We start from the raw sequence: 230,686 nt of genomic DNA on the forward strand, positions 1-230,686 counted from the left end.
TCAATAATTTAGCTGTTTGGGCACCCGAAGCAGCTGCGGAAGCTGCTAAATTTGGAGTAACTGCATTTAAGTAAAAACGAATACCAGTTTTATTGTATATTGGAAACCGTTCTTGGTCCAAAGGCGGCTTTTATATTTTACCATGATTAAAACCATACCAGTTAAAGGAAGTAAAAAATTATTGAACGCATGGGCCTTTTACGATTGGGCCAATTCTGTTTATGCCCTTACTATAGCTTCCTCTATTTTCCCTATTTTTTATTCAGCCCTCTTTACAACCGATGAAGCCCTGGTAACTGCTTTTGGCTTTGAGATGAAGCCCACAGTGCTTATTGAAATAGTAACGGCATTCACATTTTTAGTTGTTGCGGTTTTATCTCCTATTCTCTCTGGCGTTGCAGATTATGTAGGGAACAAGAAGAGTTTTATGAAATTCTTTTGCTATGTGGGCGGCACGGGCTGTATTGGTTTGTATTGGTTCAGTTTGGACCATATTCATTTGAGTATTCTTTTTTACTTTATGGGTTTACTTGGGTATTGGGGAAGTCTAGTCTTTTATAATTCTTATTTGCCAGATATCGCTTTTGAGGAACAGCAAGACAACATTAGTGCCAAGGGTTTCTCTATGGGTTATATTGGGAGTGTTTTCCTTTTACTCGTTAACTTGGCGATGGTTATGAATCCGCAATGGTTTGGGTTTGATATTGGTACTACGGAGGCAGAATCGAACGCTGCCAAGTTTGAGGCTATGAAAATCTCCTTTATAACTGTTGGATTGTGGTGGATGCTATTTAGCCAGTACACCTTCTATGTATTACCAAACGGCATAGGTGCGGGGCACAAAGTGACCAAAGATGTCGTTTTTAACGGATTTCGAGAATTACGATTGGTTTGGCAGCAATTAAAGCTCAATTTACCATTAAAGCGCTACTTAACTGCATTTTTTGTATTCAGTATGGCAGTGCAGACCATCATGCTGATGGCCGTTTATTTTGGCGAAAAGGAAATTTCTTGGGCTACGGATAGTGAAAAAACTACAGGGCTAATTATTAGTATTCTAGTCATTCAGTTAGTTGCCGTTGTCGGTGCTATAATTACGTCAAGGGCATCTGCTAAGTTTGGGAATATAAAAACCTTGATTTTTGTTAATTTTATTTGGTTGTGCCTTTGTTTTTATGCTTATTTCATGAAAACGCCTATGCAGTTTTATATTGCTGCCGGGTTTGTAGGACTGGTTATGGGTGGGGTGCAAGCTTTGGCACGTTCTACCTATTCTAAGTATTTGCCAGAAACAGATGATACGACCTCCTACTTCAGCTTTTATGATGTTGCCGAAAAGATAGGTATTGTTATAGGGATGGTCATTTTTGCAGTGGTAGACCATGTAAGTAGTATGCGGTATGCGATACTATTTTTATTCTTATTCTTTTTGGTAGGAATTTTATTATTACTAAGGGTGCCGAATAAAAAGTCCCTTTAAAAAAGGGACTCTTCCTGTTACTGATTGTTCACTATTTTGATATTAATCTTTTGAAATATCTCCGGATCCGGCTGTTTTGGTGTCGAGCTTTTCTGGATTGCCTCTGTAGGTAATATCTCCAGAACCAGAAACCCTAGCATTTAGTATTTTATTAGCTGTTACTTTGATGTCTGCGGACCCAGAAACGGTGGCCTCTACATTATCAGCCACTAAATCAAAGGCTTTGATATCCCCACTTCCAGAAATAGTTGCTGAAAAATCGGTAGTATTTCCGCTTAAGGTAATATCGCCAGATCCGGACATGCTAGCACTGACGGCACTGGCTTCTACATTCAAAGTAATATCACCAGAACCGGACATTACCGTCTCTAATTTTTCTGTCTTGATTGTTGTTTTAGCCACAATATCGCCCGATCCGGATAATGAAATACCGCTAATTTTTTTTATTGGCACGGTAATATAGATTCCGTTCTTCCAATCAGAAGGTTTAAGGTTTACATTATTTTCCGTTTTTATGTACAGCTTGCCGTTTTTAACCTCGGTAGTGATATACTCCAAAAGGTTGGATTCCCCCTCTAGGATTAGTTGCCCTTCTTTTCCATCTACCAAACTCACATCGAACCATCCGGAAACCGCTATTTCATCATAGTCATCGGTAGATCTTTCTATGCTTACTTTATCTCCGTTACCTTTAACTTTTTTACCCCATTGTGATGAGCAGGATACTGCGATTGCCAATATTAGGGTTAATACGATTCCTTTTTTCATTTTGTTTATGCTTAGATTGATATAATTAGTATTATTTTTTGGTGAAGCTAATACCTCCGTAATCGCTATTTAATAGTACTTTATTGCCACTATTAGCGCTACCATAATAGCCTTCATAATGCTTGTTGGAGGATTTTTCAGTACTACTGTTAATCTCAAAATCATCTTTACCACTTACTCCAGAATAACTGGTGGTAATGTCAAAATCAAAATGATAGTTGGCATTATAGCCGATTTTTACACCCGTATAATCTGTTCGTATAGAAACATTTCCTGCATCCTCGGCAAGTTCCTCTATTCGTATGGAACCATAATCAGAATCTAGGTTTACATTCCCGTGAATAGTACCGAGTTTTATTGTAATATAATCCCCGGTTCCACTAATATTTATTACCTCTCCTACGGCTATTTTTCCATAGTCGCTGGTATACTCTAGGTTTTCCATTTGCTCAATAGTTGCGTTGGTGTAATCAGTATTTACGATTAAATTACCTGCTTTTTCAATGGTAAAGCTAGAATAGTCGGCTCGGATTTCGCCGCTATTTATATAACCGATGGTCGACTTTGAGGTATAATCAAAATTTAGCTGATTATTCCTACCATGTAGTTCGCCAATTTCCAACCTTCCATAATCGCAATTTATTTTCGCATGTCCGTCTATTCGATCTAGGATAATGTTTCCGTAATCGTTGTCTAAGTTTACACTATTCTTTATGGGAACTTTTATCGAGTAGTTAATTTGCATATTCACATTGTTGTTCTTACCCCAGTTCCATCCCCAACTGCTTTTTTGTTCACCGTAGGTCGTCTTCGCGGAAACCATACTGTTGCTTGCGTCAAAGTCTACCGAAATTCCATCCAGTTTGCTTTGCACCTTTTCTTCATTGTCGCCGCTAGTCTTTATATGCACTTCGATAACAATTCGGTCTTCGTTCCAAGAGGTTATATTAAGATTGCCATAGTTATTGTCTACTTTTAATAAGGCATCCGCATACACGTTAAATTCCTTTTTTATGGTTTTCTCTTTCGTGTATTTACCGTCAAGTATATCGTTGTTGGCTAACAAAAAGATAGGGCTTAGCACCCATATTATAAATGTATATTTATAGAGTATAGTTCGCATCATTATAGTTTTTTATAGTTTCTATTTGTTCAAGCACATCGTGTAATAAATCAATTCTCGTTTGAAAATTTATGATCATGGCGCTAAGTAGTAATTTGCTGTTACCACCATTCAGTAATTCTTTTTCTAAACGGCCATAAGCAGTTTTCAAATTTTTTAGCTGTAACATGGTATCGAAAATAATTTTTTGAGTTTCTGGACTACTTTCCGCCTGTAATTCTTTCAGCTGGTCTTCAATAAGACTAGCAAAATAAAACTGGCTGTTGGCTACCTCTGGGGATACCTTGGCTACCTGCTGTTCTATAGAAGGGTTTTGGTTAAAGAACCCAATGCTTACGGCAATAAGGACTGCTACAGATGCCGCAATGGATACCCCTTTCCACCAAGCTATTTTTTTGATAGGTGATGTAGCACCCTTATTTCCAAGATTCATTTTTTCCAAAAATCGGTCTTCATGTCCGTATTCAGGTGCTTGTGTATCAAAAGAACCTTTTAGGTTTTCGAATAACTGTTCGATGTTGTCTTTCTCCATCAGTGGGTGATTTCTATTTTCTTTCTTAAACTTTCCTTTGCTCTGGATATAGTAGTGCGGCAATTAGCATAACTTATATTCATAATTTCACTTATTTCTTCATAGTCGAATCCTTCAATTAAATGTAAGGTCAAAGAAACTCTGTAATTATCTTTTAAGCGGTTCATGGTCTCCATCACTTTTTGAGCCTTTTGATTTACAAACACATGATTCGAAGTAATTCCGTCATTATCTTCGACCTTATAAATTATATCATCTAAAGCAACTTCATTTTTTTTTCGTTGCTTTTTGTAATGATAAATACTGTTGTTTATTACAATTCGTTTTAACCAGGCGCCAAAGCTTACTTCTGCTTTAAATGTGTGCAATTTCGTAAACGCGTTTAAAAACGATTCTTGCATCACATCTTCTGCTTCCGCGCTATCTTTTACAATACGTACGGCCGTGTTATACATGGCCTTGTAGTACCTGTTGTAAACTTCTAGCTGTGCACGTTGGTTTCCGTTTATGCACGATTGCAATAATGCATCAATATGTACTTCTTTTTGGCTCAAAAAAGTGATTGGTTTGTCTTATAGAGGGAGGAAGTTACGGATTGTTACAGTTTGAGATAAAAGAATTCAATTTAATTCAAAAAGCACTGGGGTATTAATAATTGTCTTTGGATAGGTTTGATTTTAGTTCGATGTTGGCATGAGAATTGAATTGCAGAGGTAGGGCAGCATCCTTATGTGTATCATATGCGGCATTTAAGGAGTTGCACGATGTTTAAAACGAATTGTAAAACTAATTTTTCTGTCACACACGTGACAGAATGACCGATATATAAATATGGGAGATTCTAAATTTTCAAACTTTGACAACATGTCCTTACAGGGTATAGACGATGAAGCGGAGTTGATTCCCTTGCTCACGGCAGAGGACGAAGAACAAATGAATGGAGAAATATTACCTGAAACCTTACCTATACTTCCCTTGCGGAATACGGTGTTGTTTCCGGGCGTTGTAATACCAATTACGGCAGGCAGGGATTCCTCTATCCAATTAATAAAGGACGCCAATAGCGGAAATAAAGTGATTGGGGTAGTCTCGCAAAAAGATGAGGAGACTGAAAACCCAGAGATAAAGGATATCAACACGCTAGGAACCGTTGCCCGTATTTTGCGGGTCCTACAGATGCCTGATGGTAATACTACGGTAATTATCCAAGGTAAAAAGCGTTTTGAAATTGCCGAGGTACTTACGCAAAAACCTTATTTTACAGCAACCATTCGAGAAACAGCAGAACTTAGGCCCGATACCAACAATGTAGAGTTTTTGGCTATAATTGAATCTATTAAGGATTTGGCCTTGAAGATTATTAAAGACAACCCAAACATTCCAAGTGAGGCCTCTTTTGCTATTAAAAATATTCAGAGTGATTCTTTTTTAATCAATTTCGTATCCTCCAATCTTAACTTGGACGTGAAGGCAAAGCAGGAATTATTGGAGATTGGTAATCTCCAAGATCGTGCCTTGGCGACCTTGAAATATATGAATGTAGAGATGCAGAAGCTGGAGTTGAAAAACGATATACAGTCCAAGGTACGCAGCGATTTGGACCAGCAACAGCGAGAATATTTTTTGCATCAACAAATGAAGACCATTCAAGAGGAGCTGGGCGGTGTTTCCCATGATGATGAGTTGGATGAAATGCGTACCAAGGCCAAGAAGAAGAAATGGGACAAAATAGTAAAAGAACATTTTACGAAGGAATTGGCAAAAATGCAGCGCATGAATCCGCAAGTAGCGGAATATTCTATACAGCGCAACTATCTAGACCTTCTTATAGAGCTGCCATGGAACGAATTTTCAAAGGATAAATTCGATTTAAAACGTGCCGAACGCATCTTAGATCGAGACCATTACGGTCTGGAAGATGTGAAACGTAGAATAATAGAATATTTGGCTGTATTAAAACTGCGGAACGATATGAAGTCTCCCATACTTTGCCTTTATGGCCCTCCGGGAGTTGGAAAAACATCTTTGGGTAAATCCGTTGCGGAAGCATTGGGTAGGGAATACGTTCGCATTTCTTTAGGTGGATTACGAGATGAGGCCGAAATACGTGGCCATCGTAAAACCTACATAGGTGCTATGCCAGGAAGAATTATTCAAAGTCTAAAAAAAGCAGGAACTTCAAATCCGGTTTTTATTTTGGATGAGATAGATAAGCTATCCAACAGTCATCAGGGCGACCCATCTTCTGCCATGTTGGAGGTGTTGGATCCTGAGCAGAACAGCGAGTTTCATGATAATTTCTTGGAAATGGGCTATGACCTATCTAAAGTGATGTTCATTGCTACCGCTAACAATTTGGGAACCATACAGCCCGCTTTGCGAGACCGTATGGAAATCATAAACGTAAGTGGCTATACCATTGAGGAAAAAGTGGAAATTGCAAAGAAGCATTTACTGCCAAAACAATTAAAGGAGCATGGATTGGATGCTAGCCATTTAAAAATCGGCAAACCACAATTAGAGAAGATTGTGGAGGGCTACACAAGGGAATCTGGTGTACGTTCTTTAGAAAAGCAACTTGCCAAAATGGTACGATACGCTGCAAAGTCTATTGCAATTGAGGAGGAATATGATATCAAAGTAAGTAATGCGGTAATCATTAAAGTCTTGGGCGCCCCAAAAATGGAGCGCGATAAGTACGAGAACAATGAAGTAGCAGGAGTAGTTACAGGCTTGGCTTGGACTAGCGTAGGTGGCGATATTCTGTTTATAGAATCTATTTTGTCCAAAGGAAAAGGTACCTTGACAATAACGGGCAACCTTGGTAAGGTGATGAAAGAATCTGCCACAATAGCGATGGAATATATAAAATCCAATGCAGAACGCTTTGGCTTGGATGCCGAGATGTTTGAAAAGTACAATGTGCATATTCATGTGCCAGAAGGTGCAACGCCAAAAGATGGTCCAAGTGCAGGTATAACGATGTTAACATCCTTAATCTCTTTATTTACTCAGAGGAGGGTGAAGAAAAGCTTGGCTATGACAGGTGAAATTACGCTTAGGGGAAAGGTGCTGCCTGTGGGTGGAATCAAGGAGAAAATATTGGCTGCAAAACGTGCCAGAATAAAGGAGATTATCCTTTGTGCTGATAATGAGCGCGATATCAAAGAGATTAAGGCAGATTACATCAAGGGCCTTACCTTCCATTACGTGAAAGATATGCATGAGGTCATAGCTATTGCCTTGACAAACACAAAAGTGAAGAACGCAAAGAAGCTTTAAGAATAAATTGATAAACATTAGAGGCCATTCAACTCTATCGCTTATTTTTAAAAAGTCTGAACTAAATTCAGTAGCAATGAAAAAGATAACTATTGCAATAGACGGATTTTCATCCACAGGTAAAAGCACTTTGGCCAAGCAATTAGCAAGGGCCTTAGGTTATGTATATGTGGATACTGGTGCCATGTATAGGGCCATTACTTTATTCGCCATGAATAAAGGTTTTATTGGAGCTAATTTTGAAAATAGGGATGGTTTGGTAGCAGCGCTATCGAAGATTCAATTGCGATTTGTTTTTAATGAAGATTTAGGTTTTTCGGAAATGTACCTCAATGATAAAAATGTAGAGGCCGAAATCCGAAAGATGGAAGTGTCTAGGAATGTAAGTCATATTGCAGAAATAGAACAAGTGCGCATTAAGCTGGTAGCATTGCAGAAAAAGATGGGAGAGAAGAAGGGTATTGTGATGGATGGTCGTGATATTGGGTCTGTGGTTTTTCCGGAGGCTGAGCTGAAAATATTTATGACAGCATCGCCAGAAAAAAGAGCATATCGGCGGTATAAAGAGTTGTTGGATAGGGGGGAGAAAATCAGATATGAAGAGGTATTGGAGAATGTGGAAAAAAGAGATTATATCGATTCGCACCGCGAGTTTTCCCCGTTAATGAAGTCGTCTGGTGCCATTGAATTTGATAATAGTGATATGGGTCTCAAAGAGCAGTTTGAGCGGATGCATAATTTTGCCCTTCGGGTAATAGAAAAGCAAGTATAGGAAGGCTTTTAGGTATAAGAAAGTCAGAAGACTACACTTAAAAAATGCCACTGATGTATCAGTGGCATTTTTTAAGTGTAGTCTTTTGTCTAACTTATGGATTTGGAATAACCAAAATCTGGTCTGGATGTATGACATCCGGATTCTTGAGAATGTTGGTGTTCGCCTCAAAAATTTGCTTGTATTTCATACCGTCGCCATAATAGTGCTTCGCTATTTTACTCAAGGACTCACCACCAGTTACTGTATGTCTATGATATACAGTTTCATCCGCTACGGTAATGTTTGCTTTTATGTCTGAAGCACTTTCGCCTCCTAAAGATTTAATTTTGTCCCAAATTAAATCTTTTTCATAAGGTGTATTTGCTTCACCTTTTATTTTAAGAACGTTTCCTTCTTCGGTAACGTTTCCATTTTTAATTTCTAATTGCTCACCAAGATCTAAAACACCTTGGTATTTTTCTTTAACACTCATATTCGTATATTTAATGGTTAATATTGTCTACGAAAGATACTAATTATTGTAATAATTGAACCATAAAAAAAACATTGTTGTTTTGTGAACTGCCAGATAACATTAATTGAAATCTAGGATTAGTACCTATGATTACCTAGCCGATAATCAGGAGAATTCCATAGATGTAAATATAAAATTTAGGTACTAAAGAAAATTAAAACCTAAACGTTTTTGGGTACCAGCTTTTATTAAACTTAATTTTTTTAACGCTTATATACTTGTATTTAAATATCCAATTTGGAGCTTAGTTATAACTCGTAATTTTAATATCATCAAAATAAACAGTTCCCGTAGAGTTTCCTGCCAAAATTAGAAATAAGTTGATCGTATCAACCGTTTCAACATAGTAAGGTGTCTCTACAGTGTATGTTGTAAAAGGTGACGTCCCATTTATGGTTGTCGTTCCTTGGGTGGTATTAAAGAAAACCATATCGGTATCTGAGTCACCCCTCATAGCAATGGATATTCCGTCATTGGTCACGTTCTCCAACCTGACGCTTACCTCCATGGTCAGCCTTGATCCTTGATTAAGGCCTTCTGGTGAGAATCTGTATCTCCAAAAAGAAAATGCAGAAGGTTCCTTAGCGCTAATTTTTAAACTAGAGCCCGGTGTTGAAAAAATGGTTGAATTTATTTCACTTGAATGGGTGCTGTTTGTAGTATTTGAATATTCCCAATTAGTATCAGTGCTATTGATGGAGTCATTGAAGATAACCGTAGGATTCACTTTAGCGAAAGCCCAACTTGGTATAGGGGTGCTGGAATCCAATAACTCATCCAAATAATAAGCTCTTTTTTCTGGGGTATCCTTGGAGTATAGTCCAAATAGCAGTCCATTAATCATCATTGTTTTATAATCACCATTGGGGAGTAGTGTATTGTTGTGCCCGCGTTCTAAAGCGGCATGCCCTAGTTCATGAAACATTAAAATTTCCCTGTCAGCGTCGTTCCGTTCAGACCAGCATTCTGGTCTTCTACTAATTTGAACAGTTCTATTCCTTGGGTCGCCCCATCCGCATTAAAAATTTAAGGTGTCCGAGATTACTAAGTTTATAGAACCGGGGACAATACCAACATTTCTCGCGGCTGCCTCCGATGCAAACCTATTGATGTACTCTTCGTAGTTGGCGTTAGGACGCGTTCTAACAATTGGTTCACTATCATCAATAGTGGTATCGTCGGTAGCTGTGTCATTAGTGCAGGCAACTAGATAAAAAAGTATACTTGCTAAAAACAAATATCGATAGTTCATAGTTAGTCAATTTTAAGGTTGTTTTCCAAAATTTGGAACAATAAGCAGTTTTACTTAAGCCTATAGTTTGTCCTTTTACATCCCTAAACAAGATACTGATTTAAAGAATTTGTCTTTGTTAAACATTTATAAAATTGACGTTAAATTAGTGTTAATGAATGCGTCGCATAGCCTTATAATTGTTGACTATTTGTTGGCCTTTGGTCCGCGTTACCATGGTAACATCCTTTTGTACCTATTGATTTACTTCCGGGTAAATGGAGTTCATATTTCTCCATTTACGACGCGGTTGGAGCGATACCAGAAAAGATACAACAAGGGCTAACCAAAAAAGCGCCTATGAGCGTGTTTAAGATTTTGCTTTTTGCTTTAACCAAAAGAAACAAAGGCATATTGGCGGATAGATTTTTGGCATCCAAAATATTTGCTATTATTATTATGTGCTGTTGTCATTTTAGCAGGCGAAGTTCTCAATTTCTAAGGGCACATTATGCCAAAGGGATAGCCTGTGATTATCTTGGTAGCTGTAGTAGTTTTGAGGTCTTGTTTTTTGTGGTATCCTCTAATAAATGAGTAAATACCACATCTTGTTGCGAACAAACATAAATAGTGTTTGTAATATAGGATATAAGTTGTATTTTTGCACCCCTTTTTCACGGCGAAGCTAAGAGCGAAAAAGGGATTAAAAAGAAAAATATAACAACTTCTACAATAGCCGTTTAGCTCTTGCAATATTGTAGAATACAAATTTATAATCAGCAAATGGCTGAAGAAAAAAAACCAGCTGAAGCGGTAGAAACTGTAACAGCAACTCCAGAAACTGCGGAAGTAGTTCAAGAAACAAAAGAACAGGTTCCTGTTCAAGACCCTCAAGAATTTTTAGAAAACTTTAATTGGGAGAAATACGAGCAAGGAATTGAGCGTGTTGACGATTCTAAACTTAAAGAATTCGAGGAATTAGTAGCACAGAACTTTGTAGATACTGCCGATGAGGAAGTAGTTACGGGAACAGTAGTTTATATTACGGATAGAGAGGCGATTATTGATATTAACGCAAAATCTGAAGGAGTTATTTCCTTGAACGAATTTCGTTATAATCCCGATTTAAAAGTAGGGGATAAAGTAGAGGTACTCATAGATATCCGTGAGGATAAAAGTGGGCAACTCGTACTTTCACACAGAAAGGCTCGTACTATTATGGCTTGGGATCGTGTAAATGCGGCTCATGACAATGAGGAAATCGTTAGTGGTTTTGTAAAGTGCAGAACTAAAGGGGGTATGATTGTTGATGTTTTTGGAATTGAGGCATTCTTGCCAGGCTCACAAATTGATGTGAAGCCTATTCGCGATTACGACCAGTATGTAAATAAAACAATGGAATTCAAGGTGGTGAAAATCAACCATGAATTTAAAAACGTTGTTGTTTCGCACAAAGCGCTTATTGAAGCTGATATTGAGGAGCAGAAAAAAGAAATCATTAGTCAACTAGAAAAAGGACAAGTATTAGAAGGTGTTGTTAAAAACATCACTTCTTATGGTGTCTTTATAGATCTTGGTGGTGTTGATGGTTTGGTTCACATTACAGACCTTTCTTGGAGTAGAATTAATCATCCGAACGAGGTGGTAGAGCTAGACCAGAAATTAAACGTTGTTATTCTTGATTTTGATGAGAACAAATCTAGAATACAATTAGGTCTTAAGCAATTAGAGAAGCATCCTTGGGAAGCCCTTAGTGATGAAATTAAAATTGGTGACAAAGTTAAAGGTAAAGTAGTAGTTATAGCTGATTACGGTGCATTTATCGAAGTTGTTGAAGGTGTTGAAGGATTGATACACGTTTCTGAAATGTCTTGGTCTACGCATTTACGTTCCGCTCAGGATTTCGTTAAAGTTGGTGACCAGGTAGAAGCGGTTGTATTGACTCTTGATCGTGAAGACCGTAAGATGTCTTTAGGTATCAAGCAATTGACGCCAGACCCTTGGACTGATATTACAACAAAATACCCTGTAGCTTCAAAGCACAGCGGTATCGTTAGAAACTTCACTAATTTTGGTGTGTTTGTAGAATTAGAAGAAGGTATCGACGGTTTGATTTATATCTCTGACCTTTCTTGGACGAAAAAAGTGAAGCATCCATCTGAGTTTACCAATGTTGGTGATACTTTAGAAGTGGAAGTTCTGGAGTTGGATGTTAATGGTCGTAAGCTTAGCTTAGGTCACAAACAAACAACGGAAAACCCATGGGATAAGTACGAGAAGGAATTTGCCTTAGGTACTGTTCACACAGCATCCATTACTGAAATTGTAGATAAAGGAGCAACGATAGACTTTAACGAGGATATTACAGCCTTTATTCCACAACGTCATTTAGAGAAAGAAGATGGTAAGAAACTAACGAAAGGCGATGAAGCAGAATTCAAGATTATTGAGTTCAATAAAGACTTTAAGCGTGTGGTAGCTAGTCATACTGCTATCTTTAGGGAAGAAGAGCAACGTAACGTAAAAGCAGCTGTCAAAAGACAAGCAGCAAGTACGGACGAAGCTAAGACAACTCTAGGTGATGCGAACGATGCGTTGCAAGAATTAAAAGAAAAAATGGAAGCTGAGTCTAAAAAGAAGTAAGCTTTTATTTATAATGCAATCATATTAAAAACCCTTGACTATTTAGTCAAGGGTTTTTTGTTTGAATTTTATACGAACTGTTTGATTATGGTAAAATTCAATAGTAGGCTAGGCGATAATTTTTTATTTAAAGAATTTTATGCTTGCTTCAAGTATCAAATTCAAAAAGATAGCCAACACGTTCCTGTTGAGACAATAAAATCTTAAGAAGTTTCGTATTGTTATTCGACCACTTCTATATCATATAGTCCGTTCACGGGTCTTCCGTCATTGGTAATCCCTTCTACTTTTACCAAATATGCACCGGTAGTATCCCCAGTAAAAAAATCGACAGTCGATTTTCCTTGATTGTTGAAGGTCAGTTCTGGTTTCCAGTATAGTGTAGTGCGGTAATCGGGTTTTTCTGGGTCTTCTTTACTATAGTCCGGGATGTAGAATTCCCTTGTTTTATAGAAACCAGGTATTTTGAACCTTGCAATTCCTGGATATTCTTCTACAACCAATCGGTCTATGCCAATATATGGGTTGGTATACACTCCTATAACGCCATTAGCTCCTCGACTTCCCCAAAAGGCAGTGTCCGAACCATAAACTACATCTATAAAAGTGACGTCCATGGCTCTTAGTATTCGAAGAAATTCAAAATCAGATTGTACACCGTCTATAAGAACCAATGGGTCCGAGCCTGCCATGACAGATGATTGCCCCATGCCAATAATCCTGATTTCTTGTCTCGGATATGAACCGCTAACTATAATTCCGGGCATTCTCTGTATTAGATCTAATGCACTCAATGCCTTGCTTCCTGAAATGTCCTCTGTGTAAACACGCCTAGAGAACAGGCTTCTGGTTAATGCGGATGTAGGATTTGATTCAAGAGATATTTGGGTTCTTGTTTTTTTCTTTTCGGTTATGATGACTTCATCCAACTGGGTCACTTTTGTAGGGTCGTATTTAAAATCGTTGACCTTTTTCCGGTATTCCTCCTTCAGGTATTCTTGACTAAGTTCAACAGTACTGCGGTCGGTACGCTCGGTCTTTTTAAGTTTTGAGGCTAGCTTTTCGTTCTGTTCGTTCAAAAAGACAGAAAAATTTTTTCGTTTGTACTCGAATTTTGGTACGGAATCGTAGGCCTCTACCGTAGCGTCTAGGCTGCCGTTGAAATAAAAAGGCCCAAAAACGAATTCTCCCTGAGTATTGGTCTCCTTTTTGGAATTGATAAGCTCGGGTCCGAACAGGTTTAATGTGGTAACGGTCTGTTTGGTCTGGAACGGGCTTTTGAACTTGGTGGTTCTACCGGACACCATAATGCCTTTTTCAGGGGCATATTCCGGAATCTTACTAACGTTTTTGGAAAGCATGTCTTTCCAAATAAATCGTCTCCAGCCATGGGTTAGCATCAGCGCGTCCAATAAGAATTTACGTTGCTTGGAATCCTCTGCAAAGAAAAAATCTGGGTTCTCTACACTGCCACCTAAATCAGAATCCAGCAGTAGCCAGCTTCTTATGTTGTTAGATGCTCCTTTACTACTGTTCTTAGAAACGACACCCATGGAGAAATCCCCTTTCAAGGGCTCACCCTCTTCATCGGTCAAGGCCATACTTAGATTCACCTTGTCACGAAGACCAAAGGTCTTTGTGGGTGCAGAAATGGTCAAACGAGCATCGTTTTCGGGGTTGTCTATAAAAACGAGGCGTTCGCTTATGGGCTCGCCATCACCGGAAAAGAGGGTAAACTGCGCGACCCCGTCTTGAAGTTCTTCTGTGTATATTTTGGTGGCATAGGACGCATTGTCCTGGGAGCTACCGATTCTTTTGAATATAAGGTCACCCCTCAAATGGCCCACCAACAAAGTGCCTTCAAGGCCATTCTCTGTTGTGCTTGCCACTTGCACCAAAACATGGTCCTCCCGGTTCTTAAGACTTAATATACAACCAGATGCTAATGCCTCGGGCAATGGGAATTTCTGTTCTGTTCCCTTAAAAATGACACTTGCATAATACTGCTCCCCCTGTAAAGGGACAAAACCGACACTTCCTAGACCGAATTCAAAACTCTCGAAAGGTGCTACAATCTCGTCTTTTGAATTTTTGATATGGCCTTTTAGTGCTACCCCGTTACCTTTTGCATCAAGTACTTCGAGCCCCATGGTACCAGGTAAGCCCTTAACAAGATGGCCTCCTTCGGGAAAGAATTTGATATCCGGTTTGCCGAATATGGCCTTATCGGTATTCCGTTCAAAACCACGAAGGGCCTTTGCCAGCGGAACCTGTTCCGCGCTCAGTCCAGTGCGTATTTCCTGAACGAAAATAGGGATGCTTTTCTCAAAAACGACTGGATCGGCATCATTGAGCATGTACTTGGTATAGGAACGCAGGGTATACTCCCCTTGTGCGATGTTATCATCGATTTGTATATCTCCGGAGGCGCCGATGTCATCCACGAACAGTTTCCGTTGCACGATTACACTGTCTTGCGCATTAACCAGTTCCACATATACCACCTTGCTATTATCAGAGCGGTCATGCAAAATACCGTCTACAAGGTAGGTCTTAAACCAAATGGTCTCCCCATTGGTATAGAAATCCTTATCCGTATGCAGGTATGTTTTTTCGGGTGCCAGGTTACGGCTGTAGTCCACAAGTATCGCCTTTACTTTTTGCAGAAGCAGGTATTCTTGGGAAAGCTTTGAAAAGGAAAGAATAGAGAAAGCTACAACCAATCCTAGTATTGAATATACGCCTATTTTTTTCATAGTAATCTTTTTTGTTATTCCACCACCGCTATATCATATAGCCCATTAACGGGTCTTCCGTCATTGGTAATCCCTTCTACTTTTACCAAAAACTCTCCGGTAGTATCCCCGGTAAAAAAATCAATGGTCGATTTTCCTTCGTTGTTGAAGGTCAGTTCCGGTTTCCAGTATAGGGTAGTGCGGTAATCGGGTTTTTCCGGGTCTTCCTTGACATAGTCCGGGGTATAAAACTCCCTTGTTTTATAGAAACCGGGTATTTTAAACATGGCAATTCCTGGATATTCTTCTGGGACTATTCTATCTGTGTCAATATCGGGGTTGGTGTACACGGCGATAACACCGTTAGCACCTCGACTTCCCCATAGGGCAGTGTCGGAACCAAAAACATAATCTATAAAACTGACCTCTATGGCTCTTAAGGGTTGAAGCGTTACTAAGCTAGTAGCTATGCCGTCCATAAGAATTAATGGGTCGTTGCCAGCCACGAAAGAAAATCTACTAGCCTGAACGTTCTGTCTCGGATATACACCTGTAACTATAAGCCCAGGCATTCTCTGCAATAGATCCATTGCACTCAATGCCTCGCTTCCTGAAATGTCCTCTGTGTAAACACGCCTAGAGAATAGGCTCCTGGTTAATGCGGATGTAGGATTTGCTTCAAGAGATATTTGGGTTCTTGTCTTTTTCTTTTCGGTTATGATGACTTCATCCAATTGGGTTACTTTAGTAGGATCATATTTAAAATCATTGACTTTTTTCCTGTATTCCTCTTTTAGATATTCCTGACTAAGTTCAACGGTACTGCGGTCGGTACGCTCGGTCTTTTTTAGTTTTGAGGCTAGCTTTTGGTTCTGTTCGTTTAAAAAGATAGAAAAATCTTTTCGTTTGTACTCAAATTTTGGTTCGGAATCGTAGGCCTCTACCGTAGCGTCTAGGCTGCCGTTGAAATAAAAAGGCCCAAAAACGAATTCTCCCTGAGTATTGGTCTCCTTTTTGGAATTGATAAGCTCGGGACCGAACAGGTTTAAAGTGGCTACGGTCTGTTTGGTCTGGAAAGGGCTTTTGAACTTGGTGGTTCTACCGGTCACCATAATGCCTTTTTCAGGAGCATATTCTGGAATTTTGCTTACGTTTTTGGAAAGCATGTCTTTCCAAATAAATCGTCTCCAGCCATGGGTAAGCATCAGGGCATCCAATAAGAATTTACGTTGCTTGGAATCCTCTGCAAAGAAAAAATCTGGGTTCTCTACACTGCCACCAAAATCAGAATCCAACAACAGCCAGCTCCTTATATTATTAGAAGCTCCTTTACTACCGTTCTTAGAAACGACACCCATGGAGAAATCCCCTTTCAAGGGCTCACCCTCTTCATCGGTCAAGGCCATACTTAGATTCACCTTGTCACGAAGACCAAAGGTCTTTGTGGGTGCAGAAATGGTCAAACGAGTATCGTTTTCTGGATTGTCTATAAAAACAAGTCGTTCGCTTATAGGCTCGCCATCACCGGAAAAGAGGGTAAACTGCGCGACCCCGTCTTGAAGTTCTTCTGTGTATATTTTGGTGGCATAGGACGCATTGTCCTGGGAGCTACCGATTCTTTTGAATATAAGGTCACCTCTTAAATGGCCCACCAACAAGGTACCTTCAAGGCCGTTCTCGGTTGTGCTCGCCACCTGCACCAGCACATGGTCGTCCCGGTTCTTGAGGCTTAATATATAACCAGATGCTAAGGCCTCGGGTAATGGGAATTTCTGTTCGGTTCCCTTAAAAATGACACTTGCATAATACTGCTCTCCCGGTAAAGGGACAAAACCGACACTTCCAAGGCCGAATTCAAAACTCTCGAAAGGTGCTACAATCTCGTCCTTCGAATTTTTGATATAGCCTTTTAGCGCTACCCCGTTGCCTTTGGTATCAAGTACTTCGAGCCCCATGGTACCAGGTAAGCCCTTAACAAGATGGCCTCCTTCGGGAAAGAATTTGATATCTGGTTTACCGAACATGGCATTGTCTGTATTCCGTTCAAAACCACGAAGGGCCTTTGCTAGGGGAACTTGTTCCGCGCTCAGTCCAGTGCGTATTTCCTGAACAAAAATGGGGATGCTTTTCTCGAAAACTACCGGATTCGCCTCATTGAGCATGTACTTGGTATAGGAACGCAGGGTATACTCCCCTTGTGCGATATTATCATCGATTTGTATATCTCCGGAGGCGCCGATGTCATCCACGAACAGTTTGCGTTGCACGATTACACTGTCCTGAGCGTTAACCAGTTCTACATACACCACCTTGCTATTATCGGAACCGTCATGCGAAATACCATCTACAAGATAGGTCTTAAACCAAATGGTCTCCCCGTTGGTATAGAAATCCTTATCCGTATGCAGGTATGTTTTTTCGGGCGCCAGGTTACGGCTGTAGTCCACAAGTATCGCCTTTACTTTTTGCAGAAGCAGGTATTCTTGGGAAAGCTTTGAAAAGGAAAGAATAGAAAGAACGATTATCAATCCAAATACGATAGGTATACTTACTTTTTTCATAGTAATACTTTTATGTGTGTGTTTAAACTAAGAAAAAATAGCAATATTTTCACTATTTTTAACAAATATTTAGTTAAATCCCTAAGTATTGAGGATACCGCAACAAGGAGATATGGTGTTGTTATTCGGAAAAGGAATAGGATATCTGTTTTGTATGCTAAATCTATTTTTCAATGGGGTAAGGCTAGCACTTCATTATTAAAAAGTATCTAAATTATAGCTTAGGCATAAGGTATACCTATTATAAAAGTAACATAGGCTCATTTTAGACAAGGTAAACTGTGTTGAACTGCAGATTCTTTAGGATTGGAGCAGTATTCTTAGCTTGAGAAAACACAAAAATGTTATTCACTCGTGCTTTAGCTAGAATTCCCTATTTTTGTGGAGCTAAATGCGTGATGGACTATTATGGGTCAAAAAGTATTACTATCCTCAAAAGAAATCAACATCATTCTACATCGTTTGGCTTGCCAATTGCTTGAGAACCATCAAGATTTTAAAAATACAGTATTAATAGGCCTGCAGCCGCGCGGAATATTTGTGGCGCAGCGCTTGTATAAGATTTTACAGGAGGAATATGGCGTTAAGCATATAGATGTTGGGGTGCTGGATATTACCTTTTATCGTGATGATTTTAGAAGGGGAGACAAACCTTTAGAGGCTACCAAGACCAAAATCGATTTTCTCATTGAGGATAAGAATGTAGTCTTGATAGACGATGTGCTCTATACCGGGCGTAGTATTAACGCAGCCTTAACCGCACTGCAATCCTTTGGAAGACCCTCCGAAGTAGAATTGTTAGCCTTGATTGATCGCAGATTTAGTAGACACTTACCCATACAGCCCAACTATAGAGGCAGACAGGTAGATGCTATTGATGGAGAAAAGGTAAAAGTGATGTGGAAAGAGAATGAAGGTGAGGATGTAATATATTTGATTAATAGATAGAAAATGAGCGAACTGAGTGTACATCACTTATTGGGAATTAAATACCTGAAGGAGTCAGACATTCAACTTATTTTTGAAACTGCAGATCATTTCAAGGAAGTCATTAATCGTTCTATTAAAAAAGTACCTTCCTTACGTGATATTACCATTGCTAATGTTTTTTTTGAAAACAGTACACGTACCAGGTTGTCCTTTGAGCTTGCTGAAAAACGACTCTCCGCAGATGTTATTAATTTTTCAGCTAGTCAGTCCTCAGTAAAAAAAGGGGAAACACTCATCGATACGGTTAATAATATTTTATCCATGAAAGTGGATATGGTAGTTATGCGCCATCCCAATCCCGGAGCGGGAATTTTCCTCTCTAAACACGTTAAGGCATCTATCATAAATGCAGGTGACGGAGCCCATGAACATCCCACCCAAGCACTTTTGGATTCGTATTCGATTAGGGAGAGACTTGGTGATGTTGCAGGTAAAAATATAGTTATTGTTGGGGATATATTACACTCTCGTGTGGCACTCTCCAATATATTTGCGTTAAAACTTCAGGGTGCCCATGTAAAGGTCTGTGGCCCCAAAACATTGCTTCCCAAACATATAGAATCTTTAGGAGTAGGCGTGGAGACCAACTTAAGAAAAGCCTTGGAATGGTGTGATGTTGCCAATATGTTACGCATACAGAACGAGCGCTTGGATATCAGTTACTTTCCTACAACTCGGGAGTACACACAACAATTTGGAGTTAATAAAAAGTTGTTGGACAGTTTGGACAAGGAAATCGTAATCATGCACCCTGGGCCAATAAACAGGGGTGTGGAGATAACCAGCGATGTGGCAGATTCTAAGCAATCGATAATTCTAAACCAGGTGGAAAACGGTGTAGCCATCCGTATGGCCGTGATTTATTTGTTGGCTTCCAAGATTAAACAATAGCCCTATGATTTTTGATAAAGACGGAACTACATCCATTGTATACCAAGAAAAAATTTCCATCGCTACTTTTTTAGAAAATCTGAACCAGGCCTATGCAAAGGTTAAGCATGATAATTTGATTGTAAATCTATTTTCTTTTGAAACACTTACCGCTAGCGATGTCCTAGAATTTTTGGAGCTATCTAAGAACCATAAAGAAAACGGAAAATCGTTCGTTATTGTAACAAACAAAGTTTCTTATGACGAAGTGCCGGATAAAATCATGGTAACCCCAACCCTGCAAGAGGCCAAGGATATTATTGAAATGGAGGAAATAGAAAGGGACCTTGGACTGTGAAGTTGACCATACTCGGTTGTTATGCCGCTACACCCAGAACCCTTACAAACCCAACCTCTCAAGTACTGGAAATCAAAAATCATATGTTTTTGATAGATTGCGGGGAAGGTACACAAGTGCAATTACGTAAGCATAAAATCAAGTTTTCCAGAATTAACCATATTTTTATTTCTCATCTACACGGTGATCATTTCTTTGGCCTGCCCGGACTAATTTCTACGTTTCGATTGTTGGGAAGAGATAAAGAGATGCATGTATATGGTCCAAAAGGGATAAAGGAAGCCATTACCTTACTATTGAAACTAGGAGATTCATGGACCAATTATCCGTTGTATTTTCATGAGCTAACTTCTAAGGAAAGTATCCTTGTTTATGAAGATGAAAAAGTAAGCGTAAAAACCATACCATTAGAGCACAGAGTGTATACCAATGGCTATTTATTTCGTGAAAAAATTGGGAAACGAAAGTTGGATATCAATGCGGTAAACGAATATAAAATTGATAAAGTCTATTTTCAAAATATAAAAAATGGAAAGGATGTGGTCTTGGATAATGGCAAAACGATAGAAAACAAACTGCTATCAATTGACCCATCAAAACCAAAGTCTTATGCCTTTTGCAGTGATACTGCCTACAAACCTGATATTATTCCCATTATAGCTGGAGTAGATGTACTGTACCACGAAGCAACATTCTTAGAGTCGGAAGCTCCTTTGGCTAAAAAAACCAAACACGCTACGGCAACCGAAGCCGCCAAGATTGCCAAAGACGCAAAGGTGGGTACCTTGGTATTGGGACATTATTCTACCAGATACAAATCTATTTCCCTTTTTAAGGAGGAGGCCCAACAGGTTTTTGAGAATACTGAATTGGGGGATGATGGTAAGTGTTTTGAGTTTTAAGCTATAATAGGATTCTTTTTTCTAATTAAATTTTTCCTAAAAGCAAAATTCTTGCTTTACAATGTCCCATCTTTTCCTCAACTTTGATTATCTTGTTATTTAAGGGTGTTATATGCAGAAAGATCTAGGTAATTATAGAAAATCTTACGAAAAAAGTGAACTGATAGAGGAGCGTGTGTCGGATAATCCAATGCAATTGTTCCAGACTTGGTTTTATGAAACCGAACAATCGGATAGCGTAGAGGAGCCAAATGCTATGACTGTCTCTACTGCTGGTTTAGACGGCTACCCAAAAAGCCGGGTGGTACTCTTAAAAAAGTACACCGATGAGGGTTTTATATTTTATACTAATTATGATAGCGAAAAGGGAAGGGCTATTGCCACAAACCCGAAGGTCTGTATTTCATTTTTTTGGCCTGGCTTAGAACGCCAAATTATTATAAAAGGCAAGGCTGAGAAAATAGCAGAAAATCTTTCTGATGGTTATTTTGAATCTAGACCAGATGGCAGTAAGCTAGGAGCCATGGCCTCTGATCAAAGCTCGGTAATTCCTTCTAGAGGAGTTTTAGAGTCTAAGCTAAAAGAGCTAGAGCTAGCTTATGAGGGTAAGGAAATTCAAAGGCCAAAAAATTGGGGTGGGTACATCGTAAAGCCGGTTTCGATAGAATTTTGGCAAGGAAGACCCAATAGGTTGCACGATAGAATACGCTATAGCCTTCAGCCGGATTTTGATTGGAAAATAGAGCGACTTGCACCTTAAAGTAAGAAATCAATGAAGAATTTACTTTTAATGCGTCATGGAAAATCGTCATGGGAACTCGACGTAAGTGATGAGGACCGGGCTTTGTTACAGAGGGGCATTAGCGATGTGAAATTAGTAGGCGAAGCGCTTAGCCAAAATGGTGTGCAGTTGGATTTTGCCTTTTCGAGTTCAGCAAACAGGGCATTACACACTGCTATGATTTGTTTACGTCAACTTAGGTTTCCGTTGGATAACTTCAAAGTAATTCCTGAGTTATATGATTTTTCTGGAAATTATGTGCTAGAATTTGTAAAAAGCCTACCGGATGAGCTGAATACTATTTTAGTTTTTGGACATAACCATGCTTTTACCCATATTGCCAATTCATTAGGGAGCACCCATATAGAAAACGTGCCAACCGGCGGATTCGTTCACCTGCAATTTAATGAGCAATCTTGGACTTCTATTTCCAAGGGAACAACTATAGGAACCATTTTTCCAAAGCAGTTAAAAAAATGATGAAAAGTAAAAATCAATATATAAACAGAGAAATAAGCTGGCTTAAATTTAATGAACGGGTCCTACAAGAGAGTGCAGATAAAAATGTGCCTTTAATAGAACGATTACGTTTTGCCGGAATTTTCTCTAATAATTTAGATGAGTTTTTTATGGTGCGTTATGCAACCGTAAAACGTATTGTGGAGGCAGGTAAGAAGGGGAAAAGTGTTTTGGGCGGAGAAGTGGCCAAGGACCTATTGGAAGAAATTACTAAAATTGTAATAAAACAACAGGCCAAAAGTATTGAAATCATACGAGAAATTGAAAAGCAGCTAGAAGAACAGAATGTTTTTCTGATTACAGAAACAGAGCTTTCCGAGACGCAGCAGAAATTTGTAAAAACGTATTTTCTGCAAAATGTTAGTCCGCAACTAACGACCATTATTCTTAGTGATTTAGCTGAATTTCCAACATTAAAAGATACCGCAGCTTATTTAGCTGTAAGAATGTTGCTGAAACGGGACGATCGTACTCGAGAAACATCAAGGAGAATAGAAAAAAGATATGCACTTATTGAGATTCCAAAAGGAATAGAGCGTTTTGTGGTCTTGCCTAGAGAAGGAAATAAGGACTACGTTATCATGCTTGACGATGTGATTCGTTTTTGTATGGATAGCATCTTTACGATGTTCGATTATAGTTCCATATCGGCCCATATGATAAAAATCACAAGGGATGCTGAGCTGGACATAGATAATGACCTAAGTAAGAGTTTTATAGAAAAAATTTATTCCAGTGTAGAGGGGCGTAAAATTAGTAATCCAGTACGCTTTGTTTACGATAAAAAAATAGGGAAAGATACCTTGCAGTTCTTAAAGGAAAAGATGAATGTCGAGGATACCGACAGTATTATCCCTGGTGGTAGGTATCATAATAAGAGAGATTATCTTAGTTTTCCAAGTTTGGGCAGGAAAGATTTGTTATACAAAAAAATAGTTCCATTACCGGTAAAAGGACTGAGTCTTGAGGGAAGCTTATTGGAGAAAATCAGCGAAAAAGATTACTTGCAGTACACCCCGTACCACACCTTTGCCTACGTTTTGAAATTTTTAAGGGAAGCTGCCTTAGACCCTAAGGTGAAGACTATCAAAATTACCGTGTATAGGCTAGCAAATGATTCCCAAGTAGCAGCTTGCTTGTCTAATGCTGTTAAAAATGGGAAGCAGGTTACTTTGCAGATAGAGCTTAGGGCACGGTTTGACGAGCATGCCAATATACGGTATGCAGAAGAGCTCCAGGCAGAAGGCGTTAAGTTGATATTTGGTGTTCCGGGCTTAAAAGTACATAGTAAAATCTGTTTGATAGAGCGTGAGGAAGCTGGTCAAATGAAACGATATGGTTTTATAAGCACCGGTAATTTTAATGAATCTACAGCTAAAATATATACGGACTATACCTTGTTTACAGCTAATGAGCCTATTTTAAAGGAATTAAACAAGGTGTTTGATTTCTTTGAAACCACTTTTAAAATAAACAAATACAAGCATTTAATAGTATCTCCACATTACACAACTAAAGTATTTAAAGAATTAATAGATAAAGAGATAGAAAATGCTCAAGCGGGTAAAGAAGCGTTTATCAAAATAAAGATGAATAGTTTTACCTCTTACGCTATGGTTGATCGATTATATAAAGCGAGTAATGCTGGGGTAAAAATTCAATTAATTGTTAGGGGTATTTGTTGCCTTATTCCAGGTGTAACAGGAATGAGTGAGAATATTGAAGCTATTAGTGTTATCGATAAGTTCTTAGAACACCCAAGAATGTTCATTTTTTGTAATGACGGGGATACTAGTGTTTATATTTCATCAGCTGACTTTATGACTCGTAATTTAGAGAATAGGGTAGAGGTGGGTTGTCCTATTTACGACGCCGATATAAAGCAAGAACTTTTGGATACTTTTGAAATATCTTGGGCAGACAATGTAAAGGCACGTCTTTTTAATGAAGCACAGGATAATGCGTATCGTAAGAACGATAAAGAAAAAGTACGTTCCCAATTTGCTGTGTATGATTATTATCTTGATAAATTGAAAGACTAAAATTATTGACTCTTGAAAATAAGAAAGTTTGCGGCAATTGATATCGGCTCAAACGCCATTCGTTTGCTCACGCATAACGTGATAGAGGAACGTGGAAAAAAAACACAGTTTCGTAAAAATTCCTTAATAAGAGTACCGGTGCGCTTAGGCGAGGATTCATTCACGGTAGGAGAAATTTCAGAACTCAATATTGACCGCATGGTGAAGGCCATGAAGGCGTTTAAACTTCTTATGGAAGTTGCAGGAGTTGAAAAATATAGGGCCTGTGCCACGTCGGCCATGCGCGAGGCAAACAATGGTAATGAAGTACTAGCAACGATTGCCACTGAATCTGGTATTCAGGTAGAGGTGATAGATGGCAAACAGGAAGCTGCTATTATAGCGTCTACCGACCTCAAGGATATTATTAGGCAAGACCAATCATATTTGTATATAGATGTAGGTGGTGGTAGCACGGAATTTACCTTATTTACGGACGGAAAAATAAAACTATCCAAGTCCTTTAAGTTGGGTACGGTGCGCTTACTAAATGGTTTGGTAGGGGACCGAATTTGGAAAAAATTACAGGAATGGATTACCGTCAACGTTAAGAATTTTCCTAAATTATCCATTATTGGTTCTGGTGGAAACATCAATAAACTTCATAAAATGTCGGGGCGCAAGGAAGGCGAACCTGTATCCTACCTTTGGTTGAATGCACAATACCATTTTTTAGAAAGTCTGAGTTACGAAGAGCGCGTATCTGAATTAGGTTTAAACCCAGATAGAGCAGATGTTATCATTCCCGCTACACGTATTTTTCTTTCTGCCGCAAAGTGGAGTGGGGTTAAAAAAATACATGTACCTAAAATTGGATTGTCGGATGGTATCATTAAAAACCTGTATTATACTGAGCATAATCCTTAACCGTGAATCGTTTCCTTTGTTCCTAAGCCTTTCATGATTTGAGCTTCGTACTGTAAAAGTTCATCCCATTTTTGGTTTACCTCCTTTAAATCTCCGTATTTACGTGCAAATTTCAGGAACATGGTGTAGTGTCCCGCTTCGCTAATCATCAATTTTCGGTAGAATTCTGCTAGGTTTTTATCTTCCAATTCTTCTGAAAGTAATCGGAAACGTTCGCAGCTTCTGGCTTCAATTAATGCAGCGTATAATAGCCTATGTACAAGTTGTGTCGTTCGGCTTCCGCCTTTTGGAAAGAATTTTATCAATTCCAGTACGTATTCATCCTTGCGATCCCTTCCCAAGGTTTGTCCTCTTTCCCGGATCAAATCGTGAACCATTTTAAAATGTCCCATTTCCTCTCTAGACAAAGCGACCATTTCTTCAATAAGTTCTGGATATTCAGGAAAAGATACAATGAGCGATATTGCGGTACTCGCAGCTTTTTGCTCACAATAGGCATGATCTGTTAAAATTTCATCAATATTTTTTGCTACAATATTCACCCATCTTGGGTCTGTAGGTAGTTTTAGGCCTAGCATAGTTTTTAGTTTTATATAAAAGAACTGTTTCTTGCCAACATAAAGCGTTCTTTACACCGCAAAAATAAGGCTAAATGGCTTTTAATAATTAATTTTGAGAAAAGCAATTTACAAATTAGAAGTAATGCGGAAAAGTGAAGCGATTTACAAAGTTTTAGGAGACAATGCGAATAAAGAAGCATTGGATTGGTTAAAGGAAAGAACGAACAAGCTAGAGATTTCAAAATCGGCAAGGGATTTATTCATGACGTATAGTCTATTGGCATCCAAGTTTGATAAAAAACAAAAGGTAAACTATACTGAAACGACCAACGAAACCAGTTCTTACTTTAAATCTCACGGAGCAGATATACTTCAGATGTCAAGAATATACTTGCTTACGAAAGTGTTGGAGGTGAATCCTGAATTTTACACTCGGGAAGTAGCGAAGATTATTGAGGTGGCTGACACAACAGAACTGGAAACTTTTTTAAGGTATTTAACAATATTACCGCAATCGGAAAGTTTTAAATCTTCAGCTGTAGAGGCCTTACGAACCAATATATCAATCATATTTGATGCTATTACGTTGAATAACCCCTATCCTGCCTTATTTTTTAACGACCAACAATGGAACCAAATGTACCTGAAAGCGGCTTTTATGGAGCGGGATTTAGGAATGATTGAGTCCGTAGAGGAAAGAGCGAATGCTGATTTAGCCCGAATTATTTCGGATTATGCGCATGAGCGTTGGGCGGCCTCAAGAACCATCGACCCTATGTTCTGGAGACCTGTTTCTAAATTCTTGGACGATACCTTGCTTTCGGATATGAAACAGTTGTTGACCAGTGAGAATCCTATAGAGAACAAGGCAGGTGCATTGTGTTGTTATTTTTCAGAAGATGATAGCGCATCGGCATTACTAGAGCAGCACACAGAGTTGAAGCAGCAAATAGCTTCTAATAAAATAACTTGGAATACTTTAAAAAACTAGACTATGAGCGATAAGATGATGATTATAGACCCTCATGTACATATGAGTGCACGTACGACGGATGATTATGAGGCTATGGCTACAGCGGGTGTTGTGGCTGTCATAGAGCCCTCTTTTTGGCTGGGGCAACCTAGGACCCAAGTGGGTTCCTTTCAAGATTATTTTAGTAGTTTGGTAGGTTGGGAACCGTTTAGGGCTGCTCAATTTGGAATTAAGCATTATTGTACGATTGGGCTAAATTCAAAAGAAGCAAATAACGAAGCTCTGGCGGAACAGGTAATAGAACTTTTACCACTCTATTTGCATAAAGAAAATGTAGTAGCTATTGGCGAGATTGGTTACGACGATCAGACTCCAGCCGAGGACAAGTTTTTTAGAATGCAGTTGGAGATGGCCAAGGAACTGAATATGACGGTTCAGGTTCATACGCCACACCGAGATAAAAAAGCGGGTACAATCAAAAGTATGGAGGTCTGTATCGAACATGGCTTGGACCCGTCAAATGTAATTATAGATCACAACAATGAAGAAACAGTTAAAGCTGTTTTAGATAGAGGTTTTATAGCAGCATTTACGATTTATCCTAAAACTAAAATGGGTAACGAGCGCATGGTAGAGGTCGTCCGTAAATTTGGCAGTGACAATATTATCGTAGACAGTTCAGCAGACTGGGGTGTTAGTGATCCTATGGCAGTACCTAAGACCGCTGGATTAATGTTACAAAGAGGTATTGCTAAGGCTGACGTAGTAAAAACATGCTACCAAAATGCTTTGGATGCTTTTGGTAAGAATGGGAGAATGAAAGAAGAGCACTGGTTGAATCCCAACGGTATTAATCAATCTCAATTGTTTAACGATAATAGCGTGCTTCGCGGACAGGTGCCTAGAATAGACGAAAATAAAATCACCTAATATGTCTAATAAACTGATGGGGCTGCTTCGTTTGTGCAGACCTGCTAATTTACCAACGGCAGCCGCCGATATTTTGGCAGGTGTTGCCATATCCTGCTTTTTTAGTGGAATAGCTTCCATTGATTTTTTTCTTGTAGATACTGGAACTATTGTACTATTGGTTTTTGCATCGGTTTTTTTATACGCCGGAGGTGTGGTTTTAAACGATGTTTTCGATGCTAAATTAGATGGCGTGGAGCGCCCGGAGAGACCAATTCCAAAGGGCGTGGTTTCTATAAAGGAAGCAGCTGCCCTTGGTGCTATTCTCATGCTTTTAGGATGTGCTTTGGCCGTATTGGTCTCTGATATATCGGGTTACATTGCCATCATCTTGGCGGCGACTATTTATATGTACGATGCAGTGGCAAAATCACATTCCTTCTTTGGGCCTATGGTCATGGGGCTTTGCAGAGGATTAAATCTTTTATTAGGAATATCGATTTTGGGCGAACTACCTATTATATGGATTGCGATTATTCCTGTATTATACATTTTTGCTATTACCTTGATTAGCAGGGGAGAAGTCCATGGAGATAATAAAAAGCATATTATTATGGCGGCGGTTATGTATGCGGTTGTACTTATTTTGATTGCGACGGGTGTCGCCATACACAGTACCAATTTACCCATTGCAGCTCCGTTTTTATTGCTTTTCGCTATTTTAATCTACAAGCCATTGGTAAAAGCCTATTCTGACAATTCTCCAGCGTATATCAAAAAAGCGGTGATGGCTGGTGTACTATCCTTAGTAGTCATGGATGCCTGTTGGGTAGTAGGTTTCTCCAATTGGTATATTGGGTTAGGGGTTTTATTGCTTCTGCCCGTATCTTTAATGCTCTCTAAACTTTTTGCCGTTACTTAAGAATTATGCAATTATCTTCTATAAAACAGACGTTTTCAGTTCCTTATGAATACCAATTGCATTTTACGCATGGTGTTTTTCATATCGATAATTCCTTATTATCAGATATAATTAGGGAGTACAAACCGAATGAAGCCGTAAAGGTGCTTTTTGTTATTGACAAGGGTGTTGCCGATGTGCATCCTAGTATACTGTCACAAATTGAAGCCTACTGCGCCGCGCACCACAAGCAATTGAAGCATACAAAAAGTATGGTGTTGCATGGTGGTGAGCAATCCAAAAATAGTTCAGAAGCTATAGATGCTGTGCTAAAAGGTATAAATGAAAATGCTATTTGTAGGCATTCTTTCGTTATAGCCATTGGAGGTGGAGCGCTTATTGATATGACCGGATATGCTGCTGCAATTGCACATAGAGGGGTAAAATTAATTCGTATTCCCACTACGGTACTTTCACAGAACGATGCTGCCGTAGGCGTGAAAAATAGTGTAAATAGCTTCGATAAAAAGAATTTTCTTGGCACCTTCGCACCACCTTTCGCTATTATAAACGATAGCGATTTTTTGAAGACTTTGGAGCAGCGGGATTGGATTGCTGGAGTGGCCGAAGCTATAAAAGTGGCGCTCATCAAGGATAACGAGTTTTTTGAGTACATCGCAGAACATGCGGTTGATTTGAAGAACAGGGATATGGAGGTCATGCACCATGTCATTTATAAATGTGCGGAAATGCACATGCACCATATTTCTCAAGGTGGGGATCCATTTGAATCCGGCTCCTCAAGACCATTGGATTTTGGACATTGGGCAGCACACAAAATGGAATATATGACCAACTATAGCTTGCGTCATGGAGAGGCCGTTGCAAAAGGTATTGCTTTGGATCTTACGTATGCACACTTGGTTGGACTGATAACGGAACGTGATTTACAGCATATTTTAGGGGTAATGCTGGCTATTGGTTTTGATTTGTCCCTTCCTTTAAACTCCAATGCTGAAACAGAGGAGCTCCTGCGTGGAATCGAAGAGTTTAGAGAGCATCTCGGCGGCGAATTGACTATTACGCTTATCTCTGGAATAGGTAAAAAATACGATGTACATACCATAGATATGACACTGATGTCCCAAGCCATTGCCAAATTAAATAAGTACGCCACCGTAAACTAGTAATCAAATGTTTATTGACAATACATACCATCTTTCCTATTGCACCAATATACATCCGGGGCAGGATTGGGAAAATACCTTTGAAAGCTTAAAGCAACATGTGCCCTCTATTAAGGCAGCCGTCTCTGATTCGGCTTCTTTTGGTTTAGGATTACGATTGTCCAATACCGCTAGCGAAGAACTTGAAAAAGGGCAAAATATGGCCTTATTTCAATATTGGTTAGAAGAACATGATGTGTATATATTTACTATGAACGGCTTTCCTTACGGTAATTTTCATGATGAACGTGTAAAGGATAATGTACATGCGCCGGATTGGACAACTGAAAACCGCTTACGATACACGATTCGGCTTTTTAATCAGTTAGCGATTTTGCTTCCAGACGGACTTTCTGGTGGGATTTCCACATCGCCTATTAGCTATAAATATTGGCATACCACCGATGTGGATAAAAATAAAGCCTTTCGAAAAGGTGCTGAACACATGGTCCGTGTTGCAAAACATTTATACGATGTAGAAAACAACACAGGCAAATACCTTCATCTGGATATAGAGCCAGAACCGGACGGATTGCTTGAAAATAGTGATGAGGTTTTATCATTTTATTCTGAGTATCTAGTACCTATTGGTGTTGAAATGCTCCAAGATTTATTAGGTAAAGATGCTGTCGAAGTGGAAGCACTAATTAAACGATATATTACGGTCTGTTATGATATCTGCCATTTTTCACTAGCCTACGAAGAGCCCGAAGATACTTTTTCTAAATTCAAGAAGGCAAACATCAAGACCGGTAAAATACAGGTCAGTGCCGCTTTGAAGATTTTATTTAACGGGGTTAATGACGAAGCGGTTTGGAACTTACTTTCCCAATTTAACGAACCTACATATCTACATCAAGTAACCGAGAAAAAGGGGAATGGTGTGCATACGTATAACGATTTACCTATCGTACTAGAAAATAAGGGTGATTTTACCGAGTTGCGCGCACATTTTCATGTGCCTATCTTTTTGGAGAAGTTTGGCGCGTTACATTCTACACAAGATCATATATTAAAGACCTTGGCGTATTTGAAGAAAGATGTCATATCGGAGCACTTGGAAATCGAGACTTATACTTGGGACGTCTTGCCAGCTGATTTAAAGGAAGACGTGACCCAATCCATTATCCGGGAACTGAATTGGTTAAAAGATCGCATGTAATATGAAGAAAACTGTTGTAATAAATGTTGTGGGACTCACGAAACGACTCATTGGTGAGCATACCCCTTTTATTAAATCCTTTTTGGAAAAAGGACAAGCTACGTACATAAAACCAGTATTACCTGCGGTAACCTGTTCGGCACAATCCACCTATTTGACAGGGAAATGGCCTTCGGAACATGGTATTGTTGGGAATGGATGGTATTTTAAGGAAGAATGTGAGGTCAAGTTTTGGCGTCAATCCAACCATTTGGTGCAACAGCCCAAAATATGGGATGCCCTAAAAATGAAAGATGCTAGTTTTACCTGTGCCAATCATTTTTGGTGGTATAATATGTATTCCACCGCAGATTATAGCATTACGCCAAGGCCTAATTATTTAGCGGACGGTCGTAAAATTCCAGATATTTATTCCCAACCGGCCACCCTTAGGGATACCGTGCAAGGTTCTTTGGGACAGTTTCCCTTATTCGAGTTTTGGGGTCCAAAAACAACAATCAATTCTTCGCAATGGATAGCGAATGCAGCCATACAGACAGACGAGCTTCATGACCCTACATTGACCCTTATTTATTTGCCTCATCTAGATTATAACCTACAGCGCTGCGGGTTAGATTTTAGTGTTATTTCGAAGGATTTAAACGAGATTGATGGCGTGGTACAGCAGCTCGTAAAACATTATGAAAAATCGGGGGCTAATATTACACTTCTGTCCGAGTACGGAATTACAAATGTAAACAGGCCGGTACATCTCAATAGGGTGCTGCGCAAAAACGGGTATTTAAGTATTCGAGTAGAAAGAGGTCTGGAGCTGTTGGACCCTGGTGTTAGTGATGCCTTTGCGGTGGCAGACCATCAAATAGCGCATATTTACGTTAAAAATAAAGCACATCTGGCCGATATCAAGAAATTAGTCAGTCAACAAGAAGGGGTAGAGCAAGTCTTATCTGGGGATGAGATTGATAAGAAACACTTACAGCACGAACGTTGTGGGGATTTGGTGGTGGTGGCCGATAGTGATTCTTGGTTTACTTATTATTTCTGGTTGGACGATACCAAGGCGCCCGATTATGCGCGTATGGTAGATATTCATAAAAAGCCTGGCTATGATCCTGTAGAAATGATGACTGATCCTAAGGATAAACTGGTGATGGCAAAAGTGGTTGGGAAACTCCTGAAAAAGAAATTAGGTTTTAGAACCGTCATGAACATTATTCCAATAGATGCTAGCTTGATAAAAGGATCGCATGGTAGAATTCCCGACGATATAGCGGATTATCCACTACTAATCAGCAATACTAACGCGGCAATTAAAGAGGGTATTATTGAAGCTGTGGATGTCTATCAAATTATTGAAAATCAGGTTACAAATTAAATTGGGATGAACACGTTATTTAAGATAATCGGTTTTTTGTTTACGGGATTATTTGCTGTCGGAGCCGCGCTACAGTATAATGACACAGATTCCTTAGTTTGGATTATTATTTATATTGCTGCAGCCTCTATTTCTCTTCTTTTTGCCTTGGATAAGCTAACTATTCTAGTTCCTTTATTTGCTGGAATAGCTTGTTCTATAGGTTTTTTATATCTGTATCCTACTAATTTTCAAGGATTTGATTTAGATGATGGTGATATCAAATCAGTGGAGTTAGGCAGGGAAGCTTTTGGATTGTTGATTATCGCCTTGGTCTGTTTTCTTTATGCCATTAGGTTAAGGCTAAAATCAAAGGTCTAAGTCGAACTCTTTTCGCAGTAGGTCAATCGCTGGATTTTTTTCGCGTAATTTTTCGTATTTCTCTTCTGGTGTAAATGCGAATTTTTTAGCACTTTTTTCGTTAACTGAAATTTGAAGTTGTATGAAGTGATTATGGAGTTTCGCTCTCAAATACTCCATCAATTCATAATTTTCACGCTCTATTTCCTTTTTCATTGTATCGTTGGGCATTTCAATACAAATGATAACATCATCCTTTAGTTTAGGAATATCTACACTTAAGTTAGAGGCCAATATTTTTTGACCCTTGGCGTCTATTTGGTTAACAAAATCGTTCCAATGTTGGAGCAAGGTCTCTAGGGTAAATGGAGTTTTGGGTAGGGCATCTTCGTCTATAACAACTTCTATTTTATTTAGCTCGTGTTGCTTTTTTGCCTTTAAGCTAGATATGGATAGGCCAGATACTCGTTTTGCCGGAATATTTATATTTAAGTTACCGCCATGGGAGTTTTCAGCTTCTTTTGGTGCTGAATTTTCTTCTGGTTGGGGAATGGTTGTAGCTTCTTTTTCAGCGGCTATAATTGGTTCGGATTTTACTTCTTCTGGTACTACTTCTTTTACCTGAATAGTTGAACTAGGTTCCGCAACCTGTTTTTCGGCAGCAGGTACGTGAGTCTTTTGATTTGTGGCAACTGCTTTTGGAGGGGTTGGAATATTTTGATAAAAAGCCGAAGGAGCAATAAAGTCGATGGTCTTATGCTGAAGTGCTAGAGATTCAGGATTTTTTTTTTCTCCATCAAAATCGATAGAGGCAAGTTTCATTAGTGTAAGCTCCACCAGCAATCGCTGGTTTTTACTTGTTTTATAGTTGAGGTCACACTCATTAGCCAAATCCAAGGCTCGTAACAAAAAACTGGAAGAGGTACGTTGCGACTGCTCTCTATAGCTCTTCTGTGCGGCTTCCCCTACTTCTAAGAGCGCTATCGTCTCCGGATGCTGACAGACCATCAAATCCCTAAAGTGAGATGCGAGTCCTGATATAAAATGGTGCCCATCAAAACCAAGCGCCAAGGTTTCGTTGAAAAGCATAAGTGCCTGAGGAATGTTGTGTTGTAGGATAAAATCTGTAACCTTAAAATAGGTGTCGTAGTCGAGCACATTCAAGTTTTCGGTAACTGCTTTTCTGGTCAATTCTTTTCCAGAAAAACTTACAACACGGTCAAAAATGGAAAGAGCGTCGCGCATAGCGCCATCCGCTTTCTGTGCAATGATATGCAAGGCGTCTTCCTCAGCATTTATACCTTGGCTCTCCGCAATATACTTCAAGTATTCTGCGGCATCCTTTACCGTTATCCGTTTAAAATCAAATATTTGACAGCGCGATAGAATGGTAGGGATAATTTTATGCTTTTCCGTAGTCGCCAAAATAAAAATGGCATGTTTTGGAGGCTCCTCCAAGGTTTTTAGAAATGCATTGAATGCATTTGTAGATAGCATATGTACTTCATCAATAATATAGACCTTATATTTACCTACTTGGGGTGGAATACGGACTTGATCAATCAATTCTCGTATTTGGTCTACTCCGTTGTTGGACGCTGCATCCAACTCAAAAATATTGAAAGCAAAATCCTCATCAGGACTTTCGGTACCATCAGAATTTATTTGCTTGGCTAATATTCTAGCGCAGGTTGTTTTTCCAACACCTCTCGGGCCACAAAATAAAAGAGCCTGCGCCAAGTGGTCATTATTGATTGCATTTTGAAGTGTATTTGTAATGGATTGTTGCCCAACAACATCCTTGAATGTCTGGGGTCTGTACTTCCGTGCCGATACAATAAATGGTTCCAAATTTGGTGAATTAAACGCCGTTACAAATATAAAAATAGGAGGGTATTCTTTATCGAAATTAAAAGACAGATCATCTTTAGTTATCAACAATTGCAGTACATTTGCCCATAGCAGGCCACCTTATCGCTTCCTGCTGAACTTGTTTCAGTAGGAAGAGGAAAGTCCGGACACCATAATGCAGTATAGCGGGTAACGCCCGTCCGCCGTCAGGTGAGGACAAGTGCAACAGAAAGCAAGTACAGTTCGGCTGTAGTGAAACCAGGTAAACTCTATACGGTGAAACGTCATGTAAACCGGTGTCCCGATAGCAATCGGGAAAGGGCTGCACGCCCGAGCCGAAGGGTAGGCGGTTAGAGCCTTTGGGCAACCACTGGCCTAGATAAATGATAAGGCGTCTCTGAACCTAGTTCAGAGTAAACAGAATCCGGCTTACGGCCTGCTTTTTTATTCAGATAGTGAGATTTAGATTTGTGGTATCGAATTAACCCTCAGAGAATGCGAAGGGTCTTTTCTTTCTTAATGTTTATTTTTTTACTTCATAACCCATAGTTACGCAATCGAATCTTCCGATGTAGGCAGGGTAATCCTGACTGAAACAACTGTAGTTTCTTCCTAGCTTTTCATATCAATTTGCAAAGCCTATTTTAATATTTCCTCAAGCGGAAGTCGGTTGTATGACTTATCTGCCTAGGTTGAAGTTTATGCTATCAAAATAATTTCAATTTTATACATTAAAATAATTAATGGTTTTCATCAAAAACATAAATAATAATAAATGAATTAAAATATTCAAATTTACACCGCAAACAAATTCATCCAACTATGAAAACTGATGTATTACGTGAAAAGTCTCAGAAAACTTTAAATAACAAAGCGGTAAAGATAGCTGTAGCCAAAGGAGACGGGATAGGTCCTGAAATTATGGACGCTACTTTAAAAATCTTAAATGCTGCCGGTGCGAATATAGAGCCTGAGTATGTAGAACTTGGGGAACAAGTATATCTTTCTGGTAATTCTACGGGAATTGCGAAAGAGACTTGGGAGGTTATCAATAGGAATAAACTGATATTAAAAGCACCCATCACCACACCTCAAGGTAAAGGATATAAAAGCCTAAATGTCACGCTTAGAAAATCCCTTGGTTTATTTGCCAATGTTAGGCCAGTAAGTGCTTTATACCCTTATGTGCAAACCCATTTTCCTAATATGGATGTTGTGGTCATCAGAGAAAACGAGGAAGATTTATATGCGGGTATAGAGCATCAACAAACTCAGGATGTGGTACAATGCTTAAAATTGATTACCAGACCAGGCTGTGAAAAAATTGTACGTTATGCTTTTGAATACGCCAGAGTTTATGGTCGTAAAAAAGTGACTTGTATGGTCAAGGATAATATTATGAAACTTACTGACGGTCTCTTTCATCAGGTTTTTGATGAAATTGCTTCGGAGTATCCAGAAATAACGAGCGATGCTCAAATTATTGATATTGGTGCAGCACGTTTAGCGGCTAATCCAGAAAATTATGATGTTGTGGTTACTTCTAACTTGTATGGAGATATCATTTCTGATATTGTTGCGGAAATCGCAGGTTCTGTAGGAATGGCAGGTTCTGCGAATATTGGCACTAACGTGGCCATGTTCGAAGCAATTCACGGGTCTGCTCCAGACATTTCGGGTAAGAATATGGCAAATCCGTCTGGGTTAATAAACGCCTCTATTTCCATGCTTGCTCATGTGGGTCAAGCACCGATTGGTGATAAAATAAAGAATGCTTGGTTGGCTACTATCGAAGCCGGATACCACACTGCGGATATTTATAATGAAAAAAATAGTAAGAAAAAGGTAACGACCTCCGAGTTTGCAGATGCCGTTATTGCTAAGTTGGGTCAAACACCTCATAAACTTCCTACAAGCAATATGGCCGAGGGGACAGGTACCATAACAATTCCAACTTATAAGAGAAGAGTAGAAAAGAAAATATTATTGGGTGTGGATATTTTTATAGATTGGAAAGGGTCTGACCCAGAGGAAATAGGGCAAGCATTATCCAGCTTGGATGCTTTTAAATTAAAGCTCAAAATGATTACCAATAGAGGTGTTAAAGTATTTCCAAGTGGTATGAAAGAGACCTACTGTACGGATCATTGGAGGTGTAGGTTCGTTTCAAAAGATACCCAAGTAGATGCACAACCTGTCTACTCCCCTGTTGATTATGATCAAGTAGTGGCCTTATTATCCAAATTGTACGATGAGGGTTTTGATGTGATTAAAACAGAAAACCTCTACGAATTTGATGGTAAAAGAGCTTTTTCCTTAGGACAGGGAGAATAAAAGTATGCCTATAAAGTTTTAGTTTGTTAGTGTTAGTTAAAAATCCACGTGGAGACGTGGATTTTTTGTTGCTTTAGATTTGATAAGAAGAACCTTTGTCTTTGCTCATTGTACAATTATGTCAAACCATAGGTGGAGTTAAAAACTATTTTGGGCCACTTTTCCGTTTACACCCTTAAAAAAAGCTTCGTATATTTTAAAATCAGCTTCTTGGTCGGTGGTAGGGGAATGGGGTTGCGAAACTTTTATTTGTTTCTTTCCGTAATCGAAAGCTACCATGACTACAGGCACTTTTGCTGCTCTTGCGATAAAATAAAATCCGGTTTTCCATTGACTTACTTTTTTTCGCGTACCTTCTGGGGAGAGGGAAAGTCTAAACTTGTCCTTTTCGCTAAAGACCTTTGTAATGGCAGACACGGTATCATTTGTTTTACTTCGGTCTATAGGTGTCCCTCCTGTCCATTTAAAAAACCAACCGAACGGCGAATCAAAAAGGCTTTTCTTTCCTATGTAATTAATTTCCTCTTTCCATACATTACGTACGAGTATGCCCAATAAAAAATCCCACCAACTTGTATGTGGCACTACAATGATGACACACTTCTTAACATGAGAGGGAAAATCGCCAACTAGGGACCATTTTAGCACTTTAAAGTATATAAATTTAGCTACGCTATGCATGCAGTATGTTTTATTATAAGCTTTGGTGTGCTCATATTTTTATAACGAAGGGGACCCTATATTTTTTTATAAATCGATGTAAGCTTTTCTGGAGTGATAACAGCTCTCCAGTTTTGTCCTAAGGCGTTTTCCCATAAGGGCTCCATTCCCAAAGCTATAGCAACCATTTTGTCAAATTCGCAGTCTGTAAGGTGCTGGCAAATGCCTGTTGGCAAGGTAATCTCATGTTTTTCTATCATTTTGTTAAAAAGCCTAACGCCATCAGGGTAAAACTCTTGCAGATGTTGAAATACCAAACAATTACCAATACCATGTTTTACACCTAAAAGAAACCCTAACCCGTAACTGAGTGCATGGGCTACTCCTACTTGCGAGTAGGCTATACTCATACCTCCATGCCAAGAAGCCATCATCAATTTATCTCTAGATTCACCTTCTGGGATATCGCTAAGGAAAACCTCTTTACAAAGTTCCAACGCTTTTTCACCATAACTTTGGCTAAAAGCATTTAGAAAAGTGCCCTCTAGTGATTCTATACAATGAATAAAACAATCCATTCCTGTATAAAACCATTGTTCTTTTGAGACGCCTTTGGTTAGTTCAGGGTCTAGTATTACTTGGTCGAACGTCGTGAAATCAGAATTTATACCTAGTTTTTTATCGGGACCTAAAAGGACTGTGGTTCTGGATACTTCTGCTCCTGTTCCGCTTATTGTGGGTATACCAACATGGTAAATTGCTTTTTTATGTACCATATCCCATCCCTGATACGCTGCCGCGCTGCCCTCGTTGGTCAAAAGGATTGCCACGGCCTTGGAAAGGTCTAAAAGAGTGCCGCCACCGATACCTACTATGCCAGAAGGTAGTTCTTGGAAGTTATCCTTAATCATGGTTACTAGGGCATCTACCTGAAATGTGCTAGGTTCTTCATCTGCAGAAACGAAAATAAGTTGATCGCAGAATATAGTAGGAATGCGTTGTGCAAGTTCGGCTCCTTCAAAAACGTCATCTACCAGATATACAACAGGAGCCTCTGAGTGTTTTCTTTTAGGCATTAATATATCCCCCAATTGGTCAAAGCTTCCCTTACCAAAAACTACCCGGGGAACCATGGGGAAATTACGGTACTTTTCTGATGATTTAGTAGGTATGTTCTTCAATCTTCTTTCTTTTTTAATCTCCATTATAATACGTTATAGATAAGCTAGTACGTCTGTTAACTTCTGAACAGTGATGTATCCAGAATTCTTTTTTGGGGCACGTACTTCCTCATGTTTCCATGTAGTATGAAAAGGTACGTGAACTGCACTAGCACCAATATTTACCAAAGGTAATACGTCCGATTTTAAAGAATTGCCTATCATCAAAAATTCATTCGGAGAAATTTCTAGATGTTCTAGCAGGTCTTTGTAATTCTTTTCCTTCTTATCGCTCAATACTTCTACGTGATGAAAATAATCAGATAGGTTAGAACGGTCCAGTTTACGTTCTTGGTCTAGCAGGTCACCTTTGGTAAGGACAATCAATCGATACTTGCCCTTTAATTGCTCCAGTACGGCTTCTACATCTTCCAAAATATCCACAGGATGGGCAATCATCTGTTTTCCGATATCTAATAGTTTTAGTAGTGTTGCCTGTGGAATTTCATTGTTAGATAGCTCCAACGCCGACTCTATCATGGATAGCATAAAACCCTTAATGCCATACCCGTATAGCGCTAGGTTTTTCATCTCCATTTTAAACAGCTCCTGATCTATCTTATTTTTGGTTTCATAAGGCTCCAAAAGTGTTGCAAATTGTTCTTCTGCCTCTCTGAAATAGGTTTCGTTTACCCAAAGGGTGTCATCTGCATCGAAACCGATTACTTTTATTTCTTTAAAAGCTATCTCCATGCCGCTTGCGCTTTTTCCAAATCTTCTGGGGTATCTATTTCTATTCCGGAAACGGAAGTCTCTACCATTTTTATTTTTTTTCCGTATTCGAGATATCTTATCGCTTCTATTTTTTCGGTAGCCTCTAATGTAAGCATTGGCAATCGTTGGAAATCCATTAAAGCACTTTTTCGGAAGGCATAAATACCTTTATGTTTATAGTAGATTGTACCAACATCCTTTGCTCTGCAGAAAGGAATTGGTGAACGTGAGAAGTATAATGCAAAGTTCCTATTATCCACAATCACTTTTACGGTGTTTGGGTTGTTTATTTCGTCCTTATCTGTAATTTGAACCATCAATGATGCCAAATCGATTTCCTTAGCGACATCGCTCTTAAACACCTCCATTACGCCAGCTAGGCTTTCACGATCCGTAAAGGGTTCGTCTCCTTGTACGTTTACGATAATATCTACGTCCATCTGCGTTACTGCTTCTGCAATACGATCACTACCGCAATCATGTTCCTTTTTGCTCATTATAGCCAAACCACCTGCTTTGGTTATGGTTTCGAAGATAATAGCACTGTCCGTTACTACGTACACATTATCAAAAAGTCCTGTTTTTACAGCTGCTTCGTAGGTACGTACGATGACCGGTTTTCCAGAAAGGTCTTGCATGAGTTTTGCAGGAAATCTAGAGGCCGCATACCGGGCAGGAATCATGGCGATAATTTTCACTTTTCTTGAGGATTATGTTTTGTTATAATTGCGAAAGTACTTTTTGTTTTCATATTTGCGTACCATATTTTAGTTAACTAATACTGATTTGCCCAATTTTAGAACTTCAAATAGGCGTTTTAGGTGTGCATGCTCCTTTCAGGCCTTAGCTTTCTGTATATTCTAAAAATAATCACCAAAATAATAATTACTAAAACAGCTGCCAATATCGGTGCAAATATAGACGCAGCAGTTACGACAATTGCTGTTCCTGTTTCTACGGTGGCTAACACAGGATTTGCTAATCCGCCTGTGGTTGCTGTTGAGGCTAGTCTTCCTGTAGCTCCAGCACCTTTAATAGCAGTAGCGGTACCGCCACCTGCTATGATTGCCAATGACCAGGTTATTATCGGGTCTAATCCGGCAACTGTAGATACCATTATTGCAGTACCCGCAATGGCCGCTAAAGGTATCGCGATACTGTCCAATAGATTATCGACCCAAGGAATAAAATAGCCAAAAATTTCTGTACCTGTAGCTACACCCAAGGTGAGTAATGCCGCTAGACTGCCAATCCATTGCCAACTATCGTTCAGCTCCCATGTACCAAAGTAGGCAGCGAGGCTAAGCGCAAAAAGTGGAAGGAATACTCGGAACCCAACGGATGCCGCCAAGCCAATTCCTAAAAATATACTCGACATGGTTTCCGTTGTCATTTTCTGTTTTGATATTTAAGGTTCTCAGTGTAGCAGGTGGATGTAAAAAAATATACTGTTTCTAATGCGAAACCTACGCTAATACTAAAATAGCCTTTTCCTATTCAACAAAAAAATCGTTCTTAAAGCCAATCAAATATAATTTTCGTTTGGCACGGGTCACTGCAGTATAGAGCCATCTTAAATACTCTTTATCTATGCCGTTGGGTAGATAAGGCTGCTCTACAAATACCGTGTCCCATTGTCCACCTTGTGACTTGTGGCAAGTAATGGCATAAGAAAACTTAACTTGAAGACCATTGAAATATTTGTTGTTTTTTACGCCCAAAAACTTTTTGTACTTGGATGTTTCGTGCGCATAATCCTTCATTACCTCTTGGTAAAGACGGTTGCCCTCCTCGTAAGAAAGCGAAGGAGATTCTGCTTTTATGGTATCCAATAGTAAAACCGTTTCAAAAGGCGTCATATTGGGATAATCTACCATTTGTACTTTTACTTCGGCAAACTTGAATCCGTAAATTTCCTTAAAGTTGAAAATTTCAAGAATTTCAATAATATCTCCATTGGCAATAAATCCAGCCTCTGAATTGGGTGTGAGCCAGAAATAGTTATTTTTTACTACCATCATAAAATCCCCTGCCGCCAAATCATTCTCTAAAAACAGGATGCGTTCTCTGATATTAAGGTTGTAGAGATTCGCTCTTTTGTTGGATCTAACGATGAAAGCGGTTTCTTCTTTTCCATTTTGTGAGTAGGACTCGTCTATGGCCTCTTGGATTTCGTACCCATCAATTAGCCTAATAATATCGGTGTAAGGAAGTACATCAAACTTAAAACTTTCGAAAAATTCGCCTTGTAGCTGTTCCCTTAGTAGGGTGGCATTGACCAAAATTCCAGAATCCTCGGCTTGCCGCATTACCTCGTCCAACTCTAAACCAATGACTTCCTTGTTATAATTTAAGGAAATAATACTGGCATCTAAAGCAGGACTTAAGCTTAAATGAACAGGCGGTAATTGAGCGGTATCACCAATCAATAATAGCTTACAATTGTGACCAGAATAGACGAACATCATTAAATCGTCTAACAGGGAGCCATTGTCAAATAATTTAGAGTCCGTAGCTCTATCCGGAATCATGGAAGCCTCATCTACGATAAACAGCGTGTCACGATGTTTGTTGGGTGCCAAAACAAATTGAATACTGCCACCTCCTTGTTTTTTTGGGAAATATATTTTTCTATGGATAGTAAACGCTTGTGTTTTGGAATAGTTAGACATTACCTTGGCCGCCCGCCCGGTAGGAGCCATTAAAACAGATTTCATACGCGACTTCCACAAACTGTTTACTACAGTGCCAATTAGCGTGGTCTTTCCAGTACCAGCAAAGCCTTTTAGTAGGAAAACTTCATCTTTTTCCTTAGATAATACAAAGAATGCCAACTTTTCTAAGGCTATCTGTTGTTTTAACGTTGGCTCATGTGGGAACTTGGTAATTAACTCCTTATAATACGTGGATGGTGTAAGTGCTTTCATGCAAGGACAAAGATAAAGATGATTTTTTGGGCAAAAACTTTTCTCATTAAAAAAAAATTGTAGATTTGTTGTAACCACTAAATTAAAATAACACTTAACGAAATGAAGACCATTATTCAAATAGTACTTTGGATTTCTTGTATTGGTTTGGGATACCTTATTTACAATTCGGTTACCGGACCTATTGAATTTAAAAAAGTTAAAGTAGAACGATTTGGCAAAGTCGTTGCCAAGTTGAAGGATATTAGGAATACTCAAGAGGCCTATAAAACTGTCAACGGTAAGTATGCTAAGGATTTCAAAAGCCTTATCAAATTCATCGATACTGGTAGTTATGTAATAACGCAACAACGTGATTCTTCTTTTATGGAGTTTGATAAAACGTACCAGATTGATATGTTAAATGAAGTAAAAATTATAGATACTTTAGCATTTGTATCTGTACGTGATTCTTTGTTTAAAAAGGATACAAGATTCAAGAATCTCATGGAAATTCCAGGAGCACCTAATGGAGAAAAGATTACCATGGATGCTGGCTTTATTGAAAAGAGCGGGTACCGTGCTCCAGTATTTATAGCAAAGGTTGCTAAAAGTATTTTACTAAGTGATCAGCCGAAAGATTTGGTTTCACGAGAAAATTCACAAATGAGTGTAGAAGAGGTAAATGGACCTGATATTACGGTTGGTTCTATGGATGAAGTAAGTACAAGTGGTAACTGGCCACCAGTATATGATAGAAAAGAGAAAAAATAATAGCTCGGATATAGCCGATAAAAATTTTCAGAAATTGTCCATTCAAGTTAGCTTGAATGGACTTTCTTTTTGTGTGGCGGATACCGTGTCGCATAAAATTCGCTATTCTGATATGATACTTTTTCCAGAAGAGTTAAATATTATAGCAGTACAGTCCCAATTAGAACAGCTATTTAAAAAGCATGAACTGCACCAAAAGCAGTTTGATGAGGTTACCGTAATACATAGAAACACCTTGTTTTGTCTTGTTCCCAAAGCACTGTTTGATTCAAATTCACTTTCCGAATACCTAAAATTCAATACCCGAGTATTCCAAACAGATACCTTAGCTTACGATGAGGTAGAAAACCAAGATATGATTACCGTTTATGTTCCTTATGCCAATATTAATAACTATGTATATGATATTTTTGGTGAGTTCACTTTTTTGCATAACGGCACCATTATCATACAATCATTATTAAATGGATATGGAAACACTAAAGAGGCGATTTGCTATGCGCATGTAAGTAAAAAACAGTTGGATATTTGCGTTATTGCACAAAAAAGGCTTTTGCTCTATAATAGCTTTCTATATGAGACTAAGGAAGATTTCGCCTACTACCTTTTATTTGTACTAGAGCAGTTAGAGCTGGACAGTGATCGAGTACCTGTAAAGTTATTTGGAGCAATAGAGGAAGATGATGCAATTTATGACCTTTGCCAAAATTACATAAAAAACATACTCATTTTTACACCCTCCTCTCCCCAGCATTTGCAGTTGGGCGACCCAGAAGCTGAACGAATCGACTTTACAGTTTTAAACACCCTATAATGCGCATAATATCTGGTAAACATAAAGGAAGACATCTTATTGCTCCAAAGAACTTACCTGTACGACCTACCAAAGACATGGCGAAAGAGGCGCTTTTTAATATCTTGAATAATCAGTATTATTTTGCTGATATTAAGGTGCTAGATCTTTTTGCAGGAACCGGTAATATCAGCTATGAGTTTGCCTCTAGAGGAGTAGATGCTATAACGGCAGTTGATATGAATATGGGTTGTATTACGTATATAAACAAAGTAAATGCTCAATTAGAACTTGGAATTCAAACGATACAAAACGATGTCTTTTCGTTTTTATCTAAAAATACAAGGCAATTTGATATTATTTTTGCTGATCCATTTTATGATATGGATGAGACTGATTTTGCTAAAATTCCTGAGTTGGTCTTTGCTAGCAACATGCTCTTAGCAGACGGTGTTTTGGTTATAGAGCATTCTAAGCGTATGAATCTTGATTATCTGCCAAATTTTCAGAATTCTCGCAAGTATGGGGGGAGTGTTTTTAGTTTTTTTGGGGATTGATAATAGCGATAAGCATATACTTTCTTTCCATCACGGGACTTTCTTTATCTTCCATTTTGTAAAAATTTCTAAACTTGGACTTAGATTAAAGGGCATTGATTTATCCTGAATAAATCGCCTCATATCTTTTGGTTGAATCTGTCTAGAGTTGATTATTAACGCAACTATAATCTCGCTCAATTATACGATAGGTTTTGTAAAAATCGGAATTTTTCAAACTTTAACTATGCCGCGTTTTGAGCGTTGTTTAATTTACAGATATAGGCTACAAAGAGTGTTTATTTTAGCTAAAACGGTAGCTTTTGCTAATCACCCCTCCAAGCGAATATTTTACTTTAAAAAGTACTATGTTTTGTTTATTTAATCAGTAACCTATTGGAATTGTTTGTTTTACGAACTATAGGGTCATTAACTTAAGCTGAAGAAATCAAATATAATCAATTACACCCCAGTGGGTGCACTGGGGTGTAGGTGAAATGTAAGTATCGTAAAACTTATTCCTGCATGGTATGATACACATTTTGTACATCATCATCTTCTTCAATCTTTTCCAATAGTTTTTCAACGTCTGCAGCTTCTTCTCCAGAGAGTTTCTTTGTTATCTGCGGAATACGCTCAAAGCCAGAGGATAAAATTTCTAGTTCACGGTTTTCTAGTTCTTTTTGTATGTTACCAAAACTCTCAAAGGGAGCATAAATAAGAATGCCATCATCGTCTACAAAAACTTCTTCGGCACCAAAATCTATCATCTCTAATTCTAGTTCTTCGGGATCAATACCCTCTGCAGGGATTCTAAAATTACAGGTATGGTCAAACATAAACTCTACTGATCCAGACGTGCCCAAACTCCCATTACACTTACTAAAATAGCTACGGACATTGGCTACGGTTCTTGTATTGTTGTCCGTTGCGGTTTCTACTAAAATAGCAATACCATGAGGTGCATATCCTTCAAAAAGTACTTCTTTATAATCTCCAAGGCTTTTGTCACTAGCTCTCTTAATGGCTCGTTCTACATTATCCTTTGGCATATTAACGGCCTTCGAATTTTGGATAACCGCTCGTAATCTCGAATTGGAATCTGGATCAGGCCCACCTTCTTTTACTGCCATTACAATGTCCTTACCTATTCGGGTAAAGGCTTTGGACATGGCCGACCATCTTTTCATTTTACGCGCTTTCCTAAACTCAAAAGCTCTTCCCATAGTACTATTTTTAGTTATGCTCTAAATTCAATAAAATTTGAGTCGATAGTTTTAGTCGCTCTCTACAATATCCTCAATACTTCTGGCTAGAACAAAATCCTTTTCAGTTACGCCATTGGCATCGTGGGTATTTAACCTGATATTTACTGTTTTGTAAACATTACTCCAATCTGGATGATGTCCTTGGGCCTCACATTCGAATGCTATACGCGTCATAACGGAGAAAGCTTCTTTAAAATCCTTGAATTCAAAGGTTGTTTCTATGGCGCCGTCTACATATTCCCAGCCGTCAAGTTGACTTAGGTAATCTTGTATTTGTTTGTCTGTAAATTTTTCCATGGTATTGGTTTTAAAGAATTTATATTAATTTAAAACGTGATTTTCTATAATCTCTTGGTATGTAAACTGCAGGTTTTTTGGCAGTTTATTCGCTTTTGGTAGCACGGCCAAATAGCGGTCTTCATTTGTGGTATACACTCTTTTTAGTACCGGGTTAAAATTTCCTACTCGATCCATAACTTCTTTTATAAAATCTTCGTGGTGTACTAAATCGGTGCTGCCCAAATGATAAATACCTGTTTGGTTTCTGTTGATAAGATAATGAATTTGCTGTGTTAGTTTATCATCACTACTTACATTTAGAATTAAATTTGGAAAAACCTCTATCGGTTCATTGTTTAGGGTTTGGTTTTTCATTTCTTTTATTCTTGGTGAGCCGTTTCCAAAAACCATAGGTATACGAAGAATACCTGCTTTATTCTTTGGCAACCGGAGTAACATATTTTCAATCTTTATCTTTAACCGTCCAAAAACGCTCTCCGATAGTGTTTTATCCGTTTCGTACGAAGGATATTTGCTGTACGCGTCAAATACATTAGCAGAGGATAAGAAATATAAGCTGCACTCATGGTCCGTTATATACTCCGATAGGTGTTGGTGTGCGATTACTTGCGCCGCAAAATTTCCTCGTAATGCCGATATAATGACCTGTGGCCTAACTTTTTCTAAAAGATGGAAGATGTCGTCATCTTCAAGGTCATACCTGAAAAATTGTTTATTAGATGCGAAAGGCTTGGTGGCATGGCAGTAGGTGCCATAGGTGTCAAAGTAGTTGCATAGCTCCTTGTATATGGCATTGCCAAGGAATCCGCTACCTCCAAGTATGAGTATTTTTTTATTTTCCAAATTAGAATATAGATAATTCGGTCAGTGTCGTTAAATGTTCGAGGGCAGCCATTCCTCTGGCAGAATTCCCTTTTTTATTAAGTGCAGGAGACCATGTTGCTACACAAAAATTATTAGGTAAAAGCGCTACAATACCACCACCTACACCACTTTTTCCCGGTAGGCCAACCTCAAAAGCAAACTCGCCTGCCTCGTCATAAAAACCACAAGTAAGCATGAGGGCATTGATTCTTTTTATTTGATTGATATTTAGGTATGTTTTATTTCTTTTGCATTTGCCTCTATTTATAAAAAGATAAAATGTATCGCAAAGCTGTACACAATTCATGTGTAAAGAACATTGGTGAAAGTAAAAATCCAAAACGTCTTCCACATCGTTAGTAAGGTTTCCGTAGGATTTTAGCAAATTGGCTGCCGCGAAGTTCTTAAACCCGGTCTTCCTTTCAGATTTAGCCACCTTCTCATCGTAGGATATCGATGGGTCATTGGCAAGGTCCCTTATAAATGATAAAAAATCTGCTTTGGGGTTTTCTAACTCCGAGACCAGAATATCTGCAATCACAATTGCCCCTGCATTTATAAGAGGATTTCTTGGAATTCCGTCTTCGAGTTCTAAAAGGGATAAATGGTTAAATGGGTCGCCTGAAGGTTCTACATCTACACGTTTCCAGACAGCTTCATTTATGCATCGCATAGCCAATGAAAGGCTTAGCACTTTAGAGATACTCTGTATAGAAAAACGTTCTGTACAATCTCCTACAGCATATTTATTTTTTTGGATATCCAAAAGATGAATACCAAATTTAGAGTTGCTTACAGCAGCCAATTCTGGTATATAGGAAGCTACATTACCAGTATTTGGAAGTTTTAAAACATCTCGGTGAATAGTGTCTAAGTGTTGTTGAAAATCTTGCATTATACCTTATAGAAAGGAAGTTTTACTATGGTTGCTGGAATAGCTTTTTTTCGTACTTGAATTTGGATTTTACTACCTACTTGGGAAAGAATCGCAGGAACATAACCCAAACCGATACCCTTGCCCATCGAAGGCGACATCGTACCGGACGTAACGACACCTATTTTTTTCCCTTGTCCGTCCACAATATCATAATCGTGTCTTGGTATACCTCTTTCGTCCAATTCAAAAGCAACCAGTTTACGTTCAGGGCCATGTGCTTTTTCTTTGGCCAAGGCCTCACTGTTTATAAAGTCTTTTGTGAATTTAGTAATCCACCCCAGTCCGGCTTCTAGTGGGGAGGTAGTATCGTTTATATCGTTGCCGTACAGACAATACCCCATTTCTAAACGCAGGGTATCTCTTGCTGCCAAGCCAATGGGCTTAATACCAAAATTTGCACCTGCTACAAAAACCTTATCCCAAATCTGCTTTGCTTCGGAGTTCTTGCAATAAATTTCAAAACCACCAGATCCCGTGTATCCTGTAGCAGAAATAATAACGTGGTCTACACCTGCAAAATCGGCCACTTCAAAATTGTAAAACTTTATATTGGATAGGTCTACCGAGGTAATAGATTGCATAGCTTCAATGGCTTTTGGGCCTTGAATGGCCAAAAGTGAATACTCTTCAGAAATATTTTGCATTTCTGCACCTATTGCTTCGTTGTAGGTGCTTATGTGTGCCCAATCTTTTTCTATATTGGAAGCATTTACCACGAGTAAATACTGCTCATCCTTTAGTCTGTAGATAATAAGGTCGTCTACAATACCTCCTGTTTCATTAGGCAAACAACTGTATTGCGCCTTACCAATAACGAGTTTGGAGGCATCGTTAGAACTTACTTTTTGGATAAGTTCCAATGCTTTTGGTCCGCTAATCAAAAATTCTCCCATGTGGGACACATCAAAAACGCCCACCCCAGCTCTTACGGTTTCGTGTTCTGCAGTAACGCCTTCATACGAAACAGGCATATTGTAACCTGCAAAGGGAACCATTTTGGCGCCTAGGGACTCATGTATTTGAGATAGAGCTGTATTTTTCATCCTCAGAAATTTATCTATTGCAAATTTATAGAATTAATTAGGGAAACCCCTAGTGCCAGTTCTTATGTTTTATATAATTTTTTGACGTTCTTTAAATCGATGATTAGAACAAAGGGGTAATTTTAATTTTTAAAATGAAAGCGATGCTAAGGAATACTTTATTTACTACACTAGGAATTTTACTCGTAATTCAACTCAACGGTCAGGATACGCCGGCCGATTATCTGTCTGCCGATTTTCATAAAGAACGTCGCGAAAAGGTACGCGAAATGATGTCTCCCAATAGCGTGTTGGTGTTTTTTGCCAATCCTGAAAGAAATAGGGCCAACGATGTAGATTATATCTACCACCAAGACCCGGATTTTTATTACCTCACAGGATATAGGGAGCCCAATGCCGTGCTACTTGTTTTTTCCGATAGTCAGCAAAACACGGCGGGAGAAACCTACAACGATCTCATATATGTGCAGGAACGGGACGCGAAGGCAGAACAATGGGACGGCAAGCGCTTGGGCGTAGAAGGGACAAAGGAAAAATTAGGTTTCACTATGGCGTTTAATGGTGATGAATTTTCAACTACTATGGTTGATTTTCCTTCTTTTGATACCGTTTCATTTTTTGATTTTGAGAACGATTATAGGGATAAACGGGGAGCGGCCGATTTGTATGACCTGATTAAAACCTTTAAGGAAAAGGCCAATTATCCGGCGGACTATGATGCCAAGAAACAGGAATTGTATTCCATGATTACCTCTACACCTATTGAAAATAGTGCCAATGTAGCGCAGATTCTGGGACGTTATTTGAATAATTATGCCAATTTAGAGGAGGATGAATTGTTGAAAGGCTTTGTAAGTGCTGCGGACGAAGCCGTGCGTAAGGAAATACGTGAAAAAGTGCTCATTGTTCAAAAAACCAACAACTTGGATTCTTCCATGATTTCCGAAATTATGAATACGCTAAGGGAGACCAAAACGGAAGAGGAACTCGTTTTGTTAAAAAAAGCAATCGAGATTTCTGCGGTGGGGCAAATCGAGGTAATGAAGGCCATGCATCCCAACATGTCCGAAACCGAAATACAAGGGGTGCATGAATATGTTTACAGAAAATATGGAGCAGCACATGAGGGGTATCCCGCTATAGTTGGGGGCGGTAACAATGGTTGTATCTTACATTATATCGAAAATAATAAACCGGAGGTAGGCAACGATTTGGTGCTGATGGATTTAGGAGCGGAATATCACGGGTATACTGCCGATGTAACCCGAACCATTCCTGCGGATGGTAGTTTTTCTAAAGAACAAAAGGTTATTTATGATATTGTTTATGATGCACAGGAAGCCGGTATAGCTGTTAGTGTGGTCGGAGCTTCTTTCCAATCGCCTGGCAACGCGGCCAGTGAGGTAGTGGCCAAAGGTTTGTTAAAACTTGGAATTATAAAGGAAAGGAGCCAAGCAAAAACTTATTTCCCCCATGGAACTTCCCATTATTTAGGCTTAGATGTGCACGATAAAGGCACTTACGGGCCGTTTAAACCAAATACGGTAATTACTGTGGAGCCCGGTATCTATATTCCAGAAGGTAGCGATTGTGACAAAAAGTGGTGGGGCATTGCGGTGAGGATAGAGGATGACATTCTTATTACCGAAAATGGCCCCGTAAATTTATCTGCCATAGCCCCTAGGACAACTAAAGCCATTGAAGCTATGATGAAACAGAACAGTCCTTTAGATGATTTTGTACTGCCCAATTTGGATTAACGATTCAATAAATAGGTTTTTAGTTCATGATAGCTTTTAATGGAAATTGATATTTTTTCTTTGTCCATTACTTTCTGGATTTGAATAGGAATATCCAGTTTTTGCCCAATTGTCTCCTCTACAATATCCAAAAACTTGACGGGATGCGCGGTTTCTAGAAAAACACCATAAACATCTGGATGGTTTTTCTGATATGTTTTAAGGCCTAAATAACCAATAGCACCATGTGGGTCTGCAATGTAGGCGCTCTTTTTATAAATATCTAAAAGAGCCTTTCTCGTTTCTGTATCGGTATAGGAGAAGGAGGAGAGCTGTTTTCCCAGTTTTGTGAAATCGTCTTGGAAGAGATGCCGTATCCGGATAAAATTACTTGGGTCTCCTACGTCCATAGCATTTGAAATAGTGGCTCTTGAAGGCTTGGGATCATATGAACCCGTTTTCATAAATTGTGGTACGGTATCGTTTGCATTAGTAGCGGCTATAAAGTGAGCTACGGGCATTCCTAATCGTTGTGCAACCATTCCCGCGCAGATGTTTCCAAAATTTCCGCTAGGAACGGAAAAAACGATATCCTGTATCGGCGTCTTTTTTTCTTCTGCCGCAATGCGCAGCTGCTTGTAGGCGAACAAAAAGTAAAATAATTGTGGTAGCCATCTTGCCACGTTGATGGAGTTTGCCGAAGTCAATTGCATATTTTGTATCAGCTCATTGTCTAGAAAAGCTGTTTTTACCATGGTTTGGCAATCGTCAAAAGTTCCATCAACCTTCAAAGCGGTAATGTTTTGTCCTAAGGTAGTCAACTGCCGTTCTTGAATATCACTCACTTTACCGCTAGGGTATAGGATGACCACTTTCACACCTTTTACCCCTAAAAAACCATTAGCAACTGCGCCTCCAGTATCTCCGGAAGTAGCCACAAGGACGGTTACTTCATTTTCTTCATTTTTGGAAAAATAACTTAAGCAATTGGCCATAAAACGAGCGCCCACATCCTTGAAGGCCATAGTGGGTCCGTGAAACAGTTCCAAGGTGGCTATGTTTTTCTCTATCTCTACCAATGGAAATTCAAAATCAAGCACGTTTGTAAGAATCTCTTTTAGTTTTTCGTTAGGGATTTCGTCAGATACAAATTGATGAATGGCATTAAAGGCAATTTCCTGATTGGAAATCTGGGTTATACCGGCAAAGAACGAAGCAGGGAGAAGTGTTATTTTCTCAGGAAAATAAAGACCACGGTCTGGCGCAATTCCCTTTATTACGGCATCTTTGAAAGATACCTTAGGAGCTTCTTGGTTTAGGCTATAAAAATTCATGGGCTTGCATCCTTAGTTTTGTTACTTCTTGTTTTGTAGTTGTTTAATACCACTTGTATTAATCTTGGATATGTGTACGTCAAAGTCAATTCCTATTTTTTTATATACCTCTTTCATGGCCTTACCCACTATTTTTGCGGCATGTTCACCTTTGCTAAAAGAAAAAATAGAAGGGCCAGAACCAGAAATACCGCAACCCAAGGCACCGTTTTCTATTGCGGCGGTCTTGATTGCATCAAAACCCGGGATTAAAATAGATCGTATGGGTTCTACAATATGGTCTTCCAAAGATCTACTAATTAAATCGTAATCGGATGTGAACAGACCCGCAATCAAACCACCGAGGTTACCCCATTGCTTGATTCCATCTTCTAAGCTTATGGTGGTTTTTAAGATTTTTCTAGAGTCGGAAGTTTTTACTTCTATCTGTGGATGTATAACTGTTGCGTAAAGATTCTTTGGAGAAGGGATTGGAATAACATCTAAAGGAGAATAGCTACGAACCAAACTAAAGCCTCCAAAAAGAGCTGGGGCAACATTATCCGCATGTGCTACACCACTAGCCAAACGTTCGCCTTCCATGGCGAATTTCACCAGCTCCAAGGTCGAGAACGGGGTATCCAATAATTTATTCATTGCCCAAACTGCACCTGCAGAACTTGCCGCACTACTTCCTATTCCGCTTCCAGCCTTTATTTTCTTATAAATTTCTATTTCAAAACCCCCATCGTAATCGCTTAGAGCTAAGAGTGCTAATCCAGCTACTCCCGCTACGTTTAGGTGCGTTTCCATGGGTAGTTGTTGTCCTTCAAGCTTCGTGATTCTAATACCTTTCTCCTGGGTTTTTCTAACCACCATTTCGTCTCCAATAGTGTCTAATGCAACCCCGAGGACATCAAATCCGCAAGATATATTGGCTATTGTAGCTGGGCAAAAGACTCTAATTTCGTTCATACAAAGTTTTCTGTTGTTTTAATTTTCTGTTCTTTAAAGCGATAACCAAATTAGAATTTATACAAACGCTACACTATAGAGACTTGGAACCCTTATTTTAAAAGTTGCCAATCCGAATAATATCTGCAAAGATACCGGATGCTGTAACATCTGCTCCAGCACCTGCTCCTTTTACAATCAAGGGTTGTGTTGGGTACCTGTCCGTGAAGAATAACACAATATTATCACTTCCTTCCAAATTGTAAAAGTCGTGACCTTTGGGGATTTCCTGTAATCCAACACTTGCTTTTCCATTTTCAAATTGTGCTACATACTTGAGCTTGGTGTCCTTCTCCGTCGCTTGGCTATATATTTTTTGAAAATCTTCTTCGTATTTTTTTAAAGAAGCAAAAAAAGTTTCATTAGAATCAGTAGCTAGGCTTTCTTTAGGAAGAAAAGAATTGTTGCCAATATCCTCAATCTCCAATTGATTTCCGCTCTCACGAGCCAGAATCAATATTTTACGCATGACATCTACACCGCTTAGGTCAATTTTTGGATCTGGTTCTGTATAGCCTTCGTTCTTTGCTTGCATTACTACATCATGAAACGTAGTTGTATTGTTGAAATTATTGAACACAAAATTTAGGCTGCCTGATAATACAGCTTGAATTTTTTGGATTTTATCTCCTGAAGCAACAAGATGTTTTAGGGTGTCTATAATCGGTAAGCCTGCCCCTACGTTGGTTTCAAAAAGAAAGGGAGCATTATAGGTACGTGCTAATTGCTTTAACTCAAGATAGTTTGAATATTGAGAAGAACATGCAATTTTATTACAAGTTACCACCGATATACTGTTTGCTAAATACGCTTTATAGGTCTGGGAAACTGCTTCGTTGGCGGTGTTATCCACAAAAATACTATTACGTAAATTTAATCTGTTCACAGTTTTAAAAAATTCTTCTTTATCGGCCTTGACTCCTTCTGTTAAAAGTGAAACCCAATTTTTTAGGGGAATGCCATTATCGTCAAAAGTCATGGTTCTGGAATTTGAAATGCCTACGACCCTAACATTTAATTTTAGGTTATCTTTTAGATACTTTTTTTGCTTCTGTACTTGACCTAAAAATTTGGAGCCCACATTACCAACGCCCATAACAAAAAGGTTCAGCTGCTTTATGTTCTCCTCAAAAAATTCTTCATGTAAGGCATTCAGCGCTTTCTTTACATCCTTCTCATCAACAACACAAGAGATGTTACGCTCCGAGGCACCTTGTGCAATAACTCTGATATTAATATTATTTTTCCCAAGGGTACTGAACATTTTACCGCTCAATCCTTGATGATTTTTCATATTATCACCTATCAAAGCAACTATGGCTAGTGATGTCTCGGGAACTACCTTATTGATATGCCCGCGCTCTATTAGATATGCGAAGGCTTCGTTTACAGCTTCCACTGCAGCAGCAACATCCTCTGCGGAAATACCGATACAAATGGAATGTTCCGAGGAAGCTTGTGTTATAAGCACGACGCTGATATTGGCCTGGGAAAGAACTTCAAAAAATTGTTTGGATATACCGGTAATACCAACCATACCTGGTCCTTCAAGGGATAGTAATGCTATATGTTCTATGTGACTTATACCACGAACCGTTTTCCCTTTCTCGTTTTTGGATTTAGTAATCAAGGTGCCATACTCAGCTGGACTAAAGGTATTTTTAATACGTATGGATATGCCTTTGGCCAGAACAGGTTGTATGGTTGGTGGGTACAGTACTTTCGCCCCAAAATGGGAAAGCTCCATTGCTTCTTCGTAGGAGATGTGGGCAATAGGTTTGGCTTGTTTTACCATTTTTGGGTTTGCCGTATACATACCACTAACATCAGTCCAAATCTCTAAGACCTCTGCATTTAATGCAGCTGCATATAATGCAGCCGTGTAGTCAGACCCACCTCTTCCTAGTGTAGTTGCATCTCCATCTTCAGATCTAGCAATAAACCCAGGACAGATAACCACCTTGTGATTTGAGGTGTTAAAATAATCGATACAGTTTCTATTCGTTTTCTTTAAATTAATGGTTGTTCTACCATGTGTCATTCCCGTAACAATGAGTTCCCTACTATCTTTATACCCGCAATTAATTCCTTGGCTTTCAAAATATTCACTTATAATATAGGAGGAAAGTAATTCTCCGTAGGATACTATTTTATCCGAAAGCTTTTTAGTGATTTCACCAATGGAAAAAGCACCGTCTAAGAGTGTTTCTAGAACATTGAGTTCTTTTTTTACGTTACTTAATACCTTGCTTTGGTCTGTAACAGGGAGTAAAATTTTAATAGCTTCTAAGTGTCGGTTTTCGATTTGTTTTAGAATACTTTTATAAGAGTTGTCTTGGTTTTTCGCCAGAGTACCCGCATTTATAAGTTCATCCGTAACGCCACCGAATGCCGAAACAACAATGATGATTTTATCAGTATACCCATCGATGATATTTTTTATTTTGCCAATGTTTTCAGGACTTGCAACAGATGTGCCGCCAAACTTTAATACTTGCATACGAGGTAATTATTAACTTTTTATAAATTAAAATTATGATGGTGTAGGAGACGTAGAATACTAGTTTTTAACCCCTAAGGGTAAAGCATGCCTCAAGAGTAACTATCATTTTAATTGCTGTTAAACGAGGAACTGTTGAGCGGAAATCAGTACTAATCATACTATTTGATAAGGGTCAAAAGTAGTACATTTGATTTTCTAAACAAATGATTCCACAATTTTTTACCGAATCGTTATTTTTACCTTAATAAAACTACGGAATGAAGCTTTTTAGTGCGGAACAAATATATGCTGCTGATAAATTCACAATAGAGAAACAAAAGATTACAACCGATGAGTTGATGGAACGATCTGCCGTTCAAATTTTTAAATGGATGCACCTGAGAATGCAAGGGGCTCCTGTAAAAATTCATTTGTTTTGCGGTATTGGTAATAATGGCGGCGACGGGATTGCTCTGGCACGTCACCTTCAAGAGCATGGCTACAATATTGTGGTATATGTGGTTAACTATAGTACCAAACGTTCAAAGGATTTCTTAATTAATTTAGACAGGCTCAAGGACCGAAAAATATGGCCAAACTTCATGGATTCGGATTGTGAATTTCCCGAGATAGGCGTAGATGATATTATTGTAGATGCTATTTTTGGTATAGGGTTGAATAGGGCACCTGCCGATTGGGTAGGAAAACTTATAGCGCACCTTCACACCTCAAAAGCCTTTATACTGTCGGTGGATATTCCGTCTGGCATGTATTCGGATAGGGTTCCCAAAGAGAAGGATGCCGTAGTAAAGGCCAATTTTGTATTGAGTTTTCAGACACCAAAATTGGTGTTCTTTCTGCCTGAAACTGGAATTTTTGTGGACCAGTGGGAAGTTTTGGATATAGGCTTAGATGTTGAGTTTTTAACCAAAGAAGAAACTGATTATACGCTTATCGGTAAAAATGAGGTGCTTCCAATGTATATTCCTAGGCGTAAGTTTTCGCATAAAGGAACATATGGTCATGCATTAATTATAGGGGGTAGCTATGGCAAAATTGGTGCTGTTAAATTAGCCAGTATGGCTGCGTTAAAAATTGGTAGTGGCTTGGTAACTTCTTACGTGCCTACCTGCGGATATGATATTTTACAAACGGCATTGCCAGAAGCTATGGTATTGACAGAAGGAAAAACCACTATCTCTAAAATAGATTTCGATATTACACCCACGGTAATTGGTCTTGGTATGGGAATGGGTATTGCACCGGAAACCATAAAAGGGTTTGCTGCCTTTTTAAAGACGAATACGTTACCCTTAGTTATTGATGCGGATGGTCTAAATATTCTCGCGTTGCAGAGGGAATTGTGCTCCTATCTACCTAAGCAAAGCGTGCTAACCCCGCATCCGGGAGAACTAGAAAGACTGATTGGAAAATGGAAGGATGACTTTGATAAGCTAGATAAAGTAAAAGCTTTTTCCACAGAATTTGATTGTATTGTAATTATTAAAGGGTCACATACCATAACTGTTTACCAAGATAAGGGGTTCGTGAATACCACAGGAAACCCAGGAATGGCAACTGCGGGTTGTGGAGATGTGCTTACCGGAATCGTTACTGGATTAATTGCCCAGGGTTACGAGCCTGTGCATGCTGCTATATTTGGCGTATACCTCCACGGTAAGTCTGCCGACTTACGAATTGAGTTTACGGGGTATCAGTCTTTAATAGCCTCGGATGTGTCAGAAGGTTTGGCAGCTGCCTATTTAGACCTTTTTAAAATGCCAGATGCTGTTCAGCAAACAGAAAGCGAAACTCCTGAATAGTGTTTAGAAAGAACGTTGTTATTAAAGAATCTAACAAGACTAAAAGGAAAATTTATTTTCTTTTTAGTCTTGTTTTTATCCACCTTAACGCATTGTCATATTCAATGAAGAATTTCATTGGCTTCTTGTAGAACAGCTTTTCAATTTTAAAATTGTGCATATCTATTTCCTTCACAGAAACAATAGCAAAAGCTTTAAGGTTATCTAATTCTTTGAGGTAATTATAAATAGTAGGGTCTACAGCATAGGAATTTTTGCGTAAACTTATAAAACCAAAGTTTTTGTTCTTAAAATGTATTTCTGAAATCCCAATAATCTGGTAGGCACGCTCAAGTGTTAACGTTGCTCCTTCATCGAAGATGGAAACCATATAATTCTCGTACACCTGTACTTTGCCAATTTCTAACTGGTATTCCCTAACGATTACTTTTTTTTTCGTTGATTCAACGCCCATTTCGTATATATTATAGTGTCTGATACGAATGTAGATGTATACAGTTAGTGAAAATAAAATATTAGATTAAAGGTCCAAATATCGTTCGTACTGCCTATGGTTATAAACTTTGTGTTTTAATTCTTACTCGTCCTACAAATTGGCACAATAAAAAAAAGCCCCTAGGGGCTTTTTTTGTTTTCTACCCAATTAAGACAGATTTACTCTGTTTTAGAAGATTTCTCTGCTTTTTTGATTTCGATGGTCAATTCTTCTGTTTTTTTGTCCAAATCCATAAAGATGCTATCACCTTCTTGAAGTTTCGAATTTACGATTTCCTCTGCCAAAGCATCTTCAATGTATTTTTGAATAGCTCTGTTCAAAGGTCTCGCACCATACTTTTTGTCAAATCCTTTTTCTGCGATGTAGTCTTTTGCATCATCTGTAAGACTGAGGTCATAACCAATATCATTGATTCTTTTAAAGAGTTTTGAAAGCTCAATATCAATGATTTGATGTATATGTTCTCTCTCCAAAGCATTGAAGACAATGACGTCATCTATTCTATTTAAGAATTCGGGAGCAAATGCTTTCTTAAGTGCATTTTCAATAACACCTTTTTGGTGTGTACTTTCTTGTTCCTTTCTAGCGCCTGTACCAAAACCTACACCTTGTCCAAAATCTTTTAATTGTCTCGCTCCAATATTGGAGGTCATTATAATAATTGTATTTCTAAAATCGATTTTCCTTCCCAAACTATCGGTTAGGAAACCATCATCAAGAACTTGCAAAAGCATGTTGAACACATCTGGATGGGCTTTTTCTACCTCGTCCAATAGAATTACGGAGTAGGGCTTTCTGCGCACCTTCTCGGTAAGCTGACCACCTTCTTCATAACCTACATATCCTGGAGGTGCTCCTACCAATCTAGAAATAGCGAATTTCTCCATGTACTCGCTCATATCAATACGTATAAGCGCATCTTCGGAGTCAAAAAGTTCTTTGGCCAATACTTTAGCCAATTGTGTTTTACCAACCCCTGTTTGGCCTAAGAAAATAAAGGAGCCAATAGGTTTGTTCGGGTCTTTTAGACCGGCTCTGTTTCTTTGTATGGCTTTAGAGACCTTAGCAACAGCTTCGTCCTGTCCAATTACATTGGATTTTATCAGATTTGGAAGCTCTGCAAGTTTGTTACTTTCTTTTTGGGCAATTCTGTTCACCGGTATGCCACTCATCATAGAAACTACGTCCGCAACATTGTCTTCGGAAACGGTTTCTTTGTTCAATTTACTATCGTCTTCCCATCGTTCTTGGGCAATGGCCAATTCTTTTTCTAGACTTTTTTCATCGTCCCTTAGCTTGGCAGCCTCCTCATATTTTTGCTTTTTTACAACGGAATTTTTCAATTTCCTTACGTCCTCTAGTTTCTTTTCTAGTTCTAATATTTGTTTTGGCACATCCATATTAACGATATGTACCCGAGATCCAGCTTCATCTAAAGCGTCTATTGCTTTGTCCGGAAGAAACCTGTCCGTCATATAACGGCTAGTTAGTTTTACGCAAGCTTCTATAGCTGCATTAGTATAACTAACATTATGATGCTCTTCGTATTTACTTTTGATGTTGTGAAGGATTTCTATAGTTTCGGCTATAGTAGTAGGCTCTACTATTACTTTTTGGAAACGTCTCTCTAGTGCACCATCTTTTTCTATATACTGTCTGTATTCATCTAAAGTTGTAGCTCCAATACATTGAATCTCTCCACGAGCCAATGCAGGTTTGAACATGTTGGAGGCATCTAAACTGCCGGTTGCTCCACCAGCACCTACTATAGTGTGTATCTCATCAATAAAAAGAATAACTTCATCATTCTTTTCTAGTTCGTTCATCACCGCCTTCATCCGTTCTTCGAACTGGCCTCTGTATTTTGTTCCAGCTACTAGGGAGGCTAAATCCAGCGTTACGACTCTTTTGTTATAAAGTATACGCGACACCTTTTTTTCTATAATGCGAAGTGCAAGCCCTTCTGCAATAGCACTTTTACCTACACCAGGCTCTCCTATAAGTAGCGGATTATTCTTTTTTCTTCTACTTAAAATTTGTGAAACCCTTTCGATTTCCTTTTCTCTACCAACAACAGGGTCCAACTTATTTTCCTCTGCCATTTGGGTAAGATCTCTACCAAAATTGTCTAAGACAGGTGTTTTAGACTTCTTTGCGCCTTTTTGACCTGAGTTTGCTCCAAAGGTATTTTCTTTTCCTTCTTGGGGCTCACTAGAGTCACTTGAAAAAGATTCTGCGGTAGGACCGTCAACTATATCGTCATCACTAGTTAGCATAAATTTAAATTGTTCTTTTACTCCATCGTAATCTACTTGTAACTTATGAAGTAGTTTCGTCGTTGGGTCATTTTCATTTCTTAAAATACAAAGTAATAGGTGAGCTGTGTTGATAGAGGAGCTTTGAAAAAGCTTAGCCTCTAAAAATGTAGTTTTAAGTGCACGCTCTGCCTGCCTTGTAAGATGAAGGTTTTTTTTGTCTTTTTGTACTCCGCTAGCATTCGGGTTAGATGGACTAAGGATCTCTACCTTTCTACGCAAGTGATCTAAATCCACTTCCAACGCATCCAGAATGCTAATAGCCTTTCCGTTTCCGTCGCGAAGTAAACCTAACATCAAGTGCTCTGTTCCAATGAAATCATGACCAAGCCGTAATGCTTCTTCTTTGCTGTAGGCAATTACATCCTTTACCCTAGGTGAAAAATTATCATCCATAAAATATATTATCAGGTATAAAATTAATAAATCTCATTCAAACGGAAGCAATTACCGTTCCTATAATCGTTAAAGTTTTACAAAATGACTAAAAAGTAAGTCTTTTTATACAATTGGCATGTTCTACAGGATAATATGTTATCCTTTTTACGTGTTAATAAATTATTTGAATAAATACTTTCGCTTGTTCTTTGAAAGGCTTGATTTTACGTATATTGCCACGGTTTTTTATTAATTAAATACAACAAGAATCTCAAATGGCGGACCGTGAAAAATTGATTCCTATAAATATTGAAGATGAAATGAAATCTGCCTACATTGACTATTCAATGTCGGTCATAGTGTCACGAGCCCTGCCGGATGTCAGGGACGGATTAAAACCGGTTCATAGGCGCGTGCTCTACGGAATGCATGACTTAGGAGTTAGGAGCGGTAGCGCACACAAAAAATCTGCCCGTATTGTTGGTGAGGTTTTGGGTAAGTATCATCCGCACGGAGACACTTCTGTATACGACGCTATGGTACGTATGGCCCAAGAATGGAGTCTTAGGTATATGTTGATAGATGGCCAAGGTAACTTTGGTTCTATTGATGGGGATAGTCCTGCTGCGATGCGTTATACCGAAGCGCGTATGCGTAAAATTGCTGATGACATGTTGGCGGATATAGATAAGGATACTGTAGATCATCAATTAAACTTTGATGATTCTTTAAAGGAACCAAAAGTTTTGCCAGCAAGAATACCTAACCTTTTAGTAAATGGCGCTTCTGGTATTGCGGTAGGAATGGCAACAAATATGCCTCCCCACAACCTTACTGAAGTTGTCGATGGTACTATAGCTTATATCGAAAACAACGATATAGAAATCGATGAATTGATAACTCATATAAAAGCACCTGATTTTCCAACAGGAGGTATTATCTACGGCTATGATGGGGTAAAAGAAGCATTTCATACGGGTCGTGGAAGGGTAATGATGCGTGCAAAGGCTACATTTGAAGAGGTTCAAGGTAGAGAGTGCATCATTGTTCATGAAATTCCGTACCAAGTGAATAAGGCCGACATGATTAAAAAAACGGCCGATCTTGTAAATGACAAAAGAATAGAGGGTATTTCAACAATCAGAGATGAATCTGATAGGAACGGAATGCGTATCGTTTATATCTTGAAGAGGGACGCAATACCAAATATCGTCCTTAATACATTATACAAATACACAGCACTACAAACTTCGTTTAGTGTAAATAATATTGCTTTAGTAAATGGAAGACCCCAATTACTAAACGTAAAAGAGATGATTCATTACTTCGTAGAGCACCGTCATGAAGTTGTTGTGCGTCGTACTAAATTTGAGCTTAAGAAAGCTGAAGATCGTGCCCACATATTAGAGGGTTTAATCATTGCGTCTGATAACATCGATGAGGTTATCGCTATTATAAGAGCTTCTTCCAATGCAGATGAGGCGCGGGAGAACCTCATGGAGCGCTTCAAGCTTACAGAAATTCAGGCCAAGGCTATTGTGGAAATGCGTTTGCGTCAACTTACAGGACTGGAGCAGAATAAACTAAGGACAGAGTACGATGAAATCATTTCGACCATTGTAGACTTAAAGGATATATTAGAGAACAAGGACCGAAGGATGCAAATCATAAAGGATGAGCTTTTAGAGGTAAAGGAAAAATATGGTGATGAACGCCGTTCAGAAATCAATTTTGCCGGTGGTGACCTAAGTATGGAAGACATGATTCCTAATGAGCAAGTGGTTATCACTATTTCAAGCGCTGGATATATTAAAAGGACACCTTTAACAGAATATAAAACTCAAAATAGGGGAGGAGTTGGCCAAAAGGCGTCTTCTACCCGGAATGAGGATTTTTTAGAACACCTGTTTGTTGGAACCAACCACCAGTACATGCTATTTTTTACCCAAAAAGGCAAATGTTTCTGGATGCGGGTCTTTGAAATCCCAGAGGGAAGTAGAACATCGAAAGGAAGAGCCATACAGAACCTTATCAACATAGAACAGGATGATATGGTAAAAGCTTTTATATGCACACAAGACCTTAAGGACGAAGAATATGTGAATAGCCATTATGTTATTATGGCAACTAAAAAGGGAACTGTTAAGAAGACCTCTTTAGAGCAATATTCAAGACCAAGACAAAATGGAATTAATGCTATCACCATTAAAGATGGTGATGAATTGCTTGAAGCAAAGTTAACAACCGGAACCAGTCAGATTTTCCTCGGTTTAAAATCTGGAAAAGCTATTCGATTCGAAGAAAGTAAAACCAGACCTATGGGTAGGAATGCTTCTGGGGTTCGAGGTATCAGATTAGCAAATGATTCTGATGAGGTTATTGGAATGGTGTCCGTACATAATTTTGAAGATGAACTTTTGGTCGTTTCCGAGAATGGTTATGGTAAACGATCTAGCATTGAGGATTATAGAATTACCAATAGAGGAGGAAAAGGTGTTAAGACCATCAGTGTAACGGAAAAGACCGGAAAATTGGTTGCGATAAAGAACGTGACAGATTCTGACGACTTAATGATTATCAATAAATCGGGAATAGCGATTCGTATGAGTGTTGAAGATTTGCGGGTAATGGGAAGAGCAACACAAGGGGTGAAACTTATTAATATAAAGGGTAACGATTCTATTGCTGCTGTTGCAAAGGTTATGAAGGATGATGAAGATTTAGATGAGGACGCAATAAATGAGATGGAAGTTAAGCCCGAAGAAGATGGCACGGCAATTGATAAAACTGATACCGATGGTACCGAATCATAAATTTTTAAACACTAATAATTAATTCAATACAAATGAAACGTAAGATTTTAATCGTAGCGGCCTTCTCCTTTACAATTATGGGAATGGCCCAAAAAAATGAGATAAAGGCAGCTGAAAAGGCTATAAAAGGAGGTGATATTGCATCAGCTAAAATTGCACTAGAGGCTGCGGAAGGAACAATTTCTGAAGCTGATGAAAAGTTACAAGCCCAATATTACTTTACTAAAGGTAAAATTTACAACGATTTGGCCAAGAAAGGTGATGAAAGTGCTTACGAGCAAGCTGTGGCCTCATTCAAAAAAATTTTGGAATTGGAAACGGCGACTGGTAAACAGAAGTACACAAGTGAAACTAACCAATACATAGTAGGCATTACTGCCGATTTGGTGAACGGAGCTGTGTCCGATAATAATAATAAGAAATTTAAAGAAGGAGCCGATAAGTTGTATATGAGCTATAAAATTAGCCCAATGGATACTATTTATCTTTACTATGCAGCCAGCAGTGCGGTAAATGGAGGTTTGTATGATGATGCGTTAAAGTATTACATCGAGTTACAGGAAGTTGGGTATGATGGCAGTGCTGTAGTGTATAAGGCCAAGAACATTGATACTGGCGAAATGGAACCAATGCAAAAGAGCCAAAGAGATTTGATGGTAAAGTCCGGAACTTACTCTGACCCTTTAGATGAGAAAGAACCTTCTAAAAAAGGAGAAATTGTTAAAAATATAGCTTTAATTTACTCGCAATTAGGACAGGACGATAAGGCATTACGTGCTTACCAAGCAGCAAGGGAAAGCGATCCAGAAGATGTCAATCTTATTTTAAACGAAGCGAACCTTTACTTTAAACAGGGTGATAAGGCCAAGTTTAAATCACTCATGGCAGAGGCGATAGCTATTGCGCCGGACAATGCCGATCTTTATTACAATGTTGGCGTAATCAGTAGTGAAGAAGGAAATATAGAAGAAGCTCGAGAGAATTATAAAAAAGCTCTTGAAAAAAATCCAGGATATACGAATGCGTTCTTAAACCTTTCAACTACGTATGTGAACGAGGGTAATAGTTTTATTGACGAAATGAATTCTTTAGGTAATTCTCGTGCGGATATCGCTAAGTACGAGGAACTCAAAGCAAAGAAAGATGGGCTATTCCAAACAGGAGCTCAGACGTTGGAGGATGCCTTAAAAACGAATCCAGATAACCAAGGAATATTAACACAGTTAAAAAATATATACGGTGCTATGGGAGATAATGATAACTTTATGAGAGTAAAGAAGTTGTTAGGGGAATGATAGTGTACTATAGATTGAATAAAAAAGGCTTCCATTGGAAGCCTTTTTTTATATCACCTTCTTAATGACCCTTAGGGTATGGGTATAGTTTCTTAGGTCATTGTTGAAAATACCAGTATGGTCTAGCCTGTCTATTCTTACAACACCGTTAACATGAATTATGTAGTTGTTTTCCATGATGATGCCAACGTGGTTTATGATGCCATTAGAATTATCAAAAAAGGCCAAGTCTCCGGCTTCACTTTCTTCCACAAAGCTTAAAGGAGTACCTTGTGTTGCTTGTTTTTCTGCACTTCTTAATAAATGATGTCCGTTTATCTTATACACAATTTGGGCCAAACCAGGAGCATCAATTCCAAACGGAGTTTTTCCTCCCCAAAGTTCAGGAGCGTTTAAATAGAGCAGTGCCGTTTTAATCAAATGCTCCTTATGCTGTTGGGAAGCTATCAAATTCCCCTCAAATTTTAGTATATCTTTTTTTTGATTAATAGCAGAACCTAAGAGCACGGGCATAAGCATCGAGTTTTCTTGTTCTATGTAAGAAATCAAGTCTGCTGCATATTGCTTGGGAGTGTCTTCAATGGTGTCATATTCTTCTTTTGTAATAAAATCTAATTGTCTATTAAGAACCCATCCTTCGTGATTATCAAAAGCTATTCTGATTTTTGACCAGTGTTTTCTAGATTCCAAAACCTTGAAATGCTCCCCATAAAGTAATTGGGTAACCATTTCACCTGCCTCTTCCGTAACGGCTCTAACTGGGACTATGCTTATGGGACAAATACCGTACTGCATGGCTTGTTTTCCGGTAATTATATTCGTTCTATAACTATGGCAGAAGCTCCACCACCACCGTTACAAATTGCCGCCGCCCCTAATTTTGCGTTTTTCTGCTCTAGCACGTTCAACAGGGTAACTATGATTCTGGCTCCCGAGCATCCCAAAGGATGTCCCAAAGAAACCGCTCCACCGTTTACATTCACGTTTTTATCACTCAACCCCAGAAGTTTCATATTCGCTAGCCCAACGACCGAAAAGGCTTCGTTAAATTCGAAGAAGTCTATTTCTTCTAATGTTTTTCCTGCTTTGCTTAGGGCCTTGGGAAGCGCCTTTGCGGGAGCCGTGGTAAACCATTTAGGTTCTTGGGCAGCATCTGCATAACCAGTTATTTTGGCCAAAGGTGTAATATTGAGTTCCTTGGCCCTGTCTAGGCTCATAAGTACAAGTGCCGCTGCACCATCATTTATGGTAGAGGCATTCGCAGCTGTAACAGTACCTTCTTTGGTAAATGCAGCTCTTAATTTTGGAATTTTTTCTAGTACTACATTTTTATACTCTTCGTCCTCTGATACTAAAATGGGTTCTCCTCGTCTTTGTCGAACAGAAACAGGAACAATTTCATTTTTAAAACTTCCATTTTCCCATGCTTGCGCAGCTCTCTGATAAGATTGAATGGCATACTGGTCCTGAGCTTCCCTTGAGAATTCATATTTTTCTGCACAGGCATCCGCACTAACACCCATGGCTTGTTCGTCATAAACATCTACTAAGCCGTCTTTTTGCATACCGTCTACCATGGCAGTAGGTCCGAACTTATTGCCAATACGCATATGAACATAGTGAGGAATCAGGCTCATGTTTTCCATACCACCTGCGACTACTACAGAAGCGTCTCCAAGAGCAATAGCTTGTGCGGCTTGGATTACAGCCTTCATTCCAGAGGCACATACTTTATTGATGGTTGTACATGGAACGGTATCTGGTATGCCCGCAAAGAGCGCTGCTTGCCTAGCTGGAGCCTGTCCGGTTCCGGCCTGTACCACGTTACCCATAAATACTTCATCGACCAGTTTTGGATCCAACCCAATTTTTTCTAAAGACCCGCTAATGGCAGCAGCACCTAATTTTGGGGCAGGCACAGTGGATAAAGATCCCATGAAACTACCTATAGGTGTACGTACCGCAGAAACAATAACAACCTCTTTCATTTTTGAACACGTTTATGTGTTGCGAAATTAGTAAATTCTTAGGCAACCTTATGGTAATACCTTTGATTCCTTATAATGACGTTATAATTTTCTATTTTTGAACTATATAAATGAAACCTAGACCTTTTGGACAATCTATATAAAAAACAGTCACACATATATAAGTTCTTCCTTTATATGGTATCTGTGGGCTTTATTGTTTTCTTCTTTCCGAAAGGTGGTAAATTCAAATACGAGTTCCAAAAAGGAAAGCCCTGGCAATTCGAAAATTTATATGCACCGTTTGATTTTTCCATCCAAAAAACAGAAGATGACCTAGCTAAGGAAAAGCAAAAAATTAAAGATAATCAAACTACCTACTTTAGGTATAATGAACAAACAGTCCAGAATGTTTACAATTCGTTCGATTCAAAGTTTAGTTCACAATGGCAGGAAAGTAGCTTAAAACAAAATCAGAAGAATAGATTAAAAAGGTCTGCAACAGCTATTCTAGATTTTGTTTATAAAAACGGTATTCTTGATCCTTTGGAAACTAGGCCTAAGGGGAATTCTATTTTTCTAGTAGTTAACAACGAGGCAAGAAAAGTGTCTGGTTCTGATTTTTATCGGATTAACGAAGTGGAGGAAGTAATAGAAAAGATACTTTCCAAACGGAGATTATCGATGTTTAATGATGAATTTAAGGCATTGTTTTTTGACTTGGTGACACCGAATGTTACCTTGGATAAAGAACTGACTAGAAAAACCTTAGAGGATGCACTTTCAAAAATATCGTATACCAGGGGAACCGTAGACGAAGGAAAGTTAATTATTGCCAAAGGTGAAGTGGTTGAGGTAGATAATTTAAAGATACTAGAGTCATTAAAATCTGAATATGAGTCCGACCTCTGGACCGACTCCAATTCTTATTACATACTTGTTGGCTATACAGTGTTGGTTGCACTAGTACTTTTAATGTTATTTCTATTCCTTAAAAAGTACCGAAAAGAGGTGTATGATAATAACACAAAAGTAACCTTTATTTTTTTCAATATCTTACTGTTGGTATTTGTAACGACCTTGGTTATTAACTATAATGAAGCTTTGGTATTTGTAGTTCCTTTATGCATTCTCCCGTTAATTTTAAAAACCTTTTTTGATGCACGTTTGGGACTCTTTGTACATGTATTAACTGTATTAATTCTGGGTTTTGTGGTTCCCAATAGTTTCGAATATATATTTTTACAAATTATAACAGGTATCGTAACTATTCTTACAGTTTCCGAGCTTTATAAGAGAGCGAATCTGTTTGTATCGGTTGGGCAGATTACGTTGATTTACATTGTAGCATATTTAGCCTTCCATACCATTCATGAGGGTAATTTGAACAATATCGAGTGGTTCACCCTTAGTTTATTTTTGTTGAACGGGATGATTACACTTTTTGTTCAGCCGTTAATCTATATTTATGAAAAGATTTTCGGTTTGGTTTCCGATGTTTCTTTATTGGAGCTGTCCGATACGAATTCAAAATTATTGAAAGAACTATCCAATAAGGCTCCAGGAACGTTTAATCACTCCTTACAGGTTGCTAATTTGGCAGAAGCCGCTGCTAACGGAATTGGTGCCAATGCTATGCTCGTTAGGGTAGGTGCGCTCTATCACGATATTGGAAAAATGGAAAACCCTACCTATTTTACCGAAAATCAAATTACCAATGTAAACCCCCATGATGAAATATCACCGAAAGAAAGTGCGCGTATAATACTTGATCATGTAATTAAAGGTATCGAATTAGCTAGAAAAAATAACATTCCTGATAGGGTTGTAGATTTTATTCGCTCGCACCATGGTACCTCCTTGGTTTATTACTTTTATAAGAGACAATTGGAGCTAGATAATGATGCAAATGAAAGTGATTTTAGATATGCTGGCCCGTTACCATTTTCTAAAGAAACAGCTATACTTATGATGGCCGATTCGGTAGAGGCAGCTTCAAAGAGTTTAAAGAATCCTACATTTTTAATTATCGATGAGTTTGTGGAAAAAATTATTGTGGGTCAAATGAAATCTGATCAATTTGTAAACGCAGATATCACGTTTAGGGAGATAGAGACCATAAAAAAAATCTTTAAGCTCAAGCTTACAAATATTTATCATTTAAGGGTGGAATATCCGGAATAGGATTATTAATTTGAAGTATTATATGTTGGATTTGTTTAGGCTTTTAGCTACAATACAACCAATTATCTATAATTATTTATACCATTGGACGAATTTTAAAATAAAATCTAAGGTGAAATATTGGTCCTTTGATTTAAGGAATTACATAGCATGCTGATTTTCAAGTCTATTTAAGTTATATGTTAATAGGTTTGAAAAAGAGAATCAAAAATTTATTAAAAATCCATCAAAATAGTTGTTTTATTGTATAGTAAAAATGTACATTTGCAACCGCTAACAAGCGAAGTTCATACAATTAACTAGGAGAGGTGCCTGAGTGGCCGAAAGGAACGGTTTGCTAAATCGTCGTACCCCAAAAGGGTACCCAGGGTTCGAATCCCTGTCTCTCCGCAAAGGTCTGTGTGAGAAGACAGATTTTTTAAGATAACCGTTTTCGGGGTGTAGCGTAGCCCGGTTATCGCGCCGCGTTTGGGACGCGGAGGTCGCAGGTTCGAATCCTGCCACCCCGACAAAAAGGGTGTCATTTGACACCGAAACACAGCTAATCTTATGAAAATCAGTGATTTTTATTGATATCATAAGATTAGCTTTATTATCAAATCAAAGGTTACCTAAATTATTACCAAGATTTTTACTACATTGGTAACTCCCCAGATTAGACTTTCGTAATGATTTGACTCTCGTAAACAAATCTATTATTAATTTAAACCGAGAGTTTATGCAGACTTCAAAGATTTTTAGCATTTATTTTTGGTTGAGTATGGCCAAGAAAAAAGATGATTTCGCCCTTATTTATGCACGAATTTCGGTTGATGGTAAACGTGCGAAAATCAGTTTAAAATGTAATACCTCGGTGAATGTTTGGGATGCTTCCAGTGAAAGAATCACGGGCACTACCAGAAGGGCATAACTACTCAATAGTTATTTAGACGAGGTCTACAAGCAAATAATTGAAGCGCATAAAATTGCTTTCCGAAGGAAAGATGATAACGGCACAGGCCATAAAAGCCCGTTATTTAGGACAAGACGAACAGTATAAGAGTTTGAAGGAACTGATTTCCAATCACAATACAAATATGGATTTCTTATTGGAATATGGTACTATGAAAACTAGTATTCTACTGAGCGGTATCTGCACAAGTTTTTAAATGACAACTTTAAGACCCCCGACATCTACTTAAAACAATTGAACTATCGATTTATAGTAGATTTCGAACAGTATATTTTAAGATATCGACCAGAGAAAATTAGAAAGGCCTGTTCCAATAACGGGCCTATAAAATATTTTGAACGCCTAATAAAAATAACCAAGCTAGCCTTAAAACTAGAACGGTTGGAAAAAGACCCGTTCAAGTATTTTTAAACTCAACTATTTAAAGCATGATAGAAGTTATTTAAACGAACGTGAATTGGAACTAGTTGAGGAAACGACGTTCAAAGCTGAAGGTTGTGAAAAAGTAAAAAACATTTTTCCATTCTCATACTTTACAGGGCTAATTTATATGTATGTTAAGGGGTTACTTACTAAATAATTCGTGCTTGTTATAAATCAAAGCCATTGGTTACATACCAAAAGAGCAAAAAAAGATAAAATGGTGAAAACTCCTTTACTACTGAAATCAAAAGTTATTATTGAAAAGTATAAAGAGCTTATGCTTATGGAAGGTAATGGTAAATTACTTCCAGTTTTCAGTAACCAAAAGGTGAACAGTTATTTGAAGGTAATTATCCATTCCTTTAGAATTCATAAGAACATTACTTTCCATTCTGCCTGTCATATTTTTGCGACATAAGTAGCACTTTCATGGTGTACTTATAAGCACCATGTCTGGGAGTCCAATATCACCTATATAATGACTAAATAGGGATGTATCTGACTGCGATTATCTATCTGTTGCATAGAAACGTCGCAGGAGGGTCGATGGGCGAAACCTTAAATGCAAGTGACACTATAATCTCTGCTCGGAATATGGCCGTTAAGTCAAGTAATAGAACAAAAGAACTCATACCTCATTCCGATAGGGTATCTCAATATGCCAGTTATGGATTTACCCATATCCTGAAAATCACAATGCCCTTATAAAACAAAGTAGGAGTAGAAAAGATAATCCTTGGGACAATGCGGTGGCAGAATCATTTTTTAACAGTTTAAAGGTAGAATGGTTATACAAACATAACTATGAACTTAGATTGGAAGCAGAGCTATCTGTCTTAAAATGGATAGAAAATTGGCACAACAGAAGAAGAATGCACCCTTCATTGGGGTATAAAACCATAGAAGAATTTGAAAACGATATATATAATCAACAAATAGTAGCATGACTCTTATCTAATTGTCCATTTTTTTGTTGCAAGTCTAAACTTATTTTATTTAAAGTATAAAAAGGCTATTGATACGCCCTAAAAATTATACTATTGACTTAAAAAAATATGTCATCGTGTCTAAAGTTTATTACTAGAACACAGTGTAATAGTCACTTTTATGATTTCTGGAATTGAACTTTGTATAACAAAGGGTAAAAAAGCATATACATTTAATAAAATATCATGGGTTTGACTAGTAAAATTCAAATAGATTTGTAAGTATTCAGCCAAGCTTACCAACCCTTTAATGGGTTACTCAAATAAAAAAAATCGATTTACATGTGCTTTTGGTCATCTTGCCTAGTATGTTGGAAACCAAGGTTTTCGCCCAGCAAGAAGTAAGCCGTGTGGTTAGAAGCGATACTACCAAGTTAGTACATAAGACTTTGGTTGTTGCAGAAGGAACAAGAAATGAAGTAATCAAGGATGTTGATGGAAACCGCCAAATCCAACTTTTGTGTGGAGAAGGCCATGCCTATGACAGTACACTAGGGCAAATGGTGGAACAAAAGGGGATTACCAATTTTAGTTCGGTTTTAGAAGCTTATTTAAATCGGAGACACATAGGGCTGCCTGATTTACAAGTAGGGCTGTTTTCAAGACCTGAGGTAATACCCGCACGTTTTGTTTATCTAACAGTTGATAGTATATGGAATAGGGATAATTACTATTCTGTCTTAAATAGTTTGGAAGCTACCTCGAACACAAACCATGTTCGCAGATATATAGATAACGATACCTCTTGGTCTAAACCATGAGTATTGCAAGGCTTCTTCAAGCCCTAGTAATTACAATATGGATAATTGGAAATATTCAATACCATTGTTTTAGTAGTAGTTGAGTGAGTTAGTCATGGAATTACCCAGGGAAACTTGGGTGATTTCATTTTAAAATTTAGCTGTTTGTGCATTGTAGATTGCCTTTATAGATTCTTAGCATAATTGATACAAATACCAAATTGCATCACTTAGCTTTACATAATATGATACTGTAATAAATTAGGAATAATTTCATGTTACGATACTTTTTTTTGTACCTAATTGAAGTTTTGGTTAATGCGCTAGGGAAGAAGGTTAGCCAATTGCCAAAGAAAGCGGTTCCGTTGTATAAGAAGGTCGATATGTTCGATAAATTAATGTTAAGAAACCATTGGAACGAAGGGGTTATAATGCAACATGTAATTTTCCACCGGTAGGCTTGGTTCGGCCAATCATGAGTTCACAGGCCGATTGTTTGGATTCAACTTCAGAGATGCTTGCGGCCTATCCCTATAAGTATGTTATTACCAAAGATTGAAAGGGTAGGTATATTACAAATCAAATTTTTGATGCAATACTCAAACTGGAAAAAGTTACGGGAGTTGAAGGTCTAATGGCATAAGTTTTAACCAAAACGGATAAACCTAATTGGCACGAAAAGGTTTTTTTGTATGATGAATGGCATCTATCGCTAAACCCGAAAGTACCTATGGATGGTTTGACATGGCGGGTGGTGTTTGGGGATGGACGGCCGATTGGTATCAACCCGATATGGTCAATACAACACCAATGAAAGCGTATGGTGAAAAATATAAAGCAATGCGTGGCGGTTCTAATTTTAATAACCATTCCTTTATTTGCACTTCGCAACGCTACTATCTTTCACCGGTAGATTTAAGGGCCAATCCGGTAGGGTTCCGATGTGTTAAAAATGTTTTTACAAATTAAATTTCATATAATGCAAGCGATGTCTAAATTCAACATACGGATGAAAGAAATAGGAATTATATTTTTTTGTTTGGTTATCACATCATGTTCGGATTCTGAAAAAAAGAATCTAAGTGTTGACTTAGCACCTGCCACTATTTTGTACTCACCATCCCTCAAAGAGGATACTCAGGAAATTGCCAACATCATATTAAAAGAAGAAATAGTAAAAAGAACGGGTATTACTTTGGAGAAAGAAAGTTCTTGGGAAAATAGAACAGTTTTGGCGCTGGTGCTGTCTAAGGATAGTGAATTGTTTGGTTCAGCAGTTCCTAAACGCGCAGAAACTAATCCTGAATATCAAAAGGAAGGGTATCGATTGGTTCATGAAACTAAAGATGGGATGGATATTCTTTGGATTATAGGTGCCGATAAAAGGGGGCTTTTATATGGAATTGGTAAATTGCTGCGTACCGCTACCATGGGTAATGGTACGATTGAGCTACCCAACACTGTTGACATTTCAGAATCTCCGGAATACGCCATAAGAGGCCATCAATTTGGATACCGAAATACGGCAAATTCATGGGATTCGTGGACCGTTGACCAGTTTGATCAGCATTTTAGGGAACAAGTACTTTTTGGTGCCAACAGTTTTGAGAACATTCCGTTTCAAGATGCTACTTCAAGTGTGCACTTTAAAGTGCATCCTCAGAAAATGGAAGTTGAATTAAGTAAAATTTGCGATAAATATGACGCGGATTACTGGGTGTGGACTCCCGCTCCACGTAATCTTACCCTGAAAAATGCACATCTGAAAGGTCTCGCCACTCAGGAAGCCTTTTATCAACGCTGTCCTAGATTGGACGGGGTTTTCGTTCCTGGAGGAGACCCAGGGGAAAACCATCCATCGGTACTAATCCCCTATTTAGAGGATTTATCTGTGCTTTTAAAAAAATACCATCCCAATGCCGGTATTTGGGTATCCCTTCAAGGCTTTAACGAAGAAAAGATAGCCTATTTTTTTAAGTACCTAGAAAATAATAGTCCAGATTGGCTAAAGGGTATGGTCTATGGGCCTAGTAGTCCTCCTATAAAGCTTGAAAGGGAACTTTTGCCTAAAAAATACATGCATCGTTTTTATCCTGATATTACCCACACGGTACGTTGCGACTATCCGGTTGAAAAATGGGATCAAGCTTTTGCTTTGACCTTAGGTAGGGAACCTTGCAATCCATTACCAATGCAATACGCGAAAATTTTTAATAAACATGCAATGTATACGGATGGATTTATTTCATATTCCGATGGTTCACATGACGATGTAAACAAAGTGGTCTGGAATCAATTAGGGTGGAATTCTAAAAGGAACGTTGAGGAGGTTATGTTTGAATATGGCAGATTCTTTTTTGGTTCCAAAGTGGCCGAGGAATCTGCGGAAGCTATCCTAGCCTTGGAGGAAAACTGGGTTGGTCCTTTATTGAGCAATGAACAAGTCCCAAAAACACTGAAACTATGGAAAAAATTGGAAGTGGAAAATCCGCTGCTGGCAGATAATTGGAGATGGCAACAGCTGGTAATGCGTGCCTATTATGATGCCTATACTCAAGACCGCCTCACCTATGAAAAAAAGCTCGAAACGGATGCCTATTCTATTTTAGCAGAAGCAGAAACACTAGGAGCCGATATGGCCATGCATCAGGCATTGGAGTTAATTCAGAAGGCGGACAAGGAGTTTGTCTCCCAGGAATTAAAGCAAAAGGTTTTTGAGTATGCAGATGCGCTTTTTAAATCTGTAGGAGCACAAACTAGTGTAGGAAAATATCAGGCAAGTGGGGCTGAGCGTGGAGCCATTCTAGATTTTATCGATTATCCTCTGAATAATAGATGGTGGTTGGAAGATGAGTTTAAGAAGCTAAATGAAACGAAATCGGAGAAGGATAAATTGGTAAAACTTGAGTTTATTAGAACTTATGAATATCCGGGCGAAGGAAGTTTTTATGATAATATTTCAAGTGCCGATGCACAACATGTAACTTCAGAGACTCAAGATGCTATAGACTATTTATGGGAAAATAATGGCCTTAGTAGAAAACGGCTATCTACCCAATTATTTCAGTTTACACCCACTTTGGAATATGATACGTTAGACCCTAACGCCAATTATCTCATTCGGGTTACAGGTTATGGCGAAGCACTTTTACGTGCCAATGGTGAGCGATTGAAACCGACCAAATATGAAAAGGGATTTGAGGAATTCAAAGAGTTTCCGCTCTCAAAGGATTTGATCAAAGACGGTAAACTTAAAATTACATTTGATCAACCGGACGAAGAACATTTAAACTGGAGAAAACAATCCCGAGTTACTGATGTTTGGGTATTAAGACAATAATTGCCTTTACAGCTCAATTACAAAAATTTGTTTGGCAGTCTCGCCTTTTTCGTTGGTTAGGGTGCGATTGAAAGCTATTTTATGGCCGTCATGTGACCAAACCAAATTACTTGGTGGGTCGGGTGAAGGGGCGGTTAATATGGATTCTTGGTTTTTTCCAATTTCTTTGTATACCACAGCATCCTTCCATACGTAACAGATGTGATATTTGCTTGGATGCCATCTAACTCCACTTTGAACATCGGTGCTATGAAACGTCTGTTGTATGGGTTTTCCTCCGTTAGGCGAAACCGTAAAGACTTGTTTTACTTTATTTTCGTCATACGCTAAGAACGCCAGTAAACTACCGTCATATGAGGAGCGTACTATTCCTTCACAGCCGGGATATTTAGTGGTATCGGTATGTGTTAATCTACGTTGGGTCGTGCCCTTAGGTGGCGCAGGCAGCCTAGTTTCGGTTCCTTTAATAGGATATTTGATATTAGGGATGGTAATATCTTCGGGAATATCAACGATATAAACTTCGTCGATATTTTTTCCTTCATTGTTCTTAATGCTTCCAATAAAGGCCCTAGCTCTTTGTTGACTGCCATCAGACTTTTTATACCCTGTATTTCCGACCCAACTATCGCCTGTGGCACGGCTAATTTCATCACTATTCGGAATTGGATTTGGCACCACCGATACCACCAATGCACTAAACCACTCGCCTGAGAAATTCTCTCCCTGATTCGCATCTACGACGGTCACTTTTTGACCTTTTTTTGATACGCCAATTGTTCTTAAATTATAATGGATACCGGTGGAGTCTTCCAATTTTTTCATCAAGGCATCATTATAGGTGAAACCAATCCATGCACCATCACCACTCCATTCATGCCTATGCGTACCGCCTCTAAGAGCCCCAAGCGTAAAGGGAAAAGAAATATCCCGCGCATCCATAAAAATAGGTTCGCTAGGAGAGGAGTCTTCAACAATTACCCCGGTTCTTCGCCATTGCTCATATGGAGCATCCGCAGAACAATTCAAAAGACCGTGAATAAAAGCGACCTTATTTTCGGTAGGACTATAACTTACGGCGCCTACACCAGGCCCGTATTTAGTGTTCGTTGGAAGCGCATACAAAACCACCGTCTCACCAGTTTGGATATTTACTTTTTCAATTATTCCATTTGCGCTTATGCTATCTCGGTGGGTTCGCGTGTCATAAACAAGCCATTTATCATCCGGCGAAAAATTATCATTATTGTCCAAATCGTGATTATAGGAGAAATCATCTGTAATTTGATTTTCCTCTTTAAATTGTTTGCACTCACAGGCACTTAATAGCATTGTCATACTGGTAATTAAAGGTAATATATACCAATTAGGCCCCTTGAATTCTAAAAATATGCCGGCCAATCTATACATCTGGTTTAGTTAGGGTGTATTATGTGCTCCATTGGTTCACTAATTATGCCCAAATACCTACCCATCCAATACGGTAACAACCAAATATCACCTGCCGAATATTCTTGACCTCCATCATTTCCAATTTTATCCAATCTAAACATATTTGCATTATGCCGTTGCACGGGCCTTTCATCGGCAGGTAAAACTTCCGATATTGTTTGCTCTCTAAAGTTTGGGGAAATGAAATGAATATCTTTCCGATGACTATTTTTAATATCCCAGGTGACCAAGTCCATGGGATGTTCCCTGAGATACCATGCGGCTTCTTCGAGGTCGAATTCCGGTGTTCCCGTGAGTGCAGTCATGATATTCCAGGCACCCTCTTTTTCAGGTCGTTCAATATCCCAATGATCAATTATAGCCTCTTTATATTTGGCTTTTAAACTGTCGTTAAAGGCGTATCTGTACAAGCCCCAATATCCAACAAAATACATTTCATCGTCAGAATGGTTCCAAGATTCGGATAACATCTTACTCCAGTCATCTGAACCTTCGGGAGCAGGTGCAATATCTTTCATGGGCCACATTAGGTTGTCAAGATACCCATGATTTTCCATAAGATCAAAAGCTTTCTCTTTATATTTTTCTTTACCGGTAAAATGATAAGCGGTTTGAAGCATGGCGATGATATTAGATGAGTTTATTTTCCTATCACCTACCATTCTTGGCCTGGCATTTACATATTCAGGGTTCCATTTACCCCAAGTGGTCGGTTTTCCATCAAAATCTATCATATACATGTCATTGCGGACCACATGGCTCATTAAGGTATCTATTAGGGTTATGGCGCGGTCTTTCAAATCATTATCCATTAATTCTGCCATCACCCCGTATGCAAATATATGACCAATTGCTTCATCGCTACTTGTGGTCGCTTTCCAGTCCCATTCGGAATCTTCTGAATGTTGCCATCTATCTGGATCATTTAAAACATCAATATACCCACTTCGCTCAAACGACCGCGAAGGAAATCCGGGAATAGGGTTTATACTGAACAACCGTTCCATGGCGTCCATCGATTCCCTACAATTTTGCAATGCATCTTCGGATTTAGTAACGGAATAGCGAAAAACTTCCCCCGCTAAATACATGGTGGTCCAAAGACCGTCATTGTCAGAATCTGATAATCGCCCAGAATCAATATTTCCATTATCGAGATCGGTTAGACTGGCGTTGAACCCCAATCTAATATGCCTGTTCCGTACTTGTTGTTCGTAATAATTAGCTTTGTCAAACAAAGTCATCTCCTCAAAAACTAGTTTTCCAAGTCCCGTATCCGTTAGTACCAAAACAGAGCCGTCATCCCCTTTTGAAATTTGTTTTACATGGTTTCCTGGCAGCCAACGTTTGCCATAATAATAATCAAATTTACCATCCTCCTTAAGTTTAAATGCTCCTTGGGCCGATCCGAACCAAAGCTCGCCGTCAAGGACTTTTATTGTCGTGAGTTCATTTACTGGCAATTTATCATGCAGCACGCCTATTTGCTTTCCAGTTTGGGAGTCTATCTCTAAATAACCATTATTTCTTCCGATGACGAGTTTGTTTTCTGACACGGTAAAGCAGGTCATTTCTTGGTCGTTGTAAAAGGTTTTGAATGTTTTGTTTACAGTGTTAAAGCTATAAATACTGTGCTGCCCTAAAATGAAAAATACGTTTTGTGATTCATCATACTGTATATCAATCACGCTATCCTCGGAAATGGCAATTTGCCATGGCTCCTTATCTTTTGAAAGAAATTCCAATGAATTTCCATCACTGATCAAAAAATTGAAATCGGTTCCAGTGGCGAGAATATTGGCCTTTGGTAAAGTATGTGGAATAAAAAGGCTTCCTGCCCAAGCATTACTAAATACGGCGGTATCATCCAGATAAACGAATTGATTTTTATAAAGTGTTAGATTAGAAATCTTTTTGTTGGTGAGCGGTCTATAGGTTCTGTCCTGAATCAGTTTGCCGGGGTAAAGAAACTGTCCGTCATGGGCGCTTAACAGTCCATTTGAAGATATGGTCTGGATAACGTTGTTCCGGTCCATGAAGCTTTTTGTTAAGGAAACGGATTCTTGAGTCACAAAATATTTGATGCTATAATTCTGTGTATAGGGTATATCTTTATAAACAGGCATCGCCATAACCGCATCTTTTTCGCTGGTAGGATTAGTACAAGCAATACATACCAAGAATAATAGGGACATACAGCATTGGTTTCGTTTTTTCATAGGATAATGGTCGTTTTGAATTCTTGTTTTAATTCTCGCTTTGGCACAGGTATGGCAATCGTTAAGCAAAACAAAATAAACATTTTTCAATAATCTAAACTTCTTATATGTTAGATGGTTTGCATGGTATTTTGCCCTGAAAGGCTTTTGCGGTTAAAGTTTTATCATTTTAAGACAGCATTCTATAGGTTGGGAGGCTAAAACAAATAAAGTGAAACGTTTTATATTCGTTTACGAAGTATGCAAATAGGGAAAATAGAAGCAGAAATTATATACACAACACTTGATTATACTTGTGATAGGTGGTTATATGCGATGAAAAATATCTGAACGCTATTTTAAATGAATTTTGAACCTTTCTTATTTGATGGTATTTTCCAAAACAATGACCGACGGACTTTCTGTTAGCCATTTTTTACTCAGTCCCGTAGTGTCGCCTTTTGCCAAGAAGTAAACAAAAGACCCTAAAGCAATATCAACATCCCCGTCACCATCTACATCGCCAACATCCATAACAATCCATCTTCCTTTTGTGGCTTGGGGAAAAGAACTGGCTTCAAACATTAGGTTGCCTTTATTCTCTAGATAAACAAAGCTTTCTTCTGGATATTGAACATAATCCGGAAAAAATGAAATGGAGGCAATATCCAAATCACCATCAAGGTCATAATCTCTGGGAATGGCTTTATACGCGCCATTTTGTTGATAAAAATAGGCCTGGGTGAAATTGAGATTTCTGTCATTTAGAAAGATATAAATACCATGGTAATTCTTTAAAATTGGTGTTTTGTCCGCATTATCACCACATACATATAGGATATCATCATAACCGTCATTATTAAAATCGGCCAATTCTATATACTGGCTTCCGTTAAGTGGTGAAAATGTTAGCAAACTCTTTTCCGAGAATGTGCTATCGCCATTGTTTTCATAATAAAAAACTCCTTCTTGGCCTTGAGCCATTAACACAAAAATATCGTTAAGGCCATCATTGTTATAGTCTTTTATAATGGCGGTAATGGCACCAGGCTTATTTCTTAATTCTTTTGCAACGTATTTGTTGGAACCTTGATTTTCATACCAAACCAACTTACCCGTTAGATTACCATATTCACATGCAATAATATCATCTTTTCCATCATTGTTCAAATCGCCATAAGCCATAGCAACAGGTCGCTGTAGCTTATTTAGAATAGGGGTAGAGCCTATTTGATTTTGCGCAAGGGCATTAGGTAAGATCTTTTGTACCATGCCGTTGGACAGGTCATTGGGGAACATATTTTTACCAATGGTTGTCAGATAAACAGTATCTGAATTTTCATAATAATGAATTGGTGTATTATTGAGGGCTATATTTTTTTTCAAATTGAGATTAGGATCGATAAAAGTCAAGACATTGTTGTTTTGTTTGCTATCACTAAAAACGATGCCTTTATTCTGTTCGAGTATTTTAACCATTGTAGTTAAGGGAGGGCGATGTGTAACAGAAACCTCTTTATAGTCGAAATGCTTTAGGCCTATTTCTATTTCATGACTTCTTTGGCGTATTGGAAAACTATCAATGGCATTTTCTAAATAATAATCTACTAACTTCATCCAATCTGCTCTAGCTATAAGAGGTTCTTCCGGAAAGATATTCGCATTTTTAATTATCGCTCTGTTTTCAGGAGATCCAAAAATGCTATCTGGCTGTTTTCCGCCGTTGTATATACCCAATCTGTTGCCCATTGCCGGAAGTATGTCGGCCTCCCAAATAGTTTTGGATAGATCGGAGGGAGGGGTAAAAGCATGGCATTGCGCACAATGAATCTTGGCTAATTCCATTCCGGAAAGGCCTGAGGCCGGTACATCTTCTACCGCAGGCTTTTTTGGTTCATTTTTTCCTGTACATGAAAAAAATAGACAAATAAATAGACACACTGGAATAAGTTTCTTCATTTATCCAAACTTTGATTATACCAACCACAAACGTAGGTATAATCCTTTATTTTATCCCATAAAGTGGTCCATAAGCTTTGCATGCCCTATAATCTTGTCCCTCTTTATCGGAGCCAAAAGACGACCATAATGCCGGTCTAAAAACAGCACTTTCATCTACATTATGCATATTCACAGGGATTCTTAGCATGGAAGCCAAAGAAATGAGATCGGCACCGATATGACCATAGCTTATGGCACCATGATTGGCACCCCAATTTGCCATAACGGTATATACATCTTTAAAAGCACCTTTGCCCGTGGTAATGGGCGCAAACCAAGTAGTAGGCCAAGTAGGGTTGGTTCTTTCGTCCAAGGTTTTATGTACGTCCTCCTCCAAAACTACGGTCCAACCTTCTGCTATTTGTAGTACCGGCCCAACACCTTTGACCAAGTTAATACGGCACATGGTAACTGGCATTTCTCCATCGGTCTTAAACTGGGAAGAATAGCCTCCGCCTCTAAAGTATTCCTTAACGGCTTGTGGCCATAAGGTTGCATCCAAACACTTTTGGGCTTCTCCTTCGGTAATTTCCCAAAAGGGTTTCATTATAGGCCGTCCGGCTGCAGTTTGTTGCTGAGCAGTGGCATCTAATGTGGTAGACCCTGAATTGATCAAATGGATAATACCGTGCTTTGCCTTTCCTTTCAGCTCCTTTCCGGTTACCCTCCTTACAGATTCTGGGCTCCAATAGGTTCTCACATCTGAGAAAATTTGGGCCGTATTGGTCAGCAAATGTCCAAGAAGCATGGATACGCCATTTAAACTGTCATTTTCCGTGGCCACCATAAAGGCTTGTCGTATGCCGTTCCAATCAAAAGAGGAGTTTAATATGGCTTCGGGGAAATCTCCATTGGGCATATGGTCTGTCCATTGACGTTGCCCTTGAAAACCTGCGGCAATAGCATTTCTTCCAAAAGCTTCCTCACCATAGCCCATTTCCTTTAATTTCGGATTTCCGACCATAAGGTCACGGATGATCAAGGTCATCTTAACGACCGTTTCCCACTCCCATTCCTTTCTCTTTTTATCTCCTTTTAGCTCATCTATGTTGTAATCTTTTCCCTCTTTGCAATTTTCATAGGTCCATTTCAAGGCTTTTTGGTATTCTTCGCGGTCATAGATTTGTTCTTCGATTCTTCTTGTAACCTCGGTTTGGTCCACAAATTCGGTTCGCATACCTAAATAATCGTGAAAGAAATTTTGGTCTACCATAGAGCCTACAATACCCATGGAGGAATATCCTAGCGACAGATACGACTTGCCTTTCATTTGGGCAACCGCCAGACCTGCTTTTACAAAGCGGAGTATTTTTTCTTTCACGTCTTCGTGAATCTCAGTATCTCCGGTATCTTGTACTTCACGACCGTAGATGCTGAACGCGGGCAATCCTTTTTGGGCGTACCCTGCCAAGGCCGCTGCAAGATAAACGGCACCAGGCCGCTCGGTTCCATTAAAGCCCCAAATGGCCTTTATGGTATTTGGATTAGCGTCCATGACCTCTGTGCCATAACACCAGGCGGGTGTAACGGTCAAAGAGACTGAAACGCCTTCACGTTCAAATTTATCGGCACACAGAGCGGCTTCTGCGACTCCACCGATATTGGTGTCGGCTAGTACACATTCGACTTTTTCGCCACTCGGAAATCTTAAATTTTCTTCTATGAGCTTCGCTGCATTTTTTGCCATTTCCATGCATTGTGCTTCAAGGGATTCTCTAACTCCTCTTTCACGACCATCGATTACCGGTCTAATACCTACTTTTGGCAATCTGCCTATTAATCTGTTGCTCATTTTTCAGCTGTTTTATTTTTTATTTGAATCAGATTTTTCATGACCCCAAACATTTCTATTTTAGTTCCTTCAATGCCAAAAGCATCATGTAATTTTTTATAGAGAGCGTATAGTTTATTATAAGTTTGAACATTTTCTGCGATTGGTTCGTATACCTTTTCCAATATTTTACAACTTCTATCCTGTAGCGTTTTAAAGGAAATAGGCTTGCCTTCTGCTATACAAGCTGCATGGGCACCAATTATCGCTGCACCTAATGCGACTGTTTCGTTAGAAGCGGCAATCTTCATCGGTTTGTTGATGACATCTGCATAAATTTGCATAAAAAAGGCATTCTTGTGGGTGATTCCACCGCAATTTACAATCTCATGGATTACAACACCTTGCCTTTCCATGTCCTCTACGATTGTTCTTGCACCGAAGGCCGTACTTTCTATTAGCGCTCTATAGATTTCATAATCCTTGGTTTGCAGACTTTGGCCTAGAAGAAGACCAGATAACATAGGGTCTGAAAGGATCGAGCGATTGCCATTATTCCAATCCAGCACGATTAATCCACTTGAACCTACCTTTAATTTTTCAGCTTCTTGGGTAAGTTCACGATGCGATTGTTTGTTTTTTAGCACGACCTTGATAAACCAGTCGAGTATGTCACCAACGGCACTTTGACCAGCTTCTACACCATAATATCCCGGCAAAACAGATTCTGCCGCGACACTAGCCACTCCTTGAATGTCTGATTTACCTGAATGTAGATTAGCCAAAACGAGGTCACAGGTCGAGGTTCCGATAATTTTGACTAGACTTCCATCCTTTATTCCAGAGCCGATCGCCCCCGCATGGGCATCTAAAATCCCCATGGCAACAGGAATTCCCTCTGGCATTCCAAACTCCTCCGCCCATTTTTTAGATAAGGTACCGCACGTTTCTGCTACAGAAAAGGTCTGTTCAGGTAAGGTTTGTAAAATTCTTAATAGATCTGGATGCAATTTTTTTATAAATTCTTTATCGGGGAAACCGCCCCACTCTTCATTGTAGAGTCCCTTATGACCAGCTGCGCAGATATTGCGTTTTACGGTTAGGGCATCGGTACATCCAGTTAATATTGCTGGTATAAAATCACTAAACTCTAACCAAGTGTAGGCGGCATCAAAGACCTCCTTGTCCGTATTTCTGCATTTTAGGATTTTGGCCCAAAACCATTCGGACGAATATGCGCCTCCAATTTTATCAAGATACAGAGGCCGGTTTTCAATACTGGTTTTTGTAATGAATTCGGCCTCGGCGTGCGAACAGTGGTCTTTCCACATCCAAGCATAAGCATTGACGTTGTTCCGAAATTCGTTCAAGTCCGATAATGGTATCATCTCCTTGGTAACAGGCAAAGGGGTAGATCCTGTAGCATCTACACCAATTCCGGAAACAGAGCTCATTTCTATACCTAAAGCTTTGTTTTGTAACATAGTATTTTTTAATGCCTTTTTCATTGAAATGACATAATCTGCCGGTTTTTGCCGAGCCAATAAACTATTATCTTTCGATAGGAAAACACCATTTTCTCCCTCTTCGTAAGTTTGCTCTACCGTATTCAGTACTTTTCCGGTTCTCAGATGCATGGTTAAGACCCTAACGGACGTAGAGCCAAAATCTAGTCCTATAACGATCTTGTTTTGTGTCATCAATAATAAATATTACAAAAATTTAAAAATAGTAGCTGTTGGAATATGAACTGAATACACAAATTTAAATCGAAAAAAATATAGCTAAGGTTAAAATAACATCTGTTTGCAATAAAATACTTTCATAGCCTCTTTGAAGAAAATAATATATTTGAGATGCGCGTTTTTTTGTTTTTTTAATACGCCAATCAAGGGCTCATTCCCCCCTTATTGTGAATACAAAACGTCACATGCGAACTAGCTTTTTAAGCAGCATCACAAGTACTTGCACGGAAGTAAAAATATGTTGGTTTATGGACAAACAACCCTAACTTAAAAATTTTGAAAAAAAAGTTATGCGCTCTTCAAGGAATCGTTACGGTGCTCAATACTCCGTTTACAAGTAATGACAAAATAGACATGGCCGCACTACGTAACCATGTGAAAGAGGCAATAAATGCTGGTGTTTCAGGCTTTTTGGTCCCTGCCATGGCGGCAGAGGTTTATAAACTGTCAGAAGTGGAGCGAATGGACATGGTGGCTACTGTGCTTGAGACGGTCGCAGGTCGGGTACCGGTGATTGCCGGAGCGGGGGAAACCGATCTTTTAAAAAGTAAAAAGCTTTTAAAAGGCTATATTGGTTTGGGGTGTGAGAATGTGTTGTTTCAAATTCCGTTTGAGAACGAAAAACAGTTTAGAAAACACTTTATGGAATTGGCCGAACTCGAACCTGAAATGATTATGTTGCAGGATTGGGATGCCACTGGATATGGTTTACTGGATGAATTGATTTGCGATTTGTTCACAAATGTAGAAGCTTTTCGATGTCTTAAAATTGAATCCGTTCCCGCAGGCATAAAGTATTCACGAATTTTAGAATTGACCGAAGGCCGTTTGAATATAAGTGGTGGTTGGGCGGTAACTCAAATGCTGGAAGGTTTGCGTCGCGGCGTACACGCTTTTATGCCCACAGGAATGCATTATAGCTATACATCTATTTATAATTATTATGTGAATGGAAATTTTGAAGAGGCTGAAAAGTTATTTGCGCAAATACTCCCTATATTGGCATTCTCAAATCAACATTTAGATATATCAATTCATTTCTTTAAACGACTATTGTACCGCCAAGGTATTTACCCAACCGCAAATGTGCGAAAGCCGAGCTTACCTTTTGATTTTATACATCAAGAAATAGCAGAGAGGCATATTGATACCATAATGGAAATTGAGGCTAATTTAAAATCATCCATGAATCAGCAGTGTTCACCAAGAACCGATACAGGAATCAAAATAAGTAATCCATGTTAAGAACTTTTCTACCCATTATTTTACTCATTGTCACTATTTTCCAATTAAGCGCCCAGAGTGGGGAGCCCACTATTTTAATACAACCCTATTTGCAGGATGCTACTCCAAACTCAATAAAAATAGCATGGGAGACATCGTTTGGTGAGGAAAGCTTGGTGGAATATGGTACTACTCCAAAATTAGAAAAAAAGGCCAAGGGTGTTGCCTTTGACATAAACTTTAGTAGTGCTCGAATCCACGAGGTTAAAATTGAGGGTTTAGAACGGTTTACGGATTATTACTATCGCGTGAGAACGGGTAAGGCAGTATCGGATATCTTTCAATTTAAAACGCCTCCTTTTGCTAGCGATCACCAGTCTTTTAATATAGTGGCCATGAGCGATATGCAAATCGATCACAATAATCCTGACAAATGGTCTGAGGTAGTTAACGATGGGCTGCTGCAATATCTTAAAAAAGAGATGAAGGGAAAACTTCCTGATAATTTGGCATTGGTGTTACTCCCTGGCGATTTGGTAGAGAACGGAACAAACTATGGGCAATGGAGGAACGATTTTTTTAACCCTGCCGAGAAGTTGTTCAGTCAGGTTCCTGTGTATCCAGTATTAGGGAATCATGAGAAAAATTCAATATTTTACTTTAAATATTTTAGCCTTCCGGAAAACGGAACTCCCGCCTATGCGGAACATTGGTGGTATAAAGACTATGGGAATACAAGAGTTATCGGTTTGAATTCGAACGAAGGCTATAGAGATCTTAAAGAACAATATGACTGGTTGGAGCAAGTTTTGGATGCTACGGCCAAAAAGCAGGATATTGATTTTGTATTTGCCCAATTACATCATCCTCATAAATCGGAACTTTGGATTCCGGGTGAAGAAGAGAGTTCAGGTAAAGTCGTACAACTTTTAGAAAAGTTCAGTACTAAAAGTGGTAAACCAAGTATTCACTTTTTTGGACATACCCACGGCTATTCTAGAGGTCAGTCAAAAGACCATAAGCACCTTTGGATTAATGTGGCATCCGCTGGTGGGGCGATAGATAATTGGGGCGAATTCGAAGGCAGGGATTATGATGAATTCACCGTTACGCAGGACGAGCATGGTTTTGTAATGGTGGAGGTAGATGCCGACCCCCTTGATCCAAAATTCACCATCAAACGCATAAGCCGAGGGAACGTAAATGTTGCGCGTGATAATGAAATGACGGATAGTATTACCATTTGGAAAAGAGATCGAAAACCGCAAATACCAGAAACCGTCTACCCAAAAAACCAAGCTGTCGATACCATGGGAGTCCTACTCAAAGCAGGTAAATTTAATAGTAGTGCCACCGGTGCTTTTCATGCAGCATCCCATTGGCAGGTATCCATATTCAAAGATTTTTCGTCCCTTGAATTTGAAAGTTGGAAACAATTCGAAAATTGGTATTATGTAGAGAATCGACAAAAAAATGATGACCTGACAGATGAAAGGACCGAGCGTTTAGATGACAAAACTATTTTTTTCTGGAGAGTTCGGTATCGTGACCAAAACTTAAACTGGAGCGACTGGTCTGAAGTGGCTACATTTAGAACAAAAGAAAGATAAAACAATACGTGCCTTAAACAAAAAACGCTCCACATTGTTGGCTTCTAAATTATAATCGCGACCATAATTTTTAATCGGAACGGGGTTATAACCAATAACGAAGCTTGTCATGAATTGGCGACCAAGCACCTTTTTGAAAAAGTAGATTTTGAGGTGGCCCTAAGATATTATCTCTGCGCATGTAAGTTTTTGCTTCTGGTAGTAAGAAGCAGCTTAGATACACTGAATAATCGCAAAGGTTAGGTAGCTATTCTGTTCAGCAATTGTAAGTTTGAGAGCTTTGGATCATTATGAATTAGAGCTTGTTTTGAAATTATAAAATCTAGTTTTTAATTTACTTGGTAGATCAGAAAGTGATTAACGGACGCTTAATCTTTTGGTAGGTGCTCCAGTAGAAAACGTTTTAGATTGCCACCCATAATTGCTCTAATCTCAATTTCGGAAAACCCTTCGTCAATAAGTTTTTGGACAATTAAAGGCAATCCGGTTACATCAATAGGCGTTGTGGCCGCTCCTTCAAAATCCGAACCTAGGGCAACATATGCTATCCCAACGAGGTCGCGTATATATTTCATCGCATCCACGATATCTTTGACCTCTCCTGCAATGGCGCCTTTGAAAAAACCGACACCTATAAGACCATTAGATGCGCTAATTCGTTTGATTTGTTCGTCCGATAAATTACGAGGGCTATCCTTGGTTCCTTTTACGCCCGTATGCGATACCACCGTGGGTTTTGTGCTAAGATTCAGTATTTCATCGATCATTTTAGGGGAGACATGGGCCAGGTCGATAATCATGTTCAGTCGATTCATTTCTTTGATTACCTGGTGACCGAAATCTGTCAATCCTTTCCCTGATATTCCATGGGCCGATCCTCCTAGTTCATTATCAAAAAAATGCGTTGGAGCCATCATCCTTACGCCCTCATTATAGAGGTTTTGCACATTTTCCAATTTCCCTTCTAGGCAATGTGCCCCCTCAATACCCAAAAATCCACCAATAACCTTGGTATCGTCCTTCCTTAAGTTGATTAGTTGTTTAAGGTCACTTTGGGATGTTACCACAATAAATTTCCCATCGTACTTTTCGGAATACTTATGTAAAGCCCTGGCTTGAAATTCGGCCCGTTTATATAAGCTAAACCATTTGTCGGGCGCTCTTCCCTGTAAAAAATTTAATAGGGTAATCATATCAAAAGTGTCTTCACTATTTTCACGAAAGTTCTGACCTTTTGGAGATTTTGTAACGATAGTAAATGCCTGTAAGGCCATATTTGCTTCCTGCATCCTAGGAAAATCAAAATGGGCAAAGTCCACCCTTTTAGTTATATCACGGTCCCAAAGCAAGGCGTCGCAATGTAGGTCGCTAATGAAATCAAGTGAATCGTAAAGTCTTTTAGCCTCTGGAGTTACTCGTATGGTATTGGTATATTGAACTAGGTTCGTTTCTTTCTCTAATAGGGTGGGTACGATTAAAATGGCTACTAGGTAAATCAAGAGTAGCGAAGCTAAAATATAAGGTAATTTTTTTTTCATCGAAAGGCGTTTTTTAAGTATATAATTGAGGTTTTAATTGGCTTTATTTTTTTCGAGGAGGAAAGCATCGGCAAAGCATGCTAAAGTAAAATGTATTGCAATCACTAATATAGAAAAACGACAAAACCTTTAGTTAGCTGATAGTATTATGGAACAGTATTCAGAAATCACAGGCAAATTTGTTAGCTACTTTGATTGAAGCGAATTTATTAGTAAAACGCTGTTTTAAAAAGTTGCTTTGCAACGAATTTAAAGCAGCTAGTTGAACTAATCCCGCTTTTTTAACGGGATATACAGGTTTAATACCTCGTAAGCTTGCTTCGAAAATTGAAAAAGCTATTTTCCTTTTAATGCATCGTGGTCTTGCCCCGAGGTTTTTTACTAAAAGAACATCACTCCAAATCTTTAATCACTTCGATCAGCGTTTTATAAATTAAGGGACCTGTCTCCGGGCCAAGCGAATTTGATTCGCCATAGGTATCACCTTCAGCATTGTATAGATATGGTTTGCCGGTATCCCACTCGCTTTTGGGAATGATGTAGCCGATTTCGTCATTTGAAAGGCCTAAGTAAAATTTGTACTTGTCTTTTATAAAATTTTGAATCGGTGGGGTTTCCAAGGGTTGGATATCGAATTCACGACCTTCTGGGGCCTCTACACCTCCAAATATGATTTCTGGATAAATTTCCCCTGGGATACTTAAAAATAATGCGGGGCCAATCCTAATGGCACCGACTTCCGTTCTTGTTTTAAAGTATTCGGGCATGCCTAATTTGATTAGGCCAATACCGCTTGCAATCTTAAAAGTAGTGTTGTCCAAGTCTGGAAATATCGTTTTTGCCCGTACCGAAATATTTGAAGTTGTCAAGGTATCCCCATTCTTTCGTAGCGCTTCCAATGACATCATGGCAATTTGGTCACCGAGCGCCTTGGTTTTTTTAAAGGTAGGTTCGGCGTATTCGACCCCTGTAAATGGATTCGGAATAGAAATAGACGGGTGGGGTGCCATCAACCCACCAATTACTCCTGTAAAGTAAATAGCAACGCCGCCCAATCCGTCTTCCATCTTTTCTGTACCGTTATAAACCCCACTTTCTAAAGCCTCTCGCACATAATGTGGAAAATCGGAACTGATCAACAGGTTTTGGCTCCACAAGGTTTCTGGATGATTAGACCAGTTGATTAATGTGCCTAGGGTCTTATCGTTTTCGGCATCTAAAACTTGCATCAAGTGAATACCAGGAGCTTTTACAATTGGTTTTCTTGTATCCTTCATAAGGGAAGCATCTTTTCCGGAAAGGTCTTCCGCAAATACCAATTTCGCAGGCTTTAGGTTTTTTGCTGCCTCAATTACCGCTGCGACTGTTTGCTGTTTTACATACTCCATTATTTCAGGGTTTACTCCAGAATTGAACATATTTTCGCCCCAAATACCTACCAAATCATTGCTTTCATGCGTGTGGGTGGAGGAAAGTAGGGTGTAGTCAATGCCTAAATCCTCGGGAATGCGGTTTCTGATATCGATCACATCGCCATGTAAAAAGCCAATGGCATCCATAGAAATCATTGCGATACGGCTTTTTCCATCGTCCAAGACCATGACCCTTGACCATACGTCATCATGAACCCCTTGTGCTGGTTTGGCATTACTCATGCCCGCAATCCAAAAAGCATCAAATTCTCCATTATTATTGTTGTCATTAAAGGTGTCGCCATCGTCTTTGTTGTATTTGTTATCTCCGTTAGCATCGTTCCAAGTATCAATGATTGTTGGTGTAATCGGTCTCTTTGCAAACCCAGCTTGCATAAGCTCCGCGTTTTTGTTCTTCCACTTTATATCGATGGCATAGCCAGGGTGTCTATCGCGCCAATTATAGATAAATAGGACACTAATACTAAGGATAACAAGTAGGATTATAATCCCGAATACTTTAAATAATTTTTTCATGTTATTTCAATTTATAATCTAGAATTAGTGAGTTCATTGGCTAATCTATATTTAAGTTCCATCAAATAATCGCCCATGCTGGGTCCATACCAGCCCATTAATCGTGGTTCATAGTTACCATAATAATAATATTTTTGGGGAACTATGTAGCCTAGATACTGTCCGTTAAAACTGGTCAGGGCAGAATTGTAGCCTTCCAGTTGCAAGGCGTTTTTTAGGTCTATACCATATTCCCCGCTTAGCTCGTAGGGCATTGTTATCCAAACTAAATTATTCAATCTAAGTCCCTGTAGATTAATAGATTTCATTTCGGGTATTAATTTGCTGCTCAGGAACGGGGAAATTCTTCGACTATCTGATACATAAAACGCTTGCAATTTCGGAATTTCTATATCAACTGTGGTAGATGCCATGGTAACAACGGAATCATATGTCATCCTTTTAAGGAGTACCTTGGCCGAATCTGCCAAGGTTTCGCCTACGTATCTGGCCCTGTCAAATTTTTCGCCCTCACCTTTGTGGGAGTGGCTGCCTACCGTCCCAGCAAAGAATAGGGCCAAATCTATGTTAGCGTCCTCCAAGCTTCTTTGAAAATAGCCCGGATAATCGCCGCTGTAAGTGTCGTTCCAGGCCCCAATAGTTGTTGCATGTGCGGCAAAAATTCCGATAACCGCTTTTTTCCCGTTCTTCTGCTCAAAAGACACAAGATTAAGTCTATCATTAAGTCTACCGGTTTCCCCAATAATACGATTGCGAACTAGATTGGGTGTTCTAATATTACCCGATGAAAAGCTTGCCGGTTGTTTATCTTTTCTTGCGTTAAGTATAAGTTGTGTGAACTTAGTACTAAGCCATGTTACAACCTCTGGCTGAAACGCACCGCCAAAACTTTTTCCTACAAAACCAGGAGTGCAGTTCCCTATACTGGAATGGGTATGGGTGGCCCCAAAAAAAAGCTGTTCCCTTGTAATTTCGGATTTTAAATTAGCTTCTACTTGGACAACTACGGATTCGGGTATTGAAACCATATCGGCGCTGATAAAAATGAGTTCCTTACCATTTACGGCTATTGCAATGGCCTTGGCAAAAATAGAATCATGTATCCCAATAGCTATTTTTCCATCTCCAAAACCTGCCAATTTAATGGCATTAAATTGGCCTTTTGAAGTATCGGGGGAGCTCTGTACATTACTTGGGGTAATATTTATACTAGCGAAACCTGCCGAAAGTTGGCCTTTGACTTCTGTCATATTCTTGACAACGGTATCCATTTTTTTGATGGTGTTCTTGTAATAGGAAGTCTCAAAATAAGGGGTGGTGTCAATAGTACTTGTGGAAAAAAAGAACAACAGCACTAGCAGGAGCCCCAACACCCCAAGCGTTCGAAGTAATCTCCTATGCCACTTTTTTGTTTTCATCTATTTGAGTTTTTTTGGGTCTATAACTACATATTTAACGGTCTTCCGATTCCAGGTATAGACAATATGTACCTTGTCATCTTTGTCTTGTATTACCGTAGGATAGGAATACTCTTCGCCTTCCTCATCGGTTGTTTCGGTCAAGGGTTCTAAGTCAAGTACACGATCCCACTTTTTACCATCTATGGAAAGGGCGATACTGAGCGGAACCCTATCTCCCCAGTCGTTGCCCGTAGGGTTGTAGACCAACAATTGCCGACCATCTTGTAAGCTTACCGCATCGACGCCCGAATTGGGATTGGGAAGTGATGTAGCCGACATTTTGCTCCATGTATTACCGTTATCTTCCGACCAATTTTCTGCTACTACACTATTTTCGGTACGACTTAACAATTGTAGTTTCCCATTCCCATAATTTAAGATGGCCGGTTGTATGGCACCGAATTTTTCCGGATCGTTTAGCGGCTCGGTTTTACTCCAGGTTTCACCGTTATCAATACTTTGTTCTATATGAATGGTCCATTCCCCTGATGTGGTTTCGTTGCTCGAAGGCGAGATAATCGTACCGTTATCCAATTGAATGGGCTGGTTTTTTATGGGGCCCAAAATACCATCCGGAAGCATTATGGGTTGCGACCAAGTTTTGCCATCATCGGCAGAGGTCATATAAAGTCCCCACCATTCCTGTGGACTAGGACCAACCTTATAGAATAAATGTAACGGTTTTCCTTTGGGTTTATAGAGCACTGGATTCCAGCAGGGATTGCGTGTTCCATCTTCTTGTAACCCGTTCACCACTTCTTCAGGTGTGGACCAAAATCCATTCGTATTTCTGGATAACCAAATGCCCACATCCTTGTTTTTTTCCTTTGTGCCGCCAAACCATGAGGCCACCACAACGCCATTGCTTATCTCTACAGTTGAGGCATGGCATTCGGGAGTCAATGCATCTGCTATTTCATAGATGAATTCTTGGGTCGAAACAGCAGGGTGATTAAGCGGCTTTACTTCGGGTAAATTTGTCAATTGTCCTTTGCATGAATAGGTAGATGCTAAAAGGGCACATAAAACTAAAGATCTCATAGGTTTTGTTTAGGTTCAAACGAATAAAATTAGGTTGTAGGTTAGCTGTCCGATTAAAGTCCTTATAATTTTGGAATATTTTTTTCAAAAAATGCATCCATATAATATTGGCAGTACGCATTTACTTTTTTCGAAGCATCCATCGTATGTGGCCATCCTTCGAGTTTATGATAATCGGAAACCGCCCCGTTCTTTTTAAGGGTTTTATGCAAAATATCTGATTGTCGATATGGGACTAGTTCATCTAAAGTACCCTGAAAAGTGAGGGTTGGGGGCACATTTTTTGAGATGGAGAATAATGGAGAGGCATTTTTATATAGTTCAGGAGCCTCATCATAGGTCTTTCCTATTAAATATTGGACAGAGGAGGCGTTAATTGCTGTTTCATCTGTTAGATTGGAAGGGCCATAAAAGTTCACTACAGCCTGTACGTCAGCAGAAACTCCATTTTCGTCTACATCTTCTGGGGTGTTGGTATAAGCGCTCATCATCACTAAATGCCCACCTGCTGAACCACCAATCATAGCCACCTTATTTCGGTCGATGTGGTATTCTCCAGCATTAGATTTTAGCCACCGTACCGCATCTTCAACGTCATAGAGTTGGGCGGGGTATTTTGCGATATCGGTTAACCTATATTGCACGGTAGCAGTAATATATCTTTTTTTGGCGTAACTGATTAGATAAACCAGATAATCGTGTTTGTTCCCTTTTTTCCAAGCACCGCCATGTACAAAAATCAGTAAAGGAGCATCGGCCTTTATATCCTTAGAATGGTAAATATCCAATTTAAGATCTAGAGAATCTGTGGTTTTGTAGATGACATCCTTATACTCCTTTATCTCTTCCGGTACGGGGAAATCCGTTTCGATTAACTTTAACGCACCTGTAGTATAGGCAATCTTTAAGGTTGTATTGTTGGAGTATCCCTCGGGTGCTATAGATACATCATGCACGGTTGTCTTACATGCGATTAAACAGGAAGTTAAGAAAAGGATAACGATACTATTTTTTATCATGTTTATAATTTTTTATTGTTTCACACCTAAAGATTTTCTGGTCAATATGATTACTGTGGCCGACACATACATTAAAAGACCATAAACTGCAGGCACTATTGAAAATTCAGCATTGTTTAAAGCGATGGTTGCCAAGGTAATAGCCAAGGTGCCATTTTGTATTCCAGTCTCTATGGAAATACTTATTGCCTGTTTCCGATTTAATTTGAAAAGTACGGCCAATAAAAAACCAATAGTCATGGTACAAATATTGAGTATTATGGCCGGTAGACCTGCTTCCCTCAAATAGCTCATAAAAACAGCTCGAATACTATATGTAATGCCTATTACTACTAAAATAAAAATGATTGCAGAGGCCACCTTTACAGGTTTTTCCATTCGGGATGCAAATTTGTCAAATTTATGTTTTACCCACATGCCTACCGTTACAGGTATGAGGACAATTATCGTCAATTGCTTAATCATGGTCAACGCATCTACGTTTACCACCTGACTTTGGTTTGAAAACTCATGTACCGCAAATTGAACAATCAGGGGTATTGTGAAAATCGTCAATACGCTAGCAACGGCCGTTAGGGAAACGGATAGAGCTAAATCGCCCTTGGCTAAGAAAGTCAGCATATTTGATGTAGGGCCACCAGGGCATGCGGCCAAAAGCATAACGCCAATAGCTATGGTTGGTGAAAGCTGCAAAGACGTTGCAATGGTATACCCTATTAAGGGCAAGATTATAATCTGGCAGCAAAGGCCTATGATAATTGCCTTTGGAAAAACAAATACTCTTTTGAAATCACCTAAAGTCAAGGATAGCCCCATGCCGAACATTATTATGATTAAGGATATGGCGAGTATGATTCCTGTGGTAGAATCCATAATTTAAATTTTTAATTTAAGCTGTGTTGCTTACAAATAAACCCATTTTTGAAACATGGTGCCAATGCTATCTTATACATTATGCATTAAATATTATCAAGGAACGTGTTATTTCGATTTCTCGAACCGCTCCATTATTTCTAGCCAATTGGTAAAGATGATACCCTCATCCTTAAAAAACTGAATCAGGTCGGGGTCAGAGAATATTTGTGCCTCCCAAGAGCGTTGTTGCCATGAGCCTGTTATAGTTTTAAGGTTTTCGGTCAATACCGAGGGATGAAAGATGATTTCGGTCAGCCCTGAGTCTAAGCCTTGAATGAGTTTCTTGAAACTGGCAATCTTTTCCTCATACGTGTCGGCTTTTGGAGCTGATGTAAAATAGTCTAATTGGGGTAAGGTATATGCTTTGGTCATTTGTACAACCTCCTCCGTCATAGGATAGCCTTTACTTCTGAAATCGACTAATACTTTAGGTTTGGTTATGTCTATAATATTTGCAGGAATACCGTATTCTTGAGCCACTTTCATATATACCTTAACATAACTGGGGTCGCCGAACAAGGTACCCATATGCGTGTCAATATGATCTGGTCGATGACCCCAGGCTATGGATTGTTCGATTTGCGCTCGTATTTCTTTTTCGACCTCGGCCGCTGACGCGTGTTGCACAACTTGCATAACGGAGTGCCACATTTTTTTATCCTCATCCAACAAGCCTTGTACTTCGTCAAGAGGGGTTACCGGCCCCCAGCGGTAGGTCTTCCATTCGCTGGTCAGGGTCAAGTGTAGGCCAATATCCATTTTTGGGTTGTTTTTGGCCCATAAAATAAATTCTTCGGCGTTCGGGCAGGGAATCATTACGGCGGCAGATTGTATGACCCCGTCGAGCAACTGCTTTTCGACCGCCATATTTGCCTCGGGAGACATTCCAATATCATCTGCATGGAGCATAATGACTTTCTTTCCGGCCGGCCAGCCCAGTTTTTCGGCCCAGTTGTTCGGAGCTTCAATTGTTGCTTCCTTCTGTTCGGAACTATGGGCTTGTTCATTCTCGCTTTTTTTCTTTTCGCCACAACCTCCTAAGAAAAGGGATAAACAGAGTACAATCGCTACTTTAGGCACATATGTTTTTTTCATTTTTGATAGTTTATAAATGTTTGTTAAACCATTGAAGCCCATCGCTGTAGATAATATCGAGGGGTGTATCTTTATGTTTGGCATTATACCATATAATTTTTTTGGGTTGCTCGGCCGCATGAAAAAGCAGCTTACTCATCGCCGGAGGCACAACTTCGTCATTTTTTGCATTAAGCATCAAAAAAGGTCGAGGAGAAATTTGCTTCACAAAATTTAGGGGCTCTATAATGCTCACGAAGTCTTTCGCTTCTGAAGAAAGCGCATTTTCTTCGTACAGTAGGTTCAACTGACCACCGGCCAAGGCAATCACGGGAACCTTTACCCTGTTTTCGACCCCGCAAAAAACCGTACCTAGAATACCACCAAGACTAATACCGTAATAACCGATTCTTTTGTGATCTAGTTCCTTTTGGGTTTCTATAAAGTCGACCGCACGACGGAGGTCAAAAACGGTCTGGGCGATGACATTGCGTGTCCAATATTTATAGTCTCCCGTTAAATCGAAATCATAAACGTCGTTCTCTCGATCGCCATGGTCACTAATGTCGATTCGCAATACGGCATAGCCATTTTTTAGAAAAAGATTATTTCCGTATTCCACATAATCCACCGCTTTGTGATCCCCGAGGCCGTGCATTAAAATAATTACGGGCAGGGGTTTTTTACCTTTTTTTGGAAGGCTCAAAAGTCCGGTCACTCTTTTGTCGTGAATGCTGTTGTATGCAACCGAAAACAATTGGAACGCAGTAGTATCGATGACCGTCTGCACGGAGTCTTTTAAAGGAATGGCCCTGTCATATCCATAATAGGAAGTTACCGGCAGACTTTCGTTGGTGTCGTTCGCAAGCTTGAAGGCGGCAAAGCCCGTTAAAAGCAGGGCACTTATGACAATGCCCCAATTCCTTATTTTTTTAGAGGACTTCATCATCGTCAGCTAGATACATTCTGGTACTCTTGGTATAGGTGCCACCATTTTTATCCGCATATTCCAAATCAATATAAAAAGCTTTGTAGCCTTTCTTTGGGAAGGAAATTTTTTGTGTCGTTTCTTTTCCTTGGGCAGGAGTTATTTTGATGGATTTCCATTCCTCGTCCCTGAAATCTCGATCATCGGAATCTGAGGACCATAAATAGGCATTTTTAAAATCCTCTGAATTTGAAGCTACGAAAAGCGTGGCTGAATTTTTATTGGTACTTAGCTCATAATTCATATTTGCATAAGGCTTCTTAGCCAAAGTTTGGCCCCAAAATCCGCTCAATGCCTTTAAAGCACTTTCGCCACCATCAAGATCATGACCGGCATTGGGCGTGTAGTGAATGTAGTTCTCCCCAGGGATATCCTTGATATAATTTTTGATGGCATCAACGGGCCAGTATTCGTCGTTCGTGCCAATAAATATGAGTTTGGGCATCGTCAGTTTTTCTCTATACGAATAGGGGTCAATCATTTGTGTAAGCGCATTGCCATCGGGTGAATTTACCGTCTGGGGAATTTCCAACTTAATGTAGTCGTTGATTTGCTCGCTATACTCGTTCCATGCCGTGAGATGGTAGTCCAAACTTACGGGCATATTCAGTACATCGATGACCATGGGGCCTATGGCCTCTACCCTTTTATCGCTTGCGCCTACCAGCCAAGTGGTCCATCCCCGTTTAGAGGCTCCTGTAACCGTAAACCTTGAAATGTCCTTGTTTAGACTTTGTTTTGAAAATTCCTGTACGGCATCCATGCCGCGAACGGCACTTTTTACCATAGGGAAAAGTAGCGGCCAAGTAAGGTCTTTATCCTGTTTATAATTATGCAGTGTAAAGGATATTAACTGGTCTTCTACAAGATCTCCGTCGTACAAGGGCTGCATAGGCACCTGTCTTAGCACCGAAACGATGGCTCTGTTCTTTTCGGCCATCTTTGCCATGGGACCCGATTCACTGCCGTTCTTTTCCTTATCCTTCCAATTGGGCATGCTATCTTTTAAGCTACCTCCCGTAATAAACAATAAGCCTCCGTCATAGGCGATTTCTTTAGGCACGAAAATGGTTAATTGATGTTTCCAGGTGTGTTCTCGCCATTTTTGTGAGGTCAATAGAAGATCATAGGCCATTACCTCGTCCACTTCAAAAGAATCTTTCACAACCCATGCATAGGAATCATCGGGAGTTTTTAAATAGCTTTCCAAAGCGGTTTCGGGGCTTACCTTGACTTTTTCGACCACCGCGGTCTCTACTTTCTTTTCGGGATTTTCACGGCATGAAACCAAAAAAACAATGGCTGCGGCAAGGGAAATCTTAAATATTGTTTTCATATGTATTTATAAATTGATTTGTTTAGTATTTAGAGTTTGGGTCAGCTCCGAAAAGTAATTTTGGTAAGCTATTGGCAAGAACGATGATTTCATAAACTCCTGAATTATTGATTTAAAGATATTTAGAAAATAATGTAAACTGCTATTTTTAACTCTTTTGCTTTTTTACCTGGGTTTACGAAGTAGACTCAGGGTTTGATTTTTTTAGGCTCTATTTTTTTTGTTATATTGAAATCTGCTAGCTGGGCAGGCTGGTTTGAAATTAATTTTTTTAATTTTAATACTTTGTGCCTCATACCCCTAGATAGTTCATTGTGGCTTGGGATGGTTCTTTATCATATCCATAAGTTCCGACACCAGAATTTCCCCTGTCATTTCTCCTAGGCTTGTACGACTTATATAATCATATCTTTCAAAACTGTTGAAGTCTTCCTTGGTCAGCATGTAGCCGAAAGCATCATTGGTAAGCCCAAAGAGAAAAGGATGCTCTGTTGGCATCTTTCTTTTTAAATAATAGCCAATGTTGGGCAAGGCCTCTCCGGGAATGGTCAAAATTTGTGCAGTACCTATATTCAGAAGATTGAGTGTGGTACTAATGGAACCTTCCTCAGAAGAACCCATTCTTAAGGGGGAATGCTTTAAAATGAAACGCATCACTTCTGAATCAATGGGAAAAGCCACTTTCTTATGGGCACATAGGATGGTCGGATTTTCTTGAATCGGGGCATCTGCAACTATACGTAACGCCTCATCTGCTAATAGGTTACCAATTCTTTGGCATTCTTCCCAATCTCTAGCTTCTTTTCCATCGTCAAGTCTGTTATCTGCAGTTACCATTCCGCCTTGGGCGCCATTCATAAAGATTGCCATGCCGCCCGTTTTCTCTTCAATCCGATCATATAGCGGACCGACCATATCTGGACTTAAGATTTTTCGTTCACTCCCAATTACTTCAGGGTGGATGGCATAGTTAACTAAAGTGACTAAAGGTTTGTCTTTATTCTTTCCTGAAGTGCCAATGGCTTGAATGACTCCGCATCGGGGATCATATAATTGAGGAGCGTAATAATTATAGGCGATTTTACCCTCTGCCTTACCGACTGCTATTTTTAGCTTAGCAGGTTCCCGATTTTTGAAAGCTTCGTTTACGGCATCCGCGATTTGTTGGGTACACCATTCCAAATATTCAAGATCTGCGCCATGGTTTCCGTTTTCATCGGGAAAGGCATAGGCATCTGGAGCACTATGGGTATGGGTGGCACCTATAAGAATATTATTGAACGGAATATCGGTTATCAATGCTCTCGATGTATTGCCTAAAGCGGCTGGCCAGCCCAAATTATCAATGTTAACTATAGCTATTTTTTCACCATCGTTTACTAAGACCATGGCTCGAACATACAAGTTTCCTTTGTTAGTAAGGACTGGTTTAGGAGTTCCTATGCCGCCAGAAATCGCAATTAGCGGATTTGGAGTCAACATCCGTTTTGCAGATCCGACCAATAATTCTTGAGAATTTATACTAGCAGAAAATAAGAGGAATATGATTATAGAAATTGTAAGAGTTGATTTAAAATTGCCTTGCCAATAAAAATTCTGTCTTGTCATAAATAAATATGTTAAAAAATATAATTTTTAGCTACGTTTTGTAAACTCTAAGAATATTAACAGTTATATACAAAATTATATTTAAAAAACTAAATAAAGGGTTAAGATATAATGTAAAATGGATAATATTCCTGAATTATATTTAAGGATTTAACTATAATTTTGTTAAAAATGCGACAAAATTGCTCTAGATTAACAAAATGTTAACTTTAAGTTATGAAAAATAAAATTGATTTAAGGCTTGCATTATTTTCTAAATTTGATGACTTGGGTTGTATAAATTTTAACGTGAATGTTATGATTAAAAAGAATAAACGGGTATCAATAGGGTTATGGGCTATTTTGCTAATAGGGTTAAGCTCCTGTACTTCGGATGATGATTCAGGGAACAATAATTTTCCACTTTCTGCTGTCATATTTAATAGTGCAGACGGTAAAAAAGTGGCTTTTCAGGGCCTGACTCACAGTGCCAATAGTTGGTTGTGGAATTTTGGGGATGGAAATACGAGCACGGTGCAGAACCCTGTTCATATTTATGACGAGGGGGGGTACTACATTGCAACCTTAACAGCTACAGATAAAGATGGCCTTACTGAAACTTCTCAAGTAAATTTGGCGCTTGCGCTAACCCCATATTCCTTACTTACCGGTGACAATACGGCAGACGGCTATCAAGGTAAGACTTGGAAACTTTCGGGTGCTCACTCAGAGTTCGATTACTTTGCCAATGCAGATGCAGACCTTTCTCCTGTTGCTGGGACCCCAGTCCCCTTATCGGCTGGTATATTTGGCGCAGGTCTGGGTATGGGAGAAGTTTATGAAGATGAATTCACCTTCTATTTTGATGGCAGTTATGAACATGATGTAAAGTCCGATGGAGCTTCGCTTGGGGGTATAGTCTACCAATTCGCAACTACAGGAGGAGCTGGTATCGTAAATCCTAGTGGTGCGGATTTTGGTCTTTGCACAGGAATATACACACCAGAGGAAAATGCGACATTTACTTATGTGGAAGAGGAGGATTTTGCGGTTTCCTCGGTATATGGACCTGGTGGTTCCTTGACCTTTAACGGTGTGAGTACATTAGATTTTTCGGGGACTGAATTCGTAGGTTTTTTGGACTTCCAGAGAAAAGTAATCATTCAGGATATTTCGGATAACTCTATGCGGCTTATGATGTTTATGGCGGCAGGTCAGGACCCATCAATAATCGGTATCAATACAAATGTTTTGATACTTACTTTCGAAGTTGTTCAATAGATACATCATCAAGTAATCAATCAAAAACAACCAGCAATAAAACTACTCTATGAATACTGATTTTAAAAATATGCATCGAAGATTTTTTTCACTGCTCTGTATGATTTTGCTAGTAGGCACTTCTGTGGTCATGGGGCAATCCGCACAACTCAACGTTTTAGGTAATGTGACCTCTTCGGAGGATGGTTTGCCACTACCTGGAGTTAGTATCATATTAAAGGGAACGTCAAAAGGGGTGACAACCGATTTTGATGGAAATTACAGTATAGAAGTCCCTAAAGGAGATGCTATCTTGATTTTTTCATATTTGGGCTTTGAGGAACAAGAGATTTCGGTTGATAACCGTTCAACGGTAAATGTATCAATGTTAGAGGATGCCGAAGCTTTGGACGAGGTAATTGTTACTGCTTTGGGAATAAAGCGTGAGCAAAAATCCCTAGGATATTCTGTAGAGACAGTGAAAGGGGAAGAATTTACCAGGGTTGTCAACGAAAACGTTTTAAACGGAATTTCCGGTAAAGTATCCGGTGTAACCATCAATTCTACCGGTGGAACAGGTTCCTCTGTAAGCATGGTCATTAGGGGCGCCAATTCTCTGAGTTCAGATAATCAACCTTTATTTGTGGTAGACGGTGTGCCTATCGTCAGTAGCACTAATAATACCGGCGGTTTCGGAGATCGTGTTCGGGTAGATTATGGTAATGCCATTTCTGACATTGATCCTGAAAGTATTGCAAACGTTACCATATTAAAGGGGCCAAGTGCGGCAGCACTTTATGGCTCTAGGGCAGGCAACGGGGTCGTTCTGATAACCACCAAAACTGCAGATAAAAATCAAAAGATGAAGGTTACTTTTACCAATAATACGGTATCGGATATCCCTACTCGATTTTTGAACATCCAATCTCAATTTGCGTCAGGGTTTTTCTCTTTTCGCCCCGAAGATGTAGGAGGCGGTATTTTGCCAACTGTTTCCGCCGCAGATGGCACAGGGTCTGGTCCCGAATTGGATAGGGGATATTGGGCGCCCCAATGGGAAGCTCCCTTGGATGCCAATGGGCAGCCTATTCCAACGGAACTCAAATCGTATCCCAACAATGTAGGAAGGTTTGTAAGGTCTGGTTTAACTACGACCAATAGCTTAGCGGTAACTGGTAGTTCCGATGCAATAAATTACAGACTGGGAATTTCAAATATGGCACATACGGGTATTATACCCAATTCTGACTTAAACCGAAACAGCTATTCCTTATCGGCATCCTCAAGTTTAAATGATAAATTGACAATAAGCACCAATGTAAGCCTTAACAATTCTTGGGCAGATAATCGTCCTGTTGGTAACAGGGGAGCGAACCCCTTGCAGTGGGCTTACGCCACACCGGCAAATATAGACATCAGGAGATTAGAGGATTATTGGGTTCCCGGAAAAGAAGGGTTAGAAGTAAGAAGTTTAGCTTCTAATTTTGAAAACCCTTATTTTTTGGCGAACGAGGTAAATAATAGTTTTGACAGATATCGAATCTTTGGTAATGTAATGGCGGAGTGGGAAGTTTCCCCTTCATTCACACTTATGGGAAGGTATAATCTAAATAAATACGACGAGACAAGGGAGACAAAAATGGCTCCAGGATATACAAGAGAACCGAATAACGGTGCCTATGGTATTTCGGCCAATACTGGATTGGAGCGCAATATAGATTTCTTAGCTACGTATAGAAAGGATTTTGGAAAGCTGGATTTTTCAGTTTCGGGAGGAGGGAATTTAATGTATCAAAAAGATCTTGTGATTAGCAACTCGTCATTAAACGGAACAGGTTTGGTGGTGCCAAATCTTTTTACGGTAGGTAATATAAGTCCAAATTCCCTTAATTATTCGAGTGCTTCAAGGGAAAAGTCCATCCAAAGTCTATATGGACTGGCCAATTTTGGTTGGAATGATATGCTATATCTTGATTTGACGGCAAGAAATGACTGGTCCAGTACCTTGCCCGTAGAAAATAGATCTTATTTTTATCCATCGGCATCTTTGAGCTTTTTGTTAAGCGAAGTAATTAAGGTCCAAAAAATAGATCTTTTAAAACTGCGGGCAGGTTGGGCGCAAGTGGGGAACGACACCAATCCGTATCGGCTAGATCAGGCACTTTCTAATTCAGGACAGTGGGGAGATGCCATACAATTAAATCTTCCGGGAAATTTATTGACTTCGGGACTTGAACCGGAGCGCTCTACTTCCATTGAATTTGGTATGGATTTAACTGCATTTGCTAATCGATTTAGATTTGAAGGAACCTATTATACCCAAGATAACAGAAACCAAATTATTCAAAATATTCCGTTGGCGGCTTCTTCAGGATTCAGCAGTACAAATATTAATGCTGGTTTAATACAAAGTGAAGGTATTGAGTTGTTGCTAGGATTTACACCTATACAAACCAAGAATTGGCAATGGGATTTGGATTTTAATTTTACCAGAAATGTGTCCACCATTATTGAGCTATCCGAAGGTGTCGATTTCATCGAATTTTGGAGCGACAACAAAAGCAGATCTCTTGGATTTGCTAAGAATTTGGCTACCGGTGAAGACGGTTTGGTGGGGAATATTTATGCTCCAAAAATAAGACGTGTCACGGATGCTAGTTCTCCTTATTTTGGATATCCGCTTATTGGTAGGGGACTGGATGCCGAATGGTTGCCTGAAGAGGAGTTGAGCAAAGTGGGTAATTATAATCCAGATTTTGTAATGGGTTTACAAACCCGACTATCGTTTAAAAATTTATCGTTAAACATGACTTTTGATTGGCGTTCTGGAGGGCAATACATGTCCCAGACCCATCGGTACATGTCAGAGAGTGTGCTTACACAGACTTGGTTGGATAATTTGGTTAATCCTGGGGAGTTAGGTCCAGGTCAGGAACTAAGGGATTGGGTAATTGAAAATGAAGATGAATTATTACTAGCGGAAACCTTTAGACCTGTAGGTGGCCCCACGCCTGAGTACGGAGGGTTTCCAGAAGATTTTAGCGGTATTACCGTTAACGATGGTACCTTTGCGCCGGGCGTGGTTGGATCCCACGATGAAAATGGAAATTTTATTTTAGAAAATGAGAACTTAGGTGGTGAGGGAACTGTTTTTCTGCCCTACGTAGTTAGTTTTCCTTGGCAGTTTGGAACACCCAATATGTTCGATGCGGATTATATAAAATTACGTGAGATTGCCTTAACATATAGCCTACCTGCTAAACTTTTAAAAAGGACTGGTTTGACTAATATAAACATTTCTATATTTAGTAGGAATTTAATGCTTTGGACAAAGGACTCCGATTTTGGTATTGACCCTGAAAGGGCATTTCAGTTAGAAGCATCCTCTGGAAATAGAGGGTCCCAGTTTAAGCAGGGAATAGAACGCTATAATGTAAATCCTTGGGTAGTACCTATAGGATTTAAATTAGGAATTACATTTTAAAAAAAAATTAATTATGAATAGGATAAAAAATAGCTTTATAATATGTGTTATAAGCTTGGTGTTTTTTGCATCATGCGAAAATTTGGAAGAGTTAAACATTAACCCCAACCAAGTTGACCCAGCCGTTGTAGACCCGAATTTATTGATGCCCACAATTATTACAGGTGTGGCTCAAAATGTGTTGTCCCTTGGCTTTGGGGATATTGCCGGGGTAATGCAGCACACGCAGAAAGATGGATGGTCCAGTGGGCATAATGATTATAATTGGAATGTTAACAATAAAAGCTGGAGGGGCTACTATGATGTTTTAAGAAACAACGATCTTTTTTATGAAAAGTCCGTTGAAGGTGATCTTGAGTTTCAGCAGGGGGTAGGCCTTATAATAAAATCCTATACTTTTGGGTTGATTACAGACTTATGGGGGGATGCACCTTATTCAGAGTCCCTTCTGGGGGATGAGGGTCCCGAGTTCTATCAACCCGCTTATGATGCCCAACAGGATATTTATATCGGCATTTTATCGGATTTGGAAAAGGCCAATTCGCTACTGTCTAAGAATACGTATGAAGGAATAATACCATCCCAGGATGTCCTTTATGATGGCAATGCGGCGAAGTGGAGAAAATTCGGAAATTCCTTAGCCTTACGGTATTATATGCGGTTGTCAGCCAAAGATCCAGGTATGGCCGAGGCCGGTATTCGGAAAATCATCTCAGACCCTGAAAGATATCCTTTGATTATAAATTCCTCAGATGATGCCAAGGTAGATTATCCAGGCGATACTCCTGGAAATTCGTGGCCTACTAACACGGTTTTTGATATAACTGAAAACGGGGCTTATTTTAGGCTTAAAATGTGTGCTACCTTAGTAGAAGCACTACAGTCATTGAATGATCCTAGACTGAGTGTTTGGGCCAACAAAATAGCAATTCCATTGGTTTTAGATTCAAATGCGCCGGATGAGACCGATGAGATTGTAGACGGCAATAGGCGTGTTTCGCAAAAAATCGTTGATGATTATATCGCGTCCTGGCAAACCCCTATTGATTATGATGTTGCGTATGTGGGCATTCCGCCATCTACTTTTGCAGCTGGCGCCTACAATTTGAATCCTAATTTGGAGCAGGGTGTATTTAATCCGCACGCCTCCCAGCTTAACGACAGATATAAGAACGCTCAAGGGCCCCTATTGTCCTCTCGTTTGATATCTGCAGCAGAAGTTCATTTTATTCTTGCCGAAGCAGCATTGTATGGCTGGGCTCCCGGATCACCAGAGTCTTTTTATAATGAAGGTATACGACAATCACTAAATTCATGGGCTGTTGGCGATTCTTACGATGATTATATTGCCGGTGCACCTTATTCGGGGCTTGAGGATATTATGTTGCAGAAATGGATAGCCAGTTGGACGGCTGCCGCCGAATCATGGTTTGATTATAGAAGAACCGGTCTGCCCGATTTTCAGACAGGCGTATCAGCCATAAGGCCAGCATTGCCCCTGCGTTTTTACTATCACTTTAACGATGAGATTTCCGTTAATACGGAGAATGCGGAAGCGGCAATTGATAAATTGGAAGCCACTCAATTCAAAGGAGAAGACATAACTAACAATAGTGCATGGTCTAAAATGTGGTTGTTGCAAGGTACAGATAAACCCTATTGACCTTTTAGGGCAAGGCGTCTTAAAAAGAAGTTTTTTGAGGGATACAACTGCTTATGCTTATAAGGGATTGTCTTGAAATAGTCAGGTTATTTCGTCACAGGCCATAGGGGCATTGACTATGCATACTGTTTCTCAGCTGTAGCGAAGAGATTCTAAGGTAAAAATAAGATAAGTTATCCATAATATTTTAGAGGTTTAAGGCGAGGTTGCGGCCTTAATTTGATAAAGCACAAATAGTAGATGTATGAAATTGCCGTTGAGAGGTATAATTCCACCTATGGTAACTCCATTATTGGAAAGTAAAACGTTGGATAGTATTGGTTTAAAAAATCTCATTGAACACCTTTTGATGGGTGGGGTACATGGAATTTTTTTATTGGGTACTAATGGCGAAGGGCCAAGTTTGGGGCTAGGTTTGAAAAAGCAACTAATTAGAGAAGCCTGTAAAATCATAAACCATAGGGTGCCAGTTTTGGTAGGCATAACGGACACCTCTTTTGAAACAACTTTGGAAATAGCTAATTATGCCCAAAAAGCGGGTGCGGATGCCGTTGTCGTGGCTCCGCCTTTTTATTTTCCACTGTCGGAAGATGAGATAACCAACTATTTTAGGGAACTGGCTCCTCTTCTGCCATTGCCTTTTTTACTTTACAACATACCGAGTTGCACCAAATTAAATCTGTCGGTAACTACGATAAAAAAGGCTAAAGATTTTGGGGCCATTGGTGTAAAAGATAGCTCGGGAGATAGGGAATCATTACATGCTATTTTAAAAGAGTTTAAGGACAGCCCTACGTTTTCTATAATTGTAGGGGATGAACTTTTACTAGCAGATACTATTATTAGTGGTGCCCATGGCGGCGTTCCAGGGGGAGCGAACTTTATTCCCAAGTTATTTGTATCATTATACAATGCTTGTTTAAATAAAGATCAACACTGTATAAATGAACTCAGCAACAAGGTCATAACAATAGATAAAATAATCTACAATGTGGATAATTCGCCCACCAGGAGCATAAAGGCTATAAAGTGTGCGCTGTCCGTCATGGGTATTTGTTTTGGTCATATAGCCCAACCACTTCGCCAATTAGATACAGCACAACGTACTAAAATAAAAGACAGCTTGACTAAATTCAATGTGGCATTCACTACAATGTTATAAAAACTTGAAAGTATGGTCCAAATGGAAAAATCAAGCATACAAAAGTTTATCGTTCTTATACTGATACTCTTACTTATTTTGTTGGCTACCGTTTTCCATTTTCAGGTCCATTTCGAAAATGCGCTAACGCTGCAGAAAGAATTAGATTATGATGTAAAAATCAGTTTGTGGCGTATTCTTTTTGAACCAATTATAGGGCCCTTATTATATCTAAACAGGTCTCTTTATGTTTTAAAGGAACTGCCTTTGACATTGTTATGGGTTTTAATTTTTTATACTGCCTATAGCTTGTTTGTGATTTTCAAAACCCCACGGAATGGAAAAAATACTATTCTTGGAAAGCTTGCGAATCTTCCCCTTGTTTTGGGTGTTTTCTTTGCCATTTTCATTTTGGTACTATTTATTCCCTTGCCAAACAATACCATAGTGAACAATTCAAAAGATTCAATTTTGGTAACCACCCATGCGCATACCGAATTTAGTCATGATGGCTTGACCTCTCAAGAAAATTTGTGGAAATGGCACAAAAGAAACGGGTTTGACGCTTTTTTTATTACCGATCATGCCAATCACCAAAAGAGTCTGCAATTCGCCCAAGATCAAAAAAAAGGAAAATTTCCTAGCATTCCTTTAGTAATGGTTGGGCAAGAACATTCCGGCACCAACCATATGAGCCTGTTGGGACTCAACGGTAAATTCGACACCAAGGGAATGACCGATAAGGCGGTAATCGATTCGGTTCATAAATATGGCGGGGCCGTTATAATAAACCATTGGTTCGATGGTAAAGGAAAAGCGAAAGAACTGTATGAAGTGTTAGGGGCCGATGGGTTTGAGATTGAAAATACGGGCAAGAATCTCTATTATGATAGGGAGACCTTTGAACAGCTCAAGACGTTTTGCGTAAAAAACGGATTAACGATGATAGGTGGCCTAGATTTTCACGGTTATGGTAGAGTATGTACCTTGTATAATGCTTTAAAAATTCCGAATTGGGATAGCTTAAATACTGTTTCGAAACAACAATCAATATTGGACATTTTTAAAAACGGTCCCCAAGAAAAAATTAAAGTCCTTTTGTACAAGGATCGACCTTTTTATCCAAAGACCTATTTATTTCTCAGGCCTTTTAGTACTGTTGTTAATTATTTTAGAACATTGCATTTATCACAAGTAGTGTCATGGGTCTTTTGGTTATTGGTTTTTCAATTTACGGGGAGGTCTATTAAAAGAGACCTTGTTCCTCCAAAAACAGGGCTTGTTATGGTAGCTTTGAGCGGTGCCATTTTTATGTTGGTGCTCGCCATTATATATCACTTTAGGGGAGAGGTAGTCAAAGGGTATAGTACAGTATATTCAGAATATAGCTTGCTTCTAGGACCAATAGGACTGGTACTCCTGCTATATGCTTTGGCGATTGCATATTTTCGATTCTCTCGGCCAAAAAGACCATAAGGCCCTAATGAGAAAGAAGATTTTTAAGGTTTCACTTTGGCTAATAGCTATACTGTTGGTAGGCGCCTATTTTTATTTGTTTCTGCCCGTTTGGGGCGTTCCCTTTAATACGCAGCGACATGGCAAGCCTCCTTTTACCCCTGCCTGGGCCTTGGAATGCTGGCTGTGGGAAGATGATGTAAATACCTCGGAATACGTAGATGAGCTGCTGGCCGGTTATAGGGAATACGATATTCCTGTTCGCACCATTTTGTTGGACAGTCCATGGTCGCTTCGTTACAATGATTTTGAAATTGATACGCTGCGTTATAGAAATCCAGATACTTGGTTCAATAATTTGGAAGATGATGGTTATCGCGTGGTACTTTGGATGACCGCTATGGTCAATAGTTTTAACAAGGATGCAAGGATCAAGGAAAATACGGAATGGTATCAGCAAGTTTATGACAAAGGTTTTTTGACAGCACCTTCTAAACCAATAAAATGGTGGAAGGGAAAAGGTGGCTTCATAGATTATTCGAATGCCGATGCGATGAAATGGTGGCATGGTCTTCAACAGCAGGTTTTTGACTTAGGCATTGATGGTTGGAAATTGGACGGAACGGCCACCTTAGTTGGACAGCAATGGGGTCATATACCATTTTTTTATAGAAAAACAGCATCAGGTTTAATGTCGACACACAATTATATGGATCGTTATTATAGCTACGAATATCAATACGGGCTGACCCAAAATAAAGAATTTGTGACCCTTTCCAGAGCTATGAATCGTGGTTATCATCCAGAAGGTTTTGCACCTATTGATGCTTCGCCGGTAAACTGGGTAGGTGACCAAGAGCATAAATGGGTAACCGATAAAATGCGCAATCAAAATAAGGATTCTAATAAGGATATTGCATTAGAAGGCATACAAGGATTTGAATCTGCCATAGAGAATGTCCTAAAAAGTGCAGATTTTGGTTATAGTATTATTGGTTCTGATATTGGTGGTTTTTCAAGAAGCACTATCCCAGCTCGCCTTTATATTCGGTGGGCTCAATTCTCAACATTCTGTGGGCTTTTTTTAAACGGGGGCCACGGTGAAAGACGTTTATGGATAAGATTGACCCAAGACATGGAAGTCATTCGAAAATATGCCTGGTTTCATACAGCGTTGGTTCCTTATATGTATCACTATGTGGTAACCGCGCATGAAGGCGGTAGAAGATTGCAGACCACTTTAAGCAAAGGGAAGGATCACTATATGTTCGGCGATGATTTTCTCATTGCCCCAATATATTTAGATTCTAAAAATCGCAAAGTGTCTTTGCCAAAAGGAAAATGGCGGTATTTTTTTGAGGATAATTACTTGCTTGAAGGTTCTATAACATTCGAGAAGGAATTTGCACTCGAAGAATTTCCAGTTTTCGTCAAAGAAGGGGCTATCATACCATTGAAGGTAAAAAGGGGGTATACAAACCTAGGGGATGGTAATTCAGACGGCTTTATAACTTTTTTGATATTTCCGGATAATCAAAATACCTTCAAATACTACCATACGAGTATTTCTCATGAAACTGAGATTTCTTATCTAAAAAAGTATAATGAGCTTAAAATAAGCTTTAAAGGGACAAGAATTCCTTATACCCTCAGAATACATTCCGTAAAAAAACCGAATAAAGTGTTGCGTAATGGTAAGCTGGTATCCCCAATGTATTGGAATTATGACGTAAGCCACGAGAAGATTATCATTAAATCCCATCTCGAAAATTGGTCTGAAAGCCATACTGTTCAATTCTAGAAAACAAATGAATTTCAAAAAACAAGTAATAGGAATTTTGTTAGTAGCCATGTCACTAGCTACGGCATGGGCAATCAGAGGACAATTTGGTCACGAACAGGGTGCTGCTTGGGCGGGCGCTATCGGTGCCTTAGCCTTGGTTTTGGTCTCCAATAGAAAAGATTGGTACTCCAAAATACCGATTATAGCCTTGGCATCCGCGATAGGCTGGGGCGCTGGGGGTATGATAAGTTATGGCATGGTAGTGGGGTATGGTAGAGTAGATAATTTCATTAATGTTTTTTACGGTCTTAGCATGCTTTTCGTCATTGGTGCGCTGTTTGGATTACTGGGCGGTGGGTTGGTGGGCCTAGTTCTGGATTCAACAAAAAAAAACAAGGTTGATTGGGGGGCTTTGGTCTCGGAAATGGTAGCAGGCGGCTTACTGACCTATTTTTTTCTAATCGAACAAATCGGGTTTAAGATGACCCCACCCAGATCTGAAGCTTGGGCCCTAATTTTAGGAGCCGGTCTGGCCATGCTATTGCACATGGCTCGCAAAAAAAGAAATTCGGCTATACGGGTCGCTATTTTTTCTGCTCTTGGTGGTGGCTTTGGTTTTGGTTTCGGAAACTTTTTACAAATTGTAGGCAATGTATTCGAAGTTCCATTCAATATGTGGAATGTTATGGAATACAGCATAGGATTCTTTGGCGGTATAGGTATGTCCTACGGCGTATTTTCATCTTCTTGGCCTCTGGATCAAGCGGCAAAAACCAAAACTTGGGTCAATAGAGTTGCCCTGTTCGTACTCTTGGTTTTCGTTCCCTTAATCGTATATCGAGAGTCGTTGACCTACGATCATTTGGTAAGGCGTTTGGGAGAAATTCCAAACATAGAACAGATAGCTTTAGTAAGTACGACCTTCGTCGCAATTGCCCTAGTGATGATGGCAGTACTGCTAATTTATAAGTTAAAGGACAATATGTATGGGAAGAAGGATGTACGGCTATTTCTCTTTGTCTATTTTAGCGTGTACATTTTGATAAGTTATGCTGTTTCAGGGCTGTTTGCCGAGAAAGTGGAGCTGAACCATCACTTTTACATCCTAAACATTATTTTGATTTTTATATGGTCCCCAAAGGCAGAAATTTCATGGACCCAACAAGTTACAGGTCGCTTAGATAGCAAAAAATGGTTTGTTTGTGTATTGGCAATCCTTTTGTTTTTAGCCCTTATTTCGCTAATAGCGATCAGTATACACGTAGAACTTCCCAATAGTCGTAACCGGTTTGAAATAGAGTAGATGGAATTAAAATAGATATTTTCAGCTTGAGTTCGTAGCAGGGTTTCAATCATGAAAGATGGTAAGGCTACCTAAAATTCTTGCGATAGTCAGAAGGTGTTTTCCCCATGTTTGCCTTAAAGTAATGATTGAAATTTGCTAAATTATTATAACCACTTTCAAAACAAATTTGGGTTATCTGTTTATCCGTTTCTGCTAATAACTTTGCCGCAATACCCACGCGTACGTTTTTTACGTACTCCATAAAAGAAAGACCTGTCTTCTTTTTGAAAAATCTACAGAAAGAACTTGGCGCCATATTCAAAACTGACGAGGCATCCTCGAGTCGTATGCCTTCTTGAATATTTTGAAAAACATATTCATAAACTTTGTTGATTTTCTCTCTGTTTTTTGAAAATACAGAGGATAGGTTCATAGGATTGGAAAGGCTTTCCCTATCCTCAATTTTTAGTAGGTTATTAAATACTTTTAATAAGCCTATATAATATTCTAGCCCTTTACTTTCTGAAAGTTCAATTAAAATCTGCCTTATTTCAGAATTGTCTTCAATTTTAAATCTAATACCCGTGTTCGCATTTTTAAGAAGTTCAACAACTTTTTGAAGTTCGGGCATTCTAAAAAAATCTGAGTCAATTATATTTTCAGAGAAATGGGTTACGATACAGGTGGAGACTTCATTTTTTTCAGAATCCAAGAGTTCCCAACAATGGGGAAGCTCTGGCCCCAATAAAACCAAATCATCTTTTTCAAAACCAGAAATATTGTCTCCAACAATTCGCCGCCCTATACCGGAACAGATGTAGTTGAGTTCAAAATTCTTATGGGAATGAATTCTTGCATTCGAGGACAGTGGTAATTTCCTCGAAATAAAGGAATGGTTATCTGGAACAAAAATTTTTTCAAAAACAAATTCCATATTCTAAATATATTACCTCTTTTACTCAATATTACATAATATTTTTCACATATTAGGTTAATATACTATGTGTTTTATGTAAAATAAGTGTGGTACACCGAAAGTATTTCAATTTACTTTGTAAAGAACCAAATAAAAATTATGAGTATAGATTTAAGAGGAATCATACCACCAATGATTACGCCTCTGACCGCAACAGGTGAACTAGACGAGAAAGGATTAGAACGACTTATTGAGCATTTGATTTCAGGTGGTGTTCATGGAATATTTCTTTTAGGCTCCAACGGTGAAGCTCCTAGTTTTACCTATGAATTTCGTAAGGAACTCATAAGCAAAGCCTGTACTTTAATAGCTAAAAGAGTGCCGGTCTTAGTTGGTATAACGGATACTTCGTTCAAAGGTTCAATAGATATAACCGAGCATTCAAGAAGAGCAGGCGCCGATGCCGTCGTAATTGCCCCACCTTATTATTTTCCAATTTCCCAAATTGAAATGATTGATTACCTTGAGACCTTGGTGCCTAAATTGAACTTGCCGTTTATTATATATAACATGCCAAGTTGTACCAAATTACATCTTTCTATGGACGTTGTTAGCCGCGCCAAAGAATTGGGGGCTATTGGTATTAAGGACAGTTCGGGCAATCTAGAATATTTAATAGATTTGATTGAAGAATTTAAAGATTCACCTGAGTTTTCCATTATTGTAGGTACGGAATCTTACCTGTCGGAGACCATAAGAAAAGGCGGACATGGTGCGGTTGCAGGAGGTGCCAATTTTATGCCCGGCTTGTTTGTGGAACTTTATGACGCTTCTATGCAAAACAACAGGTTGATAATTTCCGAACTTGAGCAGAAGGTGAAGTATATTTACGAAACAATATATAGTGTGGGAAAGTACCAATCACGAATTACCAAAGGAATAAAAGGTGCATTATCCGTTATGGGCATTTGTGATGATCACATGGCAATGCCTTTACGTAAATTGGATGCTGAAGGTAGGGCGAAGATTGCAACATATATTGCCATGTTAGTAAGGAGTCCTATAAAATAAAATACATAAAGACCATGAACTACCAGCTTGGGACATTAGATACAATCATTTTGGTTATTTATGGTTTGGTCATGCTCATTATGGGAATTTACTTTTTACGAAAGACAAAGACCTCCGAAGAATTTATGGTTGCTGGCATGGGCATTCCAGCTTGGGCAGCTGGTATTGCCGTAATGAGCGCCTATACCAGTAGTATATCTTACATTGCCGTTCCTGGCAAGGCATTTGACGATAATTGGCATCCTTTGATTTTTGCCTTAACCACAATTCCGGTAACCTGGTTCGTGGCGCAGTATGTCATTCCACTTTATCGTAAGAATAAAATAATCTCCGTCTATAAGTACCTTGAAGAAAGAATAGGTGATTGGGGAAGGGTTTATGCGTCTTTTTCATTTGTGCTTTTCATGATAGGAAGAACAGCGGTTATCTTATATCTTTCCTCTTTGTTGTTGACTTCTTTTATCGATGTCGATATTAAAATGCTGATTTTAATAATTGGAGCACTTACCGTTGCATATACGTTGATGGGAGGTATGGAAGCGGTTATTTGGACCGATGTTCTGCAATCAATTATTATGATTGGCGGGTTGCTCTTCAGTGCCTATATCTTAACAGTCAATATCTTTTCTGAGCCCGACTTTTTAATAGAGAATGCAATTGATGCCAATAAGTTTAGTTTGGGCGACACTTCCTTTTCGTTGAGCAGCCGTACCGTCTGGGTAATGATCATATATGGGGTTACGGAGAATATTAGAAACTTAATGGCCGATCAAAACTACACCCAAAAATATAGTTCGGTTGCTACGGAGAAAAAAGCAAAAAAGGCATTGTGGATAGCCATGCTCATTTACTTGCCATTAACGGCTATCTTCTTATACATTGGTACCGCAATGTTCGCATTTTATTCGGGTGCAGGGCATGTTTTAGATTCTCCTATAACGAAAGGCGATGAGGTTTTTCCGTATTTCATTGCTACCGAACTACCTGTGGGGCTAAAAGGGCTGATTATTGCCGCTATTCTTGCAGCATCTATGAGTACCGTTGATTCCGCATTGAATTCTTCGGCTACAGTCTTATATCTTGATTATTACAAAAGGTACTTTAGACCCAATGCTTCTGAAAAAAGTAGTATTCGTTTTCTAAGGTGGACAACCGTTGTTTGGGGTATGTTTGGAATTGCCTTTGCGTTGCTATTGATCAATACGGAAAGTGCCTTGGACATTTGGTGGCAAATATCAGGAATATTCGGTGGTGGTATCTTAGGGCTTTTCCTTTTAGCAATTTTCAATGCAAAAATAAAACCTTGGCAGGGAATAGTTTCCGTAATTTTTAGTGTTTTTATAATAATATGGGGTACGTTTTTAAGAGATTTATCGCCAGAGTATAGCTGGTTAGAATGTACTATTGACCCTATAATCATCGGCGCTCTTGCTACCGCCGGATTAATTTTGTTAGCCTTGGTATTTGTGGCCATCAATAAGAATAAGAAATAAGTAATTCTAGCGATTATATAAATGAAAATAAATTGGGGGGTGCTGGGTGCCGCTACTATTGCTGTTGAGCAGGTGATACCCGTTATGTTGCAAAGTGAGTATTCTCATGTAATGGCCATTGCATCTCGAAATTCAAAAAAGGCAAATAGCGTTGCGGAGCAATTCAATATTCCAAAACCCTGCAATAGTTATGAAGCCCTTTTAAAAGACGAAGAAATTCAAACGGATACTTTTCCCCTTGCTATTTTAGAAGGTGAAGAGGTGCCTGTGTAATTAAAGGGTGTTATAAACAATAGCGTTGTTATCGAGAAAATACATGCAAGAAATGCATTGAGAAAACGAATAGATTTTTAGAGCTACGCTTTTCGATTAGTAACATTAATATGACATGAAAGAGAAGGTTCTGATCGAAGGATAGCATAGTTTTATAATATAAATAAATGAGAGGATGAAAACTAAAAACAATCTAGTATTCTTAGGTATGACATTGGTATTAAGTTTTGTCGTGAATGCCCAGGATACGGAGCATCATGGCCATAGTCATTATGCCGAGCATGATTCAGTGTATGCCCATAAACTGATTTTTCCGTCGCGTACACCAGATCGAATAATAGCCAATCTTACGGTTGACCCCGCTCATAGTTTTGGTGTGAATTGGAGAACAGATCAACAGGTTAATACGGGTGTCGTAGAAGTTGCCGTCGCAACCGACGGGCCAGAATTCTTGTTTCGTGAAGTGCAAGAGATTCAGGCGGTTTCCCAAAAATTCGAAAATCAAAATAGAAAGGAACCCTTGGTTAAGGCTACGTACCACTCTGCAGTAATTGGCAATCTTCAACCGAACACTACCTATGTATACCGTGTAGGGAACGGCCTTGAACATGATGCGTATTGGAGCGAGTGGTTTCAGTTTACGACCGCTAGAACCGATATGGTAGAACCTTTTAGTTTTATCTATTTCGGCGATGCCCAAAATAATGTAAAATCATTGTGGTCTAGAGTTATTCGAAATTCATACAGACAATTTCCGGAAGTAGATTTTATGCTACATGCAGGTGATTTAATCAATGATAGGGACGCGAACTTAGAATGGGGTGAATGGTTTCATGCCGGCAGTTTTATTCATGCTACTGTACCAAGTATAATGACACCCGGCAACCACGAATATAGGGATGGGGTATTGTCTTCTTTATGGAGGCCCCAATTTACCTTGCCTGAAAACGGCCCGATTGATGAATTAAAGGAAACCTGCTATGCTATAGACTATCAAGACATGAAATTAATCTCTATAGACGCCGAAGGTTTTGATGAAAGTATAGAAGCTCGTGAGGCTCAAGTAAAATGGTTGGACTCTGTTTTAAAGTCGAACACAAAAAAATGGACGACCATCACCATGCATTATCCCATTTATTCAACTGCTAAAGGGAGGGACAATAAAGAGCTTAGGGAAGCTCTAAAACCTTTAATGGATAAATATGATGTCGATTTGGTTTTGCAGGGCCATGACCATACCTATGCAAGGGGTTATGTGAAGAACGAGGGGAAAGGTTTGACAGTTGTAAAAGATGCCGGAACTATTTACGCAGTTTCTGTTAGTGGACCAAAAATGTACGAATCTCAAAACCAAAAATGGATGGTTAGAAGAGGAGAGCATACTCAATTATTCCAGATAATAACAGTTTCGGAGAACAGCATAAAATATGGTGCTTACACTTCTATAGGAACACTTTACGATGCTTTTGAACTTGTAAAGAAAAATGGAAAAAAGAAGCTGATAAACAAAGTGCCCAAAAATGCAGTCAGATTGAAAAAAGATTTTGTTAAGCCGGAGTAAACTTTTTGCAGGCTACTTGCAAAATTTTCCCTCGCTGTTTCATTTTGGGTCACACCTACGATGCGTATCTTTTGAAAGGTAGTTTATAGTGCCATCCACTTCTCTTATTCCTTCCATAATGGTATGAAGGTCTTGGGATATTTTTTTTATTTCAATAAATGATGTTTCTAGATTTGAATCAATCCTGTCTTAAATCTAATCATTTTATTGGCTTGACGGCGTATACGTATTGATTTTCAAAAAAGAATCCCTTGTACCTATAAATTTGGTGGTGGTTGTTCTTTGACAAATGAATTATCAAGCCATTTATGTAACTCTACTTTTACAAAGAGATTTAATCTTATAAATGCTTCTATTTTTGATAAATACCAAGCATGTTTGGCCTGAGTTTGTAATACTTTCACGATTAGGATGGTTATAAGTGCGGTCCAAATTTGTATCATCACCGCAGTATAGCTTGTCCCAATGAAAGATTTAATGTGTAGTTGCTCTTTGATGTCTCTAAAGAAGATATCAACCTCCCATAAGGCTACTCTACGGAGTTTTTTAGTATATTTTTCGTTGGTTTTATTGCCAGTAAGCTCAATGATTTCTTACTTTAGGCATGTTGGTGTCTCTGCTCTGGTAATACAAATTCTTTAATGGTGTTGCACTTTATATTAGATTTATGTTTAACCACAAAATACACTTGGTTGCTTTCCCAAACATTTATGAGAGCAAAGTCATTAGAAAATCTATCCGCAACAATAACAATCCCTTTAGATAGTGGGATGTCGTAAGCACGGTTATTATTCGCTTTTTTTCCTACAGTAACATTCACATAAGTGGGTAAATACCCATCATAATCAAGTAATGTGTACATTTTTACGGCTCCCTTTTTCGTTTTGTATTTCGCCCAATCAAAGAGAGACAAACAAAGACTTATTGTTGTTGCGCCTAACAAAAGTATTTTTGATTTAATTTTAAATTTAGTACGTTTCATTTGGGCCTGCTGTCCTAAACTTTCAATTAGAATGTAATAATAATATCTAAAGAGCTCCCAACTTCTGTACTTGTTTTGGTAGCTTAATGTAGATTTTGATGGGGCTTTTAGCAAATTGACAAAGGAACATCGATACTAAATGTGAGCAGCTGTCAAAACCCTTTTGATGCTTATCAGTTTTACCCAAGTTTACAAGTTTCTTGAATTTTGAACTATCCAAGATGTAGATTATTTGAGAAAACAAAGTTATATTTATTATCAGATAAAGGTGCTTTTTGTCTTGCACCACAAAGGTAACTTTGAGGAATAAATTTTTTTTCTTTTTTAATCGTTTAAGACGCTATTGGTTATAGATTGGTTTCTTTTGCCGTTTGGTACGTTTGGAAGGAACTTTTACGGTATAGGTACTGTAGAAACCTCCAAATCGACTTTCCTTTTTATAGTCTGGTAACCCCTTGTCTTATTGTTTTACTTTGGTGCCATTCACTGCTCTTGGTTTTAGCTTGAGGTTAACTATACCATCCCAAAAAAGAAAATCCAATCATTTTCATGATTGGATTTTTTGATTTAAGAATCGGTATCTCTAATCTTTGTTTTAGTCATTACTTTCTCAACTAAGAGAATTAGCCAATTACATCTGTTGTTCCTGGCGTAGGAATTGGATAGCGACCGTCTGCATCAGGCATCGTTGGTGGTGTAGAATCCCAATTTAAATCTTTAGGAACCAAAAGTTTTTCAGATTTCATTGCTTCTTCCCAAGTAATTACTTTCCCGGAATAGGTTGCCATTCTTCCTAAGATAGCGGTCATGGTACTTTTTGCTCCATTTTCTGCATCGCTAATGACTTCATTATTCCGTATGGATGCAAAAAGTCTATCATGTTCTACTTGATAAGGGTTTGGGTCGTTTTTTCCGCGGTGTTCAAAGACGGTATTCCCTTCAAGATCAACGATACTAGCCGTACCTGCATCTTTCATATCTATGCGCCCTTTGGTTCCCTGAAAATTCTCTCCCACTTTAGACCATGTTCCTGGCTGATGACGACATTGACTTGAAATTACAGCACCACTTGGATACGTGAATTCAACAAAATGATGGTCAAATATTTCTCCATGATCTATTCCGGTACGTATTTGTCGTCCACCCATGCCTTGAGCAGAAATAGGATATTCCCCCAAGAACCAATTGGCAACATCTATGTTGTGAATGTGCTGCTCTAAAATGTGATCGCCACATAGCCAATTGAAATAGTACCAATTACGCATTTGGTATTCCATTTCAGTCTGGCCGGGTTTTCTGGGACGTACCCAAACGCCACCGCTGTTCCAATAGACTTGCCCTGATGTTATTTTCCCAACGGTGTTCTCTTTTATTTTTTCTGCAATCGCCAGATAGTTATCTTGGTAATGACGTTGGAGGCCAACCACCACGTTTAATTTTTTCTCTTTTGCCACTTTTGCCATCTTCAATACTTTACGAATCCCAGGAACATCTGTGGCCATGGGTTTCTCCATAAAAATATGTTTACCAGCGTTTACGGCATATTCAAAATGGTGAGGCCGGAATCCTGGCGGGGTTGCAAGGATTACCACATCAGCTTGATCAATGGCTTTTTTATAGGCATCAAAGCCTACATACTTATGTTTGTCTTTTACATTTATTTTACCAGTTCCTTCGTAGGCTTTCTGTAGGTTGGTAAAGCTCTTGTCTAATTGATCTTGAAAAGCATCTGCCATCGCAACCAATTCTATATTTTCATCTGCCTTTAGTGCTTGGTTGGCTGCTCCTGTACCTCGGCCACCGCAACCCACAACAGCAATCTTCAACTTTTTATCATTAAAAACGTTTGCCATAGCACTCATTTCCATACCAGGTAATAACATTCCTGCCGTCAGTAATGCACTACTTTTAACGAAACCTCGTCTGGTTGGTTTTGATACATCCCATTTTAATTTTTCTAATTCCCCCATGTTTTTCAGTTTTTATAGTTTTATAATTGTTGGTTCCAGTATTTTTTCATTTTGGCTGGTGTTGGCGTAGCTGCCTGGCGTACGAGTCTAAACCCAACGAAAGGGGCATCCGTATTCCACCATTTACTCTTTGGGAATTGAGGATCGCGCATCTTCCATCGTTCTTTAGAAGGAGTTCTGTCGGCACTCCTTAAAGCCTCGGCATTATCATCATAAGAACCACCACGTGCGATTCTAGGATATTCGGTTGTTGCAACTTCCCAAGGGTTCATGCTTATTTGCTCTCTTTTTTGATAGGCTTCGGGTAGGTATTGGTCTAGTGTCCATTCCGCAACATTACCATGCATATCATGTAATCCCCAGGCATTTGGTTTTTTTTGACCCACATTATGGTACGTATCATTACTGTTCTTATAGTGCCACGCATAGTCGTCCAATGCGGTTATATCATCTCCAAAATGATAGGCGGTACTGCTTCCGGCCCTTGCGGCATATTCCCATTCTGCCTCTGTGGGCAAGCGATAAAAATAACCTGTTTTAGCGGACAGCCACACGCAAAAGGCAGACGCTGCATGATGGGTTACATTCCCAACAGGCAACCCGGCTCCGGTACCCATTCCCAAACTCATATCTACATAAGGCATAGTTGCTCCGGCTAATGCATCTATGGCTATATTAACATCTGAACCCTTTGATGTATTGGTGAATCTATCAATATTCCTATTTACGAACAGGTTGTAGAGTTCCCAAGTTACTTCATACTTAGACATCCAAAACGCATCGATTAGCACTTCGTGAGCGGGACCTTCATCGGTTTCTCTGTTTGTTTCGGATTCTAGACTACCCATGGCAAACGTTCCTTCCGATATAGAAACCATATCAATCGTGACACCTGATCCTGTAAGCTTTTGTTGGTAGTTATTACCTTCCTTTTCTTGTGAAAAACTAGAAATGAATCCTAAAAGAAATAGGAGCAGGAGTGAGGTATTTCTATACTTCATTCCCTAAATATAGATTATTTCTACCTGAAACTACTCAGTTTTAGACCAAAGTGGGTACTTGTATGGCTGTTTGTATTGAAAATGTCAATTATGTATCGATACGAGTCAATTATGTATCATACCTACTATTATTTTCCATATTGTAGCGGGCTCTGGTAATTTAAATAGAACCTATTCAGACCAAACTCTTTACCGATAAGCTTTATACAATACAACCAATCCATCAGCATAGTTGTCCACATTAACTACAAAACCAGTGGAAGTAAAACTACTTACTCTTGCAGTAGTAGTCCCCAGATTATCCCCATTTTGATTGGTATATCTAATTCCAACACAGTGTGCATTAGAAGCAAACCTAGAAATATCATTAATAGAATTCCCACTACCACCAACATAAATACTTTGTTGTATAAGGGAACCACTATCGTTTCTAGAAAAACCATTGGACGTGCCGAATGTGTTGGCAATAGTAGCACTATTGTTTCCAACCCCATTGTCAGTATTTATACTTAGACTTTCAATATTTGCATGGGCAACAAAGCTTGCGCTAGAAGGACCAAACGGAATACCAGTTATAGGAATATCTCCTGTGCCGTTTATGATAAAAACACCTAGGTAAACATCGCTCGTTGTGGCTTCCATTTTAACCCAATTGGTGCCATCGTAAACATAAACTGTTTGCGTATCATTTGCATAAGCCAATGCACCAGTGTTTGCATCTGCTATGCTTAGAATTTGTGTTTCTGAGGCAGCAGGTAGGGTAAATACTGAATTGCCATCTAACTGTGCACGACTAGAGGTCGAAATAAAAAAACAAATTATAAATAGAGAACGTATCATTTATTATGCTTGTTGGGTATGAATAATCAGGTCCTTAAAAAAAAGGATGTAACATTCATGTTTTCGGGTAATCGGGATTAGAACCAATACTGAGTTTATCAACTTACTACCTATGGTGATGATAAAGATAGGTGATAATTCCAAATGTTGACCTCCCTACTGTTTAATATGTCTGTGAGGAAACTTTTCATTAACGAGTTCGCAACCGGCACCCTTATTGGACACGATGTTCTCTTTGATTTTATATCAATCAAATAAAATCTGCTAAAAATATAGGGTAAGAGCAGCGTATACTTACACTTTAGGGTATACATGTATACGCTGGTTTTAGTAGAAGTAGAAGTGCTCAAGCGCGATTTACAGTATTTAAAACTGACGATTTCAGTATCTTGCTATACGAAATTTATGAACTGCGGTTATCCACGAAATAAGAAAAACCGTTCCTTAAGATCTTCAATGGCAGTAGCCTTGTTTGTAGTAATATATTTTAAAGCTTCGTCGGTGAATTCTTGGCCTTTGTCCGTTAGGGAAATAATTTGGTTTGATGTATGAATAAGGTTGTTCTTGGCGGCAAGTTCTAATACGGTTTTCGCGCGCACTTTCTGCCAGTTGATATGCTCCCGAAGGTGGTTTACGTGGCGTTCCTCCTCTTCTGTATGGTTTTGTAGGTGTAGCAAGAATATCAAAAGGGAGACTTCTACGCGTTGCCGCCGTTCCCTAAAAAATCCGTGTAACACCCCTTGTTTTGGCGAAAACAGATAAACGAATAAAAACAGCATACCTAAAACGGTGGTCATAGAGCCTGCAATGGAAGCGTCCAGAATATTTGCCATCCAGTAACCAGCTATGGCAGCTATGATACCGAACAAACAGCTTAACAACAGCATCCTTTTTAAATCGTCCGTAAGTAAATAAGCAGTTGCAGCGGGTGCTATTATGAGTGCGACGACCAAAACGGCACCCACAGCATCAAAAGCACCCACTATGGTGACTGAGGAAACCGTCATAAGTCCGTAATGTAATATCACCGGCGAAAATCCTAGGGTCGTAGCCAAGCCTTTGTCAAACGTACTCAATTTCAACTCTTTAAAGAATAAGAATAACAATACTACGGAAATCAGTAAAATAGTACCAATGACCCATAGCGATTTAGGTCCCATATCGGTTCCGGAGATGAAGAGTCGGTCAAAGGGGGCAAATGCTAATTCGCCCAGGAGTACGGCATCGATATCTAAATGAACATCATTGGCATTTTTTGAGATTAGAATAACCCCGATGCTAAACAACGCCGGAAAAACCAATCCAATAGCCGTATCTTTTTTGACCAAACCTGTTTTTTGAATGAATTCTACGAGTACCACGGTAATGACACCAGTAAGTGCTGCGAGTAAAATAAGTAAGGGCGAATTCAAGTCTTGTGTGATGAAAAAACCCAACACGATACCTGGAAGTATGGCATGACTAATGGCATCACTTATCATGGCCATTTTGCGGAGTACTAAAAAAGTACCTGGCAAAGCACAGGCAACGGCTACCAGTGCTGCAATTAGTTGTATTTCTATTTGCGCGTTAGTCATTTTCTTTTCCTATTTGGTTGAAAATAGATTTCGCTTCCACATAGCCTTTTTCCGTCATGGCCCAGTCGTTACCTTGAATTTGTATGAACTGTTTCTCTTCTAATTTGGTTAATGTTTTTCTAGTAAAGCCTTGAAAATTATTAAGGATACGAATGGTATGCGGATGCGATACATTTTCATGGTTCTTAGCAATGTGGTACATAAAGGTCAGGGTCTTTTTAAGGTGGATTTCCCTACGGTTTTTTCTAAAGCGAATTTCTCTAAATAATAATCCGCGGCTAGGTGAAAATATGAAGGAAATAACTACAAAAGTCGCTGCCACCAAAACGATAACAGGTCCTGTTGATAGGTTGTTCTGACTGGCGCTAATCGCAGTTCCAAAAACCCCTGAAAATGCTCCAAAAACCGAAGCTAAAACAACCATCACGCCCAGGCTATTGGTCCACTGCCGGGCAGCAGCAGCAGGAGCAAGTAACATAGCACTCATAAGTACTACTCCTACGGTTTGTAGGCCCAATACGATAGCTAGTACGATAAAAGTAGTGATTAAAATATCTAAAAAACGGGTGTTGAAGCCCAAGGTTTTGGTGTAATCGACATCAAATAGTAAGAGTTTAAGCTCTTTCCAAAATAAAAGGAGTACCAATAGACTAATACCCGTAACAATCGCCATAATCCACACATCTTTCTCTACCAAGGTTGCGGCTTGACCAAAAAGGTATTTATCAAGTCCCGCTTGGTTCGCATTTGGCATTTTTTGAATAAAGGTGAGTAGTAGCATTCCAAAACCAAAAAATAGAGAAAGAATAAGCCCTAGGGCTGTATCACTTTTTAAACGTGTACGCTTTACAATACCCTTAATCCAAAAGGTACCCACAAGACCACTAACAAGTGCGCCGATTAAAATATAGTTTGCATCCTTAACTCCGGTAATTAAAAAGGCAATCGCTATTCCTGGAAGCGCAGCATGTGAAATAGCGTCTCCCAAAAGACTTTGTTTACGGAGCACAGCAAAACTGCCCAACATGCCACAAATAGCACCCAAAATGGCAGTACCAAGTGTAATGGTACGCAAGGTATAGTCCGTGAAAAAATCGATTAGTTCCATGCCTATTGATTAACAGCTACTTTATAATTTATCCCGTAGGTTTTGGTAAGATTGTCATCATTGAAAATCTCCATTACAGGGCCTGATGCTATTCCCTTTACATTAAGAAAGGTGACCCAATCAAAATATTCAGGAACTGTTTGTAAATCATGGTGCACAACGATTAATGTTTTTCCTGCTTGACGTAACTCTTTAAGTATATTAATTATGGCTTTTTCTGTGGTAGCATCCACGCCTTGAAAAGGTTCGTCCATCAGGTAAATTTCTGCATTTTGCACCAAGGCACGGGCAAGAAAAATACGTTGTTGCTGTCCGCCACTTAATTGGCTTATTTGGCGACTTTTAAACTCCAACATCCCTACTTTTTCCAAGGCTTCCAAGGATACTTTCTTTTCTTTTTGTCCAGGACGTTTGATCCAGCCTAGATTTCCGTAGGTACCCATCATGACAACATCGAGGGCGGTCGTGGGAAAATCCCAGTCTACACTCCCTTTTTGGGGCACATAGGCTACCTTATCTACTTGTTTTTTGTAAGGTTTACCAAAGACTTGTACCGTGCCGGCAATGGGCTTTATAATCCCTAAAATTGATTTAATCAACGTAGATTTTCCGGCTCCGTTCGGCCCAACAATCGCCATTAGGACGCCTTCAGGAATCACAAGGTCAATATCCCACAAGACCGGTTTGTAATCGTAGGCTACGGTAAGGTCATCTATTTGTATTGCAGGAAGGTTATTGTTCATGGTGTTCTAAATTAAAATACAAATACAAGCTTCTATCTAGATGTAGTTAATGCATCCAGTTTCAAATTGATTACTTCGTTACGTTACCGTTTATACAAAACTCAGCCAATTATTACCCGCCTCGCAAGGGCGTTTATTTTTTCACTAGGTACGACCAACTGCCTCAGTCAAATCCTTTTTGATTACAAATTACTTTAACGCCTCCACAATCGTATCCACGTTATACCGGAACATGCCTAAATACGTACCTTCGTCCGTGCCTGTATTTCCTAGCGCATCAGAATATAGCGTTCCCCCAATTTCGACTTCAAAACCTTTAGACAGTACGGCTTGTTTTAAGGCTTCAATAGTGCGTTTGGGTACGCTGGTTTCGACGAAAATAGCGCGTACTTTTTTATCAATAATGAGTTTAGCTAGATTTTGGACATCTTGCACCCCTGCTTCGGTGGCAGTACTTAGGCCTTGTAGACCAACGACCTCAAAACCGTAGGCTTCTCCAAAATAATTGAAGGCGTCGTGGGCGGTAACTAAGACTTTTTTTTCATCAGGAAGTGTCGCTATGGTTTTTAATATCTCTTCTTCAAGGGCATCTAACTGTTCCAAATAAAACGACTTATTCTTTTCGAAAAAGGCAGAATTATTAGGGTCTAGTCTACTTAATTCTGACGTAAGGTAAATCGTAAGTTGCTTCCAATACTCAATATTGAACCAAATATGCGGATCAAAGCTGGAGGCGAAATATTCGGACCCTATCAACTTGTTTTTGTCCAGTACTTCGGCCAAGGCTATCGTATTGGTGTTTCTACCCATTTTCTCAAATACATCTACCAGCTTCCCTTCTAAATGAAGACCGCTATAAAAGACAACATCCGCATTTGTGAGTTTAGAAACATCGCCCTCACTTGCCTTATATAGATGTGGATCTACTCCAGTTCCCATGAGTCCTTGCACGTTTACAGAATCTCTGCCAATATTCCTGACCAGATCTGTAATCATTGAGGTCGTGGTCACGATATTTAGTTTCCCATCTGTGGATTTTTTTACGTCATTACAACGTACAAAAAGGACGGTAATAAATAGTATGGTTATAATTTTTTTCATTTTATTAGGTAGGATTTTTTTGAAGATCAAACGTTTAGTTTTCAATGTAGATGTTATCTGTGGCTGTTTTGGATAGCAATACTTCCTTTTTATCCGCCAAAACCGTCATGCTTTGATCAAAGGATTCAATATTTATAACTTTAATCGTCGTGTCCAATCCAATTTTTTGCTTTGCCACAAATTGTAAAAAAGCCGAAGAGTTATCATTGAAACCTTTACAAATACCGTAATCACCTGTCTTAAGCTGGGAAAGTTTCTTTTTGGGATATTCGGGTAGGTTCCCTTTGGCATCTGGTATTGGATCACCGTGCGGGTCATATTCAGGTCGGCCTAAAAAGGCATCCAATTCTTCTACCAGTTTTGGAGATTTAATATGCTCTAGTTGTTCGGCAACATCATGTACTTCGTCCCAATTAAAATTAAGTCGTTCTACCAAGAAATACTCCCACAAGCGGTGCTTTCGAATGATAAGTAAAGCATGATTTCTGCCGGTATCCGTTAATTTTACGCCATAATATTTCTGATAATCCACTAATTCTTTATCCGCTAAGCGCTTGATCATTTCCGTGACTGATGCTGCTTTGGTATTCAATTTTTCAGAAAGACTGCTTGTAGAGATACCGCCTTCTTCTTCTTCCTGTAAATGAAATATAGCCTTTAAGTAGTTTTCTTCTGATTGTGTAAACATAATTTTCAAATAAAATGTAAAGATACATTTTATCCTTTAATAATAAAGTATTAGGTTTGCCTAAATATTAATTATATTTATTCAAAATTATAGAAAATGATGTCTAGAAAAATAGCTTTTTTAATTTTACTTTTGCCGCTTTTAGGTGTTTTCGGTCAAACTGAAAGTGCAACTATTAAAGGTACAATTTTATCAGGAGATGAGACGGTGCCTTTTGCCTCCGTATATGTGAAAAATGGTTCTCAAGGTGCAACATCGGATAAACGAGGGATCTATACATTGAAAGTACCAGCAGGAACACACAGCATTCAGGTAAGTTCACAAGGTTATAGAAGCATGGTAAAGGAAATTACTGTGACTAACAATCAAACCTTGACGCTTGATTTTGAGTTGCTGGAAGATGCATTAGGTTTGGAAGAAGTAGTAGTGAGCGCAACCCGTAATCGAGTCGAACGCAGAAATGCTCCTGTAGTAGTGTCTACCATACAGCCCAGATTATTAAATGCAACACAGTCTTTGACTTTGGCAGACGGACTTAACTATGCACCGGGAGTACGAGTAGAGACCAATTGCCAAAACTGTGGCTTTACGCAGGTGCGCCTGAATGGACTTTCTGGGGGTTACACGCAAGTATTATTAAATAGCAGACCCGTATTTACATCTTTATTAGGAGTTTATGGGTTGGAGCAAATACCTACCAATATTATAGAACGTGTGGAGGTGGTGCGCAGCGGTGGATCTGCTTTGTACGGTTCTAATGCAATTGCTGGTACGGTCAACGTGATTACGAAAGACCCAATTTTAAATACATGGGAGGTAGGAACCAACCTAGCATTGATCAACGGCGAAGCTGCCGACCGGATGTTAAGTTTCAATACTTCTGTTGTGGCAGACGACCTGAATAGCGGGGCAACCTTTTTTGGCACCTACCGCAATCGCGAAGCTTGGGACGCCAACGATGATGGGTTTACCGAACTGGTGGAGATAGTTAATAATACCGTTGGTACAAAAGCCTTTGTGCGCCCCAACGACCGCAGTAAAATATCCGTGAACCTTACCGCTATACGAGAGTACCGCCGTGGAGGGAATAAGCTTGATTTGGCGCCACAATTTACCGATATTACCGAGGAACTAGATCATGATACCTTTATCGGAGGTGTGGATTATGAACTAAATAGTAAGGATAATATGAGTCAGTTTCAGGCATATACTTCGGCATCTTACACTAATAGGGACAGTTATTACGGCGGTCTTGGTGGCGAACGCACGCGACAAGACAGTATTTCGGCTAATAATGCATTTGGTACTACCCGAGATTTAGCTTGGGTAAACGGTGTGCAGTTCACTAAAGCGTTTAAGAATACCGACGTGCTTACTGTGGGCACAGAATTTAATCATACCGAAACCAAGGATCAGATAGCAGGTTACAACCGCCTTATAGACCAGAGTGTAAATGCCTTAGGAGGTTATGTGCAGTACGAATGGAAGCCGAGTGAAAGATTTACTGCGCTCGTTGGCACCCGAGTAGATAATGTGAAGGTAGATGGCGATTATTCTATTGGGGGAATCAGCCGAGGTGTGGATATTAACCAGACGGCATTTTCCCCTAGGTTTACGGTTCTGTATGAACTTTTGGATGATTTGAAATTCCGTGGTGGTTATGCTAGAGGTTTTCGAGCGCCACAGGCATTCAACGAAGATTTGCATATTTCTAGCGTGGGTGGAGAACCACAATTTGTTATCCTATCCAACGACTTAAATACCGAGTATTCCAATGCTTACACGGGCTCGTTTAATTATTCTAAAAATATTGATTTAGTACAATTAGATTTTTTACTAGAAGGATTTTTTACCACTTTGGAAGATCCATTTACGCTTGTAAGTACAGGTGCGGTATTGGATAACGGTTCTATCTTGGAGGAAGTCAGAAATGGGGAAGGTGCCCGTGTATATGGAACTAACTTTGAATTTGGTGTATCGCCAGATCCAGCATGGCGGTTTCAGTTGGGAGGTACTTTGCAAAAGGCAGAATATGACGAACCTCAAATACTGTTCGAGTCCGATGGTACCCTTGGAGAATCAGATATCGTTATAGATGAATTCGTTAGAAACCCTAACGTTTATGGCTACTTAAATACGTCCTGGATTCCTACGGAACTTTTTAATATAGATATTACTGGAACCTATACTGGCGGCATGACGGTACCACTTGTTATAAGCGATACCGGATTTTTACAATTGAACGAGGTAGATTCTTTCTTTGATTTGAATATAAAGCTAGAATCACATGTAGATTTTAACGATGATTTTATGGTCACGTTCTCCGCGGGAGTAAAAAATATATTCAATAGCTATCAGGATGATTTTGATAGTGGCCCAACAAGGGATTCGGATTATGTGTATGGCCCTATTGCTCCAAGGACTTTTTTCTTTGGCGTCAAATTCGGGAAATTGCATTAAAAAAAATAAGTTTGAGTTTAGTTAAAAAGAACCGTCGATGGTCAAGTGATAGGACTGGTAATTCAAAAGCGATGATTAGTGGCGGTTCTTTTAAAAAAAAGTATAATTTTGACTTTTTTACGTAATTAGCACAGTAAATTGATGAATATGTCAAAATATATGGTCTTAGTACTTGCGCAGCTTATGGTGTTTACAAAGCTATGCGCGCAAGATAGGTCCATCAATTGGTTAAGCTTTGAGCAATTGGAAGATTCCTTAGTGGTAAAGCCCAAAAAGGTGTATATCGATTTTTATGCCAAATGGTGCGCTTACTGTAAAAAAATGGATGAAACGGCCTATAAAGACCCTCAAATTATCAAAACTTTGAATACCGAATACTATGCCGTAAAAATGGATGCAGAAACTACTGATGCTATTACTTTTGATGGTCAAATTTTTGTAAACAAACAGGTTCATAAAAAGCGTAATCCTGTACATGAAATTCCATTGCTACTGGCCTCAAGGGATAAATTTCCCTTTTCGCTACCGGCTATAGTGGTGTTGGATGAGTCGTTTCAAATTACAGGTCGCTATTTTGAATATCTCTCGCCTAAGCGAATGATTTCTGTTTTGAAGACACCCTTATAAATTGACTAATCCTTACTGAGTAAATACAGGGTAATCGCTTCATATGTTTTTTGGATTCTTGAGCAAGTGCATTTTTGACCGATTGGATACCAGTAACTTTTGGCTTTTTAGGTATCATTTTATTTAAAGAAGCTATTATATGCGTATTTGGAAACTATATCCATAGGTAAATCTTTAAGAGTATATGATGATGATTTAGTAACGACTACAAAAGGGAGTCTCCTTAGCTTTTTAAGTGAGTTGAGTATTAAAATTCATCAAGATTTTAGTTTAGAAATACGTGAGGTAGGTGAACCTTACCTAGCTGATTAAACCTTCGATTTAAAAAAATCTTTTTGTAGAGATTTGGCTTTGATGCAGATTCAATTGTTACGGCACTCTGGTATGGTAGCTCGTTTTGTGAACGGCTATTTTTATGTAGATGTGGAGATGCCTACGTATGAACTTCACGCCTGGACTGAAGTGTTTCTTTCTGGTGCTGGTTGGATAGGGAATGACCTTAGTAACGGGATACGAACCTCACATATGGACTTCCCCATATGCACAAGTGTCAGTTACCAAAATACCATGCCCGTTTCAGGGTCTGTGCGAGAAGATGCGTCTTCTGTTCTTAGTACTAAATTAGAAATTAAGCAAGTTTAATGTAGGTTTCAATTTTTAACAGTGTCCCCATTACCTTAAACTGCTTCAGCAGTTGGTATAACCTAGGAATTATCGTAAATTGAAATTTCATTTAAGGAGCAAAATACATGAAATATTCTAGGTTCATTTTTGGGTTGATGGTGGTGGTTTTAATGGCCTGTAATTCTAACGAAAAGAAAAAAGATACACCAGAAAGCTTAGCAAGCAGTCAAAGTCCAAAAGTAGTAACTGCCGATATAGAGGAAGGTATAAAAGCGAACATTGCCAAAAAAGTAAAGGAAGATGGTGGCTATTTTAATATGAATGCCGACGGAAAGGAACTCCGCCTTCAATTGGTTCGTGTGCATACTGAGTACCTTTCCAACTTGGGTCCAGGGCGCCATTTCGCATGTGTAGATCTTGCCGATGTAAGTGGTGATGTTTATGATGTTGATTTTTTCTTGGAAGGAGACCCGGGCAATATGAACGTTACCGAGACCACGCTTCATAAACTTAACGGAAAGCCGTTTTATACTTGGAAACAGCGCGATAATAAAACATGGTACAAGTTGCCCGTGCAAGATGCATCTAAAGATTTGTTAGGTGTAGTGGAAGGACAAGACCGTTTTGAATTCAGCTATGAAGTTACCTTGCCAGAAATGAGCGATTCCACAAAAATGTGGATTCCGGTTCCCCAGTCCGACCGTTTTCAAACCATAGAACTAGTTTCCATGGAAGCTCCTGTCGCCCATGAGACCTTAGAGGATAAACACAATAAAAATAAGGTGTTACACATGCGTTTTTCTCCAGAACATAGCGGAAAAATTGTAAAACTTGTTTACGATGTGCAGCGACAAGAGAAACAGGCTTATGAAGACGAAACCTCGCCCAATGATTATCTAGGCGCCAGTTTATTGATGCCCATTGGCGATAGGTTCCGGATACTTTCAGATTCTATTATCGGGAGCAAGCGTAAAGAAGGAACCATAATGCAGACCAGGGCCTTATACGATTATATTATAGATAATATGCGTTATATGAAATCCGGCACCTACGGCACAGGAGACGCGGTTTATGCTTGTGATGCGCTTACAGGCAATTGTACGGAGTTCCATTCCTTGTTCATTTCCTTGGCGCGATCTGCTGGAATCCCATCGCGATTCGCTGTTGGGGCATCTATACCTTCCGATCGTGATGAAGGCGGAATTTCTGGCTATCATTGCTGGGCAGAGTTTTATGCTGAAGGAAAGTGGTGGCCTGTAGATATTAGTGAGGCAAATAAATACTCGGCCTTGGCTACCTATTATTTTGGCAGGCATCCGGCAAATAGAATCGAGTTTACTAAGGGAAGGGATTTGGTACTCGAACCTGGTCCAAGTTCGGGACCTATTAACTTTTTGGCCTATCCGGTCATGGAGCAGGGAAACAAAGCTCTTTATCCAGAAACGATTTTTACATTTCAAAGGAAAAAAGAAAACGAAGATTTAAAAAATAAAGTCAGTTTGCGCTAACCATATTTGTTTGAATCTTCGTTTCTTTAATTTGAATTTTTCCAATCTAGGAAAAAATATTAGCCATAAGACCCACCCGAGTCATGGCATTATGATTTATTTTATTCCTGCGCTAGCTCTATAAACTAAATTAGAGACTTACGTATTATACAGGGCTTAAAGCAAATCAATTATTGTGGATGTTCATTACCACCAACAGAATCTTTTTCTTCACTTTGTGGATGCTCATCTCCATCAGCAGGATGCTCTTCTTTCGCGGCAGCATCTTCCGTTGGGTGTTCCTCACTTTTTGGATGCTCTTCTTGTTGTTCCGTAGTTTCGGCTTTTTTCTGCTCTCTACATGAGGTCAATGATGTTGCAGCAATAAAGCTGAATACCATCATAAACAAAAATACACGCTTCAATTCTTTCATTTGGTTCATTTTATTTAAATTTATTAGTTGATGTTTTTGGAACGATTCCATTCCAATGGGGTCTGTTTTGAAATAAATCAGTCAAGTTATTACATCACAGACTCTTAATAAGTAAATATAAGAAAATTTATGGCAAACCTGGCGTTAAAACACCTATGGATTTGGGATTCATTTTTATTGATGATTCCCTTAAATTTAGTTTTGCTTTAGCACGAACACTCTTTTTTAAAGCAGGAACTCAATCTATTTCTCTAAAAATCCATAATATTATAGCTTGATATAAAAATGGACTGCGATACATGAAAATTCTACATACCTCGGACTGGCATATAGGCAAGCAATTACATAAATATGATTTGGCTGATGACCTAAATCTATTTTTTGATTGGTTGATACCTTATATAAAGACCGAAGTGATAGATGTGCTCTTGGTCTCGGGCGATATTTTTGATCAGGCTAACCCATCACAATCAGCCTTTAAGCAGTATTACGATGTCTTGCGGCAATTGGTGCAACTGGATTGTAAGCTCATCATCACGGGAGGTAATCACGACTCCGCAGCAGTACTGAACGCACCAAAGGAGTTATTGAATGCGTTTGATATTACGGTAATCGGTGGTGCCACAGAAACACTATCAGAACTGTTTGTTGACGTAGAAAAAAATGGAGAACGATTGGTAGTGGCCGCTGTTCCTTTTTTGAAAGATCGTGACATCCGAAAATCGGTTGCTGGGGAAACCTACGCAACAAAAATCGAACAGATAAAAGCTGGCCTTCAAATCTATTTCTCCACTATTAATACCCATTATCAAAATCATTACTCTGATGGTTTTTTTGTGGTGATGGGGCATTTGTTTGTGCAGGGTAGCTCCGTTTCCGAAAGCGAACGTGATATTCAAATCGGGAATCAAGCTGGGGTAGAGGCGTCTATGTTTCAAGGCATACCAGACTATGTGGCATTAGGTCATATTCATAAACCACAAGCCATATCGGAAGAGGAACACATCCATTATTGCGGTTCGCCAATTTCGCTTAGTTTTTCTGAAAAAGAAGACGAGAAGCAGGTAAATGTGATAACGTTAAAAGATAATCAATTGCAGCGCTTAGAAATTGTACCGATTCCAAAACCAAGGAACTTAGTGGCCTTTGAAGGCAGTTTAGAGGAGGTACAGCAACAAATGATAAGGTATGATCAGGAAACGCCCCTGTTGTCGCTTGCTGAAATTATCGTAAACGAGGAAACCGAAAGTCTGGAAAGGCGACAAGCATTCGAAGCTTTTGTTAGCGAACAGCCTAATGCGCGTTTACAGATTGTAAAGTCCCGACTTAGTTTTAGCACTAAAATACGTGGCGCAAGCGATGCCTTTGCTGTGGGTACGGATGTGGCCGATGTAACGCCTATGCAAATGTTCGAAAAAAAATTGGAGTTGCAGGTAGAATTAGAAAATACAGAGGAACTTAAAGCGGCATTTAGAGATATTTTACAAGAATTGAATTTGTAGGAAATGAAGATTTTAAAAATACGATTTCAAAATATCCATTCGTTAAAAGGGGAACACGAAATTGATTTTGCATCCGGCATCTTGGCCGAAGCAGGACTCTTTGCCATAACTGGCCCTACAGGTTCTGGAAAATCCACTTTGTTGGATGTTATTACTTTGGCGCTTTACAATCGTATTGCCCGTGTAGATCGCCCTGTTACCAATACCGTTTTGGAAGATGATGGTGGTATTATGACGCGTAACATGTCTAGCTGTTATGCTGAGGTAGACTATGCCGTAAACGGAAAAGCCTATCGCAGCCATTGGTCCATTGAACGGAACCGAAATAATAATCTGAACAATAGAAAACAGGAATTGGTAGACGTAGCTACTGGAACTATTTTGGAAACGGGTACTAAAACACCCGATAAAAATCAGGAGATTATCCGGTTGAGCTATGAGCAATTTGTAAAGGCCATGGTGCTTTCGCAGGGTGAGTTTAGTAAATTATTGCAGGCACCACGTAACGAACGTAATAAATTACTGGAAGATATAACAGGTGCAAAATCGTACCGAAATATTGGGATGGCGGTTTTTCAACGTTTCGCTGCCATTAGGGAGAAAGTAAAAATGAAGAATGCCACATTGGAGGGTATTTCTTTTTTATCTAAAGAGGAAATTACACAAAAATCTTCCGAATTAAAAGATTTGGAAATTTCCAAACCTTTGGTGCTTAAGAGATATGAAGCACATCGAGAAAAAATTCACAAACGAAAACAACTAAATGCTGCCCTAACAGACAAAGAAAAGATAGAAAAAAATATAAATGAGCTTAGGGGGTCTTTTACCGCTTTTGAAGCTGATAATTTAAGCTTGGCAAAGCACACTCAATTAGTCAAGTATGCCCCATACCTTGCCAGTCTTGACCTTGCGAAAAAGGAAGTAGAAAAATCAGAAGTACTTCTGGGTAAAAAGGAAGAATCTAAAATACTATGGAACCAAAAGTTAAAAGTAGCAATTGAAACTACAACCAAACTGGTAAATAGTACAGTAAAACAGGAGGATATCATAGATAAACTAGAATGGTTTAGGCGAAATATCACCCAATTACAAGCCGTTGAATCTTCTTCACTTGAAGTCTCTAAGCTGCACCAAAATCAGGTGTTAGTAGATTTTAAAAAGCTAGAAGACCTAGGGTTTTCTATAGCGGATGCTATAACGGTTGAAGACCATATAACCCTAGTAGTTGAGGTGCACGGTGTAATTCAAAAAATTATTGACGCCGCGGGAGTTGTTTCGGTACAAGAATTGGATGACACCTTAGTTATAGAACGCAAACGCCTAGAAAGAGCACTAGAACTGGTGAATCTAAAAAAGGATTGGCATCAACACGAGGTATTTATTGTTTTGGAAAAAGAAACTTTAGTAACCAATCAAAATAAATTAAAAAAAAATAAAGAAACACTTCGTAAAATAGTTTCTGATATTATTGTTTTAGAGCAAGAAGTAGGCGCGCTCAAAACTACCCTAGAACACCAACAAAAACATCTAAGTTTAGCGGAGCATAGGACGCAATTGGTGACAGATAAACCCTGTCCATTGTGTGGAGCTATAGATCACCCTTATGCTACTACTGCGCCATATTTTGATATGAATAAGGAACTGCTTCGAACCAAAGAAGCGCTGCTAAAAGAAAAGTCTAATAGTAAAGTTACTTTAGAATCGAACACTAAATTTATAGTGAAGGATTGTGAGCGTATCTTGAAAGTGATAGCGGTAAAAACAACAGCAACAGATACCTTAGAAGGCGCTTTAAAAATCCTAGCAAATAAAATACAATGGAACTATAAGGATTCGGAAATTGCTCTAATTGAAAAAGGGAAGAGCTTACGGCATAAAATCAGTAACCTAGAAAGCGCTAAACGAGCGTTTTTAGGAGATGAGGTTTTAAAAAGTATACGGCAAGCATCACTAGATTGGCAAAAAAATAGCAAGGTATATGAGGAGGCTAAAGCGGCGCGTAAAAAGCAATATACTGGTTCTAACATTGATACGGAAACCAGTAAATTAAGTAATCTGATTTCAGATGCTTTTGCGAATCTAAAAGCCGTACATAAGCAATTAGCAGAAGTTGTGACAGATTTAAAAACTGGTAATGAGCAACTTAAGCTGCAAAACTTAGAATTAATGGCTGTATTGAAAAAAGAAGGTTTACAACATATTACGGAGTTAAGAACGGCATTGCTTGCCGAAGAAACGGCCGCCGCGTACCGTGCAAAGAAAAGTGAACTAGACCTTGCTAACCTTATCTTGATGGAAAAAAAACAGCTAAGCACAGTGCAATTGGAAGCACTCTTGGCAAATGATAATTTGGAGATTGACTTAGTAACTTTGGAGGCACAGTTTGTTTTGGAAGAAGAACAATGGTCGATTTTAGGGGAGAATATAGGGAAGATTTCACAGCTTTTGGAGAATGATACTATTACCAGAGAGCGGTACACCAAGGAGCAAACGGTATTGGAAAATCTAAAGAAAGACCAGCTACTTTGGAAGACCATGAACGATTTAATTGGGGATTCCTATGGGAATAAATTCTCTAATTTTGTACAGGATTTAACTTTGGAACAACTTATCGGTTATGCCAATAAACGCCTATCTGAATTTACGGATCGCTACGTGCTGGACATTCCTACCGCAGCTGAGGCAGAGAAGAGCGATACGCTTAAGATATTTGACACCTATATGGGCAACGCCCGTAGGTCGGTCAAAACCCTTTCTGGGGGAGAGACCTTTTTGGTCAGTTTGGCAATGGCGTTTGCTTTGTCGGATATCGCATCTAGAAACGTAAAAATAGAATCCCTCTTTATAGACGAAGGTTTTGGAACACTAGATCCTGAAACACTAGATCAAGCCATAACTATTTTGGAAAAAATGCAGAATGAAGGCGACCGCTCCGTTGGCGTTATTTCCCATGTAGGCGCACTGAAAGAACGCATTACCACACAGGTACAGTTGGAAAAAAGTAGTTTGGGACATTCGCAGATTCGTGTGGTGCAGTAGCCTTGCCTTAATCTTTGAAAAGTCATCATTTAGGTTAAGGAAGACCTTTTGGAATACATTCAATAGAAGCACCTTAGAGCATTTAAATCGGATTGTTCTATCAATATTTCATCAAGAAGTTCATTGAAAAACAACAGCGCTCCTTCAATAGTAAATGGTAACTGGCTAACTGTTTTGTTCAAGAGTTGAGAATTTCCTCAATGACTTAAAGTTCCTGTACGAGCGAATTAATTAGGATTCGAGATTCGTGCAATGGTATTGAAATACAGGTGGGCGCTGGCTCAAATTTATCTTCGTTTGCTACAAATAAATTATCATAATAGGCAATACCTTCCATGAGGTTGTTGCCAAAGATAATGAGTTATTTTCTTCGCTTTTCCGTGGGGTTTCTTTTATGCTCCTCAATTTGTTCTTTATAATACTGTAAATAGATTTGTAATTCTTTTACGAACATATTGGGGCGATCCGTAGGGCTCATAACATTCGTTCTGCCGTTCACATCATCAATCATATCTGCAAGGGAAGTAATCTTGGAGAAATAGGCCATGTTTGGCCCAGGGCAAATAGAAACACCATCACCTTCTACTTTGGTATCCAAGTTATAGGCCAATAGCGCTGCCGTTACCAATCCTACACAGGTACACGATTTTTCGGTAATCTTATTATACTGGTACTCGAATTCCGATTTTGATAGCTCTTGAGATTCTAGTTCTTTTAATTTGGCAGCTTGATATTGTCTGGATGCGGTGCACAGCCCTTTTTCTTTAAAATCTTTGTTAAGGGCCACAAATTTCTTGGGGCAGGTACTACCAGGTTTCCCATTGGCAATGCGTTTTGCCTTTTCTACATCCTTGGTATTGCCTTTAAGGCTATGCAAAGGGATTCCTAGAGGGGGTGTATTGCTTAAATAGAGATCCTCTTCTTTGGTGTTTGCACTAATTTTTCTAAAGTTCCCTTATCTACTGTAGTAGCTTCAGGGACTAAAAGAAAGGTAGAACCCCAGCCTATCGAATCCACACCATATTTATTGATACGAAATTCGTGCTCCTCTGCTGTTCCAACACCTCCTTGAGCGCCTAGCTTTAACGGGAGCGTAGTTGACAGGCAAGGTGCGTTCTTTGTTCTTTAGAGCAGCTGACAATACTTCAAAGACAGATTGGATGAGCTCCTCGCGATTTTCTTTGAATTGTTGCAAAATAGGGCCCATGAAAAAACCGTCTGTTGCAAAAGCATGACCACCACAATTTAAACCGGATGCTACACGGTATTCAGGCACCCAGATTCCTTTTTATGCTAAAAACTTACCCTGTATAAGTGCGGAACGGTAATCACTTACTTTATTATACCTGTAGTATTGGAGCTGGCACTTCAATTTTTTTTCCATAACAGAAATTCCTATAACCTAAAAGTTCTTTGTGGATACCCATTCGAATATTGCCCTTTTAGGATGGGTTTATGTGGCGCTAACAACAGGATGATATTTATCACATTTTTTGAACAGCAATAACCGTAATTTTAGAGTATTAATTTAAAATGCACCAAGACGAAAAAACGAGTTCCAGTTACCGAAATAATGACTAAAAACGTTCTTACGTTAAGTATTAAGGATGATTTACAGGATGCAGAATAACTGTTCAAAAAAAATAAAATTCGGCACGTACCCATAACAGCGAGAAAAAAGATATTAGGTATGCTCAGTTATACTGATTTGATGCGTATTAGTTTTGCGGATGCTGTTGGGGAGGATGAGCGTGATGTGGACAGTATTATTTACAATATGTTTTCTATTGAGCAAGTAATGGCAAAGGACATTATTTCTATTGCCTCAAAGACGACCATACAAGAAGCTACTGAATTTTTGTCTAAGAAAGAATTTCATGCACTTCCAGTGGTTGAGAATGATGAATTGGTTGGTGTTTTTACTACGACGGATTTGATTACGTATTTGTTGGCGCAGTATTAGAGCCAGTTTCAGTTATTAAATATGGATGCTTAAAAAGGAATTTTATAGTATTAGGCTAGCAATTAATATCGTTTCTTTTTAAGCATCCTTGTTTCTCAATTATAATCGTTTACCTCTTAAGGTATTCCTACCACTTTTTCGTACGTTGCTTGTAAGTCGAGTGAATCGTTCATGGTTTTTTGCAATTCCATAAGGTCTTTAAAAAGGGAGCTTACGTTTTCTTTATACTTTGGATGCGTTGCCAAATCGTTGATTTCATTTGGATCTTGCTTCATATCAAACAAGAGTACTTTATCAATTTTCGGATATACTAGCAATTTGAAGCCATCCTTCCGTATCATTCGCTGCAAGTTCATGTAGGCACCGTAGACTCCGTTGTAATTTCCTTTTGTATTTTTTCCAGACAATAGATTCTTAAAACTTTCAAACTGTACATAATCTGGTTTTTTAACATCTGCTAAATCTAGGCTGGTCGCCATAATATCCTGAAGATAAATGTCTTGGGTTATGCGTTGTCCTTTGGGCACATCCGGACCCATAACAATTAAGGGAACGCGTATACTGTGATCAAACAAGCTTTGCTTCCCTAGTAACCCATGCTGTCCAACAGAAAGTCCATGATCTGCTCCAAAAAAGATATAGGTATTGTCCATCTTACCGGAGGCTTCAAGCGCATCTAGGATTTTTCCTATCTGCTCATCTAAGTGTGAGATAATGGCATAATATTCCTGACGGTGTTTTTTAACGGCATATTCCGTTCTTGGATAAGGCGCTAGGGCCTCATCCCGTAGGGTGGGCTGATTTCCAATGGCATCTTTCCAAGGATACTCCGGCAAAAAACTTTCAGGCACTGCAATGGAATCCAAGGGATACATATCTAGAAATCGCTGAGGTGCTTGTCTAGGGTCGTGCGGCGCATTAAAAGCTAGGTACATAAAAAAGGGGTTATCTTTATTATTAGCCTCTTTTAAGAAATCCAAGGCATCGTTGCGCACTACTTCGCTCCAATGAGTGCCGCCTTCCCAAAAACCGCCTTGTAGGGTATCTGCGGGTGACCATTCAGTATCATTCTCATCTGTAGGACGGGCATATTCCATGGGTAGATAGTCGTTCCAATCGGTCATGTCGCCAGATTCTGTCTCCCATTTTTTGAAGGCAGCAGAAAGTTGACCTCTTCGGTCTGGTGGCATACCGGGACGAATATGTTCGGTACGGGAAAAAATAACATCGGCAGGAGCTTGTACATGCCATTTCCCTGTCATGTAGGTGTCATAGCCTTGTTGCTCCAATAATTTAGGCCATGTTTCTTTCAGTGCCACGGTGTCCTTTGCGTTCCATAAGGTCTCTTTTTCTTTAGCGTTCCAAAGATAAGCACCTGAAATAATCATAGATCTAGAGGCAACACAAATCGCTCCGTGCCAACCGCCCATATTATAAGCGTGCGTAAATGAAGTCCCGGAATTGACCATATGGTCTAGGTTAGGCGTATATATTTCATCTTGGCCCAAAGCACGGACCGAGGCAAAGGTTTGATCGTCTGTATACAGAAATACGATATTGGGTTTTGTAGGTGCTTCTATAGCCAAAGGTTTTTGGTTCTGTTTACACGAAAGTAGGCACAAGGACAGTAGAAAGAGAATGCTGGTGAAACCGCTAAGACGAATCATGGTAAGCTATTTATAAGGTTATCCTGCAAAATAAGCATTATCCCTATGTTCTCCAGACGATTACCAAGGAGATAAGGTATTTCTTATTGCTATCGGTTTCTAAGCTGTTGTTCTCGTTGTATTTGGATGAGCACAATAGGATACGTTTTGGATTAGTCAAGGTTTTAGGATTGAGTATGCATAGGAAACGGTGCTGGAGAAACAGATAAACGACCAAGACAACGGAACCTACGAACTGTTTGTGCGGATAGGATTTTAAAGGGGATAACAAATAAACAATTATAATATAATTAAAAGACCCTCAGGAATAAGGGTCTTTTTTTCTGACTTTTTCCAACCGTTCTTCTCAGTTGCATAGTTGATTTTTCAAAATTATAAACCCGATTTTTTAAGAATAACTCCTCGAAATAAAATCTAATTTTTAATGAACTTTTATAGAAACAGTCCCCTATAAAAATAGGTTGGGTAATTTTATCCATGCTATTATTTCAAATACCAGCAGTGAAAATAAACACACATATCTGAAATAAAAAAAGCAGCTCGTAAGGGCTGCTTTCTAGAAACTTTAAAAGTTAGTTTATTACTTTGCGGCTAAAGCAGTGTCACTGTAGGTAACCCTGTAAATAGCGTCACCATAATCATCTGATATCAACATAGACCCATCTTTTAGCCAAAGTATATCTACGGGCCTACCAGAGGCTTCTTGCGCTTCTTCGTTCAGCCAACCATCAATAAAAGGTTTGCTATCACTAGCTTCTCCGTTTTCCACATTAACCATCATAATGCGGTATCCAACTTTTTTGCTTCTATTCCAAGAACCATGTTCTGCTATAAATGCCTTTCCTTGGTATTCTTTTGGGAACATAGAACCGGTGTAAAACTTAATGGCTAACGGGGCAACGTGTGCTCCCAATTGTAATGCGGGGGGAACAAAGCCCGAACATGGGTGCTCATCCCCAAACTCAGGGTCCTTTATGATTCCGCCATGACAAAAAGGATAGCCAAAGTGTTGACCGGCCTCGGTTACGTGATTTAATTCACAAGGTGGAATATCATCTCCTAGCATATCGCGGCCATTATCAGTAAACCACATATCTCCAGATTCTGGATGCCAAGTAAAACCAACACTATTTCGAACTCCCTTTGCATAAATTTCTCTATTGCTACCATCTGGGTCCATGCGGGTAATCGTTGCAAAACGCTCATCCTCATCGGTACGGTTACAGATATTACAGGGTGCACCTACGGGAACATATAATTTATCATCTGGACCAAAGGCGATGTACTTCCAACCGTGATGAAATTCCGTTGGATAATCGTCATAAACCAATTCCTTTATTGGGGTGCCTTTTAAGTTATCTTCAATAGCAGGATATTTCCATAAACTGCCCACTTGCGCCACATAAAGATCCCCGTTTCTTGCAGCTATACCGTTAGGTACTTGCATAGTATCCAAGACCATAACCTTATCTGCCACATAATCCCCATTGGTATCCTGTATAGCATATACGGTATTTTCATTTCTGGTGCCAACGAATAAGGTTCCGTTGTCGCCCATGGCCATGGACCGTGCACCATCTACGCCTCTTGCGAACACTTTTATTTCAAAACCATCAGGCAAAGTGAGTTCCAATAGCGCCAAATCGGTACTGTCTAGGATTGCTTCTTCTTTTACCACTTCGGTTTCAGCCTTATTGGTTTGTTTGCAGGATAGGATAGTAAAGACTAATGCAGTTGCAAAGCCCAAACGTAAGAAATTGCTATTCTTTTTCATGCTCATTTATTTTTCACGAAGATACACAACAACTGCTAAGATTGTATACTATAACTAGTATGCGAATTCCTTTGATGCGAAAACATGAGGCCTCGTCATCTATGGTGTCGGTAAGGACTGCAGTTTAGTGGACCACGAGCGCTGTTTTACGCCAAATGTGGGCGCAATGCTATACTTAAACTGGGTAAGTTACTTTCTGTCGCTATAGGTTCTCAGGATACTATCACCTGAGGGCTTGCCGTAGCAAAACAGCAATGTCTTTGTAGGGGACCACCACTTACATGCTTACCTAAGCGGAGGCTATGATTTTATCTTGAGCAAGAATGTTGATGCGAAGCCCTTGGCCATATTACTGTACTAGGAGTCCTTACCGGTATCGATGAAACTCAAGGGAATCCTTAAAGTAATGCAAATAGGCTTTACCTAAGAGTTTGCAAATAGTAGTGCCGTACGGAATATTGATAACGGGACGCATGAGATTATGATGAATCTTAAGTTATAAACTATTCATGTAGATTATTTTTATTATTGCGTTTAGGTTGCTTAAAAAACCCACAGGAATGAGGGTCTTTTTTTTGACTTTTCCCAACCGTACTTCTTAGTTTAATAGTCATTTTTCTAAAATTAAGAATTCGAGGTTTTTGAGAAGCTATCCTTTTAGATATTAGGGCGAAGGCACATTTACATCTCCTGCAGTTTTTGAAGCCAAATGGTATTATGATTTCTGAACCTTTTTCAAAAGTCAATTAGGTAAACCCTCAGGTGGCCCTAAAAAAGAGGAAATACTTTTTCCTTAACCGAAATGTATACTGAATTCAAAGATTTGAAGTTTATTTTTTTGAAGAAATGATAGTGTATTTAAGAGAAGGGGAATACAATTAAGGCGAAGCATCGGTCATACGGTTTGTTGGACTACTGGGCTGATTAAGCTATCTGTATTGTTAAAAAATTATAAATTGGAACTAGTGTGACCGTTGTTACAGATAGGGTCTTTATTATAGTTTAATATTATCGAAGTATTTAAAACGAAAAGAAAAAAATATGATGGATAATTAAAATCTAGAACAAGAACAAATTATTAATATGCCAAGAATCAGATATAAGCACCAGATTTTGAAGCGCTAACTACCAATGCAAAATTGAAAAGTCTGAGTTTACAAAGTACAAATGGATAGTGACGTTTTAATATCCTGCTGATTTTATGCCTGTGTGTATGACTGAAATGAGTGGATTTGCCACACGTAAAAATGAGTTCGATGCGTTGAATACTGAATTATTGCATTTAAGCATCGATAACGTTCATGCCCATTTAGGTTGGGTACAAAATGGACCAGAAAATGCAGGGGTTTACTTCGATTTTCCAATCATTGCAAACCTTGATATGAAAGTCTCTAAATTATGCGGCATGCGGCAACCTAATGAAAGTAAGATAGCTGCCGTAAGAGCAGTATTTTTATTGATTCAAATACAAAAATACGGTTGGTGTCCTACTATCTATTAAATGTTTGGTAGGAATATGGACGAGATACTTAGAGCCTTAGATGCTTTGCAAACTTCGGATAAGTATAATGGTGCTGCGCCTTTAGGCTGGAAAAGGGGAGATAAGGTAATAGTCTCACCTCCTAAAACATTGGACGAGCTTAATGCGAGATTAGAAGGTGATTCCCTTGAAAAAGTGGATTGGTATCTCGCAAAAAAATCTATTAAAATGTATGCTTTCCGTTCCGAGACATAAAAATCGGAACGGAAAGCATATATTTTTTATTCCACAAAATATGAAATTCTTTACCCAATGCGATAAATATCATGGCGTGGAACAAAGACGACAAAATTAAAACATGGTTGGGGTCTATTATTATTCTATAATAGCCTTATTAACATACCGTTGAGCAAGCTCTGGTATTTTAATAAGGATATCTCTACGGATAAACCTATCTTTGTAATTAAGTTATTGAAGAGCAGCTGAATCTAGTATTATTTCAAGCGAAATAAAGGAAATTAAGGTATTTGACCTTAGTGATAACGTAACTAATTTTAAATAAGATAAAATGGAAAATTCAAGTCTATCTAATATTGGATTAAATAAGGAAAGTATTAAGGAAACAGCAAATCATTTAAATGATTTGCTGTCCAATTATCAATTATTTTACATGAACCTCAGAGGATTTCATTGGAATATAAAAGGCAAGAAATTTTTTGAGCTACATCTGAAATTTGAAGAGCTTTATAATGATGCTTTAATAAAGGTGGATGAGATTGCGGAGCGGGTTTTGACATTAAGTGGCACTCCTATTCACACGTTCTCAAAATATATGGACCATTCAGAAATCAAAGCCACAGAAAATGTAGTTGATGGAGATATAGCCGTTGATGCTATTCTTGATAACTTATCAATTCTACTTAAAAAAGAAAGAGCAATCCTTAGCATTGCCGCAGAAGCCAATGACGAGGGTACGGTTTCCCAAATGGGCGATTATATAGTGGAACAAGAAAAATTGGTATGGATGTTATCTGCCTACAAGGATTAGATTGGTCATATGTTTTACGATTATTAAAAAATAAAATGGGTAAAACACACGAACAATTTCTAATAATGCCTAGTAAATAGGAATTTGATGATACTATCAAATTCCAAAAATTTAAAAAGCTCAATGCTGTAAGTATTAAGTTATTTTAAGTAAGGTGAAATTACTTAGTATTAAGGAAATTAATTTGAAAGTAAAAGATAGAAGGTTCAATGTCCTAAAGTTATGTTTTTGCTTAATTCTATTCATAATATCAAATAAAAGGGCGCGCGCGCCCTTTTATTAATTAAAACGCATACTGCATAAAAGTAGATAAATTACGTCCCGTATCATTGCTGCAAACCCTTCCAAAATCTGCCTGATTATTAAAGTTAAAATTGAGGGGGTCAATATAGGTCTTATCAAACATATTTAATGCAGTGATACCAAGTGTCAAATTTTTGAAGGGAATTACGCCTAAACGTAAATCCAAAACTAGGTGTTACTTGCTCTTCGAATGGAGGCGAAATATTATCCTGCTTGGAAGTCAAGGTGTAATTGGCGTTTATCCAGAATTTTTCTTTTTCATAATCAGGTGTTAAGCGTCTCGTTAATAGAGGTGCCAATGGGAGTAATTCGTTTAGGTTTTGATTTTATGGTATACATAGGCTAAATATGTAGTAAAATTAAAGTCGTTCAAAAAATCTATCCTGGCGTAATTTCAAATCCTGTTTTGTAGGTTTTGTTCCTATTTTAGAACCTTTTAATTTCATAGGCGCTACGGTAGGCAGGAATTTTTTGGTCTAATTTCTATCTATCAAGCCTACGATATAGTTTTCGTAGAAGTAATAATAAAAGGGAGTTGTAAAGTTAAACACGTCCGAGTTGGTATTTGACAAGGGTAAGTTTTCTTTAAAACCAACTTCAAATTGATTGTTTACTTTGGTGTCTAAATTGGGATTTCCAATATATTCAAAAGCATCTTGCCCTATGTTAAAAATGATTGATAACCCGCGCAATCATATTTACCGAACAAACGCCACTACTAGTGCTAAGAGTAACACGGAAAGAACCAAAACGAGTGGTCTACGTGTTGATAGATATGGCAGGTGAATTGGAGAGTACTGCGTATGCTAGTTTAGGTATGGAAGAAAAATTAATAGAGGCAGTTACTGAGTTTAGGGGAGTACCGATAGCGCAAGAAACGGTAATCACCTTAGTCCATACTTTTATTGAAGAGCATATATGTTTTGTTAGATAATTTTATGAAGGCTGTATTGATAGTTGGTATAAACTACCGCTTAAGGGCATAGAGTATACTATGACTCTTCTTTAAAAGTTTTTGTTTTTCATCCCAAAATAACTACCGTTTGTCCAATAAAACACAATTAATGTAGTGGGTTTCCGTTTCTTGAAATTGTAAAAGGCTAGCATATCTCTATCCCTTACTTTTTAACTTTCCCAGTAGTATTCTTTTAAAACACCTCAGTTTTTATCGATAATCGGTAAAAACATCAAAAACCTATGAATTTTTGTTAAGTATTCGGAATGGACCTTTTCGCAACTTTGAGGTCTAAACCCAAAATCTTAATATCATGAGGAATACCTTACATCAAAAAGTCTCTATGGGATGCCTTACAGTGCTATGCTGTATTGGATTAAACGCGCAACGAACAGCCTTTGTATCCTTAGAAAAACACAAAATGGATGCGACCGTAAAACGAATGGAAAATTTCAAGGATATGAAATCCATGGGGTATACAGAAAAAGAAATCTACCAAGACTTAGGTAATGCCCACTTTCTATCTGAAAATTACGAACATGCACTTTTTTGGTATGATCGGTTAATTGATTCAAGTGATGATGGAGTGTTGGAACCCTCTTACCAGAAACGTTATGACCATGCGGTTTCGAAACTTGGTAGGATTGGCAGTACTGAAGAAGAAACAGATGAAAACTGGACGGAGCTTGTACGTGCTGATTATCATATGACCCAAGCCTCCCCAAAAATGGGCTCAGTATCTTTTCGGAAAAGATTTAAATCTTTGAATCTCGTTCCTGAAAGGGAAAAACTAGCTGTGAAGGAGCAGATGTACTATAAAAATGCTACAACTGACAAAAATAAACTAGACTACGAAACTCCAGTTTCATTAACCAAAGACGGGAACACGGCTTATTACAGCAGAACGGTATATGTAAAGCCCAGCACTGGAATATTTTCCAAAAAAGAACTGGTACATAAAATTTACCGTGCAGACAAGGAACAGGGAGAGTGGAAAAGTATTCGGGAACTCGCCCTATGTCCGAATGAATTTTCAGCTGTGCACCCGGCCGTTTCGCCAGATGGGAAGCGTCTTTTCTTCGCTTCCAATATGCCAGGTACTTTTGGTGATTTTGATATATATGTATCTAGTCTAGGGAGTAACGGTAGTATTGGTGTAGCCGAAAATTTAGGCAAAAAAGTAAATACTGTGCGTAATGATATGTATCCCAAGGTAATGGAAGGGAATACCTTGGTCTTTGCCTCAGAGGGGCATCAGGGCTACGGTGGTTTGGATATGTATTCCGTTCAGGTAGCCAGTAATAGTCTTGGTTTGGCCATTAACATGGGGAGTTCTATCAATAGTTCGAAAGATGATTTTGCCCTTCAGTTGGCACCTCAAAAAGGAATGGCCTACGTCGTCTCCAACCGCGGAAGTAAAACTAAATCTGCTCACAAGATTGGGTATACCTTTGTTGGTGAAAAAAGGAATTCCAACGAAACCGATTTCCGTTTATTAGAAGCTATGAATACTGCCGAACAAGCGAAATATTCAACTTCCATATTTGAAGACGAGTAGACCTAAACTGATCTTAGCGCAAGGAATACCCACCCTTTACAATGCGTACGTAATTGAACCCGTGGCAGCAGTTCTTATTTCCTATTTAGGAGGATATGAACTTTTGTAAGACATCATTTCACTTAAAACATAAAAAATATTCAAATGGACTTTACAAATAAAATTGCCCTAAGAATAGCTCTTTTTTTAATTCTGGCTTCACTAGTAGGAAGCTTATCGGTACATGGTCAAGAGACCAAAACGGAGGTCGCTACCTCTGGGGCATACCATAATCAAGTTTTTTTTAATCGATTTCTTATTAACCCTACCTTTTCTTTGGTGCGGGAGAATAAATCCTATTTAAATATTCTACACAGAAACCAATACGCTACGTTCGATGATAACAGTCAGAATTACTTTTTAGGCTTTAGTAATAAGCTAAATGACCATACCGCCTTAGGTATCGGGGTGTATAGTCAATCGTCTGGTGTAATACAGGAGTTTGGTTTTAATGCGAATTATGCCACCTCGGTAAACTTAGGTGCAAATAGCAAGCTTGCATTTGGCACCAATATCACGTATGTGAATAAAGGTGTGGATAAAAACAGGGTAGTAATATCGGGACAAGACCCTGCAATTTCAGATGCTCGTAAGGAAAGTAAAATTGCCATACAGCCTGGTATTAATCTATCTCTAGGAAATTTTGATTTTGGACTTTATGCTGAAGACTTATTTCGTTACAATCAGACTACAGATTTGTTTATTACAAATTTATCTCTAAAAAGTGTGAAGGCATCCGTGCAATATACTCACGAGTTTAAAGCGGGAAGAGGACTTTTCCATAACGCTAGATTAATGCCTTTAACACAAGTAGGTCAGAATCTGGACGGGAGTTTATATTACCTAGGTTCTTTAGTTTTGGATTTGCCAAGTTATGGTTGGTTGCAGACCACTATAGACCAAGAATATGGAATGTCTGCCGGAGTGGGTTTTAATTTGAGTAAAACGATGTCTCTTGGGTATCTAATGGAAAAGGATCTCTCGCAGCAAGAAGCCAATTTAGGGTGGAACCACGAGTTGTCTTTGGCCTATACCTTTAAAGATGATAACAGTATGGCTAATAGTTATGTAGACAGTTCTAATGATGCTAAAATAGAACGTATTGTGCGTAACTATGAAGAGCAAATATCCGATTTGTTGGTAGAAAAAAATAAGGAGGAAAAGAAAGCCAAGTTTAACGAGAAAATAGCTGAAGGGACAACGGACGAAAACACCTTGGCTTACCAGAATAAGCTTATTCTAGATGAGCTTATGATACGGCAAGATTCTATAGAAGCTTCTCGCATTTCAGCTTTTGAAGAGCGATTTGAAACCATTGTGCGGCTTTTGCGTACTGATATCAAAGACAATATAAAATCTAGCCTACATGATTTTAGCACAGAAGAGCACAGTTATTTTGCCAGTACTAACGTTGCTGATGATAGAGAAAACAAATACCGTGACTTTACTACAAGTGAATATTCAGAATTGCCGGTAAAGGTATTGGGTGATGCTGATGCTATTGGGGTTAAATCTGGGTATTATGTAATAGCCAACGTATATAAGAATAAAAAGTACTTAAATGCCTTTGTGAAGAGTTTAGAGAAAAAGGGATTGCAGCCTAAACAATTTTATAATAAAGAAAATGGGTTGTATTATGTGTATTTGGCTGACTATGATGCCAAGCAACAAGCGCAAAGTGCGTCTATTTCCAATCTGGGAGGAAAGTATACTGATGAAAAATGGATTATGCAGGTGGATCGCTCTACAGCGACAGCGTCCAATGTATATGAAGATGATGAGGCGTATTATAGCAGGGAAGATTAGTATAAGGTGAATAAGAATGTATTTGGTTGATTATTATTTATATGTTTTAGTGAATCGTCAATAAGAGGAGGGAAGGTATCCGGGGGGATAGCCAGAACCTCCTTTTTTTTGGAATGACGTGTACTTTTGCTAATAAAAAAGAGCCGTTTAGGGTATGTTTACCGATGAAAGGTTAGGGATTGGTGTATTTAAACGAAAATAGCTACAAATACAACTAAGATATTTTGTTATTATTTATATTTAAATTGTCAAATAAGCTTAAGAAATTAATGTTAATCCCAAATCCCCCCAGAGTATGCGAAATTTTTACTTATCCCTCTTCATTCAAAAAAGCACAGGAATTTACCTGTTTAAAGTTGCACTTCCCAATGTGATAAATAAACAGAAATCTGTTTTAAGTGCGTACGTCTTCCTATACTGTCCAGGCACTAAAATACGGCTCGGATAAGGATACTTTTTCTTGATTTTAGTTAATTATTGAACATACAATCTAATTATTGGGTTTGTTCCAGTTAAGGTGGTTTTATAAACACTGAGAAAGGTCTATTGGAGGATGTCAGGTTCTAAATTCTGATGTGTCTGATAGGTCCGTATAGCTGCTATTCTCTTGAAAAATAATTATAACTACCTGAACTTAATATACTACTAACCATTGCCGTCGTATTCAATGTGAATGGGCTGCATACTACCCCTGTATTATGAAAACTCAAAAATTAAAGATTATCGTCATAGAAAAAAATGAAGTTTTAAGTAAGGCTTACCAAGGTTATTTAGATGGGTTTACTGACTATGTGTTAGCAGGAACCTACACAGATGTGCAGAAAGCTCTAAAAGACTTTAAAAATATAAAGCCTGATATTATTTTTTCAGAGGTAGGCTTAAAAGGAATAAATGGGATAGATGCCATCCGCATGTTTCGAAAAAAAGACAAGAATGTTCAAATCATAATGATAAGTACGCTCAATGATTTTAATATTATTAAAAAGGCATTTAAACAAGGTGCCAATGGGTATCTTACCAAACCTATGAGTGCTGATAAGCTAGATCATGCGCTTACCAGTATAAAACGGGAAGGAGCAGCAATGAGTAATGATATCGTTAAACAGGTAGTGGCTAACTTTCATAAAAAATCCTTTAATTTCTTTTCAGAACGAGAGAATCAGATTGTAGACTACTTATTCAATGGAGCAACCTACAAAGTAATTGCCAACAAGTTGTTTGTAACCACCAGTACCGTTAATTTTCATATTCAGAATATCTATTTTAAATTGGATGTGAACTCTAAATCCGAGGCGCTGACGAAGTTGGAAAGAATGTAGCGAGGATGTTGTGCGCTTGCTTTTATAATTTTCAGACTTAGAGTTTTCCTCCTAAGCAGTGGACCCTAGGTTCGTAGTGGTCGAGATGATGCAGTTGCATGGGAGGTATAGATTTTGTGTGCAGTGTTTGAATTAAGGCTCGTATTTTACCTCTCACACAAGGTTCAAGTTCACCGATAATTATTGTTGTGTCGGCCTCTTTTTAGAGGAGAATCTGTTAGTATTATCAATAATTTTATTTAATTTATTTTTTTTTAGAATGAGTCTCGATTTTTATATGGCGGCGCTGCGATAGCAAAATGAGCGAGTTGATGCGTTGATAATACAGGTGTCCTTTTGCTTGAGTTCCTTTCCTTTCTAGTAAGTACTTCAGAAACTATGTATGAACTCATGCTTTCCTCCTCTTTTGTACGAAAGCCTTTTCGGTGAAGCTTTTTACATAAGAAAAATATATAAAGAATTGATAAATAGTATTTTATATATATTAAAATGATTTTTTTAAATTAATTTCCTAGAAATACGATGCTTATTGTTTCAGGTACAGTCCTTTTAAGCTATTTTTAAAAAATTGAATTTTTTTTGGTAAATAGTTAAAATACGTACATGTATTATTTAGGTTTGGATATAGGAAGTTCTTCGATTAAGGTAGCTTTAGTTCATGCAGAAACGGGAAAGAGTTTAGGTGTAGTACAAGAACCGAAAACCGAAATGTCTATGTTGGCGCTGAAAAATGGCTGGGCAGAACAAGATCCTGAAGATTGGTGGAGGCATGTTTGCGCTGGAATTTTGAGAATTAAATCCGAAAATAATCTTGCCGATACTGATATTAGTGGTATTGGTATTTCCTATCAAATGCATGGTTTGGTCTTAGTGGATGACGATGGAATTGTGTTGCGAAATTCTATTATCTGGTGCGATAGTCGGGCAGTAGAAATTGGAGAACAGGCTTTTGAGGCTATTGGAGAAGATAAATGTACCAAACATTTGCTCAACTCCCCTGCTAACTTTACAGCATCCAAGCTAAAATGGGTAAAGGAAAACGAGCCAGAAATTTATGAGCGGATATACAAATTTATGCTACCAGGGGATTACATCGCATACCGATTATCAGGGACTATAAATACAACAGTATCAGGATTGTCTGAAGGTATATTTTGGGATTTTAAGGAAGATGCTATTGCTGAGGTACTGATGCACCACTATGGCTTTGATGATAGTAAGGTGCCGGACATTGTGCCCACTTTTTCGGAACAAAGTACTGTGAACGAACAAGGAGCCTCTGAGAGTGGATTGCAAACGGGAACTCCTATTTTGTACAGGGCTGGCGATCAACCCAATAATGCCTTATCGCTCAATGTATTTAACCCTGGTGAAGTTGCTGCTACAGGGGGCACATCGGGTGTTATTTATGCAGTAACGGATAGCCTTTCCGTAAAGGAATATGCTAGAATAAATAATTTCGCCCATGTCAATTATCAGTCTGGTAAAAAGCTTCGAATTGGAAAATTACTCTGTATCAATGGGGCCGGGATTCAGTACAGGTGGTTACTTAACAACTTGGACGTAACCTCCTATGAAGAAATGAACGATTTGGCGGCATCCGTTTCGGTTGGTTCCGATGGCGTTTGCGTTATTCCTTTGGGTAACGGAGCCGAGCGCATGTTAAATAATAAAGATATTGGCACGAGAATGGTCAATATCAATTTGAACAATCACACAAAAGCACACTTGTGCAGGGCCGCTTTGGAGGGCATCGCTTTTTCTTTTGTCTATGGAATGGAAATTTTAAAGTCGGATGGTAGTATTGTAAATGTACTACGAGCGGGGAACGACAACCTCTTCCGTTCAGAAATATTTTCAAATACGGTGGCTACGCTAATTTCGCACGACATAGAAATATATAATACAACAGGAGCCATTGGAGCAGCAAGGGCGGCAGACCTCCATAAAGGAGATTTTGAGGTTTTCGGTAAGCGAATTATGGAAAATGATTATGTGATGACCTATAGGCCTTCCAAAGACAAGGAAGCATACTTACAGGCATATGAAACATGGAAAAAGGAATTAGAAATACTATTAAAAACAACATAAGATGGCAGTATTAGGAGATAAGGAATACTTCAAAGGTATTGGAGAAATTAAGTTTGAGGGAAAAGAATCTGACAACCCGTTGGCCTTTAAATATTACAATCCGGAGCAAGTTGTTGGAGGGAAGACCATGCGCGATCATTTTAAATTCGCAATAGCGTATTGGCATACCTTCTGCGGACAAGGTTCTGACCCTTTTGGTCCTGGAACTCAAAGTTTTGAATGGGACAAATCATCAGACCCTATTCAAGCGGCAAAAGATAAAGCGGATGCTGCTTTTGAATTTATAAGTAAAATGGGTTTTGATTACTTCTGTTTTCATGATTTTGACTTGATTCAGGAGGGGGCGACCTTTGCAGAATCTGAAAAGCGTTTGGCCACTATTACGGATTATATCAAAGAAAAGAAAACCGCTTCTGGCATTAAATTACTTTGGGGAACGGCCAATTGTTTTTCCAATCCTAGGTATATGAACGGTGCTGCTACCAACCCTGATTTTAATGTGGTAGCAAGAGCTGGAGGACAGATAAAACTGGCCTTGGATGCTACCATTGCCTTAGATGGCGAGAATTACGTTTTTTGGGGCGGACGCGAAGGGTACATGTCCCTTTTGAATACCGATATGGGTAGGGAGCTAGACCATATGGGTCAATTCTTAAACATGGCTAGGGATTATGCTAGAGCGCAGGGATTCAAAGGAAATTTCTTTATAGAGCCCAAACCGATGGAGCCAAGTAAGCATCAGTATGATTTTGATACCGCTACTGCTATTGGTTTTTTAAAGGAGTACGGGCTAGACAAAGATTTTAAAATTAATATAGAAGTAAACCATGCAACATTGGCGCAACACACTTTTCAACACGAAATTGCGGTTGCCGGAAAAGCAGGAATGTTAGGGAGCTTGGATGCCAATCGGGGCGATTACCAAAACGGATGGGATACCGATCAGTTCCCCAACAATATTCTAGAAACCACCGAAGCCATGCTGGTTTTCTTGGAAGCTGGCGGACTGCAAGGTGGGGGTGTTAATTTTGACGCTAAAATACGTAGGAATTCAACTGACTTGGATGATGTGTTCCATGCGCACATAGGTGGAGCGGATAATTTTGCCAGAGGCTTGCTAACAGCGGATAAAATCATTTCATCTTCCGCATATACCAGCCTCAGGGAAAAACGATACAGTTCTTTTGATTCTGGAAAGGGAAAGGCTTTTGAGGAAGGAAAACTGGACCTGAAGGAGCTGTACGACATTGCTTCAGCAAATGGCGAATTGGAGCTACAAAGTGGTAAGCAGGAGTTGTTTGAGAATATCGTGAATCAGTATATATAATATATCTTTTTTTATGTAGTTGGCGAAGGGTTTCAGTTTTAGACAAATCCTTTAGCTCTATTCTTTTTACATGAATTCAAATTGAAGGCCCTATCAATTTTGATGGCCTCCTTAAAAAAAACTAAATTAAATAGTAGTAATATAGTGCTTTATGAAAAAAGCCACCCTAAAGGATATTGCTGCTCATTTTTCAGATTCTATTTCTACGGCTTCAAAAGCAATCAATGGGAGTCAGGAGATAAGTGCGGCGTGAAAAGAAAAAATTCAGCAATACGCCAAGGAAAAACACTATAAGCCTAATAGACTCGCATAAAACCTATTAAATAAAAGCAATAAAACCATAGGGGTAATTGTACCTAATATACTTAACTATTTTTTCGTACAAGTACTCTATGGAATTGAGAAAGTAGCGAACGAGAAAGGCTATAATATTATTAGCTGTATTAGTGACGAGTCTTTTGAAAAGGAGTCCAAGACTTTAGAGTTCTTAGATTCCGGTGCTGTAGACGGGCTCATAGTTTCCCTTTCCCAGGAGACTCAAGAAAAACAGCGGGTAGAAGCTTTAATCGATATTGTAGACAATTATATTCCTATAGTTTTGTTCGATCGCGTGTCCGAACTTGTTGCATGCGATAAAATAGTAGTAGACGATTTTGAGGCTGGTTACAAAGCTACTAAGTATTTCTTGGGTACCGGTTGTAGCACCATCGCTTTGATTTCTCCTATTTCTAAGTCCAGCGTGGGAAAACTAAGATTTGAAGGCTATAATAAAGCACTCGGAGAAAAGAACCTCCCTTTTGATAAAAATTTAGTTGTAAACTTAGGTAAGAGCGACGATTTAGATATACTCATGTCCTTATTATTAAATCACGCATCCATAGATGCAATATTGGTCTTAGACGAAATCACGGCAGTTAAAGTACTCCAGATTGTAAAAACACGTGGGTATCGTGTGCCCGATGCTATATCGATTATCGGCTTTACTAACGACCAGTTGTCAGAAGTTGTAACTCCAAGGTTAACAATGGTTAGTCAACATGGAAAATATATTGGAGAGTCCGCCGCAAAACAATTAATCAAACGAATAGAAACCCCTTAGGAGATTCAGTCTAAATTTGAGACCAAAGTTGTAAAAACAAGTCTTGTAGTTCGAAAATCAACAAAAGCGTTATCCTAAATCCTATCTGGGTGTGGATGTATCCAAGGTGTTCTGTACTCCCGAGTCAATAGCTGTGTTGCTTCTTCATCATCAACGACCGTTCTAGTTTTTGGGTCATAAACCAGCGGACGCCCTAAATCCATAGACAAATTCGCCAAAATACAGCTCGCTGAGGAAATATGCCCCTCTTCAATATCAGCAATAGGCCGGGAATTGTTTTGTATGGCATCAAGGAAATCAATCATATGTCCACGGTTAGCAGGCGCCGCATGCAGTTCGTTGTCTTTTTCAATAAGATCTTCGGGATATTTTTCCTTTTCGTATACGACATCAAAATGTATAGGTGTTCCGGTTCCGTTAGGCATAAAATCGGCTTGCATGGGACTTCCTTTTAAAACTCCTTTATCACCATAAATTATAAAAGCCCACGGATATTCTTCATCCACAGGACTACCCCAAGATCGGTGCTGCCATATACAATTGAGTTCAGGATATTCAAAAACGGCCGACTGGGTATCCGGAGTGTTGGATTTACCGCCTTTCTGGACATAAATACCCCCTTGGGAGCTAATACGCTCTGGCCAGCCCAAATCTAGCATCCACCGTACGGTATCTAGCATGTGCACGCCCATATCGCCCATCATACCGTTACCATATTCCCTAAAGGTCCGCCACCATCTTTTGTGTGGAATTCCGTCATAGGGTCGTAAAGGAGCCGGGCCGGTCCACATATCGTAATCTAGAAAGTCTGGGACTGGTTGTTCGGGCGGGTTGCCGTCTGCACGCATGTGGTAGTAGCAACACATTTCTACATGTGCAATGTTACCCAGTAGGCCCACGTCTACGATTTCCTTTTTTACATCAATCAAATGCGGTGTACTTTTACGTTGCGTACCCACTTGCACCACGCGGTCGTATTTTCGGGCTGCCGCGACCATGGCTTCGCCTTCCATCACATCTACACTCGTAGGTTTTTGTACATATACATGGGCGCCTGATTTTAGGGCACTAATACATTGGAGGGCATGCCAATGGTCTGGAGACCCGATGAGCACAATATCCAAATTGTTCGTTTCCAGCATTTTTCTGTAATCAGTATATAGCTTGGGTTTTTTGCCAGATTTTTGTCGTTGCGCTACCAATTCAGCTGCTGTTGCCAAATGATTTTGGTCAACATCACAGATGGCAATAACGTCCACATTTGCCACTTGTATGAGTTTAAAAAGGTCACTTTTACCGTACCATCCGGCACCAATGAGTCCAACCCGTTTAGGTTTTTCATTTTTAAAATATTCAAAACCATAGCTGCCAAAAGAGGATAATACTATTGACGCTGAGGTACCTTTTATAAAATATCTTCGGTTCATTATTGCTTCTATATATCGTACGCCATACTTAGAAAAACATTCTAATTAAGCACTTAAGGTACGCAATGATTTTTGGTTGATAAAATGATTCATTTTCATGGTAGCAGAAAGGGATATTACTTAAATGGTTATATTTAGGAGCGAATTCCAATGCTTGTTCTATGAAAATCAAACTATTCCTTTTATCTATTTTTAGTTTTACTCAATTCTCCTATGCTGATATTTCATTACCTCAAATTTTTGGTAGCGATATGGTACTCCAAAGGGTATCGGAAGTCTATTTATATGGATGGGCTGCTCCAGGCGAAACGTTTACCATAGGTACAAGTTGGGATGGGAAAACGGTAGAAGTCAAAACCGGAATCAATGCAAAGTGGAGGGTAAAAGTAACTACTCCGCAAGCCGGTGGTCCCTACGAAATAGCCTTTACTGGTAAGGGCAATAGCATTGTGCTGAAAAACGTGCTTATCGGTGAAGTTTGGCTATGTTCGGGACAATCCAATATGGAGTGGAGTGCCAATAGTGGAATAGATAATAAGAAAGAAGAGATAAAAAACGCAGATAACCCTAATATTCGGTTTTTTACGGTCGATAAAAGGACTTCGGCTACGCCACAAGATGATGTATCGGGGAGCTGGGAAGTCAGCACACCAAATACAATGGCGAACTTTAGTGCAGTTGCCTATTTCTTTGCTAGAAGGGTTCACCAGGAATTGAATATTCCAATAGGATTGATTGATGCCTCTTGGGGTGCTTCATGCGCAGAAGTTTGGACACCAGCGTACGTATTTGAAGAAAATCAGGGGCTATTGGAATCCCACAAATTAATTCAACAGAACCCATGGGTTCCGACGGAGCGTTCTACCTTATACAATGCTATGATTGCGCCTATCACTACCTTTAATATCTCTGGTGTTTTATGGTATCAAGGAGAATCTAATACCGCAAATGGCGAAAATTATAAGGAGCTATTTACCAAAATGATTACTTCTTGGCGCAAGGAATGGAACACAGATTTCCCTTTTTACTATGTACAAATCGCCCCTTACACCTATGGTAAACTTTTTGAGGGAGCAGTGGTACGCGATCAACAAAGGCAATCGCTATCCCTTAAAAACACGGGTATGGTCGTTACGAGTGATATTTGCACTACAGACGATATACATCCACAGAACAAACAAGACGTAGGACTCCGTTTGGGGAACATAGCGTTGAAAGAACATTTTAAAGTGTTGGATGTTGAAGTTCATGGTCCTTTGTACAAGAATATCGAAATCAAAAATAAGGAGCTTATGGTTTATTTTGACCATGCGGACGGACTCTATCTAAAGGATAAAAATGATACGTTTTTTGAGGTTGCCGGAGCCGATGGGATATATCATACCGCAAAAGCAAAAATTAAGAACGGCGGCGTTGTATTAAGAACTAAAGATGTAGATGTACCTATATCCGTTAGATATGCATGGGATAATATTGCGATACCAAATTTATTCAATGCTGCCCAATTACCTGCCTCTACATTTAAAAGTAATTGATATATTGCTTCACTATAATAGCGCATTGGATACCATTAAAAAGACAAAAGACGTACGACTTTTTTCGGTTTAAGTTTTATGGTTTAGATATTTTATAGGTACTCTTATTTTAGGTGTTTGTTTTTGGTCTAATTTATTGTTTTTACGACGTGTTAGCACATCTGTTACGACCTGAACCTTCTCCCATATTGCAGATAACTGAAAACGGGCTTAATAGAACTTGTATAAGGTCTATTGAAAAACAAAGTTATACGATAGTGATAATAGTGGGCTATTCAATATAGAAAGTTCAAAGGCACCTAGTGGGCTGTTTCCGAATACTTCTCCATTTTCACCGCCGTTGCGTTGTGTATAATAAATACTGTAGGGATTTCTTCTGCCGTAGAGATTATAAACGGTGAACGTCCAATCCCCCTGCCATCTTTGTGATTTCCTTTTCACACCTTTCACATTCCAAGAAAAATCTAGTCGGTGGTACGTGGGCAAACGTGCATTGTTCCGCTCTAGAAACAATGGGGTTTGTATTCCTTCGACTGTTACTATTCCGTTGGCAGCTGTATAGGGTCTACCCGTTTGGGCCGTGAAATTGAAACTCCATGTATTATAGGTGTCCGATTCGAAATTTATCGTTCCGTTAAACACATGTGGCCTATCGAAGTCGGAATTGTACCATTCGTTATTATTGATTCGATCGCCAATCTTTTCAATTTGAGAACGCAGCAGGCTTCTGGACCATGTGTAATTAAGCCATCCGTTGATGTTCCCTGTAGATTTTTTTAGACTGAGCTCTACTCCGTAAGCTTTTCCCTCGCCCTGAACCACATCACGCCCTATCGTCTCCCCCAGAAAGAAATCCGCTCCGGGTTTGTAGGTCAATGTGTTCGCCACATTCCTATAGTATCCTTCCAACGACACTTCGATTTTGTTGTTCATGAAGTTTTTGTAGAGCCCGATACCGTAACTGTCGCTTACTTGAGGTAGTATGCCTGGGCCCGACGTTTTCCATCTCGAAGTGGGCACCGGAGTAGTACTGTTATAGATATTCTGGAGATATTGGTTTAGCCGAGCATAACTTGCTTTCATAGAAATTATTTCCCCTAGTTGTAGGTTAAGACCCAACCTTGGCTCCAGATTGTTGTAGGTCTTTACGCCTGCACCTTTTTCAAAATCGGTGGTTGCCAACAGTTCACCGCTAAAGTCGTCGAACACGTTCTGCGTAAATGGCCCTACCAATACAAAATGGTTAAAGCGAAGACCTCCCGAAAGTGTAAGATTTTTTAAAGGTGTCCAATTGACATTGCCATAACCAGAAAATTCATAGCTAGTTTCTTTGTTTAGGAATACAGGCAATACGTTGGTGGCCGAACCGGGATCTAATTGCCCCGGATTTATGGTATATCGATTGGCCTGCGCCCCTGTATAATAATCCAAGTTTTCGCTAGTTTCTTTTGAATATTCCGAAATAAAACTCAGGTAGTTGATTTTTGATTGGTAGGTTACCTCGTTATCGCTGTCCTGCTCAGGGAAAATAATCTTTGGGGTATAAGCACTGGCGACGACTATCGCCTTCAAGTTCGAGTTGTCCTCAAAGGCATGCGACCAATTTAACGTACCGTTCAAGGTACTGAAATCATATTGGTTATTCTCCGCGTTAATATTTTGTATCGAGGTGACCAGATCCAGTTGGTAAAAATCTTTGGAGTAGAACCCCGTGAAAGTAATCTGATCATTCTCTGTAGGGAGGTAGAGGAGTTTTACAGTGCTATCGTAAAATCTGGCCTTTGTGTTTTTCAACCTTTCCGCAAAGATTGGAAGGAGGAAATCGCTGACCCCCACTCGGACGCCTGCAAGAAGCATGAGTTTATCCTTTATCAAAGGAGTCTCGATATTGAGGCGGCTAGATACGAGGCCAATTCCCCCAGTGAGCTTGAATTTATCCACATAGGGATTTTTGACCTTGATATCGAGCACGGAGGTAGATCTACCGCCATAGCGTGAGGGTATGTTCGCCCGATATAGCTCTGAAGCGGATATGGCATCTGGCGTAAAGACGGAAAAAAGCCCGAACAGATGGGTTGGATTAAAAACAGGGGCATAATCGTAGAGGATAAGATTTTGGTCTAGTGATCCCCCACGAATGGATAGGCCGTTACTTATCTCTCCGGCGTTGTTCACACCTGGGAGAAGCGTCATGGCGCGTAATACATCATATTCGCCTACGGCCGTAGGAATCATTTTCAATTCTCTTTCTGTTAGACTTACCACGCCCATTTGGGGTACTACCAAGTTTTCATTTCGCTGCTTCGCTCTTACGATTACTTCGGAAAGTTCCTCTTGTTTTTCCGTCAAGGCTACCTCAAGGAAAACATCTTTATCGAGTACAACTTCGCGGAATTCCGTTCTATAACCGATGTAGGTAATGGTTATTTGATAGTTGTCCTCAGGAAGGGTGATTGAAAAGCCACCTTGATTATTAGATAGGCCACCGCACTGACAGGGCGAGATAGCGACTTCCGTGTTTTGCAAGGGCTGTCCGGTTGTCCTTTCAATTATGTTGACAGAGAGTTTTTTGGTTTGTGAATTTGCCATACCCATGACCAAAAACATGGTAAAACAAATGTAATGTAGCCCTTTTTTCGTAACAATGTTTTCCATCTAAATATGGGTATTCTCAAATTTTATATTCTAATTATCTATCCAACCAATGGGTTCAAAACCGGTCCTAAATCTACTTTCAATGCATGGCGCGGAAGATATAATTTCTAGAAGCGGAATTGGAGGAGTAGTTTCAAAACTAAACTGTGGCAATGGGTCGATTTCATCTTCCAAGATGTCCGTTCGTTCGATAAAAATGGTTGCGTTTGAATTGGATGCGGCCGTGAATCGCCCTAAAACTATTTCGTTGTCATCGCTTGGGTTGAATAAATTACCGATTACAGCGGCAGGTGGAGGGGCATCAAAATTCCCATTATTGTCAACAATATCCTTCAACCTTCGGTAATATTGATAGGCATCGAAAGATAAAGAAACCTGTTCCAAGGAAACTAGAATATTTTCATTGGTATATAATGGGACTTTTGCGGCAGGATAATCATTAACAGAAAATCCATTTATGAATTCGTCGTCTAAAATTTCGACAGACTCGTTGGAACGGATAGTCCAGCATCCTGTTTCGCAGCCATACGTATAATATGCGGCTCTAGGGGAAATTCCCGGTTCAGGAGCTGGATTAGATTGACATTCTCCATTTCTGAAAATACCATTGTCACATATTTTACATAAAATTAAATTCTCAAAGGAACGAAAACGCCAGAGATAGTAATTTTTGTCTTCTGCGGGCTCATCGAAGCTTACAGCTATAGCATGGCCAGGAACGAACTTTCCTGAATCCTCCCTAAATAGTAAATCTTTTTCAAACGTTGCAGAAATATCTGAAATTAGAACCGATGGAATCACTTTTTCAGGAAGGGACTGGTATCGGGTTCCATCCGACAGGACTACGTTTAACTGCCATGTAGACCCGGGAGTAACTAAGAAATCAGTTGGAGGAACATACACATCGCTTTGTTCCTGTAGGTCGACTATTTCACCAGAATCCAGATTTTCGAAGGTCACTTGGGCTCCTTCTTGAAAAAGATTCCTATAGATTCCAAATTCGGCACTGGTGCGATTTATGACCACGGAAGAAGCACTAGGCGCGGAGGATGCAAACCCTTCTATGATTATTAGTTCATCAATAAATTGAAACTCAGGTGGAACGGGGTCGATGCAGGATACAGAAAGTAATAATCCGTATAAAGTGGTTGTAAATATTTTTGATTTATCAATAAGATATGTAACCATTGTTTTTGAAAAATTACATATTTTGTTAGTCGGTGTTTAGAATTAAATAGGTTTAAACTTTATATGGCCAAAGCTAAATTCACTTAAATATAAGAATTTTTGTTTTATAATTATGAATATAACCCTGAAGACAAGAAAGTAGACTTTCGAACACGAGCCTTGCTTGATATGTGACCTAAGAACTTTTAGTGTAAGAGGGCCTTAAAATAATTAAATCGATACAAAGCTACAGTGCTACATCTCTTATTCTAACAGGCTCTAATACGCCGATGCTGGTCTTGCACGAGAAAAAACAGCATTCTAATCGTGAGCTCAAGTATCCACCAATATAAAAGCCATAAGGTCTCTCTTTTTCTCTACCATGTGGTTTGTGTAACAAAACACCGGCGTTTTGTCTTGAGTCCAAAAGTTGATAGGATTTTAAAAAGGGCCTGCTTGGATATTGAGGATAGTTATGATATTCATTTTTTAGAAATCGGGTATGATCTAGATTATATTCATTTTCTTCTTTAGAGCGCTTCCACCTAAAGTCCAACTAAAATAGCGCGTACTTTAAAAAGTATTACTCCAAGGGAGATATTTGCACAAGCTCTAGGGGGGGAGCAAGACAGCGATTTTTTGTGGAGCCTTATGGGATATGGATTATTATATCAATACGGTTGGTCGGCATAGTAATAAAAAGGCGATTGCTCCATATGTCAAAAACCAAAGCAAAAAGGAAGAATTTGAGATTTTGTATAAAACTAATCACTTGAAACGATTCTAATAATGCCTCGTGTGCTTGGTATGAGGATTATTTGCATTGTTTTGTTCGGACGAAGGTTGGTATGATGTTAGTACTATTTTGTTACTTTCTATGCTTTTTGTGTAACTGAGCACTAATTCGTTGGTCGTTGGTATAAAAAGTAGGTTTTATTTTGAGTTAAAGTATTAACTTGTAGAAAAAAATATTTTTCATGCAAATAAAAGAATCTTCGGAAGTTTTTGATGTTATAATTGTCGGCTCTGGTGCCGGTGGTGGTATGGCCACCAAACAGTTGGCAGATGCCGGATTAAATGTTGCTGTAGTTGAAGCGGGTCCATTTTTTGACCCAGCAGACCCTAAAACCATGACTCAGATGAAACAGCCTTATGACTCTCCAAGAAGGGGAGCGGGAACTGATAGGGCTTTTGGAGAGTGGGATATGTCCTATGGCGACTGGGAAGTTAAAGGAGAGCCCTATACTGTGGAAGCGGGAACCACTTTTAAGTGGTGGCGCTCCAGAATGTTAGGCGGCCGAACCAATCACTGGGGTCGTATTTCCTTACGTTTTGGCCCAAAAGATTTCAAAGGTAAAACAAGAGATGGCCATGGCGAAGATTGGCCGATAGGATATGATGATGTAAAACCGTACTACGATAAGGTAGATAAATTGATTGGGGTTTTTGGCACCAACGAAGGATTAGAGAATGATCCCGATGGTTTTTTCTTGCCTCCACCAAAACCTAGATTACATGAACTTTTTTATACAAAAGGGGCAAAGAAATCAGGCATTCCCGTAATTCCGGGACGACTTTCTATGTTGACCAAACGAATCAATAATGACCGTGGTATCTGTTTTTATTGTGGACAATGCGGACGTTCTTGTTCTGTATATGCAGATTTTTCAGCTGGTAGTTGTTTGATTTTTCCGGCACAAAAGAGTGTTGGACAGGTAAAGTTATTTGTGAATGCAATGGTGCGGGAAGTAACAACGAATGAAGAAGGAAGGGCTACAGGTGTTTCTTATATCAGCAAGGAAGATAGAAAAGAATATAAATTAAAGGCTAAAGTGGTTGTTTTAGCGGCATCTGCATGCAGCTCGGCACGTATCCTTTTGAATAGTAAAAGCAAGCAACACCCTAACGGACTCGGAAACAGTAGTAATCTCATCGGTAAATACCTACATGATTCGACGGGTAGTAGTGGTATGGCCTTCGTTCCAGATCTTATGAATAGGGATGTTTCTTACAATGAAGATGGTGTTGGAGGTATGCATGTGTATAGTCCGTGGTGGGGAGATAATAGTAAATTAGATTTCCCTAGGGGGTATCATATCGAAGTATGGGGTGGCATGGGGCAACCTAATTATGGCTTTGGCTTTGATCAAGGTGCTTTTAATAAATTAGTGGGACTTCCCACAGGTGGCTATGGGGAAAAGCTACGTGATGAGGTAAAATCATATTACGGCGCAATTGTTGGTTTTGGTGGTAGAGGTGAAGGTTTAGCTGTAAAAGATAATTACTGTGAAATAGACCCGACTACTGTTGATGATTTTGGCATACCTGTACTTAAGTTTAACTATAGATGGTCTGATGTAGAAGTGAGACAGGCTAAGCATATGCAGGATTCTTTTGAAGAGATTACGCACAATATGGGGGGTATTTATTTAAATAGACCAGGAGCAGATAAGAATCACGGTCTACATCCACCCGGAGAGATTATTCATGAAGTAGGAACGACCCGCATGGGCGACGACCCTACAACCTCTGTAACGAATAAATTCAATAGGTTACATGATGTAGATAACGTATTTATAGTGGATGCCGGCCCGTTTGTGTCTCAAGCGGATAAAAACTGTACATGGACTATATTGGCCTTATCGTGGAGAGCAAGTGATTATATTATTGAACAATTGAAACAGCAAAATATCTAGAGTATGGCAATGGATAGAAGAAAGAGTATACAAACTATGATTTTAGGTGCAGGAGCTTCGGCTTTGGCCTTTCATGGATGTAAAACAGAGGATAAGACGGCCGATGAGGCCTTAACCCTTGTAGAGGACATCAATTATTTTGGTAGGACACCAGATGAATTGGAGCGAATTGAAAAATTAAATGCGGAGCAACTTTTCAACGCACATGAGATGGAGACCATTGCGGTTTTGAGTACCGTTATTCTACCTGCAAAAGAACCACACGGTGGGCCAATAGAAGCAGAAGTTCCAGAATTCATAGAGTTTATTGGTAAGGATATGCCTGACATGAAAAATACCCTGCTAGGCGGATTAATGTGGATGGACCATAAGAGTAATTCGGAATTTGGAACCGAGTTTAAGACGGCCACTTTAGAACAGCAAAAACAAATTTGTGATCAAATTTGTAATCATGATGATGATGTACCCTTAGACGAGCAAGCCCTTGAAATTCAATTTTTTGCTTTAATTCGGAATTTGGTGGTCACTGGATACTACACCTCTAAAGTAGGCATAGCCGATTTAGGGTATAAGGGAAACATGCCCAATGTATGGGACGGCGTGCCCCAAGAAGTATTAGATAAGCATGGTGTTGAATACGATCCGGAATGGATTGCGAAATGTATAGATCAAAGTACTAGGAATACAGTAGCTACTTGGGATGAAAAAGGAAATCTACTTACCTAGGATATGCTCTAATTAACAAATTATATACCTGGTAAATATGAAAAAAGCACTTCTGGTCCTTGCTTTCCTTATGGTGGGCAATATAGTTATAGGTCAGGAAATAGGCCTGCAATTATACAGTTTGCGAAATCAGTTTAAAACAGATGTTCCTGGCACCTTAGATTTAATTCAGTCATGGGGCATCACCAATATTGAAGGTGGTGATTCCTACGGCGTACCTTTAGCTGAGTTCAAAAAAATGTTGAAGGATAGGGATTTAAAAATGAGAAGTATTCAAGGCGGATACATGGACTTAAAGAGCAATGTGGAAAAGGTCATAAAAGACGCCAAAGATTACGATGTATCTTATGTTATGTGTGCTTGGATAGACCATGAAGGAGGTAGATTTGATTTTGAAAAGGCGAAAGAAGCTACCGAAGTGTTTAATAAAGCAGGTAAACGTTTACAGGAAGAAGGGATAACCTTGGTGTATCATGCCCACGGCTATGAGTTTAAGAATTATGAAGACGGTTCCTTGTTTGATTACATGGCGAAAAATGCGGAGCACTTTGGATTCGAAATGGATGTCTATTGGGTACAACATGGTGGAGGAAATCCTATGATATTGTTGAACAAATATACCGATAAGTTCAAGTTGATGCATTTAAAGGATATGGAACATGGAATGGTAGGGAACGTTTCGGGACATTCAGATGTAGAAACCAACGTAACCCTAGGTACCGGTCAAATAGACATGGACGGACTTATAAAAAGAGCAAAGGAACTAGGGATAGAATATATGTTTATAGAGGATGAGTCGTCCCGTGTTGTGGAACAAGTTCCCCAAAGTGTAACATATTTTGAAAGTATAATGGACTGATTTCGAAGAACTACTTATTCTTAGTTCTTTACTTGAATATGATACAAGTTCAAATTTATAAGAACTTAGGTTTTGACCTTATAGACAAGTGTAATGCAAGGTTATAATACAAAAAGAGTAGTGCAAAGTTAGTTTTCGTTGTAATTTTTGCTCTGGTATTTTGAAATAGCTTGCTTGACTCAAAGTAAGGTTTATGGGTTCTAATATGTAAGAAGAGCGCGTTGATACCAAATAGGGAAGTACCCCCGACCGATAGAAGCTTCACTTCTATTTTCATACTTCTTTATAGTAATGAATATTTTATAAATTTATGATTTTGCTCTGGCCTACTTTTCAGCATTAACATCAGAATAGCTTATATTTATACAGCAAAGCAAAGGGTCACTTTAAGACAGGTTGCCGTGTTTGGTAGTTGTACGAATTCCCCTTTATAGAAAAATAGGGACACTGCGAATGATTCTTAGTTGTTAACTCCTCTGTATTAATTTGTAGTACTACTTTTATGGTAATCACCTTAAAAATGAAGTTAAATCTTAGTTTGTTCCTGCTTATGGTAGGAGTTCTTTTAAGCTGTGCTGAAAAGAACGAGCCTCAAGAAATCACACCGAAAATAAAACAGCCCAATATCATTTGGCTGGTAGCTGAAGACCAATCTCCGGAATGGTTTCCCATGTATGGGGATAGTACCATTTTATTACCCAATTTAGAAAGTTTATCAAATGATGCAGTAATCTTTGACAATGCCGTTTCGCCGGTTCCAGTATGTGCACCAGCGCGTAGTGCTTTGATTACGGGCATGTACCCTTCCACTTTGGGTACCCATAACATGCGCACCTATACCGCTTGGCGAGAAATAAACCAACCCTTATTAGATAGTCTACCAAGTTATTCTCCGGTTGTTCCGGATGGCGTAAAAATGTTTACCGAATATCTTCGGAAAGAAGGTTATGACACAATCAATGGCCCTAAGGAAGATTATAATTTTGCTAAGACGGATGCCGCTTGGGATGAAAGTGGTAATGAGCGGCACTGGCGTAAAAGGAAGGAAGAGCAGCCCTTCTTTGCTGTCTTTAATTTTTCTGTTTGTCATGAGTCGCAAATTTGGAAACGGGGTAAGGACACTCTTTTTGTCGATCCTACAACTATTTCAATACCACCTTATTTTCCCGATACTAAAACAGTACGGCAAGACATGGCAGTTAATTATAGTAACCTTAAAAGATTAGACGATCAAGTCGGAGAAATTTTGGACAACATAAAAGAAGATGGCCTCTATGAAAATAGTATAATTTTCTTTTACGGCGATCACGGCGGACCCTTCCCTAGGCATAAACGGGCATTGTATGATACTGGTTTGAAAGTTCCGTTGGTGATTAAATTTCCAAAAAGTAAAAATGCAGGAAGTAGGGATAATCGCTTAATTAGTTTTATTGATTACGCGCCCACGGTACTTTCCTTAGCAAGTATTAAACCGCCCAAAGTCATGCAAGGGAAGGCACAATTTGGTTTTTTTGAGGCGGATATAAAACCAGAATATACCTTTCACAGCGCTGATCGTTTTGATGAAATTTATGATCGCTTACGAGCGGTGAGGTCAGGTAGATACAAATACATAAAAAGTTTTAATACGAATCTTAGCCATGCGTTACCTGTTGCTTATCGAGAGCAAATGCCCATGATGGCAGAGCTTCGACAGCTTTATAATACAGGGAAATTAAACAATGATCAAGCACGTTGGCTTAGCCCGACTAAACCCGAAGAAGAACTATACGATTTACAAAACGATCCTTACGAACTGCAAAATTTGGCTACGAAACCAGAACTTAAGGACACATTAGATCACTATCGCACCGTATTGCGAAATTGGATAAAAGAGACCAAAGATTTAGGTGAATTCGAAGAAAGAGAGCTGATGACACGTTGGTTATTAGCTGGAAAACCACTACAACTTGCGCCAATACAAATGGAGGAAACGAATCGAGGTATTGAGCTAAGTTCTATAAAATCAGATGCTACTTTAGTTTGGAAACAGCACCAAGATTCTATTTGGAACATCTATACAGGACCTATCCCGAAAACCATTTCTTTTGAAGCGAAGGCGGAACGTATTGGTTATTTAGATAGTGTTATTCTTGAGTATAGGGTAAAGTAAAAACTTGTTTTTTTGTCTAGGTCTTTTTGATTTAAAATTATGTAGGTATAAAAAATACGGAGCACAAAGAAGCATGTGACCATTACAAAATATCCTAATGTCCCATAACTAAGTACGCTAGGATGTCCTCAATAGGGATAAATTGCCAATCTAGTGAAAGAAGTTTTTAACAAAGCAGGAAAGTGGTAACCGATGAATCTTCTCGTGTTGTTGAACAGATGCCTAAAAATTGAGAATCTTGGAAAAACTTGGATTAAAAAAGTTCAACTAAAAAATAAAAGCTTCTGTTTCCAAAGAATAGAAGCTTTTTTATGAATTCGTATAAAGTGACGGTATTCAGAGTAAGACAAACTAGTAAAGGGTATTGCCTTCTTTCTATTCTTTAATTGCCAAACCTACCATAGAATCTGCCGTACCATAGTATAAAAACCATTTTTCTTTAAAGTAGACTAAGCCTTCAATAAAAGTGGTTCCAGCCTTATATTGTCCGCTTATTTCATGGGGTAGGCTAGGACATATAAAAGGAGTCTCCAATCGGGCAATCATTCTTGTAGGGTCGTTTTTATCGAATAATACTTGCCCACCGCAATAGGTGCCTTGAGGAACTTTGGATGTTGCACCCTCACCACTTAGATTTTTGCCGTTGTACAAGAGCAGTATACCATTTTTGGTGTAAATTGCTGGAGGTCCAGGTTCGGTCAAGTGGCTATCAAATTCGTTCACGGTAGGCGTAAAGGAGTGTAGTAATTCTCCGTTTTCCTTTAAAGTGGGTTCCCAATCTGTCCCGTTAGAAGAAACCGCAAGATTCACGAAAAGTTCGCCCCAATACATCAGGTACTTTCCATTTATTTTTTTGGCAATCAATCTTCCATTCACCAATTCTGTTACCATAGAGCCAGACTTGCTCCAAACATCCAGAAACTTTCCGTCGTGGGCCTCTTCAAAAACAGGACCTTGCTTGGTCCAATTTTTTAAATCCTTGGAGGTAGCGCTTGATAAACGAGCAACATCGGTATTCCAACTTGTATAGAGCATGATGTATTCTCCATCCGGTGTCTCAACAATCCTTGGGTCTTCTATTCCTCCAGGTTGGTCCCATTGCGAAAATGCGTCGTTATCTGGATATAGGACAGGTTGGGGATGCTTTGTAAAGCTTATTCCATCTGTACTATAAGCTAAGCCAATTCTTGATGTTCTTCCACCAAGAATAGCTTTAGGGTTGTCTTCTGCCCGAAATAGTACAAATACGGTATCGTTACGTACCACGGCACCGGGATTAAACACATCGGCTTTTTGCCATTTCACTACTGTATTACTCACTGGGTCATTGAAAACATAGGAAGAATCTGCTGTCATAATAGGATTAACAGCTGTTTTATTAAAATCTAACATCCATACCCCATCAGCAGTATCCTGCGAAATTATAGGAATTGGTTTTGTGTCCTTACAGGAAGTTACGAGGTATAAGAAGGGGAGTAGGATAGTTATAAATTGTTTCATTCGGGTTTAATTTTATGCATTAAGTTGGGTATAAAAATAGCATAGAAACGGACTATTGGATGCTTCGTGCAGAAACCATGGATTATAAAAGAATACATACTGTTGTCTTTGGCTTAATATCCTTTAAAGGCAGCTAGTGACTATTAGGGTGTATGTATTGGTGTGTTGCGCACGCTGCTTGTTTTGTAGCGCAAAGTCAATTTCAAAAAATACTGTTCCGTTACTACTCAATTCGCTTAAATAAGAGAAGGCGAACATCCATAGCTCTTTTTCCTGGAATCTGAAGGGCTTTTAACACCAAGGGGTTTCTTCCTTTTGTAAGATTAATAGTTCCGAGTTTTTTAGGTTTAAAGTCTTTCACGTAAGATTCTATTCTAGGGCTGCGGTCATTTTCCATACCGGTCAATGGTGGGTCATGGGCTTCTGTTAATTCGGTAATTAAAGAGTTTTCTCCGTGGTTTAGCTGAACCGTCACCCTCTCATCGTCATTTGCCAAAGTGTAAAATAGACTTACTTCAAAAGTGCCGCTTTCTAATACATCAATATCCCAAGTTATAGAGTCCTTACTACTGGTCCAATGTGTAAAGAAAGTATCATTAGGGTGTATACTACTTCGCTTTATAGTTCCATGAGCAGTGCCGTCACGAGCGGGTATTTGCGTGTAGCTGTATGCTGGATGTCCGAGGGTAAAAGGCCGTTTATCATTTACTGATACCATAGGATTTGTGTTGGCTAACCAGTGGGATTTTGCGCGTTCTAGAGAATCTTTGATTTTGGGATGCTTATTGGAGATATCTAATGTTTGTCCCAAATCTTTAATCATATCATATAAGCGTCCCTGTTCATCTAGCCGATACTGTTGCGTCCTAACGCTTGTGCTTCCTTTCCAGTGATTGAAAATAAATCTATTCTGTAGGGTACTAGCGTCGTTCAATAGTAGTTTTGATAAATCTATTCCATCCAACGGTTTTTTAGTATTAGCCGTAATCCCGATTAAACTTGCTATTGTTGGTAGAATATCTATTGCGCTAGCAATCTGCCTTACGTTCTTGCCAGCCTTAAACGTATTTTTCCATTGTATGTGAAAAGGTGTGCGCACCCCTCCCTCATCTGTAGACCCTTTTCTACCGCGCATGCCACCATTCCACCGCCAGCCATTTGGACCATTATCGGACATGAAAATAATAATCGTATTTTCCTCTAGTCCCAATTCCTTTAGCTGCTTTGTGATGCGCCCCACGTTAAAATCAATATTCTCTACCATGGCCAATGCTGCTTTGGTAAAATTTATATTTTCATTCTCGTCACCCTGATATCTTTTTTCCAAGGTTTTATCCTTGAAATTGTTCCAATAGGCGTCGGGCACTTGCATAGGGCTATGTGGGGTGTTGTATGGGAGGTAAAGGAAAAACGGACCTTCTTTTTCTTTCTCTATAAACTGAAGCCCTTTATTCGTTAAATCATCAACCAAAAACCCCTTACCCTTAACGATGGCTCCATTGTGCTCTAACATAGGATCAAAGTAATTGCCCCAATGACCAGATGTAAAGCCATAAAAATCATCAAAACCTCTGGAATTTGGATGATAGGGGGGCTGCATGCCGTTATGCCACTTTCCATAAGCCGCAGTAGCGTATCCTTCTTTTTTTAAAACATCAGCTAAGGTAGTTTCATCAAGATTCAATCGCTCGCCTCCGCTAGAGGTGCTGTGCACCCCTAAACGTGTATAGTGCCTTCCTGTAAGTAGCTCCGCTCTTGTAGGGGAACAGACAGGTTGTACAAAGAAGTTTTCAAAAGAAACGCCGTTCGTTGCTAAGCTATCGATATTTGGGGTGTGAAGATTGGTGTTTCCATTATAACTGAGGTCTCCCCAACCTTGATCATCCGCTACGATGAGAACGATATTCGGGGGTAGACCTTTTTTAGTTTCTAGTAAAGAATTAACCGATGAACCTTTCTTTTTAGTATCTCCACAGGAAATCGTTAGTATTAGGAGTACTGCTATAAGAGAAGAATATTGTTTCATAGTTTTTGGTTAAATTGCTGCTATGGTATTTCTTTGCTAGTGTGGTTTTTAACTAGCCCACCAGGCGTTGTTTTTTTAATCTTAAACTTTCTAATATTGATTTGTCTAAAAATAAACATTAAAAAGTCTTTTCGGCCTTCCATTTATTTAATAATGACGTTTGTATTTGTACTCCTAAGCTCTTGTAAGAATGAGAATAGCAACAGTAAGGAAATTGGCCCAGCAATTACGAAGCAAGCAAGACAAGACACGATTACAGAGACAGCGGTGTTAGATGAGGTGCTGCAGACGAAACCCGCACCGGTATCTTTGGAATCACTTGCTGATTCTACATTTATTCGCTTGGCCGATTATAGTGATGGTTTTGGGTATGACATGCGTTATGCCACAGAGAATAATTTTCTGAAAGAAAAAGTCTACGATTGTGCCGAGTGTTATACCCGCGTAAAGACTGCGAAAGCCTTACTAGCTGCAAATACCGATTTCAAGAAAAAAGGGGTTAAAATTAAATTTTTTGATTGTTACCGGCCCAATTCGGTCCAGTATAAGATGTGGAAAATTGTTCCAAATCCACAATATGTCGCAAACCCTGTAAAAGGTTCGATTCATAATAAAGGTGGTGCTGTAGATATTACTTTGGCAACATTGGATGGGGAGGAACTAGACATGGGAACCGACTTTGATTTCTTTGGTAAACGCGCCTATCACGATATGACCGATTTACCGAAGGAGATACTGGATAACCGAAAACTGCTTAAGGAAACCATGGAAAAGCATGGCTTTTGGTCTATACGAACGGAGTGGTGGCATTACAATCTTTCCACAGCATCTAATGATTCAGTAGCTAATTTTAAATGGGACTGTAACTAAACTGTATATTTATGAATCGTATTTTATTACTATTTCTTGTTGTTTTTGTTGGTCAGGTCTGCGCTCAAGATAGCATTATACCTTTATGGCCTAAAAATCGTATCCCAAACCGCATAGCTTCGGAGGAAGTAGAAGAGCATAAACACAATGGTATATTACGAATTAGTACCGTACAAGAGCCAAGTATAGAAGTGTATCTGCCTTCAAAATCAAATGCTACGGGAGAAGCTGTGCTTATTTTTCCTGGAGGTGGTTACGGAATTCTTGCCTATGACTGGGAAGGTACTGATATTGCCAAATTTCTTAATGGAAAAGGTATAGCAGGTATTGTAGTAAAATATAGATTGCCCTCAGATATTTCTCAAAAAAACAAACACGAAGTACCACTTATCGATGCACAGCGCGCCATGCGTTTGGTGCGGAGTAATGCTGCTCGTTTTCATTTAGACACCAAAAAGATAGGGATATTGGGTTTTTCGGCGGGTGGACATCTAGCAAGTACTTTAGGAACGCAGTTTGGGAAGAAGGTATACGACCCTTTTGATGCTATAGATAACGAAAATGCACGTCCCGATTTTATGGCCTTGGGTTATCCTGTAATTACCTTTGGGGATAAGACACACCGTGGAAGTAAAATGAATTTGATAGGGGACAAGCCTACCCAAGAAATGGTAGATAGGTACTCGAGCGAAAAGAACGTAACCGAGCACACACCTCCCACTTTTTTGTTCCATGCTAGTGATGATACCGGGGTTCCTGTTGAAAATAGTTTATTGTTTTACAGTGCCTTAAACGAGAAAGGGGTTTCGGCTACCTTATTCGTTTATCCAAACGGGGGTCACGGATTTTCATTGGCCCTTAAAGACCCTTTTTTAAAGGGTTGGTCCGATCAGCTGGTACAATGGATCAGCAACCTGAATTAATGGAATTATTATTTCAAAAAGATAGACGTATTTCTTATTGACTTTTATATTTTTGCACTCCTATTTTAAAGCCAGCATTCGTTTCGGTTCTATCAGAAATTAGGAATTTTTTTATTTTAATTTGGAATTTTTCGGGATGTAGCGCAGTCCGGTAGCGCACTCGGCTGGGGGTCGAGTGGTCGCAGGTTCAAATCCTGTCATCCCGACATAGCTAAAAAGTGAACTTTCTACATGGTTCACTTTTTTATTTTTAAGAATATCCAGCATATAGATTACTAGCGAATTACTTTTAGTGCAGGTATTCGGTTCATACTCCGAAAAGTCTTTTAGATGAAATATCTTTAATTCTAAAGGTCTTTTTTAGATATAATGAACCTCCTTTCTCTCAAATTTGATTTAAATTTTTGATAGCATTATAAATCAGGTATCTTTGATTTTAAGATATAGCGGAATATATTCAATTAATCCTGCAAAACGTAACCATAAGTAAAAATGAACAAGGAATTAGATCAACTAGCGGCCGATAATATTAGGGCATTGGCCATTTCAATGGTAGAAAAAGCGAATTCTGGACATCCTGGAGGACCCATGGGAGGCGCCGATTATATGCATATTTTATATTCGGAATTTTTTAATTTTGATCCATCGGATATGCAATGGTCTTTTCGCGATCGATTTTTTATGGATGCAGGCCATTTGTCTTCTTTGATGTATTCGCAGTATTATTTACTTGGGAATTATAAAAAGGAGGACGTTGCTAGTTTTAGACAATGGGGTTCCATAACTCCTGGACATCCGGAAGTGGATGTGGCAAGGGGAATAGAAAATACTTCAGGTCCATTGGGACAAGGTCATACCATGGGAGTTGGTGCTGCAATAGCTGCCAAATTTCTACAAGCCCGTTTTGGCGATTGGATGAACCATAAGATTTATGGCTTTATTTCTGATGGTGGCGTACAGGAGGAAATATCACAAGGAGCGGGTAGAATCGCTGGACATTTAGGATTGAATAATTTTATCATGTTCTACGATTCCAACGATGTGCAATTATCTTCTAAGACGGCCGAGGTTACTTCGGAAGATACCGCCATGAAGTATGAAGCATGGGGATGGAAAGTGGTTACGATTGATGGTCACGACCATGAACAGATAAGGAAAGCACTTAAAGATGCCAATGCGGAAACAGAAAAGCCTACCCTAATTATTGGTGAAACCATAATGGGGAAAGGCTGTGTTACTGCAGACGGTTCTATGTACGAAGGGTATACGGAACTTCACGGTAAACCTATTGGGGATACCGGCGCGGATTACGATAAAACCATGGAAAACCTTGGGGCTGATGTTTCTAATCCTTTTGATATATATGGGAAGGTTGCTGTTTTTTATGGGGATATCTTATCCAACAAAATCAAAGAGGCAGCAGAAAAGAAAAAGGAGATAGCTGCATGGAGAAGCTCTAATGGGACATTGGCTACTAAACTAGATTGCTTTCTTTCTGGGAAATTACCCGAACTGGATTTTGAGTCTATTTTACAAAAAGAAGGTTTGGCTACCAGAGCAGCCTCCTCAGCGGTGTTAGGCCACTTAGCAGAGAATGTGGAGAATATGATTGTTTCTTCCGCAGATTTATCCAACAGTGATAAAACAGATGGTTTCTTAAAGAAAACCACGATACTCAAAAAAGGAGATTTTTCAGGTGCTTTCCTGCAAGCAGGTGTTGCCGAATTGACCATGGCTACGATTGCAAACGGAATTGCACTGCACGGAGGTATTATCCCGGTTGTAGCTACGTTCTTCGTATTTTCTGATTATATGAAACCTGCCATTCGTTTAAGCTGTATTCAAGAGCTTCCGGTGAAGTTCGTTTGGACACATGATGCGTTTAGGGTAGGTGAGGACGGTCCTACGCACCAGCCTGTAGAACAAGAAGCACAAATACGATTATTAGAAAAATTAAAGAACCATAGCCATGAACAAAGTTTCGTTGCTTTGCGGCCTGCAGATTCTATGGAAACTAATGTGGCGTGGAAAATGGCTATGGAAAACAGCAAGACTCCAACAGGACTAATTCTTTCTAGGCAAGGCATTAAAGATATTCCTGCGAAATCTGGCCATAGATATAAAGAAGCTTTAGGTGCAGAAAAAGGAGGGTATTTGGTACAAGAAGTCACTGATCCGGACGTGGTCTTAATCGCCAACGGTTCCGAAGTAGCTACCTTGGTAGAAGCGGCAAAACTGTTGGAGAGCAAGGAAGGATTAAAAGTGAACATTGCCTCTATTCCATCAGAAGGAATCTTTAGACAACAGTCTAAAGAGTATCAGCAAAAAGTTATTCCAACCAATAAACCTATTTTCGGACTTACAGCAGGTTTGCCGGTTAATCTAGAGGGCTTGGCGGGACCAAATGGGAAAGTGTTTGGTTTGGAGCATTTTGGCTACTCCGCACCAGCAAAAGTACTAGACGAGAAATTTGGTTTTACCGGAGAACAAGTGTTTAAGCAAGTAGTCGATTTTTTAAAATAACGAATTAATTTAAAATATAGCAAATGAAATTTTTTATAGATACAGCAAATTTAGCAGATATAACAGAAGCGCAAGATATGGGTGTTTTGGACGGGGTAACCACCAATCCTTCCCTAATGGCGAAAGAAGGTATTACTGGAGCGGACAATATTATAGAGCACTACAAGAAAATATGCAATGCCGTGGATGGTCATGTGAGTGCAGAGGTTATTTCAACCGATTTTGAAGGTATGGTTGCCGAAGGAGAAAAACTGGCGGCCTTGAATCCACAAATCGTGGTAAAACTTCCTATGATTGCCGATGGTGTAAAAGCCTGTAAGTATTTTTCAGACAAAGGAATAAAGACCAACGTAACCTTGGTGTTCTCTGCTGGTCAGGCATTGTTAGCTGCTAAGGCAGGTGCAACGTATGTTTCTCCGTTTATTGGAAGATTGGATGATATTTCAACAGATGGCCTAGGTCTTATCGCAGATATTCGTCTTATTTATGATAACTACGGTTATGAAACCGAAATATTGGCAGCATCCATACGTCACGTAATGCATATTATTGACTGTGCAAAAATTGGTGCCGATGTAATGACTGGACCCCTATCTGCTATAAAAGGATTGTTGAAGCATCCATTAACAGATAGTGGTTTAGCTAAATTCTTAGAGGATTATAAGAAGGGGAACTAAAAAAGTTGTCTAAATTTTAAAGTATTATAATGCATCTACCATTAGTTTTTGGTAGCTGCATTTTTTGTTTTTTTAATAATTTGATTTGCGCTATTCATTTAACGAATTTGGGAGATTCGGGAACCGAGTTTATCCAAATGTAAACTTAGTTGCCCTTTGCCCTAAATATTTAGTATTATCATTGAGCCATACTTATAGTTTAGGTCAAAAATGTAGCTACTATTACACAAACAGTGAAATAGTGAAAACAACAAGCGCTGCAAAAACACCAATTAGGAGTGCTCCTCTAGTGTAAAGCTTATACCCTGTCTTTACATTCATTCCTGTAAGTTGGGTCACTACCCAAAACGAACTGTCATTCGCATGTGGTACTACCAATCCGCCTGCACCAATAGCAATTACGACAAGCGCTTTTAATATTTCGGAGTCAAAACCCATACTGGCCATTAACGGCGCCATTATAGAAGCTGTAGTTATTAAAGCAACGGTAGAAGATCCTTGAGCAGTTTTAATAGCGGCACTCAATAGAAATGGAAGCCAAATACCAATGGTTATACCTTCAAACATGTGGGCCATAGCATCTCCTATACCGGAGTATTGAAGGATTTTTCCAAAAATACCACCAGCTCCTGTTATCAATAGTATAGTCGATGCACTTTGTAGTGCTTTCCCTGTCCATCCAGCTTCGGAAAGCATAGCTAAATCAAACTTTTTTGGTAGTGTAAAAGCCAATAATACTCCAATAATCAATGCGATTAGTGGGGAACCAACAAAGGAGATTAGCGTTATCAAAAAACTATTTTCAGACATGTCAGTCGCAAAGAATAATATTAACGACTTGCTAATGATGAGCAAGATGGGCACAACAATGGGCAAAAAAGATTTAAAGGTGCTAGGTGCCGTTTTTACTTTTTCAATAATATCCTCTTCTGTGAGTTCTGGATTGGGGTCTATGTAGGTTTTACCTGCTACTCTTTTCGCATAAATAATCGCAACAACTAGTGAAAGGGCGCTTACAACAATCCCCAAAATCATGACCAAACCTATATCTGCATCTAAAATACCAGCTGCGGCAATAGGTCCTGGGGTTGGAGGCACCATTACATGGGTAAGCATAAGGCCAAGAATTAAGGCGATACTGGTTCCTGCAATGGATAATTTTGCTTTTTTTGATAGCGATTTGTTCAAGGGATTTAAAATAATAAAACCGCTATCGGCAAAAACAGGGATAGAAACGATATAGCCAAGAATTCCCATAGCGGCATGTACGTTCTTTTTTCCAATGATGCGTAGCACTAATTCTGCCATTTTGTAAGCAGCCCCTGTCTGTTCTAAAAAAGCTCCGATAAGGACTCCGAGTAAAATTACAAGTCCTATCTTACCTAACGTTCCGCCAAAACCTTCTTCAATAGAAGTAATTAGCAGATTTAATGGCATCCCACTGGTGATACCAAAAAATATAGAGGCAGTCAAGAGCGCTAAAAAAGGATGAACATTCAATTTAGCCGTTAGCAACACGATGATTAAAACACTTACTATCAATAAAACTAAAAGCATATCCTAAATTTTTAGTGTATAACTAAATATTGTTAATTTAATCCATCAAAACCTAGAGATGGAATAGTGTCTACATTAGCTTTCCCACCTAAAAGTCCAAAAGCTTCATGCACTGTTTTAACCGGTAGCTTACAGGTATTGTCCCTACAGACATAAATATACGTGCCATCTTCCGAATACCTGCTTTCAAAAAGCGCAAGCTCACTTTCAACCGTGCTGCCTACCAATAAAATGTTGGGAATATATTCTTTGCTCATGGCTGTTACAAGATTTTTTGCATCGGTTCCTACAATAGCCACTTCGTAAAAGGGATAGGTGGTCTGCAATAAAAGGCTATTCCATTTTGCATAGGAATAAGGGGTTTCCGACGTCAACTTTATCATGGAAGTTAGCATTGTTTTCGCCTTTTTCTGAGCGACTTTATCATACTTAATATGACCTAATAACAATAGGTTTTGCGCCATGATAGCGTTAGGGGAGGGGATTACGCCATCATCAGTCTTTATGATTTTTGCTATAAGCTTATTTCCTTGATTGTAGGTGTACATCCCAGAGGCTGGGTCATCGAATTTTTCTTGGGCAGTTTCAGTAAGTACTTCCGCTAATTTTAGAAATTCAATGTCAAGCGATGCACTGTAAAGGTTCAGTGCCGCATTAGCCAAAAGACTGTAATCTTCTAGGAATCCAGGTATATGTTTACTATCTTTTTTATATGAATGTCCAAGTTCGCCATTGGTGTATCCTTGAGAACGCAAGGTATTGAGGATGTCAGTTGCTGCGTCTAAATAGGCGGGTGTTCCCAAAGCTGTGTAAGCATCCACATACCCATTTATTAAGAGTGCATTCCAAGATGTCAGAATTTTATCATCGGTACGAGGTCGTATTCTTTTGGCTCTTGCAGTAAGTAATTTTTCGTGCCATTTAGTTTTCAGGGTATGTAGCTCGGATAGTGGAATCGAGTTTTCAATTGAAAATACCTCGTCATCCAAAGATTTGCTAAGTACATAGCTCTCTTCCTCCCATACATTTTCTTTTTGTATCGTATAGTACTTAGAAAATAGGGTAAAGTCCTCCTGTATAATTTTTTTTAATTCAGTTTCTGTCCATACATAAAATTTACCTTCTTTTCCTTCACTTTGTGCATCTAGCGCGGCATAGTAGGCACCTTTGGGATTTTTCATTTCCCGTTCTAAAAATGAAATGGTCCCTAAGATTATATTTTTATAAGAAGGCTTATGGAATATTTTATAGGCCTTTGCATATAGACTTATGGCCTGTGCGTTGTCGTATAACATTTTTTCAAAATGGGGAACTTTCCATTGGCTATCTGTGCTATATCTGTAGAAACCACCGGCCACATGGTCGTAAAGTCCGCCCATGGCCATTTTGTCCAATGTAAGTTCCACTTGTTTTAAGGTTTCTGAATCATTGGTCAACAGGGCATAGTCCAATAAAAAATCAAGATTTACGGGCAACATAAATTTCTCCTCCCTTTTATCCCCCCCCCAAACGGTATCCCAATTTGGTTTCCAGTTTTTTAAACTTTCGGTAAGCAATTTTTTATCTAAGAGTTCAAAATCTGTTGAAGGAGTGATGAGGTTCATTTCCTGTACACCTTCCGCCACCATATCCGAGTATGTTTTGGCTTTCTTGGGGTCTTCCTTATATAGTTTACTTATTTCCGTTAGTACTTGTTCCCATTGTTCTTTGGTATGGTATGTTCCGCCATACAAGGGTTTGCCATTCGGTAGGGTAATGACATTTAAGGGCCAACCGCCATTGCCTTGCATTAATTGTACTGCCGTCATATAAATCTGGTCTATATCGGGCCGTTCTTCACGGTCTACCTTAATACTTATAAAGTTTTCGTTCATAAGTTTGGCAATAGAGTCGTTTTCAAATGTTTCTTCCTCCATTACATGGCACCAATGGCATGAAGAGTAGCCAATACTGATTACTACCAGTTTGTCCTTTTCTTTTGCTTCATCTAAAGCGGCTTGACTCCAAGGTCTCCAATCTACTGGGTTATGGGCATGTTGCAGTAAATATGGACTCGTTTCGTTTATTAATGCATTTGTATATTGATGTTGCTCGCTAGTATTTTGAGTAGATTCCTTACATGAGCCTACTATTAAAATACTGACTAGAAAGCTAAATAATTGAATTGAATTCTTTTTAAGCGCAAGATTCATAGTAAAAGGTATTTGTTTTCAGATTGATAGGCTACGGTAATTGGCAAAGCGCTTTTAGGATAAAAAAAGTGAAAAAACTAAAGTACACATTTTAGAAAATAGCAAAGCGTGTTTTCGTGATAATTGGTATCTTTTGGCCTGAAACAGTATAAATATGTGTCCATCAAAATATTTCTTTGTTATTGCAAGCCTAATTTCTCTTGCTTCTTGTCGAGAAAAAGAAGTCAATTTGACGAACTCCGAACCAACAAAACCTAATATTATCTATATCCTTGCGGATGATCTTGGGTACGGAGAGTTGGGTGTTTTTGGTCAAGATAAGATTGAAACACCACATATAGATGCTTTGGCCAATCAAGGTATGTTATTCACGCAGCATTACACCAGTGCACCCGTATGTGCTCCAGCTCGGTATATGTTTTTAACCGGTAAGCATTCTGGTAACGCATATATTCGAGGAAATCACGAATGGCGAGAACGTGGTGATGTTTGGGATTATAGGGAGATGGCAAAAGATTCTACCTTAGAGGGGCAATATCCAATGCCCAAAGAAACTGTAACTCTAGGGCATCGGTTGCAGAATGCAGGGTATACCACAGGTATGGTAGGTAAATGGGGCTTGGGCGCACCACATACGCATTCGGTTCCCAACGATATGGGTTTCGATTTTTTCTACGGTTATAATGGTCAGCGGCAGGCACATACGTATTACCCCTTGCATTTGTATAAAAATAAGGACCGCGTACACTTAAAGAACGATACCATTGCTCCGCACACACCTTTTTCTATGGAATTGGATTCCTTGGACCCTGCTAGTTACGCAAAGTTCACCCAACCGGATTATGCGCCAGACCTCATGTTCAAAGAAATAAGCACTTTTGTAGCAGCTCAGCAAAAAAATCCCTTCTTTCTATATTGGGCCACGCCAATTCCTCATGTAGCCATTCAGGCACCTCAAAAATGGGTAGATTATTATATTGAAAAATTTGGTAACGAATCGCCCTACTTGGCAAATAGAGGCAACGGATATTTTCCACATAGGAATCCTAGGGCTGGGTATGCCGCTATGATTTCTTACTTGGATGAAAATATAGGAAAACTAGTGCAACAGCTTAAAGACCAAGGACTTTATGAAAACACATTGATCGTATTTACCTCGGATAACGGACCTTCTTTTGCGGGTGGGACCCAGCCAGAGTGGTTTAATAGTGCAGGTCCTTTTAAAGAAAATTTTGGAAAGGGTAAGGGCTTTGTCTATGAAGGTGGTATCCGAGTCCCCACGTTTTTTACATGGCCTTCTAAAATTAAATCAGGTACAAAAAGCGACCTACCCTCTGTACATTACGATATGTTGGCCACGTTTGGCGCCATTACAGGGTATGACATTCCAGAGGATACTAACGGTATTAATCTTTTACCAACCTTATTAGGTGAAACCAATCAAAAAAAGCATGAGTTTCTGTATTGGGAATTTCCTGAATATGGTGGACAAATAGCTATTAGAATGGGCGATTGGAAAGTAGTACGGCAACATTTAAAAGATACCCAAGCCCCTACTTTAGAATTATACAATTTAGTCAAAGACCCTACGGAAAGCAACAATGTAGCTAGCGAACACCCAGACATTCTTAAAAACGCTACATTGATTTTTGAACAAGAACACACAAAATCGGAATTTGAACGCTTTCAGATTCCCCCATTGGAACAGGGATTATTAAGTGAAACAAAGTAAATTTGAGTTTTAAATAGCAGTTCAATGAAATTAAATTTGATTACAAAAATAATATTTACCGCAACACTTCTGTTGACGCTATTTTCCTGTAAGGAAGAGGCAAAAACAGTGGAGAAGGTAATCGAAAAACCTAAGGTGCTAGCACAGAAGCTGACTCCCTTAGTGATTAATCAGCCGGAAAATACCACAGCTCCTGAAGGGATGGTTTGGGTGCCTGGGGGCGCCTTTTTACAAGGGGCCGTGCCACAAGATAAAATGGCCATGGACCACGAAAAACCAGCAATTGAAGTCGCTATTGATGGTTTTTTTATGGATGTTACGGAGGTAACCAATGCCCAATTCGCAAAGTTCGTAAAAGAAACGGGTTATATTACTACTTCTGAAAGAAAAATTGATTGGGAGGAAATGAAAAAGCAGGTTCCAGAAGGTACACCAAAACCCCATGATTCTATTTTACAGCCCGGATCACTGACCTTTAAAAAGACCAAAAGCTCGGTTCCTAATCTGTATGATTTTTCTCAATGGTGGAAATGGACCATAGGGGCAAGCTGGCAACATCCAAACGGACCTGAAAGTAATATTAAAGGAAAAGATACGTATCCTGTGGTTCAGGTATCCTTTGAGGATGCCATGGCCTATTGCGAGTGGTCTGGAAAACGCTTACCTACCGAAGCCGAATGGGAATTGGCAGCGCGAGCAGGTAATTACGGTACTACCTATTTTTGGGGAGATGAGGCTACCTTGCTTAAGGAACAAGCGAATACTTGGGAAGGCGAGTTTCCGGTGGTAAATACCAAGTTGGATGGTTTTGAACTTAGGGCGCCTGTAAAAACGTATCCGGCAAATGACTATGGTTTATATGATATGGCCGGAAATGTTTGGGAGTGGACCAGCGATTGGTATAATACCAACTATTACGAAGATGCAGCTAGCCAGAATCGTGTCAGACAAAACCCGCAGGGAGCAGGAACACCTTACACGGCAAATAATCCCTATGCTAAGGAAAAAATCATTAAAGGAGGCTCTTTTTTATGTAGTGCTTCCTACTGCGCCAGCTATAGAGTATCTGCTAAAATGGGCTCAAGTACAGATTCATCTCTGGAACATACCGGATTTAGGACCGTAGTTACAGTAGATATACTTAGGTAGCCATAAGAACTATGGATTTTAACTAAAAAATTAAAAACTTTTAATAATTTGACTGTAAGGTTTTGCTTCAAAATCCTACTTTTGTATTATATAATTTGATTGAAATTTAATACTATGTCTGACACGATAGAACGATTAAAAACATTAATAATAGGTTCAGGACCTGCGGGATATACAGCTGCCATTTACGCTGCACGAGCAGATCTAAAACCTGTAATGTATACAGGAATGGAACCTGGAGGACAACTAACGACAACTACCGAGGTGGATAACTTCCCAGGATATCCTGACGGGGTAGATGGTCCAACTATGATGGTACAGTTACAACAACAGGCAGAGCGTTTTGGAACCGATGTGCGCATAGGTATGGTTACTGCATGTGAATTGAGCACAGAAGTGGGTGGCATTCATAAAGTCACAGTAGATAACGGTGCTATTATAGAAGCGGAAACGATAATTATTTCTACAGGGGCAACTGCTAAGTATTTGGGGATTCCTAGTGAACAAAAACTCCGTGGCGGAGGCGTTTCGGCCTGTGCCGTTTGCGACGGGTTTTTTTATAAAAACCAAGATGTTGCTATTGTTGGGGCAGGGGATACCGCTGCCGAAGAAGCCTCTTATCTTGCCAATATTTGCAACAAGGTAACGATGTTGGTTAGAAAAGACCACATGAGAGCTTCAAAAGCAATGCAACATCGTGTACACAGCCTTAAAAATATAGAGGTAAAATACAATACCGAAGTAGATGAAGTACTCGGGGAACAAGTTGTAGAAGGTTTACGTATGACAAACAACGAGACAGGAATAAAAGAGGATATTGAGATTACGGGCCTTTTTATTGCCATAGGCCATAAACCGAATACGGATATCTTCAGAGGTCAGTTAGATATGGATGAAACAGGATACTTAATCACCAAAGGAAAATCTACCAAAACCAACCTTCCGGGGGTTTTTGCCTCCGGTGATGCTCAGGATAAAGAGTACCGCCAAGCGGTTACAGCTGCAGGTACTGGCTGTATGGCAGCATTGGATGCAGAGCGCTATTTAGCGTCTATAGGTTCTGTTGCAGAAGCAATTGCAGACAATTATAGTATTTAGTCCAGTTATCAGAAACAAAAAAAACGACTACATGCTGTTTTTTTGTTTCTGATATCTATTTAATTAACGCGAGCATAATTTTCCGAAAAAGTGCGATTTCCTTCTTCGTCCCAGCTAATTTGGCTGTATGTATCGTTCGATAGCATAAGTTCAAACGAAAATACCCGCATGGTATCTAAGGCTCTCATCATCTGATAATCTCCATATTCTATAGTCTCTATTAATTGGTTACCGTCTAATTTATAAGAACCGTACCCAAAGCGTCCAATAGTATCTTGTGGAGAATATCTTGACCACATAATTTTTCCACCGGTGTATACTTTTACTTGTCGATAGTTAGTATGTGGTAGCACCGTATCTGTAATGGCTTCTCCATCATAATTATAAAAGCTTTGAAGCTCCCATGTACCTTCTATAGAATGCATTGTGTCTGTTTTGTTAGCAGAAAATTCTGTTGCCGAAACCAAAATCAACATTAAAAAGATTAGTCCTAGTAATTTTTTCATGGCGTTTTATGTTTTAGTATTTATTAATACCATAAAATTTACAAAAATATAGTGATATATTCGTAAAAATGTAATGTAAATTTTAATTAATATTCCGAATAAAATATAATTATTTTAAATATTCTCATTTAGAACTTTGGTCAGCTTTAGAATATCTTTTTTGGTATGTACAGCCGATATCACTATTCTACTCATAATATTGGCATTTTGGTTTGGATAGTTGAAATGGGTTACGATAATCTTATGTTGAAACAAGGTATCGGTTAGTTTTTGGTTTTGATAGGAAAATGTAGGGTGTCCTTTCATGTAAGTGAAAACCTTTAATTTTTTGGTTTCTTGTAAGAATAGTCTAAGATTTTCCTCTAATAGAGTTCTTCGTTTTTGATAAATTCCTTGCGCATCTATAAAAGTTGCTACGCCTGCAGGACTAGCGGGACTGGCGCCTCCAAAGAACGTAGAATTTTCCATAACGGTAATGTGTTTTTTAGTCCCAAAAACCGCACCTGCTTGTATACCAAATCCCTTTCCCAAAGAACAGCACATAAATAGTTGTTTCGCACCTAATTTTTGAAGGTCCTTAAAAACACCAATTCCATTTTCACCAACAACACCGATACCATGGGAATCATCCACAACCAGAATAATTTCGGATAAGGGTAAGCTTTTGAGTAACGTAAACTGCGGATAATTAATTCCTGAAAAATCGATACTATCTAGGAATAGGACCGGAATTGAAGAGTTCTTGGATGCTAAATGTTTGGTAATGCCTTCATAAAGATTTGTATACCTATCATAGTTTTTTGCCTTTTTAGTAAATAGGGCGGAATGCGTGTTAGGTGCATAGAATAGTTTATGTTTTTTATGTTCTAGGAACTGTGCTAAAAACTGACCTGCCAAGTAGCCGGAGGACATAGTAAGACAAGCTTCGCTTCCAACCAAATTTGCTAAAACCAGTTCTGCTTTTTCAAATACCGTAAAGCGAACGTTAGATTTTCGAGAAGCCCCATAGTTGGTACCGTAGCGCTTGAGATTTTCGATAAAAATATTCTGATAGGGTTTGAAATCCTGCAAACCTAAATAGGCGGTACCTCCAAAATAGGTATAGGTAATACTATCTATATCAATGGTGCGGCTGGGAAAGGAATCTATAAAATGAGTCATTAAAAAAGTGATACTCCGGTTCCGGGAAGTTCTGGAAATACTACGGTCCCATTTTTAAGAATGTGTACACCGGTTGCAATATCTTCTTTGAGAAGCATCGCTCCATCCATATCTACATAATCCAATTGTGGAAGTAATTGTGCAATGGCAGAGATGCCCACGGTTGATTCTGTCATACAGCCAATCATTACTTTAAGACCCAGTTTCTTTCCTTCTTTAATCATGCGTAAGGCGGGGGTGAGTCCGCCACATTTGGTCAGTTTTATATTAATACCATTAAAATGGAGTGCACATTTTTCGACATCGGTTTCTACAATACAACTTTCATCAGCTATGACAGGCAAGACGCTCTGGTGCATCACTTTTTCCATGCCTTCCCAATCATCTGCCTTTAAAGGTTGTTCCAAAAATTCCACACCTAAATCCTTTAATAAAGGTGCATTTTTGATAGTTTCGGCCGCCGTCCATGCACAATTAGCATCGATGCGAAATACTGCATTGGTATGTTTTCTAAGTTCGCGTACGATAGCCACGTCATCATCTGTCCCCAATTTTACTTTATAAATAGGCCATGGTGTTTCTTGCATTTTTTCTACCATTTTTTCTATTGGAGCAATGCCTATAGTGTAGTTTGTGGTTGGGTAGTGGCGTGTGTTGGTGCCCCAAATTTCATATAAGGGCTTGTTGTTCAGTTTTCCGTAGAGATCGTGTGCTGCAAGGTCTAGAGCACAAATAGCGAAATTACTTAATCCTTTAGAAACTAAAAACCTATGAAATACTTCGGGTGTGTTGAAATTATAATTCTCAAGAAAGGATAGATTGGTTACGATTTCCGTCATCATACTTTCTACGCTAATATTGTAATAGGCATTGGAGGTTGCCTCTCCATAACCGGTCTGTCCATTAAGCGTAAGACCAATAATTAGACTATTTTGAAAATCATGGGATTCTCTGCTGATGCTAAAGGTATGCTTTAAGGGGAGAACGTATTTTTTTAGGCTTATTTTCATACCCTAAATATAAATATTAGCCAGATACTTTTAAACCAAATCCCGAGGAAAAATCCCTTGGGTTTTGGTTTTGTTGTTAATCGATGGACAAACAGGCTTAATATTTGTTAACATTACCAGAAACCGATTTGTTCTTGGTTACTTCGGCATCGCCTGAGTAGGAGATATTTCCTCCGCTACTGGCATCTGCCGTCAATGACTTGGATACATTAATATTAATGTATGCTCCACTGCTGGCCTCTGCTCGGCACTCGATAGTCATTAAGTTTTTGGCTCTAACGTTGGCTCCACTACTCCCATCAACATACACATCCATAGCACTGCCAGAAATGTCAATATTAGCACCGCTACTGGCATCTATTTCTAATTTATTGGCGTCGGTATCGGCATTTATACGGGCGCCACTGCTAGCATCTATAATAAGGGTAGTTGCAGTTATTTTGTTTTGTGCGGTTAAGTGCGCGCCACTAGAGCTCAATAAACCAGTAATCTCAGGTAAGGAAACATATACTTTTTTGGTGGCGCGCCCAATGTTCTCAATGGCGTGTATTTTTAATTTTCCATTTTTTATTTCTGTTCCGATAAGGTCAATAATATTTTCATCGGCTTCTACTGATATGCTGAAGTCGGTCGCTTGGGTTACATACACCTCAAGTCCTTCTGACGCATGTACCCCGGTAAAGTCCGCTGTAATTTCACGGTTTTCCGCTACGACTGTTCCATTTCCTTTTTTACCCGTTCCAAAATCCCCTATGTTGATGTCAAACCCACAGGACGATAAAAACAGGGCTAAGGCCAATGCGATGCTAATTCTTACTAGTGTTGTCATGATTGTTATTTTTTACCTTGTCCCAAAGTTTCCGAGTTTTCAAGGTTTGATTAATGATTAGTTAAATTGTTTTAAGGTATTTTACTTCGTTTCTATATCGTAAAACTCCCCATTTTTGAACGATACTGCGATTTAAACTTACCCAACCGTTAAATTATGGTCGTGAGCTGTTAGAATTCTCTTTGTCATCGGACTTTATCTTGATTCCGTTTTCATCCACCTTTATTTTAAACGATTCCCCATTATCCTTTACATCGATGTCTATACCATCTTCATTGATAATTATTTTACCTTTTTCTCCATTGTCGTTGATATTAATATCAATCCCGTTTTCATTAATTTGGATACGGTTTTCGTCTGAATCTTCGTCTTCCATATCCTCAGGGCAATCCAAACAAACGAGCGTTCCATCAGATGTCATTTTCCAAGTATGGTCATTTAGTTCGTCCGAGGAACGATTCGTATCGGCACGCATAACCCAACTTCGGCCTTTTCCTTTATCGTATTTCAGTAGGGTACCTACCGGAACTAAAAGGTTTACCCGTATTTCTTGATCATTAAACTTACTGTCTCCACTTGCAGTTAAGTAGTTTTTAAGGTTTATGGTATTTCCTTCTATAGCGTAATCATAAGCAATAGCTTCTGCCGTTGCCTTGGCTTTTTTAAAGGAACCACCGTTTGCCTCTTTGCGGACTTCCATACGGAAAATGGAATCCTTTGATTTTGATAATCGAAAGCGAACATCTTCCGAAGCCAAAATCTTTTCTCCGTTATCATCATGTGTGATAATCATATTGCCCATGTGCATTACATTGTTTCTGTCGTAATCTGCGGCAATTAGATTAATCTGTAAGGTGTCCTTCGGATTTTCAATATACAATTCACTTTCACGAGTAGTACTACCCGAATAGGCATGTGATGCGGCCTCACGAATTCCAAAAACGATAAGCATAATAACCGATAGAAGCCACATCCCTAATAGACTAAACTTTGCGATACGCCCAATAGATTTTAAATTACCTACCAGTATCTTAAGTCCTAAATAGAGTAAGAAGAAAAACGGTATTCCAATAGCAAAAAAGGCCAATAGCGATACTACCCATATAGGGAGATTACTAGAGTTTACCAGATGATAGAAATCTATTCCGGGAACGTGGAACATATCCAATATACCAACGGATAGTAGTCCAATGAACAATCCTATCAAGGTAGATGCACCAATGATAATAAGTAGGATGCCAATAAACTTCCCAAAAATCTTGAAGAAAAATAGAATGATATCTCCAAGCGTATCAAAAAACGTTTTGCCTCCTTTTTTGACGGTATCACCTACTTTTTCATAGTCGACACTTTTTACGCGATCCGCAACGTCATCAAAACCCTCTTTTACTTTACGTTCTATATTGCTAATGTTTACATCCTGTCCTCGCATATCCAATTTTTGCGCGGTACTGCTAGCTTCAGGGATAAGAATCCAGAGCAGGCCATAGATCAATATGAATCCACCAGTAGACCCAATGGTCAACACTATCCAAAGAATACGTACCCAAAGGGGGTCTATGCCAATATAATGTGCTAAACCAGAGGAAACCCCGGCAACATATTTATGCTCCGTATCTCGGTATAGTTTTTTCGACTTTTTAGTGGCATTGGTAGCGCTTTTCGCTTTTGGCTCATCTTCAAAAATATCCTCGTCTACCATATAATCTTCTGGCTGTCCCATAATGGCAATGACAGCATCGACTTCTTTCTCGGTAACGACTTGTCTTTGGTTGTCTAATTTTTCATTGAATAGTTCTGCGATTCTCGCCTCTATATCGGCAAGTATTTCGTCGCTTCCTGGTGTATTGGCGAAGGAACGCTTTACCGATTCCAAATACCTTCGCATTTTATTATACGCAATCTCATCTATATGAAAGAGTGTATTTGCTAGATTAATATTTACTGTCTTGTTCATTTGTTGATGTTTTTACCCTGAACTTGTTTCAGGTCGTAGTTTTAAGATTGTCGATAATGCTATTTGTTCTTTGTTACCAAATTGGTCGCTTTTCGCAACTCATCCCAAGTAGTGTCTAGTTCTTTTAAAAATAGTTTTCCTGTTTCAGTAAGGGTATAGTACTTGCGTGGCGGTCCAGAAGTCGATTCCTCCCAACGGTAATTAAGAAGCCCCGCATTCTTTAACCGTGTTAATAGGGGATAAATAGTGCCTTCTACCACTAGCATTTTGGCGTCTTTTAATGTGCCAAGTATCTCGGAGGCATACTTGTCCTGTCCGTTAAGGATAGACAAAATGCAATATTCCAAAACACCTTTTCGCATTTGCGCTTTTGTGTTTTCTACATTCATAATTTGTTTTTGCTTTGTATGCAGTCCCTTTTTACTGGGGGGTTTTTTCAATTTTTCTGTAATCGTCTGCATGGTTAACTGTTCGTTTCTTAACCCTAAACTCGTTTCGGTATTTCTTGAAACAACTACTAAAATAAGTTCAAGCTTTGTTTATTGATGAATAAACTCCAAAGGATGTGATGAGTATCCTGTTTGATTATTGTTTGTATTGATGATTGTAACTTAATTCTCGTTTTACTTTCCATACTAAATTTTCTTTGACCCATACGTGAGTGAATTTCGCAATATCCCCTCGTTGGTAGCAGTTGTCTTTATCTAATGATTCAAAGCGATGGATGCCGTGTTGAATAGCGCCGTATAGCTCGCCATTCTTATATAGTGGATACACCTCTAAGCTGTTTGCTATTAAAATCCTTTTAGAAGGCTGCATTTCAGTTGTAATGCGTTGTGCACAATTTTCTTTCATCGGATTTAAAAAAGCGTCTCTACCTTCCGTAAGACCACCTTTATCATGGTAAAATTCAAAGTCTTCTGTAAAGATTTCTTCCAGTACGTTGGTGTTACAAGAGTTGAAAGCAACATTAAATAGCAAGCTATCTTTTTGTGCCAATAACAGGTGCAATTCTGAATTCACTTCCACCTGTCCAAAGGCTAAGCTGGCAAACAAAGCAACAATGCCAGCTACAATGATCTTTAGTAAGGTTATCATTATTTAATAAATTTTATAGTTACTGGATATTCAAAAGTTTCTCCTTCGTTTGTTTTTATAGTAGCTAAAATGGTGTAGACGACATTTACCATAAATAAAGCTCCTTGTAATAGTCCCGATATTCCTAAGGGAAGTAGCCAAGTACCAAATTTGAAATCGTCACTATCAAAATGAATGTTCAAGTTGTTGTAATCACTTAGGCTATGAAGGCCAAAAAGGTTAACGTCAAAGATGTTAGGAAAAAAACCGATAAAAAATGGAATGCTTATAATCCCTGCGATAATTGAATAAAGTAACAGGCTAATCTGAAAATTAAGTGCCTGCTTGCCATTATAGTCTACAAATTCATATTCTTTTTTGTTGGCCGTCCATAAAACCAAAGGGATTATAAAATTTCCGAATGGGAAAATGAATTTCGAAAAGGTACTCGCATGGATAATAGCGGATAGAGTACGCTCGTGTTTTGATAGTGTTTCGGTCATGTCTTGTTCTGTGTTGATGATTGATGTGGGTTACTAGGTTTAGACTATTTGTATTGATTACCTAATAACTTACTATGCAAATATATGGTTAAAAGAAGGTACTATGCAAAACAAAGTACTAAATATTAACAATTAATTAACATTTAAGTATTCGATTATTTTCAATACTTTTATCTAAATATTAAGGGGAATGGCAGTATCTACGGGCAAATTAAACTTATTTACCTTCTTTAAATTACCTGCGGCGTGGTGGTGTGGAGTTCGATTAAAATTTATTGATAAAACTAAAGCTGTAGTCACCGTAACCCATGGTTGGCGCAACCAGAACCCGTTTAAATCTATGTTTTGGGCCGTGCAAGGTATGGCAGCAGAGCTATCTACTGGTGTTCTAATGATAGATCAAATAGAAGATAGTGGACGTAAAATCTCCATGCTTGTAGCTAATAATAATGCTAATTTTTCAAAAAAAGCAAAAGGTAGAATTACGTTTACATGCGAGGATGGTCATGTAATAAAGAATGCGCTGGACAAAACTATTGCAACCGGCGAAGGACAAACTATTTGGATGAAATCTGTTGGGGTTAATGAAGATGGGGTAGTGGTATCGACTTTTAATTTTGAGTGGACGCTACGTTTAAAACAATAGTTCAGTTTTCATCTAAATGCCTAGGTTTTGACAGCAGAGTCAAAGCCCTACCAATACTACTTTGCATTCCATACCGTTCTATGTATCGTTATTTTCTCTGGGTTTATCAAAAAAAATTTTACCAGTACCTAGTTAGTCATTACATTGCATTAAAAACTAAGAGTTGCGTAAACACCCATGTGTTTTGTATTCGAACCCGAAAAAGTTATGAGAAAAATTTTAATTCCCTTAATGTTACTGCTTTTTGTTAATTGCGCTTCTGACGACAGCCAAAAAGATTTTGCCGAAGCAAACGAAAATGAAATTCTGGAGTATATAAGTGCCCAAGGTTTGGTAGCACAAAAAAGTGCCTCTGGATTGTATTATGTAATAAACAATGAAGGATCAGCTAATAAGCCCCTATCCAGTTCTAATGTTACCGTCGCCTATAGGGGTTATTTCACCGATGGCAAGGTTTTTGACGAAAGTAATGCTGATGGTATTTCTTTTAATTTGAACCAGGTAATTCCTGGTTGGACTGAAGGGCTTACCTATTTTGGTGAAGGTGGAAACGGTGTTTTGTTGATTCCTTCTCGGTTGGGTTATGGGGATAGTGGACGAGGAAGTATCCCTGGTGGTGCCGTTTTAATATTTAACGTAGCACTTAGATCTATAAACTAATAGCTATTAGAACCCTTTCTTCTTTTGGTCTCTACTAAAGGTTGATGGTTTAGCGTTTATTTTGTCAGGCCGTTTTTGAAGTAACCTGATGTAGTAGTATGCAGTGGAGTTATGTTTTTCCTAGTGTCGAGACTATTTAATTACGTTATTAAACCCTAGTGTTATTATAAAATACCCTGTTTGTGATTCCGCCAAAAAGTGTAGTATAGCTATTCGGAATTTACAGGTTACGCCGATAGAAATAATGCTAGCTGTAACAAATTCGAATTTTCATCAACTAACTGATAGTAATCATCAAGTAAACAGATTTCCACCTACGCGGGTTAAAAAAAGCACTTATTATGAACGCACACGAAATAGATTATCAAATTTTTGGAGAAGAAATGCAATACGTTGAAATTGAACTGGACCCACAAGAAGCTGTTGTGGCCGAAGCAGGCAGTTTTATGATGATGGATTCCGATATTCAAATGAACACTATTTTTGGAGACGGTTCTAATCAGGAGAAAGGGGTATTGGGTAAATTATTTTCTGCAGGAAAACGAATGTTAACTGGCGAAAGTCTTTTTATGACGGCTTTTCTAAACATGGGGCAAGGAAAGAAACAAGTCAGTTTTGCATCTCCCTATCCAGGCAAAATACTACCAATTGACCTATCCGAAAAGAATGGAAAATTTATCTGCCAGAAAGATGCATTTCTTTGCGCTGCAAAAGGGGTGTCTATTGGTGTGGAATTTTCTAAAAAATTAGGAAGGGGACTTTTTGGAGGAGAAGGTTTTATTATGCAGAAATTGGAGGGAGATGGTATGGCTTTTGTACATGCAGGCGGAACCCTTGCCAAAAAAGAACTCGCTTCTGGTGAAGTCTTAAAAGTGGATACCGGTTGTATTGTAGGTTTTTCGCAAACCGTGGATTATGATATAGAATTCGTAGGAGGAATCAAGAATACTATTTTTGGTGGGGAGGGTTTGTTCTTTGCTACGCTCCGTGGTCCGGGAACAGTTTACATTCAATCCTTACCTTTTAGCAGGCTGGCAAGTCGTGTTCTAGCCTCTATTCCACGTGGTGGAAAAGATAAAGGAGAAGGAAGTCTTTTGGGGGGGTTAGGAGATATTATTGGTGGGGACCGTAGATTTTAAATCGTAAGTTCAAGGGTGGTATGAATATAAAACAAACGTTTTGTAACGACGCAATCTACTTATTTAGAGAGATATAGGTCATTTATATTATTAATTAACTTTAAAAAATTTCTTCATGTCTTGGCAAGACGACCTATTTCAATTTTTTGTCCTATTGACAATCCCAACGCTATAACCTTACATTTCTATCTTCTAATGTCTATCATTTATTTATTATGAACTTCAAAAATCAAATCACTTTTCTAAAAGAACTACAAAAGAATAATAATAAAGACTGGATGGACGCCAACCGAAAATGGTACATCGAAGTCCGGAATGATTTTATTGGCTGGTTAGATGGGATAAATACAAAAATAGCTGTCCTTGATAATGAATATTACGATACACCAGGTAAAAAGGGAATCAACCGAATCAATAACAACTTGATGTTTCACCCCAACAAACCCATTTACAAAGACCATTTTGGCGGGGGATTGGATAAGCGTCCCAATACAGGTGATTTTTATATAGAAATTGGTATCGAACGCTGTATGTTTGCTGGCGGGCTTTGGCGACCGGATTCAAAGCGCTTACGCAGCATTCGCGATGCTATTGACTATGATGGCCAAGAACTGAAGAAAATCCTAGATAAAAAATCCTTTAAACAAACCTTTGGCGGATTATGGGAAGATGCAAAGCTCACCAATTCTCCAAAAGGGTTTACAAATAATCATCCTCATATCAATTTGCTACGAAACAAAACCTTTGCTGTCGCCACCGATTTTTCAACTAAAGAAATTTTTGCAGCTGATTTTGATAAAAAAGTCATAAAAATCTATAACGAAATGCTTCCTTTTAGACGCTATCTAAATCAGGCAGTTACGGTTTAATTCTGCTAAACACTTCTACCTATGTTATGTTGCTACTAGGTAAATTCTTTATTACGCTATACTGGGTATAGCGGTCATTTCATTTGCTTCTTTTGTATAATCCACAGTATCGACTTTAAATCCAAAGAGATTAAAAAATTCGGTCGTATATCCTTCTAAATCTCCTATTTCGGGCAGCGTTTCCGTTGTTGCCTGTTGCCATAACTCAGCTACTTGTTCCTGAACGCTCGCCTTCATTTCCCAATCATCAATACGTATTCTTCCTTCTTTGTCCGTTGGTATGCCGTCAAGGTATAATCGCTCATTAAAAAGGCGATGTATTTGCTCAATGCATCCCTCTTGTAAGCCCTCGGCTTTCATCACCTTGTATAACAGAGAAATGTATAACGGAATTACAGGAATAGCGGAACTTGATTGTGTTACTAGTGCCTTATTGACGGATACATAAGCTTTTCCATTTATATCTTTAAGTGCGTCTGTAATAGTAAAAGCCATTTTTTCTAAGTCATCTTTCGCTCTACCAATAGTTCCTTTACGATAAACCGCTTCTGTTAGTTTAGGGCCAATATAAGAATAGGCAAGGGTCTTAAAATTTTCAGAAAGTAAATCTGCTTTCATCAACGCATTAATCCAAAGTTGCCAATCATCACCCCCCATTACGGTGACGGTGTTTTCAATATCTTCTTCCGTCCCGGGCTCAATTGTAATTTCCTTGACTTCTCCTGTATGAAAATCTACAGTTTTGTTAGTATATGAGTCTCCAATAGGTTTAAGTGTAGATTTGTAACGTACACCGTTCTCAGGGTGTGTTCTGACTGGGGAAGCAAGGCTGTAGATAACTAAGTCTATTTGCCCGAGGTCTTGTTTGATTAGTGCTATTGTTTCTTGTTTGATTTCATTTGAAAATGCATCTCCATTAATACTTTTAGCATACAAATTTTTTTTATGTGCTTCTGTTTCAAAGGCAGCAGTATTGTACCAGCCAGAGGAGGCCGTTTTGCCTACAGCTGGTGGTTTTTCAAAAAACACCCCAATAGTCGCAGCATTACTCCCAAAGGCACTTGTTATTCTAGACGCTAAGCCAAAACCTGTAGATGCGCCAATGACCAAAACTTTTTTAGGACCAACAACGGTTCCTTTCGATTTTATGTATGCGATTTGATTTTTTACATTTTCCGCACAGCCAACCGGATGGGCAGTTGTACAGATAAATCCACGGGTTCTAGGTTCTATAATCATATAATGTATTATTTTATTTACAAATCAAAGATTGGTAATTTATGTTTTAGAGATAGTTTAAACGCCATTTTTCCATTTGAAAATGAACTATCAATTCAATTGGTTTGATGACTTTATCAATCGAGCACTTAAATCTGGGTCTTTCATGTCCTTATCCAAAGGAAACATGGGTCTTTTTATATTTTCGTAACCTAAGCGTTCCAAGTCTTGATCTACGCCCCCAGGTGTTAATGCCATAATCCAATCGCCACGCATCTCGTATAACTCAGGAACCAAGTAGCCTATTTTTACAACTACAATATCAGACTCACGAGGATTTAAGTCCAAATCTGTAAAATCTGCTTCTTGGTGATAGGGTTTACGTTTGTCGGTCACGATGACGCTGATACTTCCAATTTTTACGACAACTTCTACTTTAGCATCACGGTCACCTTCTCTAATAGCGGTAACGGTTCCTTCTAATTTGAGCGGAGGAGCAAAGCGGTCATCTACCTGAGCACCAGCCATGGCAGATACTTTTCCGCCCAAACCTACTTTTAATGCCGCGGCTATGAGTTCAGGTCCGGGAATAGACGCATAGATTAATGACGGTCCCGTTTCCGATTTAAATTCAGGTCGGTTTAATAGTTCCCTTAACGTCCAAGTGACATCTCCGGCACCACCGGCGGTAGGGTTGTCTCCCATGTCACTAATTATGTATGGAGTTGCTTCACTCGCTAGTGCCAGTTGCAAACTTTCATCCAAGGTGGCTACTGGAGCCACAAACTCAAATTCTTTCCTGACATCCCAATAGGCTTTTGCCAAATTTTCGGCAGCTTTAGTGACTTGTTCTTTGTCATCTCCTGTGACCACTACCACACCGTGGTTACGAGCTTCGTCTGCCCAAGGGTATCCCATCCAAATGGCGGCATCTATGACACCTTCTAGTTGTTCTATCGCTGGAATCTTTGCATATAAGCTTTTTCCGGGTTCAATTCGTGTACTGGTTTTTTCACCGGGTAATAGTATGGGAACAGGAACCCATGCTTTGAATTTAGGTTTGCCCTTACCGCTTTCCAGACGATCAAGCATATTCGTTATTGCTCGAGCTTTTGATTCTAAGGCATCTTCATGGGGTGCCATTCGGTAACAGGTTATAAGATCTGAATGTTCTGCCAGTGTTTTAGTCACGTTACCATGCAAATCCATTGAAGTCGAAATCAAAACATCCGTACCAATGACCTCGCGAACGCGTTTAATTAAATTGCCTTCCGCATCTTGAAGTCCCACAACACTCATTGCGCCGTGAAGATCAAAAAAGAGACCGTCATAGGGTCCATTTTCTTTTAACATTTTCAATGTCTTTTTAACCATGGATTCGTAGGCTTCGCGGGTCACAATACCTCCAGGTAATGATTTCCCCAATAGTGTAGGTACCCATTCCGCTCTTTTACGGATAGCTGTTCCTGCATTAAAAAAAGGATAACGACTAAAAATAGAATCTCCGATTCTCGCATGGAAAGCCTCTTCATGCGTCTGCGCAGGGGAAAAGGTACTAGATTCTATTCCAATGCCTGCAATTGCTATTCTTGGTAATCTAGTTTCTTCGGTTTTGTCAGTTTTGGATTTGCATCCTAGAAGCATACATCCAACAAAAATTATACTTAAAATGGTCTTTTTCAAAATAGGATTATTTAGGAGATATATGTGTTTATATCTGGTTTTTGCACTTAGAACTTATATTAATTCGTTAAATATAAGGTCAATTTTAGGATTAGAAAAGGTAGCCGGTTTCCATTTTTTAAGTTTACTTACGATATGGCCTTAAAAATGTTAAAAGTGGTAATTTATGGTATCAAAAAAATTAGCTTATGATACTATTGTTATTGGTTCTGGAATCGGTGGAGTTTGGGGTGAATTTAGTGTTCTAGAAGTTTATTTTTTCTCCCACTTCACCGGACTCACATCATCATGATTTAAAAGCCTAAGCGCGTCACGGTCTATGCGCATGACCAACTTACATTCAGGGTCTGGACAAACGACTCGGGCATCGGTTTCCATCCAATCGGCAGGGTGGTTTTTTCTTTGTTTGGTGGGTAAGAGTGGAATAGTAGATTGGAGTGCGTACAAACAAAAATCCGATTCTTCTGGCATCGATAATTTCCCACCTTTTAAGTAAAATTCATCTCCAATAACCATATTACAGGTGCAATTCCCTTCTATTTTCTCTACTATAACGGTTAAGTCATAGAGTTCAAATTGGTCGTCTCTTAATTCTTCAGCCTTCTTCATTATTTTTTAGTTTTGTTCTTCCCCAGCCAAAAAGTAGGGTGATTAATGCCATGACTAATAGACCCCAAGACATGAAATTATAAAGACCCACTTCTAGTGGACTCACCTGTGGGATTCCAAATTCTTCCCCGGTATTCGTCATGTTAGCCATTAAGATTACAGGAATAAAATAAGGTAGCACAAAGGGAAATATACATGCAATCAAACTTAATAAGTTAGCCCGTCTTATTACCGATACGCCTGACCGTTCTCCTGTTTTTTTAGTAAAATCGGTAACCATTAAAATAGCCACAATACTGTGTGTCGTCAATAATACAGCAATACTCATGACGCCAGCTATCCAACCTTCTGCATGTTTCTCTGTGTTGGCACGCGTGGCGGCAAAGTCCACCAGTTTGTCCATGAGTCCGCTTGCTTTTAGCGTCGCAACCAATCCCATTAATAATATGGTAAATATACTCAAACCCACAGCGCGGTTTATACCATCGATTATGAAACTCTTGGCAGCAAAGTTCTCCAAATCCAAAGAAAGAACTTCTGAAAGAGGTAATAGTCCCAAAATAAGACCAAGAAGTGTTCCGAATAATAATCCGAATAGGAGCCCATGTAAGAGGTGTTTTCCTTTTAAGAAAAGATAAATCACAAAAGCCGGAATTAGAAGCATGGGGAGCCCTTTTGGGTTGCTCAAAGAGCTAGCTTTACTAATGCCTTCCGCGGAATCAGAGCTATAGGCAACGATAAAATAAGCAACAAGGGCCAAAAATGCAGCTGGCAGCACATATTTTAATCTACTCTTGATGGTAGCTCCGATTTCAGCATCTTGACTTAAGGCGCTGGCAATGGTGGTATCGGAGATAGGCGCAATAAAATCTCCAAACGTAGCACCACCGATAATGGCACCCGCCAAAGCTGGTAAGTGTGCTCCAAGTATTCCGCCAGACGGGTAGAGCAGGGGACTACAGATTAAAATAGTAGCAAAACTAGAACCGGTAGAAAGGGATACTATACAACAGATAATAAAAGTTGCGATTACAAAGCCTGTACCCGAAAGCTGTACCTGGTTCGAAAGCCAAATTAGCGCTTCTACAAATCCTGTCAAGGTCATTAAAATCCCGATGATAGAGGCCAAAATCCAAGCAGTAATCATAATCATCACGATTTTTTGTGACATTCCTGAGATGACGGCTTCGGAAAAGGCAGTTCTATCTTTACAAAGAATTAGACCTAGACCAAGTGCAAGAATTAATACGGGCCAGAATCCGCGTTCATCCGGAGCTCCGGAAAGTGCTATGGTAATTACTCCGGTAACAAATAGAAAAAATGGGAAAAGAACGCCTAAAGTACCCCCGTAAAATTCGAGTTTTGGGAGCTGTTTCGATGTATCTTCGAGTTTCAAAATCAGTCTTCGTTGAGGTTGTATTTCATGATAGCGCCATGTTTACCAGTTTTGTCGCGTTCCAAATCGTAAAATGGTCCGTTTGGACCTTTGCTTTGCGAAACTATTGTTCCAATCTTGCTTAGATCGCCACTATCCAAATGAAACTTGGCAAGCTTTTGTAAACTTTCCAAATGCTTGCGATTTCGTGCACCGACAATCACTCCTCCCACCATAGGTTTCTGGAGAATATACTTGCATGCGACTTCTGTAATGCCTACCTCATATTTGTTAGCAATTTCCCGTAGCATTTGCAATGCCTGTTGAAACAATTTATACCCACCAAATTCGTCAATGATTAACCTGTATTTGGTTAAGGAACGATTTTCATAGGGTTGAATTGGGTCGGGTGCACCCAAATAGCGGTCACTTAGAAATCCACCGGCAACGGTGCCATAACACAGATAAGGAATGTTATTCTTTCTTGCCAACGGAGTCATGTCGGTTTCCACACGCTGATCAAGCACAGAATATTGCACTTGGTTAGCCGCAATATCAACCCCAGCATCAAGCATTTCCTGAATACGCTGGGTATCGAAATTGGTAATGCCCAACAACCGTATTTTTCCACTTTTCTGCAACTCAGAAAGGTGCACTGCGGTTTCCAAATACTTGGGAAACTGATAATCCCACCAAGCGAATTGCACTAAATCTAACTGTTCTACACCCAATCGTTTGAGGGAACGGTCAATAATAGCTGTGGTTTGCTCCTTTGTCAAAGTCGCCAATGCGCTATAATCTGGTACGTATTTAGTGTGGATTTGAATTGGAGGCAAGTCTCCGGCTCGGAATTCACTATGATATTTTTTTATAAACGTACCAATGAGTTCTTCTACACCTGTATAAATATCCGCACAGTCAAAGGTGGTAATTCCTGCGTTCACAAAATGGCGCATATCTTCCAAAGCCTGTTCTTCAGCTATACTTCCATGACCACCGGCCAAATGCCATCCTCCTTTGATGACGCTGGAAATAGAGTATCCAGGTTGTAATTCTATTCTTTCCATAAATTATTGAAGCTTGGTATTTTTGAATATAGGATAAAATTCGTCAATAGGAATAGGTCCTGCTTTCATCACAGTGTCCATAAACAATTTTAAGTTGAAGTTATTTCCCAAACGCTCTTTCTCGGTTTTTAGTAATTTTGTGAATTGTGTTCCGCCCAAATAGTAAGATGTCAATTGCATAGGAGAGTTCATAATGCGCCCCCAAAGGCTTTTAGCGAATTGTGGAGCCAATAAGGAAGTTTCGGTAGAGAATTTTAGGACGTGTTCCTGATTCCATTCAGTACAATGCACTTTTACTGAGGTATACGCTCTGTTTGCATTTTCGAGACGTTTACGTAGATGTGCTAAATAGGTTAGGGAATTTCCTGATTCCCATCCGGCATCGAGCACTACTTTTTCCGCGAAGGTAGCCCAGCCTTCGATGTATATTCCGTACGGAAATAACATACGAATCGGATGCGGCGTTTCTCGACTAATTTTCAATTGCATGTAATGCCCAGGATACAATTCATGAATAACAATCATACGATTGAAAGGCTTATTAAATGATGCCCAGAAATCGATTTGTTCCTGTATCGGGAGCGTTTCGGGAATAGATGGTAAATTCAACGTGGTCACAGGATTGGGGTCAAAAGGTGGAGCACTTGCTACCCATCCGATACGCGCTGCAGCACCAGCGCTTTCAGATGCGGTTTGTATGTTTAAGGTATTGTTCTTAGGTAATGTAGCGATGTCCTTTTCTTTAATGAATTTAATAGCTGAGTTTGCTAATTGTTTCCAAAATTGAAGATAGTCCGTAGCACTGATAGGGGCATCTTTTTCCATATCCGATAAGGCCAAATTGATAATTTCCAAATCGTTTTTTGGAAGTGCTTTGTCAGGATAGGTTTCGGTAATATATTTTCTAGAGACTTCATTCATCAGACCTTTTACGGTCTGGATTTCGGCCAATGCCATTTCGGCTAATTTTTTTGAAGTAAGATTACTATCGGTATAAAGTGACAATCTGCGGTCATATTCTTGCTCCCCTAGAATAGAAACCGATTCTAGCGTATTTTTTTTAAGCGTAGAGGTACTAAATTTTTTTAGTTCTTCTACACTTTGTATCGCTATTGTTAGCTTTAAATAAAGGCCTTTACAGGTTTTTGATAGTCCGTTTGATTGTAGTTGTTTCTCTAAATCCTTTTGAAGAAAATCACTTAAACTCCCCAAATCTTCCAAACCTTTTTCTAAATCAATTTTTGATACTTGCTTTAGATTCGATTGTGCGGCTTTGGCTAGTTCTGTTATTGCTGTAAGTCGGTCGCAAATCAATATCGATTTCTCGGAACTAAGAAGATAATCAGCCTTGAAAACTGATATAATTGCTTTTTTAATCAATTTGGAATACAACCGAAGTGAAGTAGTATGTTCACTTAGTGTTTTCCATTTGTCTACTTCTGACTGTGCCTTCACTCTTAAAAGTCGTCCATCAATTGGGTCAATATTTGAGTTCGTAGCGGATAATTCTGTTAGTATTCTCTCGTTAAAGCCCAACCATTTGATAATCGTTCCGTTAGAACGATCTTCATACTGGAAAACCGATGGCCGCATACCTAAATTAAGGGCTTTTGAAGGGTGAAACTTCTTCCATTCCAAAATATAATCTTCTCCTAAATCCTGTGAAAAAAGGCCGAAAGGAGTTAAAATGAGAAGTAGCCAAATACCGGTAAAGGTTTTCATATTAAAGCAAGTTTTGGTCTTAAATGAGAAAGATACTAATTAATGGGGGAATTATATCTTAGGAGTTTTTAACTTTGTACTGTGAAGAACGAACGAATAAAGAATATTGAAAAAGTTGAGTTGTCAGATAATTGGTACACTTTAAACAACTACAATTTTGAATATCAAAAAGAAGACGGTACTTGGGAAACCCAACGTAGGGAATCCTATGATTGTGGCGATGGTGCTGCCATTCTGCTGTACAATCGGGAGAGGAAAACCGTAGTGCTTACACGGCAATTTCGGATGCCAACCTACGTTAACGGTAATGATAATGGTATGATGGTTGAGGTATGCGCTGGCCTTTTAGACGGACTATCGCCCGAGGAATGTATAAAAAAAGAAGCCTTAGAAGAAACAGGTTACAAACTAAATGCTGTTCAGCAGGTGATGGTTACTTTTATGTGTCCTGGTTCCGTTACACAGAAACTATATCTTTTTCTGGGGGAATATGACACGCATATGAAGGTAGAAGAAGGCGGTGGTGTTGAAGATGAAACTGAGAATATTGAAGTTTTGGAGTGTACCTTTACAGAGGCACTGGATATGGTTTCTAGCGGTGGTATAAAAGATGCCAAGAGTGTTATGCTGTTGCAGCATGCTGCATTAACGGGTATTTTTTAAGGGTAATTCATGGTGTTATTTTAGCTACTTTTTTACGACCAACAGGCTATGCAGAAGTTACAAAAAATTGGACTAGGCGGTGGGTGCTATTGGTGCACCGAGGCAGTTTTTCAATCCCTAAAGGGTGTGTATAATGTAGAACAGGGATTCATTGCCTCTACTGGGGTTAATTCATCCTTTTCGGAGGCAGTAATAGTTCACTTTTATGAGGATAGTATTAGTTTGAAGGATATTATTGCTGTTCATTTGCACACTCACAATAGCACTTCTCAACATTCCATGCGCAGCAAGTACCGTTCTGCTGTTTATATATTTTCAGATGAAGATGCCGGACTCATATCTGGTTTATTAGAAGCGATACAAGGCGATTTTGTTGAACCCCTTATTACACAAGTACTTTGGTTCAACACTTTTAAACCCTCTGATAGTCAATTCCATAATTATTACTTTACAGACACGGAGCGGCCGTTTTGTAAAACCCATATTCAGCCGAAACTACAGTTGTTATTAGATACCTTTTCAGCACACGTTAAAAAAGGTACTTTGGCTACACCGGTAAATAAAGTTCTTGCCCAATAGGGAATAGAAGCATAAATGAGCATAAAGTGTAATGGAATAGGGAATTTCTAAAACATTATAGTGCAATCATAGACAATCCACGGGCTATTTAATACGTATCTCTAATATTCTCAAAAATCTGTTGCATTCGTAATCTTACTTCTGATAAAGGTTGTCTAAAATGGTTGTTCATAAAACTAAATATAACCGTCTTGCCAGATTTTGTCAATAAATAACCACTCAAGCAATAGTTATTGCTTAAACTCCCAGATTTGGCATAGAGGTATGGTTCGTACTCACTACCATACGAATTCTCTAAAGTTCCGGATACGCCTCCTGATGGAAAAATTTTAAAAAGTCGCTCTTTCGGCAGTTCTTCATAAAGGCGTTCTAAGACATGCACCATAGACTGGGGTGTAAATAAATTGTAACGGGACAATCCAGACCCATCTACCCACCTGGGTTGTTGCGGTACGTTTGGTAGTAAATTTTCCAAGGTATTCCTTATCGCCAGTTTACTGTTTAGGGTATCCGTGGTTTCAGATGCAGAAAGAAGCAGTAATTGTTCGGCAATAAAATTATCACTTTTATGCATCAATCTGACGTAGAGGGAATCGGCTTTTATACCATGCAATATTTTTTTCTTTCCAATAGGCATTTGTAGGGTAACTTTTATTTTCTGGTTCAATTCCTTTTCCAGTAGGTTTTTAAGGATAGTATTTCCAGTTTTAAAGGGTACTTCCAAGGTGTCTGTCCTAGTGGCATCAAAATAAAACAGGTTACGATGCATTTCGCGGTTGGTATTATTTGAAACGTGCACCACACTATCATTAAAATACTCAGGTAAAATTTGTGCTCCTACTTTATTGGAAATTAGTACCACATTACCGTACATTGGAAAGCCGCTTCTTTCTGGGGAGTAATAGTACTCATAATCGTCCCAGGACCAACCAGGCCCAAAGCTGGAATCTTGAAAATTACCGGTATGTAAGGCAATATTTTTATGCTGTTGAAGAAAATAAAAAGCCGTACTATCCTTTAAATAAGGATGTAGAAAAGAGGGGTCTCCTGTGCCTTCAACGTACAAGGTGTCGTTTTGCTTAAGGTATCGTAATGCTGGGATTTTATCCGGGAGGGTATTTAAGGCTGTATATAAGGTAAAAATCTTAGTATTGCTTGCAGGGGTAAAGTACTTGTCACTATTTCGACTAAACAGGGTGTCCTTGCTATTGCCATCTAGAAACAAAACACCTGTAAACTGGTTATCATAAAAGGTTGAGGATAGCGTATTGTCTATATTTTTTAAAACCATTTTTTTGGTTGACGAACAACTTATCAACCCGGTTATAAGACAACAACTCAGGAGCACTTTTTTCATTTAGTTATGGAAGGTAAATTTGTTAAGAGGTTCAAGCTTACTCAGATTTAACATTTCTAAGTTTATTTTAACGTGTCAATTATAATATTATATCTTATTTTATGTTTAAATTTACGTAACAACTAATTAATAAACAAGGTACTACAATGGCAAAACCAATGCTTGAGTACAGCAAGACAGTGCTGAAAAAAGTTAGTTTCGATGTAAAATTATTTTGCAAAGAACTAAAAAAAGCCCTTCAACTTTTACTACCTGAAGAGGTAGAAGAATTGAGACTCTGGTTACACAAGTTCATAACGGACAAACCAGAATTACAAAACAGTTTAACGTATTTAAAAGTATAACAAAAAGCCACTTCAAAGTGGCTTTTTTATTTGTTTAATGGACTAATAATTTTCACGTCCTGAAATGTGATTGCCCCTTTTACAATACTGGTTATGACTTCCCTTAATGCTTCTGTTATCTGAATCTTTAGCTCATTTTTATGAAATATAATACTTACCTCACGTGCTGGTGAGGGTTCTTTAAAGTATTTAATGTTTTTTTTGTTTTCGGGACTAAGTTCCATACTGTTTAAATAGGGGAGAAGTGTCATCCCCAATCCCTCATTGGCAAGGTTTACCAAGGTTTCGAAGCTTCCACTTTGTAATTTAAAATGTTCATCTCCCAGTTTTTTCGGCGTTTTACAGAGGTTTAATACGCCGTCCCTAAAACAATGGCCATCCTGTAATAGTAATATATCAGAAACGTCCAGGTCTTCTACCGTTAATTCCTTAATTCCGCTTAACCGGTGCTCAGAAGTAATGTACCCTACAAAGGGCTCGTAATATAAAGGTCTTTCTTTAATATATTCAATTTCTAAGGGCGTAGCGGCAATGGCCGCATCTAAATGACCATCCTGGATATTTTTTATCAGGTTTTCCGTGCTTTGTTCCTTTATGATAAGATTTACTTTAGGATATTTAGTAATGAAGGTTTTTAAGAACATAGGCAACAATGTGGGCATAACCGTTGGAATAATACCCAAAGTGAAATCCCCACCTATATATCCCTTGTCTTGATCTACGATATCTTTTATACGCCCAGCTTCGTTTACAATGTTTTTAGCTTGTGCCACAATTTTTTTTCCAACTTCTGTAATGGAGATGGGTTTTTTGCTTCTGTCAAATAATAAGACGTCTAGCTCGTCTTCCAGCTTTTGTACCTGCATACTTAGCGTAGGCTGAGTAACAAAGCTTTTTTCCGCAGCCAGTGTGAAATTTCGATATTCGGCAACCGCCAGTACATATTGTAATTGTGTAATAGTCATAAGGGTAATTTTACGTTACAAAATTAAATAAACTACCAGTTAAACTTATTATAATCGTCAGGTTTATTTGATTTTATTATAGTGATAGGTGCCTTGATAGGATTTTTAGAACCTAGTAATCTAATGTTTGAACACATAAAAAAAGCTCCTACATAAGGAGCTTTTTATTGAGGATGCGTTTGCGTATTTAGAACCGAATTCTGAACTCTAAATCTTCATCGGCTACTTTAAATTTGGCAGAAGCAAAACTTGGAGGGCCAAAATCAGTTCCACCAGATGTCGCGTAATTTTCTTTGGGCATACCGTTTGCCTCGAAATCCATTCTTTTGTTTTGGTTGGTATCATGTAAGAGCATTACCGCAAAATTTCCTTTCTCCACATTTTCAAACGTCAGTGTAACTTCTCCTTTGGTCGCATCTAGTTGTTGGTTCATTATACCAGGACCTTTCATAAAAGTTTGTTCTGTATGTAAGGCTCCCATAACAGTACCTTCATTCGAGAGTACATTTTCTATAACCACAGTTATGGTTACACCTTCTTTGTCTTGTGCGGTTGCTACTAAACTGCTAAATACTAATCCTAAAATAAGTCCAATTGTTTTCATACTATTTGTTGTTTATATGTTTATCGTTGGAACAAATCTGCAACAAAACCATATGGAAATAAAAATGAAACTACCCAACTGTTGAATTTTGAGAGTCAACTGTTTTAGGCCTTTGATGCGATACTGTAGTGGCTATGCAATAAGCGTTAGTGGAGTAACCAACAACGATTATGATTTTAAATATCCCGTAAATACTTCTTAAAATCTATGTTAGTATTAAACAAGTAAGCGAAACACCTCCGGCATTCAGTTTTAAGCTTGATAATATTTTAGAAGGTTAACTATGGTTTTAAGATAGTAGACGAGTATTTAAAATAACACCGGTTTTGTCAATCAACCAATTCTATAGACGCTATTAGTAATTTGAATGCTTGTGGCTTTTTATTGCCAATTAAAAACTGTAGTTCTTCTATGGTATCGTGATTAAAATTAGGTAGGTCCAATTCTCTGCCGCGAAAGGTAGGGTAGAAGTCTTTCAATCTGAATTCAAGGGTTTGCCAGTCACCACTAGTTTTAAATGTTTTAATATAACTGTAGTATTGTCTGCGCTTATCTTTTATCCGAAATTGGTAGGGATTACCATCACCTTTTAAGCGGATACGGATAGTATTGTTAGAATTTACAGGGAGAGTCTTTATATCATACCGTATTGAAGAGAAGCCACCATTATTTTCTAAAGACACTTCTCCTGAGAATTTTCCGTAACCTTCATCGGTCAAGTCAAATGTTCCAGACGAACGGCCACCCATAACCACGTCATCTACCACATACCAGTTTACGGTGCTAGGATTCTCTTTAAAATCGACTATTATTTGTGCTGTCATACTATTAATTATTAAAAAGAAGGGGAATATATATTTTAGTTGACTCTCCATTTCACATAAGCTGTTGTCATTAATTTTGCAGGATAATAGGATATTCATTGCCAGTTACTCCTCATCCTTTACAAAAACCATACAATGCTGCCACGGTAGGTTATCGATATTCTCTTGCAGTACCATGCCCAAGGCCTTCATTTCTTTAATCGCTTGGGCTTCGGTCATTTTGTGTAACTTCTTTATAGGCACATTTTGGTCCTCGCCCCTGTATTCTATCAAATATAATTTGCCGTTAGGTCGCATTGCTTTTTTGATGGAGGATAGCATTTCGTAAGGAAAATTCATTTCGTGGTAGACATCTACAATGAGCACTTTATCGACTGACTTAGGTGCTAAGTTGATACTCTTTTCGCTTCCTTTTATCAATTCCACATTACGGAAATTATCACCTACTTTTTTATCCCTCATCGCGATCAACATTTCATCCTGTATATCAACAGCATAAATGGTGCCGGCTGTTGCCATGGATGCCATCTTAAACACATGGTAACCAGAACCTGCCCCGATATCGGCAATATCGTCTGTTTTAGAGATACTCATATTTACTAAAAGGGACGTCGTATTTTCTTCTTTTTCACGCTCATCCCTTTCCAACCAAGACATACCTTGATAGCCCATAACATGAGATATTTCGCGATTCATATACCATTTTCCAATGCCGTTGGAATCACCATTTTTAAACGTATATCGGCTTTCTTGGGCGTAATTTAAGCCAGAATAAAACAAAACAAAAAGAGGAAGGATTTGCATTAGTGTTCTAATCATTTTTGAACTTTTTTACTTTGGTTAACTTAAGAGCTAAAGTTAGGGGTTTAAGTCCTTACCTTTCCTTAACAAAACTTTAAAATTAACTTAGACCATATCATTTTTCTTAGGGAATAAAGTAATTGTGCAGGACTTATTTTTTAAAGGTTACAGTTTTTGGCAAAGCACGGCTTGTATCTGTTTTTCTAGAACATCAGATTAGCTTTGATTACCTGAAACTTGAAAAATCGACCCGTTTTATTGAATTAAATATAAAATTATAGCTTTAGATTTTATAATCCTCAAAAAATAGGGTGTGCCGAAAAATCATGCTAGTTTATCGTACCTTTTGCGAAATAAATCCAACAAACTATCATGAAACAAAAAACCTTCACGCTATTTTTTTTATGTGCCTTGTTCGTTACGGCAAGTTGCCTTTCACAAAAGAAAGTATCCAAAAAACAAATTGAAAAATTAAAGTTAGAAGCTGCTGCCATTGTTGAAGCCAATAAAAAGCAGTCTCAGGTAATGGTTGATAAAATTTTTAGTTTTGCCGAGCTGGGGTTTCAGGAGGTAGAATCATCTAAATACCTTACTGGAATTTTAGAAGAAAACGGTTTTGAGATTGAAAATTCAATATCTGGTATTCCAACAGCTTGGTTTGCCACGTGGAGCAATGGAGAAGGACCTACTATAGCCTTAGGTAGTGATGTAGATTGCATACCAAAAGCCTCACAGTACCCAGGGGTCGCCTACCACAAACCTATAGTAGATGGCGCACCCGGGCATGGTGAAGGACACAATTCAGGTATTCCCATGAATATTTCTGCTGCGTTTGCTGTAAAGCAAATTATGGAGCGTGAAAATATTGGTGGTACCCTGCTTGTTTGGCCAGGCATTGCAGAAGAACTGGTTGCAGCTAAGGCTTGGTATGTACGAGATGGGCTATTTGATGATATAGACATGTGTATTTTCACCCATGTAAGTAACAATCTTAGTGTTTCTTATGGTCCCACACGAGGTACTGGATTAATCTCAGTAGAATATTCTTTTGATGGAGAATCTGCCCACTCTGCTGGATCTCCATGGCGCGGAAAAAGTGCCTTGGATGCAGCTGAATTAATGAATATAGCTTGGAACTATAAAAGGGAGCATTTACATCCCTTAAGACGGTCTCATTCTATTTTTACAGACGCTGGTGACCAACCTAATGTAGTGCCTTCCAAAGCGGCAATATGGTTTTATTTCAGGGATATAAAATATGAGGGAATTATGGATATGTACAACGAGGCAAATAAAATGGCCGAGGGTGCTGCAATGATGACGGGTACCACTGTAAAACATAAGATACTAGGTGCTGCATGGCCCAGACATTACAACAAGGTAATTGCGGAAACTATGTATGAGAATATTAAGCAAGTAGGACTACCCACTTGGTCTGAAGCTGACCAGGCTTTAGCCAAAGCGGTACAAACGGAGGTAAATTCAGAAAAAATAGAAGGATTGAGCACGGAGCTTTCCCCTTTGGGATTGCCAGTAATTGAGCCAATAAGCGGAGGTTCTGACGATATTGGTGATATTTCTTGGAAAGTGCCAACGGTAACCATGCGTTTTCCATCTAATATTCCAGGCTTACAAGGACATCATTGGAGCAATGCTATCTCCATGGCTACACCTATTGCCCACAAAGGAGTAGTAGCCGGAGCCAAAGCAGAGGCCATGACTATTTTGGATTTCCTATTGAAACCAGAGCTGTTAACGGGAGCTTGGGATTATTTTACAAACGAACAAACCAAAGAAACTAAATTTATTCCTATGATTTCTGAAAGTGATATGCCTCCCATTTATCTAAATGCGGACAAGCAAGGACAGTTTAGGACACAATTAGAGCAGTTTTATTATGATGAAACCAAATACGACACCTATTTGGAGCAATTAGGAGTTGAGTATCCTACTTTGAAAAAGTAGATTCTACTCTAGCTGATTTTATAACAACCCTGCATACATTTCGTATGACAGGGTTGCTTTTTTAGCGCCATTAATTTTTAACGTGGAGTTATTAAAATCTAAGTATGAATTACGGACTATAATATTACCTGCATTTAAGTATGATAATTGTATGTAGTACATTAGTTTAGCAATATTAATAATACATATTAAGAGTATCTTTTAACGAATTATAATATGCCCTCAAAAAAGATAGTACCTGTTGCAACTTGCGGAGTAACAAAGTGTGTGCAGATGTTAGATAGTAAATGGAAGCCCATTATTCTATTTCAAATATCAAAAGGTGCTAACCGATTTACGAAGTTACTAACTGTGGTTGAAGGTATTAATCGACAGATGCTGAGTAAGCAGTTAAAATCTCTAGAGAAATTGGGAATTTTGGAACGGTCTACCTTTGCAGAAATTCCACCTAGGGTAGAATATACTATAACGCCACTAGGGAAATCTTTACTTTCTGTTGTGCAGGCTATGAAGCGTTGGGGAGATAAACAGACCAGTATTACCAAGGTGAACATAAAAGTGGACTCCAAAGCTGATACGCAACAAACTGCGTTATTTGATTAATCCCAGCGCATACTTGGCCTTTAGCATCTATAAATCGGTGAGTTAAAACTACACCAATTTTTTTTCTAATAATGCCATATAGAATCCGTCAAATCCGCTTTTAGAGGCATAGATTTTCTTCTCGCTGATAAGTGTGAAGTCAGTTCCTTCTTCACTGGATAAAAACGATTTTACCTGATCGATATTCTCCTGCGGTAGAATAGAACAAGTAGCGTATACCATTTTACCGCCTGGCTTTAAGATTTTGCTATAGCTCCCTAAAATTTCTCGTTGAATTTTGGTAATCTTCTCTAAAAATTCTGGCTGCATCTTCCACTTGGTATCAGGATTTCGTCTGATTACTCCTAATCCGGTACAGGGCGCATCTATAAGCACTCTATCTGCACTTCCGTATAGCTTCTTAAATACCTTGGTAGAATCAATCTCCCTAGGTTCTATATTGTGCGCACCGTTTCTTTTGGCACGGCGCTTTAATTCTTTTAGTTTGGAACCGTAGATGTCCATAGCAATTAACTGTCCTTTGTTTTCCATTAAGGCGGCAAGGTGTAATGATTTTCCTCCAGCTCCCGCGCAGGTATCTACCACCCGTTGTCCGGGTTTTACGTCTAGCATGGCGGCTACTAATTGGGAAGAGGCATCCTGCACCTCAAAGTATCCTTTTTTGAAACATTCGGTTACAAAAACATTAGCTCTTTCTGGTAAGCGCAGTGCAGAATCATACCCTTTAATAGCTTCGGTAACAATACCTTCATCCAAGAGAGCTTTTCTCAATTCTTCTCTAGTTGTCTTTAATGTGTTGGTTCTAAGGATAACTTGTGCGGGTTCGTTTAGTTTTGCTATTTCTGCCGTCCATAATTTTTCACCAAGCGATTTTTCACAAAGTTCATCTATCCAATCGGGTACCGCTTCACGGTATTTTCTGATTTTAGAAAGCTCATCGAACTTCCCCTTAATACGACGTTCCGGAGTAGGTTCTATTTGTTTCCAATCTGGTAAAGCAACACCTTTAAGTACGGCCCAAACAGCCCACATACGAAATAAATCCGGTCTACTAAAAGGCTCTTTTACATCTGCAATTTCAGTGTAGAGACGCTTGTAGCGCACCATTTCATAGGTAGTCTCTGCTATAAAACCTCTATCTCTAGCACCCCAGCGCTTATCAAAACGCAATACTTTTTGAACCACCTTGTCGGCATATTCTTTTTCATTGAATATTAAATTCAAAGCATCTATTACGGCAAATACAAGGTTCCTGTGGAGTTTCATTTTAAAAAATTAAGTTCGCAAAGGTATTGTTTTAGAAGTGATTCCCTTTATTTTTGATAAACTTTAATGAAGATGCGCCACTTTAGCTTTTTAATCGTTTTTATACTACTCGTTTCCTGCTCGCAGAAAGAAAAACAAATATTGTTTACGAGTGTAGGCGTTCAAAATTTGTATACAGATTCCCTAAGCATCCGTGCCATAGAAATTATGGAAAATAGCCTTGCATTTGCTGCAAATAAAGGAACTTTTGGTTCAATAGATTTAACCACAGGAAAAGTAAGAAGTAATATTCAAAAATACCATACCAGTATTCCTGAATTTCGAGCCGTAGCGCATACGTCGACCGATTTTTTTATGCTTTCCGTAGCCAATCCTGCGTTGCTATATAAAACGGGTGATCAAGGGAATATGGAACTCGTCTATAAAGAAGAAGATGATGCCGTTTTTTACGATGCCATGACCTTTTGGAATGATAGCGAGGGCATTGCTATAGGAGATACTATGGATGGATGTATAAGTATTATCATTACCCGTGATGGAGGAAACACTTGGGTTAAATTACCATGTTCCAATGTACCTGAAGGCATTGAAGGCGAAGGAGCTTTTGCAGCCAGTAACACCAATATTGCTGTGGTTGGGGATAACACATGGATTGCGACCACAAAACGTGTGTTATTTTCTCCAGATAAAGGAAGTACTTGGGAAGTCCAAGCTACACCCATTAGAACCCTAGAACCGACGGAGGGAATCTATGCTATAGATTTTTATGATGAAAATTTAGGTGTAGCTATAGGAGGGGATTATAGCAGTCCAGAAGGGAACAATGCCAATAAGGCAATAACCTTGGATGGAGGTAAAACTTGGGAGCTAATGGCGGAGAGTTCTTTGCCCAACTATAAGAGCTGTATCCAATTTGTGCCAGGAACGAAAGGACAAGGAATTGTAGCGCTTGGATTTACGGGAATTGCCTATTCTAGTAATCAAGGGAATTCTTGGAAACAGTTATCAGACGAATCGTTTTTTACACTTCGCTTTCAGAATGATACTATTGCATATGCCGCAGGTAGGAATAGGATTGCTAAGTTAATTTTTAGGTAGTTTGTATTCGATTATAGGAATGGTCACGATAATCGATTTATAAGTAAGCTATCATGCATTATGGAGCACTGAAAAATAAGTATAACCCTGTGACCTTAAAGTATAAACTTCCAATATAGCCAAGAACAACATGGTATGGCCTAAATGTTTTTCTAAGAAGTGACTTTCGTTAAAACTCATCCTTGGGATACCAATCTAATTGTACGACTTCTATTTCTGGGTTACCTTTATTTACCAACGCTTTAAATTTAGTTACATCACTTACATCAGGTTTCCCTTTATAATGGTATGGATATATCTGTTTTGGTTTAAATTCTAGCACTGCATCCGCAGCACTTTCTGGCGTCATCGTATACGGTAGATTCATACAAATAAATGCTTTGTCTATATTCTTTAGGGCTCTCATTTCTGGAATATCCTCAGTATCCCCAGAAAAATAGAGTCGTTTTCCTCCTATATTTAGAACGTAACCGTTTCCCCTGCCTTTCTCATGAAAATTTAACGCTTCTTCCCGCAGGTTATACATAGGTATTGCATCTACGTTTATGCCGAAACGTTCTTTAGATTCTCCGTTATTGAGCACATCTAACCGAGGCGTAAAAGCACTCGGAATTCTATCGGCTACAACTTGTGGAACCATGATTTTTGCTTTGGAAGTATCCAGTGCTTCAAGTGTTTCCAAGCTAAAATGGTCCCTGTGTATGTCGGTTATCAATATTAAATCGGGTTGTTTTTGACCTTCAAAGGTAGATGCGCCACCCACAGGGTCAATATATATGGTTATGTTGTTCCATTCCAATATTGCCGTAGCGTGTTCGATAGAGATGATTTTAATTTCATCATCAGAATTTTCAGTTTGCTTCTTATCGATAGAAATTTCGGTATCCGTGGTTTCCTTGTCATCGGACATGGTAGCTTTTGATTTTTCTTTACATCCTATTATTAGAAGATGGCCAATTAATACGAACACTATTTTTTTCATAATTTCTTATATCTACTTTTATAAACGTCAAAGCTGTCTGCCTAAGGAAGAGTTAACACAAACTCAAAACACAAATACCACGTACTATCAACAAACCTTGTACGCTAAACAGTATATGGCGAATATTTTGTATTCTTCTTTATCTTAAATATAACTCCATTTTAATATCACTTCGCGCATAAGGTAGATTTTTTTCCAAAACTACATCTTTGAAGCCAAATTTACGATAGATGTGGAGTGCCGTTGGAAGTTTTGTACTAGAATATAAGGTAATCGCGTTCCAATGATTACTTTTTGCAAAGTCTATGGCAAACGATAAGAGTTGTTGACCAATCCTTAAGCCTTGATAGTTTGAATCAACCGCCATTTTTCCTAGTTCAAAATGTTTGTTCTTATAGGGTAATAATGAAAAGCAACCAACGATAGCGCCACCATATTCGGCCATAAAAATATGGCCGCCATTACCTATAATTGAATTTTCACAATCACTTAAAAGAACTTTATCCTTTTCTTCAACATAGAAGTACTGTTCCAACCATACGATATTTAAGTTTTTAAAATCGGTTGCATATTTGGACTCAAATGGAATTATTTTTAAAGACATTTTCCTAAATAATGGTAGTTGGTCTATAAAGTTAGGCCTTTCAACGAATTAAGGGGTAGCTGATTCCAGTTTTTTTAACATAAAAAATCTAAAAATTGATTATGTGCGTATATAGAAAGATAGAAGTATTAATTTTTATCAAAACCACAAAAACAACTTAATAGTTCATTATGACTGAAACAAAAAATAACAATGGGTTAAAGGTATTGGCCGCATTACTAGGTGTAGTGCTATTAGGTACTATTATTTATACCGTAAGTCTTTATCAGGACAAGAAAAAGACCGAAAAAGACCTTATTTCTGAAAAGGAATTGGTGGTAAATGATTTGAATAGCTTAAAATCGGAATACGACAAGGCTATCTTGGAAAGCAATGCAACTAATGAGGAATTAGTTTCTGCTAGGGATAATATTGCGAGATATATTGATTCTGTTAAAACTATGAAAGCTGATATTTCATCTTTAGGCAGATATAGAAGACAAGTTGGTGTATTAAAAGCAGAAAGGGAGAAATTAATAAAGCAGGTAGATTCTTTGACAAGGTCTAACACCATGATTGCTATGCAGAGGGACAGTACGTACGTTGAATTGGAAAAGCAAACCGTCTTTAACGATTCTTTAGTAGTGCAAAATACGAGCTTGGCGCAGGCTGTGGAAAGAGGATCAGCATTGAATCTTTCTAAGATAAATGTTGATGCTGTCAAGGAACGTAATAGCGGAAAACTATCATCTACCACAAGAGCGAGATCTACAGATAAGTTTAAAATTTGCTTTACGATAGCGGATAATGTTATTGCAGAAGCTGGTGATCGCAAGTTTTATTTGGAAGCTTTAGACCCACAAGGTAATGTTATTGGAAAAAGTATGTCTATGACGAATGATAATGGCGCTTCTATAACGTTTAGCAAGAGTACTAACTTCTACTTCGAAAACAAATCTTTAGATATTTGTGATTACTTGAATAAACCAGCTGGAGATTTTCAAAAAGGACAGTACATGGTTAACGTTTACGATGATAACTTGAAATTATTAGGAACCTCACAGTTCACTCTAAAATAGGAAACACTAATCATATCTATAAAAAAAAGGGAGACTCCGAAAGGGGGCTCCCTTTTTACTTTTAAGCATTTTGTAGGGGTAGCTACTTTTATTTAAGGCTTCCTACCATTTGTTCAGGTTTCACCCACTCGTCATATTGATCTGCCGTTACATATCCCAAATTAATAGCTTCCTCTTTAAGGGTAGTGCCATTTTCATGAGCTGTATTTGCAATCTCTGCAGCTTTATAATACCCGATTTTGGTGTTTAAAGCAGTTACCAGCATCAAAGAATTATTCAATAATTGTTTAATTACTTGATGATTTGGTTCAATACCTACAGCACAATTAGTATCAAAACTTTTACAAGCATCGCCAAGCAGTTGGGCAGATTGTAAAATATTAGCCGCCATCATAGGTTTAAATACGTTAAGTTCATAATGCCCTTGGGTGCCACCAATAGTTATGGCAACATCGTTGCCCATAACCTGAGCGCAAACCATTGTCAAAGCCTCGCACTGGGTAGGGTTCACTTTTCCAGGCATAATAGAACTTCCAGGTTCATTTGCCGGGATAGTAATCTCACCAATACCCGACCGCGGTCCGGAAGCCATCATGCGAATATCGTTCGCAATTTTATTTAAGGAAACCGCCAATTGCTTCAAAGCTCCATGACTTTCCACAATAGCATCATGCGCAGCTAAGGCTTCAAACTTATTTTCTGCCGTTATAAAAGGGAGTCCGGAAAAATCGGCAATATATTTTGCTACAAGTACGTCATAACCCTTTGGGGTATTTAGGCCCGTTCCAACTGCTGTACCACCTAGTGCCAGTTCTTGTAAATGTGGTAAGGTGTTTTTTAATGCTCTAAGTCCATGGTCTAGTTGGGAAACATAGCCGGAAAACTCTTGGCCCAAAGTTAGGGGAGTAGCATCCATTAGATGCGTACGCCCTATTTTTACCACTGCGTTGAATTCTTTCACTTTACCATGTAAGGTGTTTCTTAGTTGGGTAATTCCTGGAATGGTAACATCATTAAGCTTCTTGTATGCGGCAATATGCATCCCAGTAGGAAAAGTATCGTTTGAGGATTGGGACTTGTTAACATCATCGTTGGGCTGAATCGTTTTTTCGCCTTCGCCTATTTTATGCCCAGCTATTTCATGAGCACGATTGGCAACTACCTCGTTCACGTTCATGTTACTTTGGGTGCCTGACCCAGTTTGCCAAATAACTAAAGGGAATTGATCATCATGTTTTCCCTCTAAAATTTCATCGCATACCTGAGCTATTAAATCTCTCTTTTCCACTGCCAGAACGCCAAGCTCACAATTGGTATAGGCCGCTGCTTTTTTTAAGTAAGCAAAGCCATAAACAATGTCCAACGGCATAGATGCAGCAGCTCCTATTTTAAAATTATTTCTTGAGCGCTCTGTTTGAGCCCCCCAATATTTAGCACTAGGAACCTTTACGTCCCCCATGGTATCCTTTTCTATTCTATATTCCATATGGTAGTTTATTTTGAATATTATTTATAACAACGGTGACCCAACCTACCTATCTAATAGGCTTTAAGTATGTTTTTTCTTTAAATTAGCTTCTCTTCACAAATTTAAGGCATAGCAGTCTAGCTAAAAATAAAGCTTCAAATTATATTTTGTTCTTTGATTAATGTAAAATCATAATTAATTTTAATTATTGCTTGTAAAAAATAATACGATTATGGTATCTTTGCATTAGATAAGAAAGGAACTATGTTTGAATTTGACCAATATTTAGGATTTTTAGCTTTTTTAACCATTTTAACAATAGGTTTTTGGTTAATGATATTTTTGTTGGTATTTGTTGTACCTTATTGGTTAGGAGGTAATATTATAGAACTTTTGAAAGAAAAACGCGAGGCTAAAAAAGCCAAACGAGAAGCATAAAAAAAGAAGCCGTTTCGGCTTCTTTTTTGTTATTACCTTAAATATTTAGTTATTATTTACACTTTCTAACCGCTACTCAGTTCAATAAATCCGGACTTTGGCCTCAATAAAAATTATTTATTTCTTTTTAAACCTTAAAATTGAGGTAAGTCATTTAATTTTTTTACCCCCCTTTATTGTAAAAAATAAAATAAGTTACTTGCATTAAACAGAATAGCGTTATCTGTTACTACTTTAAGGTAACAAGGGTACTATTTTCTTATGAACATAAGAAGAACAAAAAAAATTGCTGGATGTATCTAAATGCCATATTTCTTTTTTGTTTTTTAAGTGAAATCACCAAATGGAAGCTTCACAATTTGGTTTAATTCTTATTTTTCTTCCGTTTTTTCTTTTTATTTTTTTTGATGGTTTTATTTACGCCATCTTTCATTAAATCTAGAAAACCTTGGTATTTTTCTGGTGGTAAACTCATTTTTAGTTCCTCATCTTGCCGATCCGAAATGTTTTTAAATGTTTCCGACATTTTTTCTGGGGGGAGTTTTAGAATTTGCGCCTCAATTCTTTCTTGTACATATTTTTTAAGTATAGAGCTAACTACAGCCGATTCAAAATCGTTTAAAACAAGGGCTTCTGTTATCGATGGCATTTGGTCCTCCACAATTTCTTCCGATGTTTTTGGTTTTGGTGCCTCTGGAGTGTGTTGTGCCCTAGGAATAGCACTGCGCTGTCTTCCCATGCCATTTCCTCTCATACCATTTCCTCTCATGCCATTTCCTCCCATTCCTCTGTTAAATTGAGCATAAGAGTCTGTTCCCAACATAATAAGAACCAACAATATAACTCCTTTAAAAAAGCTCGGTCTGTTTTTTGATTTCATAGTGTAAACTTAAACTTTAGTGTAATTAGCAAGCATTTAATTATCATTAACATCCCAATAGGTTTTTCCTTTGCTATTTTACTTTAAGAGCGTATTTATAGTATCTGCCGGTCTTCCTATCACAGCTTTTCGGTTGGAAATTACTATAGGTCTTTCGATTAGTTTAGGATGCGCTTGCATGATATCCAGAATTTCTTCATCAGACAATAGTTTTCCTCGAAATTTTTCTTTCCAAACGGCTTCGTTTTTTCTTACCAGTAGCTCTGGTGATATGCCTAAGCATGCAATAATTTCTCTTAACTCTTCTTTTGTTGGAATATCTTCTAAATATCTTATGACTTCAAATTCTTTGCCAGAATTTTCAAGGAGTTCCAATCCCTCTCTAGATTTTCTACATCTTGGATTATGATATATCTTAATCATTTAGTTACAGATTTCTTATTTGGTCTAAAATAACGAAAAATAAACGTTTAGCTTTAAAAACTACTATTTACTCTTCATCTTTTTGTCCCATCATCATTAGATATGCTTTTAAAAAACGGTCTATATCTCCATCCATAACCGCATCTACACTACCTGTTTCCTCAGCTGTTCTTACATCTTTTACTAATTTGTAAGGATGCATCACATAGTTTCTGATTTGAGAACCCCACTCAATTTTCATTTTTGAGGATTCTATTTCCTGTCTTGCCTCCATCTTCTTACGCAGTTCTATTTCGTAGAGTTGCGATTTTAACATCTTCATAGCGGTAGCTCTATTCTCGTGCTGACTTCGGGAATCCGAACAGGAAATCTGTATGCCACTGGGGTGGTGCGTCAACTGTACCTTTGTTTCGACCTTATTTACATTTTGTCCACCTGCACCACTAGAGCGCGCAGTTGTAATGGTAATATCAGCAGGATTCACATCTACTTCTATGCTATCATCAACTAAAGGATACACATAAACAGATACAAAGGAAGTGTGCCTTTTTGCATTACTATCAAAAGGGGATATTCGAACCAACCTGTGTACACCATTTTCTCCTTTTAACCAGCCAAAAGCAAATTCTCCGTCAATTTCTAAGGTTACCGTTTTAATGCCGGCGACATCACCCTCTTGGTAATTTAGTTCCCGCACCTTGTATCCGTTCTTTTCGGCCCACATCATATACATACGCATAAGCATAGCAGCCCAGTCACAGCTTTCTGTACCTCCCGCTCCAGCCGTAATCTGGAGTACTGCAGGGAGTTCATCGCCTTCTTCGGAAAGCATGTTTTTGAACTCCATTCTTTCAAGAACACTTAACGCTTTGTTGTGCTGTGCTTGCACCTCGGCTTCGGATACGTCTCCCTCTTGCAGAAATTCTATGAGAACTTCTAAATCGTTTACTAGGTCGCTGGCCGCATTGAAATCATCTACCCATTGTTTCTTGGATTGAATGAATTTCATGTGCGCTTGCGCCTCTTGGGGGTTATTCCAAAAATCAGGAGCTAACGTTTTTTCCTGTTCGTTCTCTATTTCAACAAGTTTGGCATCAATGTCAAAGATACCTCCTCAACGCGCCAAGGCGATCTATAAGACCTTTATAATGGTCCGTGGTAATAATCATTCTGTTCTATTTTGTGGTAAAAATAATGTTCTTTTAAGCAATAGTAATTGCTCTTGACTTCTTTTATGATTTAATAGCATTTTTAAAAATGCTATTTCCTTTATTTTCTATATTTTTAGGAGCTAAACCACTTTAAGAATGAAAAATTACACCTTGCTTGTATTAGGCTTGTTTGCCTATCAGTTATCTACTGCGCAGTTTTCAGAAAAAAAAGCTGATTTTCAGAAATATGAAGGTCTTTTTGATTTCTACTACGACGCCATGAATGATAAAATTTTCTTGGAGGTCGATAAATTAGACCATGATTTTCTATATGTGTATTCCTTAAGTAGTGGTATAGGTAGCAATGATATAGGATTAGATAGAGGGCAATTAGGTAACGAGCAAGTTGTCTATTTTAAAAAAGCTGGAAACAAACTGCTTTTAGTACAGCCAAATTTAAAATTTAGGGCATTGACTGCTAATGCCTTGGAAAAAAAATCCATAGAACAGGCTTTTGCAAAGTCTATTTTGGGAGGCTTTAAGATTGAAGAAGAAAAAAACGGAACATACATAATTGAAATTACTGATTTTTTAATGCAGGATGCTCACGGTGTTTCGAGAAGATTAAAACGTGCAAAACAAGGGTCTTACAGTATGGACCGTTCAAAAAGTGCTTTTGCACTGGAACGCACTAAAGCCTTCCCTAAAAATATAGAATTTGATATGACCATGACTTTTAAGGGTGAAGCCTCGGGTAGTTATATTCGCTCGGTAACTCCAAATTCAGACTTGATAACTGTCGCACAGCATGCTTCCTTTATAGAACTTCCTGATAATGGGTATGAAAAAAGGATTTTTGACCCCAGAAGCGGTTCTTATCCATTTTCTTATTATGACTATGCAACACCAGTAGAAGACCCTATTTTAAAGCGTTTTATAACACGTCACAGGTTAGAGAAGAAAAATCCCAATGCAGAAATTAGCGAAGCTGTTGAACCTATTGTCTACTATTTGGATAACGGTACGCCAGAGCCTGTAAGGTCTGCACTATTAGAAGGTGGCAGTTGGTGGAACGAGGCATTTGAAGCTATTGGCTACAAGGATGCCTTTCAATTAAAAATGCTTCCGGACGATGCGGACCCTTTAGATGTTCGTTACAATGTAATTCAATGGGTGCACCGATCTACAAGAGGCTGGAGTTATGGGAGTAGCATTACAGATCCAAGAACAGGAGAAATAATAAAGGGCCATGTAAGTTTGGGAAGTCTAAGAATCCGCCAAGATTTTTTAATTGCACAAGCTTTAATGAACAAACCTTTTGCCGAGCGCGACGATAATAATCAACCTATGTTAGATCTTGCCATTGCCAGGATACGGCAGCTTTCTGCACATGAAATTGGACATACCATTGGCTTTGCGCATAATTATGCTGCTAGCACTAATAATAGGGCATCGGTTATGGATTATCCGCATCCGCAGTTTTCGGTAGAGAGAGGCGCAATAGATTTCTCAAATGCCTACGCAACCGGAATGGGAGATTGGGATAAGGTTACGGTGGCCTATTCTTATGCTGATTTTGAAGAGGGAGCTAATGAACGGGAGGAATTGAACAAAATTTTGAAGTCAGCACAAGATGAAGGGTTACGGTATATAACCGATCAAGATGCACGTCCGCAAGGTAGCGCTCATGTTCTGGCTCATTTGTGGGATAATGGTACAGATGTAAGCAAAGAGCTTACCCAAATGCTAAAAGTGCGTAAAACTGCTATTGATAATTTTTCTATTGATAATATTAGGACCAACGAACCCAATTCTGTTTTGGAGGATGTATTTGTTCCGCTCTACTTCTTTCACAGGTACCAGACGGAGGGTGTCGCCAAAATCATTGGCGGTTTGGAGTATAACTATGCGGTGAAGGGAGATGGACAAAACGTTGTGACTACAGTCGGAAGAAAAATGCAGGAAGATGCTCTTAAAGCTATTTTAAAAACCTTGGATGCTGAGGAAATTGCTATTCCAAAAGATAAACTGAGTCTTTTCCCGCCTCGGGCATTTGGTTACGGTAGAACACGGGAATCCATCAATGGAAAAACCGGCGTATCTTTTGATGCCCTGTCGGCTGCGGAAACAGCTGCGGATATGACGCTGGGCTTCTTGCTTCATCCAGAGCGCGCTTCTAGGTTGATACAGCAAAAGTATTTGGATTCTAAGAATTTAGGCCTAGATGAGGTTTTAAATGACGTGGTAGCAAATACCTTAAATAAAAAGCACAGTGATGATTATTTAAGCGGTGCACAACAAAACATCAATTTTAGGGTGTTGTTTCATATTATGAACCTAGCGGCTGCCAAACAGGTGCACCCTCAGGTAAACGCTATCGCAAATCACCAACTAAAAAAGCTGGCTACCAGCTTTGGTGTGTCAAACGATATTATGAAATCCGAAATGGGCAGACGTATAAAGAATTTCTATGAGCATCCAGATAAATTCGAAGTACTACCAACACCGGTGCTCCCTGATGGTTCGCCAATTGGGATGGATTGTTTTCATTAAAAGTGTACTACTCAAATTTAATATAATTCTTGATTACCGATTAAATGAAAATAAATCTTATAAGTGATACCGTAACAAAACCAACCCCTGGTATGTTAGACGCGATGATGAATGCGAAAGTGGGCGACGATGTTTTTAAGGAAGATCCGTCAGTAAATGTTTTGGAAGAACAAGTGGCTGAGATGTTCGGTATGGAGTCGGCCTTATTTTTCCCAAGTGGCACTATGACTAATCAAACGGCTATAAAATTGCATACCCAGCCTGGAGATCAGTTGATATGCGATAAGTACGCGCATGTTTATAATTACGAAGGAGGTGGTGTCAGTTTTAATAGCGGGGTGTCTTGCAGGTTGGTAGATGGCAGTAGGGGCATGATGACAGCCGAGCAAGTAATTGCTGCTATTAATCCTCCGGATTTTTATCATAGTCCTTTATCTACTTTGGTCTGCATAGAAAATACCACGAACAAGGGTGGTGGTGCCTGTTGGGATTTTGAAGAATTGAAAAAAATTAAAACCGTTTGTGATGACCATCATCTAGCCTATCATTTAGATGGTGCCAGATTATGGAACGCACTAGTTGCAAAGCAGGAAGAGGCCCAGCAATATGGGAAGCTTTTTGATACTATCAGTGTATGTCTTAGCAAGGGGTTGGGCTGTCCCGTAGGTTCTGTGTTGGTAGGTAGTAAAGAAATGGTGACAAAGGCAATACGAGTGCGCAAAGTATTAGGGGGTGGTATGCGCCAAGCAGGGTTTTTAGCCGCAGCAGCTACTTATGCCTTGGGACACCATATAGAAAGACTCTCTGACGATCATAGGAAAGCGAAAGAAATAGGTTCGTTGCTTTCCGATGTAAACTATATTAAGAAAGTAGAGCCTATAGAAACGAATATCGTCATTTTTGAGATTGATGAAAACTATTATAGTAGTGAAGTATTTACCACTATGCTGTTACAAAAGGATATACACATTATCAGTATGGGGCAAGGCAAGTTACGTATGGTAACCCATTTGGATTATACCGATGCGATGCATGATTGTCTGTTGCACATCTTACCAAAATTATGATGTGCTACTTTTAACGATTATATGGTTTTGAAGTCTGTTATTCAGGTTTTTAATCCCATTTTCCATACCAGCCTCCGAACTGTACAAGCCGCTCTTTCCTATTAGCTTCCCCTGTTGATTTTTAAGTTCAAATAAAAACTGACCGTTAAAATTTGTTTTACGCTCAAAACGTTTCGACAAGGAAGGAGGACCCGATAAACTTCCTATGGTTTCTTTTAAGGATGTTTCTTCAGCAAAAAGGATACTTTTTAAAAGTACTTTTCCAGTTTCCGATTTTACAAAAAATTTATAATTATCTGATTTAGTCTTTTTAATTTCAATCATTTAGCCACTTTTTATTAAAGGTAAGAAAACTTTTGTTTTGATAGGATTAGAACAGAATCAACAATGAGAGTGATTTTTCAAAAGTGAGAAATCATAATGGGTACATTTTAGATAACTTAAATAGCAACCCATATTAAAAAAGGATGAGATGATTTTACGTTTATAATAGTTTCGATTGTAAGGGACGTACTATTTACCTGAAAACTAAGAGCAAAAAAACACTACGTGCCTTGACCATGTCTGAGGTTTACGTTAGTCCACCGGTTACACTTAACTTAAAACCTGTTGGAGAGAAAGTGATCGTAGTTCTAGAAAAGTCGGGTAAGGCGATAGGGGGCTACGAGTGTGATTAGGTGTTACGTTTATTCAAAAATAATACGCTGTAAATCGAAGAATAGAGCTTAGGTTTGTTACTAATTAATCCCACTAAGGGTCTCTCAAATAAAAAAGGTTTTCCATAAATAAAACGCCTTTTGTTTTAATTGTATTTATTGATGATTTTTAAATGATACCGAACATTACCGTTCATAGCATACTCGGAATATTCATCAAGTGATTCTCCATTGCCGTTCCATACTTAAAGTAGGGAACATACTCCTTTTTTATTATGTTGTGCCACAACCTCCTTATTATGCTTCATTGAATGCGCTTGTATCGAACAAATCATTCTTTAGCAGCATACAAGGCAGGCACCAATTACTACCTATAAAATATATCAAGATATTCTTATCCTGTTATTTTACAAGTTTCTTTACAGCTTCAAGATTGTATTGCCAATCGTTTTTAGAAAATATATCGCTGCTCGCTTGTGCAGATAGTAGCAAGGGAAGTACGAAGAGTAAGAATAACTTTTTCATCTACGTAAAATTTACTGGATACCTGTTTTTCAAGTATTGATGTCGGTTATAATTGTCCATGTTTTAGTCAAATACCCATTATGGGCTTTCATTAAGCTAAATTTCAGTCCACCTTATTTAAACAATGAATCCATACCCGGAATATTGGGCATCCCTTCTTTAGCAACCGCGGCAAGTTCAGCTTCATTAACTGATGTCGCATTCTGTATCGCTTTATTTAATGTTTCAATTAGAAAACCCTCCAATTGTTTTTTGTCTTCAAGTAAGGTATCCGAAATATTAATTTTTTTAATCTCGCGGTTAGCGGTAATCGATATTTCTATGCCTCCATCTTTAGATATTTCATTTATATGAACGGCATCCAACCTTTTTTTGGTTGCTTCTACTTTCTTTTGGGTCTCTTTAAGTTTGCCCATCATTCCCATCATATCTCCGAACATACGTTGTCGTTTTTAAGTGTTTATTGTGTAAAAGTACTAAATACGTTGTAGTACACAGCGCTATTAAATCGAGATTAGTGTCAAGCTTACAATGGAATAAGTATTATTTTTGCAGCTATTAAAAAATTCAAAGTAGAACTAAATGGCCAAGAATATTCCTCCAATTGCAAAAAAAATAGCTAAGGAATTAGTAACCCATGGAGATGTTAGGGTTGATAATTATTATTGGTTGAATGATAGGGAAGACGATGAGGTACTTTCATATCTGAACAAGGAAAACGCATATTATGGAGCATTAACTGCGCATACAAAAACGTTTCAAGCAGAACTCTTTAAAGAAATGAAAGCACGAATTAAAGAGGATGATTCCTCTGTTCCTTACAAATCTAACGGATACTGGTATAAAACGCGATATGAAATAGGAATGGAGTATCCTGTATATTCCAGATGTAAGGAAACGTTAGTGGCTTTTGAGGAAACTATTTTTGATGGAAATGAAATGGCCAAAGGACATGATTATTTTAAGCTAGGAGGAATAGCTGTAAGTCCTGATAATGAAATAGCAGCGTATGGTGTGGACACAGTTTCTAGACGGCAGTATACCTTACGTATCAAAAACTTGAAATCTGGTTACGTTTACGAGGAGGAAATTGAGAATACCACTGGCGGTGGGGTTTGGGCCAATGATAATAAAACACTATTTTACACAAAAAAAGACCCGGTTACGCTTAGGTCTGATAAAATTTATAGACATGTTTTAGGAACGTCGTCAGCCGAGGATGTTTTGGTCTTTGCAGAAAAGGACGATACGTTCAGCACCTTTGTGTATCGAACCAAATCAAAAAAATATTTAGTTATTGGCTCCTTTAGCACCTTAACCTCTGAGTTTCAAATATTATCAACGGATGACCCAACGGGTAAGTTTAAGATTTTTTCTCCGAGACAACGAGGACTAGAATATACCATTTTCCATTATGAAAACGGGTTTTATGTTTTAACGAATAAGGACGGCGCTACCAATTTTAAACTGATGAAAGTGGGCGAGGAGGAAACTGGCTCCGATTATTGGCAGGAGTTTATTCCCCACAGGGATTCCGTTTTATTAGAGGATATCGACATTTTTAAGGAATATTATGTGCTATCCGAGCGTGAAAATGGATTGAACAGCATAAAAATCGTCAAGTGGGACAGTACCTTATCCTATTTTTTACCCTTTAAAAGCGAGACATATACCGCCTATGTAGATACGAATCCTGATTTTGATACAGAAGTTCTTCGATACGGTTATAATTCGCTCATAACCCCTAGTTCAGTTATAGATTTTAATATGCGTACCAAGGGTCAAGAGATATTGAAGGAGCAAGAAGTATTGGGTGACCAATTCAAAAAGGAAAATTATACCGAAGAGCGTTTGTGGGCAACCGCCAGAGACGGTGCTAAGATTCCTATATCATTAGTGTACCATAAGAGTACTGTTTTAAATGCCGATACGCCTTTGTTGCAATATGCATATGGTTCTTACGGTGCTACTATTGATCCTTATTTTTCAACTGTTCGTTTGAGTTTATTAGATCGAGGTTTTGTGTACGCCATAGCACATATTCGTGGTGGTGAATATTTAGGAAGACCATGGTACGAAGACGGTAAGCTGTTAAACAAAAAAAACACATTCACCGATTTTATCGATTGCTCCAAGTTTCTGATAGCACAGAAGTTGACCAGCTGCAAACATTTATACGCAAGTGGTGGTTCGGCAGGAGGATTGTTAATGGGAGCTATTGTAAATATGGAGCCCTTGTTATACAACGGTATTATTGCAGCAGTGCCGTTTGTAGATGTTGTTACTACCATGTTAGATGATTCTATTCCCTTAACTACCGGCGAATATGACGAATGGGGAAATCCAAATGAAGTACTTTATTATAAGTACATGAAGTCTTATTCTCCCTACGATAATGTGGTGGCGCAACCCTATCCTAATATGTTGGTCACTACAGGCTTACACGATTCCCAAGTACAATATTTTGAACCTGCCAAATGGGTTTCCAAACTTCGGGATATGAAAACTAATGACACCTTGCTTTTGCTGGATATCAACATGGAAGCAGGTCATGGTGGGGCTTCAGGAAGGTTTGAGGCATTAAGGGAGGTTGCGAAAGAGTTTGCTTTTCTGTTAGATTTAGAAGGGAAAATCTTATAGTTGAAAAAAAATAGTAGCTTTGCACCGGAAGTTTTAGCACGCAAAATGATTACTTGGAACAATAAACACAAGGATTTCCCTTATGAAAAATAAGATAAAGGCTTACAACAATATCTTGGAACTGATAGGAAATACACCATTGGTTAAATTAAACAGAGTAACGAAAGGTTTTACTGGTAATTTTTACGCAAAGGTAGAGGCATTTAACCCTGGACATTCTGCTAAAGATCGTATCGCCATCCATATTATAGAAGAAGCGGAACGAAAAGGTATTTTAACAGAAGGTAGTACTATCATAGAGACGACCTCTGGGAATACCGGATTTAGCATTGCGATGGCGAGTATTATAAAAGGATACGACTGTATTTTGGCCGTGAGTTCAAAATCATCAAAGGATAAGATAGATATTCTGCGTTCCATGGGTGCAAAGGTATATGTTTGTCCAGCCCATGTAAGTGCAGATGATCCACGATCTTATTATGAGGTTGCTAAACGGTTACACAAAGAAACCAAAGGGTCTATCTATATCAACCAATATTTTAATCAACTGAATATAGAGGCACACTACAAGTCTACCGGACCTGAAATCTGGGATCAGACTGGTGGTCAGATTACACATTTAGTCGCTTGCAGTGGAACTGGGGGAACTATTTCTGGAACGGCACGTTTTTTAAAGGAGCAAAATCCAAATATCAAAGTTATTGGTGTCGATGCTTTTGGCTCGGCATTAAAAAAATACCACGAAACAGGAAAGTTAGATGAAAAAGAAATATATCCTTACAGAATAGAAGGTCTAGGAAAAAACTTGATTCCAGGGGCTACGGATTTTAATATCATTGACGAGTATATAAAAGTTACCGATAGTGAAAGCGCCCATACGGCTAGGGAGGTCTCTAGAACTGAAGGGATGTTCGTTGGTTATACCAGTGGTGCTGCAATGCAAGCCCTAAAACAGTTGAACGAAAGAAAGGAATTTGACGTAAACAGTAATGTGGTTGTTATATTTCCGGATCATGGGTCAAGATATATGAGTAAGATATATAGTGATCAGTGGATGGAAGATCAAGGGTTCATGGAAACTAATGCCGTTACCGAAACACAGGAAATACAGTATGTAAAGTAATAGACAAGGAAATCAATTAAAAAAGTGGGCGTTTTGTCCACTTTTTTTGTTCCTACAATTAAGTTATGAATCCTTCTTAAAAATATTTACTTTTGTAATAAGAACAAAAACTAGGCAATGAGAGATTTATTTGATAGAATTTTAGAAAATAAAGGCCCCTTAGGTAAATGGGCTTCACAAGCAGAAGGGTATTTTGTTTTCCCAAAATTGGAAGGTCCTATTTCTAACAGAATGATGTTTCAGGGAAAAGAAGTTATTACCTGGAGTATAAATGACTACTTAGGTCTTGCAAATTTACCTGAAGTTAAAAAGGTAGATGGCGACACAGCAGCTGAGTATGGCTCAGCATACCCTATGGGAGCTAGGATGATGAGCGGCCATACAGAATTTCATGAGCAGTTGGAGCAGGAGTGTGCCGAATTCGTAAACAAAGAATCGTCTTATTTATTGAATTTCGGGTATCAAGGTATTATGTCTACAATAGACGCCTTGGTATCCAAGGATGATATTATTGTATACGATGTAGACTGCCATGCCTGTATTATTGACGGTGTTCGTTTGCACATGGGTAAGCGTTTTACATTCAAGCACAACGATATAGAAAGTTTGGAATTGAACTTAGAGCGAGCTGTGAAAATGGCAGACCAAACAGGTGGTGGTATTTTAGTGATTTCCGAAGGCGTTTTTGGAATGCGTGGACAGCAAGGGAAACTAAAAGAGATTGTTGCGCTC

The 230,686-nt window shown here is 38.8% G+C and carries 191 protein-coding genes, 3 tRNA genes, 1 other RNA gene and 2 pseudogenes (2 of these 197 cut by a window edge); 100 read left to right on the plus strand and 97 right to left on the minus strand.

The features are described from left to right. On the plus strand, positions 1–74 hold the final stretch of the coding sequence (locus tag Q360_RS0100790) for a M48 family metallopeptidase (RefSeq protein WP_027075387.1). 736 nt of this gene lie to the left of the window's left edge; only the last 74 of its 810 coding nucleotides appear in the window; its start codon lies beyond the left edge, outside the window; the stop codon is at positions 72–74. A gap of 68 nt (positions 75–142) precedes the next feature. After that, positions 143–1,480, plus strand: a complete 1,338-nt coding sequence (locus Q360_RS0100795; protein WP_027075388.1) for an MFS transporter — start codon at positions 143–145, stop codon at positions 1,478–1,480. Between the two features lie 42 nt (positions 1,481–1,522). Here Q360_RS0100795 and Q360_RS0100800 read toward each other — a convergent pair whose 3' ends face one another. The 4 genes from Q360_RS0100800 to Q360_RS0100815 are packed head-to-tail and all read right to left on the minus strand — an operon-like array spanning position 1,523 to position 4,457. Further along, positions 1,523–2,248: a head GIN domain-containing protein gene (locus Q360_RS0100800; RefSeq protein ID WP_027075389.1), complete on the minus strand. Its 726-nt coding sequence runs from the start codon at positions 2,246–2,248 to the stop codon at positions 1,523–1,525. 31 nt (positions 2,249–2,279) lie between these two features. Then, positions 2,280–3,371, minus strand: coding sequence for a DUF4097 family beta strand repeat-containing protein (locus tag Q360_RS0100805; protein ID WP_027075390.1), 1,092 nt, complete (start codon positions 3,369–3,371; stop codon positions 2,280–2,282). Further along, the gene (locus tag Q360_RS0100810) at positions 3,352–3,903 is read right to left on the minus strand and encodes a hypothetical protein (protein WP_027075391.1); all 552 of its coding nucleotides are present in this window, start codon (positions 3,901–3,903) and stop codon (positions 3,352–3,354) included. The genes Q360_RS0100805 and Q360_RS0100810 overlap by 20 nt, the downstream gene beginning before the upstream one ends. Beyond that, on the minus strand, positions 3,903–4,457 hold the full coding sequence (locus Q360_RS0100815) for an RNA polymerase sigma factor (protein ID WP_027075392.1): 555 nt from the start codon (positions 4,455–4,457) through the stop codon (positions 3,903–3,905). Before Q360_RS0100815 ends, Q360_RS0100810 begins: the two co-directional genes overlap by 1 nt. Before the next feature lie 277 nt (positions 4,458–4,734). Here Q360_RS0100815 and lon point away from each other — a divergent pair, with 277 nt between their 5' ends. Next, a complete protein-coding gene (gene lon / locus Q360_RS0100820; protein WP_027075393.1) occupies positions 4,735–7,185 on the plus strand; it encodes an endopeptidase La in 2,451 nt (816 codons plus the stop codon). A gap of 76 nt (positions 7,186–7,261) precedes the next feature. Continuing rightward, positions 7,262–7,957, plus strand: a complete 696-nt coding sequence (gene cmk / locus Q360_RS0100825; RefSeq protein WP_027075394.1) for a (d)CMP kinase — start codon at positions 7,262–7,264, stop codon at positions 7,955–7,957. A 94-nt stretch (positions 7,958–8,051) separates the two neighbouring features. On the opposite strand, the gene Q360_RS0100830 is transcribed toward cmk, so the two are convergent. From Q360_RS0100830 to Q360_RS0100840, 3 genes are all read right to left on the minus strand, one after another. Continuing rightward, a complete protein-coding gene (locus Q360_RS0100830) occupies positions 8,052–8,432 on the minus strand; it encodes a LysM peptidoglycan-binding domain-containing protein (RefSeq protein ID WP_027075395.1) in 381 nt (126 codons plus the stop codon). A gap of 286 nt (positions 8,433–8,718) precedes the next feature. Further along, complete coding sequence (locus Q360_RS0100835) at positions 8,719–9,399, minus strand: hypothetical protein (protein ID WP_027075396.1); 681 nt, start codon at positions 9,397–9,399, stop codon at positions 8,719–8,721. Between the two features lie 93 nt (positions 9,400–9,492). Beyond that, entirely contained in the window at positions 9,493–9,726 is a 234-nt protein-coding gene (locus tag Q360_RS0100840) for a hypothetical protein (protein ID WP_027075397.1), read from the minus strand. Between the two features lie 762 nt (positions 9,727–10,488). Here Q360_RS0100840 and rpsA point away from each other — a divergent pair. Further along, positions 10,489–12,348, plus strand: a complete 1,860-nt coding sequence (gene rpsA / locus Q360_RS0100845; RefSeq protein WP_027075398.1) for a 30S ribosomal protein S1 — start codon at positions 10,489–10,491, stop codon at positions 12,346–12,348. A 221-nt stretch (positions 12,349–12,569) separates the two neighbouring features. Here the strand turns inward: rpsA and Q360_RS0100850 are convergent, their stop codons facing one another. Then, positions 12,570–15,104, minus strand: a complete 2,535-nt coding sequence (locus tag Q360_RS0100850) for a TonB-dependent receptor plug domain-containing protein (RefSeq protein ID WP_027075399.1) — start codon at positions 15,102–15,104, stop codon at positions 12,570–12,572. Positions 15,105–15,118: 14 nt separating this feature from the next. After that, entirely contained in the window at positions 15,119–17,644 is a 2,526-nt protein-coding gene (locus Q360_RS0100855; RefSeq protein ID WP_027075400.1) for a TonB-dependent receptor plug domain-containing protein, read from the minus strand. Positions 17,645–18,052: 408 nt separating this feature from the next. Between Q360_RS0100855 and pyrR the strand changes: the two genes are divergently transcribed. The 8 genes from pyrR (at position 18,053) to Q360_RS0100895 (ending at position 25,012) form a co-directional block, all read left to right on the plus strand. Next, the gene (gene pyrR, locus Q360_RS0100860) at positions 18,053–18,592 is read left to right on the plus strand and encodes a bifunctional pyr operon transcriptional regulator/uracil phosphoribosyltransferase PyrR (protein ID WP_027075401.1); all 540 of its coding nucleotides are present in this window, start codon (positions 18,053–18,055) and stop codon (positions 18,590–18,592) included. A gap of 3 nt (positions 18,593–18,595) precedes the next feature. Continuing rightward, positions 18,596–19,525 (plus strand): aspartate carbamoyltransferase catalytic subunit, encoded by a 930-nt coding sequence (locus Q360_RS0100865; RefSeq protein ID WP_027075402.1) that lies wholly within the window; start codon positions 18,596–18,598, stop codon positions 19,523–19,525. 4 nt (positions 19,526–19,529) lie between these two features. Then, entirely contained in the window at positions 19,530–19,862 is a 333-nt protein-coding gene (locus tag Q360_RS0100870) for a hypothetical protein (RefSeq protein WP_027075403.1), read from the plus strand. Continuing rightward, positions 19,859–20,764, plus strand: a complete 906-nt coding sequence (locus tag Q360_RS0100875) for a ribonuclease Z (protein ID WP_027075404.1) — start codon at positions 19,859–19,861, stop codon at positions 20,762–20,764. The genes Q360_RS0100870 and Q360_RS0100875 overlap by 4 nt, the downstream gene beginning before the upstream one ends. 112 nt (positions 20,765–20,876) lie before the next feature. Then, a complete protein-coding gene (gene pdxH, locus Q360_RS0100880; protein WP_027075405.1) occupies positions 20,877–21,524 on the plus strand; it encodes a pyridoxamine 5'-phosphate oxidase in 648 nt (215 codons plus the stop codon). A gap of 12 nt (positions 21,525–21,536) precedes the next feature. Next, the gene (locus tag Q360_RS0100885; RefSeq protein WP_027075406.1) at positions 21,537–22,025 is read left to right on the plus strand and encodes a SixA phosphatase family protein; all 489 of its coding nucleotides are present in this window, start codon (positions 21,537–21,539) and stop codon (positions 22,023–22,025) included. Continuing rightward, positions 22,022–24,106 (plus strand): polyphosphate kinase 1, encoded by a 2,085-nt coding sequence (ppk1, locus tag Q360_RS0100890; protein ID WP_027075407.1) that lies wholly within the window; start codon positions 22,022–22,024, stop codon positions 24,104–24,106. Before Q360_RS0100885 ends, ppk1 begins: the two co-directional genes overlap by 4 nt. A gap of 12 nt (positions 24,107–24,118) precedes the next feature. After that, positions 24,119–25,012: a Ppx/GppA phosphatase family protein gene (locus Q360_RS0100895; RefSeq protein ID WP_027075408.1), complete on the plus strand. Its 894-nt coding sequence runs from the start codon at positions 24,119–24,121 to the stop codon at positions 25,010–25,012. Here the strand turns inward: Q360_RS0100895 and miaE are convergent. Continuing rightward, positions 25,009–25,590, minus strand: a complete 582-nt coding sequence (gene miaE, locus Q360_RS0100900; RefSeq protein WP_027075409.1) for a tRNA-(ms[2]io[6]A)-hydroxylase — start codon at positions 25,588–25,590, stop codon at positions 25,009–25,011. The genes Q360_RS0100895 and miaE overlap by 4 nt on opposite strands. Before the next feature lie 94 nt (positions 25,591–25,684). On the opposite strand from miaE, the gene Q360_RS0100905 reads away from it, so the two are divergent. From Q360_RS0100905 to Q360_RS0100935, 7 genes are read left to right on the plus strand one after another with little or no spacing between them, the layout of a single operon-like run. Then, a complete protein-coding gene (locus Q360_RS0100905) occupies positions 25,685–26,563 on the plus strand; it encodes an EboA domain-containing protein (protein ID WP_245603119.1) in 879 nt (292 codons plus the stop codon). A gap of 3 nt (positions 26,564–26,566) precedes the next feature. Next, positions 26,567–27,475 (plus strand): TatD family hydrolase, encoded by a 909-nt coding sequence (locus Q360_RS0100910; protein ID WP_027075411.1) that lies wholly within the window; start codon positions 26,567–26,569, stop codon positions 27,473–27,475. Position 27,476: 1 nt separating this feature from the next. Then, positions 27,477–28,376 carry a UbiA-like protein EboC gene (gene eboC / locus Q360_RS0100915; protein ID WP_027075412.1) on the plus strand — a complete coding sequence of 300 codons (900 nt, stop codon included), beginning with the start codon at positions 27,477–27,479 and terminating at the stop codon, positions 28,374–28,376. 5 nt (positions 28,377–28,381) lie between these two features. Then, the gene (locus Q360_RS0100920; protein ID WP_027075413.1) at positions 28,382–29,542 is read left to right on the plus strand and encodes a 3-dehydroquinate synthase; all 1,161 of its coding nucleotides are present in this window, start codon (positions 28,382–28,384) and stop codon (positions 29,540–29,542) included. Positions 29,543–29,549: 7 nt separating this feature from the next. Further along, positions 29,550–30,743 (plus strand): metabolite traffic protein EboE, encoded by a 1,194-nt coding sequence (gene eboE, locus Q360_RS0100925; protein ID WP_027075414.1) that lies wholly within the window; start codon positions 29,550–29,552, stop codon positions 30,741–30,743. A gap of 1 nt (position 30,744) precedes the next feature. Next, a complete protein-coding gene (locus tag Q360_RS0100930) occupies positions 30,745–32,118 on the plus strand; it encodes an alkaline phosphatase family protein (RefSeq protein ID WP_027075415.1) in 1,374 nt (457 codons plus the stop codon). A gap of 6 nt (positions 32,119–32,124) precedes the next feature. Beyond that, entirely contained in the window at positions 32,125–32,478 is a 354-nt protein-coding gene (locus Q360_RS0100935) for a transmembrane 220 family protein (protein WP_027075416.1), read from the plus strand. On the opposite strand, the gene Q360_RS0100940 is transcribed toward Q360_RS0100935, so the two are convergent. Then, a complete protein-coding gene (locus Q360_RS0100940) occupies positions 32,467–34,308 on the minus strand; it encodes a DNA polymerase III subunit gamma/tau (RefSeq protein WP_027075417.1) in 1,842 nt (613 codons plus the stop codon). The two genes, Q360_RS0100935 and Q360_RS0100940, sit on opposite strands and share 12 nt — an antisense overlap. Positions 34,309–34,415: 107 nt before the next feature. Between Q360_RS0100940 and rnpB the strand changes: the two genes are divergently transcribed. Continuing rightward, positions 34,416–34,755: RNase P RNA component class A (rnpB, locus tag Q360_RS24385), an RNA gene on the plus strand. 375 nt (positions 34,756–35,130) lie between these two features. Next, on the plus strand, positions 35,131–36,642 hold the full coding sequence (locus tag Q360_RS0100945) for an NADP-dependent isocitrate dehydrogenase (RefSeq protein WP_051554503.1): 1,512 nt from the start codon (positions 35,131–35,133) through the stop codon (positions 36,640–36,642). Positions 36,643–36,780: 138 nt separating this feature from the next. On the opposite strand, the gene Q360_RS0100950 is transcribed toward Q360_RS0100945, so the two are convergent. The 6 genes from Q360_RS0100950 to Q360_RS0100975 form a co-directional block, all read right to left on the minus strand. Then, complete coding sequence (locus Q360_RS0100950; RefSeq protein ID WP_027075419.1) at positions 36,781–37,323, minus strand: 1-acyl-sn-glycerol-3-phosphate acyltransferase; 543 nt, start codon at positions 37,321–37,323, stop codon at positions 36,781–36,783. Positions 37,324–37,379: 56 nt separating this feature from the next. Further along, positions 37,380–38,507 (minus strand): iron-containing alcohol dehydrogenase family protein, encoded by a 1,128-nt coding sequence (locus Q360_RS0100955; protein ID WP_051554504.1) that lies wholly within the window; start codon positions 38,505–38,507, stop codon positions 37,380–37,382. A 9-nt stretch (positions 38,508–38,516) separates the two neighbouring features. Further along, positions 38,517–39,215: an HAD family hydrolase gene (locus Q360_RS0100960; protein WP_027075421.1), complete on the minus strand. Its 699-nt coding sequence runs from the start codon at positions 39,213–39,215 to the stop codon at positions 38,517–38,519. Further along, positions 39,206–39,919: a 3-deoxy-manno-octulosonate cytidylyltransferase gene (gene kdsB, locus Q360_RS0100965; RefSeq protein ID WP_027075422.1), complete on the minus strand. Its 714-nt coding sequence runs from the start codon at positions 39,917–39,919 to the stop codon at positions 39,206–39,208. The genes Q360_RS0100960 and kdsB overlap by 10 nt, the downstream gene beginning before the upstream one ends. Positions 39,920–40,053: 134 nt before the next feature. Next, the gene (locus Q360_RS0100970; RefSeq protein WP_027075423.1) at positions 40,054–40,629 is read right to left on the minus strand and encodes a DUF4126 domain-containing protein; all 576 of its coding nucleotides are present in this window, start codon (positions 40,627–40,629) and stop codon (positions 40,054–40,056) included. A gap of 100 nt (positions 40,630–40,729) precedes the next feature. Then, the gene (locus Q360_RS0100975) at positions 40,730–42,163 is read right to left on the minus strand and encodes an ATP-dependent DNA helicase (protein WP_027075424.1); all 1,434 of its coding nucleotides are present in this window, start codon (positions 42,161–42,163) and stop codon (positions 40,730–40,732) included. 102 nt (positions 42,164–42,265) lie between these two features. Between Q360_RS0100975 and Q360_RS0100980 the strand changes: the two genes are divergently transcribed. The 3 genes from Q360_RS0100980 to Q360_RS0100990 are packed head-to-tail and all read left to right on the plus strand — an operon-like array spanning position 42,266 to position 44,266. Beyond that, the gene (locus Q360_RS0100980) at positions 42,266–42,916 is read left to right on the plus strand and encodes a hypothetical protein (RefSeq protein ID WP_027075425.1); all 651 of its coding nucleotides are present in this window, start codon (positions 42,266–42,268) and stop codon (positions 42,914–42,916) included. Next, a complete protein-coding gene (locus tag Q360_RS0100985; protein WP_036194716.1) occupies positions 42,894–43,730 on the plus strand; it encodes a DUF3822 family protein in 837 nt (278 codons plus the stop codon). The genes Q360_RS0100980 and Q360_RS0100985 overlap by 23 nt, the downstream gene beginning before the upstream one ends. Then, positions 43,730–44,266 (plus strand): RsmD family RNA methyltransferase, encoded by a 537-nt coding sequence (locus tag Q360_RS0100990; RefSeq protein ID WP_027075427.1) that lies wholly within the window; start codon positions 43,730–43,732, stop codon positions 44,264–44,266. Before Q360_RS0100985 ends, Q360_RS0100990 begins: the two co-directional genes overlap by 1 nt. A 494-nt stretch (positions 44,267–44,760) precedes the next feature. On the opposite strand, the gene Q360_RS0100995 is transcribed toward Q360_RS0100990, so the two are convergent. The 5 genes from Q360_RS0100995 to gcvT are packed head-to-tail and all read right to left on the minus strand — an operon-like array spanning position 44,761 to position 48,657. Then, positions 44,761–45,471 carry a YebC/PmpR family DNA-binding transcriptional regulator gene (locus Q360_RS0100995; RefSeq protein ID WP_027075428.1) on the minus strand — a complete coding sequence of 237 codons (711 nt, stop codon included), beginning with the start codon at positions 45,469–45,471 and terminating at the stop codon, positions 44,761–44,763. Between the two features lie 51 nt (positions 45,472–45,522). Next, positions 45,523–45,810, minus strand: a complete 288-nt coding sequence (locus Q360_RS0101000; protein ID WP_027075429.1) for a 4a-hydroxytetrahydrobiopterin dehydratase — start codon at positions 45,808–45,810, stop codon at positions 45,523–45,525. A 24-nt stretch (positions 45,811–45,834) separates the two neighbouring features. After that, on the minus strand, positions 45,835–46,656 hold the full coding sequence (locus Q360_RS0101005; protein WP_027075430.1) for a sugar nucleotide-binding protein: 822 nt from the start codon (positions 46,654–46,656) through the stop codon (positions 45,835–45,837). A 1-nt stretch (position 46,657) separates the two neighbouring features. After that, positions 46,658–47,572, minus strand: coding sequence for a glutaminase (locus tag Q360_RS0101010; protein WP_027075431.1), 915 nt, complete (start codon positions 47,570–47,572; stop codon positions 46,658–46,660). Continuing rightward, positions 47,572–48,657, minus strand: a complete 1,086-nt coding sequence (gene gcvT, locus Q360_RS0101015) for a glycine cleavage system aminomethyltransferase GcvT (RefSeq protein ID WP_027075432.1) — start codon at positions 48,655–48,657, stop codon at positions 47,572–47,574. The genes Q360_RS0101010 and gcvT overlap by 1 nt, the downstream gene beginning before the upstream one ends. A 134-nt stretch (positions 48,658–48,791) precedes the next feature. On the opposite strand from gcvT, the gene Q360_RS0101020 reads away from it, so the two are divergent. Next, positions 48,792–50,417 carry an aminopeptidase P N-terminal domain-containing protein gene (locus Q360_RS0101020; RefSeq protein ID WP_027075433.1) on the plus strand — a complete coding sequence of 542 codons (1,626 nt, stop codon included), beginning with the start codon at positions 48,792–48,794 and terminating at the stop codon, positions 50,415–50,417. Here Q360_RS0101020 and thrC read toward each other — a convergent pair. From thrC to thrA, 3 genes are all read right to left on the minus strand, one after another. Continuing rightward, positions 50,414–51,730, minus strand: a complete 1,317-nt coding sequence (thrC, locus tag Q360_RS0101025; RefSeq protein WP_027075434.1) for a threonine synthase — start codon at positions 51,728–51,730, stop codon at positions 50,414–50,416. The two genes, Q360_RS0101020 and thrC, sit on opposite strands and share 4 nt — an antisense overlap. Positions 51,731–51,751: 21 nt before the next feature. Then, the gene (locus tag Q360_RS0101030) at positions 51,752–52,684 is read right to left on the minus strand and encodes a homoserine kinase (RefSeq protein ID WP_027075435.1); all 933 of its coding nucleotides are present in this window, start codon (positions 52,682–52,684) and stop codon (positions 51,752–51,754) included. A 97-nt stretch (positions 52,685–52,781) separates the two neighbouring features. Further along, complete coding sequence (gene thrA, locus Q360_RS0101035) at positions 52,782–55,223, minus strand: bifunctional aspartate kinase/homoserine dehydrogenase I (protein WP_027075436.1); 2,442 nt, start codon at positions 55,221–55,223, stop codon at positions 52,782–52,784. Positions 55,224–55,483: 260 nt separating this feature from the next. Here thrA and Q360_RS0101040 point away from each other — a divergent pair, with 260 nt between their 5' ends. Next, complete coding sequence (locus tag Q360_RS0101040; RefSeq protein ID WP_027075437.1) at positions 55,484–57,028, plus strand: NAD(P)H-hydrate dehydratase; 1,545 nt, start codon at positions 55,484–55,486, stop codon at positions 57,026–57,028. A 52-nt stretch (positions 57,029–57,080) separates the two neighbouring features. Here the strand turns inward: Q360_RS0101040 and Q360_RS0101045 are convergent, their stop codons facing one another. Both Q360_RS0101045 and Q360_RS0101050 read right to left on the minus strand, forming a co-directional pair. Next, positions 57,081–57,482, minus strand: a complete 402-nt coding sequence (locus Q360_RS0101045) for a hypothetical protein (RefSeq protein ID WP_027075438.1) — start codon at positions 57,480–57,482, stop codon at positions 57,081–57,083. Between the two features lie 200 nt (positions 57,483–57,682). Continuing rightward, positions 57,683–60,235: an ATP-dependent Clp protease ATP-binding subunit gene (locus Q360_RS0101050; RefSeq protein WP_027075439.1), complete on the minus strand. Its 2,553-nt coding sequence runs from the start codon at positions 60,233–60,235 to the stop codon at positions 57,683–57,685. A 257-nt stretch (positions 60,236–60,492) separates the two neighbouring features. Here Q360_RS0101050 and gyrA point away from each other — a divergent pair, with 257 nt between their 5' ends. Next, complete coding sequence (gene gyrA, locus Q360_RS0101055; protein ID WP_027075440.1) at positions 60,493–63,030, plus strand: DNA gyrase subunit A; 2,538 nt, start codon at positions 60,493–60,495, stop codon at positions 63,028–63,030. A 32-nt stretch (positions 63,031–63,062) separates the two neighbouring features. Beyond that, on the plus strand, positions 63,063–64,325 hold the full coding sequence (locus Q360_RS0101060; RefSeq protein WP_027075441.1) for a tetratricopeptide repeat protein: 1,263 nt from the start codon (positions 63,063–63,065) through the stop codon (positions 64,323–64,325). Between the two features lie 48 nt (positions 64,326–64,373). Here Q360_RS0101060 and Q360_RS0101065 read toward each other — a convergent pair whose 3' ends face one another. Together Q360_RS0101065 and Q360_RS0101070 are read right to left on the minus strand one after the other, a co-directional pair. Beyond that, positions 64,374–65,120, minus strand: a complete 747-nt coding sequence (locus Q360_RS0101065) for a C40 family peptidase (RefSeq protein ID WP_027075442.1) — start codon at positions 65,118–65,120, stop codon at positions 64,374–64,376. A 17-nt stretch (positions 65,121–65,137) separates the two neighbouring features. Beyond that, positions 65,138–66,313, minus strand: coding sequence for an acetyl-CoA C-acyltransferase (locus Q360_RS0101070; protein ID WP_027075443.1), 1,176 nt, complete (start codon positions 66,311–66,313; stop codon positions 65,138–65,140). A gap of 177 nt (positions 66,314–66,490) precedes the next feature. Between Q360_RS0101070 and Q360_RS0101075 the strand changes: the two genes are divergently transcribed. The 11 genes from Q360_RS0101075 to Q360_RS0101130 all read left to right on the plus strand — a co-directional run bounded on the left by Q360_RS0101075 (position 66,491) and on the right by Q360_RS0101130 (position 74,917). Continuing rightward, positions 66,491–68,476, plus strand: a complete 1,986-nt coding sequence (locus tag Q360_RS0101075) for an HD family phosphohydrolase (protein ID WP_084273327.1) — start codon at positions 66,491–66,493, stop codon at positions 68,474–68,476. Positions 68,477–68,778: 302 nt separating this feature from the next. Beyond that, positions 68,779–68,866 (plus strand) — tRNA-Ser (locus Q360_RS0101080). Between the two features lie 44 nt (positions 68,867–68,910). Further along, positions 68,911–68,985 (plus strand) — tRNA-Pro (locus Q360_RS0101085). Between the two features lie 209 nt (positions 68,986–69,194). Then, a complete protein-coding gene (locus Q360_RS24295) occupies positions 69,195–69,386 on the plus strand; it encodes a hypothetical protein (protein WP_027075445.1) in 192 nt (63 codons plus the stop codon). 40 nt (positions 69,387–69,426) lie between these two features. Beyond that, a complete protein-coding gene (locus Q360_RS24300) occupies positions 69,427–69,624 on the plus strand; it encodes a hypothetical protein (RefSeq protein WP_027075446.1) in 198 nt (65 codons plus the stop codon). Between the two features lie 23 nt (positions 69,625–69,647). Continuing rightward, positions 69,648–69,839 carry a phage integrase SAM-like domain-containing protein gene (locus tag Q360_RS27320; protein ID WP_394331935.1) on the plus strand — a complete coding sequence of 64 codons (192 nt, stop codon included), beginning with the start codon at positions 69,648–69,650 and terminating at the stop codon, positions 69,837–69,839. Positions 69,840–70,343: 504 nt separating this feature from the next. Further along, positions 70,344–70,559 carry a hypothetical protein gene (locus Q360_RS25570; RefSeq protein ID WP_156949966.1) on the plus strand — a complete coding sequence of 72 codons (216 nt, stop codon included), beginning with the start codon at positions 70,344–70,346 and terminating at the stop codon, positions 70,557–70,559. Between the two features lie 41 nt (positions 70,560–70,600). Next, positions 70,601–70,798, plus strand: a complete 198-nt coding sequence (locus tag Q360_RS24310; RefSeq protein ID WP_027075448.1) for an IS3 family transposase — start codon at positions 70,601–70,603, stop codon at positions 70,796–70,798. Between the two features lie 323 nt (positions 70,799–71,121). Beyond that, on the plus strand, positions 71,122–71,598 hold the full coding sequence (locus Q360_RS0101110; RefSeq protein WP_156949967.1) for a hypothetical protein: 477 nt from the start codon (positions 71,122–71,124) through the stop codon (positions 71,596–71,598). A gap of 678 nt (positions 71,599–72,276) precedes the next feature. Continuing rightward, a complete protein-coding gene (locus Q360_RS0101125; protein WP_027075450.1) occupies positions 72,277–72,546 on the plus strand; it encodes a formylglycine-generating enzyme family protein in 270 nt (89 codons plus the stop codon). Positions 72,547–72,586: 40 nt separating this feature from the next. After that, positions 72,587–74,917, plus strand: coding sequence for a hypothetical protein (locus tag Q360_RS0101130; protein ID WP_156949968.1), 2,331 nt, complete (start codon positions 72,587–72,589; stop codon positions 74,915–74,917). Between the two features lie 6 nt (positions 74,918–74,923). On the opposite strand, the gene Q360_RS0101135 is transcribed toward Q360_RS0101130, so the two are convergent. From Q360_RS0101135 to Q360_RS0101155, 5 genes are all read right to left on the minus strand, one after another. Continuing rightward, positions 74,924–76,327: a DUF3748 domain-containing protein gene (locus Q360_RS0101135; protein ID WP_211251557.1), complete on the minus strand. Its 1,404-nt coding sequence runs from the start codon at positions 76,325–76,327 to the stop codon at positions 74,924–74,926. 5 nt (positions 76,328–76,332) lie between these two features. After that, entirely contained in the window at positions 76,333–78,564 is a 2,232-nt protein-coding gene (locus Q360_RS0101140) for a ligand-binding sensor domain-containing protein (protein WP_211251558.1), read from the minus strand. Between the two features lie 384 nt (positions 78,565–78,948). Continuing rightward, positions 78,949–80,526 carry an FG-GAP repeat domain-containing protein gene (locus Q360_RS0101145; RefSeq protein WP_027075454.1) on the minus strand — a complete coding sequence of 526 codons (1,578 nt, stop codon included), beginning with the start codon at positions 80,524–80,526 and terminating at the stop codon, positions 78,949–78,951. A 46-nt stretch (positions 80,527–80,572) separates the two neighbouring features. Beyond that, positions 80,573–82,360 carry an L-fucose isomerase gene (locus tag Q360_RS0101150; RefSeq protein WP_027075455.1) on the minus strand — a complete coding sequence of 596 codons (1,788 nt, stop codon included), beginning with the start codon at positions 82,358–82,360 and terminating at the stop codon, positions 80,573–80,575. Further along, on the minus strand, positions 82,357–84,039 hold the full coding sequence (locus tag Q360_RS0101155; RefSeq protein ID WP_036194723.1) for a ribulokinase: 1,683 nt from the start codon (positions 84,037–84,039) through the stop codon (positions 82,357–82,359). The genes Q360_RS0101150 and Q360_RS0101155 overlap by 4 nt, the downstream gene beginning before the upstream one ends. A gap of 321 nt (positions 84,040–84,360) precedes the next feature. On the opposite strand from Q360_RS0101155, the gene Q360_RS21925 reads away from it, so the two are divergent. Further along, positions 84,361–85,329, plus strand: coding sequence for a dihydrodipicolinate synthase family protein (locus tag Q360_RS21925; RefSeq protein ID WP_051554505.1), 969 nt, complete (start codon positions 84,361–84,363; stop codon positions 85,327–85,329). Continuing rightward, entirely contained in the window at positions 85,323–86,918 is a 1,596-nt protein-coding gene (locus Q360_RS0101165; protein ID WP_027075457.1) for a metallophosphoesterase, read from the plus strand. Before Q360_RS21925 ends, Q360_RS0101165 begins: the two co-directional genes overlap by 7 nt. Before the next feature lie 368 nt (positions 86,919–87,286). Here the strand turns inward: Q360_RS0101165 and Q360_RS0101170 are convergent, their stop codons facing one another. From Q360_RS0101170 to Q360_RS0101215, 10 genes are all read right to left on the minus strand, one after another. After that, positions 87,287–88,456 carry a dipeptidase gene (locus tag Q360_RS0101170; protein WP_027075458.1) on the minus strand — a complete coding sequence of 390 codons (1,170 nt, stop codon included), beginning with the start codon at positions 88,454–88,456 and terminating at the stop codon, positions 87,287–87,289. Between the two features lie 392 nt (positions 88,457–88,848). Beyond that, complete coding sequence (locus tag Q360_RS0101175; protein ID WP_027075459.1) at positions 88,849–90,405, minus strand: hypothetical protein; 1,557 nt, start codon at positions 90,403–90,405, stop codon at positions 88,849–88,851. An 11-nt stretch (positions 90,406–90,416) separates the two neighbouring features. Next, positions 90,417–91,823 carry a neutral/alkaline non-lysosomal ceramidase N-terminal domain-containing protein gene (locus tag Q360_RS0101180; protein ID WP_027075460.1) on the minus strand — a complete coding sequence of 469 codons (1,407 nt, stop codon included), beginning with the start codon at positions 91,821–91,823 and terminating at the stop codon, positions 90,417–90,419. Beyond that, entirely contained in the window at positions 91,824–92,906 is a 1,083-nt protein-coding gene (locus Q360_RS0101185; protein WP_027075461.1) for a sialidase family protein, read from the minus strand. A 62-nt stretch (positions 92,907–92,968) separates the two neighbouring features. Further along, complete coding sequence (locus Q360_RS0101190; protein ID WP_051554506.1) at positions 92,969–93,925, minus strand: alpha/beta hydrolase; 957 nt, start codon at positions 93,923–93,925, stop codon at positions 92,969–92,971. 12 nt (positions 93,926–93,937) lie between these two features. Further along, positions 93,938–94,798 (minus strand): bile acid:sodium symporter family protein, encoded by an 861-nt coding sequence (locus Q360_RS0101195; RefSeq protein ID WP_036194726.1) that lies wholly within the window; start codon positions 94,796–94,798, stop codon positions 93,938–93,940. Positions 94,799–94,906: 108 nt separating this feature from the next. After that, entirely contained in the window at positions 94,907–95,935 is a 1,029-nt protein-coding gene (locus Q360_RS21930) for a polysaccharide deacetylase family protein (RefSeq protein WP_084273345.1), read from the minus strand. Positions 95,936–95,945: 10 nt separating this feature from the next. Continuing rightward, complete coding sequence (locus Q360_RS0101205; RefSeq protein ID WP_084273329.1) at positions 95,946–96,863, minus strand: alpha/beta hydrolase; 918 nt, start codon at positions 96,861–96,863, stop codon at positions 95,946–95,948. Next, a complete protein-coding gene (locus Q360_RS21935) occupies positions 96,847–98,238 on the minus strand; it encodes a PhoPQ-activated pathogenicity-related family protein (protein ID WP_084273330.1) in 1,392 nt (463 codons plus the stop codon). The genes Q360_RS0101205 and Q360_RS21935 overlap by 17 nt, the downstream gene beginning before the upstream one ends. A 309-nt stretch (positions 98,239–98,547) precedes the next feature. Beyond that, entirely contained in the window at positions 98,548–99,846 is a 1,299-nt protein-coding gene (locus Q360_RS0101215; RefSeq protein ID WP_051554508.1) for a hypothetical protein, read from the minus strand. 216 nt (positions 99,847–100,062) lie between these two features. Here Q360_RS0101215 and Q360_RS0101220 point away from each other — a divergent pair, with 216 nt between their 5' ends. The 7 genes from Q360_RS0101220 to Q360_RS0101250 all read left to right on the plus strand — a co-directional run bounded on the left by Q360_RS0101220 (position 100,063) and on the right by Q360_RS0101250 (position 111,914). Then, entirely contained in the window at positions 100,063–101,106 is a 1,044-nt protein-coding gene (locus Q360_RS0101220; RefSeq protein ID WP_027075466.1) for a PKD domain-containing protein, read from the plus strand. A gap of 100 nt (positions 101,107–101,206) precedes the next feature. Beyond that, complete coding sequence (locus tag Q360_RS0101225) at positions 101,207–104,569, plus strand: SusC/RagA family TonB-linked outer membrane protein (protein WP_156949969.1); 3,363 nt, start codon at positions 101,207–101,209, stop codon at positions 104,567–104,569. Positions 104,570–104,582: 13 nt separating this feature from the next. After that, positions 104,583–106,232 carry a SusD/RagB family nutrient-binding outer membrane lipoprotein gene (locus tag Q360_RS0101230; RefSeq protein ID WP_027075468.1) on the plus strand — a complete coding sequence of 550 codons (1,650 nt, stop codon included), beginning with the start codon at positions 104,583–104,585 and terminating at the stop codon, positions 106,230–106,232. 244 nt (positions 106,233–106,476) lie between these two features. Then, a complete protein-coding gene (locus tag Q360_RS21940; RefSeq protein WP_036194727.1) occupies positions 106,477–107,394 on the plus strand; it encodes a dihydrodipicolinate synthase family protein in 918 nt (305 codons plus the stop codon). A 21-nt stretch (positions 107,395–107,415) separates the two neighbouring features. Further along, positions 107,416–108,849 carry a PHP domain-containing protein gene (locus Q360_RS0101240; protein WP_169734614.1) on the plus strand — a complete coding sequence of 478 codons (1,434 nt, stop codon included), beginning with the start codon at positions 107,416–107,418 and terminating at the stop codon, positions 108,847–108,849. A gap of 7 nt (positions 108,850–108,856) precedes the next feature. After that, positions 108,857–110,629 carry a TIM-barrel domain-containing protein gene (locus Q360_RS21945; RefSeq protein WP_051554509.1) on the plus strand — a complete coding sequence of 591 codons (1,773 nt, stop codon included), beginning with the start codon at positions 108,857–108,859 and terminating at the stop codon, positions 110,627–110,629. A gap of 7 nt (positions 110,630–110,636) precedes the next feature. Then, a complete protein-coding gene (locus Q360_RS0101250; protein ID WP_027075470.1) occupies positions 110,637–111,914 on the plus strand; it encodes a hypothetical protein in 1,278 nt (425 codons plus the stop codon). 67 nt (positions 111,915–111,981) lie between these two features. On the opposite strand, the gene Q360_RS0101255 is transcribed toward Q360_RS0101250, so the two are convergent. After that, a complete protein-coding gene (locus Q360_RS0101255) occupies positions 111,982–112,830 on the minus strand; it encodes an AraC family transcriptional regulator (RefSeq protein ID WP_027075471.1) in 849 nt (282 codons plus the stop codon). A gap of 141 nt (positions 112,831–112,971) precedes the next feature. Between Q360_RS0101255 and Q360_RS21950 the strand changes: the two genes are divergently transcribed. The 4 genes from Q360_RS21950 (at position 112,972) to Q360_RS0101275 (ending at position 117,210) form a co-directional block, all read left to right on the plus strand. Beyond that, positions 112,972–113,883 carry a dihydrodipicolinate synthase family protein gene (locus tag Q360_RS21950; protein ID WP_036194729.1) on the plus strand — a complete coding sequence of 304 codons (912 nt, stop codon included), beginning with the start codon at positions 112,972–112,974 and terminating at the stop codon, positions 113,881–113,883. 14 nt (positions 113,884–113,897) lie between these two features. Further along, positions 113,898–115,376 carry a sodium:solute symporter family transporter gene (locus tag Q360_RS21955; protein WP_051554510.1) on the plus strand — a complete coding sequence of 493 codons (1,479 nt, stop codon included), beginning with the start codon at positions 113,898–113,900 and terminating at the stop codon, positions 115,374–115,376. A gap of 21 nt (positions 115,377–115,397) precedes the next feature. After that, complete coding sequence (locus tag Q360_RS0101270) at positions 115,398–115,649, plus strand: Gfo/Idh/MocA family oxidoreductase (RefSeq protein WP_027075472.1); 252 nt, start codon at positions 115,398–115,400, stop codon at positions 115,647–115,649. 175 nt (positions 115,650–115,824) lie between these two features. Beyond that, positions 115,825–117,210: a purple acid phosphatase family protein gene (locus Q360_RS0101275; RefSeq protein ID WP_027075473.1), complete on the plus strand. Its 1,386-nt coding sequence runs from the start codon at positions 115,825–115,827 to the stop codon at positions 117,208–117,210. Between the two features lie 257 nt (positions 117,211–117,467). Here the strand turns inward: Q360_RS0101275 and Q360_RS26410 are convergent, their stop codons facing one another. The 11 genes from Q360_RS26410 to Q360_RS0101320 all read right to left on the minus strand — a co-directional run bounded on the left by Q360_RS26410 (position 117,468) and on the right by Q360_RS0101320 (position 127,220). Then, positions 117,468–117,614: a hypothetical protein gene (locus Q360_RS26410; RefSeq protein ID WP_245603124.1), complete on the minus strand. Its 147-nt coding sequence runs from the start codon at positions 117,612–117,614 to the stop codon at positions 117,468–117,470. 194 nt (positions 117,615–117,808) lie between these two features. Then, complete coding sequence (locus tag Q360_RS27325) at positions 117,809–118,192, minus strand: transposase (RefSeq protein WP_394331931.1); 384 nt, start codon at positions 118,190–118,192, stop codon at positions 117,809–117,811. A 46-nt stretch (positions 118,193–118,238) separates the two neighbouring features. Continuing rightward, positions 118,239–118,481 carry a DUF4372 domain-containing protein gene (locus Q360_RS26420; protein WP_316931486.1) on the minus strand — a complete coding sequence of 81 codons (243 nt, stop codon included), beginning with the start codon at positions 118,479–118,481 and terminating at the stop codon, positions 118,239–118,241. 334 nt (positions 118,482–118,815) lie between these two features. Continuing rightward, positions 118,816–120,162: a Gfo/Idh/MocA family protein gene (locus tag Q360_RS0101285; RefSeq protein ID WP_036194731.1), complete on the minus strand. Its 1,347-nt coding sequence runs from the start codon at positions 120,160–120,162 to the stop codon at positions 118,816–118,818. Between the two features lie 20 nt (positions 120,163–120,182). Next, entirely contained in the window at positions 120,183–121,163 is a 981-nt protein-coding gene (locus Q360_RS0101290; protein WP_036194734.1) for a formylglycine-generating enzyme family protein, read from the minus strand. Between the two features lie 189 nt (positions 121,164–121,352). Beyond that, positions 121,353–122,003 carry a hypothetical protein gene (locus Q360_RS0101295; protein ID WP_027075476.1) on the minus strand — a complete coding sequence of 217 codons (651 nt, stop codon included), beginning with the start codon at positions 122,001–122,003 and terminating at the stop codon, positions 121,353–121,355. A gap of 416 nt (positions 122,004–122,419) precedes the next feature. Continuing rightward, positions 122,420–123,580: a metal ABC transporter permease gene (locus tag Q360_RS0101300; protein WP_027075477.1), complete on the minus strand. Its 1,161-nt coding sequence runs from the start codon at positions 123,578–123,580 to the stop codon at positions 122,420–122,422. Further along, the gene (locus Q360_RS0101305; RefSeq protein ID WP_027075478.1) at positions 123,573–124,688 is read right to left on the minus strand and encodes a metal ABC transporter permease; all 1,116 of its coding nucleotides are present in this window, start codon (positions 124,686–124,688) and stop codon (positions 123,573–123,575) included. The genes Q360_RS0101300 and Q360_RS0101305 overlap by 8 nt, the downstream gene beginning before the upstream one ends. A 2-nt stretch (positions 124,689–124,690) precedes the next feature. Further along, on the minus strand, positions 124,691–125,431 hold the full coding sequence (locus Q360_RS0101310; protein WP_027075479.1) for a metal ABC transporter ATP-binding protein: 741 nt from the start codon (positions 125,429–125,431) through the stop codon (positions 124,691–124,693). 189 nt (positions 125,432–125,620) lie between these two features. Continuing rightward, positions 125,621–126,532 (minus strand): metal ABC transporter solute-binding protein, Zn/Mn family, encoded by a 912-nt coding sequence (locus Q360_RS0101315; protein ID WP_027075480.1) that lies wholly within the window; start codon positions 126,530–126,532, stop codon positions 125,621–125,623. Between the two features lie 34 nt (positions 126,533–126,566). After that, entirely contained in the window at positions 126,567–127,220 is a 654-nt protein-coding gene (locus tag Q360_RS0101320) for a metal-dependent transcriptional regulator (RefSeq protein WP_027075481.1), read from the minus strand. A 96-nt stretch (positions 127,221–127,316) separates the two neighbouring features. Here Q360_RS0101320 and Q360_RS0101325 point away from each other — a divergent pair, with 96 nt between their 5' ends. The 4 genes and pseudogenes from Q360_RS0101325 to Q360_RS21970 all read left to right on the plus strand — a co-directional run bounded on the left by Q360_RS0101325 (position 127,317) and on the right by Q360_RS21970 (position 132,439). Continuing rightward, positions 127,317–129,680 carry a TonB-dependent receptor gene (locus tag Q360_RS0101325; protein WP_027075482.1) on the plus strand — a complete coding sequence of 788 codons (2,364 nt, stop codon included), beginning with the start codon at positions 127,317–127,319 and terminating at the stop codon, positions 129,678–129,680. Between the two features lie 147 nt (positions 129,681–129,827). Continuing rightward, positions 129,828–130,307, plus strand: a complete 480-nt coding sequence (locus Q360_RS0101330) for a thioredoxin family protein (RefSeq protein WP_051554548.1) — start codon at positions 129,828–129,830, stop codon at positions 130,305–130,307. Between the two features lie 330 nt (positions 130,308–130,637). After that, a pseudogene (locus tag Q360_RS24315) lies at positions 130,638–130,949 on the plus strand (transglutaminase-like domain-containing protein); the annotation flags it as partial. A gap of 107 nt (positions 130,950–131,056) precedes the next feature. Next, positions 131,057–132,439, plus strand: coding sequence for a transglutaminase-like domain-containing protein (locus Q360_RS21970; RefSeq protein WP_051554513.1), 1,383 nt, complete (start codon positions 131,057–131,059; stop codon positions 132,437–132,439). 170 nt (positions 132,440–132,609) lie between these two features. Here the strand turns inward: Q360_RS21970 and Q360_RS0101345 are convergent, their stop codons facing one another. Next, positions 132,610–132,852 (minus strand): hypothetical protein, encoded by a 243-nt coding sequence (locus Q360_RS0101345; RefSeq protein WP_245603126.1) that lies wholly within the window; start codon positions 132,850–132,852, stop codon positions 132,610–132,612. Between the two features lie 299 nt (positions 132,853–133,151). Here Q360_RS0101345 and sbcD point away from each other — a divergent pair, with 299 nt between their 5' ends. Further along, positions 133,152–134,354 (plus strand): exonuclease subunit SbcD, encoded by a 1,203-nt coding sequence (gene sbcD, locus Q360_RS0101355; RefSeq protein ID WP_027075485.1) that lies wholly within the window; start codon positions 133,152–133,154, stop codon positions 134,352–134,354. A 3-nt stretch (positions 134,355–134,357) separates the two neighbouring features. Then, positions 134,358–137,393: an AAA family ATPase gene (locus tag Q360_RS0101360; protein WP_027075486.1), complete on the plus strand. Its 3,036-nt coding sequence runs from the start codon at positions 134,358–134,360 to the stop codon at positions 137,391–137,393. Positions 137,394–137,754: 361 nt separating this feature from the next. Here Q360_RS0101360 and Q360_RS24320 read toward each other — a convergent pair whose 3' ends face one another. Continuing rightward, positions 137,755–138,270 (minus strand): hypothetical protein, encoded by a 516-nt coding sequence (locus tag Q360_RS24320; protein WP_027075487.1) that lies wholly within the window; start codon positions 138,268–138,270, stop codon positions 137,755–137,757. Positions 138,271–138,417: 147 nt separating this feature from the next. Beyond that, positions 138,418–138,669: a hypothetical protein gene (locus Q360_RS25575; protein WP_156949972.1), complete on the minus strand. Its 252-nt coding sequence runs from the start codon at positions 138,667–138,669 to the stop codon at positions 138,418–138,420. Positions 138,670–139,023: 354 nt separating this feature from the next. On the opposite strand from Q360_RS25575, the gene Q360_RS21980 reads away from it, so the two are divergent. After that, a complete protein-coding gene (locus Q360_RS21980; protein WP_245603179.1) occupies positions 139,024–139,356 on the plus strand; it encodes a CBS domain-containing protein in 333 nt (110 codons plus the stop codon). A 116-nt stretch (positions 139,357–139,472) separates the two neighbouring features. Here the strand turns inward: Q360_RS21980 and Q360_RS0101380 are convergent, their stop codons facing one another. Both Q360_RS0101380 and Q360_RS21985 read right to left on the minus strand, forming a co-directional pair. Continuing rightward, positions 139,473–141,023: a sulfatase-like hydrolase/transferase gene (locus Q360_RS0101380; RefSeq protein ID WP_027075488.1), complete on the minus strand. Its 1,551-nt coding sequence runs from the start codon at positions 141,021–141,023 to the stop codon at positions 139,473–139,475. A gap of 580 nt (positions 141,024–141,603) precedes the next feature. Continuing rightward, on the minus strand, positions 141,604–142,797 hold the full coding sequence (locus Q360_RS21985; protein ID WP_036194738.1) for a PQQ-dependent sugar dehydrogenase: 1,194 nt from the start codon (positions 142,795–142,797) through the stop codon (positions 141,604–141,606). Positions 142,798–143,880: 1,083 nt separating this feature from the next. On the opposite strand from Q360_RS21985, the pseudogene Q360_RS21990 reads away from it, so the two are divergent. The 9 genes and pseudogenes from Q360_RS21990 (at position 143,881) to Q360_RS24325 (ending at position 155,822) form a co-directional block, all read left to right on the plus strand. Continuing rightward, positions 143,881–144,532: pseudogene (locus Q360_RS21990) on the plus strand (redoxin domain-containing protein). 313 nt (positions 144,533–144,845) lie between these two features. Further along, positions 144,846–145,325 carry a Dps family protein gene (locus tag Q360_RS0101400; RefSeq protein ID WP_027075490.1) on the plus strand — a complete coding sequence of 160 codons (480 nt, stop codon included), beginning with the start codon at positions 144,846–144,848 and terminating at the stop codon, positions 145,323–145,325. Between the two features lie 979 nt (positions 145,326–146,304). Next, the gene (locus Q360_RS25580) at positions 146,305–146,562 is read left to right on the plus strand and encodes a hypothetical protein (RefSeq protein WP_156949973.1); all 258 of its coding nucleotides are present in this window, start codon (positions 146,305–146,307) and stop codon (positions 146,560–146,562) included. Between the two features lie 334 nt (positions 146,563–146,896). Continuing rightward, positions 146,897–148,141: a TolB family protein gene (locus tag Q360_RS0101420; protein WP_027075494.1), complete on the plus strand. Its 1,245-nt coding sequence runs from the start codon at positions 146,897–146,899 to the stop codon at positions 148,139–148,141. Positions 148,142–148,285: 144 nt separating this feature from the next. Further along, positions 148,286–149,986: a PorP/SprF family type IX secretion system membrane protein gene (locus Q360_RS0101425; protein ID WP_027075495.1), complete on the plus strand. Its 1,701-nt coding sequence runs from the start codon at positions 148,286–148,288 to the stop codon at positions 149,984–149,986. A gap of 698 nt (positions 149,987–150,684) precedes the next feature. Beyond that, positions 150,685–151,305: a response regulator transcription factor gene (locus Q360_RS0101430; RefSeq protein WP_027075496.1), complete on the plus strand. Its 621-nt coding sequence runs from the start codon at positions 150,685–150,687 to the stop codon at positions 151,303–151,305. Positions 151,306–151,908: 603 nt separating this feature from the next. Beyond that, positions 151,909–153,396: a xylulokinase gene (locus tag Q360_RS0101435; RefSeq protein WP_027075497.1), complete on the plus strand. Its 1,488-nt coding sequence runs from the start codon at positions 151,909–151,911 to the stop codon at positions 153,394–153,396. Position 153,397: 1 nt separating this feature from the next. Beyond that, a complete protein-coding gene (gene xylA / locus Q360_RS0101440) occupies positions 153,398–154,723 on the plus strand; it encodes a xylose isomerase (RefSeq protein WP_027075498.1) in 1,326 nt (441 codons plus the stop codon). Positions 154,724–155,063: 340 nt separating this feature from the next. Next, on the plus strand, positions 155,064–155,822 hold the full coding sequence (locus tag Q360_RS24325; protein ID WP_084273331.1) for a substrate-binding domain-containing protein: 759 nt from the start codon (positions 155,064–155,066) through the stop codon (positions 155,820–155,822). A 74-nt stretch (positions 155,823–155,896) separates the two neighbouring features. On the opposite strand, the gene Q360_RS0101450 is transcribed toward Q360_RS24325, so the two are convergent. Further along, entirely contained in the window at positions 155,897–157,249 is a 1,353-nt protein-coding gene (locus Q360_RS0101450; RefSeq protein WP_156949974.1) for a Gfo/Idh/MocA family protein, read from the minus strand. Positions 157,250–157,410: 161 nt separating this feature from the next. Between Q360_RS0101450 and Q360_RS0101455 the strand changes: the two genes are divergently transcribed. Continuing rightward, positions 157,411–158,784 (plus strand): sialate O-acetylesterase, encoded by a 1,374-nt coding sequence (locus Q360_RS0101455; RefSeq protein ID WP_027075500.1) that lies wholly within the window; start codon positions 157,411–157,413, stop codon positions 158,782–158,784. A gap of 231 nt (positions 158,785–159,015) precedes the next feature. Here the strand turns inward: Q360_RS0101455 and Q360_RS22000 are convergent, their stop codons facing one another. Together Q360_RS22000 and Q360_RS0101465 are read right to left on the minus strand one after the other, a co-directional pair. Then, a complete protein-coding gene (locus Q360_RS22000; protein WP_051554515.1) occupies positions 159,016–161,439 on the minus strand; it encodes a TonB-dependent receptor in 2,424 nt (807 codons plus the stop codon). Between the two features lie 30 nt (positions 161,440–161,469). Further along, a complete protein-coding gene (locus Q360_RS0101465; RefSeq protein WP_027075501.1) occupies positions 161,470–162,627 on the minus strand; it encodes a DUF4249 family protein in 1,158 nt (385 codons plus the stop codon). A 306-nt stretch (positions 162,628–162,933) separates the two neighbouring features. Between Q360_RS0101465 and Q360_RS27330 the strand changes: the two genes are divergently transcribed. The 5 genes from Q360_RS27330 (at position 162,934) to Q360_RS0101485 (ending at position 169,039) form a co-directional block, all read left to right on the plus strand. Beyond that, positions 162,934–163,140: a transposase gene (locus tag Q360_RS27330; RefSeq protein WP_169734615.1), complete on the plus strand. Its 207-nt coding sequence runs from the start codon at positions 162,934–162,936 to the stop codon at positions 163,138–163,140. Between the two features lie 443 nt (positions 163,141–163,583). After that, positions 163,584–165,302, plus strand: coding sequence for a GMC family oxidoreductase (locus Q360_RS0101470; protein ID WP_027075502.1), 1,719 nt, complete (start codon positions 163,584–163,586; stop codon positions 165,300–165,302). A 3-nt stretch (positions 165,303–165,305) separates the two neighbouring features. Beyond that, entirely contained in the window at positions 165,306–166,028 is a 723-nt protein-coding gene (locus tag Q360_RS0101475; protein WP_316931488.1) for a gluconate 2-dehydrogenase subunit 3 family protein, read from the plus strand. A 37-nt stretch (positions 166,029–166,065) separates the two neighbouring features. After that, complete coding sequence (locus tag Q360_RS0101480; protein ID WP_036194740.1) at positions 166,066–166,887, plus strand: sugar phosphate isomerase/epimerase family protein; 822 nt, start codon at positions 166,066–166,068, stop codon at positions 166,885–166,887. Positions 166,888–167,407: 520 nt separating this feature from the next. Then, positions 167,408–169,039, plus strand: a complete 1,632-nt coding sequence (locus Q360_RS0101485; protein ID WP_027075505.1) for a sulfatase family protein — start codon at positions 167,408–167,410, stop codon at positions 169,037–169,039. Between the two features lie 375 nt (positions 169,040–169,414). Here Q360_RS0101485 and Q360_RS0101490 read toward each other — a convergent pair whose 3' ends face one another. Next, on the minus strand, positions 169,415–170,539 hold the full coding sequence (locus Q360_RS0101490; RefSeq protein WP_027075506.1) for a glycoside hydrolase family 130 protein: 1,125 nt from the start codon (positions 170,537–170,539) through the stop codon (positions 169,415–169,417). A gap of 223 nt (positions 170,540–170,762) precedes the next feature. Then, on the minus strand, positions 170,763–172,565 hold the full coding sequence (locus Q360_RS0101495; protein WP_027075507.1) for an arylsulfatase: 1,803 nt from the start codon (positions 172,563–172,565) through the stop codon (positions 170,763–170,765). A gap of 153 nt (positions 172,566–172,718) precedes the next feature. On the opposite strand from Q360_RS0101495, the gene Q360_RS0101505 reads away from it, so the two are divergent. From Q360_RS0101505 to fsa, 5 genes are all read left to right on the plus strand, one after another. Further along, a complete protein-coding gene (locus tag Q360_RS0101505) occupies positions 172,719–173,435 on the plus strand; it encodes a M15 family metallopeptidase (protein WP_027075508.1) in 717 nt (238 codons plus the stop codon). An 11-nt stretch (positions 173,436–173,446) separates the two neighbouring features. Then, positions 173,447–174,358 (plus strand): alpha/beta hydrolase, encoded by a 912-nt coding sequence (locus Q360_RS0101510; RefSeq protein ID WP_027075509.1) that lies wholly within the window; start codon positions 173,447–173,449, stop codon positions 174,356–174,358. Between the two features lie 132 nt (positions 174,359–174,490). Next, a tRNA-Pro gene (locus Q360_RS0101515) sits at positions 174,491–174,564 on the plus strand. 286 nt (positions 174,565–174,850) lie between these two features. After that, positions 174,851–176,881 carry a transketolase family protein gene (locus Q360_RS0101520; protein ID WP_027075510.1) on the plus strand — a complete coding sequence of 677 codons (2,031 nt, stop codon included), beginning with the start codon at positions 174,851–174,853 and terminating at the stop codon, positions 176,879–176,881. 23 nt (positions 176,882–176,904) lie between these two features. Then, the gene (gene fsa / locus Q360_RS0101525) at positions 176,905–177,558 is read left to right on the plus strand and encodes a fructose-6-phosphate aldolase (RefSeq protein ID WP_027075511.1); all 654 of its coding nucleotides are present in this window, start codon (positions 176,905–176,907) and stop codon (positions 177,556–177,558) included. Between the two features lie 222 nt (positions 177,559–177,780). On the opposite strand, the gene Q360_RS0101530 is transcribed toward fsa, so the two are convergent. After that, positions 177,781–179,115 (minus strand): GntP family permease, encoded by a 1,335-nt coding sequence (locus Q360_RS0101530; RefSeq protein WP_027075512.1) that lies wholly within the window; start codon positions 179,113–179,115, stop codon positions 177,781–177,783. Between the two features lie 32 nt (positions 179,116–179,147). Beyond that, positions 179,148–181,307: a thioredoxin domain-containing protein gene (locus Q360_RS22005; protein ID WP_084273333.1), complete on the minus strand. Its 2,160-nt coding sequence runs from the start codon at positions 181,305–181,307 to the stop codon at positions 179,148–179,150. 154 nt (positions 181,308–181,461) lie between these two features. Here Q360_RS22005 and Q360_RS0101540 point away from each other — a divergent pair, with 154 nt between their 5' ends. From Q360_RS0101540 to trxB, 3 genes are all read left to right on the plus strand, one after another. Next, entirely contained in the window at positions 181,462–183,039 is a 1,578-nt protein-coding gene (locus Q360_RS0101540; protein WP_027075513.1) for an arylsulfatase, read from the plus strand. A gap of 24 nt (positions 183,040–183,063) precedes the next feature. After that, on the plus strand, positions 183,064–184,188 hold the full coding sequence (locus tag Q360_RS0101545; protein ID WP_027075514.1) for an SUMF1/EgtB/PvdO family nonheme iron enzyme: 1,125 nt from the start codon (positions 183,064–183,066) through the stop codon (positions 184,186–184,188). 114 nt (positions 184,189–184,302) lie between these two features. Further along, positions 184,303–185,286: a thioredoxin-disulfide reductase gene (gene trxB, locus Q360_RS0101550; protein WP_027075515.1), complete on the plus strand. Its 984-nt coding sequence runs from the start codon at positions 184,303–184,305 to the stop codon at positions 185,284–185,286. Between the two features lie 59 nt (positions 185,287–185,345). Here the strand turns inward: trxB and Q360_RS0101555 are convergent, their stop codons facing one another. The 8 genes from Q360_RS0101555 to Q360_RS0101590 all read right to left on the minus strand — a co-directional run bounded on the left by Q360_RS0101555 (position 185,346) and on the right by Q360_RS0101590 (position 192,329). Then, positions 185,346–185,792, minus strand: coding sequence for a hypothetical protein (locus tag Q360_RS0101555; RefSeq protein WP_027075516.1), 447 nt, complete (start codon positions 185,790–185,792; stop codon positions 185,346–185,348). Positions 185,793–185,906: 114 nt separating this feature from the next. Then, entirely contained in the window at positions 185,907–186,953 is a 1,047-nt protein-coding gene (locus Q360_RS0101560; protein WP_027075517.1) for an aminotransferase class I/II-fold pyridoxal phosphate-dependent enzyme, read from the minus strand. Next, positions 186,953–187,963, minus strand: coding sequence for a dipeptide epimerase (locus Q360_RS0101565; protein WP_027075518.1), 1,011 nt, complete (start codon positions 187,961–187,963; stop codon positions 186,953–186,955). Before Q360_RS0101565 ends, Q360_RS0101560 begins: the two co-directional genes overlap by 1 nt. A 97-nt stretch (positions 187,964–188,060) precedes the next feature. Beyond that, positions 188,061–188,792, minus strand: a complete 732-nt coding sequence (locus Q360_RS0101570; RefSeq protein WP_027075519.1) for a head GIN domain-containing protein — start codon at positions 188,790–188,792, stop codon at positions 188,061–188,063. Between the two features lie 154 nt (positions 188,793–188,946). Then, positions 188,947–190,749 carry a PspC domain-containing protein gene (locus Q360_RS0101575; RefSeq protein WP_027075520.1) on the minus strand — a complete coding sequence of 601 codons (1,803 nt, stop codon included), beginning with the start codon at positions 190,747–190,749 and terminating at the stop codon, positions 188,947–188,949. Between the two features lie 59 nt (positions 190,750–190,808). Next, on the minus strand, positions 190,809–191,138 hold the full coding sequence (locus Q360_RS0101580; RefSeq protein WP_027075521.1) for a PadR family transcriptional regulator: 330 nt from the start codon (positions 191,136–191,138) through the stop codon (positions 190,809–190,811). Between the two features lie 196 nt (positions 191,139–191,334). After that, entirely contained in the window at positions 191,335–191,847 is a 513-nt protein-coding gene (locus Q360_RS0101585) for a nuclear transport factor 2 family protein (RefSeq protein WP_036194748.1), read from the minus strand. Further along, complete coding sequence (locus tag Q360_RS0101590) at positions 191,847–192,329, minus strand: DUF4870 domain-containing protein (protein ID WP_027075523.1); 483 nt, start codon at positions 192,327–192,329, stop codon at positions 191,847–191,849. The genes Q360_RS0101585 and Q360_RS0101590 overlap by 1 nt, the downstream gene beginning before the upstream one ends. A gap of 190 nt (positions 192,330–192,519) precedes the next feature. Here Q360_RS0101590 and Q360_RS0101595 point away from each other — a divergent pair, with 190 nt between their 5' ends. The 4 genes from Q360_RS0101595 (at position 192,520) to Q360_RS0101610 (ending at position 195,643) form a co-directional block, all read left to right on the plus strand. Further along, positions 192,520–192,975: a DUF4442 domain-containing protein gene (locus tag Q360_RS0101595; protein ID WP_027075524.1), complete on the plus strand. Its 456-nt coding sequence runs from the start codon at positions 192,520–192,522 to the stop codon at positions 192,973–192,975. Positions 192,976–193,182: 207 nt separating this feature from the next. Continuing rightward, a complete protein-coding gene (locus tag Q360_RS0101600; protein WP_027075525.1) occupies positions 193,183–193,635 on the plus strand; it encodes an FKBP-type peptidyl-prolyl cis-trans isomerase in 453 nt (150 codons plus the stop codon). A gap of 341 nt (positions 193,636–193,976) precedes the next feature. Continuing rightward, complete coding sequence (locus Q360_RS0101605) at positions 193,977–194,774, plus strand: TIGR00266 family protein (RefSeq protein WP_027075526.1); 798 nt, start codon at positions 193,977–193,979, stop codon at positions 194,772–194,774. 215 nt (positions 194,775–194,989) lie between these two features. Further along, entirely contained in the window at positions 194,990–195,643 is a 654-nt protein-coding gene (locus tag Q360_RS0101610; RefSeq protein WP_027075527.1) for a DUF2461 domain-containing protein, read from the plus strand. Positions 195,644–195,694: 51 nt separating this feature from the next. Here Q360_RS0101610 and fabV read toward each other — a convergent pair whose 3' ends face one another. The 6 genes from fabV to Q360_RS0101640 all read right to left on the minus strand — a co-directional run bounded on the left by fabV (position 195,695) and on the right by Q360_RS0101640 (position 203,317). Continuing rightward, on the minus strand, positions 195,695–196,882 hold the full coding sequence (gene fabV, locus Q360_RS0101615) for an enoyl-ACP reductase FabV (RefSeq protein WP_027075528.1): 1,188 nt from the start codon (positions 196,880–196,882) through the stop codon (positions 195,695–195,697). A gap of 90 nt (positions 196,883–196,972) precedes the next feature. Next, a complete protein-coding gene (locus tag Q360_RS0101620) occupies positions 196,973–198,544 on the minus strand; it encodes a M81 family metallopeptidase (RefSeq protein WP_027075529.1) in 1,572 nt (523 codons plus the stop codon). 252 nt (positions 198,545–198,796) lie between these two features. Then, positions 198,797–199,153: a TIGR04076 family protein gene (locus Q360_RS0101625; RefSeq protein ID WP_027075530.1), complete on the minus strand. Its 357-nt coding sequence runs from the start codon at positions 199,151–199,153 to the stop codon at positions 198,797–198,799. Further along, complete coding sequence (locus Q360_RS0101630; protein ID WP_027075531.1) at positions 199,140–200,549, minus strand: Na+/H+ antiporter NhaC family protein; 1,410 nt, start codon at positions 200,547–200,549, stop codon at positions 199,140–199,142. The genes Q360_RS0101625 and Q360_RS0101630 overlap by 14 nt, the downstream gene beginning before the upstream one ends. Positions 200,550–200,551: 2 nt before the next feature. Continuing rightward, positions 200,552–201,595: an aldo/keto reductase gene (locus Q360_RS0101635; RefSeq protein ID WP_027075532.1), complete on the minus strand. Its 1,044-nt coding sequence runs from the start codon at positions 201,593–201,595 to the stop codon at positions 200,552–200,554. Positions 201,596–201,598: 3 nt separating this feature from the next. Next, a complete protein-coding gene (locus tag Q360_RS0101640) occupies positions 201,599–203,317 on the minus strand; it encodes a DUF885 family protein (protein WP_027075533.1) in 1,719 nt (572 codons plus the stop codon). 81 nt (positions 203,318–203,398) lie between these two features. Here Q360_RS0101640 and Q360_RS0101645 point away from each other — a divergent pair, with 81 nt between their 5' ends. Both Q360_RS0101645 and Q360_RS0101650 read left to right on the plus strand, forming a co-directional pair. Then, on the plus strand, positions 203,399–203,980 hold the full coding sequence (locus Q360_RS0101645) for an NUDIX domain-containing protein (RefSeq protein WP_027075534.1): 582 nt from the start codon (positions 203,399–203,401) through the stop codon (positions 203,978–203,980). A 48-nt stretch (positions 203,981–204,028) separates the two neighbouring features. Continuing rightward, complete coding sequence (locus Q360_RS0101650; RefSeq protein WP_027075535.1) at positions 204,029–204,559, plus strand: peptide-methionine (S)-S-oxide reductase; 531 nt, start codon at positions 204,029–204,031, stop codon at positions 204,557–204,559. 88 nt (positions 204,560–204,647) lie between these two features. Here Q360_RS0101650 and Q360_RS0101655 read toward each other — a convergent pair whose 3' ends face one another. Beyond that, entirely contained in the window at positions 204,648–205,850 is a 1,203-nt protein-coding gene (locus Q360_RS0101655; protein WP_245603128.1) for a D-alanyl-D-alanine carboxypeptidase/D-alanyl-D-alanine-endopeptidase, read from the minus strand. Positions 205,851–206,062: 212 nt separating this feature from the next. Between Q360_RS0101655 and Q360_RS26425 the strand changes: the two genes are divergently transcribed. Further along, on the plus strand, positions 206,063–206,260 hold the full coding sequence (locus Q360_RS26425) for a hypothetical protein (protein ID WP_027075537.1): 198 nt from the start codon (positions 206,063–206,065) through the stop codon (positions 206,258–206,260). A 26-nt stretch (positions 206,261–206,286) separates the two neighbouring features. Here the strand turns inward: Q360_RS26425 and Q360_RS0101665 are convergent, their stop codons facing one another. The 4 genes from Q360_RS0101665 to Q360_RS0101680 form a co-directional block, all read right to left on the minus strand. After that, positions 206,287–207,225 carry a LysR substrate-binding domain-containing protein gene (locus tag Q360_RS0101665; protein ID WP_027075538.1) on the minus strand — a complete coding sequence of 313 codons (939 nt, stop codon included), beginning with the start codon at positions 207,223–207,225 and terminating at the stop codon, positions 206,287–206,289. A gap of 187 nt (positions 207,226–207,412) precedes the next feature. Continuing rightward, positions 207,413–207,829, minus strand: a complete 417-nt coding sequence (locus Q360_RS0101670; RefSeq protein WP_027075539.1) for a DUF2141 domain-containing protein — start codon at positions 207,827–207,829, stop codon at positions 207,413–207,415. A 329-nt stretch (positions 207,830–208,158) separates the two neighbouring features. Then, positions 208,159–208,653: a CIA30 family protein gene (locus Q360_RS0101675; RefSeq protein WP_027075540.1), complete on the minus strand. Its 495-nt coding sequence runs from the start codon at positions 208,651–208,653 to the stop codon at positions 208,159–208,161. Between the two features lie 105 nt (positions 208,654–208,758). Next, a complete protein-coding gene (locus Q360_RS0101680) occupies positions 208,759–209,472 on the minus strand; it encodes a class I SAM-dependent methyltransferase (protein WP_027075541.1) in 714 nt (237 codons plus the stop codon). A gap of 354 nt (positions 209,473–209,826) precedes the next feature. On the opposite strand from Q360_RS0101680, the gene Q360_RS0101685 reads away from it, so the two are divergent. Then, positions 209,827–211,419 (plus strand): amidohydrolase, encoded by a 1,593-nt coding sequence (locus tag Q360_RS0101685; protein ID WP_027075542.1) that lies wholly within the window; start codon positions 209,827–209,829, stop codon positions 211,417–211,419. A 273-nt stretch (positions 211,420–211,692) separates the two neighbouring features. Beyond that, positions 211,693–212,022 (plus strand): winged helix-turn-helix transcriptional regulator, encoded by a 330-nt coding sequence (locus Q360_RS22010; protein ID WP_169734616.1) that lies wholly within the window; start codon positions 211,693–211,695, stop codon positions 212,020–212,022. A 48-nt stretch (positions 212,023–212,070) separates the two neighbouring features. Here Q360_RS22010 and Q360_RS0101695 read toward each other — a convergent pair whose 3' ends face one another. Continuing rightward, positions 212,071–213,288 carry an RsmB/NOP family class I SAM-dependent RNA methyltransferase gene (locus Q360_RS0101695; protein WP_027075543.1) on the minus strand — a complete coding sequence of 406 codons (1,218 nt, stop codon included), beginning with the start codon at positions 213,286–213,288 and terminating at the stop codon, positions 212,071–212,073. Between the two features lie 72 nt (positions 213,289–213,360). Here Q360_RS0101695 and Q360_RS0101700 point away from each other — a divergent pair, with 72 nt between their 5' ends. Then, entirely contained in the window at positions 213,361–214,386 is a 1,026-nt protein-coding gene (locus Q360_RS0101700; protein WP_027075544.1) for a WD40/YVTN/BNR-like repeat-containing protein, read from the plus strand. Between the two features lie 169 nt (positions 214,387–214,555). Here the strand turns inward: Q360_RS0101700 and Q360_RS0101705 are convergent, their stop codons facing one another. Further along, the gene (locus tag Q360_RS0101705; RefSeq protein ID WP_027075545.1) at positions 214,556–215,368 is read right to left on the minus strand and encodes an MBL fold metallo-hydrolase; all 813 of its coding nucleotides are present in this window, start codon (positions 215,366–215,368) and stop codon (positions 214,556–214,558) included. Between the two features lie 139 nt (positions 215,369–215,507). After that, entirely contained in the window at positions 215,508–215,972 is a 465-nt protein-coding gene (locus tag Q360_RS0101710) for a GNAT family N-acetyltransferase (protein ID WP_027075546.1), read from the minus strand. A 170-nt stretch (positions 215,973–216,142) separates the two neighbouring features. Here Q360_RS0101710 and Q360_RS0101715 point away from each other — a divergent pair, with 170 nt between their 5' ends. After that, entirely contained in the window at positions 216,143–217,030 is an 888-nt protein-coding gene (locus Q360_RS0101715) for a hypothetical protein (RefSeq protein WP_027075547.1), read from the plus strand. Between the two features lie 88 nt (positions 217,031–217,118). Here Q360_RS0101715 and fumC read toward each other — a convergent pair whose 3' ends face one another. Further along, entirely contained in the window at positions 217,119–218,516 is a 1,398-nt protein-coding gene (gene fumC / locus Q360_RS0101720) for a class II fumarate hydratase (RefSeq protein ID WP_027075548.1), read from the minus strand. Positions 218,517–218,762: 246 nt separating this feature from the next. Here fumC and Q360_RS26100 point away from each other — a divergent pair, with 246 nt between their 5' ends. Then, the gene (locus Q360_RS26100; RefSeq protein WP_169734617.1) at positions 218,763–218,936 is read left to right on the plus strand and encodes a hypothetical protein; all 174 of its coding nucleotides are present in this window, start codon (positions 218,763–218,765) and stop codon (positions 218,934–218,936) included. 364 nt (positions 218,937–219,300) lie between these two features. Here Q360_RS26100 and Q360_RS0101730 read toward each other — a convergent pair whose 3' ends face one another. From Q360_RS0101730 to prfB, 3 genes are all read right to left on the minus strand, one after another. After that, complete coding sequence (locus tag Q360_RS0101730) at positions 219,301–219,816, minus strand: hypothetical protein (protein WP_027075549.1); 516 nt, start codon at positions 219,814–219,816, stop codon at positions 219,301–219,303. A 78-nt stretch (positions 219,817–219,894) separates the two neighbouring features. Next, positions 219,895–220,239 carry an arsenate reductase (glutaredoxin) gene (gene arsC, locus Q360_RS0101735; RefSeq protein ID WP_027075550.1) on the minus strand — a complete coding sequence of 115 codons (345 nt, stop codon included), beginning with the start codon at positions 220,237–220,239 and terminating at the stop codon, positions 219,895–219,897. Between the two features lie 67 nt (positions 220,240–220,306). Further along, positions 220,307–221,405, minus strand: a protein-coding gene (gene prfB, locus Q360_RS0101740; RefSeq protein ID WP_245603181.1) for a peptide chain release factor 2 whose coding sequence is annotated in 2 segments (ribosomal slippage) — positions 220,307–221,341 and positions 221,343–221,405 — 1,098 coding nt in all. Because the reading frame shifts where the segments join, the coding sequence is not laid out codon by codon here. 141 nt (positions 221,406–221,546) lie between these two features. On the opposite strand from prfB, the gene Q360_RS0101745 reads away from it, so the two are divergent. Continuing rightward, the gene (locus tag Q360_RS0101745; RefSeq protein WP_027075552.1) at positions 221,547–223,943 is read left to right on the plus strand and encodes a zinc-dependent metalloprotease; all 2,397 of its coding nucleotides are present in this window, start codon (positions 221,547–221,549) and stop codon (positions 223,941–223,943) included. A gap of 44 nt (positions 223,944–223,987) precedes the next feature. Continuing rightward, the gene (locus Q360_RS0101750) at positions 223,988–225,010 is read left to right on the plus strand and encodes a threonine aldolase family protein (RefSeq protein ID WP_027075553.1); all 1,023 of its coding nucleotides are present in this window, start codon (positions 223,988–223,990) and stop codon (positions 225,008–225,010) included. Here the strand turns inward: Q360_RS0101750 and Q360_RS0101755 are convergent. The 3 genes from Q360_RS0101755 to Q360_RS0101760 form a co-directional block, all read right to left on the minus strand. After that, a complete protein-coding gene (locus tag Q360_RS0101755) occupies positions 225,005–225,334 on the minus strand; it encodes a YegP family protein (RefSeq protein WP_027075554.1) in 330 nt (109 codons plus the stop codon). The two genes, Q360_RS0101750 and Q360_RS0101755, sit on opposite strands and share 6 nt — an antisense overlap. Positions 225,335–226,068: 734 nt before the next feature. Next, positions 226,069–226,191, minus strand: coding sequence for a hypothetical protein (locus tag Q360_RS26915; protein ID WP_262493193.1), 123 nt, complete (start codon positions 226,189–226,191; stop codon positions 226,069–226,071). Between the two features lie 113 nt (positions 226,192–226,304). Continuing rightward, complete coding sequence (locus Q360_RS0101760; protein WP_027075555.1) at positions 226,305–226,631, minus strand: YbaB/EbfC family nucleoid-associated protein; 327 nt, start codon at positions 226,629–226,631, stop codon at positions 226,305–226,307. A 142-nt stretch (positions 226,632–226,773) separates the two neighbouring features. Between Q360_RS0101760 and Q360_RS0101765 the strand changes: the two genes are divergently transcribed. From Q360_RS0101765 to Q360_RS0101780, 3 genes are all read left to right on the plus strand, one after another. Continuing rightward, a complete protein-coding gene (locus Q360_RS0101765; protein WP_027075556.1) occupies positions 226,774–228,831 on the plus strand; it encodes a S9 family peptidase in 2,058 nt (685 codons plus the stop codon). An 82-nt stretch (positions 228,832–228,913) separates the two neighbouring features. Further along, positions 228,914–229,954 carry a PLP-dependent cysteine synthase family protein gene (locus Q360_RS0101775; RefSeq protein ID WP_027075557.1) on the plus strand — a complete coding sequence of 347 codons (1,041 nt, stop codon included), beginning with the start codon at positions 228,914–228,916 and terminating at the stop codon, positions 229,952–229,954. Positions 229,955–230,071: 117 nt separating this feature from the next. Beyond that, a protein-coding gene (locus tag Q360_RS0101780; protein ID WP_027075558.1) for an aminotransferase class I/II-fold pyridoxal phosphate-dependent enzyme crosses the window boundary here: on the plus strand, positions 230,072–230,686 show its start. Its footprint extends 645 nt past the window's final position; only the first 615 of its 1,260 coding nucleotides appear in the window; its start codon is at positions 230,072–230,074; the stop codon falls past the right edge of the window.

This window comes from Maribacter antarcticus DSM 21422 (genome assembly GCF_000621125.1).
Classification (GTDB): domain Bacteria; phylum Bacteroidota; class Bacteroidia; order Flavobacteriales; family Flavobacteriaceae; genus Maribacter; species Maribacter antarcticus.

Coding starts and splice junctions, on each gene's coding strand:
- Q360_RS0100795 (WP_027075388.1), top strand. CDS start 143: ATGATTAAAACCATACCAGTTAAAGGAAGTAAAAAATTATTGAACGCA.
- Q360_RS0100800 (WP_027075389.1), bottom strand. CDS start 2,248: ATGAAAAAAGGAATCGTATTAACCCTAATATTGGCAATCGCAGTATCC.
- Q360_RS0100805 (WP_027075390.1), bottom strand. CDS start 3,371: ATGCGAACTATACTCTATAAATATACATTTATAATATGGGTGCTAAGC.
- Q360_RS0100810 (WP_027075391.1), bottom strand. CDS start 3,903: ATGGAGAAAGACAACATCGAACAGTTATTCGAAAACCTAAAAGGTTCT.
- lon (WP_027075393.1), top strand. CDS start 4,735: ATGGGAGATTCTAAATTTTCAAACTTTGACAACATGTCCTTACAGGGT.
- cmk (WP_027075394.1), top strand. CDS start 7,262: ATGAAAAAGATAACTATTGCAATAGACGGATTTTCATCCACAGGTAAA.
- Q360_RS0100830 (WP_027075395.1), bottom strand. CDS start 8,432: ATGAGTGTTAAAGAAAAATACCAAGGTGTTTTAGATCTTGGTGAGCAA.
- Q360_RS0100835 (WP_027075396.1), bottom strand. CDS start 9,399: ATGTTTCATGAACTAGGGCATGCCGCTTTAGAACGCGGGCACAACAAT.
- Q360_RS0100840 (WP_027075397.1), bottom strand. CDS start 9,726: ATGAACTATCGATATTTGTTTTTAGCAAGTATACTTTTTTATCTAGTT.
- rpsA (WP_027075398.1), top strand. CDS start 10,489: ATGGCTGAAGAAAAAAAACCAGCTGAAGCGGTAGAAACTGTAACAGCA.
- Q360_RS0100850 (WP_027075399.1), bottom strand. CDS start 15,104: ATGAAAAAAATAGGCGTATATTCAATACTAGGATTGGTTGTAGCTTTC.
- Q360_RS0100855 (WP_027075400.1), bottom strand. CDS start 17,644: ATGAAAAAAGTAAGTATACCTATCGTATTTGGATTGATAATCGTTCTT.
- pyrR (WP_027075401.1), top strand. CDS start 18,053: ATGGGTCAAAAAGTATTACTATCCTCAAAAGAAATCAACATCATTCTA.
- Q360_RS0100865 (WP_027075402.1), top strand. CDS start 18,596: ATGAGCGAACTGAGTGTACATCACTTATTGGGAATTAAATACCTGAAG.
- Q360_RS0100870 (WP_027075403.1), top strand. CDS start 19,530: ATGATTTTTGATAAAGACGGAACTACATCCATTGTATACCAAGAAAAA.
- pdxH (WP_027075405.1), top strand. CDS start 20,877: ATGCAGAAAGATCTAGGTAATTATAGAAAATCTTACGAAAAAAGTGAA.
- Q360_RS0100885 (WP_027075406.1), top strand. CDS start 21,537: ATGAAGAATTTACTTTTAATGCGTCATGGAAAATCGTCATGGGAACTC.
- ppk1 (WP_027075407.1), top strand. CDS start 22,022: ATGATGAAAAGTAAAAATCAATATATAAACAGAGAAATAAGCTGGCTT.
- miaE (WP_027075409.1), bottom strand. CDS start 25,590: ATGCTAGGCCTAAAACTACCTACAGACCCAAGATGGGTGAATATTGTA.
- Q360_RS0100910 (WP_027075411.1), top strand. CDS start 26,567: ATGAGCGATAAGATGATGATTATAGACCCTCATGTACATATGAGTGCA.
- eboC (WP_027075412.1), top strand. CDS start 27,477: ATGTCTAATAAACTGATGGGGCTGCTTCGTTTGTGCAGACCTGCTAAT.
- Q360_RS0100920 (WP_027075413.1), top strand. CDS start 28,382: ATGCAATTATCTTCTATAAAACAGACGTTTTCAGTTCCTTATGAATAC.
- eboE (WP_027075414.1), top strand. CDS start 29,550: ATGTTTATTGACAATACATACCATCTTTCCTATTGCACCAATATACAT.
- Q360_RS0100930 (WP_027075415.1), top strand. CDS start 30,745: ATGAAGAAAACTGTTGTAATAAATGTTGTGGGACTCACGAAACGACTC.
- Q360_RS0100935 (WP_027075416.1), top strand. CDS start 32,125: ATGAACACGTTATTTAAGATAATCGGTTTTTTGTTTACGGGATTATTT.
- Q360_RS0100945 (WP_051554503.1), top strand. CDS start 35,131: ATGAAAACTGATGTATTACGTGAAAAGTCTCAGAAAACTTTAAATAAC.
- Q360_RS0100950 (WP_027075419.1), bottom strand. CDS start 37,323: ATGCATAGCGTAGCTAAATTTATATACTTTAAAGTGCTAAAATGGTCC.
- Q360_RS0100955 (WP_051554504.1), bottom strand. CDS start 38,507: ATGGAGATTAAAAAAGAAAGAAGATTGAAGAACATACCTACTAAATCA.
- Q360_RS0100960 (WP_027075421.1), bottom strand. CDS start 39,215: ATGGAGATAGCTTTTAAAGAAATAAAAGTAATCGGTTTCGATGCAGAT.
- kdsB (WP_027075422.1), bottom strand. CDS start 39,919: ATGATTCCTGCCCGGTATGCGGCCTCTAGATTTCCTGCAAAACTCATG.
- Q360_RS0100970 (WP_027075423.1), bottom strand. CDS start 40,629: ATGACAACGGAAACCATGTCGAGTATATTTTTAGGAATTGGCTTGGCG.
- Q360_RS0100975 (WP_027075424.1), bottom strand. CDS start 42,163: ATGAAAGCACTTACACCATCCACGTATTATAAGGAGTTAATTACCAAG.
- Q360_RS0100980 (WP_027075425.1), top strand. CDS start 42,266: ATGAAGACCATTATTCAAATAGTACTTTGGATTTCTTGTATTGGTTTG.
- Q360_RS0100985 (WP_036194716.1), top strand. CDS start 42,894: ATGATAGAAAAGAGAAAAAATAATAGCTCGGATATAGCCGATAAAAAT.
- Q360_RS0100990 (WP_027075427.1), top strand. CDS start 43,730: ATGCGCATAATATCTGGTAAACATAAAGGAAGACATCTTATTGCTCCA.
- Q360_RS0100995 (WP_027075428.1), bottom strand. CDS start 45,471: ATGGGAAGAGCTTTTGAGTTTAGGAAAGCGCGTAAAATGAAAAGATGG.
- Q360_RS0101000 (WP_027075429.1), bottom strand. CDS start 45,810: ATGGAAAAATTTACAGACAAACAAATACAAGATTACCTAAGTCAACTT.
- Q360_RS0101010 (WP_027075431.1), bottom strand. CDS start 47,572: ATGCAAGATTTTCAACAACACTTAGACACTATTCACCGAGATGTTTTA.
- gcvT (WP_027075432.1), bottom strand. CDS start 48,657: ATGAAAAATACAGCTCTATCTCAAATACATGAGTCCCTAGGCGCCAAA.
- Q360_RS0101020 (WP_027075433.1), top strand. CDS start 48,792: ATGAAAGCGATGCTAAGGAATACTTTATTTACTACACTAGGAATTTTA.
- thrC (WP_027075434.1), bottom strand. CDS start 51,730: ATGAATTTTTATAGCCTAAACCAAGAAGCTCCTAAGGTATCTTTCAAA.
- Q360_RS0101030 (WP_027075435.1), bottom strand. CDS start 52,684: ATGAACGAAATTAGAGTCTTTTGCCCAGCTACAATAGCCAATATATCT.
- thrA (WP_027075436.1), bottom strand. CDS start 55,223: ATGCAAGTATTAAAGTTTGGCGGCACATCTGTTGCAAGTCCTGAAAAC.
- Q360_RS0101040 (WP_027075437.1), top strand. CDS start 55,484: ATGAAGCTTTTTAGTGCGGAACAAATATATGCTGCTGATAAATTCACA.
- Q360_RS0101045 (WP_027075438.1), bottom strand. CDS start 57,482: ATGGGCGTTGAATCAACGAAAAAAAAAGTAATCGTTAGGGAATACCAG.
- Q360_RS0101050 (WP_027075439.1), bottom strand. CDS start 60,235: ATGGATGATAATTTTTCACCTAGGGTAAAGGATGTAATTGCCTACAGC.
- gyrA (WP_027075440.1), top strand. CDS start 60,493: ATGGCGGACCGTGAAAAATTGATTCCTATAAATATTGAAGATGAAATG.
- Q360_RS0101060 (WP_027075441.1), top strand. CDS start 63,063: ATGAAACGTAAGATTTTAATCGTAGCGGCCTTCTCCTTTACAATTATG.
- Q360_RS0101065 (WP_027075442.1), bottom strand. CDS start 65,120: ATGCAGTACGGTATTTGTCCCATAAGCATAGTCCCAGTTAGAGCCGTT.
- Q360_RS0101070 (WP_027075443.1), bottom strand. CDS start 66,313: ATGAAAGAGGTTGTTATTGTTTCTGCGGTACGTACACCTATAGGTAGT.
- Q360_RS0101075 (WP_084273327.1), top strand. CDS start 66,491: ATGGTATCTGTGGGCTTTATTGTTTTCTTCTTTCCGAAAGGTGGTAAA.
- Q360_RS24295 (WP_027075445.1), top strand. CDS start 69,195: ATGCAGACTTCAAAGATTTTTAGCATTTATTTTTGGTTGAGTATGGCC.
- Q360_RS25570 (WP_156949966.1), top strand. CDS start 70,344: ATGTATCTGACTGCGATTATCTATCTGTTGCATAGAAACGTCGCAGGA.
- Q360_RS0101125 (WP_027075450.1), top strand. CDS start 72,277: ATGGCATCTATCGCTAAACCCGAAAGTACCTATGGATGGTTTGACATG.
- Q360_RS0101130 (WP_156949968.1), top strand. CDS start 72,587: ATGAAAGAAATAGGAATTATATTTTTTTGTTTGGTTATCACATCATGT.
- Q360_RS0101135 (WP_211251557.1), bottom strand. CDS start 76,327: ATGTATAGATTGGCCGGCATATTTTTAGAATTCAAGGGGCCTAATTGG.
- Q360_RS0101140 (WP_211251558.1), bottom strand. CDS start 78,564: ATGTCCCTATTATTCTTGGTATGTATTGCTTGTACTAATCCTACCAGC.
- Q360_RS0101145 (WP_027075454.1), bottom strand. CDS start 80,526: ATGAAGAAACTTATTCCAGTGTGTCTATTTATTTGTCTATTTTTTTCA.
- Q360_RS0101150 (WP_027075455.1), bottom strand. CDS start 82,360: ATGAGCAACAGATTAATAGGCAGATTGCCAAAAGTAGGTATTAGACCG.
- Q360_RS0101155 (WP_036194723.1), bottom strand. CDS start 84,039: ATGACACAAAACAAGATCGTTATAGGACTAGATTTTGGCTCTACGTCC.
- Q360_RS0101165 (WP_027075457.1), top strand. CDS start 85,323: ATGTTAAGAACTTTTCTACCCATTATTTTACTCATTGTCACTATTTTC.
- Q360_RS0101170 (WP_027075458.1), bottom strand. CDS start 88,456: ATGAAAAAAAAATTACCTTATATTTTAGCTTCGCTACTCTTGATTTAC.
- Q360_RS0101175 (WP_027075459.1), bottom strand. CDS start 90,405: ATGAAAAAATTATTTAAAGTATTCGGGATTATAATCCTACTTGTTATC.
- Q360_RS0101180 (WP_027075460.1), bottom strand. CDS start 91,823: ATGAAAACAAAAAAGTGGCATAGGAGATTACTTCGAACGCTTGGGGTG.
- Q360_RS0101185 (WP_027075461.1), bottom strand. CDS start 92,906: ATGAGATCTTTAGTTTTATGTGCCCTTTTAGCATCTACCTATTCATGC.
- Q360_RS0101190 (WP_051554506.1), bottom strand. CDS start 93,925: ATGATAAAAAATAGTATCGTTATCCTTTTCTTAACTTCCTGTTTAATC.
- Q360_RS0101195 (WP_036194726.1), bottom strand. CDS start 94,798: ATGGATTCTACCACAGGAATCATACTCGCCATATCCTTAATCATAATA.
- Q360_RS21930 (WP_084273345.1), bottom strand. CDS start 95,935: ATGAAAAAAACATATGTGCCTAAAGTAGCGATTGTACTCTGTTTATCC.
- Q360_RS0101205 (WP_084273329.1), bottom strand. CDS start 96,863: ATGATGAAGTCCTCTAAAAAAATAAGGAATTGGGGCATTGTCATAAGT.
- Q360_RS21935 (WP_084273330.1), bottom strand. CDS start 98,238: ATGAAAACAATATTTAAGATTTCCCTTGCCGCAGCCATTGTTTTTTTG.
- Q360_RS0101215 (WP_051554508.1), bottom strand. CDS start 99,846: ATGACAAGACAGAATTTTTATTGGCAAGGCAATTTTAAATCAACTCTT.
- Q360_RS0101220 (WP_027075466.1), top strand. CDS start 100,063: ATGAAAAATAAAATTGATTTAAGGCTTGCATTATTTTCTAAATTTGAT.
- Q360_RS0101225 (WP_156949969.1), top strand. CDS start 101,207: ATGATTTTGCTAGTAGGCACTTCTGTGGTCATGGGGCAATCCGCACAA.
- Q360_RS0101230 (WP_027075468.1), top strand. CDS start 104,583: ATGAATAGGATAAAAAATAGCTTTATAATATGTGTTATAAGCTTGGTG.
- Q360_RS21940 (WP_036194727.1), top strand. CDS start 106,477: ATGAAATTGCCGTTGAGAGGTATAATTCCACCTATGGTAACTCCATTA.
- Q360_RS0101240 (WP_169734614.1), top strand. CDS start 107,416: ATGGAAAAATCAAGCATACAAAAGTTTATCGTTCTTATACTGATACTC.
- Q360_RS21945 (WP_051554509.1), top strand. CDS start 108,857: ATGAGAAAGAAGATTTTTAAGGTTTCACTTTGGCTAATAGCTATACTG.
- Q360_RS0101250 (WP_027075470.1), top strand. CDS start 110,637: ATGAATTTCAAAAAACAAGTAATAGGAATTTTGTTAGTAGCCATGTCA.
- Q360_RS0101255 (WP_027075471.1), bottom strand. CDS start 112,830: ATGGAATTTGTTTTTGAAAAAATTTTTGTTCCAGATAACCATTCCTTT.
- Q360_RS21950 (WP_036194729.1), top strand. CDS start 112,972: ATGAGTATAGATTTAAGAGGAATCATACCACCAATGATTACGCCTCTG.
- Q360_RS21955 (WP_051554510.1), top strand. CDS start 113,898: ATGAACTACCAGCTTGGGACATTAGATACAATCATTTTGGTTATTTAT.
- Q360_RS0101270 (WP_027075472.1), top strand. CDS start 115,398: ATGAAAATAAATTGGGGGGTGCTGGGTGCCGCTACTATTGCTGTTGAG.
- Q360_RS0101275 (WP_027075473.1), top strand. CDS start 115,825: ATGAAAACTAAAAACAATCTAGTATTCTTAGGTATGACATTGGTATTA.
- Q360_RS27325 (WP_394331931.1), bottom strand. CDS start 118,192: ATGAAACGTACTAAATTTAAAATTAAATCAAAAATACTTTTGTTAGGC.
- Q360_RS0101285 (WP_036194731.1), bottom strand. CDS start 120,162: ATGGGGGAATTAGAAAAATTAAAATGGGATGTATCAAAACCAACCAGA.
- Q360_RS0101290 (WP_036194734.1), bottom strand. CDS start 121,163: ATGAAGTATAGAAATACCTCACTCCTGCTCCTATTTCTTTTAGGATTC.
- Q360_RS0101295 (WP_027075476.1), bottom strand. CDS start 122,003: ATGATACGTTCTCTATTTATAATTTGTTTTTTTATTTCGACCTCTAGT.
- Q360_RS0101300 (WP_027075477.1), bottom strand. CDS start 123,580: ATGACTAACGCGCAAATAGAAATACAACTAATTGCAGCACTGGTAGCC.
- Q360_RS0101305 (WP_027075478.1), bottom strand. CDS start 124,688: ATGGAACTAATCGATTTTTTCACGGACTATACCTTGCGTACCATTACA.
- Q360_RS0101310 (WP_027075479.1), bottom strand. CDS start 125,431: ATGAACAATAACCTTCCTGCAATACAAATAGATGACCTTACCGTAGCC.
- Q360_RS0101315 (WP_027075480.1), bottom strand. CDS start 126,532: ATGAAAAAAATTATAACCATACTATTTATTACCGTCCTTTTTGTACGT.
- Q360_RS0101320 (WP_027075481.1), bottom strand. CDS start 127,220: ATGTTTACACAATCAGAAGAAAACTACTTAAAGGCTATATTTCATTTA.
- Q360_RS0101325 (WP_027075482.1), top strand. CDS start 127,317: ATGATGTCTAGAAAAATAGCTTTTTTAATTTTACTTTTGCCGCTTTTA.
- Q360_RS0101330 (WP_051554548.1), top strand. CDS start 129,828: ATGTCAAAATATATGGTCTTAGTACTTGCGCAGCTTATGGTGTTTACA.
- Q360_RS21970 (WP_051554513.1), top strand. CDS start 131,057: ATGAAATATTCTAGGTTCATTTTTGGGTTGATGGTGGTGGTTTTAATG.
- Q360_RS0101345 (WP_245603126.1), bottom strand. CDS start 132,852: ATGAAAGAATTGAAGCGTGTATTTTTGTTTATGATGGTATTCAGCTTT.
- sbcD (WP_027075485.1), top strand. CDS start 133,152: ATGAAAATTCTACATACCTCGGACTGGCATATAGGCAAGCAATTACAT.
- Q360_RS0101360 (WP_027075486.1), top strand. CDS start 134,358: ATGAAGATTTTAAAAATACGATTTCAAAATATCCATTCGTTAAAAGGG.
- Q360_RS0101380 (WP_027075488.1), bottom strand. CDS start 141,023: ATGATTCGTCTTAGCGGTTTCACCAGCATTCTCTTTCTACTGTCCTTG.
- Q360_RS21985 (WP_036194738.1), bottom strand. CDS start 142,797: ATGAAAAAGAATAGCAATTTCTTACGTTTGGGCTTTGCAACTGCATTA.
- Q360_RS0101400 (WP_027075490.1), top strand. CDS start 144,846: ATGGAAAATTCAAGTCTATCTAATATTGGATTAAATAAGGAAAGTATT.
- Q360_RS0101420 (WP_027075494.1), top strand. CDS start 146,897: ATGAGGAATACCTTACATCAAAAAGTCTCTATGGGATGCCTTACAGTG.
- Q360_RS0101425 (WP_027075495.1), top strand. CDS start 148,286: ATGGACTTTACAAATAAAATTGCCCTAAGAATAGCTCTTTTTTTAATT.
- Q360_RS0101430 (WP_027075496.1), top strand. CDS start 150,685: ATGAAAACTCAAAAATTAAAGATTATCGTCATAGAAAAAAATGAAGTT.
- Q360_RS0101435 (WP_027075497.1), top strand. CDS start 151,909: ATGTATTATTTAGGTTTGGATATAGGAAGTTCTTCGATTAAGGTAGCT.
- xylA (WP_027075498.1), top strand. CDS start 153,398: ATGGCAGTATTAGGAGATAAGGAATACTTCAAAGGTATTGGAGAAATT.
- Q360_RS0101450 (WP_156949974.1), bottom strand. CDS start 157,249: ATGAACCGAAGATATTTTATAAAAGGTACCTCAGCGTCAATAGTATTA.
- Q360_RS0101455 (WP_027075500.1), top strand. CDS start 157,411: ATGAAAATCAAACTATTCCTTTTATCTATTTTTAGTTTTACTCAATTC.
- Q360_RS22000 (WP_051554515.1), bottom strand. CDS start 161,439: ATGGAAAACATTGTTACGAAAAAAGGGCTACATTACATTTGTTTTACC.
- Q360_RS0101465 (WP_027075501.1), bottom strand. CDS start 162,627: ATGGTTACATATCTTATTGATAAATCAAAAATATTTACAACCACTTTA.
- Q360_RS0101470 (WP_027075502.1), top strand. CDS start 163,584: ATGCAAATAAAAGAATCTTCGGAAGTTTTTGATGTTATAATTGTCGGC.
- Q360_RS0101475 (WP_316931488.1), top strand. CDS start 165,306: ATGGCAATGGATAGAAGAAAGAGTATACAAACTATGATTTTAGGTGCA.
- Q360_RS0101480 (WP_036194740.1), top strand. CDS start 166,066: ATGAAAAAAGCACTTCTGGTCCTTGCTTTCCTTATGGTGGGCAATATA.
- Q360_RS0101485 (WP_027075505.1), top strand. CDS start 167,408: ATGAAGTTAAATCTTAGTTTGTTCCTGCTTATGGTAGGAGTTCTTTTA.
- Q360_RS0101490 (WP_027075506.1), bottom strand. CDS start 170,539: ATGAAACAATTTATAACTATCCTACTCCCCTTCTTATACCTCGTAACT.
- Q360_RS0101495 (WP_027075507.1), bottom strand. CDS start 172,565: ATGAAACAATATTCTTCTCTTATAGCAGTACTCCTAATACTAACGATT.
- Q360_RS0101505 (WP_027075508.1), top strand. CDS start 172,719: ATGACGTTTGTATTTGTACTCCTAAGCTCTTGTAAGAATGAGAATAGC.
- Q360_RS0101510 (WP_027075509.1), top strand. CDS start 173,447: ATGAATCGTATTTTATTACTATTTCTTGTTGTTTTTGTTGGTCAGGTC.
- Q360_RS0101520 (WP_027075510.1), top strand. CDS start 174,851: ATGAACAAGGAATTAGATCAACTAGCGGCCGATAATATTAGGGCATTG.
- fsa (WP_027075511.1), top strand. CDS start 176,905: ATGAAATTTTTTATAGATACAGCAAATTTAGCAGATATAACAGAAGCG.
- Q360_RS0101530 (WP_027075512.1), bottom strand. CDS start 179,115: ATGCTTTTAGTTTTATTGATAGTAAGTGTTTTAATCATCGTGTTGCTA.
- Q360_RS22005 (WP_084273333.1), bottom strand. CDS start 181,307: ATGAATCTTGCGCTTAAAAAGAATTCAATTCAATTATTTAGCTTTCTA.
- Q360_RS0101540 (WP_027075513.1), top strand. CDS start 181,462: ATGTGTCCATCAAAATATTTCTTTGTTATTGCAAGCCTAATTTCTCTT.
- Q360_RS0101545 (WP_027075514.1), top strand. CDS start 183,064: ATGAAATTAAATTTGATTACAAAAATAATATTTACCGCAACACTTCTG.
- trxB (WP_027075515.1), top strand. CDS start 184,303: ATGTCTGACACGATAGAACGATTAAAAACATTAATAATAGGTTCAGGA.
- Q360_RS0101555 (WP_027075516.1), bottom strand. CDS start 185,792: ATGAAAAAATTACTAGGACTAATCTTTTTAATGTTGATTTTGGTTTCG.
- Q360_RS0101560 (WP_027075517.1), bottom strand. CDS start 186,953: ATGACTCATTTTATAGATTCCTTTCCCAGCCGCACCATTGATATAGAT.
- Q360_RS0101565 (WP_027075518.1), bottom strand. CDS start 187,963: ATGAAAATAAGCCTAAAAAAATACGTTCTCCCCTTAAAGCATACCTTT.
- Q360_RS0101570 (WP_027075519.1), bottom strand. CDS start 188,792: ATGACAACACTAGTAAGAATTAGCATCGCATTGGCCTTAGCCCTGTTT.
- Q360_RS0101575 (WP_027075520.1), bottom strand. CDS start 190,749: ATGAACAAGACAGTAAATATTAATCTAGCAAATACACTCTTTCATATA.
- Q360_RS0101580 (WP_027075521.1), bottom strand. CDS start 191,138: ATGAATGTAGAAAACACAAAAGCGCAAATGCGAAAAGGTGTTTTGGAA.
- Q360_RS0101585 (WP_036194748.1), bottom strand. CDS start 191,847: ATGATAACCTTACTAAAGATCATTGTAGCTGGCATTGTTGCTTTGTTT.
- Q360_RS0101590 (WP_027075523.1), bottom strand. CDS start 192,329: ATGACCGAAACACTATCAAAACACGAGCGTACTCTATCCGCTATTATC.
- Q360_RS0101595 (WP_027075524.1), top strand. CDS start 192,520: ATGGCAGTATCTACGGGCAAATTAAACTTATTTACCTTCTTTAAATTA.
- Q360_RS0101600 (WP_027075525.1), top strand. CDS start 193,183: ATGAGAAAAATTTTAATTCCCTTAATGTTACTGCTTTTTGTTAATTGC.
- Q360_RS0101605 (WP_027075526.1), top strand. CDS start 193,977: ATGAACGCACACGAAATAGATTATCAAATTTTTGGAGAAGAAATGCAA.
- Q360_RS0101610 (WP_027075527.1), top strand. CDS start 194,990: ATGAACTTCAAAAATCAAATCACTTTTCTAAAAGAACTACAAAAGAAT.
- fabV (WP_027075528.1), bottom strand. CDS start 196,882: ATGATTATAGAACCTAGAACCCGTGGATTTATCTGTACAACTGCCCAT.
- Q360_RS0101625 (WP_027075530.1), bottom strand. CDS start 199,153: ATGAAGAAGGCTGAAGAATTAAGAGACGACCAATTTGAACTCTATGAC.
- Q360_RS0101635 (WP_027075532.1), bottom strand. CDS start 201,595: ATGGAAAGAATAGAATTACAACCTGGATACTCTATTTCCAGCGTCATC.
- Q360_RS0101640 (WP_027075533.1), bottom strand. CDS start 203,317: ATGAAAACCTTTACCGGTATTTGGCTACTTCTCATTTTAACTCCTTTC.
- Q360_RS0101650 (WP_027075535.1), top strand. CDS start 204,029: ATGCAGAAGTTACAAAAAATTGGACTAGGCGGTGGGTGCTATTGGTGC.
- Q360_RS0101655 (WP_245603128.1), bottom strand. CDS start 205,850: ATGGTTTTAAAAAATATAGACAATACGCTATCCTCAACCTTTTATGAT.
- Q360_RS26425 (WP_027075537.1), top strand. CDS start 206,063: ATGGCAAAACCAATGCTTGAGTACAGCAAGACAGTGCTGAAAAAAGTT.
- Q360_RS0101665 (WP_027075538.1), bottom strand. CDS start 207,225: ATGACTATTACACAATTACAATATGTACTGGCGGTTGCCGAATATCGA.
- Q360_RS0101670 (WP_027075539.1), bottom strand. CDS start 207,829: ATGAAAACAATTGGACTTATTTTAGGATTAGTATTTAGCAGTTTAGTA.
- Q360_RS0101675 (WP_027075540.1), bottom strand. CDS start 208,653: ATGACAGCACAAATAATAGTCGATTTTAAAGAGAATCCTAGCACCGTA.
- Q360_RS0101680 (WP_027075541.1), bottom strand. CDS start 209,472: ATGATTAGAACACTAATGCAAATCCTTCCTCTTTTTGTTTTGTTTTAT.
- Q360_RS0101685 (WP_027075542.1), top strand. CDS start 209,827: ATGAAACAAAAAACCTTCACGCTATTTTTTTTATGTGCCTTGTTCGTT.
- Q360_RS22010 (WP_169734616.1), top strand. CDS start 211,693: ATGTTAGATAGTAAATGGAAGCCCATTATTCTATTTCAAATATCAAAA.
- Q360_RS0101695 (WP_027075543.1), bottom strand. CDS start 213,288: ATGAAACTCCACAGGAACCTTGTATTTGCCGTAATAGATGCTTTGAAT.
- Q360_RS0101700 (WP_027075544.1), top strand. CDS start 213,361: ATGCGCCACTTTAGCTTTTTAATCGTTTTTATACTACTCGTTTCCTGC.
- Q360_RS0101705 (WP_027075545.1), bottom strand. CDS start 215,368: ATGAAAAAAATAGTGTTCGTATTAATTGGCCATCTTCTAATAATAGGA.
- Q360_RS0101710 (WP_027075546.1), bottom strand. CDS start 215,972: ATGTCTTTAAAAATAATTCCATTTGAGTCCAAATATGCAACCGATTTT.
- Q360_RS0101715 (WP_027075547.1), top strand. CDS start 216,143: ATGACTGAAACAAAAAATAACAATGGGTTAAAGGTATTGGCCGCATTA.
- fumC (WP_027075548.1), bottom strand. CDS start 218,516: ATGGAATATAGAATAGAAAAGGATACCATGGGGGACGTAAAGGTTCCT.
- Q360_RS26100 (WP_169734617.1), top strand. CDS start 218,763: ATGTTTGAATTTGACCAATATTTAGGATTTTTAGCTTTTTTAACCATT.
- Q360_RS0101730 (WP_027075549.1), bottom strand. CDS start 219,816: ATGAAATCAAAAAACAGACCGAGCTTTTTTAAAGGAGTTATATTGTTG.
- arsC (WP_027075550.1), bottom strand. CDS start 220,239: ATGATTAAGATATATCATAATCCAAGATGTAGAAAATCTAGAGAGGGA.
- Q360_RS0101745 (WP_027075552.1), top strand. CDS start 221,547: ATGAAAAATTACACCTTGCTTGTATTAGGCTTGTTTGCCTATCAGTTA.
- Q360_RS0101750 (WP_027075553.1), top strand. CDS start 223,988: ATGAAAATAAATCTTATAAGTGATACCGTAACAAAACCAACCCCTGGT.
- Q360_RS0101755 (WP_027075554.1), bottom strand. CDS start 225,334: ATGATTGAAATTAAAAAGACTAAATCAGATAATTATAAATTTTTTGTA.
- Q360_RS26915 (WP_262493193.1), bottom strand. CDS start 226,191: ATGAAAAAGTTATTCTTACTCTTCGTACTTCCCTTGCTACTATCTGCA.
- Q360_RS0101760 (WP_027075555.1), bottom strand. CDS start 226,631: ATGTTCGGAGATATGATGGGAATGATGGGCAAACTTAAAGAGACCCAA.
- Q360_RS0101765 (WP_027075556.1), top strand. CDS start 226,774: ATGGCCAAGAATATTCCTCCAATTGCAAAAAAAATAGCTAAGGAATTA.
- Q360_RS0101775 (WP_027075557.1), top strand. CDS start 228,914: ATGAAAAATAAGATAAAGGCTTACAACAATATCTTGGAACTGATAGGA.